Source organism: Acinetobacter chinensis, from assembly GCF_002165375.2.
GTDB classification, from domain to species: domain Bacteria; phylum Pseudomonadota; class Gammaproteobacteria; order Pseudomonadales; family Moraxellaceae; genus Acinetobacter; species Acinetobacter chinensis.
This window is the reverse complement of record NZ_CP032134.1, coordinates 2,591,113-2,821,798: the sequence shown is the minus strand read 5'-3', so window position 1 is coordinate 2,821,798 and position 230,686 is coordinate 2,591,113. Positions and strand designations below refer to the sequence as shown.

The 230,686-nt window shown below is 42.7% G+C and carries 213 protein-coding genes and 9 tRNA genes (2 of these 222 running past the window's edge); 132 read left to right on the top strand and 90 right to left on the bottom strand.

Annotation, left to right across the window (positions count from 1 at the left end; genetic code table 11):
- The 8 genes from catA to CDG60_RS14295 form a co-directional block, all read right to left on the bottom strand.
- On the bottom strand, window positions 1-490 hold the 5' portion of the coding sequence (catA, locus tag CDG60_RS14330; RefSeq protein ID WP_087514289.1) for a catechol 1,2-dioxygenase. Its footprint begins 455 nt before the window's first position; the window shows 490 of its 945 coding nt (coding positions 1-490); the start codon lies at window positions 488-490; its stop codon lies beyond the left edge, outside the window.
- Window positions 491-719: 229 nt separating this feature from the next.
- Complete coding sequence (locus tag CDG60_RS14325) at window positions 720-1,598, bottom strand: SphA family protein (protein ID WP_087514290.1); 879 nt, start codon at window positions 1,596-1,598, stop codon at window positions 720-722.
- Between the two features lie 191 nt (window positions 1,599-1,789).
- On the bottom strand, window positions 1,790-2,851 hold the full coding sequence (locus CDG60_RS14320) for an NADH:ubiquinone reductase (Na(+)-transporting) subunit F (protein WP_087514291.1): 1,062 nt from the start codon (window positions 2,849-2,851) through the stop codon (window positions 1,790-1,792).
- Window positions 2,852-2,863: 12 nt separating this feature from the next.
- Window positions 2,864-3,226 carry a phenol hydroxylase subunit P4 gene (locus CDG60_RS14315; protein WP_065995000.1) on the bottom strand — a complete coding sequence of 121 codons (363 nt, stop codon included), beginning with the start codon at window positions 3,224-3,226 and terminating at the stop codon, window positions 2,864-2,866.
- Between the two features lie 97 nt (window positions 3,227-3,323).
- Window positions 3,324-4,865, bottom strand: a complete 1,542-nt coding sequence (locus CDG60_RS14310) for an aromatic/alkene/methane monooxygenase hydroxylase/oxygenase subunit alpha (RefSeq protein WP_087514292.1) — start codon at window positions 4,863-4,865, stop codon at window positions 3,324-3,326.
- Window positions 4,866-4,909: 44 nt separating this feature from the next.
- Window positions 4,910-5,179, bottom strand: a complete 270-nt coding sequence (locus tag CDG60_RS14305; protein ID WP_087514293.1) for an MmoB/DmpM family protein — start codon at window positions 5,177-5,179, stop codon at window positions 4,910-4,912.
- 21 nt (window positions 5,180-5,200) lie between these two features.
- Window positions 5,201-6,190 carry an aromatic/alkene monooxygenase hydroxylase subunit beta gene (locus CDG60_RS14300; RefSeq protein WP_087514294.1) on the bottom strand — a complete coding sequence of 330 codons (990 nt, stop codon included), beginning with the start codon at window positions 6,188-6,190 and terminating at the stop codon, window positions 5,201-5,203.
- A gap of 18 nt (window positions 6,191-6,208) precedes the next feature.
- The gene (locus CDG60_RS14295) at window positions 6,209-6,496 is read right to left on the bottom strand and encodes a phenol hydroxylase subunit (protein WP_087514295.1); all 288 of its coding nucleotides are present in this window, start codon (window positions 6,494-6,496) and stop codon (window positions 6,209-6,211) included.
- A 423-nt stretch (window positions 6,497-6,919) separates the two neighbouring features.
- Here CDG60_RS14295 and mobR point away from each other — a divergent pair, with 423 nt between their 5' ends.
- Window positions 6,920-8,611: a phenol degradation transcriptional regulator MobR gene (gene mobR, locus CDG60_RS14290; protein WP_087514296.1), complete on the top strand. Its 1,692-nt coding sequence runs from the start codon at window positions 6,920-6,922 to the stop codon at window positions 8,609-8,611.
- A gap of 321 nt (window positions 8,612-8,932) precedes the next feature.
- Here the strand turns inward: mobR and CDG60_RS14285 are convergent, their stop codons facing one another.
- Window positions 8,933-10,336 carry an LLM class flavin-dependent oxidoreductase gene (locus CDG60_RS14285; protein WP_087514297.1) on the bottom strand — a complete coding sequence of 468 codons (1,404 nt, stop codon included), beginning with the start codon at window positions 10,334-10,336 and terminating at the stop codon, window positions 8,933-8,935.
- A 256-nt stretch (window positions 10,337-10,592) separates the two neighbouring features.
- Between CDG60_RS14285 and CDG60_RS14280 the strand changes: the two genes are divergently transcribed.
- Both CDG60_RS14280 and CDG60_RS14275 read left to right on the top strand, forming a co-directional pair.
- Window positions 10,593-11,825, top strand: coding sequence for an SfnB family sulfur acquisition oxidoreductase (locus CDG60_RS14280; RefSeq protein ID WP_394373892.1), 1,233 nt, complete (start codon window positions 10,593-10,595; stop codon window positions 11,823-11,825).
- 14 nt (window positions 11,826-11,839) lie between these two features.
- Window positions 11,840-13,117: an acyl-CoA dehydrogenase family protein gene (locus CDG60_RS14275; RefSeq protein WP_087514299.1), complete on the top strand. Its 1,278-nt coding sequence runs from the start codon at window positions 11,840-11,842 to the stop codon at window positions 13,115-13,117.
- On the opposite strand, the gene CDG60_RS14270 is transcribed toward CDG60_RS14275, so the two are convergent.
- On the bottom strand, window positions 13,108-14,133 hold the full coding sequence (locus CDG60_RS14270) for an IS30-like element ISAba125 family transposase (RefSeq protein WP_005100823.1): 1,026 nt from the start codon (window positions 14,131-14,133) through the stop codon (window positions 13,108-13,110). The two genes, CDG60_RS14275 and CDG60_RS14270, sit on opposite strands and share 10 nt — an antisense overlap.
- A gap of 511 nt (window positions 14,134-14,644) precedes the next feature.
- Between CDG60_RS14270 and CDG60_RS14265 the strand changes: the two genes are divergently transcribed.
- On the top strand, window positions 14,645-15,193 hold the full coding sequence (locus CDG60_RS14265; RefSeq protein WP_087514480.1) for a flavin-containing monooxygenase: 549 nt from the start codon (window positions 14,645-14,647) through the stop codon (window positions 15,191-15,193).
- A 39-nt stretch (window positions 15,194-15,232) separates the two neighbouring features.
- On the opposite strand, the gene CDG60_RS14260 is transcribed toward CDG60_RS14265, so the two are convergent.
- Window positions 15,233-16,365, bottom strand: a protein-coding gene (locus tag CDG60_RS14260) for an IS3-like element ISAba14 family transposase (protein WP_223155595.1) whose coding sequence is annotated in 2 segments (ribosomal slippage) — window positions 15,233-16,113 and window positions 16,113-16,365 — 1,134 coding nt in all. Because the reading frame shifts where the segments join, the coding sequence is not laid out codon by codon here.
- Window positions 16,366-16,399: 34 nt separating this feature from the next.
- Between CDG60_RS14260 and CDG60_RS14255 the strand changes: the two genes are divergently transcribed.
- From CDG60_RS14255 to CDG60_RS14150, 22 genes are all read left to right on the top strand, one after another.
- Window positions 16,400-17,122, top strand: a complete 723-nt coding sequence (locus tag CDG60_RS14255; RefSeq protein ID WP_193853160.1) for an NAD(P)/FAD-dependent oxidoreductase — start codon at window positions 16,400-16,402, stop codon at window positions 17,120-17,122.
- Window positions 17,112-18,053 (top strand): alpha/beta hydrolase, encoded by a 942-nt coding sequence (locus tag CDG60_RS14250; RefSeq protein ID WP_160117069.1) that lies wholly within the window; start codon window positions 17,112-17,114, stop codon window positions 18,051-18,053. The genes CDG60_RS14255 and CDG60_RS14250 overlap by 11 nt, the downstream gene beginning before the upstream one ends.
- Window positions 18,054-18,063: 10 nt before the next feature.
- Entirely contained in the window at window positions 18,064-19,206 is a 1,143-nt protein-coding gene (locus tag CDG60_RS14245) for an iron-containing alcohol dehydrogenase (RefSeq protein ID WP_087514081.1), read from the top strand.
- Between the two features lie 17 nt (window positions 19,207-19,223).
- Entirely contained in the window at window positions 19,224-20,633 is a 1,410-nt protein-coding gene (locus CDG60_RS14240; RefSeq protein ID WP_087514116.1) for a sigma-54 interaction domain-containing protein, read from the top strand.
- Between the two features lie 23 nt (window positions 20,634-20,656).
- The gene (locus tag CDG60_RS14235; protein WP_087514082.1) at window positions 20,657-22,096 is read left to right on the top strand and encodes an NAD-dependent succinate-semialdehyde dehydrogenase; all 1,440 of its coding nucleotides are present in this window, start codon (window positions 20,657-20,659) and stop codon (window positions 22,094-22,096) included.
- 30 nt (window positions 22,097-22,126) lie between these two features.
- Window positions 22,127-23,491 (top strand): MFS transporter, encoded by a 1,365-nt coding sequence (locus CDG60_RS14230; protein ID WP_087514083.1) that lies wholly within the window; start codon window positions 22,127-22,129, stop codon window positions 23,489-23,491.
- Window positions 23,492-23,581: 90 nt separating this feature from the next.
- Window positions 23,582-24,811 carry a DcaP family trimeric outer membrane transporter gene (locus CDG60_RS14225; RefSeq protein WP_087514084.1) on the top strand — a complete coding sequence of 410 codons (1,230 nt, stop codon included), beginning with the start codon at window positions 23,582-23,584 and terminating at the stop codon, window positions 24,809-24,811.
- A gap of 52 nt (window positions 24,812-24,863) precedes the next feature.
- Window positions 24,864-25,586 carry an SDR family NAD(P)-dependent oxidoreductase gene (locus tag CDG60_RS14220; protein WP_087514085.1) on the top strand — a complete coding sequence of 241 codons (723 nt, stop codon included), beginning with the start codon at window positions 24,864-24,866 and terminating at the stop codon, window positions 25,584-25,586.
- The gene (locus CDG60_RS14215) at window positions 25,583-26,023 is read left to right on the top strand and encodes an acyl-CoA thioesterase (protein ID WP_087514086.1); all 441 of its coding nucleotides are present in this window, start codon (window positions 25,583-25,585) and stop codon (window positions 26,021-26,023) included. The genes CDG60_RS14220 and CDG60_RS14215 overlap by 4 nt, the downstream gene beginning before the upstream one ends.
- Window positions 26,007-26,741, top strand: a complete 735-nt coding sequence (locus CDG60_RS14210; RefSeq protein ID WP_087514087.1) for an SDR family NAD(P)-dependent oxidoreductase — start codon at window positions 26,007-26,009, stop codon at window positions 26,739-26,741. Before CDG60_RS14215 ends, CDG60_RS14210 begins: the two co-directional genes overlap by 17 nt.
- A gap of 218 nt (window positions 26,742-26,959) precedes the next feature.
- Window positions 26,960-29,437: a heavy metal translocating P-type ATPase gene (locus CDG60_RS14205; RefSeq protein ID WP_087514088.1), complete on the top strand. Its 2,478-nt coding sequence runs from the start codon at window positions 26,960-26,962 to the stop codon at window positions 29,435-29,437.
- 66 nt (window positions 29,438-29,503) lie between these two features.
- On the top strand, window positions 29,504-29,920 hold the full coding sequence (gene cueR / locus CDG60_RS14200; RefSeq protein WP_087514089.1) for a Cu(I)-responsive transcriptional regulator: 417 nt from the start codon (window positions 29,504-29,506) through the stop codon (window positions 29,918-29,920).
- Window positions 29,921-30,012: 92 nt separating this feature from the next.
- Complete coding sequence (locus CDG60_RS14195) at window positions 30,013-30,207, top strand: heavy-metal-associated domain-containing protein (RefSeq protein ID WP_087514090.1); 195 nt, start codon at window positions 30,013-30,015, stop codon at window positions 30,205-30,207.
- Between the two features lie 285 nt (window positions 30,208-30,492).
- A complete protein-coding gene (locus tag CDG60_RS14190) occupies window positions 30,493-31,965 on the top strand; it encodes a purine-cytosine permease family protein (protein ID WP_227542887.1) in 1,473 nt (490 codons plus the stop codon).
- Between the two features lie 212 nt (window positions 31,966-32,177).
- Window positions 32,178-33,737: a 4-hydroxyphenylacetate 3-hydroxylase N-terminal domain-containing protein gene (locus CDG60_RS14185; RefSeq protein WP_087514091.1), complete on the top strand. Its 1,560-nt coding sequence runs from the start codon at window positions 32,178-32,180 to the stop codon at window positions 33,735-33,737.
- Between the two features lie 35 nt (window positions 33,738-33,772).
- Window positions 33,773-34,315, top strand: a complete 543-nt coding sequence (locus tag CDG60_RS14180; RefSeq protein ID WP_087514092.1) for a flavin reductase family protein — start codon at window positions 33,773-33,775, stop codon at window positions 34,313-34,315.
- 28 nt (window positions 34,316-34,343) lie between these two features.
- Window positions 34,344-35,276, top strand: a complete 933-nt coding sequence (locus tag CDG60_RS14175) for a VOC family protein (protein ID WP_087514093.1) — start codon at window positions 34,344-34,346, stop codon at window positions 35,274-35,276.
- Window positions 35,277-35,284: 8 nt separating this feature from the next.
- On the top strand, window positions 35,285-36,010 hold the full coding sequence (locus tag CDG60_RS14170; RefSeq protein ID WP_087514094.1) for a ribonuclease activity regulator RraA: 726 nt from the start codon (window positions 35,285-35,287) through the stop codon (window positions 36,008-36,010).
- Window positions 36,011-36,012: 2 nt separating this feature from the next.
- The gene (locus CDG60_RS14165; RefSeq protein ID WP_087514095.1) at window positions 36,013-36,438 is read left to right on the top strand and encodes a cupin domain-containing protein; all 426 of its coding nucleotides are present in this window, start codon (window positions 36,013-36,015) and stop codon (window positions 36,436-36,438) included.
- Between the two features lie 20 nt (window positions 36,439-36,458).
- On the top strand, window positions 36,459-38,024 hold the full coding sequence (locus tag CDG60_RS14160) for an aldehyde dehydrogenase family protein (protein WP_087514096.1): 1,566 nt from the start codon (window positions 36,459-36,461) through the stop codon (window positions 38,022-38,024).
- A 45-nt stretch (window positions 38,025-38,069) separates the two neighbouring features.
- The gene (locus tag CDG60_RS14155; protein ID WP_087514097.1) at window positions 38,070-38,456 is read left to right on the top strand and encodes a RidA family protein; all 387 of its coding nucleotides are present in this window, start codon (window positions 38,070-38,072) and stop codon (window positions 38,454-38,456) included.
- Window positions 38,457-38,523: 67 nt separating this feature from the next.
- Window positions 38,524-39,225: a fumarylacetoacetate hydrolase family protein gene (locus tag CDG60_RS14150; protein WP_087514098.1), complete on the top strand. Its 702-nt coding sequence runs from the start codon at window positions 38,524-38,526 to the stop codon at window positions 39,223-39,225.
- A 98-nt stretch (window positions 39,226-39,323) separates the two neighbouring features.
- Here CDG60_RS14150 and CDG60_RS14145 read toward each other — a convergent pair whose 3' ends face one another.
- Window positions 39,324-40,163 (bottom strand): hypothetical protein, encoded by an 840-nt coding sequence (locus tag CDG60_RS14145; protein ID WP_087514099.1) that lies wholly within the window; start codon window positions 40,161-40,163, stop codon window positions 39,324-39,326.
- A 178-nt stretch (window positions 40,164-40,341) separates the two neighbouring features.
- Here CDG60_RS14145 and CDG60_RS14140 point away from each other — a divergent pair, with 178 nt between their 5' ends.
- Window positions 40,342-41,283, top strand: coding sequence for a LysR substrate-binding domain-containing protein (locus CDG60_RS14140; protein WP_087514100.1), 942 nt, complete (start codon window positions 40,342-40,344; stop codon window positions 41,281-41,283).
- Between the two features lie 62 nt (window positions 41,284-41,345).
- Here the strand turns inward: CDG60_RS14140 and CDG60_RS14135 are convergent, their stop codons facing one another.
- Window positions 41,346-42,323 (bottom strand): MBL fold metallo-hydrolase, encoded by a 978-nt coding sequence (locus CDG60_RS14135; protein ID WP_087514101.1) that lies wholly within the window; start codon window positions 42,321-42,323, stop codon window positions 41,346-41,348.
- Between the two features lie 18 nt (window positions 42,324-42,341).
- Entirely contained in the window at window positions 42,342-43,163 is an 822-nt protein-coding gene (locus tag CDG60_RS14130; RefSeq protein ID WP_087514102.1) for a hypothetical protein, read from the bottom strand.
- Between the two features lie 382 nt (window positions 43,164-43,545).
- On the opposite strand from CDG60_RS14130, the gene CDG60_RS14120 reads away from it, so the two are divergent.
- Both CDG60_RS14120 and CDG60_RS14115 read left to right on the top strand, forming a co-directional pair.
- Complete coding sequence (locus CDG60_RS14120) at window positions 43,546-44,814, top strand: DNA cytosine methyltransferase (RefSeq protein WP_264757123.1); 1,269 nt, start codon at window positions 43,546-43,548, stop codon at window positions 44,812-44,814.
- Window positions 44,811-45,527, top strand: coding sequence for a hypothetical protein (locus tag CDG60_RS14115; RefSeq protein ID WP_087514104.1), 717 nt, complete (start codon window positions 44,811-44,813; stop codon window positions 45,525-45,527). Before CDG60_RS14120 ends, CDG60_RS14115 begins: the two co-directional genes overlap by 4 nt.
- Window positions 45,528-45,554: 27 nt before the next feature.
- On the opposite strand, the gene CDG60_RS14110 is transcribed toward CDG60_RS14115, so the two are convergent.
- Both CDG60_RS14110 and CDG60_RS14105 read right to left on the bottom strand, forming a co-directional pair.
- On the bottom strand, window positions 45,555-46,019 hold the full coding sequence (locus CDG60_RS14110) for a very short patch repair endonuclease (protein ID WP_087514105.1): 465 nt from the start codon (window positions 46,017-46,019) through the stop codon (window positions 45,555-45,557).
- 153 nt (window positions 46,020-46,172) lie between these two features.
- Window positions 46,173-46,367, bottom strand: coding sequence for a hypothetical protein (locus CDG60_RS14105; protein ID WP_087514106.1), 195 nt, complete (start codon window positions 46,365-46,367; stop codon window positions 46,173-46,175).
- 396 nt (window positions 46,368-46,763) lie between these two features.
- Between CDG60_RS14105 and sbmA the strand changes: the two genes are divergently transcribed.
- Both sbmA and CDG60_RS14095 read left to right on the top strand, forming a co-directional pair.
- A complete protein-coding gene (gene sbmA / locus CDG60_RS14100) occupies window positions 46,764-47,963 on the top strand; it encodes a peptide antibiotic transporter SbmA (RefSeq protein WP_087514107.1) in 1,200 nt (399 codons plus the stop codon).
- A gap of 277 nt (window positions 47,964-48,240) precedes the next feature.
- Window positions 48,241-49,197, top strand: a complete 957-nt coding sequence (locus CDG60_RS14095) for a hypothetical protein (RefSeq protein WP_227542886.1) — start codon at window positions 48,241-48,243, stop codon at window positions 49,195-49,197.
- Window positions 49,198-49,278: 81 nt separating this feature from the next.
- Here CDG60_RS14095 and CDG60_RS14090 read toward each other — a convergent pair whose 3' ends face one another.
- The 3 genes from CDG60_RS14090 to CDG60_RS14080 form a co-directional block, all read right to left on the bottom strand.
- Window positions 49,279-49,857, bottom strand: a complete 579-nt coding sequence (locus CDG60_RS14090; protein WP_087514119.1) for a DJ-1/PfpI family protein — start codon at window positions 49,855-49,857, stop codon at window positions 49,279-49,281.
- 382 nt (window positions 49,858-50,239) lie between these two features.
- Complete coding sequence (locus CDG60_RS14085) at window positions 50,240-50,755, bottom strand: chromate transporter (protein ID WP_087514109.1); 516 nt, start codon at window positions 50,753-50,755, stop codon at window positions 50,240-50,242.
- On the bottom strand, window positions 50,752-51,327 hold the full coding sequence (locus CDG60_RS14080) for a chromate transporter (protein ID WP_087514110.1): 576 nt from the start codon (window positions 51,325-51,327) through the stop codon (window positions 50,752-50,754). Before CDG60_RS14080 ends, CDG60_RS14085 begins: the two co-directional genes overlap by 4 nt.
- A 115-nt stretch (window positions 51,328-51,442) precedes the next feature.
- Here CDG60_RS14080 and CDG60_RS14075 point away from each other — a divergent pair, with 115 nt between their 5' ends.
- The 3 genes from CDG60_RS14075 to CDG60_RS14065 all read left to right on the top strand — a co-directional run bounded on the left by CDG60_RS14075 (window position 51,443) and on the right by CDG60_RS14065 (window position 53,990).
- Window positions 51,443-52,336 carry a LysR family transcriptional regulator gene (locus CDG60_RS14075; protein WP_087514111.1) on the top strand — a complete coding sequence of 298 codons (894 nt, stop codon included), beginning with the start codon at window positions 51,443-51,445 and terminating at the stop codon, window positions 52,334-52,336.
- 168 nt (window positions 52,337-52,504) lie between these two features.
- Window positions 52,505-52,948: a hypothetical protein gene (locus tag CDG60_RS14070; RefSeq protein ID WP_406565317.1), complete on the top strand. Its 444-nt coding sequence runs from the start codon at window positions 52,505-52,507 to the stop codon at window positions 52,946-52,948.
- A gap of 145 nt (window positions 52,949-53,093) precedes the next feature.
- Entirely contained in the window at window positions 53,094-53,990 is an 897-nt protein-coding gene (locus CDG60_RS14065; protein WP_160117067.1) for a hypothetical protein, read from the top strand.
- A gap of 399 nt (window positions 53,991-54,389) precedes the next feature.
- Here CDG60_RS14065 and CDG60_RS14060 read toward each other — a convergent pair whose 3' ends face one another.
- Window positions 54,390-54,830 carry a hypothetical protein gene (locus tag CDG60_RS14060; protein ID WP_087514114.1) on the bottom strand — a complete coding sequence of 147 codons (441 nt, stop codon included), beginning with the start codon at window positions 54,828-54,830 and terminating at the stop codon, window positions 54,390-54,392.
- A 533-nt stretch (window positions 54,831-55,363) separates the two neighbouring features.
- Between CDG60_RS14060 and CDG60_RS14055 the strand changes: the two genes are divergently transcribed.
- Genes CDG60_RS14055 through CDG60_RS14045 form a run of 3 tightly spaced genes read left to right on the top strand, consistent with a single transcriptional unit; the run spans window position 55,364 to window position 57,932 of the window.
- Complete coding sequence (locus tag CDG60_RS14055; protein WP_087514115.1) at window positions 55,364-56,455, top strand: putative phage abortive infection protein; 1,092 nt, start codon at window positions 55,364-55,366, stop codon at window positions 56,453-56,455.
- A gap of 44 nt (window positions 56,456-56,499) precedes the next feature.
- Entirely contained in the window at window positions 56,500-57,525 is a 1,026-nt protein-coding gene (locus CDG60_RS14050) for an IS30-like element ISAba125 family transposase (RefSeq protein ID WP_005100823.1), read from the top strand.
- Entirely contained in the window at window positions 57,522-57,932 is a 411-nt protein-coding gene (locus CDG60_RS14045; RefSeq protein WP_160117065.1) for a hypothetical protein, read from the top strand. The genes CDG60_RS14050 and CDG60_RS14045 overlap by 4 nt, the downstream gene beginning before the upstream one ends.
- 44 nt (window positions 57,933-57,976) lie before the next feature.
- Here CDG60_RS14045 and gatB read toward each other — a convergent pair whose 3' ends face one another.
- From gatB to gatC, 3 genes are read right to left on the bottom strand one after another with little or no spacing between them, the layout of a single operon-like run.
- On the bottom strand, window positions 57,977-59,455 hold the full coding sequence (gene gatB / locus CDG60_RS14040) for an Asp-tRNA(Asn)/Glu-tRNA(Gln) amidotransferase subunit GatB (protein ID WP_087514301.1): 1,479 nt from the start codon (window positions 59,453-59,455) through the stop codon (window positions 57,977-57,979).
- Window positions 59,455-60,933 carry an Asp-tRNA(Asn)/Glu-tRNA(Gln) amidotransferase subunit GatA gene (gatA, locus tag CDG60_RS14035; RefSeq protein WP_087514302.1) on the bottom strand — a complete coding sequence of 493 codons (1,479 nt, stop codon included), beginning with the start codon at window positions 60,931-60,933 and terminating at the stop codon, window positions 59,455-59,457. The genes gatB and gatA overlap by 1 nt, the downstream gene beginning before the upstream one ends.
- Before the next feature lie 53 nt (window positions 60,934-60,986).
- Window positions 60,987-61,301, bottom strand: a complete 315-nt coding sequence (gene gatC, locus CDG60_RS14030) for an Asp-tRNA(Asn)/Glu-tRNA(Gln) amidotransferase subunit GatC (RefSeq protein WP_087514303.1) — start codon at window positions 61,299-61,301, stop codon at window positions 60,987-60,989.
- 132 nt (window positions 61,302-61,433) lie between these two features.
- Between gatC and CDG60_RS14025 the strand changes: the two genes are divergently transcribed.
- The 6 genes from CDG60_RS14025 (at window position 61,434) to CDG60_RS18325 (ending at window position 66,182) form a co-directional block, all read left to right on the top strand.
- Window positions 61,434-62,480, top strand: a complete 1,047-nt coding sequence (locus CDG60_RS14025) for a rod shape-determining protein (protein WP_087514304.1) — start codon at window positions 61,434-61,436, stop codon at window positions 62,478-62,480.
- Window positions 62,481-62,496: 16 nt separating this feature from the next.
- Entirely contained in the window at window positions 62,497-63,354 is an 858-nt protein-coding gene (gene mreC / locus CDG60_RS14020) for a rod shape-determining protein MreC (protein ID WP_087514305.1), read from the top strand.
- On the top strand, window positions 63,341-63,832 hold the full coding sequence (mreD, locus tag CDG60_RS14015; RefSeq protein ID WP_087514306.1) for a rod shape-determining protein MreD: 492 nt from the start codon (window positions 63,341-63,343) through the stop codon (window positions 63,830-63,832). Before mreC ends, mreD begins: the two co-directional genes overlap by 14 nt.
- Window positions 63,820-64,386: a Maf family nucleotide pyrophosphatase gene (locus CDG60_RS14010; RefSeq protein WP_087514307.1), complete on the top strand. Its 567-nt coding sequence runs from the start codon at window positions 63,820-63,822 to the stop codon at window positions 64,384-64,386. The genes mreD and CDG60_RS14010 overlap by 13 nt, the downstream gene beginning before the upstream one ends.
- A 38-nt stretch (window positions 64,387-64,424) precedes the next feature.
- Window positions 64,425-65,879: a ribonuclease G gene (rng, locus tag CDG60_RS14005; protein ID WP_087514308.1), complete on the top strand. Its 1,455-nt coding sequence runs from the start codon at window positions 64,425-64,427 to the stop codon at window positions 65,877-65,879.
- A 129-nt stretch (window positions 65,880-66,008) separates the two neighbouring features.
- Window positions 66,009-66,182, top strand: coding sequence for a PA1571 family protein (locus CDG60_RS18325; protein ID WP_087514309.1), 174 nt, complete (start codon window positions 66,009-66,011; stop codon window positions 66,180-66,182).
- Between the two features lie 42 nt (window positions 66,183-66,224).
- Here the strand turns inward: CDG60_RS18325 and CDG60_RS14000 are convergent, their stop codons facing one another.
- Together CDG60_RS14000 and CDG60_RS13995 are read right to left on the bottom strand one after the other, a co-directional pair.
- Window positions 66,225-67,604, bottom strand: coding sequence for a WS/DGAT/MGAT family O-acyltransferase (locus CDG60_RS14000; RefSeq protein WP_087514310.1), 1,380 nt, complete (start codon window positions 67,602-67,604; stop codon window positions 66,225-66,227).
- Window positions 67,605-67,886: 282 nt separating this feature from the next.
- Window positions 67,887-68,618 (bottom strand): phosphoadenylyl-sulfate reductase, encoded by a 732-nt coding sequence (locus CDG60_RS13995; RefSeq protein ID WP_087514311.1) that lies wholly within the window; start codon window positions 68,616-68,618, stop codon window positions 67,887-67,889.
- A 201-nt stretch (window positions 68,619-68,819) separates the two neighbouring features.
- On the opposite strand from CDG60_RS13995, the gene thrH reads away from it, so the two are divergent.
- Entirely contained in the window at window positions 68,820-69,437 is a 618-nt protein-coding gene (gene thrH, locus CDG60_RS13990; protein WP_087514312.1) for a bifunctional phosphoserine phosphatase/homoserine phosphotransferase ThrH, read from the top strand.
- A gap of 75 nt (window positions 69,438-69,512) precedes the next feature.
- On the opposite strand, the gene CDG60_RS13985 is transcribed toward thrH, so the two are convergent.
- The 3 genes from CDG60_RS13985 to CDG60_RS13975 all read right to left on the bottom strand — a co-directional run bounded on the left by CDG60_RS13985 (window position 69,513) and on the right by CDG60_RS13975 (window position 74,024).
- Window positions 69,513-70,931: an outer membrane protein transport protein gene (locus CDG60_RS13985; protein WP_087514313.1), complete on the bottom strand. Its 1,419-nt coding sequence runs from the start codon at window positions 70,929-70,931 to the stop codon at window positions 69,513-69,515.
- A gap of 329 nt (window positions 70,932-71,260) precedes the next feature.
- Window positions 71,261-72,421, bottom strand: coding sequence for an OmpP1/FadL family transporter (locus CDG60_RS13980; protein ID WP_087514314.1), 1,161 nt, complete (start codon window positions 72,419-72,421; stop codon window positions 71,261-71,263).
- Window positions 72,422-72,734: 313 nt separating this feature from the next.
- Window positions 72,735-74,024 (bottom strand): OmpP1/FadL family transporter, encoded by a 1,290-nt coding sequence (locus tag CDG60_RS13975; protein WP_087514315.1) that lies wholly within the window; start codon window positions 74,022-74,024, stop codon window positions 72,735-72,737.
- Between the two features lie 2,430 nt (window positions 74,025-76,454).
- Between CDG60_RS13975 and CDG60_RS18235 the strand changes: the two genes are divergently transcribed.
- Together CDG60_RS18235 and CDG60_RS13965 are read left to right on the top strand one after the other, a co-directional pair.
- On the top strand, window positions 76,455-76,916 hold the full coding sequence (locus tag CDG60_RS18235) for a Panacea domain-containing protein (RefSeq protein WP_160117063.1): 462 nt from the start codon (window positions 76,455-76,457) through the stop codon (window positions 76,914-76,916).
- A gap of 13 nt (window positions 76,917-76,929) precedes the next feature.
- Complete coding sequence (locus tag CDG60_RS13965; RefSeq protein WP_087514317.1) at window positions 76,930-77,331, top strand: hypothetical protein; 402 nt, start codon at window positions 76,930-76,932, stop codon at window positions 77,329-77,331.
- Between the two features lie 253 nt (window positions 77,332-77,584).
- Here the strand turns inward: CDG60_RS13965 and CDG60_RS13960 are convergent, their stop codons facing one another.
- The 7 genes from CDG60_RS13960 to CDG60_RS13925 form a co-directional block, all read right to left on the bottom strand.
- On the bottom strand, window positions 77,585-78,586 hold the full coding sequence (locus tag CDG60_RS13960; RefSeq protein ID WP_087514318.1) for a hypothetical protein: 1,002 nt from the start codon (window positions 78,584-78,586) through the stop codon (window positions 77,585-77,587).
- A gap of 448 nt (window positions 78,587-79,034) precedes the next feature.
- Entirely contained in the window at window positions 79,035-81,164 is a 2,130-nt protein-coding gene (locus tag CDG60_RS13950; protein ID WP_087514320.1) for a DUF3987 domain-containing protein, read from the bottom strand.
- Window positions 81,161-81,469, bottom strand: coding sequence for a hypothetical protein (locus tag CDG60_RS13945; RefSeq protein WP_087514321.1), 309 nt, complete (start codon window positions 81,467-81,469; stop codon window positions 81,161-81,163). Before CDG60_RS13945 ends, CDG60_RS13950 begins: the two co-directional genes overlap by 4 nt.
- Window positions 81,462-81,812 carry a hypothetical protein gene (locus CDG60_RS13940; protein WP_118868751.1) on the bottom strand — a complete coding sequence of 117 codons (351 nt, stop codon included), beginning with the start codon at window positions 81,810-81,812 and terminating at the stop codon, window positions 81,462-81,464. The genes CDG60_RS13945 and CDG60_RS13940 overlap by 8 nt, the downstream gene beginning before the upstream one ends.
- A complete protein-coding gene (locus CDG60_RS13935) occupies window positions 81,809-82,018 on the bottom strand; it encodes a helix-turn-helix domain-containing protein (protein ID WP_087514322.1) in 210 nt (69 codons plus the stop codon). Before CDG60_RS13935 ends, CDG60_RS13940 begins: the two co-directional genes overlap by 4 nt.
- A gap of 2 nt (window positions 82,019-82,020) precedes the next feature.
- Window positions 82,021-82,407, bottom strand: coding sequence for a hypothetical protein (locus CDG60_RS13930; protein ID WP_087514323.1), 387 nt, complete (start codon window positions 82,405-82,407; stop codon window positions 82,021-82,023).
- Window positions 82,408-82,410: 3 nt separating this feature from the next.
- A complete protein-coding gene (locus CDG60_RS13925; protein ID WP_087514324.1) occupies window positions 82,411-82,620 on the bottom strand; it encodes a helix-turn-helix transcriptional regulator in 210 nt (69 codons plus the stop codon).
- Window positions 82,621-82,727: 107 nt separating this feature from the next.
- Here CDG60_RS13925 and CDG60_RS13920 point away from each other — a divergent pair.
- Window positions 82,728-83,860, top strand: a protein-coding gene (locus CDG60_RS13920) for an IS3-like element ISAba14 family transposase (protein WP_223155595.1) whose coding sequence is annotated in 2 segments (ribosomal slippage) — window positions 82,728-82,980 and window positions 82,980-83,860 — 1,134 coding nt in all. Because the reading frame shifts where the segments join, the coding sequence is not laid out codon by codon here.
- Window positions 83,861-84,032: 172 nt separating this feature from the next.
- Here CDG60_RS13920 and CDG60_RS13915 read toward each other — a convergent pair.
- The 4 genes from CDG60_RS13915 to CDG60_RS13900 form a co-directional block, all read right to left on the bottom strand.
- Window positions 84,033-84,710 carry a hypothetical protein gene (locus CDG60_RS13915; RefSeq protein ID WP_087513282.1) on the bottom strand — a complete coding sequence of 226 codons (678 nt, stop codon included), beginning with the start codon at window positions 84,708-84,710 and terminating at the stop codon, window positions 84,033-84,035.
- A gap of 153 nt (window positions 84,711-84,863) precedes the next feature.
- A complete protein-coding gene (locus CDG60_RS13910; RefSeq protein WP_087513283.1) occupies window positions 84,864-86,183 on the bottom strand; it encodes a tyrosine-type recombinase/integrase in 1,320 nt (439 codons plus the stop codon).
- Window positions 86,184-86,350: 167 nt separating this feature from the next.
- Window positions 86,351-86,426, bottom strand: a tRNA-Arg gene (locus CDG60_RS13905).
- Window positions 86,427-86,500: 74 nt separating this feature from the next.
- Window positions 86,501-87,871 carry an amino acid permease gene (locus CDG60_RS13900; protein WP_087513284.1) on the bottom strand — a complete coding sequence of 457 codons (1,371 nt, stop codon included), beginning with the start codon at window positions 87,869-87,871 and terminating at the stop codon, window positions 86,501-86,503.
- A gap of 321 nt (window positions 87,872-88,192) precedes the next feature.
- Between CDG60_RS13900 and prpF the strand changes: the two genes are divergently transcribed.
- Window positions 88,193-89,383, top strand: a complete 1,191-nt coding sequence (gene prpF, locus CDG60_RS13895; protein ID WP_087513285.1) for a 2-methylaconitate cis-trans isomerase PrpF — start codon at window positions 88,193-88,195, stop codon at window positions 89,381-89,383.
- 313 nt (window positions 89,384-89,696) lie between these two features.
- On the top strand, window positions 89,697-90,605 hold the full coding sequence (locus tag CDG60_RS13890; RefSeq protein WP_087513286.1) for a polyprenyl synthetase family protein: 909 nt from the start codon (window positions 89,697-89,699) through the stop codon (window positions 90,603-90,605).
- A 63-nt stretch (window positions 90,606-90,668) separates the two neighbouring features.
- Here CDG60_RS13890 and CDG60_RS13885 read toward each other — a convergent pair whose 3' ends face one another.
- A complete protein-coding gene (locus CDG60_RS13885; protein ID WP_087513287.1) occupies window positions 90,669-91,019 on the bottom strand; it encodes a hypothetical protein in 351 nt (116 codons plus the stop codon).
- A gap of 512 nt (window positions 91,020-91,531) precedes the next feature.
- On the opposite strand from CDG60_RS13885, the gene CDG60_RS13880 reads away from it, so the two are divergent.
- The 15 genes from CDG60_RS13880 (at window position 91,532) to CDG60_RS13810 (ending at window position 107,729) form a co-directional block, all read left to right on the top strand.
- Complete coding sequence (locus CDG60_RS13880; RefSeq protein WP_087513288.1) at window positions 91,532-92,077, top strand: NADH-quinone oxidoreductase subunit A; 546 nt, start codon at window positions 91,532-91,534, stop codon at window positions 92,075-92,077.
- Between the two features lie 7 nt (window positions 92,078-92,084).
- Window positions 92,085-92,762, top strand: coding sequence for a NuoB/complex I 20 kDa subunit family protein (locus CDG60_RS13875; RefSeq protein WP_087513289.1), 678 nt, complete (start codon window positions 92,085-92,087; stop codon window positions 92,760-92,762).
- 86 nt (window positions 92,763-92,848) lie between these two features.
- On the top strand, window positions 92,849-94,636 hold the full coding sequence (gene nuoC, locus CDG60_RS13870; RefSeq protein ID WP_087513290.1) for an NADH-quinone oxidoreductase subunit C/D: 1,788 nt from the start codon (window positions 92,849-92,851) through the stop codon (window positions 94,634-94,636).
- Window positions 94,637-94,648: 12 nt separating this feature from the next.
- Window positions 94,649-95,158: an NADH-quinone oxidoreductase subunit NuoE gene (gene nuoE, locus CDG60_RS13865; protein WP_087513291.1), complete on the top strand. Its 510-nt coding sequence runs from the start codon at window positions 94,649-94,651 to the stop codon at window positions 95,156-95,158.
- On the top strand, window positions 95,155-96,486 hold the full coding sequence (gene nuoF, locus CDG60_RS13860; RefSeq protein WP_087513292.1) for an NADH-quinone oxidoreductase subunit NuoF: 1,332 nt from the start codon (window positions 95,155-95,157) through the stop codon (window positions 96,484-96,486). The genes nuoE and nuoF overlap by 4 nt, the downstream gene beginning before the upstream one ends.
- 11 nt (window positions 96,487-96,497) lie before the next feature.
- Window positions 96,498-99,179 (top strand): NADH-quinone oxidoreductase subunit NuoG, encoded by a 2,682-nt coding sequence (gene nuoG, locus CDG60_RS13855; RefSeq protein ID WP_087513293.1) that lies wholly within the window; start codon window positions 96,498-96,500, stop codon window positions 99,177-99,179.
- 3 nt (window positions 99,180-99,182) lie between these two features.
- Window positions 99,183-100,199 carry an NADH-quinone oxidoreductase subunit NuoH gene (gene nuoH / locus CDG60_RS13850; protein WP_087513294.1) on the top strand — a complete coding sequence of 339 codons (1,017 nt, stop codon included), beginning with the start codon at window positions 99,183-99,185 and terminating at the stop codon, window positions 100,197-100,199.
- A 17-nt stretch (window positions 100,200-100,216) separates the two neighbouring features.
- Entirely contained in the window at window positions 100,217-100,759 is a 543-nt protein-coding gene (gene nuoI / locus CDG60_RS13845; RefSeq protein WP_087513295.1) for an NADH-quinone oxidoreductase subunit NuoI, read from the top strand.
- Window positions 100,759-101,280, top strand: a complete 522-nt coding sequence (gene nuoJ, locus CDG60_RS13840) for an NADH-quinone oxidoreductase subunit J (RefSeq protein ID WP_171405517.1) — start codon at window positions 100,759-100,761, stop codon at window positions 101,278-101,280. The genes nuoI and nuoJ overlap by 1 nt, the downstream gene beginning before the upstream one ends.
- The gene (gene nuoK / locus CDG60_RS13835; RefSeq protein WP_087513297.1) at window positions 101,280-101,588 is read left to right on the top strand and encodes an NADH-quinone oxidoreductase subunit NuoK; all 309 of its coding nucleotides are present in this window, start codon (window positions 101,280-101,282) and stop codon (window positions 101,586-101,588) included. The genes nuoJ and nuoK overlap by 1 nt, the downstream gene beginning before the upstream one ends.
- The gene (nuoL, locus tag CDG60_RS13830) at window positions 101,585-103,474 is read left to right on the top strand and encodes an NADH-quinone oxidoreductase subunit L (protein ID WP_087513298.1); all 1,890 of its coding nucleotides are present in this window, start codon (window positions 101,585-101,587) and stop codon (window positions 103,472-103,474) included. The genes nuoK and nuoL overlap by 4 nt, the downstream gene beginning before the upstream one ends.
- 1 nt (window position 103,475) lies before the next feature.
- Entirely contained in the window at window positions 103,476-105,089 is a 1,614-nt protein-coding gene (gene nuoM / locus CDG60_RS13825) for an NADH-quinone oxidoreductase subunit M (RefSeq protein ID WP_087513299.1), read from the top strand.
- A gap of 3 nt (window positions 105,090-105,092) precedes the next feature.
- Window positions 105,093-106,589, top strand: coding sequence for an NADH-quinone oxidoreductase subunit NuoN (nuoN, locus tag CDG60_RS13820; RefSeq protein ID WP_087513300.1), 1,497 nt, complete (start codon window positions 105,093-105,095; stop codon window positions 106,587-106,589).
- 123 nt (window positions 106,590-106,712) lie between these two features.
- On the top strand, window positions 106,713-107,348 hold the full coding sequence (gene upp, locus CDG60_RS13815) for a uracil phosphoribosyltransferase (RefSeq protein ID WP_087513301.1): 636 nt from the start codon (window positions 106,713-106,715) through the stop codon (window positions 107,346-107,348).
- Window positions 107,349-107,435: 87 nt separating this feature from the next.
- Entirely contained in the window at window positions 107,436-107,729 is a 294-nt protein-coding gene (locus CDG60_RS13810) for a cold shock domain-containing protein (protein ID WP_087513302.1), read from the top strand.
- Between the two features lie 89 nt (window positions 107,730-107,818).
- On the opposite strand, the gene gigC is transcribed toward CDG60_RS13810, so the two are convergent.
- Entirely contained in the window at window positions 107,819-108,697 is an 879-nt protein-coding gene (gigC, locus tag CDG60_RS13805; RefSeq protein WP_087513303.1) for a LysR family transcriptional regulator GigC, read from the bottom strand.
- A gap of 85 nt (window positions 108,698-108,782) precedes the next feature.
- Between gigC and CDG60_RS13800 the strand changes: the two genes are divergently transcribed.
- On the top strand, window positions 108,783-109,544 hold the full coding sequence (locus tag CDG60_RS13800) for a ferredoxin--NADP reductase (protein ID WP_087513304.1): 762 nt from the start codon (window positions 108,783-108,785) through the stop codon (window positions 109,542-109,544).
- A 24-nt stretch (window positions 109,545-109,568) separates the two neighbouring features.
- Here the strand turns inward: CDG60_RS13800 and CDG60_RS13795 are convergent, their stop codons facing one another.
- Window positions 109,569-109,991, bottom strand: coding sequence for a hypothetical protein (locus CDG60_RS13795; RefSeq protein ID WP_087513305.1), 423 nt, complete (start codon window positions 109,989-109,991; stop codon window positions 109,569-109,571).
- A 666-nt stretch (window positions 109,992-110,657) separates the two neighbouring features.
- On the opposite strand from CDG60_RS13795, the gene CDG60_RS13790 reads away from it, so the two are divergent.
- The 3 genes from CDG60_RS13790 to CDG60_RS18230 all read left to right on the top strand — a co-directional run bounded on the left by CDG60_RS13790 (window position 110,658) and on the right by CDG60_RS18230 (window position 112,780).
- Window positions 110,658-112,229: a mechanosensitive ion channel gene (locus tag CDG60_RS13790; RefSeq protein WP_087513306.1), complete on the top strand. Its 1,572-nt coding sequence runs from the start codon at window positions 110,658-110,660 to the stop codon at window positions 112,227-112,229.
- Window positions 112,230-112,325: 96 nt separating this feature from the next.
- Window positions 112,326-112,499, top strand: coding sequence for a hypothetical protein (locus tag CDG60_RS18320; protein ID WP_171405460.1), 174 nt, complete (start codon window positions 112,326-112,328; stop codon window positions 112,497-112,499).
- Window positions 112,500-112,639: 140 nt separating this feature from the next.
- The gene (locus CDG60_RS18230; RefSeq protein WP_160117061.1) at window positions 112,640-112,780 is read left to right on the top strand and encodes a hypothetical protein; all 141 of its coding nucleotides are present in this window, start codon (window positions 112,640-112,642) and stop codon (window positions 112,778-112,780) included.
- Between the two features lie 16 nt (window positions 112,781-112,796).
- Here CDG60_RS18230 and CDG60_RS13785 read toward each other — a convergent pair whose 3' ends face one another.
- The 5 genes from CDG60_RS13785 to CDG60_RS13765 form a co-directional block, all read right to left on the bottom strand.
- Window positions 112,797-113,996 (bottom strand): BaiN/RdsA family NAD(P)/FAD-dependent oxidoreductase, encoded by a 1,200-nt coding sequence (locus CDG60_RS13785; protein ID WP_087513307.1) that lies wholly within the window; start codon window positions 113,994-113,996, stop codon window positions 112,797-112,799.
- A 138-nt stretch (window positions 113,997-114,134) separates the two neighbouring features.
- On the bottom strand, window positions 114,135-115,019 hold the full coding sequence (locus CDG60_RS13780; protein WP_087513308.1) for a 1-aminocyclopropane-1-carboxylate deaminase/D-cysteine desulfhydrase: 885 nt from the start codon (window positions 115,017-115,019) through the stop codon (window positions 114,135-114,137).
- 63 nt (window positions 115,020-115,082) lie between these two features.
- The gene (locus CDG60_RS13775) at window positions 115,083-116,210 is read right to left on the bottom strand and encodes an HlyD family secretion protein (RefSeq protein WP_087513356.1); all 1,128 of its coding nucleotides are present in this window, start codon (window positions 116,208-116,210) and stop codon (window positions 115,083-115,085) included.
- A 70-nt stretch (window positions 116,211-116,280) separates the two neighbouring features.
- Entirely contained in the window at window positions 116,281-117,957 is a 1,677-nt protein-coding gene (locus tag CDG60_RS13770) for an MFS transporter (protein ID WP_087513309.1), read from the bottom strand.
- An 11-nt stretch (window positions 117,958-117,968) separates the two neighbouring features.
- A complete protein-coding gene (locus CDG60_RS13765) occupies window positions 117,969-118,529 on the bottom strand; it encodes a TetR/AcrR family transcriptional regulator (RefSeq protein WP_406565291.1) in 561 nt (186 codons plus the stop codon).
- Between the two features lie 236 nt (window positions 118,530-118,765).
- Here CDG60_RS13765 and CDG60_RS13760 point away from each other — a divergent pair, with 236 nt between their 5' ends.
- Together CDG60_RS13760 and CDG60_RS13755 are read left to right on the top strand one after the other, a co-directional pair.
- Window positions 118,766-118,957 carry an NF038215 family lipoprotein gene (locus tag CDG60_RS13760; protein WP_087513358.1) on the top strand — a complete coding sequence of 64 codons (192 nt, stop codon included), beginning with the start codon at window positions 118,766-118,768 and terminating at the stop codon, window positions 118,955-118,957.
- A 183-nt stretch (window positions 118,958-119,140) separates the two neighbouring features.
- On the top strand, window positions 119,141-119,764 hold the full coding sequence (locus tag CDG60_RS13755) for a LysE family translocator (RefSeq protein WP_087513310.1): 624 nt from the start codon (window positions 119,141-119,143) through the stop codon (window positions 119,762-119,764).
- Window positions 119,765-119,804: 40 nt separating this feature from the next.
- Here CDG60_RS13755 and CDG60_RS13750 read toward each other — a convergent pair whose 3' ends face one another.
- From CDG60_RS13750 to metG, 4 genes are all read right to left on the bottom strand, one after another.
- Window positions 119,805-120,026: a hypothetical protein gene (locus CDG60_RS13750; protein WP_087513311.1), complete on the bottom strand. Its 222-nt coding sequence runs from the start codon at window positions 120,024-120,026 to the stop codon at window positions 119,805-119,807.
- Between the two features lie 320 nt (window positions 120,027-120,346).
- Window positions 120,347-121,324, bottom strand: coding sequence for an MBL fold metallo-hydrolase (locus CDG60_RS13745; RefSeq protein ID WP_087513312.1), 978 nt, complete (start codon window positions 121,322-121,324; stop codon window positions 120,347-120,349).
- A gap of 198 nt (window positions 121,325-121,522) precedes the next feature.
- Window positions 121,523-122,620 (bottom strand): DUF3644 domain-containing protein, encoded by a 1,098-nt coding sequence (locus CDG60_RS13740; RefSeq protein ID WP_087513313.1) that lies wholly within the window; start codon window positions 122,618-122,620, stop codon window positions 121,523-121,525.
- A 129-nt stretch (window positions 122,621-122,749) separates the two neighbouring features.
- Window positions 122,750-124,807: a methionine--tRNA ligase gene (metG, locus tag CDG60_RS13735; protein ID WP_087513314.1), complete on the bottom strand. Its 2,058-nt coding sequence runs from the start codon at window positions 124,805-124,807 to the stop codon at window positions 122,750-122,752.
- 190 nt (window positions 124,808-124,997) lie between these two features.
- On the opposite strand from metG, the gene CDG60_RS13730 reads away from it, so the two are divergent.
- Window positions 124,998-125,831: a hypothetical protein gene (locus tag CDG60_RS13730; RefSeq protein ID WP_087513315.1), complete on the top strand. Its 834-nt coding sequence runs from the start codon at window positions 124,998-125,000 to the stop codon at window positions 125,829-125,831.
- Between the two features lie 93 nt (window positions 125,832-125,924).
- Complete coding sequence (locus CDG60_RS13725; RefSeq protein ID WP_087513316.1) at window positions 125,925-126,254, top strand: putative quinol monooxygenase; 330 nt, start codon at window positions 125,925-125,927, stop codon at window positions 126,252-126,254.
- On the opposite strand, the gene CDG60_RS13720 is transcribed toward CDG60_RS13725, so the two are convergent.
- Window positions 126,229-126,453, bottom strand: a complete 225-nt coding sequence (locus CDG60_RS13720; protein ID WP_087513317.1) for a DUF6500 family protein — start codon at window positions 126,451-126,453, stop codon at window positions 126,229-126,231. The genes CDG60_RS13725 and CDG60_RS13720 overlap by 26 nt on opposite strands.
- Before the next feature lie 269 nt (window positions 126,454-126,722).
- On the opposite strand from CDG60_RS13720, the gene CDG60_RS13715 reads away from it, so the two are divergent.
- Window positions 126,723-127,151 (top strand): hypothetical protein, encoded by a 429-nt coding sequence (locus CDG60_RS13715; RefSeq protein WP_087513318.1) that lies wholly within the window; start codon window positions 126,723-126,725, stop codon window positions 127,149-127,151.
- Window positions 127,152-127,255: 104 nt separating this feature from the next.
- Here the strand turns inward: CDG60_RS13715 and CDG60_RS13710 are convergent, their stop codons facing one another.
- Window positions 127,256-127,555: a hypothetical protein gene (locus tag CDG60_RS13710; protein WP_087513319.1), complete on the bottom strand. Its 300-nt coding sequence runs from the start codon at window positions 127,553-127,555 to the stop codon at window positions 127,256-127,258.
- A gap of 317 nt (window positions 127,556-127,872) precedes the next feature.
- Between CDG60_RS13710 and apbC the strand changes: the two genes are divergently transcribed.
- Together apbC and CDG60_RS13700 are read left to right on the top strand one after the other, a co-directional pair.
- A complete protein-coding gene (gene apbC / locus CDG60_RS13705) occupies window positions 127,873-129,126 on the top strand; it encodes an iron-sulfur cluster carrier protein ApbC (RefSeq protein WP_087513320.1) in 1,254 nt (417 codons plus the stop codon).
- 217 nt (window positions 129,127-129,343) lie between these two features.
- The gene (locus tag CDG60_RS13700) at window positions 129,344-129,901 is read left to right on the top strand and encodes a hypothetical protein (RefSeq protein ID WP_160117059.1); all 558 of its coding nucleotides are present in this window, start codon (window positions 129,344-129,346) and stop codon (window positions 129,899-129,901) included.
- A 106-nt stretch (window positions 129,902-130,007) separates the two neighbouring features.
- On the opposite strand, the gene CDG60_RS13695 is transcribed toward CDG60_RS13700, so the two are convergent.
- On the bottom strand, window positions 130,008-130,568 hold the full coding sequence (locus CDG60_RS13695) for a DUF2062 domain-containing protein (protein ID WP_087513322.1): 561 nt from the start codon (window positions 130,566-130,568) through the stop codon (window positions 130,008-130,010).
- Window positions 130,569-130,961: 393 nt separating this feature from the next.
- Between CDG60_RS13695 and CDG60_RS13690 the strand changes: the two genes are divergently transcribed.
- From CDG60_RS13690 to CDG60_RS13665, 6 genes are all read left to right on the top strand, one after another.
- Window positions 130,962-131,555: a LysE family translocator gene (locus tag CDG60_RS13690; RefSeq protein ID WP_087513323.1), complete on the top strand. Its 594-nt coding sequence runs from the start codon at window positions 130,962-130,964 to the stop codon at window positions 131,553-131,555.
- Between the two features lie 179 nt (window positions 131,556-131,734).
- A complete protein-coding gene (dcd, locus tag CDG60_RS13685) occupies window positions 131,735-132,304 on the top strand; it encodes a dCTP deaminase (protein WP_087513324.1) in 570 nt (189 codons plus the stop codon).
- Window positions 132,305-132,554: 250 nt separating this feature from the next.
- The gene (locus CDG60_RS13680; RefSeq protein WP_193853158.1) at window positions 132,555-134,228 is read left to right on the top strand and encodes a hypothetical protein; all 1,674 of its coding nucleotides are present in this window, start codon (window positions 132,555-132,557) and stop codon (window positions 134,226-134,228) included.
- An 11-nt stretch (window positions 134,229-134,239) separates the two neighbouring features.
- Window positions 134,240-134,929, top strand: coding sequence for a hypothetical protein (locus tag CDG60_RS13675; RefSeq protein WP_087513325.1), 690 nt, complete (start codon window positions 134,240-134,242; stop codon window positions 134,927-134,929).
- A 27-nt stretch (window positions 134,930-134,956) separates the two neighbouring features.
- On the top strand, window positions 134,957-137,218 hold the full coding sequence (locus tag CDG60_RS13670; RefSeq protein ID WP_087513326.1) for a DUF6160 family protein: 2,262 nt from the start codon (window positions 134,957-134,959) through the stop codon (window positions 137,216-137,218).
- Between the two features lie 283 nt (window positions 137,219-137,501).
- A complete protein-coding gene (locus tag CDG60_RS13665; RefSeq protein WP_087513327.1) occupies window positions 137,502-138,911 on the top strand; it encodes a hypothetical protein in 1,410 nt (469 codons plus the stop codon).
- 57 nt (window positions 138,912-138,968) lie between these two features.
- On the opposite strand, the gene CDG60_RS13660 is transcribed toward CDG60_RS13665, so the two are convergent.
- The 4 genes from CDG60_RS13660 to CDG60_RS13645 form a co-directional block, all read right to left on the bottom strand.
- The gene (locus CDG60_RS13660) at window positions 138,969-140,684 is read right to left on the bottom strand and encodes a proline--tRNA ligase (protein ID WP_087513328.1); all 1,716 of its coding nucleotides are present in this window, start codon (window positions 140,682-140,684) and stop codon (window positions 138,969-138,971) included.
- Between the two features lie 97 nt (window positions 140,685-140,781).
- Entirely contained in the window at window positions 140,782-143,886 is a 3,105-nt protein-coding gene (locus tag CDG60_RS13655; RefSeq protein ID WP_087513329.1) for an efflux RND transporter permease subunit, read from the bottom strand.
- Between the two features lie 21 nt (window positions 143,887-143,907).
- Window positions 143,908-145,017, bottom strand: coding sequence for an efflux RND transporter periplasmic adaptor subunit (locus CDG60_RS13650; protein ID WP_406565316.1), 1,110 nt, complete (start codon window positions 145,015-145,017; stop codon window positions 143,908-143,910).
- Window positions 145,018-145,109: 92 nt separating this feature from the next.
- Window positions 145,110-145,664 carry a hypothetical protein gene (locus CDG60_RS13645; protein WP_087513360.1) on the bottom strand — a complete coding sequence of 185 codons (555 nt, stop codon included), beginning with the start codon at window positions 145,662-145,664 and terminating at the stop codon, window positions 145,110-145,112.
- Window positions 145,665-146,026: 362 nt separating this feature from the next.
- On the opposite strand from CDG60_RS13645, the gene pilG reads away from it, so the two are divergent.
- From pilG to CDG60_RS13615, 6 genes are all read left to right on the top strand, one after another.
- Window positions 146,027-146,413 (top strand): twitching motility response regulator PilG, encoded by a 387-nt coding sequence (gene pilG / locus CDG60_RS13640; RefSeq protein ID WP_087513331.1) that lies wholly within the window; start codon window positions 146,027-146,029, stop codon window positions 146,411-146,413.
- A 37-nt stretch (window positions 146,414-146,450) separates the two neighbouring features.
- A complete protein-coding gene (locus tag CDG60_RS13635) occupies window positions 146,451-146,819 on the top strand; it encodes a response regulator (RefSeq protein WP_087513332.1) in 369 nt (122 codons plus the stop codon).
- Window positions 146,820-146,822: 3 nt separating this feature from the next.
- Window positions 146,823-147,359 carry a chemotaxis protein CheW gene (locus CDG60_RS13630; protein ID WP_087513333.1) on the top strand — a complete coding sequence of 179 codons (537 nt, stop codon included), beginning with the start codon at window positions 146,823-146,825 and terminating at the stop codon, window positions 147,357-147,359.
- 41 nt (window positions 147,360-147,400) lie between these two features.
- Window positions 147,401-149,473 (top strand): methyl-accepting chemotaxis protein, encoded by a 2,073-nt coding sequence (locus CDG60_RS13625; RefSeq protein ID WP_087513334.1) that lies wholly within the window; start codon window positions 147,401-147,403, stop codon window positions 149,471-149,473.
- Between the two features lie 151 nt (window positions 149,474-149,624).
- The gene (locus CDG60_RS13620) at window positions 149,625-154,253 is read left to right on the top strand and encodes a hybrid sensor histidine kinase/response regulator (protein ID WP_087513335.1); all 4,629 of its coding nucleotides are present in this window, start codon (window positions 149,625-149,627) and stop codon (window positions 154,251-154,253) included.
- Window positions 154,250-154,711, top strand: coding sequence for a hypothetical protein (locus CDG60_RS13615; protein ID WP_087513336.1), 462 nt, complete (start codon window positions 154,250-154,252; stop codon window positions 154,709-154,711). Before CDG60_RS13620 ends, CDG60_RS13615 begins: the two co-directional genes overlap by 4 nt.
- Before the next feature lie 102 nt (window positions 154,712-154,813).
- On the opposite strand, the gene dapE is transcribed toward CDG60_RS13615, so the two are convergent.
- The 3 genes from dapE to CDG60_RS13600 all read right to left on the bottom strand — a co-directional run bounded on the left by dapE (window position 154,814) and on the right by CDG60_RS13600 (window position 157,206).
- Window positions 154,814-155,947 carry a succinyl-diaminopimelate desuccinylase gene (gene dapE, locus CDG60_RS13610; protein WP_087513337.1) on the bottom strand — a complete coding sequence of 378 codons (1,134 nt, stop codon included), beginning with the start codon at window positions 155,945-155,947 and terminating at the stop codon, window positions 154,814-154,816.
- 117 nt (window positions 155,948-156,064) lie between these two features.
- A complete protein-coding gene (locus CDG60_RS13605; protein WP_171405459.1) occupies window positions 156,065-156,208 on the bottom strand; it encodes an entericidin A/B family lipoprotein in 144 nt (47 codons plus the stop codon).
- A gap of 89 nt (window positions 156,209-156,297) precedes the next feature.
- Window positions 156,298-157,206: a DUF1853 family protein gene (locus CDG60_RS13600; protein WP_087513338.1), complete on the bottom strand. Its 909-nt coding sequence runs from the start codon at window positions 157,204-157,206 to the stop codon at window positions 156,298-156,300.
- Between the two features lie 89 nt (window positions 157,207-157,295).
- Between CDG60_RS13600 and CDG60_RS13595 the strand changes: the two genes are divergently transcribed.
- From CDG60_RS13595 to CDG60_RS13545, 11 genes are all read left to right on the top strand, one after another.
- Window positions 157,296-157,670 (top strand): YbaN family protein, encoded by a 375-nt coding sequence (locus CDG60_RS13595; RefSeq protein WP_087513339.1) that lies wholly within the window; start codon window positions 157,296-157,298, stop codon window positions 157,668-157,670.
- 9 nt (window positions 157,671-157,679) lie between these two features.
- Window positions 157,680-158,183 (top strand): cell wall-recycling L,D-carboxypeptidase ElsL, encoded by a 504-nt coding sequence (gene elsL / locus CDG60_RS13590; RefSeq protein WP_087513340.1) that lies wholly within the window; start codon window positions 157,680-157,682, stop codon window positions 158,181-158,183.
- A 257-nt stretch (window positions 158,184-158,440) separates the two neighbouring features.
- Window positions 158,441-158,516: transfer RNA gene (locus tag CDG60_RS13585), tRNA-Val, on the top strand.
- 24 nt (window positions 158,517-158,540) lie between these two features.
- Window positions 158,541-158,617 (top strand) — tRNA-Asp (locus CDG60_RS13580).
- A gap of 49 nt (window positions 158,618-158,666) precedes the next feature.
- A tRNA-Asp gene (locus CDG60_RS13575) sits at window positions 158,667-158,743 on the top strand.
- A gap of 21 nt (window positions 158,744-158,764) precedes the next feature.
- Window positions 158,765-158,840 (top strand) — tRNA-Val (locus CDG60_RS13570).
- A gap of 11 nt (window positions 158,841-158,851) precedes the next feature.
- A tRNA-Asp gene (locus CDG60_RS13565) sits at window positions 158,852-158,928 on the top strand.
- Between the two features lie 78 nt (window positions 158,929-159,006).
- A tRNA-Val gene (locus tag CDG60_RS13560) sits at window positions 159,007-159,082 on the top strand.
- A gap of 11 nt (window positions 159,083-159,093) precedes the next feature.
- Window positions 159,094-159,170: transfer RNA gene (locus tag CDG60_RS13555), tRNA-Asp, on the top strand.
- A gap of 99 nt (window positions 159,171-159,269) precedes the next feature.
- Window positions 159,270-159,345 (top strand) — tRNA-Val (locus tag CDG60_RS13550).
- A gap of 73 nt (window positions 159,346-159,418) precedes the next feature.
- Entirely contained in the window at window positions 159,419-159,880 is a 462-nt protein-coding gene (locus tag CDG60_RS13545; protein ID WP_087513341.1) for a DUF2750 domain-containing protein, read from the top strand.
- Window positions 159,881-159,885: 5 nt separating this feature from the next.
- Here CDG60_RS13545 and CDG60_RS13540 read toward each other — a convergent pair whose 3' ends face one another.
- From CDG60_RS13540 to yccS, 4 genes are all read right to left on the bottom strand, one after another.
- Window positions 159,886-160,686, bottom strand: a complete 801-nt coding sequence (locus CDG60_RS13540; protein WP_087513342.1) for a YdcF family protein — start codon at window positions 160,684-160,686, stop codon at window positions 159,886-159,888.
- 119 nt (window positions 160,687-160,805) lie between these two features.
- Window positions 160,806-163,382, bottom strand: coding sequence for a PepSY domain-containing protein (locus CDG60_RS13535; protein WP_087513343.1), 2,577 nt, complete (start codon window positions 163,380-163,382; stop codon window positions 160,806-160,808).
- Window positions 163,383-163,555: 173 nt separating this feature from the next.
- Entirely contained in the window at window positions 163,556-164,116 is a 561-nt protein-coding gene (locus CDG60_RS13530) for a YcxB family protein (protein WP_087513344.1), read from the bottom strand.
- 84 nt (window positions 164,117-164,200) lie between these two features.
- Window positions 164,201-166,375, bottom strand: coding sequence for a YccS family putative transporter (gene yccS / locus CDG60_RS13525; RefSeq protein WP_087513345.1), 2,175 nt, complete (start codon window positions 166,373-166,375; stop codon window positions 164,201-164,203).
- A 135-nt stretch (window positions 166,376-166,510) separates the two neighbouring features.
- Between yccS and CDG60_RS13520 the strand changes: the two genes are divergently transcribed.
- Window positions 166,511-167,734 (top strand): multidrug effflux MFS transporter, encoded by a 1,224-nt coding sequence (locus CDG60_RS13520; protein ID WP_406565290.1) that lies wholly within the window; start codon window positions 166,511-166,513, stop codon window positions 167,732-167,734.
- A gap of 82 nt (window positions 167,735-167,816) precedes the next feature.
- Here CDG60_RS13520 and CDG60_RS13515 read toward each other — a convergent pair whose 3' ends face one another.
- Window positions 167,817-168,524, bottom strand: coding sequence for a nitroreductase (locus CDG60_RS13515; protein WP_087513346.1), 708 nt, complete (start codon window positions 168,522-168,524; stop codon window positions 167,817-167,819).
- Window positions 168,525-168,909: 385 nt separating this feature from the next.
- Here CDG60_RS13515 and CDG60_RS13510 point away from each other — a divergent pair, with 385 nt between their 5' ends.
- Complete coding sequence (locus CDG60_RS13510) at window positions 168,910-170,217, top strand: DcaP family trimeric outer membrane transporter (RefSeq protein ID WP_087513347.1); 1,308 nt, start codon at window positions 168,910-168,912, stop codon at window positions 170,215-170,217.
- Window positions 170,218-170,855: 638 nt separating this feature from the next.
- Window positions 170,856-172,094, top strand: coding sequence for a sodium/glutamate symporter (gene gltS / locus CDG60_RS13505; protein WP_087513348.1), 1,239 nt, complete (start codon window positions 170,856-170,858; stop codon window positions 172,092-172,094).
- 51 nt (window positions 172,095-172,145) lie between these two features.
- Here gltS and chrA read toward each other — a convergent pair whose 3' ends face one another.
- Window positions 172,146-173,360 carry a chromate efflux transporter gene (gene chrA / locus CDG60_RS13500; protein ID WP_087513349.1) on the bottom strand — a complete coding sequence of 405 codons (1,215 nt, stop codon included), beginning with the start codon at window positions 173,358-173,360 and terminating at the stop codon, window positions 172,146-172,148.
- Between the two features lie 133 nt (window positions 173,361-173,493).
- On the opposite strand from chrA, the gene CDG60_RS13495 reads away from it, so the two are divergent.
- From CDG60_RS13495 to CDG60_RS13465, 7 genes are all read left to right on the top strand, one after another.
- Window positions 173,494-174,507 (top strand): patatin-like phospholipase family protein, encoded by a 1,014-nt coding sequence (locus CDG60_RS13495; RefSeq protein ID WP_394373885.1) that lies wholly within the window; start codon window positions 173,494-173,496, stop codon window positions 174,505-174,507.
- A 256-nt stretch (window positions 174,508-174,763) separates the two neighbouring features.
- Window positions 174,764-174,973, top strand: a complete 210-nt coding sequence (locus CDG60_RS13490) for a hypothetical protein (protein ID WP_087513350.1) — start codon at window positions 174,764-174,766, stop codon at window positions 174,971-174,973.
- Between the two features lie 254 nt (window positions 174,974-175,227).
- Entirely contained in the window at window positions 175,228-175,749 is a 522-nt protein-coding gene (locus CDG60_RS13485) for an acyl-CoA thioesterase (RefSeq protein WP_087513351.1), read from the top strand.
- Window positions 175,750-175,931: 182 nt separating this feature from the next.
- Window positions 175,932-176,489, top strand: coding sequence for a TetR/AcrR family transcriptional regulator (locus CDG60_RS13480; protein WP_087513352.1), 558 nt, complete (start codon window positions 175,932-175,934; stop codon window positions 176,487-176,489).
- Between the two features lie 17 nt (window positions 176,490-176,506).
- Complete coding sequence (locus CDG60_RS13475) at window positions 176,507-177,727, top strand: MFS transporter (RefSeq protein WP_087513353.1); 1,221 nt, start codon at window positions 176,507-176,509, stop codon at window positions 177,725-177,727.
- An 11-nt stretch (window positions 177,728-177,738) separates the two neighbouring features.
- Complete coding sequence (locus tag CDG60_RS13470) at window positions 177,739-178,632, top strand: LysR substrate-binding domain-containing protein (RefSeq protein ID WP_087513354.1); 894 nt, start codon at window positions 177,739-177,741, stop codon at window positions 178,630-178,632.
- Window positions 178,633-178,933: 301 nt separating this feature from the next.
- A protein-coding gene (locus CDG60_RS13465) for an IS3-like element ISAba14 family transposase (RefSeq protein WP_223155595.1) occupies window positions 178,934-180,066 on the top strand; the annotation gives its coding sequence in 2 pieces (ribosomal slippage) (window positions 178,934-179,186 and window positions 179,186-180,066; 1,134 coding nt in all).
- A gap of 235 nt (window positions 180,067-180,301) precedes the next feature.
- On the opposite strand, the gene CDG60_RS13460 is transcribed toward CDG60_RS13465, so the two are convergent.
- Together CDG60_RS13460 and CDG60_RS13455 are read right to left on the bottom strand one after the other, a co-directional pair.
- The gene (locus tag CDG60_RS13460) at window positions 180,302-181,117 is read right to left on the bottom strand and encodes an amidohydrolase family protein (protein WP_087511989.1); all 816 of its coding nucleotides are present in this window, start codon (window positions 181,115-181,117) and stop codon (window positions 180,302-180,304) included.
- 7 nt (window positions 181,118-181,124) lie between these two features.
- A complete protein-coding gene (locus tag CDG60_RS13455; protein WP_087511967.1) occupies window positions 181,125-182,414 on the bottom strand; it encodes an SLC13 family permease in 1,290 nt (429 codons plus the stop codon).
- Between the two features lie 131 nt (window positions 182,415-182,545).
- On the opposite strand from CDG60_RS13455, the gene CDG60_RS13450 reads away from it, so the two are divergent.
- Both CDG60_RS13450 and CDG60_RS13445 read left to right on the top strand, forming a co-directional pair.
- Window positions 182,546-183,277, top strand: a complete 732-nt coding sequence (locus CDG60_RS13450; RefSeq protein ID WP_087511966.1) for a GntR family transcriptional regulator — start codon at window positions 182,546-182,548, stop codon at window positions 183,275-183,277.
- Window positions 183,278-183,700: 423 nt separating this feature from the next.
- Entirely contained in the window at window positions 183,701-184,309 is a 609-nt protein-coding gene (locus CDG60_RS13445; protein ID WP_087511965.1) for a glutathione S-transferase family protein, read from the top strand.
- A gap of 76 nt (window positions 184,310-184,385) precedes the next feature.
- Here CDG60_RS13445 and CDG60_RS13440 read toward each other — a convergent pair whose 3' ends face one another.
- From CDG60_RS13440 to CDG60_RS13430, 3 genes are all read right to left on the bottom strand, one after another.
- Window positions 184,386-185,060 (bottom strand): hypothetical protein, encoded by a 675-nt coding sequence (locus CDG60_RS13440; RefSeq protein WP_160117057.1) that lies wholly within the window; start codon window positions 185,058-185,060, stop codon window positions 184,386-184,388.
- A gap of 381 nt (window positions 185,061-185,441) precedes the next feature.
- Window positions 185,442-187,058, bottom strand: coding sequence for a bifunctional 3-(3-hydroxy-phenyl)propionate/3-hydroxycinnamic acid hydroxylase (locus tag CDG60_RS13435; protein ID WP_087511963.1), 1,617 nt, complete (start codon window positions 187,056-187,058; stop codon window positions 185,442-185,444).
- Between the two features lie 295 nt (window positions 187,059-187,353).
- Window positions 187,354-187,566 carry a hypothetical protein gene (locus tag CDG60_RS13430; protein WP_087511962.1) on the bottom strand — a complete coding sequence of 71 codons (213 nt, stop codon included), beginning with the start codon at window positions 187,564-187,566 and terminating at the stop codon, window positions 187,354-187,356.
- A gap of 435 nt (window positions 187,567-188,001) precedes the next feature.
- On the opposite strand from CDG60_RS13430, the gene CDG60_RS13420 reads away from it, so the two are divergent.
- From CDG60_RS13420 to CDG60_RS13405, 4 genes are all read left to right on the top strand, one after another.
- Entirely contained in the window at window positions 188,002-189,018 is a 1,017-nt protein-coding gene (locus CDG60_RS13420; RefSeq protein ID WP_087511960.1) for a CobW family GTP-binding protein, read from the top strand.
- A 72-nt stretch (window positions 189,019-189,090) separates the two neighbouring features.
- Window positions 189,091-189,621: a YaeQ family protein gene (locus CDG60_RS13415; RefSeq protein ID WP_087511959.1), complete on the top strand. Its 531-nt coding sequence runs from the start codon at window positions 189,091-189,093 to the stop codon at window positions 189,619-189,621.
- Between the two features lie 48 nt (window positions 189,622-189,669).
- Window positions 189,670-190,008, top strand: coding sequence for an FKBP-type peptidyl-prolyl cis-trans isomerase (locus CDG60_RS13410; protein ID WP_087511958.1), 339 nt, complete (start codon window positions 189,670-189,672; stop codon window positions 190,006-190,008).
- A gap of 137 nt (window positions 190,009-190,145) precedes the next feature.
- Complete coding sequence (locus CDG60_RS13405) at window positions 190,146-191,999, top strand: sensor domain-containing diguanylate cyclase (protein ID WP_227542885.1); 1,854 nt, start codon at window positions 190,146-190,148, stop codon at window positions 191,997-191,999.
- 54 nt (window positions 192,000-192,053) lie between these two features.
- Here CDG60_RS13405 and CDG60_RS13400 read toward each other — a convergent pair whose 3' ends face one another.
- Complete coding sequence (locus CDG60_RS13400; RefSeq protein ID WP_087511956.1) at window positions 192,054-192,536, bottom strand: GNAT family N-acetyltransferase; 483 nt, start codon at window positions 192,534-192,536, stop codon at window positions 192,054-192,056.
- Between the two features lie 251 nt (window positions 192,537-192,787).
- Between CDG60_RS13400 and pgaB the strand changes: the two genes are divergently transcribed.
- The 3 genes from pgaB (at window position 192,788) to pgaD (ending at window position 196,487) form a co-directional block, all read left to right on the top strand.
- The gene (pgaB, locus tag CDG60_RS13395) at window positions 192,788-194,782 is read left to right on the top strand and encodes a poly-beta-1,6-N-acetyl-D-glucosamine N-deacetylase PgaB (protein ID WP_087511955.1); all 1,995 of its coding nucleotides are present in this window, start codon (window positions 192,788-192,790) and stop codon (window positions 194,780-194,782) included.
- A 74-nt stretch (window positions 194,783-194,856) separates the two neighbouring features.
- On the top strand, window positions 194,857-196,056 hold the full coding sequence (pgaC, locus tag CDG60_RS13390) for a poly-beta-1,6-N-acetyl-D-glucosamine synthase (protein WP_406565315.1): 1,200 nt from the start codon (window positions 194,857-194,859) through the stop codon (window positions 196,054-196,056).
- Window positions 196,057-196,073: 17 nt separating this feature from the next.
- Window positions 196,074-196,487 (top strand): poly-beta-1,6-N-acetyl-D-glucosamine biosynthesis protein PgaD, encoded by a 414-nt coding sequence (gene pgaD / locus CDG60_RS13385; protein ID WP_087511953.1) that lies wholly within the window; start codon window positions 196,074-196,076, stop codon window positions 196,485-196,487.
- Between the two features lie 99 nt (window positions 196,488-196,586).
- Here the strand turns inward: pgaD and CDG60_RS13380 are convergent, their stop codons facing one another.
- Window positions 196,587-197,549 (bottom strand): DMT family transporter, encoded by a 963-nt coding sequence (locus tag CDG60_RS13380; RefSeq protein ID WP_087511952.1) that lies wholly within the window; start codon window positions 197,547-197,549, stop codon window positions 196,587-196,589.
- On the opposite strand from CDG60_RS13380, the gene CDG60_RS18225 reads away from it, so the two are divergent.
- Both CDG60_RS18225 and CDG60_RS13375 read left to right on the top strand, forming a co-directional pair.
- Window positions 197,548-197,715 carry a hypothetical protein gene (locus CDG60_RS18225; RefSeq protein WP_160117055.1) on the top strand — a complete coding sequence of 56 codons (168 nt, stop codon included), beginning with the start codon at window positions 197,548-197,550 and terminating at the stop codon, window positions 197,713-197,715. The genes CDG60_RS13380 and CDG60_RS18225 overlap by 2 nt on opposite strands.
- A gap of 211 nt (window positions 197,716-197,926) precedes the next feature.
- Window positions 197,927-198,400 (top strand): hypothetical protein, encoded by a 474-nt coding sequence (locus tag CDG60_RS13375; protein WP_087511951.1) that lies wholly within the window; start codon window positions 197,927-197,929, stop codon window positions 198,398-198,400.
- Window positions 198,401-198,423: 23 nt separating this feature from the next.
- Here CDG60_RS13375 and CDG60_RS13370 read toward each other — a convergent pair whose 3' ends face one another.
- The 3 genes from CDG60_RS13370 to CDG60_RS13360 form a co-directional block, all read right to left on the bottom strand.
- Window positions 198,424-198,987 (bottom strand): TetR/AcrR family transcriptional regulator, encoded by a 564-nt coding sequence (locus tag CDG60_RS13370; RefSeq protein ID WP_087511950.1) that lies wholly within the window; start codon window positions 198,985-198,987, stop codon window positions 198,424-198,426.
- An 18-nt stretch (window positions 198,988-199,005) separates the two neighbouring features.
- The gene (locus CDG60_RS13365; RefSeq protein WP_406565289.1) at window positions 199,006-199,902 is read right to left on the bottom strand and encodes an alpha/beta hydrolase family protein; all 897 of its coding nucleotides are present in this window, start codon (window positions 199,900-199,902) and stop codon (window positions 199,006-199,008) included.
- 138 nt (window positions 199,903-200,040) lie between these two features.
- Window positions 200,041-200,829 (bottom strand): crotonase/enoyl-CoA hydratase family protein, encoded by a 789-nt coding sequence (locus CDG60_RS13360; RefSeq protein ID WP_087511949.1) that lies wholly within the window; start codon window positions 200,827-200,829, stop codon window positions 200,041-200,043.
- 197 nt (window positions 200,830-201,026) lie between these two features.
- On the opposite strand from CDG60_RS13360, the gene pnuC reads away from it, so the two are divergent.
- From pnuC to CDG60_RS13345, 3 genes are all read left to right on the top strand, one after another.
- Complete coding sequence (gene pnuC / locus CDG60_RS13355; protein WP_087511948.1) at window positions 201,027-201,611, top strand: nicotinamide riboside transporter PnuC; 585 nt, start codon at window positions 201,027-201,029, stop codon at window positions 201,609-201,611.
- Window positions 201,612-201,670: 59 nt separating this feature from the next.
- On the top strand, window positions 201,671-201,943 hold the full coding sequence (locus CDG60_RS13350) for a hypothetical protein (protein WP_087511947.1): 273 nt from the start codon (window positions 201,671-201,673) through the stop codon (window positions 201,941-201,943).
- A 113-nt stretch (window positions 201,944-202,056) separates the two neighbouring features.
- Complete coding sequence (locus CDG60_RS13345; protein ID WP_087511946.1) at window positions 202,057-202,548, top strand: DUF2505 family protein; 492 nt, start codon at window positions 202,057-202,059, stop codon at window positions 202,546-202,548.
- Window positions 202,549-202,686: 138 nt separating this feature from the next.
- Here CDG60_RS13345 and CDG60_RS13340 read toward each other — a convergent pair whose 3' ends face one another.
- The gene (locus tag CDG60_RS13340) at window positions 202,687-203,961 is read right to left on the bottom strand and encodes an MFS transporter (protein ID WP_087511945.1); all 1,275 of its coding nucleotides are present in this window, start codon (window positions 203,959-203,961) and stop codon (window positions 202,687-202,689) included.
- 239 nt (window positions 203,962-204,200) lie between these two features.
- The gene (locus tag CDG60_RS13335) at window positions 204,201-204,404 is read right to left on the bottom strand and encodes an amino acid transport protein (protein ID WP_087511944.1); all 204 of its coding nucleotides are present in this window, start codon (window positions 204,402-204,404) and stop codon (window positions 204,201-204,203) included.
- 211 nt (window positions 204,405-204,615) lie between these two features.
- Between CDG60_RS13335 and def the strand changes: the two genes are divergently transcribed.
- Window positions 204,616-205,101 carry a peptide deformylase gene (gene def, locus CDG60_RS13330; protein WP_087511943.1) on the top strand — a complete coding sequence of 162 codons (486 nt, stop codon included), beginning with the start codon at window positions 204,616-204,618 and terminating at the stop codon, window positions 205,099-205,101.
- A gap of 14 nt (window positions 205,102-205,115) precedes the next feature.
- Here the strand turns inward: def and CDG60_RS13325 are convergent, their stop codons facing one another.
- Window positions 205,116-205,898: an AraC family transcriptional regulator gene (locus CDG60_RS13325; RefSeq protein ID WP_087511942.1), complete on the bottom strand. Its 783-nt coding sequence runs from the start codon at window positions 205,896-205,898 to the stop codon at window positions 205,116-205,118.
- A 103-nt stretch (window positions 205,899-206,001) separates the two neighbouring features.
- Here CDG60_RS13325 and CDG60_RS13320 point away from each other — a divergent pair, with 103 nt between their 5' ends.
- Window positions 206,002-207,222, top strand: coding sequence for an MFS transporter (locus tag CDG60_RS13320; RefSeq protein ID WP_087511987.1), 1,221 nt, complete (start codon window positions 206,002-206,004; stop codon window positions 207,220-207,222).
- Between the two features lie 102 nt (window positions 207,223-207,324).
- Entirely contained in the window at window positions 207,325-207,699 is a 375-nt protein-coding gene (locus tag CDG60_RS13315; protein ID WP_087511941.1) for an endonuclease domain-containing protein, read from the top strand.
- On the opposite strand, the gene CDG60_RS13310 is transcribed toward CDG60_RS13315, so the two are convergent.
- Both CDG60_RS13310 and metH read right to left on the bottom strand, forming a co-directional pair.
- On the bottom strand, window positions 207,696-208,625 hold the full coding sequence (locus CDG60_RS13310) for a TIGR02391 family protein (protein ID WP_171405458.1): 930 nt from the start codon (window positions 208,623-208,625) through the stop codon (window positions 207,696-207,698). The two genes, CDG60_RS13315 and CDG60_RS13310, sit on opposite strands and share 4 nt — an antisense overlap.
- A 242-nt stretch (window positions 208,626-208,867) precedes the next feature.
- Complete coding sequence (gene metH / locus CDG60_RS13305; RefSeq protein WP_087511939.1) at window positions 208,868-212,557, bottom strand: methionine synthase; 3,690 nt, start codon at window positions 212,555-212,557, stop codon at window positions 208,868-208,870.
- 464 nt (window positions 212,558-213,021) lie between these two features.
- Here metH and CDG60_RS13300 point away from each other — a divergent pair, with 464 nt between their 5' ends.
- Entirely contained in the window at window positions 213,022-214,641 is a 1,620-nt protein-coding gene (locus tag CDG60_RS13300; RefSeq protein ID WP_087511938.1) for an inorganic phosphate transporter, read from the top strand.
- A gap of 162 nt (window positions 214,642-214,803) precedes the next feature.
- Here the strand turns inward: CDG60_RS13300 and CDG60_RS13295 are convergent, their stop codons facing one another.
- The 5 genes from CDG60_RS13295 to CDG60_RS13280 all read right to left on the bottom strand — a co-directional run bounded on the left by CDG60_RS13295 (window position 214,804) and on the right by CDG60_RS13280 (window position 220,326).
- On the bottom strand, window positions 214,804-216,354 hold the full coding sequence (locus tag CDG60_RS13295) for a hypothetical protein (RefSeq protein WP_087511937.1): 1,551 nt from the start codon (window positions 216,352-216,354) through the stop codon (window positions 214,804-214,806).
- Between the two features lie 194 nt (window positions 216,355-216,548).
- On the bottom strand, window positions 216,549-216,716 hold the full coding sequence (locus tag CDG60_RS18315; RefSeq protein ID WP_087511936.1) for a hypothetical protein: 168 nt from the start codon (window positions 216,714-216,716) through the stop codon (window positions 216,549-216,551).
- Between the two features lie 111 nt (window positions 216,717-216,827).
- Window positions 216,828-217,859 (bottom strand): SUMF1/EgtB/PvdO family nonheme iron enzyme, encoded by a 1,032-nt coding sequence (locus tag CDG60_RS13290; protein ID WP_087511935.1) that lies wholly within the window; start codon window positions 217,857-217,859, stop codon window positions 216,828-216,830.
- Complete coding sequence (locus CDG60_RS13285) at window positions 217,856-219,538, bottom strand: arylsulfatase (protein WP_087511934.1); 1,683 nt, start codon at window positions 219,536-219,538, stop codon at window positions 217,856-217,858. Before CDG60_RS13285 ends, CDG60_RS13290 begins: the two co-directional genes overlap by 4 nt.
- Before the next feature lie 170 nt (window positions 219,539-219,708).
- The gene (locus tag CDG60_RS13280; RefSeq protein WP_087511933.1) at window positions 219,709-220,326 is read right to left on the bottom strand and encodes a rhomboid family intramembrane serine protease; all 618 of its coding nucleotides are present in this window, start codon (window positions 220,324-220,326) and stop codon (window positions 219,709-219,711) included.
- Window positions 220,327-220,482: 156 nt separating this feature from the next.
- Between CDG60_RS13280 and nfuA the strand changes: the two genes are divergently transcribed.
- The 3 genes from nfuA (at window position 220,483) to CDG60_RS13265 (ending at window position 224,880) form a co-directional block, all read left to right on the top strand.
- Window positions 220,483-221,121, top strand: a complete 639-nt coding sequence (gene nfuA, locus CDG60_RS13275; protein WP_087511932.1) for a Fe-S biogenesis protein NfuA — start codon at window positions 220,483-220,485, stop codon at window positions 221,119-221,121.
- 359 nt (window positions 221,122-221,480) lie between these two features.
- Complete coding sequence (locus tag CDG60_RS13270; protein WP_087511931.1) at window positions 221,481-223,511, top strand: TonB-dependent receptor plug domain-containing protein; 2,031 nt, start codon at window positions 221,481-221,483, stop codon at window positions 223,509-223,511.
- Window positions 223,459-224,880, top strand: a complete 1,422-nt coding sequence (locus CDG60_RS13265) for a class I SAM-dependent methyltransferase (RefSeq protein WP_227542884.1) — start codon at window positions 223,459-223,461, stop codon at window positions 224,878-224,880. Before CDG60_RS13270 ends, CDG60_RS13265 begins: the two co-directional genes overlap by 53 nt.
- Window positions 224,881-224,931: 51 nt before the next feature.
- Here CDG60_RS13265 and CDG60_RS13260 read toward each other — a convergent pair whose 3' ends face one another.
- Window positions 224,932-225,939 (bottom strand): hypothetical protein, encoded by a 1,008-nt coding sequence (locus CDG60_RS13260; protein WP_087511930.1) that lies wholly within the window; start codon window positions 225,937-225,939, stop codon window positions 224,932-224,934.
- 14 nt (window positions 225,940-225,953) lie between these two features.
- On the bottom strand, window positions 225,954-226,994 hold the full coding sequence (locus CDG60_RS13255; RefSeq protein WP_087511929.1) for an alpha/beta fold hydrolase: 1,041 nt from the start codon (window positions 226,992-226,994) through the stop codon (window positions 225,954-225,956).
- A gap of 303 nt (window positions 226,995-227,297) precedes the next feature.
- On the opposite strand from CDG60_RS13255, the gene CDG60_RS13250 reads away from it, so the two are divergent.
- Window positions 227,298-227,912 (top strand): carbonic anhydrase, encoded by a 615-nt coding sequence (locus CDG60_RS13250; RefSeq protein WP_087511985.1) that lies wholly within the window; start codon window positions 227,298-227,300, stop codon window positions 227,910-227,912.
- A 39-nt stretch (window positions 227,913-227,951) separates the two neighbouring features.
- On the opposite strand, the gene CDG60_RS13245 is transcribed toward CDG60_RS13250, so the two are convergent.
- The gene (locus CDG60_RS13245; protein ID WP_087511984.1) at window positions 227,952-228,578 is read right to left on the bottom strand and encodes an arylesterase; all 627 of its coding nucleotides are present in this window, start codon (window positions 228,576-228,578) and stop codon (window positions 227,952-227,954) included.
- Between the two features lie 33 nt (window positions 228,579-228,611).
- On the opposite strand from CDG60_RS13245, the gene CDG60_RS13240 reads away from it, so the two are divergent.
- On the top strand, window positions 228,612-229,304 hold the full coding sequence (locus CDG60_RS13240) for an ABC transporter ATP-binding protein (RefSeq protein ID WP_227542883.1): 693 nt from the start codon (window positions 228,612-228,614) through the stop codon (window positions 229,302-229,304).
- Between the two features lie 13 nt (window positions 229,305-229,317).
- A protein-coding gene (locus tag CDG60_RS13235; RefSeq protein ID WP_087511927.1) for an ABC transporter permease crosses the window boundary here: on the top strand, window positions 229,318-230,686 show its 5' portion. 1,115 nt of this gene lie beyond the right edge of the window; the window shows 1,369 of its 2,484 coding nt (coding positions 1-1,369); its start codon is at window positions 229,318-229,320; its stop codon lies off the right edge, out of view.

Below are 230,686 nucleotides of genomic sequence, written 5' to 3'. Positions count from 1 at the left end.
TAGTATTGGCATGCCAGATTTCAACTTGTGCATCTGGAACAGGCTGACCATCTGCGTTGTAAATTGTACCGTGCAGAATGAGGGTATGACCATTTGGATCACTGCCGTCATCCATACGGGCAAAGCCTTGTGAAACAGGTGCACCCGCGACATAAAGAGGACCTTCGATTGTGCGGGGTGTTGGGTTCTCAATGCCTAAGGCTGCATCGGCTGCATCCATACGCATATCAAGGAAATGGTCAAAACCTAAACCAGGAGAAAGTAAGCCGGCTTCATGACTTGTACCCAGCTGGTTTAGATATGCAATCGCAGCCCAGTATTCATCAGATGTAATGTTTAAATCTTCAATAGTTTTAAACAGGTCGGAAACTACACGATGAATGATTTGCTTAGTGCGTGGGTTTCCACCTTCCTGCTCCAGTCCACTGAGCAAATTGATGAAGTTTTGTACTTCTTCTGTCTCGAAAATTTTAACATTGTTGGCTGTCATGGCTATCTCCTTAATCTTGCCAGAATGCTGATACACGTCATCGTTCTTAAAATCATCTGATGCGCTGTGTCAGCATTAATCCTGATATTGCTTTGTGAATATTTGATCTATATACCTTAATTTAATGTAATACCGTTAATCTAGTCTAATTCCGGTATCTTTAAATACTAAAAAGGTATGTTATTTAAGACGGCTGTTAAAAAATAAATACTTGTAGAAAAATCCTGTATTAAAAAGCCCAAACCATTTTTAAATAACTGGTATGACCTTCAGGGCGATTTTCAACATTGGTTTCTTTTAAATATTTTGCTTCGATAGACCAGTTTTTATCCTGATATTGAATTGCAGGACCAACGGCTAAAACCTGTCCACGCATGCCAATTTTATTTCCATTCACTTCATCTGATTCGGTTTGCTTAAAGGCGTAGCCTTCGACAGCAACTTTGACATGGTCATTGAGTTTATAGCCCACGCTGTAATCACCTGCAAAATATTCTCCAGACTTATACTCGGTGTCATTATTTTCAGTGTTGAAGCTATAAGACAGTTTGGTCGAAATATCTAAACCATTCTGAGGTGCATAGGTGTAGGCAATGATCGGGCGCACGGTATTGTAATTTTTACCGATATTGGCAACCAAAGGCTGTGCTGGTGTTGCTGAGTCATATTTCCCAGTATCTAAAACACCTTCGACAGCACCGATCCAGTGATGGCTTCCATGATGCCAACCCAGCATTGAGCCGATAATTAAATCACCTAAGCCACTGTTACTGTCTGACATTCCTGCTGCCGAAAGTCGTAAATCCACAAATGGTTGAGCAGCATAGAAACCGAGTTGCCCACCCAGATAATTTTGCTTGGTCATCCAAACCAAACGTGGAATCAGGGCATTTACGTCGGCATGAAAATTCGGTGGACCATTATCAAAACTGCCTGCATGGTAATTCTGATAGTAGTTGAGTAAATAGACACCGGGTGGTGGTAATGCACCTGCCATCATGCCTTCTGCACCAAGTGCAAAAGAATCACCGCCATTTTCTGTGGCGTGTGCGGATGTGGTCAGAAAACCGATGATGAAAGGAAGCGTTAAACTTACGATTTTTTTCATGTGAAATCCTTTTATTACTGTTGTCGTCCAGTTTCTGGTTAATGAATCATGTCTTTAAGCCATGAATTCGCTTTGCCTGATGTGCAATCTTCATCCTGAGGTTGAAAAGGCAGGTATGTGTCGTTCATGTGATCTGTAATGCATACAGATTACACAAGTTTTGAGTGAAGTTTTTAATATCTAAGATACGATTAGATATGTTTAAACAATGCCGAACGTGACTGTCCGTTTGCGCCATCTGCCGCACTTAAGAAGCGTTCAGTATGAATATCTTTTTCAAATAAACGGCTTTGCATCAGTGTTGAAATTGCGGCATCAATCATCGGTGGAGGACCACACAAATAAGCTTTATGCCCACTGCATTTATTCTCAAAATGACTGGCAACCGCTTCATGCACAAAACCTGTAAAACCTGTCCAGGCATCTTCTGTCTTTGGTGCATTCAATGCAGGAATGTAGTGAAAGTTTGCATACTCTTTGACAAGATTTTCGAAAATTTCACGGTTATACAGTTCTGAAACATCACGTGCGCCCTGGAATAAGTAAATATTCCTTGTTTCACCAGCTTCGAGTAAATCCAGAATCATCGATTGTGGGCTTGATAAACCAGAACCACCTGCAATGAAAATCACGCCACGATCATCAGATTTACGGACAAAGAATTGTCCATAAGGTCCTGAAATATCCAGTTCATCGCCTTGTTTCAGATTTTCATGTACATAAGTTGTGGCTGCACCACCTTCAACTTTACGGATATGCAGTTCGACAATGCCTTCTTCATTTGGTGAATTGGCGATTGAAAATGCACGTGTACCTTCAATATCTGGTAATTGGATATTTACATATTGACCTGCCTGGAATTGCATCGCACGATCAATCTGCAGGCGGATGCCTTTGATGGTTGGTGACAGGTCTTTAACTTCAATCACTTTTGCCTGGTAATCTTCAACCAGATAGCCTAAGAAGTCCTCGTCTTCATCGACATCCGCTTCAATGACCATGTCAGATTCAGGTTTACAGCAACATGCCAGAACCTTATTTTCCTCACGCTCAATATCCATCAGCGCAAAAGGAGAGGCTTCACCAACATCATAAAAACCATCAGTTACTTGTACTTTACATGTACCGCATGTGCCATGCCCGCAAGCGAAAGGGAGCCAGACCCCTTGACGCAAAGCAGCATCAAGGATGGTCTGATCTTCTTCGACTTCAATCGTGGTACCGATTGGTTCAATGGTAACTTGATAACTCATCCGCGTACTCCCTTAAACATGACTGCCTTTGTAGCCCGTTAAATTTGGCGTGACAAAGCGTAAAAGAGATTTATGGTCGAAGCCTTGTTCTGCCAGTGTTTTAGAGAAATCAGCATTCAGCGCTTCGCGGTTTAAAGTAAATTGCACAGTTGACCAGTCAATTTCTGCAAATTCAGGATGCTGGCTGAATCCACCTGCGATTTGCTGATCAATCAATTCCTGTAAAGTTTGTTGTGGTGACACCACAAAAGCATGTGCTGAACAAAAAAGTGTGTGATGATCCCAACCAATAAATAACAGCATGTTATCGCCATAATTTTTTTGTTGATCAAGAGCTTCAAATTGATAATTGTCCTGGATTGCTTGTACTGGCATGAGAATACTCCTAAATTCCTTGAGCGAAGCTATGCTGTGTATTCACTTTTGAATGGCTGACACAGCAATGAACTTCATCTTTGATTCCTTATGATGCTTATGCACCTTTCCATTTTTTCCAGCGTTCCTGGTCTGGCGAACCTTCAATATCCAAATTGTCCGCACCGACATTAAAGTTGTAATAGTCACGTAAAATCGTTTCTAAATCTGGACCACCACAGTTGCCTTGCAGGATCTGGTTCACAGGTAACCATGCCTGGATGTATTTCTCAGGTTCACGTTCGAAAATGTCATGACAACCATCTGAACAGGTGTGATAACGTTCGTCTTTATAAATGCTGTCACGGTAACTGAACATGGTTGGGTCGCCATCCATTTCCGTAAAGGTCATCGGAATCTGACAGATCTGACACAATTGTGGTAAGCCGTTGCTATAGAAACGTTTGCCTTCAGCTTCTAATTTACGTGCCAATTCCCATTTTGGACGATAGTATTTATCGAAGGTGTCAGGGTATTTCGCAGATAACCAATCCATTTCTTCATCCGTTGGAATCCACGTGTGGAAGCCAGCTGCATGACCGAAGTTATAGAAGATCCACCATGCTTGATGCGAAACATGTTCTTTCTCTTTTTCAATCACTTCTGAGTATTTCGGCATACGGATACCGTAACGGCTCAAGTCTTTGAATAATGCACCGCCTGCTTCTTCAAAATAAGTTTCCCAAGCTTCTTTCCAGGACATCACTTTATTTGGCAGCATGTAATCCATCATCATGCCGACGATAGAGAGTAGGCGAGTGCCACGCCAGAACCATTTATCAATCCATTCCTGAACGATTGGCACGTTGTCTTCATGTTGCTCAAGTAGGAATTTGACAATTTCCAAACCAAGCGTCATATGACGAGCTTCATCAGATTGTGCTGAGAAACCAAAAGTCACCGTTGCCATATCACCGTTGTAAGCTGCGCCTGACATGAAAGGAACGAACAATAAGTTAGTCAATACATATTCAAACGCAAAGCTGATTGCCAATAAAAACTCGAATGGACCTGCTGAACGTGCATCTTCAAAGAATGATTTTGGTACAGACAAATACCACACACGATCATGCATGTGCGACCAGTCCTGGAAGCCATCAAAGAACTTGTTGTAATGGCTCATGGCATGAATCTGGGTTTGCACATGACGCAATTCATCAATCGATTGCATCTGTGAAGCGATACGTGCACCGATGCCGCTGAACTGACGACCTACATGGGCATAGCCTTGATAAGCCTGATATTCCAAAGGTGTAACTGCTGTTAAGAACAGTTTAATGGCATTTAAATAACGCTCATTGGAAACATTCATTTGCCCATTGTTTTGTGCAAAAGCATCGAAAATGGCATAGAGTTTTTTCTCTTTCTCAGCCTGATATTTCCAGTATGAATCCATGGTTAAACGGAAAGGATCTTCCCATTTTGACCAATCGGTGATTTTAATGCCTTCAAACTCTTCATAAGGAAAGGCATCTTTACGATCTGCATAGGAAAAGTCCCAATCCAGATCACGGGTCAGCATGCGGTAGCGGTCTTTGGCATTCAGCTTTTTGGTTGCGGTTTTAGTCGCTGTTTTTGTATTTTTAACATCAGTATTCATTTTTGATCATCCTGTTCAATCTTTAAATGCAGTTGTGCAATGACTTAATTCCATTTCAGGGTAAAGGTGTCATCGTCTTCATCGACGTTGCCACCCAGTGTGATCATATTCAGTTGTAACTCTTGAATGTCCCAGTCCTGTCCGAGTTTTTCAGATACCGTTTCTGCACGGATCACCAGGCCAGTTGTGCTTTCTACACGGATCATGGCTGGTAAATACTGAATCGTGGCATCGGGATTATCCTGTTCAATCGCTTCGATGATGTAGCGAGAGGTGTCATTGTCCTGTAGCGCTAAATAAACTTTTGAAGTCATGGTGCAATTCCTTATGCAATATTAAATGTCAGCTAAACCTGCTTTTTTGCTGCGCTCTGCGATCAGTGCAACGGCTTGTTCGATATTGCTATCACCCAATGCAAGACCTGCCCATGCGCTAAACGCCTCCTGAACTTGTGGTAACAGTTCAGCAATCCAGCCTTGAATCAGGACTTTATTTTCCTCAGATTCAGCAACGGCAAGTTTAAAAACTGGGTCAGACCATTTACGTAAATCGCTTAAACATTCCTGCATAAATTCAGTCAGCATCGCTACATCACGTGCGCCATTTTCAACTAAGTATTGATCAAACTGTCCATAGACAAGGCTCTGGATACAGCTATCAATCAACAGGTTTTGCAGTACATAGAGTTTGAACCAGTCCTGTTCAGTCAGACTTTGTTCACAGAGTTTACGAAGCGGTTGCCAAGCTGCGTCATTCATCCAAGCGTCTTTGGCTTGTTGTAAACACTCACCTGTATTGCCATCCAGTGCCAAGCCAATACGTGAAATGTATTGCGCCATGCCGAGACGATCCATCGCAGCAAAAATACAGGCTTGGGTAATGACTGTGCCATAACCATAGGCACTGCCTGACATCATGTGTAAATTTGCCGTTTGTTCCACATAGCGAAATGGCAGTAAGCAGGTGATGATTTTTTGCTTCACTTCTTCGCTGATATTCTCAACCAGAAAACGCTTTTCAAAGAATGCATAATTACTTTCAGCGGTATCCTGTAAACGTGCACGATGTTGTACATAAGCGCCGTAGTAGAACTGACGAGGGTCTTTAAACACATACCAGTCCTGCATCTGCAAGGCGGTATGAGTTTTATCATTCAAAGTCTTATCAGGCTTCCATAAAGGACGATAATGAAAGTTGGTGGTTGCCTGTACATCAAAACTGACTTCCTGGTAACGTGTTGCTGGCTTATTGCCAAAACGGCGTTCAATGTACGCGTAAGTTTGGCGAATTGGGGCTAGGCTCGATGTTTTAATTTCTAAAGTCATCTTGATCTCCGTATGGACTTAAGCGTGATCGTCTTGATCTATATGAGGTTGGGCTGGGTTGAGGACAGTAGGTTCAACGCCATAACGCCATTTGTCTTCCTGTGCGTCATTCCATGCTTGCTGTTCTTCTGTCATTTCTACGACCTGGTTTATTTCACAAAAATGCTGAAAAGCTTCCCGAGGTAAAATCAGTTCGACAAATAAAGTTGGGTCGTGAATCGCAAAATCGAATTCAACAAATCTGGCATCACGATCACCTGTAATACGAATGTATTTGGTGAGCTGGTTCTGTTGTGTCTGATGCATAACGATCATCCTCTATCTCAGCACTGACTTCTTGTCAGTGACGCAACCTTGCGTTTGTTATACATATTCCAAAAAGCGTGCCATCTTTTTAATTTATATATTTTTCAAATGCTTATTGTTTTTAAATAAAATCCTGATTAATTTGATCAGGCAAATTTCATCATTTGATGAATAGATATATTTGAGATTTTCATGTTTTGATGAAAATAAATGAATAAACTTTGAGTAGTGCTGTTTAAAAGCATGGAGTTTTTTTAATTTTTACTTAAAAATGTATATTTATAATGAATTGATTTATAAAGGTATAATTTTAATATACTTAAAAGGTATGTAAATATAAGAATAAGGTAGTCTACCCAGGGTTTGTGAATTAGGTAAGATCAATATTGCATTCACAAAGACATATAGCCAAGGACGGACAGTATGCCCAAAGCCAAAGATGTGAAGGTCTATAAGCAGATACTGGAACAGAATAAAGATATTCAGGATTTACTCGATAAAATTATTTTTGATACTGAGCATGGACAGATCTGGTTCGATGAAAACCGTATGTTGCTGATGCACACCAGTATTCTGGGTTATTTAAGAAAAGATCTTTTTAATATGCTTGGCTTAGAACGTACCAAACACTTTTTTATCCGTTGTGGTTACCAGGCTGGGATGCGAGATGCCGAGGTCACTTCAAAACTACGTCCAAATCTCAATGAAGCAGAAGCCTTTATGGCAGGTCCTCAGATGCATGGCATTCGAGGTATGGTGCAAGTGGATGTGAATGAACTGCATTTAAGTCATGATCAAAAAGAGTTCTATGCAGATTTCAACTGGCTGAATTCTTTTGAAGCCGAAGTGCATTTAAGTGAATTTGGTGCATCGGAGGAACCAGCCTGTTGGATGCTTTTAGGCTATGCCTGTGGGTATAGCAGCTTTGTGATGGGACAGACCATTATTTATCAGGAGACCCACTGTGTTGCTAAAGGAGATGAGCATTGCCGAATTATTGGCAAGCCTTTAAGTGAATGGGAAAATTCAGATGAATTAATCCGCTTTATGTCGCCAGATCCTGTGTCAGATGAAATTATTGCCTTGCAGGCTGAGTTAAATGAATTAAAGAAAAATATTTATACCGAAGCTGAAAGTGACTACACCATGTTTGCTGCTATTGGGGAATCAGTGGCATATCGAAAGGTTTGTGATTTACTCAAAAAAGCTGCAGGCAGTAAAGTTGCTGTACTTTTGCAGGGTGAAACTGGCGTTGGTAAAGAAGCTTTCGCACGTGGTGTACATGAAGGAAGTCAACGAAAGGCAGAACCATTTGTTGCTGTAAACTGTGCCTGTATTCCGCCAGATTTGATTGAAGCCGAATTATTTGGGGTGGAAAAAGGGGCTTTTACAGGTGCATCCCAGACTCGTATTGGTAAGTTTGAGCGTGCGCATCGCGGTACGATTTTCCTTGATGAAGTGATAGAACTGTCTCCACGGGCACAGGCAGCATTATTGCGAATGTTGCAGGAAGGGGAATTTGAACGTGTCGGTGATCAACAGACACGGAAAGTTGATGTCCGGATCGTTGCTGCAACCAATGAAGATTTAGAGCAAGCGGTTAAGAATGGTAAATTCCGTGCTGACTTATATTATCGTTTAAATATTTTCCCGGTAATGATTCCGCCATTGCGTGAGCGCCGTGAGGATATTCCTTTATTAATCAGCCATTTTTTAGCACGTTTTGAAAATATGTATGATAAAACCTTAAAAGGTTTGAGTGATAAAGCTAAAAATTTTGTGATGAAATATGAGTGGCCAGGCAATATTCGAGAGCTGGAAAACTTACTGGAAAGGGCGACTTTACTGACAGATCATCAACAGGAAATCAAATTAGACAGTTTATTTCCGCAGCTTAAAGAACAGGATGTTGTGGCCCAGCCAGTAAATAGTTTTACCAATGTCGAAGATTTATTCACTGAAGACTTTTCTTTAGAACAACTTGAACAAAAAATTATTCGTACTGCAATGCTTAAAAGTCGCGAAAATGTATCTGAAGCTGCCCGAATGATGGGCATCAGTCGAGCAACTTTAGAGTATAGGTTAAAGAAAATGATGGATGCTCAGCGAAACTGAAATTTTAATTTCAATCAGCTTTGATATATAAACATTTAAAAGCCGAATTTTCCCCAAGGTATTTAAATCTAACAGATAACTTAGATATGTGGTTGACCTGACTCTGTAAATTTATTTAATACAGTCTTAAAATAGAAAGGATATATTTTTAATAAAGTGATGTTTTTAATATTGATTCATCATTAAAGTGTTATTTTTTAAATGTTCGTCTAAGTTTTTAATGATTTTTTATTTATAGTAATTATTTTTAGAATAAATCATACCTATAAAAAGAGCACCCCTAAAGTGCTCTTTTAAACTGAAAAGTATAAAGAGGATATTTCAACCCGCTTTTTTATTGATATCTGTTTGGAAATTTTCCGCACCATAACGGAAACTGGCTCCCCTGTGCTGATTATTCAGCAGGTCTCCCTGACCAAACAGTTTTTCACGTAAGGTTCCAGGTTGATATTCCTTCTGGTAAACACCACGGTTCTGCAGTTCAGGCACAATATAATCCACGACATCTTCAAAAGTCTGGTGCGCAAGTATATAAGCCAGATTGAAACCATCGACTCCTGTTTCTGCTGACCATTCCTGAAGTCGGTCTGCAACCGTTGCAGGGGAACCCACAATAACAGGACCATTGCCACCTACACTGATAAACTGAGCGATTTCTTCGATAGTCCAGACTTTATCAGGATCTGCTTTTACATAAGAATTCAGCATGGACTGAATCGCTTCCGTCTGGATATATTCGACTTTATCTATTGCATTGAACTTTGAAAAATCCACACCTGACCAGCCCGAAGCCAGTGTCAGCCCGCCGTGGTAACTTCCATATTGCTGATACTCTGCAAATTTTTTATGTGCCAGTTCATCCGTTTCATCGGTAACAATGGAAATCAGTGTATAAATCAGTACGGAAGACGGATCACGCCCTTCTTCAGTCAGCTTAGTGCGTAAACTCTGAACCAGTTTTTTTACCGCTGCTTTGGTCGGAGCTGAAATAAAGACGCATTCAGCATTCTGACTGGCAAAGCTTTGCCCACGTGAAGACGCTCCAGCCTGATAGAGAACCGGCGTTCGTTGTGGGGATGGTTCACAGATGTGAATCCCAGGAACACTAAAGTATTTTCCTTCATGCTGTATCGGATGAACTTTGTTGTGATCGGTATAGATACCACGTGCTTTATCATTCAGCACAGCATCCTGCTCCCATGAGCCTTCCCAGAGTTTATACAGAACTTCAAGGTATTCATCCGCTATATCGTAACGGTTGTCATGGCTGACCTGTGTTTTCAGCCCCAGGTTTTTTGAACCGCTTTCAAGGTAAGAGGTCACAATATTCCATCCCGCACGACCCTTAGTTAAATGATCCAGCGTACTCATGCGGCGGGCAAATGGATAAGGATGTTCAAATGAAATGGATGTCGTGACCCCAAATCCAAGATGTTCTGTGACCGCTGCCATGGCTGGAACAATCTGTAAAGGATCATTGACAGGAACCTGTACTGCACCATTTAACGCATGTTGAGCGGACTGATGATAGACATCATAAATGCCCAGTACATCCGCTATAAAAATACCGTCAAATTTTCCACGTTCCAGTATTTTTGCTAAATCAGTCCAGTAGTCGAGGTTTTTATATTCTGTGGAACGATCCTCAGGATGCCGCCATAGACCAGGGGATTGATGAGCAATACAGTTCATTTCAAAAGCATTGAACCGAATTTGTTTTGTCATAATAAACCATAAAATTGAATTAACTTTTAAATACCAACATAAAATTAAAACAGTGTTTTTCTTAATAATTAAATCAAATGTTTTATGCAGTTTTTCTTTTATGCAGATTTTAAGAATTTTATTTTAAATCTGAGGATAATAATTTTTATTCTGGTGAAAAGCTTTTCTGATTATTTTATTAATAATTTTTAGTAAGTGGTGGTAGCGTAAATCAAATAACGAAAAACGGTAAGTATAAATGACAGCAAAAATTGAAATTCAACTGGCAGATGCAGAAAGCATCCCTAAAGATTTTTATCTTCAGGAGCAGGCAGCTCATATTATTCAGTCAGATGCAGAAGCGATCGAAGCAGCACATCGTCTGGCTGAGGAGTTTTCCAAAGAAGCATCCATACGTGATCATGAACGTCGTTTGCCTTTAAAGGAAATTCACAGTTATTCAGCTTCAGGATTATGGGGAATTACCATTCCAAAGGCTTTTGGTGGTGCGGGTGTCAGTTATAAGACACTGGCGGAAGTGGTCAAAATTATTTCCAGTGCAGACTCCTCGCTGGGGCAGATTGCTCAGAATCACTGGGCGTTTATTGAACATATCCGTCTGGATGCAACTCAGGAACAGCAGGCATTCTTTTTTGAAAAAGTGTTGAGCGGTCAGCGTTTCGGAAATGCATTTTCTGAAAAAGGTTCAAAGACCGTTGCAGATCTGACGACTCAGATTGAGTTTAAAGATGGGCATGCTGTGATTAATGGTCAGAAGTTTTTTGCAACCGGTGCTTTGCTTGCTCACTGGATTCCTGTTGTGGCGGTAGATCACGAAGGTAAACCGTATGCTGCACTTTTACCACAGCACAGTCCTGGCTTAAGCATCATCAATGACTGGAGTGGTTTTGGACAGAGAACCACCACGAGTGGAACCGTATTGCTGGATCATGTTCAGGTAGATTCGCAGTATGTTGTTCCTATTTTTAAAGCATTTCAGCGTCCAACGGCAGCAGGTGCTATTTCCCAGTTCATTCAGGCAGCGGTGGATGCAGGTATTGCCCGTGGTGCCATTCAGGAAACGATTGGTTATGTTCGTGAGTTTGCCCGTCCCTGGATTGATTCAGGACTGAATAAGGCAACAGAAGATCCGTATACCATTGCCAGTATTGGTGAATTAAAAATTAAATTAAGAGCAGCAGAAGCGGTACTTGATCTGGCAGGGGAAGCAATTGACCGTGCACTGGACAATCCATCTGAAGAGAGTGTGTCTGAAGCAACACTGCTGACGGCAGAAGCCAAAGTCCTGACGACTGAAATTGCGCTACTGGCAGCAAATAAACTGTTTGAACTGTCTGGAACACGCTCGACACTGTCTGAGCTGAATCTTGACCGTCACTGGCGAAATGCCCGAACCCACACTTTGCATGATCCTGTGCGCTGGAAACTGAATATTGTGGGGAACTATTATCTGAATGATGTGCCTCCACCACGTCATCCTTGGAGCTGAACAGGAGATTGATCATGACAGTTCAAAATAATAAGCATCTGGAGCAACTCGTGATTGCTGTAAATTATGAAGAGGTCGCTCAGAAATTCCGTCCTGTTTTTCAGAAAATTGCTGAGGGAGCACTGGATCGGGAAAAAAACCGAAGTTTACCGTTTGAAGCGATTCAGTGGCTGAAACAGGCGGGACTGGGGGCTGTCCGTGTCCCTGTGCAATACGGCGGAGCAGGTCTGTCACAGCAGCAGTTGTTTCAGTTGCTTATAGAGCTTGCAACGGCAGATTCAAATGTCGTTCAGGCACTGCGTGGGCACTTTGCCTTTGTTGAAGACCGTCTGAATGCACATCGGGATCAGTCTCAGGAGCACTGGTTCAAACGCTTTGTCAAAGGTGATCTGGTGGGCAATGCCTGGACAGAAACAGGAAAAATTGAAATTGGGCAGGTTGGTACCCGAATCACTCAGAATACCCGTGGTGAACTGGTGGTCAATGGTGAGAAGTTTTATTCAACGGGGACAATCTTTGCGGACTGGGTTGATCTTTTTGTACTGGATGAAACGACAGGTGAACATGCGATTGCAGCCATTTCAACCGAGCACAAAGGGGTCAATGTTGCAGATGACTGGGATGGATTTGGGCAGAAGACAACAGGCAGCGGTACTTTAAAAATAGACAATGTCAGTATCAGCCGTGACCATATTTTGCCTTTTGATCAGCGTTTCAGATATCAGACTGCATTTTACCAAGAGGTGCATCTGGTGACTCTGGCAGGAATTGCACAGGCAGCGGTGGAGACTTTCAGTGAAGAAGTACGCCAGCGCACCCGTATTTTCAGTCATGGAAATGCAGAACTTGTACGGAATGACCCTCAGATTTTACAGGTGATCGGTAAAGCATCGGCACAGGCTTATGCAGCAAAATCGGTTGCGCTGAATGTCGCTAAGACACTCGATGAGGCATTTCTCAGTCATTTTCAGAATGATGAGTCAGTGGAACTCAAAGCCAATGATCAGGCAGAACTTGAGTCTTCTCAGGGGCAGGTGGTACTGGCAGAACTGGTGCAGAATCTGACCACAGAACTGTTTAATGCTTTAAGTGCATCAGCAAGTACAACAGCGAAGCAGCTGGATCGGTTCTGGCGTAACGCCCGCGTGGTGTCTTCGCACAATCCGGTGATTTACAAACAGAAAGTGATTGGTGATTTTGTGGTGAACGGTCATGCCTTGCCCTATGTCTGGCAGATTGGAAACAGTCCATCAGTCAAAGAAAAGGAGAAAGCTGGGCGAATTCAAACATGAGGTGCGACAGTTTGAAAAGTCTTATGATAATCAACAAGCTGAGCAAATTTCTCTAATGGTGTAAGCCAATCTAACGCTTTTCTAGGACGAGTATTCAGTGACATGGCAACTTGATTTAAATAATGCTGATCTGCCTGATTTAAATCAATCCCTTTAGGTAAATATTGCCTAATTAAACCATTCATATTTTCGCATGTGCCTTTTTGCCAGGGTGAATGTGGGTCACAGAAATATACATCTATGCCTAAATCTTCTTCAAGTATTTTATGTTCTGCCATCTCGCGTCCACGGTCATAGGTCAACGTTTTACGCAGTTCTGCAGGTAAATATTTCAGAGCTTCAGTTAAAGCCTTGCGCACTGATTCTGCCTTTGCATCAGGTAATGTTGCCAAGATACAGAGCCGTGTATTTCGTTCAATAAGTGTTGCTATCGAACTTTTATTGTCTTTACCTTTAATTAAATCAGCTTCCCAATGACCCGGTATTTTTCTTTCTTGAACTTCGGCTGGGCGCTCATGAATAGTTTTAATATCCTGTAATATAGAATCTTTTTTAGGTTCACCGTTAGCTTTTCGCTTTTTATTTTCATGACGCAGACAGGATAATAAGTCTTTTTTCAACTCACCCTTTGGTAATGCTCGTATCGTTGAATAAATCGTTGTATGGCTTACATTCATTGTTTGATCCAAATCAGGAAATGTCTTTAAACGTTTTGCTATTTGCTGAGGAGACCATAAACAACGGATCGCTTCAACAATAAATTTCCAGAGGATTGAATCGATTTTGAGTTTTCTGTGACCACGTCTACGTCTAGCGAAGGTGTTATCAGAAGCATATTGAGCTTGATAAACGTCATTGATGCTATTTCTTTTAAGCTCACGATAGATCGTACTAGGATGTCTTTTAATGAGTTCAGCAAATTTTCTGGCTGAAAAGCCTTCTTTTCTTGACTCAAGCATTAATGCAGTACGATCTTCAAAGTTAAGATGATGGTATGACAATTTTATATACTCCATAAACCCTTTAAATTAATTAGGTGGTTTATGTCGCACTTCAAGTTTTACTCTGCCCTGCATAAAACGGATAGATGGATGAAATCATGACCCATGACGAGCCGTGATGAATTAATTCTATACAAAGGTTTTGACCAGGTGTGCAGACACCTGGTTTTTTTATTGATCTCTGAAAATGACTGATTTAAAAAAATAAACGAAGCAGGATACTGCTCAAAACAGAGATATGAACAGCAATTTTGCTCCCGATCAGTGACTAAAGTTGTAGAAAAAAAGCAGAGCATTGCCTTTTTATTCAACAGGCTTTTGTTAAATTAAAATACTAATCATGAAAATATTCATCGCAAAATTGATATTTAAGGAAAAAATTCAAAATCCATGTGATTTTAAGTTTTAACTATTTTATTAAATATCAATGTCTTGGTTTTATTCTTGCTGTTGGCATAGTTCTTGTAAAGCATAAGGGTGATGATTTTTTTCGTCTTTATGGAATTTTTTGCAAAGGACTTTTTGTATGAATAATAAAATTTTGGATGTGGCTATTTTAGGTTCGGGTTTTGGCGGTCTGGGGATGGCAACCCGCCTGAAAGACAAAGGAATTGAAAACTTTCAGATCTTTGAAAAGTCGGCTGAACTGGGCGGCGTATGGCGTGACAATATTTATCCTGGTGCTGCCTGTGATACGGAAGCACATCTCTACTGTTTCAGTTATTTTCCAAATTTACGGGTCAGCCGGATGTACGCAGGACAGCAGGAACTGCTGGATTACTTAAACCGTTTTGCTGACCATTTTCATCTCAGAGAAAAAATTCAGTTCAGTTCAGAAATTATTCATGCAGCCTGGAACAACGCTGAACAGCTCTGGGATCTGCAGATCAAAGACAAAGGGCTGATCAAAGCAAAGGTATTTGTACCGGCATGGGGTCAGCTGAATAAAGCAGTCATTCCTCAGTTTAAAGGACTGGAAAATTTTAAAGGGCAGTATTTCCATTCAGCAGAATGGGATACAGCAGTTGATCTAAAAGGGAAGAAAGTGGTCAGAGAGGTGGTCCCACTTGTTTGAACAACTAAAAGCGTATTTATAAGTGATATTCCGCTCTAGTTAAGCCACCTTGTTTTGTTGGGGTAGCTGATCATAGTAAAACTCATTTGGTGTCATTTTGTCTAGACTCGAATGAGGTCGTTTCAAATTATAAAACTCAAAATATGCACTTAATTGCTTTTTCGCATCTGTGACACTGCTATAAGCTTTGAGATACACCTCTTCATATTTAACGCTCCGCCATAATCGTTCAACCATCACATTATCTACCCATCGACCTTTACCATCCATACTGATTTGAATGCCATTTGATTTCAATACATCAATAAATGCATCACTGGTAAACTGGCTGCCTTGGTCTGTATTAAATATTTCAGGTCGACCATATTTTTCAATCGCTTCATTTAAAGCCGAAATACAAAAATCCACCTCCATACTAATCGATACCCTATGCGCAAGTACCTTGCGGCTATGCCAATCAATCACAGCACATAAATAAACAAAGCCTTTTGCCATAGGGATATACGTTATATCCGTAGACCACACTTGATTACTGCGCTGAATAGCCAACCCTTTGAGCAGATATGGATATTTACGGTGAGCTTGATTAGCCTGGCTTAAATTTGGTTTGCAATATAACGCCTGAATACCCATTTTCTTCATTAAAGTACGTGTATGACGTCGTCCTATATGATGTCCTTGACGATTCAACAAATCACGCATCATACGACTGCCTGCAAAAGGATATTGCATATGTAATTCATCAATACATCGCATCAGCTTCAGATCTGATGCACTCACAGGTTTTGGGCGATAGTAATAACAACCACGGGAGACTTTCAGCAGCTTAGCTTGCTTAGATACTGAAATCTGAAGTGAGTCGTCGATTAACTTTTGTGGTTGAAGCGGCCCAGTTTCTTCAACACACCTTCTAAAAAATCAATTTCTAATGCCTGCTCACCGATTTTTGCATGTAGTTTTTTTAGATCGATGGGTGGTTCTGTTGGAGCTTTTGATTGATCGAAAGCTTGCGAGGAAGCTGAGATCAATTGATTTTTCCAGTCAATAATTTGGTTTTGATGAACATCAAACTCAGCACTCAATTCAGCAAGTGTTTTTTCTGCTTTAATCGCAGCAAGTGCTACCTTAGCTTTAAAATCATTTGAATGATTTCTTCTTGGTCTACGTGCCATAAAATACTCCATATATTGATGTTTATAACATCATTTGAGGAGCAGAATATCACTTATAGGAGTTGTTCAAATTTACGGATCCATCTCTGAACTTCGCCAGAAACTGACACCGGATTATGAGTTTGGCTGTAAGCGTATTTTACGTACTGATGATTATTATCCTGCGCTTGCCCGTGAAAATGTTTCACTGGTGACCGATGCCATTGCTGAAATAACAGCGCAGGGCATTCAGACCGCTGCGGGTGAGCTCATCGAAGCAGATGTCATTATTTTTGGTACAGGTTTTGCCAGTCAGAACTTTAATGGTGAACTGGATATTGTCGGTGCGGAAGACACCACACTGTCTGAAGCATGGCAGGATGGCGCTGCGGCATATATCGGTCTAACTGTTCCTTCATTCTGCAATATGTTCCTGGTGTATGGTCCAAATACCAACCTGAACCATAACTCCATTGTATCCATGCTTGAGATTCAGCATCAGTATATTGCGGACTCCGTTGAATATATTCTGGAAAATAATGCTTCACTGGATGTAAAACAGCAGGTCTTTGAAGAATATAACGAAGATATTCAGGCTCGTATGGCAGGCTCGGCATTTTCTTCAGACTGCTCCAGCTGGTATAAAAATGCCGCTGGCAAGGTCATCAACAACTGGCCTTTAAACGTCGAAACATACCGTCATTATACCGTTTTCAATGCAGATGATTTCAGCCTGGGCAACACCGCAGCAAAGGGTGAGTGTGCTTATGAAGCCTGAACTGCATCCTGATGCACAGCCTGTCATTGATGCTTTTCTTGCCAATGGGGGAAAGTCTTTTGAGCAGGTTGGAGATATCAGTACTTTAAGAAGCGGGTACGAAACTAACTGTGGTTTGGCGGCCATGCAGGGGCTTGAGCATATTCAGTCCAGAGACATTACTGCTGAATGGCAGAGTGAGCCTGTTCACTTAAGACTGTATGACGAAATACCGGATGCTGACGCACGTCCTGTCGTGGTGTTTTTACATGGTGGTGGCTGGGTGATCGGTAATCTGAACACGCATGACTCCATTTGCCGGAAAATTGCAGCGCATGCGGCTTGCAGAGTGATTGCAGTCAACTACCGACTGGCGCCAGAGCATAAATTTCCAGTCCCGTTCAATGACTGTAAGGTTGCACTGGATTACATCATTCAGCATGCAGAACAGCTGGGGCTAAATGTCCATCAGATGGTCTTTGCCGGAGACAGTGCGGGTGCAAATATGGCGGCTTTACTTGGGCAGAATTTCAGTCAGCAGTATGGATTTGCACTGAAAGCTCAGGTGTTGCTTTATCCGGTTGTGGGTGTCTGCACTCAGACGCAGAGTTATGCGCAGTACCAGTCGGGCTTTCCTCTGGTACAGAGCACGATGCTGTGGTTTTTCGATGCGCTGTTCAGCCAGCCGGAAGAATATGCGCAGATTTCATTGCTGAATCAGCCTTTTCTGAAAGCCAATGGCGATATTTTCCTGTTAACCCTTGAGCATGATCCTTTAAGGGATGAGGCATTGCTGTATCTGGAAAAGGCACTGCAGCACGGGCTGAATGTGGAATATCACCATTTGGGTGGGCTGATGCACGGCATTTTTACAATCGCAGGGAAGTTGCCGGTTGCTGAGCAGTATCTGGAAAGAGCAGCTCAGTTTATTGCCGGAAAATTTAAAGAATAAGGATAGTTGAATGAATTTTTCCACATTCAAAAGTGCCAATAAACTGGTGACAGGGCAGACTGCTTTGCAGTACCTGTCTCAGGCCGTGGAGCTTTTTAAAATTCAGAAACCGCTGATCGTGACAGATCAGGGGGTGGTGAAATCGGGCACGATCAATCATGTTCTTGATTTGCTTCAGGTTGAATATTCAGTTTATGACACGGTCAAAGCTGAACCTGAAATTGAACAGGTTCAGGACTGTATCCATGTGTTTAAGCAAAACGGTAATGATGCAGTGATTGGTGTCGGTGGCGGCAGTGCACTGGATATTGCCAAGTGTGTGGCAGCACTGGCTGGACAGAGTGGATCGGTACAGGATTTTCTCGGTACAGATAAAATCCGTCAGCGGGATATCCGTCTGATTGTGATTCCGACCACAGCAGGTACGGGTTCTGAAGTGACCAATATTGCCATCCTGTCCGATACAGCCAACCAGATGAAACAGGGCATGGTCAGTGATTTTCTGCTGCCGGACGTTGCCATCGTTTCACCTCTGATGTCTGTCAGCTGTCCGGCATCTGTGACGGCTGCCAGTGGTGTGGATGCACTTGTCCATGCTGTGGAAGCCTATATTTCTGTCAATCGGAGTGATATCACCGATGCACTTGCCCTGGATGCCATCCGACTGATTGCTGAAAATCTGCCGAAGGCTTATGCCTTGCCAGACCATCTGGAAGCACGTGAAAAAATGGCAACGGCCAGTTTAATGGCAGGGCTGGCTTTTGGTAATGCAGGCGTGGGCGCAGTACATGCACTCGCGTATCCCCTGGGTGGAAAATACAAAATGGCACATGGTGTCAGTAATGCACTGATGCTGCCCTATGTTCTGAAATGGAATGTGATGGGCTGTGCTGAACGGTTTACCCGCATCGCACAGGCAATGAACATTGAAACAGGCGCTGACCACAACAGCAATGCTGCAAGGGTCATTGAATGGCTGCATGATTTCTGCCGAAAACTGAATATCCCATCGGGACTGCGGGCTTTTGGGATTGCTGAAACGGATATTCCAGCACTTGCCATGGAAGCCATCAAGGTGGAGCGGTTACTGAAAAATAATCCACGCCGTCTGACGGTACAGGATATTGAAGCGATTTATCAGGAAGCGTACTGATCGTGAAAGGGGATGCCATGTCTATTGATTATCTGGTCTCTGCGGTGAAATCCCGAAGTGATCTTTACGCCATAAAAGGTCAGGACGGACGCTCTATATTTGATGTAGAGCCATTCCGCTCCATTATTGATGCCATTCAGGACGGTATTTACATCACTGATGAAAATGCCAATACCATTGCTGTAAATTCGGCTTATGAACGGATTACAGGACTGCACAGAAATATCCTGATCGGTCGTCATATGGGGGATCTGGTCAAACTGGGTTATCTGTCCAACTCTGCCTCACTGGAAGTGGTCAAACGCCGTGAAGTGGTTACCCTGGTTCAGAGTATCAATGGTAATCAGAAGATACTGGTGACGGGCAGTCCTGTTTTTGATGAGAAAAAACAACTGATCTGTATTGTGACGAGTGTCCGTGACATTACCGAACTTTTACGTGCAAAGCATGCACAGGAGCAGCTTGAAAACCTGTTCCGCAGTCAGTCTCAGCACAAAATTTCCTGTTCTGCCAATGATTTGATCATTTCAAGAGAAACACAGCGGGTGTTTGATCTTGCGACCAATGTGGCTCGCTTTGACAGCAAAGTACTGCTGCGAGGAGAGACGGGTACGGGCAAAAGTAAAATGGCACGTTATATCCACAGTATCAGTTCAAGGGCAGAGCATGCTTTTCTGGAGCTGAACTGTTCAGGGATACCGGACAGTCTGCTGGAAATGGAACTGTTTGGATATGTCGCAGGTGCTTTTACAGGTGCTTCTGCCAAAGGTAAAAAAGGTCTGCTTGAGATTGCACATCAGGGAACGCTGTTCCTGGATGAAATTGGGGATCTGCCGCTGAATATGCAGGTCAAACTGCTCAAAGTGATTGAGGAAAGCCGGTTTTTACCTGTGGGTGCAACAGAGTTTAAGGATGTGGATATACGGGTTATCTGTGCGACACACCGCAACCTGGAAGACATGGTGGCACAGGGCGAGTTCAGGGAAGATCTGTTTTACCGGATCAATGTTGTGGATATTGAACTTCCACCGCTTCGTTCAAGACGTTCTGAAATTATGCCGCTGGTTCAGCAGTATCAGAAACAGTTCAACGAAAAATATCAAATGAACACGGTGTTCAGTCTGGAAGCGATTGAAGCCATGAGCCACTACAGCTGGCCTGGAAATATCCGTCAGCTGGTCAATGTCGTGGAACGCCTGATGGTCAGTGATCACAGTACTGAAATCACCCTGCATAACCTGCCGGCATATTTGCGCAGTGATGCTGCATCCGCACAGCCGAAAGGCTTAAAAGAAAGGGTACAGGCTTTTGAAATGGAACTGATCATGCAGGCGCTGAGTGAGCATGGTTCGACCCGTGCAACAGCTGAGGCTTTAGGGGTGGAACAGTCAACATTGGTCAAGAAAATCGCACGTTTTAAACAGTAAATATTATTTCAGGAAAGAAGAATATGGATATTAAAAATATATCTGTTTTTGAAAACAGATGTCTGATCAATGGAGAATGGCTGACAGCGGCGACCTTACTGGATGTTAAAAATCCTGTCGATGACACAGTACTGACTCAGGTTCCAGTGCTGGATGATGTCGTCATTCATCGTGTCATTCAGGATGCAGACCGTGCCCAGAAAGCATGGAAACAGGTTGCACCGGCTGAACGCAGTCAGGTTTTAAAACAGTGGTTTCATCTTGTGATGCAGCATCAGGAAGAACTGGCAACCATTATGACGCTGGAGCAGGGCAAGCCTTTAAAAGAAGCAAAAGGTGAAATTACCTATGCGGCCAGTTATATCGAATGGTTCAGCGAAGAAGCCAAACGTGCTTATGGCGATATTATCCCTGCTGCATCCAGCAGTGAAATTCTGGTCTTCAAAGAAGCCATAGGCGTCTGTGCAGCCATTACGCCGTGGAATTTTCCAGCCGCCATGATTACCCGAAAGGTTGCACCTGCACTGGCCGCTGGCTGTTCAATCATCGTAAAGCCAGCATCTGAAACGCCACTGACCGCACTTGCTCTGGCAAAACTGGCAGTACAGGCGGGCGTTCCTGCGGGTGTTTTAAATGTGGTCACAGGCTCATCCACCAAAATCGGACAGATTCTGACGGCAAGTTCTGTGGTTAAAAAATTAAGTTTTACAGGTTCAACAGAAGTGGGTGCGCAGCTGATGGCTCAGTGCGCACCGACCATTAAAAAACTGTCTCTGGAACTCGGGGGCAATGCACCGGTGATTGTGTTCAATGAATGCGACCTGGAACAGGCTGTTCAGGGTGTTATGGATACCAAGTTCCGTAATGCAGGTCAGACCTGTGTCTGCGCGAACCGTATTTATGTGCAAAGCAGTATTTACGACGAATTTATTGTGCGCTTAAAGGCAAAAGTGGAAGCACTTAAGCTGGGCAATGGTCTGGAGGATGGCACTGATATAGGACCTCTGATCAACCGTAAAGCGATTCAGAAAGTTGAAGAATATATTCAGGATGCGCTGAGCAAGGGAGCAACACTGGTCTGCGGTCAGGAAAGCAATGACAGTCAGTGGTGTCAGCCAACAGTAGTCAGAGATGTCACTCAGGAGATGCTCTGCGCGACTGAAGAAACCTTTGGACCTTTTGCACCGGTGTTCAGATTTGAACATGAGGCAGAAGTGATAGAGATGGCAAATGACACAGAATTTGGTCTGGCATCCTATCTGTTTACACAGAATCTGAACCAGTTCCTGCGGGTATCCAGAGCACTGGAATACGGCATGGTTGGTGTGAATACAGGACTGATATCCAATGCTGCTGCACCATTTGGAGGGGTGAAATCATCAGGGATCGGGAGAGAAGGTTCCAGATATGGTCTGGATGACTATCTGGAAATGAAATACGTATGCGTTGGAAATATTAATTAAAGCAACAAGTGAATATAAAAGGACTTTTATATGGAAATAGTAAATGGAACGGAGCGTGTCCAGGACGCGGTGGTAGAAAAATCACCTATTAAAAAAGTAGTGGGTGCTGCAATGGCGGGAACCATTGCTGAATGGTATGAATTCTTTATCTACGGGATCGCCAGTACACTGGTCTTTTCAAAACTGTTTTTCCCGGCAATGGGAGATGGCAGTGTCCTGATGGGAATTATTGCTGCATTTGCAACTTATGCTGTCGGCTTTCTTGCCCGCCCGCTGGGTGGACTGGTGTTTGGGCATTTTGGCGATAAATACGGGCGTAAAAAGCTGTTGCAGATCAGTCTGATTATGGTCGGTTTTGCCACATTCATGATGGGATGTATTCCATCTTATGCCAGTGTCGGTTTCTGGGCACCGGTCATGCTCGTGACTTTACGTTTTATTCAGGGCTTTGCAGTCGGTGGTGAATGGGGTGGAGCGATGCTGCTCGTTGGTGAGCACAGCCCGGAACATCAGCGTGGATTCTGGACCAGTTTCCCTCAGGCAGCTGCCTGTGCGGGTAATGTACTGGCAAGTCTGGTACTGCTGGGTCTGTCAACAGCACTGGTTGCTGAAGATTTCCTTGCGTGGGGATGGCGTATCGCATTCTGGCTGTCAGCGATCATTGTATTTATTGGCTATTACATCCGTAAAAATGTCGAAGAATCGGATGTATTTAAAGAGTCCATGAAGCGTCAGGAAGAACAGCAGAAAGCATCGGCTGGTTTAAAGGAAGTGCTGCTTCATTATCCACGTCAGGCTCTGTGTGGAATGTTGATGCGTGTGGGTGAAAACTCAGCGTATTACATCATTGTGGTGTTCTCGATTGCGTATCTGTCGATTCAGATGCAGTTCACTTACAGCACCATTTTAGCTCTGCTTTTGTGTGCCAATGCATTCCAGTTCTTTTCCATGATTTTCTGTGGCTACCTGTCTGATCAGATTGGTCGTAAACGCACGATGTATATTGGATATGCAGGTCTGGTGGCATGGATTCCATTTTATTTCTATGGACTGAATACCGGAGAGTTCCTGATTGTACTGCTGTCCATGTGTACAGGGTTGTTTTTCCAGGGGATGTGTTATGCAGGTCAGGGCGCAGTACTGGCTGAGATTTTCCCAACCCGTATGCGTTATTCAGGTTCATCATTCTGCTATCAGATTTCCTCAATCCTTGCAGGTTCAATTGCACCAATGATCGCAACGCTGTTATGGAAAAAGTATGACAGCACATTACCGATCACTTTCTACATTCTGTTCGTGATTGTCATTTCCATTGTGGCGATTCTGATGCTGAAAGAAACCCGTGGACGTTCACTGCATGACGTTGACCACGAAGATATGAAAAAGTTCTCATAATTTAACCTTTCTTAATTTTTACACTTATACCGCCTGCCTGTTTCATCAGGTAGGTCGGACTTCTGCAACTCATTTTTAGGATGAAAATGAATGAAATTTCAATTAAAAGTTTTAGCGTGTGGTATTTCCATACTGGGGTCAACTGCGGTATTTGCCGAGTCAGTGGAACAGCGTATTTCCACCCTTGAGCAGCAGCTGAATGAACTGAAAATACAGCAGCAGAATGAAGTGCAGCAGACCACCTCTGCCGGCAGTGGAAGCAGTCTTTTCAGTGATACTGATATCAAGGTTTACGGGATTGTGCGTATGGATGGCAGTCTGGATCTGAAAGATACCGCAGGCTCTCCTTTTGTCAGTAATCAGCTGCCATCGGTGAACCAGACACCTGCGGGGCATCGCAGTGCATTCACCTTGACAGCAACCCGACTGGGCATGGATCTGAGTAAAAACGTCAATGACACCAGTGTCAAAGGTAAAATTGAGATGGACTTCTGGGACGGACTGGAAGGTAACGGTAAACTGCGTATCCGCCATGCTTATGTGGATTTTAATAACTGGCTGATCGGTCAGACCGTTTCAGGGATGTCCAACCTGGAAACCCTGACAGAAAGTGTGGATTACACGCTGTTTATGGGATACAGCTGGACACGTAATCCACAGGTTCGCTATAACTTTGATTTTTCACCGCAGCATAATCTGAAACTGGCAGCCGAATATGTCGATTCCCGATCTTCGGAAATTCCGGCACTGACGGCAAAATATACGTTTAAACAGGACAGTCTGACAGCATTGGCACAGGGTTTTGTTCATGAAAAACGTGCAACAGTAAATGGTGACGATATTGATAAGCTGTCCTGGGGAGCAGGACTTGGGCTGAAATATCAGCTGACACCTGTCAGTACGCTTCAGGGACATGCGTACCATGTAGAAGGGGATCAGAAATTTGTGTCCTATGCTCAGCAAAGTGGTGATCAGGTCAATGGTTTTGCAGCGGGTGGTGATTTCAGTGTCAACGACGCTAAGAACGATCTTGATCTGAATAAATTCAACACTTATGTACTGGGCTATTCTCACAAACTCTCAGAGCAATGGCGGATGAACGTTGTGGGTTCACTGTTTGATTATGATGATTCAACGGCCTATGCCCGAAATAATCCGACACTGAACAAAAAACTGACTGATCTTGCTGCAAACGTGTTCTACACCCCTCTGAAAAATATCGACATTGGGATGGAATACCATCACGGCAAACGTGAAAGTTTTGATGGCAGTGAGTTCGATGTATCCCGCCTGAATTTTGTCACCATGTATAAATTTTAAGGTTATAGCCGAAGGATGAATGTCCTTCGGCTTTTTTACAGGATAAAAAATAATGAACAGTTTAAATCAGAAAGTGATCCTGATTACGGGGGCACTCGGGGGCATTGCCAGAGCAACCATTCAGCTGATGGATCAGCATGATGTCCATTTTGTACTGGTGGACTGTGTGGCAGAGGACACAGCTTTTTTACAGTCCCTGAACAGTTCATGGCAGTATTTTCAGCTGGACAGTTCATCCGCTTCCGCTGTGGTTCAGATGCGTGATCAGGTACTCAAAACACATGCACAGATTGACTGCATTATTCATGCGGCAGGTCTGTATCAGCATATCGAACTGGCTGAACTGAGTTATGAGGAATGGAACAGACAGATCAGTATTAACCTGAGTGCCAATTATTATCTGATTAAAAGTTTTCTGCGTGCACTGGCTGAGCAGAGCAGTATTGTCAATATTGCATCCATTGCAGGTCATCAGGGCAGTATTGCACATACGGCTTATGCCACAGCCAAAGGCGGTGTGTTGGCGCTGACCAAGAGCCTTGCCATTGAACTTGCACCACGGACACGGGTCAATGCGGTATCACCTGGCTTAATTGACACCGCTATGCTCAGAGGCATGAGTGATGAAAAGCGGGCATCCATGGTCAGCTCAACACCACTGAAACGACTGGGACAGCCAGAGGAAATTGCACAGGTCATACTGTTTCTGTGCAGTCAGGCTTCTTCGTATATTACGGGTGAAAATATTCATGTAAATGGAGGACTGTACCGATGACAGCACTTCATCCGGTTCAGGTTTCAAGACCTGTGTCCTGGGGCGAAATGGACACTTTTGGGCATCTGAACAATGTGCATTATTTCCGTTATGTCGAGGATGCCCGAATCGCTTTTCTGGACAGCCTGAATTTTTTCAGTAGCTCTTTATACAGTGTGATTCTAAAAAATGAATGTGAATATCGGCGTCCAGTCGTCTATCCCGACACTCTGAAAACAACCTGTCATATCACCCATGTCGGACAGAGCAGTTTCTCCATGCAGTACGATGTCTGGAGTGAGCAGCAGCAATGTCTGGTCGCTCAGGCAAACAGCATTATTGTGCTGGTGGATCAGGAGACATTTAGGAAGCAGAGTATTCCATTGAGCATGCGCAGTCATCTGGAAAATCATTTGAGTCAGTATATGGAGGAGCAGAGTCATGACCATGAAAAATAAAGTTGCCATGATTACAGGTGCAGCTTCTGGCATTGGTCTTGCTGTTGCGGAACAGCTGGCAGCTCAGCAGTGTCAGCTTTGCCTGGTTGATCAGAATGCCGATGCATTAGAGGCACTGGCAGAAATCTTAGGAAAGCAGGTCAAAGTCATTACATTTACAGGTGATTTAAGTCAGGCTGATTTTGTTGAAAATGTCGTTGTTCAGATTGAACAGCAGTTTGGCAGGCTCGATTATGCGTTGAATAATGCAGGTGTGACATCTCCTGCACAACCGTTGCATGAACTGACTTTGGAGACCTGGAACAGCGTGCTTGGGGTAAATCTGAACAGCGTGTTTTATGGACTGAAAGCGCAGATTCCGCTGATGCTGAAAAGTGGAGGGGGGGCAGTGGTCAACACATCTTCCATGCTGGGGCTTGTGGCAACACAGAACCGTGCAGCCTATGTGACCAGTAAACATGCAGTGACAGGTTTGACCAAAGCTGCGGCACTGGATTATGCACAGCAGAATATCCGGGTCAATTCAGTTCATCCGGGTTATATCGAAACACCGCTGATTTCGCATATTGATCAGCAGATGCTGATACAGAAACACCCCATAGGTCGCCTGGGTACTCCACAGGAAGTGGCTGAACTGATCTGTTTTCTATTATCCGAGCAGGCTTCATTTATCACAGGTGCTCAGTATGTCATTGATGGTGGATACACCATCCAGTAAGTCAGCTGTTCTGCTTTGTAGTATTCTGAGCTTCTTTTTTACAGGTCATTTCAACAGATGAAACCCATCTGCATGGAGAGATGATTCCCCTGAATCTGCAAAATATCTCCTGTTTATTTCAATGTTGCTGTTATACCAGAAATAAAGCTTGACCTTACCATTATGGCAATCTTTATGCTGTAAGCATCAAAGAATATAAATGAATCAGAGGTATTGTGATGAACGATCAGAACAGATCACCGCAACTCTATCAGGGGTCAGTACAGATTGAGGGTATGACCTGTGCTTCGTGTGTAGGGCGTGTCGAAAAAGCATTACAGAAGCTTGAAAATATTGATTCAGTCAGTGTGAATCTTGCAACTGAAAAAGCCTCGATCAGCAGCAGCCAGCCCTTAAACTATTCAGAAATTATCAGAACCATTGAAAAAGCAGGATACAGTGTTGCTCAGACACCTGTGGAATTACAGATCGATGGTATGACCTGTGCTTCATGTGTTGGGCGTGTGGAAAAAGCACTGAAAGCAGTTGAAGGCGTCCGGTCTGCAAGTGTCAATCTTGCAACAGAAAAAGCAGTCATTGTGGCAGATGCTTCTGTTACTGCTGATCAGCTGATTCAGGCGGTAGCCAAAGCTGGTTATGACGCGAAAGTTGCTGTGCTAGATCATGCTCAGCAACAGGATAAAAAAGCGAACGAGCTGGTTGAGCTGAAACGTGATCTGCTGATTGCGGCAGCACTGGCATTGCCAGTTTTTATTCTGGAAATGGGTTCACATTTAATTCCGGCTTTCCATCATTTTGTTGCAGGAACGATTGGGGTGCAGAACAGTTGGTATATTCAGTTTGTACTGACCACGCTGATTCTGATTTTCCCAGGTCGCCGTTTTTACCAGAAAGGTTTTCCTGCGCTGTTTAGACTGGCACCGGATATGAATTCCCTGGTCGCAGTCGGGACGTTCTCCGCTTACTGTTATTCAGTGGTTGCAACATTTTTTGCAGAACTACTGCCAAAGGGAACGGTCAACGTTTACTTTGAGGCGGCTGCGGTCATTGTCGCACTGATTCTGCTCGGACGTTATTTTGAGGCTAAAGCCAAAGGACGTACTTCACAGGCGATTCAGCACCTGGTGGGTATGCAGCCTAAGCATGCACGTGTGGAACAGAATGGACAGTTTTCAGAAATGGCTGTTCAGGATGTACAGGCCGGCATGATCATCGAAATCCGTCCTGGTGAGCGTGTTCCTGTAGATGGAATGGTGATTTCAGGGCAAAGTTTTATTGATGAATCCATGATTACCGGTGAGCCTGTACCTGTAGAAAAAAAGCTGGATGATCAGGTTGTTGGTGGAACCATTAACCAGACCGGCAGCCTGCGTATCCAGGCAACTGCGGTGGGTGGTGATTCTGTACTGGCACAGATTATTCAGATGGTGGAGCAGGCGCAGGGTTCAAAACTGCCTATTCAGGCACTGGTGGATAAAGTCACCATGTGGTTTGTTCCTGCGGTGATGCTGCTGGCTGTACTGACATTTGTGGTCTGGCTTATTTTCGGTCCAGAACCTGCGCTGACTTTTGCACTGGTCAATGCTGTTGCAGTGCTGATTATTGCCTGCCCATGTGCGATGGGACTTGCAACACCGACTTCCATTATGGTTGGAACGGGGCGTGGTGCGGAAATGGGCGTACTGTTCCGTAAAGGCGAAGCACTGCAGTTGCTCAAAGAAGCTCAGGTGGTGGCTGTAGACAAAACAGGAACCCTGACCGAAGGAAAACCATCCCTGACCGATTTTTCAGTCGTGAATGGATTTGATGAGCATGATGTACTGGCAAAAGTAGCATCCATTGAAAATAAATCTGAGCATCCGATTGCACAGGCAATTGTGACTGCGGCAAAAGATCGTGGACTGACACTCAGAGAAGTCAGTAACTTCAGCTCTGTAACCGGTTTTGGTATTCAGGCAACAGTGGATAATGCTGAAATTCATATTGGTGCAGACCGTTTCATGCACAAACTGGGACTCAACCTGGATCAGTTTGCAGATGATGCAAAACGTATGGGACGTGAGGGTAAAACACCGCTTTATGTTGCCATTGATCAGCAGCTGGCATGTATTATTGCGGTTGCCGACCCGATTAAGAAAACAACTTTTGCGGCTATACGTGCATTACATGAGCTGGGCATCAGCGTTGCGATGATCACAGGTGATAACCGACATACCGCAGAAGCCATTGCAAAACAGCTGCATATTGATGACGTGGTTGCAGAAGTACTGCCTGATGGTAAAGTTGAAGCAGTCAAAAAGCTAAAACAGCAATATGGGCGTGTTGCCTACGTCGGTGACGGGATCAATGATGCTCCTGCACTGGCAGAAGCAGATGTCGGTCTTGCGATTGGAACTGGGACAGATGTTGCCATTGAAGCTGCTGATGTTGTTCTGATGTCAGGCAGTCTGATCGGTGTACCCAATGCCATTGCACTGAGTAAAGCAACCATTGATAACATCCGTCAGAATCTGTTCTGGGCATTTGTTTATAATATTGCACTGATTCCTGTTGCAGCAGGGCTGTTATATCCGCTGTATGGTATTTTACTTTCACCGGTGTTTGCCGCAGGGGCGATGGCATTGTCCTCTGTTTTTGTACTCGGAAATGCATTACGGTTAAAAAAATTCAGACCTGTGATTGCAGCAGAATCATGAGCTGAGAACATAAGTCAGACTTCATTCGCCTGTGTGAACGGGTGAATGAGCTGTTTGAGGTGATTCATGAATATAGGACAGATTTCAAAACAGACCGGTATTTCTTCAAAAATGATCCGTTACTATGAAGAAATAGGTCTGATTGATGCAGCAAAACGTACAGATTCAGGATATCGGATTTATACCGAGCGTGACCTGAAAACCCTGAACTTTATCCGTCATGCACGTGAGCTGGGATTTTCATCTGAACAGATGAAAGAACTGATTTCTTTATGGAAAAACACGGGCAGAACCAGTGCAGAAGTTAAACAGCTGGCGACCAAACATATCGAACAGCTGAATCAGAAAATTCAGGTCATGCAGGAAATGGTCAACAGCCTGCAGGCATCGGTGTCCTGCTGTGCAGGTGATACCCGCCCTGAGTGTTCCATCCTTGAGCAGATTGAACTGGGAAGCAGTTCAGAAAACAGTTCAAAAAAGTGATGCAATAAGCTTGACCTTGCCATCATGTCAAGGTTTACAGTAAATCATCAAACAAAGAAACTCAGCACAATGCGCTGAAAAAGGAGTCAATGATGAAACTTTATGTTGAAAATATGACCTGTGGTGGCTGTGCACGTGGCGTAACAGCATCCTTAAAAGAGCTGGATGAAAATGCGACAGTCAATATTGATATTCCGAATAAACTCGTGGACATTGAAACTCAGCAGGATACAGCAGCGGTTGTTGCAGCACTTGCAGAAGACGGCTGGAAAGCTCAGCTGAAATAAACAGTTTTTCTGGTTCGTGATCTCAAAGTGACGGTTTTTACCGTCACTTTTTTATTGGTTGTGAATTGAATCAGGCTGATGAGTTTAATTTAAATAATTAATAAATATAAAATTATAGAATTTAAAATACATTTATATCATTTAGGTTATCAATGCTGACCGAAACATGATTAGACATATTTACCTGTTCATCCGAAAAATAGCAGTCAAAGAAAACAGCGTAATACATCTGTTTATTAAGAGGAATCACCAGTGGACTGGTGCCTCTATAACTGCATAAAAGGGATGATGATGAATACAAAAGAAATCAGTTCACAAGGAATAAATCAGGCAGGTTCAGGCATTGCTCAGGCAGTGGAAGATCATGCACTGGTCAGTGTTCCAATGGAAGAACGTCAGAGTGGATTTAAACTGGCAATGAGCCCTGTCGGGGTTGCCACAGCATTGGTTATTTTTGCAATCGGTGGCTTTACCGTATTGCTTTCAGGGTTTTGGATCGGTCTGCTGGCCGGATTGATTGCAGCAATTGTGGGTTTTACCCTCAGTTATTTCCTGGGGAAAATGACCTATCAGACGGGCATGTCCAGCACAGTAACATCGCGTTTTTTTGGATTTGGGGTGAAAGGTTCTTCACTGGGTGCTGCTATTTTTGCATTTATGATTCTGGGGTTTCTGGCACTGGAAAGTGCTTTGCTCTATGAAGGGACTTTGTTGATGTTTAATCTGCAGGACACGGTGCCTGTCCGGATTGGATTATATGGATTGCTGACACTGGCGTGGATTCTGCTGGCAATTTTTGGTCTGCAGATTGCACTGAAAGCATCAAAATTCATGATTGTGATTACACTGGTGGTCACGTTCTATATGATTTATCAGATTTATGGTGTCCGTGGAATGGATCCGATGCAGGTCTTTAATTCAACAGGAGTCATTCCTGGTGGTTTCTGGACCAAATTGAGTACAGCACTTGTACTGATGGGAGCGACTGCTGGGACGATTTCACTGGTCACTACGGATTTTGCAAGATACTGCCGCAACACTCAGGATGTAAAAGTACTGGCACTGGCGGGACCACTGACTCAGAATCTTCTGATGATCGTACTGGGTGGACTGGTCATTATTGGTGGTGTGCCTGAAGTTGCTGAATATCTGATGCAGCGTAATGCAGGTATGTCTCCTCAGCAGGCAGCCGAAGCAGCAGGTGGATTTGCCATGAGCAACACCGGTGCATTCTTTGTGGTACTGGCAGGCTGGGTGGGTTTTATTACCATTTACGCGGCTCAGGCAAAAGCTCAGGCAGTCAATGCATATTCAGGGTCACTGGCACTGGTCAATCTGCTGGATGCACTGACAGGCAAAAAACCGGGCAGAGCCTTTATGGTGGTACTGGGCAATATCTTTGCACTGTTCATGATTGCAGGTGGAATTCTGGGGCAGTTTGTTGCATGGCTTTCCTATCTGGGATGTATGACCATGAGTTTATGTGGCGTGATGCTGGCCGATTATTACTTTGTACGAAAAGGACAGTTTTCACTGCAGACAGCAAAGGTTGAAAATTGTAACTGGGCCGGTGTACTGACGCTGGTGATCACCTCTGGAATCGGTATTGCACTGATTGCAACAAAAACCTTTGAGCTGGGCTTCTTTGTCACACTGGCAACTTCCTTAGTGTTTTATCCGGTGTTGAGAAAACTGCTGCCAGAAGGAACTGCGACAGGCTATGCTCAGGCTGATCGAGCATTGGATGCTGCTGAATAAAGCGCAAAAACACTTTACTTTTCATATAAAAGACACGTTAGTATCAACGTGTCTTTTTTTATTTTAAGGGTGTTTTATTTATAACTAAAAAGTTATATATAGGGGCTTAATTCATGATTGGACGCATATAAATAAGCTTGTTAATCTCATTTCAAGACAAAGGGAAAGCGTAAAAGATTGCGCTATAAATAACGTAAATAAGGATATGGAAAATGAACAGTAAAGTAGATGCTGAAAGCGTTGCAGTGAATAAGGATTATATTCCATTTACAGGGAAAGAGTATCTGGAAAGTCTGAATGATGGTCGTGAAGTATGGATTTATGGTGAGCGTGTAGAAAACATTGCTGATCACCCTGCATTCCGTAATTCAGCACGTATGATTGCACGGATGTATGACGCACTGCATGCACCGGAAACAAAGGATATTTTAACGGTACCAACAGAGTGGGGTGGTTTTACTCATCGCTTCTTCCGCGCCGCCAACAATGTTGAAGAGCAGGTGGCTTCACGTGATGCGATTGCAGAATGGCAGCGTATTTCATGGGGCTGGATGGGACGTTCTCCTGATTATAAAGGCTGCTTCCTGGGAACACTTGGCGCAAATGCAGAGTTTTATAAAGGTTATGAAGACAATGCCCGTCGCTGGTACCGCAAGGCACAGGAAAAAACATGGTTTATCAACCATGCCATTATGAATCCACCTGTTGACCGTGGAATGGGTGCAGATGCAGGTAAAGATGTTTTTGTCCGTGTTGTCAAAGAAGATGACAAAGGGATTTATGTTTCGGGTGCCAAGGTTGTGGCAACAGGTTCAGCTCTTACACATTATACCTTCATCGGTCATGTGGGGCAGGTGGCGATACAGGATCCTGCCTTCTCTCCGGTCTTTATCATGCCAACCAATGCACCAGGTGTGAAACTGCTTTGCCGTATGTCCAACGAATATCGTGCAGCTGTGCTGGGCAGTCCATTTGACTATCCACTTTCCAGCCGTCTGGATGAGAACGATGCGATTCTGGTGATGGATAATGTCTTTATTCCATGGGAAGACGTTTTTATTCATAACGATTTAAAACAGGCAAATGCATACAACATCGGTTCAGGTTATCTGGAGCGTGCATCTTTACATGGCTGCACACGCTTTGCAGTAAAACTGGATTTCCTGGTAGGTACACTGGCAAAAGCACTGGAAATTACAGGCGCAGAAAAATTCCACGGTGTGATGTCTCAGATGGGTGAAGTGATTGCATGGCGCAATACTTTCTGGGCGTTATCTGATGCAATGGCAAAGAGTGCAAAACCATGGAATGGCATGATCCGTCCAGATCCACATCATGCAGGTGCTTACCGTGTGATGAATCAGCTGGCGATGCCAAAGATTAAAAATATTATTGAACAGATTGTTGCAAGCGGTCTGATTTATCTGAACTCTCATGCAGATGATTTCAAGAATCCGCAGATTCGTGGCTATCTGGACACCTATGTTCGTGGCTCGAACGGTAAAGATGCGATTGAGCGCGTCAAAGTCATGAAAATGTTATGGGATGCCATTGGTACAGAGTTTGGCGCACGTCATGAGCTGTATGAAATTAACTACATCGGCAGTAATGATGTAACCCGTCAGACCAACCTGTTTGCCGCTCAGGGAACAGGCTTACTCGACTACTGTAAGGACTTTGCTCAGAAAGCAATGGATGAATATGACATTAATGGATGGACAGTCCCTGATCTGGTAAATCCGGATGATGTCAGCATTCTGAACAGAAAATAATTCTGAACCATTTGTCTATATAAGGATATTGAACAATGACAGTTGCAAATTTACAGGTAACAACCCTGGGTGAAATGGTGAACATCATGAAAGCAAATCAGACTGAAGTGGATTTTACTACTCGAGAATTCCGTAATGCGATGGGTAAATTTGCGACAGGCGTTGTTGTGATTTCCTCATGCCATGATGGTCAGCCTCATGCAATGACTGCAAATGCTTTCATGTCAGGTTCACTTGAGCCGGCACTGGTGCTGGTTTCGGTGGACAATAAAGCAGCCTCACATGAAAAAATCAGCCTGGGGGAGCGTTTCGGTATCAGTATTCTGAACGAAAACCAGAAGCAGATCAGTAATCATTTTGCCGGAAAGCGGGATGAAAATTTCAACCCTGAATTTGAATATATTGATGGTTTTCCTGTGATCCAGAATGCTTCAGTTCAGGTGGTGACCAAGTTGCAGTTTGCGTACCCATGTGGTGACCATACGCTTTTTGTAGGACTGGTGACTAATCTGAAACAGCAGGAAGATACACGTCCACTGGTGTTTCATTGTGGTCAGTATGGACAGCTTGCAGGCTGAATGGGCAGGCAGCAAAAGGATTTGAATTATGGCTAAACCGATTGAAATTGCACAGGTCACTTATGCAGTGCCAGATCTTGGGTTAATGGAAACGTTCATGACCGATTTTGGTCTGACTTGTGTCAGTAAAAATGACGATGTGCTGTATATGCGTGGCAGTGGTGAACAGCATCATATCCATGTCACACATCGCGAGGAAAAACAGCGTTTTATTGGAGCATCCATTGAGGTTTCAAGTCGTGAAGACCTGGAACAGCTTGCTGAAATGGACGGTTCTTCTGCGGTGCAGGAAACCGGTGAGCCAGGCGGTGGTTATCAGGTCGTGATGACCATGCCGGACGGTTTTGAAATCAAAGCCATCTGGGGGCGTGAGAAACACAGTGAAACCACTGAGCGCAAGGCATTTCATTTTAATAATGCAGACAGTAAGCCACGGCTGAATGAATGCATCCGGGTGAAACGGAAGCCATGTCAGGCAATCAAACTGGGACATTTTGTACTGCACGTCAGTAATCATGATGCATCAGTGAAGTGGCTGGAAGAACGTTTTGATCTGCTGCATTCAGATTATTTTGTTCCTCCTGGTGAAGAAGGACCTGTTGTTGGAACATTCTTACGTTTTAACCATGGGGCTGAAAAAGTGGATCATCATGCCATTCTGATTTTACAGTCCGACTGGGTGGGAGTTCATCACTGTTCCTTTGAAGTGATTGATCTGGATGCTGTGATGACAGCGCATGATTACCTTGTTGAAAAGGGCTATCAGCTGGAATGTGGTGTTGGCAGACATATGCTGGGCAGTCAGATCTTTGATTACTGGAAAGACCCTTTCGGTTTCAGGGTTGAGCATTATACCGATGGTGACATGCTTGATCAGCATGCACAGCCTGTGAAATTTAATGGTACAGCAACCGAAACCACCCAGTGGGGAATGGCACCAGGACTGGAATTCTTCCAGTAGGAGATCTCATGACATACGCGTTAAAAGCTCCGACCCGTGAAAAACTGATGCGGGTTGGCACGGCGAATATTGCCAACGTTTTACTGAAACACGGATTTAAGAACGTCATGATGCACGGTATTTTCCCGATAGATGCATCTCAGCCACAGCTGGTTGGTCCGGCTTATACCCTAAGGTTTATGCCGTCGCGTGAAGATCTGGACAACATGACCAATTACAGCCGCAACGACAATATGCACCGCCGTGCTATTGAAGAATGCCCTGAAGGTGCTGTGCTGGTGATTGATGCTTTTGGAAATACAAAAGCCTCAAGTATGGGCGACATGATGGCTGCACGCCTGAAATACCGTGGTGTTTCAGGCGTGGTGACCGATGGTGGATACCGTGATTCTCCTGCCATTCATGCGGTTGGTCTGCCATGTTTTCAGAAGCACAACGCACCACCGGCAACGCCGATTGCACTGCATCCTATTGCGCTGAATGAACCCGTGGGTTGTGGCGGTGTCGCAGTTTATCCAGGCGACATTATTGTGGGTGATGGTGATGGTGTAGTGGTGATTCCACAGGCACTGGTGGATCAGGTGGCAGATGAAGCCCTGGATGCTTTTGAATATGAATCATTTGCAGCACTTCAGATTCAGCAGGGGCATTCCATTTTTGGATTGTTCCCCGCTACAGAAGACAGCCGTAAAGAATACAGCATATGGAAATGTGCACAGCAGCAGGAAGGATAACTATGGATATCAATGCAGAAACATTTAAAAGCCTGGAAGTATTGCTCAATACCACTGAACTGAATGAAGACGAGTGGATTGATTTTCCAGAATATGGATTCCGTCAGTATTTTCTCTGGAAGAATACTGAAACAGGCGCAACCATTGCGTTGCTTGAATATCAGAAAGGTGGATGTATTCCGGTCAGGCATACACATGCATCAAATCAGTTCATGTTCTGCCTGGAAGGTGAATATGAATATACCGATGTGGCACTGACGCTCAAAGCCGGTTCATTTTATATGAATCCAAAAGACAACCCGCATGGTCCGACACTGGCTCACCAGTTCAGCCGTCTGATCGAAATTTATGATGGCCCGCATTATTACGAAAAACCTGTGTATCACACAGATGAAACGATTGGCGATTTTGTAAAGAAAGAAGATTAAGAGAACAGGTTGAAACAGATATGAATATTGCACAGAAAAATTATGCAGAAGATGCATTGTTTGATACAGAACAGGTTTTAAAAACATTTGACCTGGATCAGCTGCACGCTGGTTCTTATGGTGTAAAACAGGGTTGGTCTGGCGTGGAAGGGCGTGAAGTGATTCAGGCTGTATGTCCGGCAGACAATGAAACAGTGGGGCAGATTGCTGCATCCACCGCAGAAGACTACGAAGAAATTATGCAGACTTCTGTGGCCTATCAGAAAAAATGGCGCATGGTTCCAGCGCCTCGCCGTGGTGAGCTGATTAACCGAATTGGTCAGCTGGTTCAGCAGAATATGGACGCACTGGCAGGAATTGTTGCCCTGGATACAGGTAAGTCTCTGATGGAGGCTAAAGGCGAGCTAAAAGAAGTGGTCGATATGGCAACGCTTGCAGCAGGTCAGTCCCGCATGATGTATGGCTTTACCCAGCAGTCTCAGCGTGTTAAGCACCGTATGTATGACCAGTGGTTGCCTTTAGGTGTGGTTGGGGTCATCAGTGCATATAACTTCCCGGCAGCGGTATGGGCGCAAAATGGTTTTCTTGCAGCGATCGGTGGTAACACTGTGGTATGGAAACCAAGTCCAAAAGTGCCATTGACAGCAATTGCGATGCAGAAACTGGCAAATCAGGCAATGCAGGAAATGCAGTTTGAAGGCGTATTTACGCTGTTCCTCCCTGCGCAGAATGATGTTGCAGAACTGATGATCCGTGATGAGCGTGTCAGCATGGTGTCATTTACAGGCTCTACGGGTGTGGGCAAAAAAGTAGCCAATGTCGTGGGTTCTACGCTGGGTCGTAAATACATGCTCGAATGTTCTGGAAATAACGGCTGTATTGTTGATGAAACTGCGGATTTAAAACTGGCTGCCCGTGCCATCACTTTTGGTGCAGTAGGAACCACAGGGCAGCGTTGTACCAGTACCCGTCGTCTGATTGTTCATCGCAGTGTTATGGCTGAACTGATTGAACTGCTTAAACAGTCTTTTGATCAGATCCGTATTGGTGATCCGCGTGAAAAAGATACAGTGGTTGGTCCTCTGATTGATGCAGGAGCTGTAGAGGAATATCAGGCAACTGTTCAGCGTGCGCAGGAACTTGGCGGTAAGGTTGTTTATGGTGGCCAGCGTATTGACCGACCAGGTCTGTATGTGGAAGCGTGCCTGATTACCGATGTACAGCCTGAATGGGACTGTGTACAGCACGAAACTTTTGCTCCGATCGTATTTATTATGCCTTATGACGATCTTGAAGAAGCCATCGCAATTCATAACGGTGTTGCACAGGGTCTGGCTTCAGGTATTCACAGCTCAAATTTAAGCAATATTGAACTGTTCCTTTCTGCCGCAGGCAGTGACTGCGGTATTGTCCGGGTCAATATGGGTACAACAGGCGCAGATGTCGGTGCTGCCTTCGGTGGTGAAAAAGAAACAGGTGGTGGTCGTACCGCGGGTTCAGATGCATGGAAAGGTTATGTACGTCGCCAGAGCGTGTGCATTAACTGGGGTGGTGAAAGCGCATGGGATTCACGCATCAGCCTGTAACTGAAAATATGAATGATCAGGAAGTTTAAATAAAAGGAAAACGGTATGTTAAAAGAACGCATTATTTCGCCATCAGTTAAAGAGCCTGCACCAGGTATGTGGTCGAACTGTTTAAAAGTGGGCAATCAGGTGTTTATTTCAGGTATGACTGCCCGTCAGCCAGATGGTGAAACAGTTTTAGGGGCTGAATACGAACAGTCACAGGTCATTTTTCAGAAGATCAAGGATCTGGTGGAAGCTGCTGGTGGCAGCATGAACAACATCATCAAAATGACGATCTTCGTCACCAATATTGCCAATAACTCAGCAGTATGGAAGGCACGTCAGGAGTTTTTTGAGGGTGATTTCCCTGCCTGTACACTGGTGGAAGTGAAGTCTCTTGCAAAACCTGAAATTCTGCTTGAGATCGAGGCAACTGCAATTCTTGGTTAATCCCTTAACAGGGGCAGTAGCGGCTGCCCCTGTTCTTTTTTATGAATTGAAAACAAGGAAGATCCGTATGTCCACAGAAGCACTTTTCCCCGTTAAACCGCCCGTACTTGTACCTGTTGTCAATGAATCCAGAAAATTTCCTGTGAACCGTATTTTTTGTGTGGGACGTAATTATATGGCTCATGCTGCTGAAATGGGGGTCAGCGTGGATAAATCGACGCAGTCACCCTTTTATTTTCTGAAAGATGCAGCGACTTATATTCCATCTGGCAGCGAAATTCCCTACCCATTAAAAACTCAGAACTATCATCATGAAATTGAACTGGTGATTGCAGTGGGTAAACAGGGTGTGAATATCCCAGCCAGCCAGGCTGCTGAATATATCTATGGTTATGCCTGCGGTCTGGATATGACCCGCCGTGATGTACAGCTTGCAGCACGTGATCAGGGCAAACCCTGGGACCTGGGGAAAAACTTTGATCAGTCGGCTGTGATGTCAGATATTGTATCCGCTGCTGATGTTCAGGCAGATGTCAATGCAGTCAATATTGAATTAAGAGTGAATGGAAAGACAACCCAGTCATCAAACACGCAGCATTTCATCTGGAATATTGCAGAAATTATTGAAGATTTATCGACTTATTATGAGTTACAGCCTGGCGATCTGATTTTTACAGGGACACCAGAAGGCGTAGGTCCTGTTGTCGCTGGGGATATTCTTGAAGGTTCGGTTGAAGGCATTGCAGAAGTAAAACTGCAGATCCGTTAAGCTGAAAAAAATCCAGAACCGGTTTCAGTTCTGGATTTTTTTTGTCCGTAATTTATAAAGAATCAGACCATCAACAGTGTAATGGTCTGATGGACTGATCAGAATGAATAGCGGGCTGCAACAAAAGGTGCACTGTGAGTGGCATGACCATAAGGGTCTTTCTGGTTGTCATTCAGGTACTTGTTACGGAAATATTCATAACCGACACCAACTTTTAATCCCTCTTTTGCACCCACGTCATACATATAGTTGATCTGAAACAGGGTGGATGGTTTGGCATCGACGTTGAAATAACCAGGTCCTGTTGCACCAACATAGTCTACAAAACCATCGATGAAGCCTTTGTCATGAACAGGAAAACCAAAGTTTGCCCACAGTGCATAGGTTGGATCGAAGTTAAATCTTCCACCTGTAAAATTATTATTGGCACTTTCATAATACCAGTCTGCACCTGCTTCAAAGTAGCCTTTCGGAACATTGAAATCCATGCTCAGACCAGCACGACCTTTGGTTGGGTTAGGTTCCAGTGCTGAGTTTTTCAGACCTTTATCAACCCTGAATGTCAGATTGACATCACGGATCAGTTTATTTTCAATTTTATGATCAAAAATTGAATTATAAGAAAAGTAGCGACGGTAAAATACATAATACTCAGTTGCGCCACCATCACCATCTGCTTTCGGGTCTTCATCACTGGACAGATAAAGATTGGCAACCAGTACATTACGTCCCAGGTCATCACCACTTAAATGGGTAAAATTCAGAATGGTTTTTGAAACATCATCCGGGTTGGCAGGTTCCTGGTACTGGTTACTCCATGATACACCTGCCTGATTGCTTTGCCAGAAAGCAGCATGACCTGCCATGCTGAAACAGCCCAGCGTTATACCCCATAAAATACTCGTGGAAAAATGATGATTCAGCTTTTTTAAGCTCATAGATACTTCCTTGATCTTTATCTTTGAGTTTTAATTTTGCCTGAACAATATAATCCGTCTATTTATATTTAAAGTTTGATTTATAATAAAAAGGTTATAGGTTTTAATTGGATTATTAAGTAAAATTGTATATAGTATTATTAATCTAAAATAAACGGAATTTATATTAGGTGTTAAAATGGCAAAAATAGATCAGTATTTACGATCCAACCTGAAGTTAAGACATTTACAGTTACTGGTTACTCTGGATGAAATGCGGCATATCGGAAAAGCGGCGAATTATCTGAATGTAACTCAACCCGCTATTTCCAAAACACTTGCTGATTTTGAAGAAGGGTTGAATGTCAGACTGTTTGATCGTACAACACGAGGGATGCTGCCTACAGAAGCCGGTGTCTGCCTTGTCAAATATGCCAAAAAAATTCTGAATGAGATTGCTTCTGCAAGAGATGAACTGGTTGCGATCAGTGAGGGGAGAGCAACCCGGATTGCGATTGGACTGTTACCTGCGGTGTCTCTGTCCATTCTTCCTAATTTTGTTGCACGGGTGGAAAACGAGATGATTTCCACGAGTATCAGTGCACGTGAAGGAAGCTCAGATGTACTGCTGTCACTGCTTCGTACCGGTGAGCTGGATGTCATGATCGGCAATCTGACGGCAAAGCCATTAGGCATTGAGTTTCGGACCAGGCATCTGTATAAGGACCCAATTGTGGTGGTGGTTAAAAAAGGACACCCATTGGTTAATAAACCGGAACTGACCTGGACGGATCTGTCAGAATTCCCAATGGTGCTGCCTCCAGAATTTGCAACAACCCGAAATGTCATTGAAGAATTTCTGTTGTTCAATCAGGTTAATTTATCCCGCCGCTATGTGGAATCTTTATCTACACTGACAAATATCGGAGTGCTTCAGGAAACCGAATCCATTGGTTTTTTATCCAGTCAGGTTGCTGAGTATTTTAAAAAAGTGAATCTTGTGGATATTTTACCGTTGACCATGAAAAATATTTATATTGATATCGGTCTGGTATGGTATGCGGAAAGAAATCTGACGCCATCTCAGTTAAATATTATTTCCATGCTTGAGGAAACTGTTTATCTTAATAATTTGAAATAATAAAAATGAAGGTTTTAAATTGAAAAAGGTGTGATTTAAAATATAAATCACACCTTTGTTTATTATTCGATAATCATATTATCTTCGGCAAGAATAACAGTGCCTTTATAATCATCAGTCACTTCTTTGACCAGTGCCTGTTCAGGCTGCCCAAAGAAAATGGCATGATTCAGCACCAGTTTTTTGGGTTTAATGACATTGGCAATTTTTGCTAACTGCTTAGTCGTGGTATGAGCTTCCAGCATATATTTCTGCCAGTCAGGAGACAGTTTCTGATTGCCTGCATCACTCAGGACTTCATGCACCAGAATATCTGCGTCTTTATAGAACTGAAAATTCCGCTCCTCATAACGGGTATCGCCACTTAAAACGATAACCTTATCGGGTGTCTGTATGCGATAACCATAAGCCATACCATCAGGCCAGCTGCCATGCGGAACCTTAAATGCGCTGACCGTTACTTTGTCATCTTTATAGACCACACCTTCATGATCAATTTCATGGACAATTGCTTTGTAGCCAGTGTTGTTGGAAGGCTGTGAACCCAGTGTACGGTGGTCTATGTCGGACTTGAATGATTTCAGGCTTTCATCCACCAGGCTTTTAGTTCCTTTAGGACCATAAACGACAGGTTGAGTGGAGCGTCCCTGAACCCATGGGCGCAGTAAAAATTCATCCATTCCCAGGGTATGATCTGAATCCAGGTGAGTCAGAAACAGTTTATTGATGGAGCCATACAGTGAGTCATTGCTGAACAGCGTATCTTTAGGCATCCAGGGTAAATTGGACAGGCTGTTAAAGTTTTTCATATAGCCGGGACCTGAATCAAACAGATACAGCTGTTTGTCCACAACAATCAGAATTGCCTGACCTGCACGTTTGCTGTCAAAACCCGGGTGTCCAGTGCCCAGCATAACCACTCTGGTACCTGCACTCTGAGTTGCAGCCGCTGTCTTCAGCTGTACTGTTTTGCTGTCAGCATGAACAGCTGTCAGCCCTGTAGTAAGCATCATGCTCAATAATAAATTCCGGATTTTCATATAACCACTCCTTGTTGTTTAAAAATGATAGCTGCCCAGCAGAACAAAAGTTTTCTGGTCAGAACCATTTGTGGGATCTGCTGCATTGTTGGAACTGTATTTATTGTTGAACTGTTCATAGCCCACACCGACTTTGAAACCTTTCGGCTGACCAATGTCATAAATATAATTTGCTCTGAATATGGTCAGAGGCTTGGTGTCATTTCCAAAACCGTCTTCACCGATGGCTTCAAGATATTCAAGAATGCCGCTGAACTGAGATTTTTTGGTGACGGGATAATTCCATGACATCCAGGTCACAAATGATGGATCAAACTCAAAGTGCCGATGCGTAATGCCGTTATAGGATTTCTGATAAACACCCTCGAGTCCCCATTCAAGACTGCCTTTCGGAATTTTAAAATCAACCAGTCCACCCATACGCACTTTGAAAGGGCGAGGGGATAGCTGAGTATTTTCATAACCGACATCCATACGTCCTGAAAGATGAACATCTTTCACCCATGAACTGTCGATCGGATCTTTTGCCAGTGCGTTATAGGAAAGTGTTCTGCGGTACAGTCCGTAAAACTCTTCGGCACCAGTGGCATTGTCCTTCGAGGGGTCTTCCATCCCTGAAATGTAATAGTCCATGAACAGGAAGTTTCGCCCGTAGTCATCCTGACTGACGTGAGTGACATTTAAAATGGTTTTTGACACCTTTTCTGGATTGTAAGGCTCCCGGAAAGAGCTGCTCCAGCGAACCCCTGCACTGGTATCTGCCCAGTGTTGTGCTGCATCAGCCTCCATGCACAGCCATGGCATCAGAGACAGAAAAATTAATCCTTTATTTCCTTTCATCTTTTTATACTCCCTTAATTCTGGAGTCATTCTTGGATGAACGGTCTGAAAAGGCTATTAAGATTTACAGCACTGATTTATACCAGTTTGATTATGTATCCTGAAAAATGCCATCTTGAAAATGACAGAGTTGCTCTATGTATTTGTATATTAATAAAATTTATGTTTCAGTATTTTCATGAGTTGTCAGTAACAGAATCAGAAAACAGTTTAAAAACATGATGAACAGTCAGCAGTATTCTTCTGAGCAGGTTCTGGGCTTCAGTTCTAAAGCATCAGAACAGTCAGAATACATCCTGAGCCGGTGAAAATAAGCACATAAAAACTCCTGAGTATGTAATCCCAAAAGCCTCTTATTTTTACTGAAATGAACTGTATAATCATGCCACTGATTAAAGATATAAAATTTGGAATGCAGAAACTTAGCTATATTGATCTTTTTGCTGGATGTGGGGGGCTTTCAGAAGGGTTTGCCCAGTCTGGGCTTTTTGACGGCATTGCCCATGTGGAGTGGGAATTACCCATGGTAAACACCCTGCGCAACCGTCTTGTTGAAAAGTGGGGTTATGCTGCTGAAAATGCTAAAAAAAGTGTTATTCATTTTGATATCCAGAAATCAGATGAACTGCTGAATGGTAAATGGAGCGAGGAATCCCGAGCCATATTTGGTCAGAGTAACCATGAAGATGTGATGGCACAGGGCTTACATGGACTTGTTCAGGGCAGATCTGTGGATGTGGTGATTGGTGGTCCACCATGCCAGGCATACTCCATTGCAGGGCGGGCGCAGGACAAAAACTCCATGAAAGATGATTACCGTAATTATCTGTTTGAAAGCTTTGTCAAAGTGGTGGATGCCTTTCAACCTAAATTATTTGTGTTCGAAAATGTCCCAGGTATTTTAAGTGCAAAACCGGGCGATAAACCGGTGATTGAACGGATTTTTGAAGCGTTCAGTGAAATTGGTTATGAAATTAAAGCACCTGAAAAATTAAAAGAAGCCCAGTATACAGCATCCGATTTTGGCGTACCGCAGAAGCGTAACCGCATCATCATTATTGGAGTGAGAAAAGATACAGGGATTGATCTGGAAACGGTTTATCAAGCAGTGGATGCAGAGAAAACACATGAGATCAAAACAGTCCGTGATGCAATTGCAGGACTTCCTGCATTTTATCCATTAAAGGAAGTTTCCCGTGCAACGGGACGTAAGGTGTCACATCAGGGAACAGATACAGCCGTACCTTTGCATCAGCCACGTTATCACAATGCAGATGACATTCAGATTTTTCAGCAATGGGTCGGAAAAAATATGAACCGACTGCCCAATGAAGAAAAAATCAGCTTTTATAATCAGTTAAAGGGAAAAACATCCCGTCATGCGAAATACCGCAGTCTGGACTGGGATCTGCCTTCTCCGACCATTGTGGCTCATCTGTACAAAGATGGCTTGATGTTCATTCATCCCGATGCAGAACAGGCACGCTCCATTACTGTCCGTGAGGCGGCACTGTTGCAGTCTTTCCCTCAGGATTACACATTCTGTGGCAGTTCAGGATATTGCTACAAAATGATTGGTAATGCTGTTCCACCGCTCATGGCAGAAAAAATTGCCACAGGTATTTCTAAGTTTTTGGGTACATCCATATGAAAGTACTGGTCGCCTGTGAAGAAAGTCAGGCTGTGACGAAAGAGTTACGTGCGCTGGGGCATGAGGCATACAGCTGTGATCTGCTGCCTTGCAGTGGTGAACATCCTGAATGGCATTTTAACTGTGATGTTTTTGAAATTATCAAAAATAAGGGTGGAGAGTTGCAGAATGGCGAACATGCCTTTGTAAAAGAATGGGATATGATGATCGCCCACCCTCCCTGTACATTTCTGGCAGTCAGTGGTGCAAGATGGTATTATCACCCTGAAGATAAACATTTACCCATAAAAAAGCGCCGACCACACCCGCGTTTTCCGACACGGGCACAGGATCGTGCTGAAGCGGTTAAGTTCTTTAAGGCGCTGTGGAAAGCACCGATCAAACGGATTGTGATTGAAAATCCGGTTGGTATCATGAGTACCATTATCGGTAAGCCACATCAGATTGTTCAGCCCTATATGTTTGGCGATGAAGCAACAAAAACCACCTGCCTCTGGATAAAAAATCTGCCTTTGCTTGAACCGACAAATATGGTGAGCAAAGGGGAGCGGGTGCAGTTTGGCAGCGGAAAATCCATGCCAAAATGGTATGCGGATGCACTTGCAAAAGCAAAGACTGCTGCGGAGCGCCGTAATCTGAGAAGTAAAACCTTTAAAGGAATGGCTCGGGCAATGGCTGAACAGTGGACTCAGGGAAAAAAGGCTGAAAAATAAAAAGGACGCAGGTCTGAGACTGATCAATCAAAGCTCAAGATACTGACTTCTGGGATCATTCAGCCATTCCTGAAAACGCTGTACAGACCAGAGAAAATCATCTTCATGACGGACAGAGCATTCCCACCATACACAGACCCGCCATTGGTCTTTTAATAATTTCTGAATATTGATGGCATCACGTTCGGCATTGTTCAGGATTTTCTGTTGCCAGAATTCGGCATTGGTTTTAGGCCATTTAAAATATTTACAGTCATGTTTATGCCAGAAACAGCCCTGTACAAAAATAACCGTTTTATATTTTTTCAGTACCAGATCAGGTTTACCTGCCAACTGTTTATCATACAGGCGATAACGTAAACCGGAGGCATGCAGTGCCTGACGGATTTTCATTTCAGGGCGTGTGTTGTTCGCCCGTATGGCAGCCATATTACGTGAACGGGTTGCACTGACTTTGCTGAAATCAGGTTTTATGACTTTGTTCTTTTCCATAGATAAAATGTTCAGCCTGATGAACCCACTATAGGCTGTTTTATTTGAGTTGTCCCTGTTTCATCTGAGGCGAATATAAAAAAGCACCGTAGGAACGATGCTTTTAATATTTCAGAATGCTTAAATTACTGGCGTAGCATTGACAGGGAAGGCTCAGAGTTTACGCCATACTTTGTCTTCATCTGACAGCAGTACCGTAAAATTAAAATCGGCATCATCACTGACTAAATAAGAAGTGGGAGTTTTCATCAGAACTTTAAGAATAGTGCCTTGTTCATAAATCAGCGGCTCACAGTTTTCCTTGTTGAGCTCTACCTGTCTTATCAGTTCAATTGCCAAAGTATCCATGTGTCATTCCCCAATACAACATTAAAATATTTATACATCGATATTAGCATAATATGCAGATTAATCGAGTATTTATGCATTATTTGTGAATCCAGTCATTTATATTCTGGTTCGTATTATTGCCGATTCTTTATACGAAACGACATGCTGTGCCACACACCTGCAAGCTGGGCAAATGAAAGGGCATTTTTTTTGTTTGAACGGAAAATATACTAATTTTGTTGAGGTGTCATTGTCTTTGATGCCATCTGTCAGACAGAACGTATAATAAATTGGATAAATGTACATTGCAGAAAAAAATTACTGAAAATACTTTTAATCAGGAAATTTTAAGGATTACACTCTAGGCTCGGTAAATGCTTTAAATCAAATAATATAAAGGAACAGCAGGTCTGAATGTTTAAGTCTTTTTTTCCCAATCCAAAATGGTTTTTTGGTTCATTGGTGTTGTGGTTTTCCATCAATATTGCACTTTGGTACAGCGGCGGCAGTGGCTGGGGAACTTTCTTAGGAATGTCACAGGGCTATGCAACAGCTGAATTACCGATTGGCGTCAGCCGTTTCTGGGCACCGTCTTTTCTCTGGTTCTATCTGTGGTTCTTTATATCGACTGCAATATTTGCACTGTTCTGGAAATGGAAATCAGATAATCCATGGCAGCGTTGGTCGGTCTGGGGCTCCGCATTTATTCTGTTCAATATCTGGTTTGGCGTTCAGGTCAGTGTTGTTGTAAATGCCTGGTATAACCCATTTTATGATCTGATCCAGAAAATGCTCAGCAGTGGCGGAGGGGATGTCAGCCTGCTCTACAGTGGTGTGATGACTTTCCTGTATGTCGCGATGGTTTATGTCACAACAGCAGTATTTAACTTATTTTTTGTCAGCCATTATGTATTCCGCTGGCGTACAGCGATGAATGATTACTACACCTCAAACTGGGAAAAACTGCGTCATATTGAAGGGGCATCGCAGCGTATTCAGGAAGACACCATGCGCTTTGCCAAAACTATGGAAGGATTGGGTGTCAGTCTGGTTGAAGCACTGATGACTCTATTGGCATTTCTACCTGTGCTGTTTGCACTGTCCTCCCATGTGAAGGCTTTGCCTGTTATCGGGGAAATTTCACATGCCTTGATGTGGGCAGCGGTAACATGGTCTATAGCGGGTACAGTGATTCTGATGCTGGTTGGGTATAAGCTGCCCGGGCTTGAGTTTAATAATCAGAAAGTTGAAGCGGCTTACCGTAAGGAACTGGTCTATGGAGAAGATCGACAGGATCGGGCAGACCCTGCCACCTTAAAAGAGCTGTTCAGTAAAGTCCGTTTTAATTATTTCCGTCTGTATTTTCATTATGCTTATTTCAATATGGTACGCATCTGGTACATGCAGCTGGATAATCTGTATGGCTTATTTGTGCTGTTTCCAAGTATTGCGGCAGGTGCGATTACACTGGGTCTGATGATGCAGATCAGTAATGTTTTTGGAAAAGTACGTGAATCATTTCAGTATCTGATCGCTTCCTGGCCGACGATTATTGAACTGTTATCTATTTATAAACGTCTGAAAGCTTTTGAATCTGTACTGGACGATGATTAAAAAAGAATGCTGTACTGAAAACCCGCTTTGGCGGGTTTTTTTATTGGATTGTTCATGCCGTTTACAGTCTGTTGGGCTCAATGGATTTAAAAACACCGTCTTTTTAACTGTATTGTGGTTCACGCTTTTATGCTTAAAGTGACTTGAATTGGTGTTTGTGTGGGTAAAGCAATGGCTGTGTCATATATAATAGTGAATAAAATCAAAATCATAGATTTGTTATTTTGATACTTTTCTCCTATATTTTCAGTGGTGGGGAACAGTAGAGCAGTAATACGTGAATTTCAGAACATATATCCTGATGGGCAGTGCGGGGCTGGTACTGAGTGGTTGTGCCGGAATCAGTAATCTTGGTTCAGATCCAATGAAAAACTATTCATCTGTACAGGAGATGATTGCGCAAAAAAATCTGAATGCAGCAAATGGCGGAGCCCGCTCCTATGTCTATGACTGGGGCACAAAATCAGACCTGGAACCACAGGCAATGTATCCAAGAAAATACACTGGAAGTTACTGTCAGCTGCAAGGGGGCAAGCTGGTTTTACTGCACAGAAGTACATTCAGTCAGGTCAGAGACAGTGCTCAGAAAAAGCGCCTGATGGCAAACAGTCATGTAAAGCAAGGAATAGGGGCATATAAATGTAATCTGCCCGAAGACAGCTGGATTGTTTCCATCGAGCCTTATGCTGAGTCCAGACAGAGCAGTGGTGCAAGAGAAGTCAGCCTGCTGACCAAAGTAATGTCACTCAATGAAGCCCGTCAGTTTTATAAAAATGCAGGGCAGACCGCAAATACCACTGACAGTCGTAAGAGCAGTACACAGGTTACAAAAGCTGTGACCGCAAAAACCGCAGTACAGAAAGATGCTGAAGATAAAAAAGAGCAGAAGCCTGCACCGGATGTTCAGGAAAAAACAGCTGTACGTGTAGCTGAAACGCCACAGCAACAGCAGTTAAAAGCGTATGTAGCAGCTCGCCGTGACCTGAGTAAAGGTCAGAACCAGAACAATGCCTGTAATAATGCACAGCGGGCATATAATTTTGGTAAATTGCCAGGAACCAGTGCCAATGTTTATGTCGATTCAGGTATGCTGGTGGCAAAATGTCTGACCAGTGTTTCTGCTTACAGCAACCGGTTCCCAAATTCGAAAGCTCAGGCGACCCGCATTTTAGAGAACCTTGCAAATAACTATAACCATGCAGGGGCTAAAAATATGCTGAGACAGCTCAAATAGCTCGACAGACCGCCCAACTAAAAAAGCCGTGCTTCCAGGCAGAAACACGGCTTTTTTTTTGATACAGTTACAGGGCAGAACTTAAAGCGTAACGGTTGCGCCCAGTGCTTTGATGAACTGTGCCATCCATGCAGGATGTGCAGGCCATGCAGGGGCAGTCACAAGATGACCATCAGTCACGGCTTCAGTAACCGCAATATCTGCGTACAGACCGCCAGCCAGTTTAACTTCAGCTGCACAGGCAGGATAAGCCGAGCAGGTACGACCTTTCAGAACATCAGCGGCAGCAAGGATCTGAGCACCGTGACAGACCGCAGCAATCGGTTTCTGGGCAGTATCAAACTCACGTACAATTTCAATGATACGTGCATTCATACGTAAATATTCAGGTGCGCGACCACCAGGAATCACAAGACCGACATAGTCCTGCGTATTTACAGCACTGAAATCATAGTTAATGGCAAAGTTATGACCACGTTTTTCACTATAGGTCTGTTCACCTTCAAAATCGTGAATCGCGGTTGCAATGCTGTCACCCGCTTTTTTGTCAGGGCAGACAGTATGAACGGTATAGCCCAGCCCAGTTAAAAACTGAAAAGGCACCATGGTTTCGTAGTCTTCGGCATAGTCGCCGACCAGCATCAGTATTTGTTTGGACATGATTTTTCTCTCAGCGTTGTTATGTATGGAATCACTCTGTTTCACCATAACATAGCCAGATGACAGCTTTAAGCAGAGCCTGACTGTCTTTAGTCGTAAGCGAAAATCATAAATATAAAAGATGGAAGATATTCAGTGTTATCGAGGGATTAGTCTGTATCAAAACAATTTATGTTGAAATACATTGAGCCATACCATCACCACAATAACTGGCTGTATAAACAGAAGTATTCAGTTCAGAATGGCGAAGAATAAAGAGTATCTGTTGCTTTGAAATTTTCAGTAATTCAGAACTGCTGATCAGGCAGATTCTGTTGCTTCATTTCGGGTATTGATAAAAATAAACCCAGACCTGCTGGATTTATTGATGTTCAGATCTGTTTCAGAGCAGGCAGGCTCCTGCCGCTGCTCCGAACACCATCACCCAGAGCGGATGTATCTTTTTAAACAGGCTCATGACAGTCGCTATTCCAATAATGCCTGCCAGTAACCCATTCTGCGCTGATGCATCCGCAATAATCCAGGCACTGGTCAGAACCAGTCCAACCGTAACAGGTTTTAAGGCCTGTTCAAAACGCTCACGCAGAGGATGGTCTTTAAAATGATTCCAGAATTTCAGTGCAAAGACAGCCAGTACAGATGAGGGGCCAAACTTTGCCAGAGAGGTGATCAGCAAGCCTGCAGGTCCTGCCACATGCCAGCCCACCAGGGGCACAATCATCATATTGGGTCCAGGTGCTGCCTGTGCTATTGCAAACATTGCACTGAATTCAGCTGCCGTCAGCCAGTGATGGATTTCAACCACCTGATGCTGCATTTCAGGCAGAATGGCATTACCTCCGCCAAAGGCAAGCAGGGACAGTTGAGTAAAAACAATCGCTAAACTCAGTAAGATCATGCTGTTTTTTCTCCTCGTTTCAGGCTCAGTACAGTCATATTTATGGTGACCAGAAGGATCAGGGTCAGTGCTAAAGGCAGTTTGAACAGCAACATAAAAGTGAGGGTCATACAGATACTGAAAACAGTCAGATAGCTTTTAAAAATAGGTCGGAGCATTTTCAGTGCCATCGCAAACAAGAGTCCTGCTGCCGCTGCTGCCAGCCCCTGGATCATGTGCTGAATCACAGGCACAGACTGGAAATGTGCATATAACTGATACAGCAGAACCACGATGGCTGTAGGTGCAGAAATTAACCCGATCACAGCATTGAAAGCTCCTTTAAGTCCCTGAAATTCATAACCGATAGCCACAGCCATATTTATGATATTTCCACCGGGTAGAATCTGGCAGATCCCGAGCAGATGGGTAAAATCTTCTGTGGACAGCCATTTTTGATCTTCAACAATCATGCGGTGTGCAAGAGGTAATACTCCACCAAAACCCATTAGACCAAGCTTCATAAATCCCGTGAATAATTGTTTATTACTCGGATAAATTTCCTGCTCCAGTGGAATCACTTCAGTGTTCATATGTTGACCTCTTTACTGTATAGGGGCAAGTATGCGCTTGTTGAGTTATGATGAAAAATGCTATTTTTGATGTTATATATACCTAAATAGTATGGTTAATATTCTAGGAAAAAACATGATTGATATTCATAAGCTGAAGGCTTTTGTGGCTGTGGTTGAGGAAAGTAATATTTCCCGTGCTGCTGTACGTCTGAACATGCAGCAGCCCCCGCTGACACGGATCGTAAAAAGTCTGGAAGATGAACTGGGTGCTAAACTGCTGCACCGGTTGCCACGTGGGGTTGAGGTTACTGAAGCAGGAAAGGCACTGTATCAGGAAGCACTGACCATTCTGGCGCATGCGCAAGCGATCCCCAGACGTGTCCAGAATATTTCACAGGGTCTGGAAGGGCAGATCAGTATAGGTTTTACAAACTCTGTCGGTTTGCATTCTTTTTTACCTGCACTGTTGCGAAGTTTTCGTGAAACCTTTTCAGCAGTGTCCATTCATCTGGAAGAAGATGGCAGCAGTTCATTGATTGATTCAGTGATTAATCAAAAAAATGATATCGTATTTTTACGGAAGCCTGCACCTATTGGACTGGGGCTGGCCAGTCTGCATGTACTGGATGAACCGCTGATTGTGGCATTGCCAACGAACCATTCTCTGGCGTTGCAACAGAAGCAGATTCACCTGCTGGACCTGGAACCTTATGATTTTGTGTTGTACCGTCGCCTGGCTGGGCAGGACTTATTTGATAATATTTTAGCGAGCTGTTACCAGGCAGGATTCAGCCCGAAAATCATACAGGAAGCACCACGGCTGACGTCCAGTCTGAATCTGATTGCCGCAGGTATTGGTCTGTCGATTGTCCCTGCATCCATTAAAGACTTCTGGAATAAACAGATTGTGTATAAAGAACTGAAAGCAGATACGCCGTGTATTGCCCCTGTTTATGCCGTATTTAAACAGGACATGGAAAATATGAGGTTGTCACATGTACTCAAACTGCTGACAGAGCAGTCATGATCAGATTTTTGAGGCATGCTTACAGAGTCATAACAGGTGAATGTCTTCACTTTATGATACAAAGAGCCTTAAGATTTATTGGACGTTTAAAGTATGTCACATCCATTTTTTAAACCAGGTCAGCAGACTTTTCGTCATATCCGCACTTTATGTCTGGCTTCTGCACTGATGGGAATCACTCAGTTTGCAGCTGCTGGTCCTGCGGTGGATCAGCTGAGTGAATGCCTGGTAAAATCGACCACAGCGGCAGATAAAACCGCGGTACTGCAATGGACTTTTGTTGCACTGTCAGCCCACCCAGAGCTGAAAAAATTCAGTAACGTGACCGAAGAGCAGAAAACACAGCTGGATAAAAATCTGGCACTGGTTTTACAGCGTATTCTGACAGAGCAGTGTTCTGCGCAGACCAAAGCTGTCATACAGGCAGAAGGTATACAGGCAGTAGGTGACAGTTTTCAGGAGCTGGGCAGTATTACGGGTGAAGAAATTTTAAAAACCCCTGAAGTTAAAGATCAGCTCAAAGGTGTGGTTCGCTATATAGATTTAAATAAACTGGTCACGACTTTTTTAACCCCTGATATCTGGAATAAACTGGGTGTGATTCGTAAATGATCTCACTTTTTTAAAGATGGTGATCATTATCCAGAAGATTAAATAACTATAAAATTCATGGGAATATTAGACCTTAGCAATAATGCGTTCATTAAACTCCCGACTTATAATGTATACAAAATACATTAATTATGTCGAGGGTGATGTGAATTTTAAATTACTGTCAGTACTGGGGCTGTCGAGCGTGTTTTTTCATGGCTGTATGAGTATTGATAAAATTGATACAGCAGCAGTTCAGGGTTTCAGCTCACCACAGGAATTGCTGGCAGCGAAAAAAGTGAACGGAAGAAATGGTAAGGGTGAGGATTATGTGTATTACTGGGGGAGTGGAACGGATGATACGGATGATCCACAGTCCCTCTATCCTCACCGTTATTTAACCCGTTACTGTGAAAGTAAATCAGGAAAATTCGAGCGGTTATATAAGAGTGAGCAGGACTTAACCGGGCGTTCTTATGGTGATTTCTGGCAAAAGCATAAGAATGTGACTCAGGGTATTGGTGGTTTTAAGTGCACACAGGCAAACGGTCAGAAATGGTTTGCTTCGATAGAACCAGTTGGACACCGTTTCATGGATTCACGGCAGTATGATATCCGTTATGTCAAATTATTGACTGAGATAATGCCAGAGCAGGAGCTGAAAAAGAAATATAAAGATGAAGAAAGCTTTAAAGCGATAGTCAGAGATGTCACGGATAATAAAGTGAGTGCTGCTGACATGGAAAAAATGCTTAATTCACCAAATTTACAGCAAGTGAAACTCTATTTTGAAGCCAATAAACAGTATGTAAATGGTGATCATCTGGCTGCATGCAATAAAGTTGAAAAAGCCTATCAGTTTGGTAACTTTTATCCAAAAGGCGGTAGCAATGCTTATACAGAGTCAGCATTTCTGTTTGCACGCTGTTTAGGGACAGTTCCTGCATTTGCCCGCAGATATGATGAACCTTCACGCTTGTCGTATCGTATAGTTAAGGAACTGGCAGAAAAGCATAAATTTAAAGAGGCGCAGGATTTCTTAAGAAAGGCTGGTATTCAGTAAATAACGGATCAGCCATTTCATCCTGGCTTTGGTTTAAAGCAGTGATGCATTGAATGGATAATTACCTGTTAAAGAAGAACCTTTCCTTAACCGTCTCTTGTGCTGAGTTTTAAAGTAATGCTTAAAGTATGCTTGGGAGAGGGGATACAGCGGATCAAACATCACATGAGAAAGTCTTACTTTTTAAAGGTGAGGAGCTTCGCAAGGAGAGGGATTCTTGAAACTCACCTCTCCCTAGCCCTCACTTGCACTTCGTTTTAAAAGCAGTGCTTTAAAACTCGTTCAGGAGAGGGAATCCCCTATTACAAATATTACAAAATATATGATGGTATGTGATACACAATGAAAGCTCCTTCTCCCGTGGGGATGAGCAACACTGTTGTGCAAGGGTGTTAGCAATCAAGCATCACAGTTTCCTGAATTGTCGAAAGCACTTAAATACCATTGTTTGTCGATTTTACTGAAATACAAATGTAAATCATCACCAATACTACGACTTTTACCGACATATTGAAGTTCAACGATTTGTTTTTCAAATGGTTTTAGTTGCTTCAATTCATGTGCAATCTGCTTATCAGTTTGCTCAATGATGGATTGATTGAATTTAGTTAAATCTGAAAATGGCTTTGTTGTTAAGGTCTTATAGTAAAGTCCTGATTTATTCCAGTTTTGACAATCCATTTCAGGTAATTGATTCGTTTTGATTAATTTTTCCTGGGCATTGGGTGTTTCATAGAACCATCGTGTTGATTCTGGCGAATGTTGGTCAGGAAATTTAAATTCTGATTTTTGAAAGATTTTTTGATTAATCGGGACTCCTATCTTATTCCAATAGATCACACCATATTTAGGATGTATATACTTGTAGTAATTGGTTGTCCTGATTTTTGAAGCCTTTCAACACTGATTTGATTGTGCTTTCAAGTAGAGGGTCATTCTGTGCAAAGCTAACAGGAATAAACACTATATTCATTAAGATTGCGAGTATAAGTAGCTTTTTCATTTTTGTAGTTGTTTGTTTTGACAATAGATTTATACATTATTTTAGGGTAGGAAGTGGTTTAATTTTTGTGTGGTTTTTTGAGTTGCTTCTCCTGAAAAGAGAAGAACCTCTCCCTAACCCTCTCCTCAAAGGAGAGGGAACACCGCGTATCAAATTATTTACGTGATACTCCCTCTCCCTATGGGATGAGCAACATTGTTGCGCAAGGGGGTGAGGGTGCTAACCACGCATAAAGTAAGACTTTGAGAGTTGAATCTGTCATAAGTATCTAAATTTTATAAAAAAGTATGTATTTTTAGTATTTATATCATTTTTTTAAATCATTGATTCTGTGATAATGCACGGAATTTAAAAAATATTGAAAATTTATATGCTTCATTTTATTTTGTCATGTGTGTTGTTGCTAAGTATAGTTTTTTGGTGGGCTGAAGTTAAATTTAATTACTTGTATGCAATTTTAGAAACGATGAACAAAAGCTGTGAGTGGATTAAAAAACAAACTCGATTAAACATTGATATTTGCCGAATTTTGCCTTTATTTATTGTTATTGGTTTGGTTGTAGCTCTAAGTTATTTTTTATTAGATAAACTATATTTTCCATATTTTGAGAGTGTATTGGATCTTAAAAGTGATAATATCTCGTTGAAGTCGGATGAGAAGAGCGACACTAGTCTAATAGCAAACTGGGGAACTTTTGGAGATTTTATTGGCGGTACATTAAACCCTATATTAACTTTTATAAGTATTTGTTTGATATTATATACAGTATATCAAAATAAGAAAGCATTAGATTTTAACTCGGAAGAACTTTCTTTAAGTCGTAAAGCACAGCAAGATTCTTCAAAGTCACAAAACTTAATTCAGAAAACTCAAAATTTACAACAATTTGATAGTCTATTTTTTAGCTTATTAAACCAATTTAAGCATCAGCAAGATAAATTGCTTGAGTTAAATGAAAATGATAAAAGCAAAGTAGATATAGTTTATAGAGATGTTTTTGTAAACGATTATGAGATAGAGTTGGAAGATAAAAGATACAAACTTATGCAAAAGCAAGAGTTCAATCAATATTTCATTTGCTTATTTCAATTATTCAAGTTAATTAATACAAAAATTAATAGATCACCAAATGAGACTGATGAAATAAAAGAATGGGGAGATTACACTTTAGAGAAACAATATATAAATATTCTAAGATCTATAATTCCACCTAAACTCCAACAGCTTCTTTTTTTGAATACTTATACAGAGTTTGATGAATATAGGTGGTATTTATCTTATTATTCTTTTTTAAAACACATGCCATTTAAAAATTTAGAGCGTGGTGATGAATTGTGTATTGATTTATTGGTAATTTCAAAATTTTACGAATTAGATGGTTTTTTGCTTAATAAGGAATTTCAAATTTTTGGAAAATCCATCTATTTTAATAATCTTTTAAATAAAAGTTGGGCAGAGTAAAACTTGAAGTGCGACATAAACCACCTAATTAATTTAAAGGGTTTATGGAGTATATAAAATTGTCATACCATCATCTTAACTTTGAAGATCGTACTGCATTAATGCTTGAGTCAAGAAAAGAAGGCTTTTCAGCCAGAAAATTTGCTGAACTCATTAAAAGACATCCTAGTACGATCTATCGTGAGCTTAAAAGAAATAGCATCAATGACGTTTATCAAGCTCAATATGCTTCTGATAACACCTTCGCTAGACGTAGACGTGGTCACAGAAAACTCAAAATCGATTCAATCCTCTGGAAATTTATTGTTGAAGCGATCCGTTGTTTATGGTCTCCTCAGCAAATAGCAAAACGTTTAAAGACATTTCCTGATTTGGATCAAACAATGAATGTAAGCCATACAACGATTTATTCAACGATACGAGCATTACCAAAGGGTGAGTTGAAAAAAGACTTATTATCCTGTCTGCGTCATGAAAATAAAAAGCGAAAAGCTAACGGTGAACCTAAAAAAGATTCTATATTACAGGATATTAAAACTATTCATGAGCGCCCAGCCGAAGTTCAAGAAAGAAAAATACCGGGTCATTGGGAAGCTGATTTAATTAAAGGTAAAGACAATAAAAGTTCGATAGCAACACTTATTGAACGAAATACACGGCTCTGTATCTTGGCAACATTACCTGATGCAAAGGCAGAATCAGTGCGCAAGGCTTTAACTGAAGCTCTGAAATATTTACCTGCAGAACTGCGTAAAACGTTGACCTATGACCGTGGACGCGAGATGGCAGAACATAAAATACTTGAAGAAGATTTAGGCATAGATGTATATTTCTGTGACCCACATTCACCCTGGCAAAAAGGCACATGCGAAAATATGAATGGTTTAATTAGGCAATATTTACCTAAAGGGATTGATTTAAATCAGGCAGATCAGCATTATTTAAATCAAGTTGCCATGTCACTGAATACTCGTCCTAGAAAAGCGTTAGATTGGCTTACACCATTAGAGAAATTTGCTCAGCTTGTTGATTATCATAAGACTTTTCAAACTGTCGCACCTCATGTTTGAATTCGCCTTGTTATTCAGAATTTCTTGAATCAAATGAGTTGTTTTTTGGTTCGTGGGAGTTTGTTGAAAATAAATTTTTAAACTTTAATGAAATTGTTTGTTATTTTAAGCCTGATGTTGAATCTGAATTGAATGAGGAGGAATTCTATGAAGTAATATTAATTAAAAAAAATGAAAATGATTTAACTGTGAGTTTTGGGATATTTAATCAAAAAGATCAAGCTATTGTAGGTGAATTAAGGAATAGGAGAAAAATAAAATTTAACTATATTCGTTTTTCTAATATTGGTTTTAATTGTTATGTTGATGCTGATCTGACCTTATATTTCTCTGGAATTGAACATATTTTTATTACAAGGGAAAAAAATAAAGTATTTGAACAGGCAGAAGATATCGACTGGAAATAAGAAGACCCGCTTTAAAGCGGGTCTTCTTTTAAAGAAAGATCAGCTTAACCAATCAACTTCTTCATCAGTTCATTTACTTGTGCAGGGTTAGCTTTACCTTTCGCTGCTTTCATCACTTGACCAACAAGACCGTTAAAGGCTTTTTCTTTACCAGATTTATACTCTTCAACCATTTTCTCATTGGCAGCAAGTACGTCTTTAATAATCGCTTCAATTGCGCCTGTATCAGTTTCCTGTTTTAAGCCTTTTTCCGCAATAATTTCATCCGCAGATTTGCCTTCGTCCCACATAAAGCCGAATACTTGCTTCGCGATCTTACCGTTAATTGTGTTGTCCACAATACGTGCGATCATGCTACCAAGTTTTTCCGCAGATACAGGAGAATCAGTCAGTTCCAGGCTTGCTTTGTTTAAGGCACCAGAGAATTCACCCATCACCCAGTTTGCAGAAACTTTACCCTGAGCAGCACCGCCAGCAGCTTTCACCACATCTTCGTAAAACTCAGACATTTCACGGGTTAAAGTCAGAACGTGAGCATCGTACTCAGTTACGCCAAAGTCAGCGACAAAACGGGCACGACGTGCAGCTGGAAGCTCAGGTAAAGCAGCACGAGCGGCTTCAATCTGAGTATCAGAAATGATCACAGGTAACAGGTCTGGGTCTGGGAAGTAGCGGTAATCGTTTGCTTCTTCTTTTGAACGCATTGAACGTGTTTCCATTTTCACAGGATCAAACAGACGTGTTTCCTGATCAATGGTGCCATCCCATTCCAGAATTTCCATCTGACGTTCAATTTCAACATTGATCGCCTGTTCAATGAAACGGAATGAGTTGAGGTTTTTCAGTTCACAGCGTGTACCGAAAGGCTGACCCGGACGGCGTAAAGACACGTTACAGTCCGCACGGAATGAACCTTCTGCCATGTTACCGTCAGAAATACCTAACCAGCGTACAAGCGTGTGAATCGCTTTGATGTAGGCAACAGCTTCTTCAACTGAACGCATATCGGGTTCAGATACGATTTCAAGCAGCGGCGTACCTGCACGGTTTAAGTCAATACCAGACTGACCTTCAAACTGGTCATGGATTGATTTACCTGCATCTTCCTCAAGGTGAGCACGGGTTACGCCAATGCGTTTTACAGTGCCATCTTCAAGCTGGATGTCGATATGACCTAAGCCAACGATTGGATTGTCCATCTGGCTGATCTGGTAGCCTTTTGGAGAGTCAGGGTAGAAATAGTTTTTACGTGCAAATACAGATGCCTGGTCGATGTACGCATCAATTCCCAGACCAAAGCGGATTGCAAGATCAACCACTTCTTTGTTCAGTACAGGAAGTACGCCCGGCATTGCCAAATCAACAAGGCTGGCTTGTGTATTCGGGTCCTGACCAAATGTGGTGGAAGAACCTGAGAAGATTTTAGAATTGGTTGCAAGTTGCGTATGGATTTCGATACCAATAACGACTTCCCAGCCATCAATCAATAATGATTTAGCGGATTGTTTTTGAGCCTGAGCCATTATGCATTCTCCTCAGCAATTGCCGCACGTTTGGTATGCCAGTCGGTTGCTTGCTGATACTGATGTACAACGGACAGCAGTTGAGATTCTGACCAGTAGTTACCAATCAGCTGTAAGCCAACAGGTAGATTATCTACATCAAAACCAACAGGAGCATTGATTGCAGGCAGACCTGCCAGGTTCACAGCCAGTGTGTAAATGTCGCCTAAGTACATTTCAGTCGGGCTGAGGTTTGCACCGATTTTGTAGGCAGTGGTTGGTGCAGAGGGTGCAGCAATCACATCGACATTTTCAAAGGCTTTCAGGAAGTCCAGCTGGATCAGACGGCGTACTTTCTGTGCTTTGACATAGTAAGCATCGTAATAACCCGCAGAAAGGGCATAAGTACCAATCAGGATACGACGCTGTACTTCTGCACCAAAACCTTCTGAACGTGAACGTTTATAAAGATCTAAAATGTCAGTTGGGTTTTCAGCACGATAACCGTAACGCACACCATCGTAACGCTGTAAGTTTGAAGAAGCTTCAGCAGGTGCGATCAGATAATAAGTCGGTACATAAGCATCCGTCATGTTGAGATCAATCTCAACCAGTGTTGCGCCCATGTCTTCGAGTTTTTTCAGTGATTCTTCAACACGTGCTTTAACGTCAGCATCCAGACCCTGAACATTGAAGTACTGTTTAGGAATACCGATACGTAAACCTTTAACAGCTGTAGTGTTCAGGTTTGCCACGTAGTCATCAGCTTCTTTCTGTACAGAAGTTGAATCTTTGGCATCATGACCTGCCATGACATTCATGAGATAAGCACAGTCTTCAGCAGAGCGGGCCATCGGACCACCCTGATCCAGTGATGATGCATAGGCAATCATACCGAAACGGGAAACACGTCCATAGGTTGGTTTAAGACCGGTCAGACCACAGAATGATGCAGGCTGACGGATTGAACCACCCGTGTCTGTACCTGTGGCAAAAGGAGCAAGGTCAGCAGCAACAGCGGCAGCAGAACCACCTGAAGAACCACCAGGAACACGATCCAGCGCCCATGGGTTTCTGGTTGCACCAAAATAAGATGACTCAGAAGTGGAACCCATGGCAAATTCATCCATGTTCACTTTACCCAGCGTCACAAGTCCGGCAGCTTTACCTTTTGCGACCACAGTTGCATCGTAAGGAGAGATAAAGTTATCCAGTATTTTTGAACCGGCTGTGGTTTTAATGCCGTTTGTACAGAAAATGTCCTTGTGTGCAACTGGGATACCTGTCAGTGCGCCTGCGCCACCTGATTTAAGCAGTGCATCAGCGGCATTTGCCTGAGCAATAGCCTGCTCTTCAGCAACCGTAATAAAGGACTGAACCTGTGCATCGATTTTTCCAATGCGTTTTAAATAATGTTCAGTCAGTTCACGGGATGAAAATTCTGCATTCGTCAGACCCTGAGAGAGTTCACGAATGGATAAGCGGTGTAAATCTGTCATAAGAAATAATTCTTTACGTTTGATTTGTGTAAATGATGAAACTGAATAAAAAATTATTCAATTACGCGAGGAACAAGGTACAGACCATCCTGTACAGCAGGTGCAACTGCTTGATATTCATCACGATGATTCTCTTCAGTGACAACGTCTTCACGTAAGGGCTGAGGATTGTCAAAAGGACTTTTCAGTGGTTCAACACCATCGGTATCGATGCCCTTTAGGGTTTCCATCATGCCTAAAATTTTATTTAGACTTTGAGCATATTCAGCAGATTGCGTATCATTGAGCGACAATCGGGCAAGATTGGCGATTGCTGAAACTGTTTGTGCATTTAAATCTGCAGAATGCTGTGCATCCGATGTAGACATAACATCACCTGATCAGTATTAAAAAATTTCTGGATATCGTGCGTTATAATAAGCGATTGACTTGTTCAAATCATCACATTTAGTTAAAGTTGCCACCTTGCGTCCACATAAAGTTTAATCGAGAACGTCTCCGTGATTCTAAAACGACTAATAGGCTTGTTTTCACCAGATCTAGCCATTGATTTAGGTACAGCTAATACACTTATTTATGCGCCAGGACGAGGCATTATATTAAATGAACCGACGGTTGTGGCAATTCGTCACAGTGGTTCACAAAAAATCGTTGCCGCGGTTGGTCTTGATGCAAAACAAATGCTGGGTCGTACACCTGCAAATATTTCTGCAATCCGCCCAATGAAAGATGGTGTGATTGCCGATTTTGAAGTGACTGAAACCATGCTTCATCAGTTCATCACCAAAGTTCATGAAAAGCGTCTGTTTCCACCAGCACCACGTGTCGTGGTTTGTGTTCCATGTAAATCCACGCTTGTGGAGCGCCGTGCAATCCGTGAAGCGGTGTTCAATGCAGGCGCACGTGATGTACGTCTGATTGAAGAACCAATGGCAGCTGCAATTGGTGCAGGTATGCCAGTTGAACAGGCTTGTGGTTCGATGGTGGTGGATGTAGGTGGCGGTACGACTGAAATTGCCATTATTTCCCTGCAGGGTTGTGTATATGCAGATTCACTGCGTATCGGTGGCGATGTGTTTGACGAACATATTATCAACTACGTGCGTAAGGCACATGGTTGTGTGATCGGTGAAACCACAGCAGAAATCATCAAGAAAGAAGTCGGTATGGCTTTACCTGATGAAGGCGTAAAACCACTTGAAATTGAAGTGCGTGGCCGTAACCTTGCTGAAGGTGTACCGCGTGCAATTACTGTAACGTCGGATGAGATTAGCCAGGCAATTTCAGATCCATTACAAAGCATTGTTTCTGCAGTTAAATCTGCGCTTGAGCAGACCCCACCTGAACTGTCTTCTGACATTGCAGAACGTGGTATTGTCCTGACTGGCGGTGGTGCGCTGCTGCGTAACCTGGATAAACTGCTGGCAAAAGAAACAGGCTTGCCTGTTGTGGTTGCTGAAGAGCCTCTGACCTGTGTCACCCGTGGTGGTGGTAAGGTATTGGAATTCTTTGACAATCCAAACCATGACATGTTGTTTGTAGGTTAAATAAAGGACAGGGCGGGTGCAAACAAATCTGTTTTCAAGACAGCCGCCATCTTTTCGTTCATTTATTATTGCAGTGATCACCTGTCTGGCCGTGTTGTTTTTTAACTGGCGTATGCCACATGTGATTCAACCTGCCAGAGATGTACTGTACGCGGCATATAATCCAATATATGCCCTGGCCAGTTATCCAGTTTTGTCGAGAGAATGGCTTAACCAGCAGACCAAGTCTGAAGATCAGTTGCGTCGTGAAAATACCGCGATGAATGCTGAATTGCTTCAGGCTCAGGTGCGTCTGCAGAAGCTGTCTGAACTTTCTGCTGAAAATACCCGCTTAAGAGGCTTGCTTGATACGCCATTGATTATTGATGGTCGTATGGAAATTGCTGAAGTGATCGGGACGGATGCAGATCCTTTACGGCATATTATTGTCATTAACCGGGGTTCCAGCAGTAGTCTGAAAGCTGGACAGACTGTTCTGGATGATAAAGGGATCATGGGACAGATTATTGCTGTCTATCCTCACAGTAGCCGGATTATGCTGTTGTCTGATAAAGAGCACTCACTGTCTGTTCGCCTGGAACGTACAGGGATGCGGGCAATTGTCTCTGGAACGGGTGATCTTGGACATCTGAAAATGGAATATGTACCGACCAGTGCCAATATCAAAGTAGGTGAAAAAGTCTACAGTTCAGGACTGGGCGAGCATTTTCCTGCAGGTTACCTGGTCGGTACAGTTTCAGCAGTCAATCGACACAACTCTGGTGAATTTGCCAAAATAGATGTTGTTCCTGCTGCACAGCTGGCGGGTGGGCATCATGTTGTGGTGCTGTTCTCAGACTCACTGGCGATGGAGCAACCTCATGCTGATCGCTAAAATCCGCTCTCATCAGAAACGTGATCCTTTAATCGCAATCGTTGTATCGGTTCTGATTGCTTCCATCCTCATGGTTTATCCACTGTCCTATGCGGTATCGGGCTGGCGTCCATCATTCATGTTAATGATTATGCTGTTCTGGGTACTGTGTCAGCCGACATGGTGCGGTGTGTGGTTTGCATTTGGAGTCGGACTTTTTACCGATCTGCTGTTTGATGCTCCGCTGGGCATGAACGCACTGAGTTTTGTGATTATTACCTTCGTTTCACGCTTTCTGACCCGTGAACGTCGAATCTTGACCTTTTCAAACTTATGGATTATTACGACGCTTGCATTAATTGCACATCTGATGCTTGTGTGGATGATGCAGACCATGGGCGGAATACAGGTATCCATTACCCGTTACTGGCAACCGATGTTGACCAGTGCCATGGTATGGCCTGTGATTTATTTCCTGTTAAGAAGATGGCGCGTTTAATTCTAGCTTCGGGGTCACCCCGACGTAAAGCTTTACTGGAACAGCTCGGGCTGGACTTTGATGTGTTCAGCCCCGATATTGATGAAACAGCTGGAATCAATGAACCTGTTGCAGAATATGTTGAACGTTTAGCCTGTGAAAAAGCACAGGCTGTATTGGATCGGTTTCCTGATGCCATTGTGATTGCGGCAGATACCAGTCTTGGACTGGATGGGCAGATTCTGGGTAAGCCTGAATCCAGAGAACATGCATTAAACATGTGGACAGCTCTCTCAGGTCGGTGGCATGATGTTTATACAGGCGTATGTGTTCGTACATTAAAAGAAAATTACAGTATAGTGGTACGGACGCAGGTCGAGTTTCAGTCTTTAAGTTCAGCAGATATGGAAAACTACTGGGCGACCGGCGAACCGCAGGGTAAAGCAGGAGGATATGCCATACAGGGTATCGCTGCCCGTTTTATCCCGCGTATAGACGGCAGTTACAGCAATGTGGTTGGCTTGCCTTTGCATGAAACGGTACAGTTATTACAGACAGTTAAGGTACTAAATTAACTGCTGAAAAGAATTTTTATAATGTTTTGAGTTTAATTATGTCTGACGAGTTGTTGATTAACGTCACGCCTATGGAATGTCGTGTTGCGTTAATCCAGAACGGCACAGTCAACGAGCTGTTTGTTGAGCGTGCGGCAAAAAGGGGTCTTGTTGGTAATATTTATAAAGGTAAGGTGGTTCGTGTACTTCCAGGTATGCAGGCGGCTTTTGTAGATATTGGTCTTTCCAGAACGGCATTTCTTCATATCAATGATATGGTCTGGCCCCGAAATCAGGCAACCCCCAATGTTTTTGAGCTTCTTCACCCAGGACAGGTTCTGACTGTTCAGGTCATGAAAGATATGCTTGGAACCAAAGGGGCGCGATTAAGTACAGATTTATCCATCCCATCACGTTATCTGGTACTGATGCCGTATGGCAATCATATCGGCGTATCTCAGCGTATAGAATCAGAAGAAGAACGTGACCGTTTGCGCTCCATGATTGAGCGGATTCAGGCGGAACATAAACTGCCAGGCTCAGTGATTGTACGTACAGCAGCGGAAGGCATAGATGAGGCTTCCATTGTTCAGGACATGTGTTATCTGGCAAAACTCTGGGAATATATTCAGCGCAAGCAGAAAAGTATCGTTGTTCCATCGCTTCTTTTTGAGGAACTGCCTTTACCACAGCGCGTCATACGTGACCTGGCAAATGAAGAAACTTCAAAAATCTATGTGGATTCACGTGAGATTTACGGAAAGCTGCAGGAATTTGTTGAAGAATTTGTTCCGAGTATGACTGAATCTTTGATTCATTATCCTGGCGAAAGACCGATTTTTGATCTTTACAATGTTGAAGAAGATATTCAGAAAGCCTTGCAGACCCGTGTAGCACTCAAATCGGGTGGTTATCTGATGATTGATCAGACCGAAGCCATGACCACCATTGATGTCAATACCGGTTCTTATGTGGGTGGAAGATCGCTTGAAGATACTGTGTTTAAAACCAATATGGAAGCGACACAGGTCATTGTACGTCAGCTGCGTTTACGTAATCTGGGCGGTATTATTATTATTGACTTCATTGATATGCAGGAACTTCAGCATAGAGAGGAGGTCATGAGCCAGTTTGAAAAAATGCTTGAACGGGATCATGCAAAAACTAAGATTACTCAAGTCTCAGAACTTGGTTTAGTTGAGATGACCCGTAAGCGTACCCGTGAATCGCTGGAACATCTGTTGTGTGAATCCTGTCCTGTCTGTCAGGGTCGTGGATTTATTAAAACAGCAGAGTCAGTATGTTACGAAATCTTTCGGGAGATCATGCGCTATGCCCGGGCATTTGAGTCACAGAGTGGCTTTACTGTTGTTGCCCATCCATCGGTCATTGATCGGCTGCTTACCGTAGAAGCCCCTGCTGTCGCGGATCTGGAGCATTTTGTGAGCCGTGTCATAAAATTTCAGGTGGAAAATCTGTATACGCAAGAGCAATACGATATCATTTTATCTTAAAATTGTAACAGGATATCGTTAAACACTTGTTACATCTGGAATTTTACTTTTATTTGTGAATTTTTAATACTAGTCGTATCTGATAGCCATAGCCGGAATTCTCCCCCGGTCTTAGCAAAGAGGTGTGACATGGGTATGAGCGATACAATTATTAAGCAAAGTCTGAAAGTTCTGGATGCAAACAAAAGTCTGCACAACGGTTATATTGTGGATGAGCAGGGCAAAGAAGTCCCGATCACTACAGCAATGGTTCGTACAGTCTGTCATCAGTTACTGAAGCAGTGCAGAAACATTAAAAATTAAGGGGCTGATCAAAGCCCCTTAATTTTGTCTATTGATCTGCGGTTAACTCACCGCCTGTAACTTTGGGTCAGCAGTACCAGTGATCTGTTCAAACAGCTGGATCTCATCTTCCAGGTGAGTCAGAAGATTCTGCATTTTGGGTAAGGCATTACGGCAGGCGGTCAAGCCTACTTCCAGTTTATCCATGTAACTGGTCATGGTGATATTCAGTGCCTGACCATCCAGCACAATCGAAGCAGGGTACAGCGCATCCAGTCTTGCACCATTCCAGTACAGCGGTTCACGTGGCCCTGGTACATTGGAAATCACAAGGTTGAAAGCCTGACGTTTAGGCAGAATCCCTGAAGCAATATTCATCCCCGCAACACCATAAACAAAAGCACTGTAGTTCATGATCTGACTTGAGTTCATGCGTTTAAAGCGTTCTTTGGCATTCATGACGCTGCGACGGACAATCTGCAGGCGTTCCAGTGGATCTTCCTTGTGTGTTCCAAGGTTTGCCAGAATCATGGTGATTCGGTTGCTGACAGCAGAATCATCATCACGGATGGATGCTGGAACCATTGCAATCAGTGGTTTTTTAGGCAGGGCATTCTGTTTAAGCAGATATTCACGTAACGCACCTGAACAGATCGCAAGAACAACGTCATTGATGGTTACACCGAGTGCTTTTGCAATACGGTGTAAGCGTGAAAACTCAAATGACTGTGCTGCAAAACGGCGTGATGAACTGACACGCTGGTTCAGAATACTTTGTGGTGCCTGGAAGCTGGACACATAATCTGGATTTTTCCCCATATCTTTAAATACGGTGTTGAACAGTTCCTGTGTCACAATAGGTGTGGCTTCAAGCTGGTCTTTCAGTGTTGCCAGAATTCCTTTAATTTTGCTGGCTTTCGGCTGTTTCAGGCGTTTTGCACGGTTTCCTTCAACACACCACGGTGGCACAATACTTTTGGTGTCAGGATCATGTGAAAGTGATTTTTCAACCAGACGCATTCCTGCTATCCCATCAACCATAGCGTGATGGATTTTAAAATACATACCAAAACGGTTGCCCTCAATTCCTTCAATGATGTGACAGGTCCATAATGGTTTTGCGCGGTCAATCAGAGCACTGTGTTCCTGTGAAATATAGGTCAGTAATTCACGGATACGTCCAGGATGAGGCAAAGCGATGTGGCGGAAATGATGGTCAAGGTCAAACTCTTCATCTTCATCCCAGAACAGTCCATTCAGTTTGTTGTTGAAGGGTGGAATTGGCACTGATTTTGAATTGCGGATGTCCGTTACCAGATCCTGAATGAATGTTTCAGGTGCATTATCAGGAATCTGGAACAGAAATAATCCCCCGACATGCATTGGCTGCTGGCGTTTTTCCAGGGTTAAAAAGATGAAATCAATTGGGTGTAATGGGCGCATGGTATGATTGCCTCACTGCAATTTCGGTACTGTTCCTGCGTGAACAGTCTTGTTAGAATTATAAAATGAGCAAATTCAGTATATCGTGTTTTATGTTCAAAAAAATCGCTTTCTGTGAATTGTTCGTTTAAAAAAATATTACCATTTATGTTCAGTCACAAAAGTTCTTTTTTAAGGCTCACGCTCTGCGATAAATAACCCCTGCATAATTCTGTACAGAAAAATGATAGAAAAAAGGGCAGTCATAAGACCACCCATTTATACCGTAAAAAATACCCAGGCTTATTTCAGATTGCCTGCATGTAAACCGCATTCTTTATGAGTGGCTTCTTCCCACCACCAGCGACCTTCACGTTCATGCTGATTGGGTAGTACGGCGCGGGTACATGGCTCACAGCCAATCGAGATAAAACCGCGCTCATGCAAAGGATTGTATGGAATTTCCATCATACGGATATAGTTCCATACATCTGCGCTGCTCCAGTTCGCCAGCGGATTGTATTTGATCAACTGTTTTCCTGGACCTGAAAAGCCTGCATCTGCCTGTACAACAGGGATTTCATTTCGTGTACCAGGGCTCTGGTCTTTGCGCTGTCCGGTAATCCATCCATCCAGTGTCGCCAGTTTTTTACGCAGTGGCTGAACTTTGCGGATACCGCAGCATTCTTTATGGTCATCCTGGTAAAAACTGAATAAGCCTTTTTCAGTCACCAGTTTCTGTACAGCATCTGACTCCGGAAAACAGATTTCGATCTCGATGCCATAATGCTTACGCACAGTTTCAAGGAACTGATAGGTTTCAGCGTGAAGGCGACCGGTATCCAGGCTGAAAACACGGAATGGTTTGCCCAGGTGTGAAGCCATATCAATCAGCACCACATCTTCAGCGCCTGAAAACGAAATCGCAATTTCACCCTGCTGATTCAAAGCAAGATCAAGAATTTCTGAAGGGGATTTATCGGCATATTCAGATGCAAGTGCATCCACAATATCTATGCTTGGTATAGTCGTCATAAGCGTTCCTGGCAAAATAGGCTTGGATACTTCAACACCTATATAAATTTGATCCGGTATTATTTTAATTGAAATGAAATAAACATCTTATCACTAAAAAATAGATGCTTATGAATAAAATAGATTTAAACAAGCACAGTTATAAACGCAGAGGTTAATGCTATGATAGTGCAAATTTTTCACTGACATTTGGGAGAGCCCATGGAAATCGTATGTCTTGATCTTGAAGGTGTTCTGGTTCCTGAAATCTGGATTAACTTCGCAAAAAAAACAGGTATTAAAGAGCTGGAAGCAACAACCCGTGATATTCCGGACTACGATGTTCTGATGACTCAGCGTCTGAACATTCTGAAACAGCATGGACTGGGGCTGAATGACATTCAGGAAGTGATTGCAGATATGGGGCCTTTCCCAGGTGCGAAAGAGTTTGTTGAATGGGTGCGTACTCATTTTCAGCTGATTATTCTTTCAGATACATTCTATGAATTTGCTCATCCTTTGATGAAACAGCTGGGATGGCCAACGATTTTCTGTCATAAACTTGAGACAGATGAAAATGGCATGATTACAGCGTATAAACTGCGTCAGCCGGATCAGAAGCGCAAGGCAGTTCAGGCATTACATGGTCTGAATTACCGTGTGATTGCTGCTGGTGACTCTTATAACGATACAACAATGCTGGGTGAAGCAGACAAGGGCTTCCTGTTTGATGCACCTGCAAATGTAATTGCTGAATTCCCGCAGTTCCCACCAATTCATGGTTATGAAGCACTTAAAGAAGCAATCCGTAATGCTTCTGTTCGTGATATTCCTGCTTAATTTTTAAAATGGCTGGAAAAGGAAAGGGCGCATATAGCGCCCTTTTTTGTTTAATCCAGATTTACACGATGAAAATCAGAAGCGGTAACCGATTTTCATGCTGTAACCGATAGCATCATTGTCTTTGAATTCAGCTGCATAGACATCAGTTCCAAAATGACTTGCAACCTGTGATTTAGCATCACCCAGCATGAAATATTTCACCCCCGCCTGAATGAAAGATTGAGGTGTTGGTGAGAACTGTCCACCCAGACCAACACTCCAGTAACCATCGGTCGGACCTAAAGTGGAAACCGGATTGCCTGCACCAGAGTCCCAGCCAACCATTACAGTTCCAGCCCATTGGTCATTAAATTTACGACCTATACCGACATTCGCAGAAATCTGGTCTTTTTCATAAGCAACTAAATCGAAGCCTTTACGGTCATTAATGCCGTTTTCTTTGGCGTGATAAGCTGTTAAACCTTCGGCTAATTGTCCAAATTTATTGGGGCGGATTTTAAACTCAGACCAGTCAACCCAGCGTAATTGAGCGAAAGCAACAGTGTTTGCCATGATGCCTGTCTGGAAATCCAGATTGATAGATTGCGGTGTCGTTATATCTGTTTTGGCTTCATTAAACTTATAGTCTTTTTTCATCTGGGGAATTTTACTACCCATCAGAATGCTGTATGGCATTGTTTCATCGACCATAACCTCATGATCAATTTCAGAACGATAGGTTACAGATGCTTTAAGCGCAATTTCTGGAATCTGGTAGGAAAGGCCTGCTAACCAACCAACGGATGAGTTTTCAGATATGGATGCTTTATAACCGGTAAAACGGGTCAGTGTGCTGGCTCCTTGAACATTTGCCCCTTGAGAACATGTTACTTTACTGCCCAAAGGTAGGCAGGTAACCCCACCCAAAGGACCGTAAGCAGAACCATGCAGGGAAACATCCCCTTTCACTGTCTGGTATACTGGGCCTGCATAAATATTCCAGTTTTCTGTTGGTTGGAAACCAAATATGAAAGAGAGTGTCTGGGTATCAACACTTACATTTGTAGCTTCATCACCAGCAGTAAAAGCACCCACTTGGCTAACACCTAAATCACCTGAAAGCTTATCATTTAATACTTTATGGCGTTGGTCAGCTTTAGAATATTCTGCATCAGCACCATAGGGTTGATCGTAAATCAAACCAAACGAAAGATGCTCAGTCATTTGTACTTTTAATGCAGCATTATAGAATTGATAGCTGTTTGCCATATCTCCCAGTTGGGTGCCTGCCAAATCTGTTACGGTACTTTTTTCACCACCAGTTGGTGTAAAGTCTGATTTTAATTTACCTGATACATCTGCATCCAGTACTGAAATGCCTGCTTCAAAATAATTTCCTGGCTGTAAAAATGCTGAGATTGACTGACCTGAGCGATCAAGAGCGGCTGCAAAAACGGTTGATGTTGGTAAACATGCAAACAGCACAGCAGAACTGAGGGCTTTTAATTTCATTTTCTGTCCTTGACTCTAAATGTGAAGAAACACAATCTTTATGTTTCAAAAAATACAAGATATGTAATTTATTTTTAAAGCATATCTTGAGTGAAAAATAACATATTTTAAAAAAGAGTAAATACTCTATTTATAATTTTTGGTAAAAAATTGAATAAATTATGATTATGAAAATATTGAGTTAAATTTGATTAAAAAATATTTTAATTAAATTTTATAATTAATTTTGATAGAGTGATTCTGTTTGTTATTGGATATGGTTTGGTTTTTTGAGTGATGATTAAAGTGTGTGGGCATTAAAAAGCCCTCTTTTTGAGGGCTTTCTTTACTTAGAATTTGTAGCCAATTTTCATACCATAGGCAATGGCATTGTTATCTTCAAAGTCGCCTACTACGTTGCCACCAGTCTGCGCCTGAGCATCGCCCAACCAGAAGTATTTTACACCTGCCTGGATAAAATAGTTTTCAGCAGGGCTGTATTGACCACCCAAGCCTACACTCCAGTAACCTTCAGTTGGTCCAAGTGTGGTAACAGGGTTGCCAGCGCCAGAGTCCCAGCCTACTGATGCAGAGCCAGACCATTTATTGCTGAACTTATGCCCCAGACCAAGACTTGCAGACCATTGATCATCTGTATAGTCAATCAGATTGTTACCACCTGACAGGCTGTTCAGATATTTTGGTGTTACAGCAAAAGTGTCCCAGTGAACCCAGCGGATATTGGCAAATGCGATAGTGTTTTTAGCAATACCTGACTGTAGATCCAGATTTACAGACTGAGGAGTGACAACTTCGGTTTCACTTTTCAGGTTCTTCAGCGCAGGGTTTAAACCGAACGCAAAAGATTCGGTTGTATCCAGATCATGTGTAATTTCAGAGCGATAAGTTACAGCAGCTTTCAGAGCAATTTCTGGAATCTGATAAGCAAAACCCGCTAACCATCCAAAAGCATCATCTTCTTTTAAATGAATGTTGTAACCACCGAGTTTTGTATAACCACCATAAGCCGCACCACGGAGTTGTACGTCACCTTTTACAGTCTGATAAACAGGACCTGCATAAAAATTCCAGTTTTCTGTTGGCTGGTAGCCAATCAGAGCAGTCACGTTATTTGTACGGACTTTAACAGATGTACTTTCATTTGTCCGTTCAGCAAGGTTGGTCTCAGAAAATACGCTTTTTTCTACAGCATACTGAGAGTCAGCACCAAAAGGCTGATCGTAAATTAAACCTACAGAAATTTTATCGGTTGCCTGAACTTTGACTGCAGCAGCAGGGAAGTAATAATCTTCTGCCATATCACTGACTTTATTTCCAGCAATGTCTTTACCTTTGACTTCAGGATCCAGTACGCTGAAAGATGCTTCAGCATAGTTGCCAGGCTGAAGAAAAGCAGAGATGGATTGACCTGAGCGGTCCAGTCCTGCTGCAAAAGTTGTAGCAGGAAGCATGCTGATCAGAATAGCGGATTGAATTTTATTAAGCTTCATGGTTCTTTTCCCTGATGCTGTCTGTAGCTAAAAAGTTGGGAAAAAGTAACATAAATTTAAAAAGAGTAAATGCTCAGTGGCGTTGAAGATTTGAACTGATGAATGCAAAGTTTTTTTGAAATAGAGTAACTGTTCTAATGTTATTCTTATATCTAACTGAATTTAAAAGTAAAAAATAGAGTATTTATTTTAATTTTTTTTGAATAGAGGGTTTTGTCTGAATGGTTGATTTTAAAGCTGTTGATTGTTGAGTGTATAAAAAGTGACAAAAAGACCATCTGTTCAGATGGTCTTTTTAATCAAATCTTGAAAATTAGAATTTATAACCAATTTTCAGACCATAACCCCATGCATCATTATCTTCAAAATCTGCAACATAGTTACTTGTATTGAAGTCAGATGCTGCCTGAGCTTTTGCATCACCCAACATAAAATATTTTACACCACCAGCAATGAAGTAGTTCGGTGCAGGGCTGAACTGTAAGCCTAAACCGACGTTCCAATAGCCTTCAGTTGGACCCAATGTTGATACAGGGTTGCCGGCACCAGAGTCCCAGCCAACAGAGACGTTACCAGCCCATTGTTCATTAAGTTTACGACCTACACCAACAGTTGCAGAAATTTGATCATCTGTATAGCCGACTAAATCGAATCCAGCTGCTTTACCAGGGATGAATTTAGATGCATGACCAAAATCATTTGGGCGGATAGCAAAATCTTTCCAGTTAACCCAACGTAAGTTTGCAAAAGCTACTGTATTTGCCATAACTCCAGTCTGGAAGTCTACGTTAACAGACTGAGGAGTTGTAATTTCAGTTTTACCGGGTTTGTAACCAGCAGCAGGGTTAATTGTGGCGGCTAAAGCACTTGAGCCCAAGCTTTCTTCCATTTGTACTTCATGCTCAATTTCTGAGCGATAAGTAACAGATGCTTTCAATGCGATATCTGGGATCTGGAATGCAGCACCTGCTAACCAACCAACTGCTGAGTCTTCTTTGATTGAGGCATTGTAATCACCAAACGCCGCTAAACCACCGTATGCTGCTCCACGTAACTGTACATTTCCTTTTACAGTCTGGTAAACACCACCACCATAGAAATTGAAGTTTTCAGTTGGTTGAAAACCAACAATCATGGAAATATTTTGAGTTTTTACTTCAACCTTAGTACCTTCGGTACCATTGTGAAATGCGCCCATATTTCCGAAACCTGTTGCAGCAAGAGCGGCAGGAGATTTTTTAGTATCAGTTGAATATTCAGCTTCAGCACCAAATGGTTGGTCATATAAAACGCCAAAAGACAAATTGTCGGTCAATTGAAACTTTAATGCTGCCTGTGGAAAATAGTAGTCGCCTGCCATTTCCCCGACATTGCTATTCTCAAGTCCTAATGTGCCTGCAGGAAGTGCAGGGTTTGGAGTCCAACCATTTTTTACTTTACCCGATACATTTGGATCAAGTACAGAAATACCCGCTTCGAAATAGTTGCCTGGCTGTAAAAATGCCGCAATGGATTGTCCTGAGCGGTCAAGTGCAGCGGCGAATGCTCCGGCAGTTGGCAGTGCTGCAAGTATGATCGCTGTGCTGAGAGCTTTTAATTTCATTCTTCATCTTCCCTTGAGGTTTAACGTCGTTTTTACATTTATTGATTTTGATTGACTCTGGAGGGATCGGGTAAATACACCGAGGCTATCTGTTACTCCATGTGACAAAAATAGCACAATTAAAATAAGAGTAAATGCTCTACAAAAACTATTGAGTTTAAAAAAAGCATTGATTAGAGCTAATATTCTAAATGTTAAAATAATAAAATTTATAAATTATTGAATTTAAATAATTTGTATGGGGTGTTGGGTCTGTTTTTAATTGTTTTGTTTGTATGGAAAATATTCATTTTTTTTACTGAGTGAAATGCTTTGAGTGTTAATTCAGTCACAGTACGATTGTATAAGTATGCCAGTGCATGTCTTTAATAGCCCTGAACTGGCCTGAAATGCATGCTGTTGACATTTATGACTTTACTATAGGGAAAGGAGGCATTTACATGTCTGCATTTTTATGTTTATTGATATTTATCATGAGTTAAGATCGTTGAAAGTGTGAGTGTTGATCAGGTCTGAGCGTATTTAATTTAAAGATGGACTTTTATGAGTGGGGCAGGATATCTGGTTTGATGATCCGTGTTTGCTTTTTGAACCCGTAGGATCTATGAGCTCTGATTGATCGGTAGAGAACAGTTCTGTTTATGGATAATCAGGTTTTTGTGTAACTCAGTGATGTTTTAATCGCACTGTTAAAGGAGGGTATTGTTCTGGGGGTGTCTAAGTTCTGATAAAAATCTGATCCAGGGAAATGGTACGCCCTGCGAGCCTAGAACTTTAGGTTTAATATATTGATATATAATAATTATATATTATTTAAATTGGCTTCAGGTACTCACTCAGGTACTCATTTAAGGAAATGCCCTGGTTGGTTCACCGTGAATTAGGGTTGTTTCTACGAATCTGCAAAACAACCCCATGATGCTTATCTTTCTTCCATACCTGGTTATACAAAGTCACTTTTTACGTTGACGTACGTTGACAGATTGGTATTTCATATAAATGAGCTAAATCCCTTTCCTATATAGCATTGATAGGTGTTTTAGCCTGTATATGTAGCCGTGTCGTCAACGTAAATTTACCCTTACGTAGTCTTACGAAACACCTTATCGTCAAAAAAGACGTAAAGCTTTCGCCGTGTAGGTTTAGACCTTCTTTTGTGCCATTTAAACTTGAATGGCGTAAGAGTAATTATGGTGTAGCCAATACCCATTCATCCAATTGATTTACAATAATCTTGTGATACGGAATTAAAGATCAAAAATCACCGTGTCCCTTATAGATCATGACATACATACAAATTTTAATAAGTGAGCTGTATTGCAAAAAATTAGCCGTCCTTCTATCTCTAAAATCGTGACCATCTTGTTTGACGTAGTTTGACAAAACGCACTTTTTATAAAAATGCTAAAGCCCTTGTATATCTTGGCTTTGAGGTACTATTACAGCGGATTTTACACACACCTTGTCATGCAAGCTTTAAGGCCATTTTGCAACACAGATCGGCACATATACTAGTATGTTTTAACCCTCATAGATTTGAAATCCAATAGGGGTATTTCGGATACTAAATCCTGAATTTGTCATACGTAGTCATACGGATTTACCTTGATGAAACACCATTTTTAAAAACTCACTTAAAACGGCTGTAATACACCACTGATAAGGCTTTCAATAGCATATACATGCTGTTTTATACATGGGGCTGTCAAAGTGAATTGCTTGTGTCTTGTATGACAAAATATACGGTACTTTCTGCAAGGGGGTACTATTTTTTGCTGTACGTAGCTGTACAAAACAGCATTTTTTATTGTGAGTGAATGGCCTACCAGTACAGCTATTAAGTGTGTTTTATTGCTAGGAGCTGTATAGCGAATTCTTGCAGGGCAAAATAAAGAGTTTTACTTGATGATTCTTGATGGAATCAAGCAACCATCAAAAAACGGTAAGCCTTACTGCATATAGATTAGAAGGTGATTTTCATAGTATTGGGTTGGTCACTCATCAAGTAAAAAAGAATAGGCTTTGTCCTGCAAGCAATATGGATTCTTCTTAGACAGAATCAATTTATTTACGTTGACGTACGTTGACAGAATGTCATTTAAAAAAATAGCTTAAAGCCTTTCTGTGCATGGGTTTGAATGGGATTTAATGCTTAATTTAAGTACGTGCCGTCAACCTAAATTACCGATACCTTGTATAGCTAAACTCACGATATATTTGTCGGTAAAAAGCTTACATTATGACGTCAAAATATGCCGTCTTATCTTTAAATATGCATATAAAGCCATATATATGAAATGTAAGGGTATGTATAATGCCTTGCCTTTCGGTGATAGTTGTTGTAACTGTTGGACAACAATTAGAAAGCTCGATAGCCATTTTAGGCTCAGTGTGGACTGTTTTTCCGCATATATTTATAGGAGGTACAGCATGGCTCATACTGCACTTCAAGTTGCTGATGAGTTTACAAGACTTGGTAATCAAGATGGTAAATATTTTACTCAGATGCAACTATTAAAATTGGTTTATATTGCACATGGTTGGATGCTTGCCGTTTTTAATGAACCATTGATTTATGATGAAGTTCAAGCGTGGAAGTTTGGACCAGTCATACCAAATCTTTATCAAGAATTAAAGATTTATGGCTCAGCCCCAATCATGAACTCTATCCTCCAATTCCCTACTCAATTTAATGATAGAGAGAATCAAATCATTCATTTTACTTATGCAAGTTATGGTGATTTTAGTGCATATCAACTTTCTGACATCACTCATGCTCCAGATACACCATGGTCAGAAACATATGGAAAAGGAGCTGGGTGGGCTGAGTTGATTCCAAATAATGTTATCCAAAACCATTACCAAAGCTTATACCATAAGTACTTTAGCTAGGCGGTAATTAAAATTGTCTGTAATTGATCCGGCCAAGTTAAAAACGGTTAGTAATGACAAAATTCTTCAAGTTGAAGATGGCTCTACAAATAATAAACCAGAGCCATCTAATGAAAATTTAAATAAGCAATTAAATAGTGAAAGTGAAGAGCTTGATAAGCAATTAAAAATTAAAGCCACACAAAATGATCATACCAGAGATCAAAAATGGAAAGATCATTTTGCCTTTGCATTCATTTGTGCTTTTTGGATCCTTTGGCTGTTATTCATAGTGATGTGTATATCATTAATATGGCATTGGATAACTCCTGCTAGTTGGCAATGGTTGAATACTGAACAACTAGATAAGATTAAAGTTATAATCTTGGCTGCTTTGGCATCTAAAGCAATTAGTAATAAAATAGAAAAGTCATAAGCCTCATCGAAGGTCTTACCAACATCGCAACAACTGCAACACATCTATCCGAACTTCTACCACTTCTAGATCTGCACCTCTTAGACATATCCTTTGTGGTGGTACCTTGATTGATATTGGTATAAAAACACAAGTTGCTTAGTTTTCCCAAAAAAATTAATAATTACTCATCGTAATTTTACTTGGTAATATTTTTATATTTTCTTAATTATTTTGTACCTCAAAAATAATTTATCCTAAGCGTGGAACGGACTTAATATTCAAAATCACAAGTAGCACTGTAAAAATTATTTTTACATTGAAACATAACATTTGAATTGTAAGCTTTTAATAATTCAATGTTATTATTAAAAACAGTAAGGTCAATTCCTGTTTGATGGAATCTTGATTGCCCCTTTTCTTTTAAATAATCCAATTTTTGTTTTAAGAATGGATACTCTTTAATAAATTCATCTAATGAATTATTTTTTATTACCACACTTAAAAACATATTTTTATTTAAGTTGAATCCCATAGCAAATGGCTTATTATCATATAAAGCACCATAATCAACATACCCTCTATCTGAGAGTAAGCAAGTCTGACTATCGTAAATATTTAGAACGAGAACGATAACCTTTGACTTAGGGTCAAATAGGCCATCAACCAGATATTCAGCAATTGATTTACCATACATTTGAACTGTAAGTGCAATAAAAATTGTTCTGAGCCAATTTAAGTATTGCTCGATAGAGACATCTAATCTATCAAGATATTCAGGGCTTATATGAATGTTATTGGAGTTTATTTTTCTAAACTCTCTTAATAAGCTCTCATCTGTAGGAATTAGGTTTTGTAGAGGATGAAAAGAATTCAAAACTTTTTTAATACTAAATGGATTTCTTAAAAAATTAAGAAATTTCGCGCTAACTAAGTCTATAATTTCTTGTTCATCTATATCCTCTTTAGATTTAACTTTTCTTTGTAAGTTGCTAGTTAAAGCTTCAATTTTTCTTTCAAACTTATTAAAAAAAAACTCAAAGTTAATTCTAGTTGAATCACTTAATATGTTAAACGTGTATAAATCATTTATACTCAAATTTTTTTCAATTTTGACCCCTGTTTTATTTGTTAATTTAAAAAAATGTTGCTCTCTATCTAAGATTTCAAATTCATAAATTTTCCTTTTCTCTCTTTCCGCTAAAGGGTTAATTGAGTTTTGCTTTTGCTCAACCTGAGAAATGAAATGTTGATTTTTGGTATGATTTTCAAACATAATCTCTCCTAAAATATATTAGATATCAGAATGATAAATCAGGATAACCCACTAATAAAAAAAAGAAAATAAATACTCCCCCTGGTCTTATTGTCTTTTTAGTGTTCCAATGTAGCCATGCTAAATGTGGTAATGCCTCCACCATTGGGGAAGTTCTTAGTTTTGGGGCTTCGACCCAATACAATCATGACAATTACTCTATTTAGGTTTGGCATTTGTCACTTATCAAAATTTATATTTTTCTATAGAAGCGTGGCTTAATGGCTTAATTGGTATCTACCCCTTATATAGTAAGGGATTTCACTTAGCCAATACCCTAAAAAGCCATTGGCATAGTGGCTTAATCAAGATGACTTATTCACTCATTAAGCCACTATGCCACTACACAAAACACTATCTTGCTTAATAAAAAGCCTTTTATAGCAAGGCTTTCAGGGGTATTAAGCCATTAAGCCACTCCTACCAATAAAATAGGGTTGATTAAAACATATCGAACCTTAGAGATTTCCTCCACTCTCAGGTAATGACAATCAATAAGTTCATCCAATACAGGCTCTAGTTTTTGTTTGCTACCTCTCATTGGACGAGGACAGCTATTCATAAAACTTGAATAAGTCATTCGTTCTATATTTTTGTTAGAACAATATTTAGCGAACCACTTAATCAACTTCTCTGCGTCACTTTCGGCTTTAACCTCAATATCTGCATACATAGCCCATTCATTCAGGGAGTGCTTAACAACTTCACACGCTCCCTTTAAGGTACTGGCGTCAATCCACTGTAAACCCTGAAAATAAGCGAATACGGTTGCCAGACGCCGTGCTAACTGACTGGCACGACTGGCAAATGCCTGCAGGTATTCATAGCGTTTACCTTTACCCTGTAACTCCTCAAACATATTGTAAAACGATGCATCTATATCCCTTGCTTCATCATTCATAGGAATGACATAGCGACCATTATTGAGTTCTTGCCCTCCTTGCGGTCTAGGGCAGTCATCTAATAAATATTCGCACCGTGTCCAGTAAGCGATAAGCCTATGGTCATGACTGGCATTCTTAGATCGGTAAATGGCATCCTGCAGACGTGTGCCGGCTAAGTTCTCAGGGATAGTCAGAATAAACCTGGGTAAAAATCCCTGTCCTCTTAATACAGGGTCTCTGAGTGCATCGGCTAAAACTTCATGTTGTCCCTGCAGGTTGAATGTCAGACGAACGTCATAAGCACGGCCACTACCATTTAAATTGGATTTAGACCGGGTACGTTCCACAAAACCATCATCAAACAGTTTGGCATAACCTCCGATAGCCTGAGTACGTGTATCACCTTTCATAGTGTACCCACCAAAGAACTGTCCTGCTTCATCACTGGCAATGGAAGCGTTATTGAGTACACCATCCACATAAAGCCCAGCAATAGATTCAAGAGTAATATCACTGTAAAGCGTACTGGGGTCATGCGGTGGTGGGTTTTCAGCACAATAGGCTTCACGATCCTTTTTATTCAATGATGCCTGACCACTTTTCCATTGTTCAAGGTCACGGCGGTACTGTTCATACTGTTTACGCTCATGCTGAATAATGGCTTTGTCTGCCATATTCCGGCTCGTACTTTTACGGCTTCCACTTTGCCCCTCTGTGAGTAAATACAGACTGCAGGGCTCACCCTGAGCATTGAACGGATGCGGTGCATTTACATGAGCCTGGGCAATATGGGACATAGCACCAATGACGCACTGAGCAGACATAGCAACAGGAGCCTGTACATACTCAGCAATCGCCATGACTGCCTCCCTTGCCAGTGGTGGTAAAGCATGAATAGGATAGGGGGTATTCAGATGGGTTTCAGGCTGTGCCAGTGGCAGTAATTCACCCCATTGATCAGAGGGTGATAAGAGCCTGATAGATTCATCAAGAAATATGGATACATTCTCTGCATCATCATCCTTATAAAGCTCAATAAGGAATTCGTTTTTAATTCCCTGCTCATCAATCACGATATGCTGATTCAGCAACTGAACCGCCGTGTTCTGCTCCAGCATCTGAAATGCCTCAAGCTGAATATGCTCAGGACGTACCGGCATATAAAGTCGCTTATGGTCACTCTCTGACAGTTGGTTAATCACAAACTGGATCTGCTCGAAATCAAAAGGTTTCAGCTCTGTCTGTCTGCTGTTGCATAGGGAGGGTAACAATACCAAAGCCACGGCGTAACCTGTCTGGGTAATCTTAAAGAATGCCTCCAGGCTGTAGGTGATGATGACAGGCTCAACTTTTTTCAACTGACCATAGTAAGCAAAACCCTTTGCCAGTCCGTTAGGCATGATCTGCACACGCTGGCCATCCTGTAATACGGCGCACTGGATCTGCTTCAGCTGACCATTTACGACAGGTAAAATCAAAGGCTGTTCATAGGTGGTGCCACTTATGTTCACAGTACACTGATCGACATAAATCGGCTGTTCAGGACTGCCAAAACGCTGAATAACCGGATGATTGATATATTCGTTATCTGATGGACTTAGAACAGTACATTGAGCTATGATTTCATTGGGTTTGATGGAGGTGGTGATATTCATAGTGTCACCGCCTTTTTATTTGATTCCAGTTCTTCTTTATAACCATTTTGAACATGCTCAAAATGACTTACTCTTTCTTCTGCAAAAAATTCTGTTAAATCCAGAAGCTTCTGTAATTTATAAAAATTAGAGGCGTGAACACCCTGTTCTTTAAGCCTAACCTGTAACTCCTTTGACTCCATACGTGCTTGAGAAATAAGAATAGACAGCCATTCAGTAGACTCGTGAGCCACGGCATAGGCGAAATGCAGGTCATCTGCACCATAAGTTTCGAGCGTATTTTTAGAATTGATATGATTAGGCATGATTAATGCGCTCCGTTTGAATTAAAGGAGCTTTGCCAATCACGGCCAAGTGATGAGGGTGGCAAAGCTGAAAAGGGTTGGCCGACAGGTTCAAACGGTTACCTGCACACTCGAAAGTGTCCCTCTCCAGCTTCACCATAAAATGCGAACGCATAGAGATTTCACGCACAAAAAAAGCCCTTGCGGACTGTGCGCCGTTTGAAAATTTATAGCCGGCCAAGGCTAATTCACCATGTGGGTGAACACCATTAGCATAAGATGGTTTAGTACAGCTTGCAACCAGAAAAACAGTGAACGCCCAGACTAAGCACAATTTTAAAAGGTTGATTGAAAGTTCTTTCATGCTTTGAACTCCCGATATTTATAACGAGCATGATTACCATTGCTGTTATGGTTGGGTTCCTGATGCGTCACAATTTCATGCCCTAAATTGCGCAGGCGATTGATTACCGCACTCAGGCGATAACAGTTAAACAGGTTGATTGCTTCAGCTTGAGTGATGGATTTTCCTTGTTTTAGATGTCTTAGGATTTGGGTCTGATGGGTCATAGTCATTTCGATTCACTCCCAATTTTAATAGTGTCCAGGAGTGTTGAGAGGTGATGCATTGCCTGTTGTTCTGTATCGAGCATCTGCACGATCTGCTTAGGCGAAATATGGACGCTCTTAAGGCGTGTAGGTCGGATATATTCGGCAAGGGCATCAATGCGCTTTTTAACAAGCTCTGTATACTCCATTGATTCATCAATGCCAGCTTTCATACTGCGCTGATAATTGGCATCCAGTACGTCATATAGGTCATTTAAAGTGGCTGACGTTTCTTTTAATTGGTCATGATTAATATTGGTCACTAAATCACGGTTATAGACATCTTTAGCTAAGGCGTTGAGTTGACGACATGCATTCAGAGCAATGGACTTAATTTGAGTTTTAGTCATAGATTAAGCCTCCAATACTGCAAGGCTTTGCATTTGAGTATTATGCCATTCAATCAGCTGGGCATAGTCGAAATAGACAGGGGCTTGGCGTGTGGAGCCGGCTTTATATGGCTTTGGAAACGTTGGGTCATTCAGTGTCAGTTCACGTAAGGCATTGCGCTTTATGCTCAATAACTCACATGCCTGATTATAAGTAACTCGGATAGGTTGCATGTGTTTAGCTCCACATAACAGAGATGGATCCGTAAATTTGAACAACTCCTATAAGTGATATTCTGCTCCTCAAATGATGTTATAAACATCAATATATGGAGTATTTTATGGCACGTAGACCAAGAAGAAATCATTCAAATGATTTTAAAGCTAAGGTAGCACTTGCTGCGATTAAAGCAGAAAAAACACTTGCTGAATTGAGTGCTGAGTTTGATGTTCATCAAAACCAAATTATTGACTGGAAAAATCAATTGATCTCAGCTTCCTCGCAAGCTTTCGATCAATCAAAAGCTCCAACAGAACCACCCATCGATCTAAAAAAACTACATGCAAAAATCGGTGAGCAGGCATTAGAAATTGATTTTTTAGAAGGTGTGTTGAAGAAACTGGGCCGCTTCAACCACAAAAGTTAATCGACGACTCACTTCAGATTTCAGTATCTAAGCAAGCTAAGCTGCTGAAAGTCTCCCGTGGTTGTTATTACTATCGCCCAAAACCTGTGAGTGCATCAGATCTGAAGCTGATGCGATGTATTGATGAATTACATATGCAATATCCTTTTGCAGGCAGTCGTATGATGCGTGATTTGTTGAATCGTCAAGGACATCATATAGGACGACGTCATACACGTACTTTAATGAAGAAAATGGGTATTCAGGCGTTATATTGCAAACCAAATTTAAGCCAGGCTAATCAAGCTCACCGTAAATATCCATATCTGCTCAAAGGGTTGGCTATTCAGCGCAGTAATCAAGTGTGGTCTACGGATATAACGTATATCCCTATGGCAAAAGGCTTTGTTTATTTATGTGCTGTGATTGATTGGCATAGCCGCAAGGTACTTGCGCATAGGGTATCGATTAGTATGGAGGTGGATTTTTGTATTTCGGCTTTAAATGAAGCGATTGAAAAATATGGTCGACCTGAAATATTTAATACAGACCAAGGCAGCCAGTTTACCAGTGATGCATTTATTGATGTATTGAAATCAAATGGCATTCAAATCAGTATGGATGGTAAAGGTCGATGGGTAGATAATGTGATGGTTGAACGATTATGGCGGAGCGTTAAATATGAAGAGGTGTATCTCAAAGCTTATAGCAGTGTCACAGATGCGAAAAAGCAATTAAGTGCATATTTTGAGTTTTATAATTTGAAACGACCTCATTCGAGTCTAGACAAAATGACACCAAATGAGTTTTACTATGATCAGCTACCCCAACAAAACAAGGTGGCTTAACTAGAGCGGAATATCACTTATAAATACGCTTTTAGTTGTTCAAACAAGTGGGACCACCTCTTAACTGTTTATGATGGAGCTAGTATGTTTATGATTATTTTAGTGAAAAACCTTTGATCTAGCATAAGGGGTAACGTGCAAGCATAGAGGGTATTATGCTTGCAGATACGACTTATTTTTGTTGGATACTGAACTCACTGGATAACCAGTTTTCAATTGTTTTCGTACTTAAGTTATATTTACCGGCATACTCTCTGGCAAATAAAGCATAAGAGTGATAATTATTATTTAGCCATTTTTCAAATATTTCTTTTTTATATTGATTATATTTGTTTGCTCTACCTTGTCCCCCTAGCGATGGAATATTAACTGATTCAATATGATTTTTTTGTTTAGGGTTTAGCATAATACTTGTATATAGACGTCCAAGGTCGGCATATATATCTTCAATAGAATTAATTAAAAAATCCATATCTTCATGCGTTATATTGTCTTTTTTAAAAAGAGTGTAATCACTGATGAGAATATATGCATGAATACGGGAAAGAGTAGAGTAGTCATGCTTGTTCATTTTTATTTTTGAACGTTTATGCAGTTTTTTTAAATTTGAATCATCATTAATACAATCTTCTTCAGAGTTATAAGGGAATGGATTTCGCATAATATGATTCATCGAACTGAAAATAAAAGGCTCATCTGTTATCCCTAGTAATTTAAAAATATTAAGATAACTGGCAAACAAATATCCATCACGATCGTAAACGCTCTGTAAATGGGATAGATTGTCAATATTGACCTCATCTGTTAAATCTAAAACCTCACTGACGTCTTCTTTTAAGCATATGTCCACAGTTCAAGCCTCCCACAGCATCCCCAAAAAATTAACCAGGTAAACACATTGGGTATGTGCTTTCGGATGCCTCCTATACCTGGCAAACTGAATATAAGAGATAAAAGGTTAAATATGAACGTATAAGCCTATGTGGTGCGACATATCACGGCGTTATACTTTCTTAAATTGAATTAGATTGTCTTGTTCAATCAGTTTTATTTGCTGAGCATATTCATAAGCACTGATATATCCATCCCTGTTTTTGTCCAGGTAGTCACTCCACCAGTACATCATCTTTTTACGCTCATCCAAAAATTCAACATGATGGGTATATGCTAAGCGGACCTGGTCACGCTCCTGGTGGCTCATTTGTTTCTCAACAGCTTCCTCGGTGAATAACATGCTTTCCACAAGTGCGCCACATGCCATACCCCTAAAACCATGCAGGCATACATCTTCATTGGTGTCATAGCCCATACGCCTTAATGTGTTGTTAATGGTGGATTCACTGATAAAGCCGTAGGGGTCGCCGTGTTTAGGAAATACATTCTCATACATGCCACTGTAAGTCTGAATCTCTTTTAAGATGGTCAGCACCTGAGGGGAGAGGATAATTAAATGCTCAGTCTTCATCTTCGCCCCACGGTGAGCGTATTTACTGCCTTTTATGCTTTGGCGTTCAGGTGGTATGAGCCATTGTCCCTTTTCTAAATCAAACTCTGACCAGCGAGCAAAGCGCACCTCACTGGATCGGGTAAAAGTATGCAGGGTAAAAATCAAACATAACTTGGTAATTGGGTAGCCTTTATCAGCATCAATTTTCTGTAGAAATTCAGTCAGCCGGGTGGGGTGTAACTTAGGATGATGTTTCGTTTTACGGGTGACTGTAATAGCATCCTTAAGACTTGATGCTGGGTTAAGCTCAATCAGTCCCTTTGAAATGGCATAAGCAAAGATACTGACAAAACGCTGTCTGGTTTTTTTAACCACTTCAAGAAAGCCCATATCTTCTATCTGACTTAATACAAGATTCAGGTCTTTGGGTTTGATGCTGTCGATTGAGCGAGTTCCAATTACAGGGAATACATACTGAATAAGGTTTTTCAAAGCTCTGTCTGCAGTTTCTTCACTCCATTTACCACTCGCCTTATATGCGACATGCCAGGCTCGGGCAATGGGTTCAAAGTGGTATTTATTATCCTGTTTGGATTGCTCTATGGCTATTTGTTCTTTTGGATCTAATTCATTGGCAATCATGGTTTGATATTTTGCCCGGTACTCTCTTGCCTTTGCTAATTTGATAGCAGGATAAGTACCTATAGTAATAATTTGAGTACCCAATGAGTTTTTGTATCTATATCGCCAGGTTTTGGTGCCTGATGTACGAATAAGCAAAATTAGACCATCACCATCAAACATGGAGTAATCTTTTTCTTTTGGTTTTGCAGATGCACATTGAGGATCTGTAAGGGGTTTCACCAATTTTGCCATGAAAATGAGTACCTGAAAATTGATAGAATCGGGCTAGGTACTCATTAAGGTACTCATTATTTAATGCTGTATCAAGCTATATAAGATGATATACGATCATGAGATTTATTTAAGTTATTGATATTTATGATTTGAATTGTATGTTCGGTTGTATGGGTTTATGAATTTGGTACGCCCTGCGGGACTCGAACCCACGTCGGTCGCTTAGGAGGCAACTGCTCTATCCAGTTAAGCTAAAGGCGTAAACTTTGCAGTAATTTACTGCATATACATCTGAAAAAAAAGCTATTATCGAAATAATAGCTTTTTTCTGTCTGTTATTTATCTTCTGGTTTTATCTCATTTGGATTGAGAATATCAAACAGCACCAGCATGAAAGTGATCCATACTGGAATCATCAGGACGGATTCTTTAAAGCCTTGATCCCACATGATGTACAGCACAATACCAATGAAAATAATCACAAGGAAGTTACTGACTGGAGCCCATAAAGCCGGATATTTACTGGTTTGACCGGTCAGTCTCAGCGCACGTTTAAATTTAAGATGCGTCAGCGTAATCATTAACCAGTTCAGAACCAGTGCTCCAACTACGATATACATCAGATGGCTCAGTGCATCTTCTGGTAGGTAGTAGTTCAGAGGTACACAGCCCAGGATCAGAAATGCAGACATCAGTACAGCAGGGATCGGTACACCGTGTTTGTTGGTTCTAGTAAAGATTTTCGGAGCATTGCCTTGCATCGCCAGACCGTACAACATACGGCTGTTGGCATACATGCCACTATTATAAACAGAAAGTGCTGCAGTCAGGATAATAAAGTTCACAAGGTGTGCAGCCCAGGCAATCCCGATCATGCTGAAGACCATCACGAATGGGCTTTTGTCCAGTCCGCCAAAGTTCAGCTGATTCCATGGAACCAGTGAAAGCAGGATAATCATTGAACCCACGTAAAAAATTAAAATACGGGGTACAACCTGATTGATTGCTTTTGGAATGGTTTTTCCTGGATCTTTAGCTTCCGCAGCTGCCATACCGACCAGTTCAATACCGCCAAATCCAAACATCAGGAAGGCAAGCATATAGAACAGACCATCAAAACCATTTGGAAAGAAGCCACCATGTGTCCACAGGTTGGAGAAGGCGATACCTGAGGCTGCATCAGCAGTCATAATCAAATAAACACCAAAGACAATCATGGAAATAATAGCGGTCACTTTAACAATCGAAAGCCAGAATTCAGATTCACCATAAAATTTGACGTTGGCAATGTTAATCAGGGTAATGACAATAAAGAAGAACAGCACTGAGACCCAGTTTGGAATTTCAGGCCACCAGTAATTGATGTATTTTCCGACAGCAGTCAGTTCAGTCATGGCAACCAGGATATACAGCATCCAGTAGTTCCAGCCAGTCAGAAATCCTGGAAATTTCCCCCAGTATTTGTTGGCAAAATGGCTGAAAGAACCTGCGACAGGTTCATGCACAATCATTTCGCCCAGCTGACGCATGATCAGAAAAACAATTAAGCCGCCAATGGCATAGCCCAGAATGATCGAAGGTCCTGCCTGTTGAATAACATGTGCAGACCCCAGAAATAAACCCGTACCAATCGCACCACCCATTGCAATGAGCTGGATGTGCCGGTTTTTCAGCCCACGCTGAAGTGAAGAAGGCTCGTTGTTCAATGTTATTAGCCCGTGAATGAAGAGTAAAATGATTGTAATGTATCAATGTCCCGAAGCCTAGAGCACAAGCGATAAGCAGGGATTATTGATTATATGTATGAAATGTAGAATTTTAATAAATAATATATGAATCAATATATTAATTTTATTTGTATATTCCTGCGATTAAAATGTTCCTTTGAGTCATTCTGTTTTGAGCGTTTGTTTTTTATACTTAAGTCATGTACAGAATGATTTTTACTGAAAAAGTATTATGATTAAAACGTTCATATTCCAGTGAATATGGCAAAAACAATGAAAAATTAAAGGATTGGCGAATAAATGAGTTTTGCTCCACAGATAAAAATTCCAGCGACTTATATGCGTGGTGGTACGAGTAAGGGTGTGTTCTTTAAACTGGATGATCTGCCTGTGCTTGCGCAGCAGCCTGGTCAGGTGCGCGATCAGCTTTTATTGCGTGTGATCGGCAGTCCTGATCCTTATGCTAAGCAGATTGATGGAATGGGTGGGGCGACATCAAGTACAAGTAAAACGGTGATTCTGTCTAAAAGTGAACAGGCAGATCATGATGTGGATTATCTGTTTGGGCAGGTCTCAATAGACCGTCCATTTGTGGACTGGAGTGGAAACTGCGGCAACCTGACAGCTGCGGTGGGTTCGTTTGCCATCAGTAATGGTCTGGTGGATGCATCCCGCATTCCTGAAAATGGAATCTGCACGGTTCGGATTTGGCAGAAAAATATCCAGAAAACCATTATCGCTCATGTGCCTGTCAGTAATGGTCAGGTTCAGGAAACCGGTGATTTTGAACTGGATGGTGTGACTTTTCCTGCGGCAGAAGTGCAGATTGAGTTTCTTGATCCTGCGGACGATGGCGAAGATGGTGGTGCAATGTTCCCGACAGGAAATGTTGTGGATACACTGGAAGTTCCAGGGATTGGCGAGTTTCAGGTCACGCTGATCAATGCAGGTATTCCTACGGTTTTCCTGAACGCAGAAGATATTGGTTATACAGGTGCTGAACTTCAGGAAGACATTAACAGTGATAATGAAGCACTGAAAAAATTTGAGACTATTCGCGCTTATGGTGCTCTGAAAATGGGTCTGATTAAAGATGTTGCGGAAGCAGCTACCCGTCAGCATACGCCAAAAGTTGCATTTGTTGCTCAGCCTAAAAGCTATAAAGCATCAAGTGGTAAGCAGGTCAGTGACACTGATGTGGATCTTCTGGTCCGTGCATTATCTATGGGTAAGCTGCACCATGCCATGATGGGGACAGCAGCTGTGGCGATTGGTACAGCAGCAGCCGTTCCAGGCACACTGGTCAATCTGGCAGCGGGTGGTGGTGAGCGTGAGGCAGTGCGTTTTGGTCATCCATCAGGGACTTTGCGTGTTGGTGCGCAGGCTGTTATGGAAAATGGTCAGTGGGCTGTGAAAAAAGCCATTATGAGCCGAAGTGCAAGAGTGTTGATGGAAGGCTGGGTCAGAATACCTGGTGATGCCTTAAAATAATATTTTCAGAATGTGCTGATTTTGATAACTGAACCCTGCTCTGGCAGGGTTCAGTTTTTTCACAGGGTTGGTTTTTGTGAAAATTATGATGCTGAGCATAGAGAAACAAGGTGTTCTGAAGTATGATGCATGAGAGTTTTAAAGAGCAGACTCTGGATGTAATGCTGTGTTTTTAGCTGTGCTGAAAAGATTTACATCTGAATTCTGTGTGATTCTTTATTTTCTGAGGTCACTGTTTTTATTTTTATAAAACAGCCAGGAAAAAAGAATCGGAAGATTACCTGCAAATATCGACTGAAAGATCAGAGGCATCATGTCATCTTTTACTGACGCACCCTCAAATGTACTGGCTGAAGCGCAGGAGCGTATTCAGCAGGATTTACTGACTGCACTGGATGCATTTTCCTTGCCTGAACCACTGAAAGGTGCTGTGTATCATGCAGTCATGCTGGGTGGGAAGCGGGTAAGACCTGCGCTGTGTTATGCCGTGGCAGATATCAGACCTGGGGTGAATGCGGCAGCAGTACGCCGTGCAGCTGTGGCTGTTGAGCTGATTCACTGTTATTCACTGGCGCATGATGATTTGCCATGTATGGATAATGATCTGCTACGCCGTGGGCAGCCGACCTGTCATGTGGCATTTGGTGAAAGTACAGCATTGCTGGCGGGCGATATTTTACAGTCTATGGCGTTCGAAATTCTGGGAAGCCGTCTGTTTGATCAGAGTGCAGCTGTAGATGCATCCATTGTTTTAAAACAGGTCCAGATACTGGCAACTGCAACATCAAAAATGGTGTGTGGGCAGGTTATGGATCTTCAGGCGGAAGGGCAGCATGTCAGCCAGGAAGTGCTTGAAAATATTCATAGAAATAAAACAGGTGCATTGATTTCTGCTGCTATCATGATGGCAGCTGTTGCGGTATTTGAAGGCACTGATCAGGCAATACCTGAGCTGAGAAAATTTGGGCAGAGCATTGGTCTGGCTTTTCAGGTGCAGGATGATATTCTGGATATTGTGGCTGAAACTGAAGTGCTGGGTAAAACTGCGGGTAAGGATCAGCAGGCTGATAAATCAACCTATCCAGCCTTGATGGGGCTGGAGCAGGCAAAAGCTTATGCAAAAGAACTGCATGATCAGGCATTTGCTTCACTGGTGTCTTTTGGTGATTCTGCATGGATGCTGAACAGTATTGCTGTTTTTCTGCTTTCACGTAAAAACTGATTCTTTTTCGGTTATCAGAAATAAAAAAGGTGGAACATATTCCACCTTTTTTTATTGTCTGTTTTAACCATGCAGGGTTGCATCGGGCGCAATAATGGATTTTCCGTTCTTCAGTCCTTCAAGTGCATCAGCATTGAAGTCAATCAGCAGGGAATTGTTCTGAGAATCAATGCTGTATCTGCTGATCAGTGGCTGATCCCCATTCAGTGTTTCCACTTTATATTCATCTGCAATATTTAAAATACCGTCCAGGTTGGTGGTTGCAGAGGCTTTGTCCTGGCGGAACAGTTCATAGATATCCCTTAAATCAAATATCGCATTGCTAGCATCTGGATGTTTTTCTATATAGGTTTCCACATGACGAACCAGCAGCTGAGCAAATAAAAAATAGTTGGGTTTGTGAGTGTAGTCCATGTCAGTCAGCCTTGTTATCGTTGTAAGTTGCTTATAGAAATATCATATCCCTTGAGTAATGTTAATGAACAGAATTGCATGTGTTGCAAAATAAATACATTGCAGTTGCAAGGATGATTTTTTCCTGAATGGCGGGTAAAAGAGAAATTCTGAGTGGAAGATACAATAAAAAATCATTATTAATTAAATTTTCATAATGAGTTACTAGGTGTGTATTTTTAGTCTGAATGTGTTTTATTTTTATTTATTTTTGAGCAATGTGAGAAAAAATTAAAAAATAATTATAAAAAGGTTTTTAATTTGTTAAAACGATCATTGCACATATCAGGGGATTTCACGGCTAAAAGCGGCACAAATGTTTAAAAAATCATCCAAAAGACTAAGGTCTATAAGCTAGCAAGAGACGTCATCAATCGGGTACAATTGGCGGGATTAATTTTGTGTTTGGTGTATTTGAAGGCCAATACATACATTCTTTGTTATAAATTAGGCCTGCCAGGAGTTATCCCCGCATGAGTGCCATTACTCCATACGAATGGGCAATTATTGCCTTCGTGATCGGCGTTACATTTCTTTGCGTCTTTATGCTCACTGTTCCTTTACTCCTTGGGGGTAAGTCATGGGGACGTGCGAAGCAGGAGCAATTCGAGTCAGGTGTGGTAGGTGCCGGTGGGGCACGTATCCGCCTGTCTGCCAAGTTCTATCTTGTCGCAATCTTCTTTGTGGTTTTTGACTTAGAAGCACTTTATCTGTACGCATGGGCAGCTTCTGTCCGTGAAGTAGGCTGGGTGGGCTTTGCAACTGCGGCTGTGTTTATTTTAGTTTTACTCGTTGGTTTGATTTACGAACTTTCTACTGGTGCACTGAACTGGGCGCCTTCAGATAAGCGTAAAGCAGCAGGGATTAAACCTAAAGTAGGTTCACCAGGTATGGACCTTGCAGAAATTACCCGCTTTAACTCAATTGAAGAACTGGTGACTGACCCTACAGGGCAGATTCCGGCTCAATCATCTGGTCGTGTGAAATCTTCACCGACTGCATCATCTGTAAAGGAGTAACCCGGGAATGAAATATACATTGACCCGTGCGAATCCGGATGCTGATCAATATCCACTTCAGGAGCGTCAGATCGTTACAGATCCGCTTGAAGAAGAAGTGAATAAAAATGTGTTCATGACCCGTCTTGAGGATCTGGCACATACAGCAGTAAACTGGGGTCGTAAGAACTCAGTATGGCCGTTCAACTTTGGTACTTCCTGCTGTTACGTAGAGTATGCAACGACACTGACAGGCGTGCATGACCTTTCACGTTTTGGTGCCGAGGTTATCCGTGCTTCACCGCGTCAGGCAGACTTAATGATTGTTGCAGGAACCTGCTTTGTAAAAATGGCACCTGTAATTCAACGCCTTTATGAGCAGATGCTTGAGCCTAAATGGGTTATTTCCATGGGTGCATGTGCAAACTCTGGCGGTATGTACGATATTTATTCTGTGGTACAGGGTGTGGATAAAATTATTCCTGTCGATGTGTACATCCCAGGCTGCCCACCACGTCCAGAAGCATTGATCCAGGCATTGATGCTGTTGCAGGACCAGATTCAACTTGAGCGCCGCCCACTTTCAGCGGTAATTGGTGATGATCTTAAGCCAGTGTATAAGCCAAAGATGCAGCCAGAACGTGACCGTAAGAATGCACAGCGTATTGCTGTGAAAAATCTGCGCTCTATGGATGAAATTAAATAATTTAGACGATAAATGTTTGATGCACCCGGTTGGGTGTAATTGTCGTTTAGGTTGAATAAATTTGTATTAAATAGGAAGCCAAGCCAATGGCTGAAACTGACATTGCTATGCCAGAATCAACGCCTGTTGATTCACGCCCAGCATTTGCGATCGTAGAGGATCTCAAAACCAGATTTGGTGAGAACTTCTATGTGCAAAAGACTTTTGAAGACTTTCCAACAGTCTGGGTAGAGCGCGCACGCGTACAGGAAGTTTTAATGTTCCTACGTACAGTGTCACGTCCTTACGTGATGCTGTTTGACCTGTCTGCGGTGGATGAGCGTTTACGTACCCACCGTGATGGTCTGCCTGCGTCTGATTTTACTGTGTTCTATCACTTGCTTTCCCTGGAACGCAACTGTGATATCCGTATCAAGGTTGCATTGAGTGAGAGCGATCTCAACATTCCAACAGCAACCAATATCTGGCCAAATGCCAACTGGTACGAGCGTGAAGCCTACGATATGTTCGGGATTAATTTCGAAGGGCATCCAATGCTCCGTCGTATTTTGCTGCCGACATACTGGGAAGGTCATCCACTGCGTAAAGAATATTCTGCACGTGCGACCGAATATACGCCGTATATGCAGAACCAGGCAAAACAGGACTACGAGCAGGAACACCTGCGTTTTGTACCTGAAGACTGGGGGATGTCGCGTGGGAATGATGACGAAGACTTCATGTTCCTGAACTTAGGTCCTAACCATCCATCTGCGCACGGGGCTTTCCGTGTCATCCTGCAGCTGGACGGTGAAGAAGTGAAAGACTGTGTACCTGATATCGGTTATCACCACCGTGGTGTGGAAAAGATGGCTGAACGTCAGACATGGCATTCATTCATTCCGTATACAGACCGTGTTGACTACTTAGGTGGTTGTGCACAGAACATGCCTTATGTACTGGGTGTGGAGCAAATGGCGGGAATCACTGTTCCTGACCGCGCACAATGTATCCGTGTAATGATGTCTGAACTGTTCCGTATCAATAACCACCTGCTGTTTATTGGTACTGCGATTCAGGATGCCGGCGGTATGACGCCTGTATTCTATATGTTCGCTGACCGTCAGAAAATCTATGACGCGATTGAAGCGATCACAGGCTACCGTATGCACCCAGCATGGTTCCGTATCGGTGGTACTGCGCATGACCTGCCGAATAACTGGCAGCATCTGATTCGTGAAATCCTTGAGTGGATGCCGAAGCGTATGAACGAGTACTACACTGCGGCACTGAAAAACTCAGTGTTTGTTGGTCGTACCCGTAATGTTGCTCAGTATGATGCCAAGTCGGCACTCGCATGGGGTGTGACAGGTACAGGTCTGCGTGCAACTGGTATTGACTTCGACGTACGTAAATACCGTCCATACAGTGGCTACGAAAACTATGATTTCGAAGTGCCGCTTGAGTATGAAGGCGATGCTTATGCACGTGTGATGGTGCATTTCCATGAAATTAATGAATCCTTAAAGATCATTAAACAGTGTCTGGACAACATGCCGTCTGGTGCTTACAAAGCGGATCATCCACTGGCTGTTCCACCACCTAAAGACAAAACTCTGCAGGATATTGAAACTCTGATCACGCACTTCCTGAGCGTGTCATGGGGTCCTGTCATGCCTGCGGGTGAAGCGTCTGTGATGGCAGAAGTGGTGAAAGGTGCGTCGAACTACTATCTGACTTCTGATAAGTCAACCATGAGTTACCGTACCCGTATCCGTACACCGACATTCACGCATTTACAGCAAATGCCTGCTGTGATTAATGGCAGCTTAATGTCTGACTTGATCATTTATTTAGCGACAATTGACGTCGTTATGGCTGACGTGGATCGCTAAGGGGTACGCATTATGATGATTTTGACTGATAAAAAGCCACGTGTGAACGTTGAAGGAATTTTGACTGCGGACGAAATTCACGATATCGAACATCACATTGAGCACTATCCGTACCCACGTGCAGCATGTCTGGATGCGCTGAAATGCGTACAACGCCGTAATGGTTGGGTGGATGATGCTCAGATGAATGCAATTGCTCAGCTTTTAAGTATGAGTGTTGCTGATCTTGAAGGCGTTGCGACATTCTATAACCGTATTTACCGTCAGCCGGTAGGTCGTCATGTAATTTTATTATGTGATTCGATTGCCTGCTTCCTGATGGGTGCGGAAACATTAGCTGAAGCGTTCCAGCGTGAACTGGGTATCCAGTTCGGTCAGACGACTGCTGATGGGCGTTTCACACTGTTGCCAATCTGCTGTCTGGGTAACTGTGACAAAGGTCCAACGTTAATGATTGATGAAGACACTCACGGACTGGTTGAAGTGACTTCGGTTAAACAGTTATTGGAGAAGTATGTATGAATACTGAACCAAAACCGATTTATGGCGATGGTAATCCGGAAACTCATCCGCTGACATGGCGTCTGAGTAAGCAGGAACATGTTCGTCTTGCTGATGATTATGAAGCACTTGAGGGCTATGAAGGCTTTAAAAAAGCACTGACTATGCCACCTAAAGATGTGCTTGAAGTCATTAAGGCTGCGACTGTAAAAGGTCGTGGTGGTGCAGGTTTCCCGGCAGGGATTAAATGGTCACTGATGGCACCGAATGATGGTGGTCCACGTTACCTGATCTGTAATGCCGATGAGATGGAACCAGGAACTTTCAAAGACCGTCTGTTGATGGAAAAACTTCCTCATCAGCTGATCGAAGGGATGCTGATTGCAGGTTATACCCTTGAAGCAACACATGGTTATATCTTTATCCGTGGTGAGTATGTAGAAGCTGCTGGCTACTTAAATGAAGCACTTGAGCAGATCCGTGCCAAAGGTTATCTGGGTGAAAACATCCTGGGAACTGGCTGGAACTTCGAGATGCATGTACACACGGGTGCAGGCCGTTATATCTGTGGTGAAGAAACCGCATTGATTAACTCGCTTGAAGGTCGCCGTGCGAACCCTCGTACAAAGCCGCCATTTCCACAGGTTGCCGGTGCATGGGGTCGTCCTACGATTGTCAACAACGTAGAGACGTACAACAACCTGCCAGCAATCATGTTGCGTGGTCCTGAGTGGTATATCAATTTATCTGCGGGTAAATCGAAAGATCCAGGCACAAAAATTTATGGTGCTTCAGGTAAAGTGAAATTCCCTGGTTTATGGGAACTTCCATTTGGTACGACTGCACGTGAAGTGATTGAAGACCATGCAGGCGGTATGCGTGATGGTCTGAAGCTCAAAGCATGGTTACCGGGTGGAGCATCTACAGACTTCCTGGCTGCTGAACATATTGATCTGCCAATGGATGCGGAAAGCATCATGAAAGCAGGTTCACGTCTGGGCACATGTCTGTTGATGGTTGTGGATGAAACTCAGTGTATGGTGTCTGCGACACGTAACCTGGAAGAATTCTTTGCACGTGAGTCATGTGGTTTCTGTACGCCTTGCCGTGATGGTTTGCCGTGGGCGGTTAAAGCATTGAAAGCACTGGAAAATGGCGAAGGTAAGCAGGAAGATATTGATCATTTACAGGAATTGACCCGTAAATTATGGATCGGTAAGACTTTCTGTGCCCACGCACCTGGTGCAATGGAACCGCTTATGGGCGCACTCAAACATTTCCGTGGCGAGTTTGAAGCAAAAGTGGCGAAAAGCCCGCTTGCTCAAGCCAGCAACACAGAACAAGCTTAAGGAATTCGACTATGGCTACAATTCATGTCGATGGCAAATCGTACGAAGTCAATGGCTCGGAAAACCTGCTGCAAGCATGTTTAAGTCTGGGTATTGATATTCCGTACTTTTGTTGGCATCCATCCTTAGGTTCTGTCGGCTCTTGCCGTCAATGTGCCGTTACTCAGTACGCAAATCCAGAAGATACGCGTGGTCGCTTAGTAATGTCATGTATGACGCCAGCTGCGGACAATACCTACATTTCTATTGAAGACAAAGAAGCAAAAGATTTTCGTGCTTCGATTGTTGAATTCCTGATGACGAATCACCCACACGACTGTCCAGTCTGTGAAGAGGGTGGTCACTGTCATTTACAGGATATGACTGTCATGACTCAGCATGACCGTCGTCGCTACCGTTTTACCAAACGTACGCACTATAACCAGGAGCTGGGCTCATTTATTTCTCATGAAATGAACCGCTGTATTGCCTGCTACCGTTGTGTGCGTTATTACAAAGACTATGCCGGTGGTACAGACTTTGGTGTTTATGCAAACGCATCACGTGTTTACTTCGGTCGTCCTGAATCAGGTACTTTAGAGTCTGAATTCTCCGGTAACCTGACAGAAGTATGCCCAACGGGTGTATTTACCGACAAAACTCACTCAGAGCGTTATAACCGTAAGTGGGACATGCAGTATGCGCCAAGCGTATGCCAGGGCTGTTCTTCAGGCTGTAACATCTCTCCGGGCGAGCGTTATGGTGAATTACGCCGTGTTGAAAACCGTTTCAATGGCGATGTAAACCAGTACTTCCTGTGTGATAAAGGCCGTTTTGGTACAGGTTATGTGAACCGTGCAGACCGTCCGCGTCAGCCACAGTTCCGTACAGGTGCAAACGTTGAAACAGTTTCTGTAGATACAGCTTTAGATACTGTGATTGCAAATATCCAGGGCAAAAAAGTCTTAGGTATCGGCTCTCCACGTGCATCACTTGAATCCAACTTCGCGCTTCGTGAATTAGTGGGTCAGGAAAACTTCTCAACAGGTATGTCTCAGAAAGAGCAGAACCTGGTTGAGCTTGCAGCGTCGATCATGCAGACAGAGGGTGTTTATAACCCAACAATGCGTGAAATCGAAAGCTACGATGCTGTACTGATTTTAGGTGAAGACTTAACTCAGACTGCTCCACGTATGGCACTGTCCGTCCGTCAGGCTGCGAAAAACAAAGCCAAAGAAATGGCTGCGGAACGCCGTACTCAGGACTGGCTTGCTGAACCGTTACAGCGTATTGCTCAGGATGCAAAATCACCGATTTACATTTTGGCAGCTACGCAGACACGTTTAGCTGATGTTGCTGAGGGTGAAGTTGTTGCTTCTCCAAACGACATCGCGCGTTTAGGTTTTGCGGTTGCCGCTGGTGTGAAAGGTGAAGCGATTCTTGGTCTGGATGATGATGCGAAAGCATTTGCACAAACCATTGCCGATACTTTAAAAGCTGCGAAAAAACCACTGATCATTTCAGGAACAAGTTTACAGGATGCATCCATCATGGAAGCTGCTGCACAGGTTGCACAGAATCTTGGGAATGCAGGTCTGACACTGACTGTTCCAGAAGTGAACTCTATGGGTCTGGCAATCTTTGGCGGTCAAAGCCTGGAGCAGGTTTTTGCTCAGGATTATGATGCCATTGTTGTGGTTGAAAATGATCTGTACCGCCGTTTACCTGCTGCTCAGGTCAATGCTGCGTTTGCCAAAGCGAAAGATGTTATCGTACTGGATCACTCTGAAACTGAAACTGTGAAAAAAGCATCAGTGGTTCTTTCTGCTGCAAGCTTTGCTGAAGGTGACGGTACTGTGGTCAGCCAGGAAGGACGTGCTCAGCGTTTCTACCAGGTTTATGATCCGTCGTATTACAAACCGGAACTGGCGATCAAAGAATCATGGCGCTGGCTGCATGCACTGGAAACAGGTCTTGCAGGTAAAGCAATTTCATGGACACTGCTTGATGATGTCATTGAGTCAGTTGTGAAAAATGTACCTGCACTTCAGGCAATCCAGGATGTTGCACCAGATGCAGGCTTCCGTGTACATGGTCTGAAAGTGGCACGTGAACCACGTCGTTACTCAGGTCGTACATCAATGCGTGCGCCATTGTCCATTCATGAACCTAAACAGCCGGTTGACGTGGATTCTGCATTAACATTCTCTATGGAAGGTTATGTCGGTAATCAGACTCCATCTCCACTTGTACCATTTGCATGGTCTGCTGGATGGAACTCACCACAGGCATGGAACAAATTCCAGGACAATGTCGGTGGTCACTTAAAAGGTGGCGACTCAGGTATCCGTCTGTTTGACCGTTTGCCTAAACGTCCGGTACGCAGCTATGTTGCACCATCGGTTGTTGCTGTAAATGCTGAAAGTTTCCGTCTGGTTCCGATGCACCATATCTTTGCATCTGGTGAATTCACGGTGAAAACGCCAGCAATGGAATCACGTATTCCGACTGCTGCATTTGCAGTGGGTGAACAGGATGCAGCTCGTCTGAATGTACAGGATGGTCAGAAAATCACAGTGAAAGCTGGTGAAACTTCTGTCGTACTTCCAGTTCAGGTGATTGAATATTTACCTACAGGTTATATCGGTTATCCGGTTGGTCTTGCACCAACGGTATCTCTTGCTGAGCCTGTTTCAGTCGCGGTAGGAGTGTAATTCATGAATCAGGAATTAATCCGTCAAACGCCGCTGTGGGCTGAGAACTGGCCGATTGCCTATTCAGTCATTCAGGCGATTGTGATTCTGCTCGTCGTTGTATTGATTGCAGCACTGATGTCTTTTATTGAACGCCGTTTACTGGGCTTATGGCAGGACCGTTACGGTCCTAACCGTGTAGGTCCAGGTGGTATGTTCCAGATCGTTGCCGACATGCTGAAAATCATGTTCAAGGAAGACTGGACACCAAAATTTGCTGACAAACTGACTTTCCGTCTGGCACCTGCAGTTGCAATGGCAACTGCGGTACTGTCATTCATGGTTATTCCTGTATCACCTTACCTGGGTGTGGCAGACATGAGTATCGGTCTGCTGTTCTTTATGGCAATGGCAGGTATAGCAGTGTATGCGGTACTGTTTGGTGGCTGGTCTTCAAACAACAAATATGCTTTGCTCGGTGGTCTGCGTTCAGCAGCACAAACCATTTCTTATGAAGTGTTCCTGGGTATTTCCCTGATGGGTGTGGTTGCAATTGCAGGCTCATTCAACATGCGTGAAATCGTGGAAGCACAAAAAGACGTATGGTTTGTTATCCCTCAGTTCTTAGGTTTCCTGATCTTCGTGGTTGCAGGTGTTGCGGTGACTCACCGTCATCCATTTGACCAGCCTGAAGCAGAACAGGAGCTGGCAGAAGGTTACCATGTGGAATATGGCGGTATGAAATGGGGTATGTTCTTCGTTGCTGAATATGTCAACGTTGTTCTGATCTCTGCATTGATTGTGACCTTATTCTTTGGTGGCTGGTTAGCACCTTTCAATATTGAAATTCCGTTCCTTCCAGCAGCGTTCTGGTTCATTATCAAAACAGCATTCTTTGTAATGATGTTTGTCCTGGCCCGTGGTTCTTTAATGCGTCCACGTTATGACCAGGTAATGAACTTCGGCTGGAAAATTTGCTTGCCATTGGCGTTGGTTAACCTTCTGGTAACTGGTGCTGTGATTCTGATGAATCAGGCCTAAGACAGCAGGAGAATATAATGTTTAAATTTCTAGCTGGATTTGGGTCAATTGTACGTTCACTGTGGATGGTTTTCTCACACGTGACACGTAAACGTGACACCATTTTATATCCAGAAGTGAAAGCCGAAGATATCGTACCGCCGCGTTTCCGTGGTCGTATTGTGCTGACGCGTGACCCTGATGGCGAAGAGCGTTGTGTAGCCTGTAACCTGTGTGCTGTTGCATGTCCGGTTGGCTGTATTTCACTTCAGAAAGCTGAAAAAGAAGATGGTCGCTGGTACCCGGAATTTTTCCGTATCAACTTCTCACGCTGCATTTTCTGCGGTATGTGTGAAGAAGCATGTCCAACAACTGCAATTCAGATGACACCAGACTTTGAGCTGGGTGAATACGTGCGTCAGGATCTGGTTTATGAGAAAGAAAACTTACTCATTTCAGGACCTGGTAAATATCCAGACTATAACTTCTACCGTGTGACCGGTATGGCAATCAACGGGAAGGATAAAGGTCAGGCGCAGCGTGAAAGCACGCCAGTTGATGTACGGAGCTTATTACCATGATGTGGCCATTTTATCTGATGGCACTCGTGGCCATTATTTCTACAGTTCGTGTTGTGACCAACACGAACCCTGTACATGCATTGCTTAGCCTGATTGTTTCACTGCTTGCAGTGGCGGGTATGTTTATGATTGTGGGTGCACCGTTTGCCGGCGCACTGGAAATCATTGTATATGCCGGTGCAATTATGGTGCTGTTCGTATTCGTTGTGATGATGCTGAACCTTGGACAGCATACAGAAGAGCAGGAGCGTCAGTGGCTGACATCTTCAGCATGGGCATATCCTGCGCTGATGAGCTTTCTGATGGGGCTTCTGCTGGTATGGATGCTGGGGTCAGATTACACCACAGCTTCAGGCCATCTGATGGGAACCGAAATTGTTGGTCCTAAGGAAGTTGGTCAGTCACTCTTTACTCAATACCTGTTACTGGTTGAAGTTGCTGCAATGTTGCTGCTGGCAGCACTTGTTGCAGCATTCCACTTAGGGAAGCGTGAACCAGGTGAAAAAGAGGAACAAGAATAATGGGCAACATTCCTTTAGAACATGGTTTGATCGTTGCAACCATTCTTTTTGCACTGGGTTTTTACGGTGTAATGGTTCGACGTAACCTGTTATTTATTTTAATGAGCCTTGAGATCATGATGAACGCAGCTGCATTTGCGTTTGTTATGGCAGGCAGCGCCTGGGTTCAGCCAGATGGACAGATCATGTTCATTCTGATCCTGACTCTTGCAGCAGCAGAGGCTTGTATCGGTCTTGCGATCGTCCTTCAGTTCTATCATCGCTTCCATCACCTGGATGTGGATGCTGCTAGTGAGATGCGCGGATGAGCTATTTATTTTTAACCGTATTATTTCCGCTGATTGGTTTTATCCTGTTGGCAGCAGGGCGCAACAAGCTTCCTGAAAATGTTGCAGCAATTATCGGTGTAGGTTCAGTGGGTCTTTCCGCTTTATTTGCACTGATTGCAGGTTTTGACTTTGTCAATAATGGCTCAGTTGCAACGACACAGCATTTGTGGACATGGTTCAATGTAGGTGGTTTTGCACCAGGATTCAGTCTGCATCTGGATGGTCTGTCTTTACTGATGATGGGCATGATTACAGGTGTGGGTTTCCTGATCCACATTTTTGCATCATGGTACATGCGCGGTGAAGAAGACTTTGCACGTTTCTTCTCTTACTTCAACCTGTTCGTAACAAGCATGCTGTTGCTTGTGCTGGGTGATAACCTTGCACTGCTGTTCCTGGGTTGGGAAGGTGTAGGTCTGTGTTCTTACCTGCTGATTGGTTATTACTATTCAAATCCTGAAAATGGTAAGGCTGCAATCAAAGCATTTACAGTTACCCGTGTGGGTGACGTATTCCTACTGATCGCACTGTTCCTGATTTTCCAGCAGTTTGGAACACTGAACATCGCTGAAATTGTGGCTCGTGCTCCAGAAGTTATGGTTCAGAGTTCTTCAATCACCATCTGGACTGCATTGATGCTGTTCCTGGGTGCTGCGGGTAAATCTGCTCAGATTCCGTTACAGACATGGTTAGCTGATGCAATGGCAGGTCCAACACCTGTTTCTGCACTGATCCACGCTGCAACAATGGTAACTGCCGGTGTTTACTTATGCTGCCGTATGTTTGCAGTATTTGAACTTGCGCCAGAAGTGATGATGTTCATTTCCATCACGGGTGCAGTAACATTGCTGGTTGCCGGTTTTGCTGCACTGGTTCAGACAGACATCAAACGTATTCTTGCTTACTCAACCATGAGTCAGCTGGGTTATATGTTTATGGCTGTTGGTGCAGAAGCGTATCAGGCTGGTCTGTTCCACATGCTGACTCACGCATTCTTCAAAGCGTTACTGTTCCTCTCTTCAGGTGCTGTAATTCTTGCGTATCACCATGAACAGAACATTTTCAAAATGGGTGGTCTGTTTAAGCGTAACAAGTTCCTGTTTGCATGTTTTGCAATCGGTGGCGGTGCACTGGCAGCGATTCCATTCATTACCGTCGGTTTCTTCTCGAAAGATGCGATTCTTGGTGCGGTATGGGTACAGGGTCAGTCTGTTGCTGTTTATACCTCGCTTTACTGGGTAGGTGTCGCAGGTGCGTTCCTGACTTCAATCTATACATTCCGTCTGATCTGGGTTGTATTCTTCGGTGAAGAAAAAACGCCATATCACGAAATCAAAGGCGTGACGTACTGGGGTCCTCTGGCAATTCTGGCTGTTCTGTCCACATTTGTGGGTGCAGCGCTGAAAGCACCGGTTGAGTCCATTCTGAATGCTGCAAAAATTCCAGCATTCAACATTCCTGAAGCGCTTGAAGCAGGTATGCATGGTGCAGAATATACAGCTGTAGGTATTGCACTTGCAGGACTTGCAATCGGTGTTGGTCTGTTCGCATTTGCATACGGTGCTGTGAAGTCTTTTGCACAAAGCAGTTTTGGTGCAGGTCTGGTGAATATCTGCCGTAATGCGCTTGGTTTTGATGCGCTGTATGACCTTGTGTTTGTAAAACCATATCTGCTGATTGCTAAAATTCTGGGTCGTGATCCGATTGATAACCTGTGGCTTGTGCTGCCAGCGATTGTGAAAAGTGGTAACAGCTTTACAAGTAAACGTCAGACAGGTTCATTACGCGAATATGCTTCAAGCATGTCATTTGGCGTAGTGGTATTGCTGATGGTCCTGATTGTGATTCAGGTAGTGGGGAAATAAAATGGAAACTCCAAACAATCTTATTTTACCCGCACTGATCCTTGTTCCGTTCATTGCAGGTTTTATTTGCTGGTTGGTCGATAAGCTCGACGACCATCTGCCACGCTATATCGCTCTGATTGGTATGGTGGTTACACTGATTCTGACTGTTATTTTATGGCAGTCAGGAACATATAATTATGAACTGGGCGCAAAAGTTCCAAGCTGGTCCGCTGAGTTCATTGTTCCATGGATTTCAACACTGGGCATCAACATTCACCTTGCGGTGGATGGTCTGTCCTTACTGATGGTTGGTCTGACTGCATTACTGGGTGTACTTGCAGTTGGCTGTTCATGGGGTGAAATTCAGAAGAATGTCGGTTTCTTCCACTTAAACCTTTTATGGTCACTGGGTGGAGTTATCGGTGTATTCCTTGCAATCGACATGTTCCTGTTCTTCTTCTTCTGGGAGATGATGCTGGTACCGATTTACTTCCTGATTGCATTATGGGGACACCGTGGTGCGGATGGTAAATCACGTGTTTATGCTGCGACCAAATTCTTCATCTATACCCAGGTAGCGGGTCTGATCATGCTGATCGGTATCCTTGGACTTGTTGTCTATGGATACATGATGACAGGTATGATCGGTTTTGATTATAACTACCTGCTGGGTGTTGCAAATACTCTGGATGCTCAGGCTCCTGCAGTTGCTTATGCACTCATGATCTGTATGTTCATTGGTTTTGCGGTAAAACTTCCGGTTTTCCCATTACACGGCTGGTTACCTGATGCACATGCTCAGGCACCAACTGCGGGTTCGGTTGACCTTGCAGGTATTCTGATCAAAACAGCTGCATACGGTTTATTGCGTTTCGTGATTCCGTTCTTCCCGGCTGCTTCTGCTCAGTTTGCTGATATTGCAATCATTCTGGGTCTGATCGGTATTTTCTACGGTGCATGGTGTGCATTCCAGCAGACAGATATGAAACGTCTGCTTGCGTATACATCCATTTCACACATGGGCTTTGTATTGCTGGCACTTTATGCAGGTAACATCCTGACCTTCCAGGGTCTGATGATCATGATGCTTGCACACGGTCTGTCTTCTGCGGCACTGTTCATTATGTGTGGTCAGGTATATGAGCGTCTTCATACACGTGATTTGCGTCTGATGGGCGGTATCCGTGGACAGTTCCAGTACCTGTCTTTCTTCCTGATGTTCTTTGTTGCTGCACTGGTCGGTATTCCAGGTCTGGGTAACTTTATTGGTGAATTCCTGATTCTGATGGGTTCTTTTGCCAAATTCCCAGTCTATACCATCCTTGCTGCTGTGAGCCTTGTATTTGCAGGTCTGTATGGTCTGATCCTGATTCACAAAGCACTGTTCGGTACTCCGAATGAAGAACAGAAACAGCATTACACAAATCCACTGAAAGACTTAAATGCCCGTGAAGTTGTGATTCTGCTTGTCTGTGCGCTTGGTCTGGTATGGTTAGGTCTGTTCCCACAAAGCTTCCTTGATATTTCAAATTCAAGTATGGCGTGGATTGCAAACAGCTATATTCCAGTACAGGAAACAGTTGAGGTTGTGCAACAGGCGACTACCCAACTTGAAAATGTGGAGATCCAATAAGCCATGAACTTCACGATGTCATTTTCTGAGCTTATGCCACTGGCTCCCGTAATGATTGTGGCTTTGACCACAATTGTTGTGATGATTCTTACAGCGATTAAACGTAATCATAATTTAATAGCAACTGCGTCTGTTGTCGGGCTTAACCTGGCAGCTGCGTATATTATTTTCTCAATGTTCAGCGGTGCTTCTGCACCGGCGAACGTGATGGGTCTGTTTATGATTGACCCATTCACGATGCTGTATCAGGTCGTGATTCTGATTGCTGCACTGGCATGCTGTACTTTGTCTCATGCTTATATTGAAACCTATAAGGATAACCGTGAAGAACTGTATATTCTGTTACTTGCATCTGTAACCGGTGCAATGTTAATGGTTGCAAGTTCTCACTATGCATCGTTCTTCATCAGTCTCGAGCTGATGTCGATTCCTGTGTATGGCTTGCTGGCGTATACGCATCAGCGTTCTAAATCACTGGAAGCAGGTGTGAAATACCTGGTGCTTTCTGCAACAGCTTCTGCAATGTTACTGATGGGTATGGCATATATTTATGCTTATACCGGATCATTATCATTCTATGACTCTGTTCAGGCACTGATGCAGAATATCCATCAGCCTATGGTTGTACTGGGTCTTGCACTGATTATCTTTGCTGTCGGCTTTAAACTTTCTCTGGCTCCATTCCATAAATGGACACCTGACGTTTATGCCGGCGCTCCAGCACCGATTGCAACTTTCCTTGCGACTGCTGCGAAAGTTGCAACGATTGGTCTGTTTGTCCGCTATCTGCTGTCTTCAGGTGCAATCCTGATTGATTCGATTGTGACACTGCTGACGATCATTGCTGTACTTTCAATTCTGATCGGTAACTTCCTTGCAGTACGTCAGGTTAACCTGAAACGTATTCTGGGTTATTCATCCATTGCTCACTTTGGTTATCTGCTGATTGGTTTAATCAGCATGACTTATGCAAGCTTAGGGAACGTATCTGTATACGTCATCACTTATGTACTGACTACAATTGGTGCGTTTGGTGCTGTTGCGCTGATGTCGAGCCCTTATAACAACCTGGATGAAGCTGAAAGTCTTGCAGATTACCGTGGTCTGTTCTGGCGTCGTCCGGTTCTGACTGCAACCTTAACGGTAATGATGCTGTCACTGGCAGGTATTCCATTAACAGCAGGCTTCATTGGTAAGTTCCTTGTTGTAATGGCGGCAGTAACGACTCAGCACTGGTTCCTGGCTGCAATGATTGTTGTCGGTTCTGGTATTGGTCTGTATTACTACCTGCGTGTTATGGTGGTGATGTACATGACTCCACCAGACACTCCACGTATTGATGCTGTGGATCACTGGGGACAGAAAGTTGGTGGGATTATGGTTCTGCTTGCAGCACTGGCTGTACTGATTATTGGTATCTATCCAGATCCTGTGATCAAACTGGCACTGCAATCTGAAATTCTTTCACCATTGCATTTCATGCTTTCCCAGCAGCAGTAATCTAAAAAAACTATAAGTTCTGAAAGAAAGCCTCCATATATTGGGGGCTTTTTTATTTTTATCACCTGTTAAAACAGATTATAATGGAAGCAATTTTATTTCTCCTTTTTTAGGTGTTCTCCCGTGGCTATCCATGAAATCCGTCATCCATTAATTCGACATAAACTCGGCTTACTCCGTCGTTCAGACATCAGCACTAAAAACTTCCGTGAGCTTGCTCAGGAAGTGACTATGCTTTTGACTTATGAAGCCACTAAAGATTTACCAATGGTTGATCATGAAATTGATGGCTGGAACGGTAAAGTTGTCGTAGACCGTATTGCTGGTAAAAAAATAACTGTTGTGCCGATTCTGCGTGCCGGTATTGGTATGCTGGAAGGTTTTTTGAATCTGATTCCAAGTGCGAAAGTCTCTGTACTGGGACTTGAACGTGATGAAGAAACTTTAGAAGCGCGTACTTACTATAAAAAACTGGTTCCAGATGTACAGAACCGTCTGGCAATGATTATTGACCCAATGCTGGCAACCGGTTCATCTTTAGTTGCAGCCATTGACGTGCTTAAAGCAAGTGGCTGTAAAGACATCCGTGTCATGGTACTGGTTGCAGCACCTGAAGGGATCAAACGTGTGAATGATGCTCATCCTGATGTGACCATTTATACTGCTTCTGTTGATCAGGGCTTGAATGAACAGGGTTATATCGTTCCTGGTCTGGGCGATGCAGGCGACAAGATTTTTGGTTCAGTTCAGAAAGATTAAGCTTAAGTCCACGGATATAAAAAAGAGGCGATAGATGCCTCTTTTTTATATAATGTATGTATGGCATTTTTAGAATAGGGTAGCAAAATGAAAGACGAAGTACATTTAGGTAAAATCAAGAAATATGATCCTGAAAAAGGATTTGGCTTTATTGGTTCAGCTGAAGGGGATATCTTCTTTCATATTTCAGATTTCCCAGCGGCTGATGGCGAACCGAAACGTAATGAGCGTGTGAAATTTGTAGCAGTTGAAAATGGCGATAAATATAAAGCAGTTAAAATTGAGCGCGTCGAAGACAATTCAGCCAAAGCTAAAAAAACCAAAGTTGTGACAAATAATCAGTCCATTACTTCTGCTTTACTGTCAAATTTACGTAAATGATAAAACCAGGATCAGATCGGAACTTTCAGTTTGGATTTCATGATCAGGGTATAAAAAAAGCGCCAGAAACAGGCGCTTTTTTTATGATTTTATTTTTCACAGAATTTCATAAATGCTTTAATGCCAGGTCCCTGGTATTTCTGGCGGTGTACCAGCATAAAGAGTGGGCGGGTCAGTTGCCAGAAAGGTGTATCCAGGACAACCAGCTGACCTTTTTCACGTAAAGGTTCAATCGCCAGGCGGGAAATACAGGACATTCCCAGACCACCGGCAACAATTTTAAGAATGGCTTCGTTATGTCCTAAAGTCAGACGGATACTGGCATCCGGAACATCCTGAAGGATTGCATTATCAAAGACCTCACGTGTTCCTGATCCTTCTTCACGCAGAATCCATTCGACATGCTCAAAATCCTGAATCGTCAGAGGGCGGTTCAGTTGCGCTAAAGGATGGTCAGGTGAACAGCATACTGCCAGTTCATCGTTACGCCAGTGAATACACTGCAACTGAGGCAAATGGCATGAACCTTCAATCAGTGCAAGATCCAGCTGGAACTGATTGACTGCCTCGATCATCTGGCGGGTGTTTCCGACCTGTAGCTGCAAATGAGCATTAGGTTGAATCTGGAGAAAGTCTGCCATCAGATCAGGAATCAGATAATCACTGATGGTCAGTGTTGCGCCTAAACGTAAGTCTACAGTCTGTAACTCGCCTTTAGCTGCCTGTTCAAATGCTTCACAGCGACCCAGAATCTCAAGTGCCTGAGGCAGAAGATAGCGTCCGAGGTCATTCAGCTGTAAACGTTTTCCAAGACGGTCAAAAAGCGGAGCACCCAGACCATCTTCCAGGTCAGCCAGAGCCATACTTGCGGCACTTTGAGTCAGTTTTACAGCATCGCTCGCTTTGGTCACGGTGCCTTCCTGAGCAACTGCTACAAAAACAGCCAGCTGGCGTAAAGTCATGCGCATGTATATAGCCTTAACGTATATAGGATATTCATAAAATATATTGTCATGCTACCATGAGCACAGTCTCTGATGCCACGTAGAAATCATGTCAATTGAAAAATTTAGCGTAGAAAAAGTTTTGTCTGTACACCGCTGGACCAGTACCTTATTCAGCTTCACCATGACCAGACCCGCGCATTTTAAATTTACAGCAGGGCAGTTTGCCCGAATTGGTCTTAAAGTCGGTGATGAGCTTGTTGTTCGTGCATATTCGGTGGTTTCATCTCCTTTTGATGAGACACTGGAGTTCTTCTCCATTGTTGTTCCAGATGGTGCTTTTACTTCAAATCTGCAGCATCTTCAGGTCGGGGATGAGCTGTATCTGGAAAAAGTACCTTATGGCTTTCTGACGCTGGCACGTTATCAGTTGCCATTGCCACAGGACTTATGGTTGCTTGCTACAGGTACAGGGCTTGCACCGTTTATTTCCATGCTGCAGGATTTTGAAACCTGGTCTAAATATCAGCACATTCACCTGGTCTACAGCGTCCGGACTGAAGCTGAAATGGCTTATGTGGAACGTATTCAGGAAATTGCTGAAACATTTGGTGAAGGGCATACAGGTTTTCGTTTCATACCGGTCGTGACAAGGAATCCTGAAGCTCAGCTGCATGACCGTCTGCCGGTTCTGATTGAAAATGGTGAACTGGAAAAGGCAGCAGGACTTGAGTTTAATCCTGCCACGACTCATGTCATGCTGTGCGGTAATCCACAGATGGTGGATGATACGAAGGATGCTTTAAAAGCGCGTGGGTTGACGATGAACCGTCGTGGTGAAGGAAATATTGCCGTGGAAAATTACTGGTAAGCCTGATCAGCAACCAGAGAGATTTTAATGGACAAACATATCCATGGATTCACGTAATTCATGGATGGCTGTTTCAATATCTGTATTTAACCAGGTCGGTTCAAAAAAACCACAATAGTGATCCAGTCTTTCCTGAGGAACAATCAGACGGACAGGGCATTCTTCTTCCAGCATCCGCCACGGCAGAATCGGTACTTCATTGTCCAAAAATGCAGTGACATTGCGGATATCTATAATCATGGCATTGATACATTCGGGAAATGGCATCACTGAAAATTCTTCAGTCCGACGTCTGAAATATTCCAGATCCCCCCATTTCAGTACATAGCTGGGTTTAGTAAATTCAAGAACACCAATCAGATGCAGATCACGGGTGTAGTGCAGGGAACATTGATGTGTGACGTCAGTGTCAATATCAAGTGATACATTTTGTTGACGATACGCCATAACGCTCAGCTGGAAAATTCGGGTGCGTGATTATAGCCCATTTTAGCCATCGGATGGCATTACATTATCTGTACTGAAATTCAGTCTGTTTCAGATCATGCAGAGCTTTAAATTTCTAAAGAAAAACCAGGTGTGTTTTACTGATATTCACAGATTGCTACAACTTTAAAACATGTGCTCTGAAAAACTCTGATAGTATAAAAAATGTACAATAAGTCACCATACGGGGGATAAAGTCATGATCCATGATTTCAATAAACCTCCTCATGTTACGAGTACTGAGGAAATACAACAGAAAAAAAGGTTACCTGTTTATATGCTTCTGCTGACAGGTTTATTTCTACTGGCAGTGATTGTTTATATGGCTGCAAACCATAGTGCTGTGACCTGACTGTCGTCTAAGAGGGGCAGTGTATTCATGAGCTCTGACAGGGTTTTCTGTTCTCATCTGATTTAAATTATTTGAAAAATACTGAAAAAAGGCTCTATTGATAGAGCCTTTTTAATGTGAGTTTGTGCCTGTTTTGTAGTAGTTATGCGAAATATTGTTGAATATAAAATGATCAAAACTTAAGGTTGAAACATAAGCTTTCAGCTTTAAAAAGGTCATGCAGAACGTGGTTTAAGTCAAATAATATATATTTAAATAACAAGAGGATAATAGAAATGAATGATTATTTTTCTGGAGGACCAGGCGCACGGCTTGATGCTCAGTATTACTGGGAGCAGTTTCATCCGGTCCTGGCAGCTGTTGCAATCCTGCTGGTGGGGTGGATTCTTGCACTGATTATTGCAGCAGGTGCTAAAAAATTACTTGAAAAATTAGGCACGGATCAGCATCTGTCCAAAGCCACAGGTCACCGTTCAAATATTGAAAGCATTGTCGGCAGAGTGATTTTCTGGCTGGTCATGATTATTGCTGTGATTGGCGCGCTTAATGTGCTGAATCTGACCAGTGTCAGTGGTCCATTCAGTAATATGATTCAGCAGTTCCTGCTCTTTGTACCACAGTTGCTTGCTGCGATTGCGATTGGTTTCGTTGGATGGATCTTTGCAAATCTGGTTAAAGTCGGACTTCAGAAACTGTTGAGTAAAACTCAGCTGGATGAAAAACTCAGTGCTGAGGTTGGTGTAAGCCCGATCAGTGAAAATATCAGCGAGATTGTTTACTGGCTTGTTCTGCTGTTATTCCTGCCAATCGTACTTTCAATACTGGGACTGAATGGTCTGCTGTTCCCTGTACAGAATATGGTGAATGAAGCTGTTCTGTTCCTGCCGAATATCTTTATTGCAGGCGTGATTGTTTTTGCTGGATATATTCTGGCAAAAATTGTACGGGGAATTGTGGAAGGCCTGACACGCAGTCTGGGACTTCAGCAGCAGGCACAGAAAATTGGTCTGTTCAAAAGCTCTGATTTACCTAAAGTGCTGGGCTCATTTGTATTTGCCATTGTGATTATCACGTCGTTGATTATCGCATTTGAAGCGCTTGGTGTAGAGGCTATTTCTCAGCCTGCAACTGCCATGCTGAATGAAATCATGAATGCAGTACCGCACATTATCGCGGCAGGTCTGATTCTGATTATTGCCTATGTGGTTTCACGCTTTGTGGCAAATCTGCTGTCTGAAATTATTGCGGGTACGGGTGTTGATGAAGTTCCAGCTAAACTGGATATTCAGCGCTTTTTAGGGACAACCAAAGTATCGGGTGCAGTCGGTTATCTGGTAGTGTTTTTTACCATGCTGTTTGCCGTATCTGAAGCAGCGAACCGACTTGGTTTTGAACAGATCAGCAGTCTGATCGCAATGTTTATCCATTTTGGTGCAAATATTCTGCTTGGTGCGGTGATTCTGGTCATCGGTTTCTGGCTGGCAAATGTGGTGGCAAATGTCGTACAGCGAGGTGAATACAACAGTTCACGCTGGCTTGCCGGTCTGGTCCGTGTACTGATCATGGGACTGGTTGTGGCAATGGGACTGCGGGCAATGGGTATAGCTGATTCGATTGTCAATCTTGCATTCGGTCTGACGCTGGGCGCTGTAGCAGTTGCATTTGCGCTGGCATTTGGTCTGGGTGGCCGTCAGCCGGCAGAGCGTCTGCTGTCTGATCTGGTGGACAAGGCAAAAAAAGAAGGTAATCAGCCAAATCCATTACATCCGAAAAATGCTGCTGCACCTGCTGTCAGCCCGGCTACACCTGCTGCTCAGGACAATAATGGTCATAGCAGTGCAGAGTAATTTTGAATTTGACCCGAATTAACCTGTAATTTGTTTCGAAGATCAATCACATTGAGGTGTGCTTGGTCTTCAATATTATGTAAAGAGGTTATGATCATGTCCAGAAAGGCACCAAATAAATTTATTGCTCCCATTGTTATCGCCGGAATTACTGTTGGTTTCCTTGCGAGTGCCTACAAATTTGTATTTTCCAAGCCAAAAGTGGAACAGAAGTCACAGGTTGCTGAAAAGACTGAGGAAAAGTCCCATCAAGTTTCTGAAAATCCTTAAAATATTATTCGTGTTATGATATTTTTTATGTTAAAAATAAAGTGTCTAAGGGATAGACACTAACTTAATGTCATAAATATGGCATATAAATTGCGTATACATATAAGGATGTATATAGGCATAATAAGAGGGGATATATAATGTTTAAATTAATTTTCAGCCGTTTTCAGCAGCGTTCTTCTACATTCAGCCAGGAGAAGAACTGTGCAATGAGTTCTGCAATTTCAAGAGTTCAGCAAAAACATCATCTGATGTTATTCCGTACCGACTATCTTGAATAAGCGATAAAAAACGCTGCTATACAAATTCTGATGCGGCATGTGCTGATGCCCATGCCCATTGGAAATTAAATCCACCTAAATGACCCGAAACATCCAGAACTTCACCAATAAAATATAAACCTTTCTGTTTTTTACTTTCCATGGTTTTGGAAGAAACTTCTGCTGTATCCACACCACCCAGTGTGACCTCTGCTGTGCGATAGCCTTCAGTTCCTGATGGTTTGACTTCAAAACAATGAATTTTTCGAGCAATATTTTCCAGTTTTTCATCACTGAAATTACCAATCTGTAATTCAGCCTGATCAGCCCAGATCAGATTCTGTAATTCAACGACTACGCTTTTAGGAAAATGTTCAGCCAGCAAAGTACGTAACAATACTTTGGGCTGTGACTGTTTTTTGGCTTTAAAGAATTCAGTCAGATCGACTGAAGGTAAAAAGTCGATATTGAAGCGTTGTCCTGCATCCCAGTAATTGGAAAGCTGCAGCGAGCTTGGACCACTTAAACCACGGTGTGTAAACAGTAAAGCTTCGGTAAAACTGTTTAATTCATTGGACAGTGTGGCTTCGACAGCATTTCCACTTAAACGTGTGGTGACTTCCTTAAAGCCATCTGTAAATGTAAAAGGCACCAGACCTGCACGGGTCGGATAAATGGAGTGTCCGAAACTGCGGGCAATATCATAACCAATACCTGAACCACCCAGTGTAGGAATGGATAATCCCCCTGAAGCCACGACCACAGAGGCGGCCTGGAAATTGCCAGTGGAGGTTGCCACCTGAAAGCCGGAGTCATTCTGTGCAGTGACTGCTTTAACTTCACAGCTGGTTTTAATCTGTACATTGCCTGTTTTGTCGCACTCGTTCAGCAACATGGCTAAAATTTCTTTGGCACCGTTTAGAGTAAACAGCTGACCGTGTTTACGTTCTTCATATTCAATGCCGTATTCACAGACCATACCAATAAAATCCCAGTTGGTATAACGGCTCAGTGCTGAAATGACAAAATGGGGATTATGGGAAATAAAGTTTTCAGGCTCTACATATAAATTGGTGAAATTACATTTCCCTCCACCCGACATCAGAATTTTTTTGCCGATTTTGTTGGCTTTTTCCAGCACCAGTACTTTACGGCCACGGGCACCTGCCTTTGCAGCCAGCATTAAGCCAGAAGCGCCTGCGCCAAGGACAACGACATCGTAATAAGGTGAGGACATCTTAAACTCTTAGGGGGAGATGGAAAGCAGGGCATTATAGTCATTTTTAATGTAATTTTCAGGACTATTCGCATCGACAGGCTGATATGGAGGTTTTGAAAAATCATCAGCCCTCAATTCTGAACAGATACAGGTCTGTCAGGTATTTTCAGGTATATTGCGTCCCTGTAAACCACCGGTATGAATCACCAGTATACGGGTTTCTGCCGGGAAATAATCTTTTTTAAGTAAGTCGGACAGTCCCATCAGCATTTTTGCGGTATAGACCTGTTCCAGTGGAATCTGATACTGCATTTCAAAAAAATGCATAAACTGCAACAGTTCCGTAGAAGTTCTGGCATAGCCCCCACAGCAGTAATCATCCATAATTTTCCAGTTTTTCTTTTCAGTCCACTGAGCAACATCGTTCTGCAGAAAATCACCTTTCAATGCAGAGAACCCTAGAATGCGCTGATGCGATGCACTGGCTTCAATCAGTCCTGAAATGGTGCCGCCAGTGCCCACCGCACAGCAGATCACATCATAATGCTGTCGATCAAAGTCAGTCAGGATTTCTGAGCAGCCCTGGATGGCGAGTGCATTGGTACCACCTTCGGGAATAATATATGCATCTGGATATTGCAGATTTAAAGAATGTAAAAAGTCTGCTGTGTCTTTTGATCGGTATTGTTCACGTGAAACAAACTGAAACTGCATGCCATATTGCTGCGCGGTTTGCAGGGTTGAGTTGAGAGCTCTATGGGCAAGTTCTTCCCCACGGATAATACCGATGCTTTGAAAACCGTGCAGGTGAGCTGCGTATGCTGTGGCGGCAATATGATTGGAATAAGCACCACCAAAGCTGATGATGCATTTTTTCCCGAGCCGGAGTGCTTCTGCAAAGTTGTATTTCAGTTTAAAAAATTTATTGCCCGAAATACGCGGATGAACCATATCCAGTCGTTTAATGGCGATCTGAACCGTTGGGGCATCTTCAAAGTATATGGTCTGGGTTGGAATACGTTGTGCAATCTGGTCGAACATCGTTCAGGCTTTTGCATGAAAAACATAACGCTATTTTAGCGGAAACAGACACCTGAAACAGTGCTATCTGGAGGATGTATCTACAGAAGTCACCACCGACATACCTGGACGTAAGTTTTCCATGCCTGGCTGATTGGGATCAATTGCGATGCGTACAGAGATGCGCTGCACCACTTTGGTAAAGTTCCCCGTCGTGTTATCAGGTTTTAGGACACTGAACTCAGAACCGGCAGCTGGAGAAATTTCTTCGACATGACCTGTAAATTCCTTATGTCCTAATGCATCGACCTTGAAAGTTGCTTTTTGCCCCAGTTTCATCTGACTGATCTGGGTTTCCTTAAAGTTTGCTGTGACCCAGGTCTGTCGGGGAATCAGGTACATTAGCTGTGTACCGGCAGCAACATACTGCCCGACGCGTGGGCTGACCTCACTCAGCTGACCATCCATGGGTGCTGTGATCACACTGTAGTCTTTGGTAGTGGTGGCCTGATCCAGCTGTGCTTTTGCGTTGGTGACCTGTGCCTGAAGACCCGACTGCGCGACTTCCGCTGTTTTTAATGCTGCCTGTGCGACCAGAACATTTGCTTTTGCCTGTTTCAGCAGAGCCAGATTATTTTTCACATCTGCTGCTGCATTGTCCTGTTCTGTTCTGGAAGCTGCACCACTGTTTCCCAGCTGACGATAACGGTTCAACTGAGCAACCGATAAATCATAGCTTGCCTGAGACTGTTCCACTTTTGCCTGTGCTGCCACAATATCTGCTTTACGCTGTTCAATTGCCTGAGTCTGATTTGCCAGTGTGGTATTTGCCTGATCCACACCTGCTTCCGCCTGAGTGACTTTCTGATCATAGGTGGTGGTGTCAATGTGCATGAGTACCTGTCCCTGCCTGACATGATCAAAGTCTGTCACCAGTACATCTTTCACATAGCCGTTGATCTGAGAGGAGAGCACAGTGGTTTTGCCTTTGATATAACTGTTTTCGGTTGACTCAAGACTGGTGTTGAATGGTCCGATTTTCCATGCCCACATAATGATTAAAATCCCGGCCAGCAGAACAAAGAACATCAGAATCAATGTCCGTTTCGCTGTTGGAATCAGTTTGCTGGACGGTGGTGGCGTCAGTGCTGGTGCTGTATCTGTCTGTTGTGTATTTTCTGGGGCAGCAGGTTTATTTTCATCTTGTGGCATGGTCATTCTCAAAATCAGTTTTAGGTCAGGGCAAAATATATTTACTTCAATAATGTTCGGTTGAAACTTATCAGGAGCTGTTTACCGTCTGTGTGGACTGTTGTTGTTCAGACCTTTGTTGTTTTCTGAGCTGATATTTACTGACTGCAATATTATAGGTACCCCAGAGCAGCAGCAGAACTGCAAATATGCCATTCAGGGCGATCACATCATTATAAGCACGAACCTGTGCCTCACGTAAAATCACCTGATTCAGATCACGTACTGCCTGATTCTGCTCAAGTGACGGGTCGAGGGTGTATCTGGCTGCAGCCTGCTGATAGCTTAAGACTCGCTGAGCAACAACAGGATTGGTATCAGACAGATTACTGACCAGTTCTGTACGGTAGTTCTGCGTCCGGATCTGTTGATAGGTTGAAAAAAAACAATTTCCAAGTAAGCCACCGAAGCTTTGTGTCGCAGAAAACAGCACCACAAAAGTGACCATATGTGAGGGGCCTTTCTGCAGCGCACGGACAATGCCTGTCAGCAGTAATGGACCAATAAACATGCCACTGGCAAAACCGACGAGGAACTGGCTGCGGTAAAAACTGGCAGGACGGACGTCACTGGTCAGATGATAATCCAGCGCACAGGCAAGTAAAATCAGCACCTCTGCGGCAATCAGATGAATGATCATACGTTCACGCTTGAATGTCATGGCGCTGAAAACAGTACCAGAGACAATCCCCAGGAAAATCACCATATACAACGATACAAACTGATCAGGTCCCATTCCCATGGTTTTCAGAAAACTGACAGCAGCATAAGTCTGTTCAGACATTAAAAAGCGGATGGCTAATGCACCAAAAATAAACTTCAGGGTTGAAGATGTACCCAGCCATCGGGTAATGATCAGTGGATTAACCCGAAAATGTTCATAAGTAAGCCCAATACAGACCAGACAGAAACCAGCGATCAGCACATACCCCAGCCATTGCGCTTCAAACCACCACAGCACAGGTCCCTGAGTCAGAACAATACAGAGCATGGCAAAACCAGGTGCGAGCAGGGCAAAGGTGAAGAAATCCTGCTTTTCAAACACTGCAATTCTCAGACTGCGTGGCAGTTTTAAGGACACTACCATTGCCAGACAGCACAGCGCCAGTCCCAGTTCAAATGTATACAGCACACTCCAGTCATTTACATCGACAATGTACGGAGAAATGATCCAGGCAAGAGGAATCCCCAGCTGCTGAAAACCCAGCGCCAGATAAATCGCCCGCCCGAAATGCGCCCGCTGAAATGCCTGCATAATGTAATACATCCCCAGGGAACTCAGTGGAGCTGAAACCAGACCACTGATGAAACGGACAAACAGAGCCATTTCATAGGTATGCACAAAAATATGTAAAACCAGCACAACAATAAAAAGCACCAGTCCGACTTCTGAAAAAAGTCTTAGACCATATTGCTGACGGGCTTTAAACAGAATGAGGTTTGAACTGATATTTGCCATGACATAGACGGCTGGAATCCAGGCCGTCTGGCTCGGTGTCAGTGCATATTCACCCTGAATAACAGGGAGATTGGCGGTAATAAAACCGTTACTCAGACTCCCGCAGATGGCAACGAACAGCCCAATGATAAAATACAGATAGCGCTTATGTGCAGGATGTGCAATTGCTGCAGGTGAGCCTGGCAGTGTGGGTTTTTCTTCAGCTGTCCAATCGGGGGCAGGTTCAAGCAGCCGTGGCATTTTGTCCATTGTGCCCCCGTTTACGGTCGAATGCCGTGAATGAGTAGATCCAGTGCCCGTTTTGCCAGCGCACGCTGTGCCTCATCATCCATTCCCTGGAATGATGAACGCAAAATAGCAGTAATCATGGCGTAATCTTTAGAGCTGAAGTCTGCTCGACACACGCCGTGCGCAATAGCCTGATCAATCAGGGGCTGTAATAACTGATCCCGTCGTTGATAAATCTCAACCAGAACAGGGTCGTCATAACTGATCACACGCCAGTATTCCATCAGTGCAGTCAGATAGGGAAGATTGTCGACATGGTTTTTGATCAGACGTAAAAAACCATCAGGATAGGGCGCATATCTGGCTGCCCGAATTTCCAGACGGTCGAGTGCCTGCTCCATCAAAGCGATGACCAACGCGCGTCTGTCCTGAAAATTACGGTAAAAAGTGGCTCTGCCTACACCGGCTTCTTCAATAATGAGTTGCAGGGGCGCACGGATACCATGCAGACGGAAAATTTTTAATGCTGCTTCAAGTAAATCTTCACGGTTCTGGCTGGCTTGTAATTGTCTTTTCGGGATAACAGGCTGCATGAAAAACGGCTTTAAACAGTTCAGGGAATAGAGTGTATTTAACGGACATTTTTGTCCGTTGTAAATATTTATGTCTGTGCTGAATTGTTAACAGTCATTAAGTGAATGATTTCAGGTTAAAAATACTTGAGTAAATCTAAGCACTTTTATCCACTTCACCGGCTAAGGATTAAATAATGGTGAAAAAACACTCAGTGTGCTATGTTGACATACAGATAATGATAAGAGGGCAGATCATGAAAAAACTGTTCCCTGTTTTGTTCAGCAGCATATTTCTATTGATGGCGTGTGATGTCAAAGATGATCTGAACAAACCCAGAACCACAGCTCGAACCATGATTATTGGTGGTGTTCCTGTGCATGATCAGGATTATCAGGTTGCAGAACTGCGTGTTCGTGAAAACCTGCCTGTCGGTGAGACACCATAACCGATCTCTAAGTTCGGTGCTGAATGACCTGAACAGTGAGACTGTGTTTTTCTGTATATTTGTTTTGGGCAGAAGTCTTTTGATCAGTAAAATTATTTTTAAGCTTATTAGTGTAAATTTTTAAAGAAAAATAACGCATTCAGGCGTAAAATCGGCAGCATAATTTTTTGTTCAGGTGGCACTTTGGAATCGTTATTGATTATAGGCTCAATTGCTCTGGCATTGATGCTGGGTGCGATCAGTCCTGGTCCAACCTTTATTTATGTAGCAAAAAATTCGATAGCAATTTCACGTAAACACGGTCTGTTTACTGCACTGGGAACAGGCACAGGTGCTGCGCTGTTTGGTCTGCTTGCAGTGATGGGCTTACAGGCAATTTTACTGGCTGTACCCTCTGCCTACCTGGCTTTAAAAATCTGCGGTGGTCTGTATTTACTGTGGCTGGCTTATAAAATTATAAAACATGCCAAAGAACCGATGCAGGCTGTAGATGGTGGGGCTCAACAGATGAGCTATGCTCAGGCATACCGTCTGGGCTTTATCACTCAAATGAGTAATCCTAAAATTGCGATTGTTCTGGCGAGTATTTTTACTGCACTTTTACCTAAAGAAATTCCTTCTTATTTTTATGTGGTTTTGCCTGTGCTGTGCTTTTTTATTGATGCAGGATGGTATTCACTGGTCGCTGTTGCTCTGTCTGCGGAAGGTCCACGCCGTGTGTATCTGAAGTCTAAGAAAGTGTTTGACCGTATTGCAGGTGGGGTGATGACTTTGCTTGGGTTAAAGTTAATTTTTGGGATGAAATAAGGTCTGACTTATAGAACCTGGAAAGTGACGTGCAAGGTGTTTACCTGATAGATGGAAGGGTATTTTCCTGTTTCTGTAACTTTCGCCATTCCAGCCATCCACAAATTGCTGAAGTGGGTAAAATAATCAGACCGCAAAAAGCCAGTCCAAAATAGAATATTTTTATATCAATAAAAGAAAGTAACAGAAAGGGTGTCCAGATTAATCCTGCATAAACACCATACAACAGTGCCTGAAAAGCAGTAGCTGATGGAAGTTTCATCGCAAATTTCTTTTCAAATACCAATCAGGTTATATAAACGGGAATAATTCCAATGGCGTAACCAACAACTGATGCAATTACCATTAGTGCAAGCATGGGAAAGATGATAGAGGGTGTAATTAAGCCTTGAAGAAATCTTAATGTATCTAAAATAATAATAGGACTGTGTCCTGCCAATACAATAAGAAAAGTCGCAATTAAGGGTCCGTATCGGGTATAAGCATTGGAGAAATTCATTTTTTTAGTCATGTTTTATTTTAGACAGCATAAAAGACTTCAATTGAAGTCTTTGTCTGCAATTTGTGAAAAAAAGGAGCGTATCAATCCTTAAAATGCACAGGAATCCATTGATAACTCTTTCCATCAGCACTGTAAATATGCCCAATTCCTGGAAATGGCAAATGTGGCGCAGCAACAGTTACACCACTTTTGGCAAGTACAGGGAATTGTTTTAGACGGGTCTGTACTGCTTTTTTCGGATCAATATCATAATCAATCGCTGTTTCAGGACGATCAAACTGTACAGTATGTGAGTGCACAATGTCGCCAATGAACACAACATCTTCATCAGTCGTTTTGAGTTTATAACTGAAATGTCCAGGGGTATGTCCTGCGGTTGAAATCACTTCAAAACCTTTGATGTTGTCACCCAGTTTAAAGGTTTTAAACTGCTTACTCGCTTGATAAGGTGCAAGTGCTGCCTTAATTTTTTCTACTGTACCTACATAGCCAGCTTGCTTTTTTTTAGGAACTTTATTGACCTGTTTTGGATCTAACCAATAATTCGCTTCATCCTCTGATACATAAATCGTAGCATTCGGATAATTTGCCACACCATTTTTACTTACACCACAGGAATGATCAGGGTGTAAATGGGTAAGTAAAATCGTATCGACTTGTTCAGGTTGATAGCCTGTTGCTTTCAGATTCTTCAGGACAGAACCTAAATGTGCACCAAAGCAATCAGTTGTTCCACTGTCGACTAAAATGAGTGAATTGCCTGTATTAACCAAAAAGGCATTAATGGATGTTTGTACGCCTTTGGCTTGATCTGCATGATATTTCTTTAAAATTTCATGCACCTGATTCTGGGAAATGTCTTGAAATAAAGTCGGTGACATGAAGTTTGTGCCATCGAGGAGGGCGGTGATTTGTGTATTGCCCACCTGATGTTGATAGAAGCCTGCGACTTGGGCTTGTTGTTCAATGATGGGTAGAGTCTTTGTAGTTTCTGCCACAGTTGAAAATGAGCTGAAAAGTGCGATAGAGGCTGTTATTACTAAGATTGAAGTTTTCATAATCATTTGGATAAAATTATTGTTGATTATTTTTTAGCATGGATTTCTCTTGCGTTGTGTTATTTCTTCATGAAAAAATCCGCTTGGGTAAGCGGATTTTTATGAGTTGCTCATGATTACGAGGTGGAATATCTAAACATGTTACATCAAGTAGTTAGGAGTTATTTTAAAAAAATAAAAATTTCTGAAAATAGGGAACTATTTGTAATCATCAATTTTTAAAGTTTTCTTTTGTTTAAAGTTTTTTTTCCATTGCTCTTTAGAAAGTTTATTTTCATTTATGAGCTGAATTAAAAATGCTACCCATTCATCTTGATACAAATAATCATTATGAGCTTCATCGTAATGACAATAATTAGGATTTGTGTCAAAAGCATCGCTACTAAGGGTAAATTCAGTATAGGGTCTGATTTTGAAGATACTTAATAACTGCTTATGATCATTATGTGTTAACTTGGAACTAATAGATTTATTAACTTCTTCTAATACCTTGCTTGGTTTTAGTTTTCCAATATTAGCACCTTCAAGTTTTATAACTTTATCTTTTACGATTGCTATTAGTTGATCGTACTTTTCTCTATCTTCCTCAGATAGTAAATTCCAATTAACAAATTCAACAGCTAAGTCATTCCTGTTTGTATTCGCAATTTTAGGAACCTGTATCAATTTGATACTATATTCTTGCGAATTATAAATATCATCTTGCAAACTTTCTCGATATTTTTTTATGAAATCGAATAAATCTTTATATTCGTTAGATAGTAATTGTTTGCTTGCTTCTTTTTGTTGAGACGTCCGCAATTTAGAAAATTGTAAAGAATATGCCAAACTTTCATTTATTGCATACTCTTCACCAAATAACTTTGTTAGCTCATTTTCAAAATTATATAGAAGTGCTTGGCATTCTCCAAAAATATTTAATCCAATCTCATCTTTATCTACCGTTCTATGCTCAATTTTATTTCGTAATTTTATAAAAAATTCTAAATTTGTTTTTATTGGATTTGATAATTGACTATACTCTTTTATACAAGTTTTTAATTCCCAAGCTTTTTTTTCTCCATCTATAATTTTATAACGACCGTTATTTTCTTTATAAAAATATGTTTCACCTATTGTAAAATTAAAATGTGCTTGAAATAAACGTGTCCATGCCATAATCATATGAGTAATAAAAGACTCCACCCTGAAAGGAGCACGTGGCTTATTGTAAATCTCTACTGCTAGTAATGCACAATCAATTGAGCTTTCTAATAGGGATTTTATTTTGCCTTTTCTTAATAAAGGAGTTTTCATTGATTTCAAAAATAGTAGCTAAATTCTGTAAATTTTAGCATTAAATAATTGATATATAAATATTTTTTTGATTTATACGAATAAAAAGCCCCTACATCAGTAGAGGCTTCTATCTTGGAATTTTAAATCTTAAGATACTTTATCACCCGGTTTAGCACCAGATTCAGGTGAAATCACCCAAACACCTTCGCCGTTTCCAGCAGCTAAAACCATACCGTTAGAAATACCAAAACGCATTTTACGTGGTGCAAGGTTCGCCACCATCACCACCAGTTTACCTTTTAAGTCCTCAGGTTGGTAGAACTCACGAATACCACTAAACACATTACGTGGTTCAGCTTCACCGACATTCAAAGTCAATTGAAGAAGCTTGTCAGAACCTTCAACAGTTGCCGCTTCTAAAACTTCTGCCACACGAAGATCAATTTTCATAAAATCTTCGATACCGATAATTTCTGCCTCACCTACTTTAGGCTCAGGTTTTTTCTCTTTGGCTTTTTCTTTTTTCTTCTCAGCTTTTGGTGCTTCCGCAGCAGCAGCCAAAGAGTCTTTAGATGCATCCACCATTGCCGCAACAGCTTTAGGATCAACACGTTGCATTAAAGGTTGGAATAACACAATTTCATGATCAACCAATACAGTTTTACTTGATACAAAGTCGAAAGATTCAAGTTTTAAGAAATCTTGAACTTGCCCAGCAAGTGTAGGCAATACAGGTGCAAGGTAAACCGCCAATTGACGGAATAGGTTAATCCCTACAGAACACACGTCATGAACCTGTTGTTCTTCGCCTTCAATTTTAGCTAAAGCCCAAGGCTTTTTCTCATCAATATATTGATTGGCTTTGTCTGCAAGCGCCATGATTTCACGGATTGCAGCAGAAAACTCACGTGCTTCATATTGAGTTGCAATAGATTCGCCTGCATCAATAAAGCTTTGAACCAGTTCAGGTTCTGCACATGTTGCAGATAATTTATTGTCAAATTTGGTGTTAATAAATTTTGCACAACGGCTGGCAATATTCACCACTTTACCGACTAAATCAGAATTCACTTTTTGAACGAAATCATCAAGATTCAAGTCTGAATCTTCAACTTTATCAGACAGCTTAGACGCAAAGTAATAACGTAAATATTCAGGATTTAAGTGGTTGAGATACGTTTCTGCTTTGATGAATGTACCACGTGATTTAGACATTTTCTGACCATTTACAGTCAGGAAGCCATTTACGAATAAACCTGTTGGTGTACGGTAGTTTGCACCTTCAAGCATTGCAGGCCAAAACAGTGCATGGAAATACACGATGTCTTTACCAATGAAGTGATAAACTTCATTTTTAGAATCTTTTTTCCAGTAATCATCAAAACTTAGGTCAGGGCGTTTGGTTTTGACATAGTTTTCAAAACTTGACATATAACCAATCGGTGCATCTACCCAAACGTAGAAATATTTATTTGGTGCATCTGGAATTTCAAAACCGAAATAAGGTGCATCACGTGAGATATCCCAGTCATTCAAGCCATTTTCAAACCATTCATCCAGTTTATTTGCGATAGAAACAGGTAGACGACCTTCGTCACGTGTCCATTTCTGCAAATATTCTGTAAAGTTTGGCAGTTTAAAGAAGTAATGATCTGATGATTTTTCAACAGGCGTTGAACCACTCAAAGTCGATTTTGGATTGAGTAATTCAGTTGCATTATAAGTTGTACCGCAGACTTCACATGAGTCGCCATACTGATCTTCCGCTTTACATTTAGGGCATGTGCCTTTGATGAAACGGTCAGACAGGAACATTTGTTTTTCAGGGTCAAATAACTGTGTCACAGGGCGAATCGCAATATTGCCTGCTTCACGGTTTTTGACATAAATCTCAGATGAGCGATTTTTATTTTCTTCGCTATGCGTAGAGTCATAATGATCAAAAGTGACATTAAAACCATCAAAATCACGGATATGTTCTTTCTGAACATTGGCAATCTGCGCTTCAGGGCTAATCCCATTCGCTTCTGCACGTAGCATGATCGCTGTACCGTGTGCATCATCCGCGCAGACATAAGTCACGTTATGACCCATTGCACGCATGGCACGAACCCAGATATCTGCCTGGATATAGCCGAGTAGGTGACCCATATGGATAGGACCATTTGCGTAGGGAAGGGCGTTAGTGACTAAAATATTTCGCACGGATATAACTCTCTTTCTCAAGTTAATGCAAGGGCATTGATTTTAACGTAATTGCTGTGAAGATGCACAATAGAATAGGTGAAATCTATTCAAATGTAGATTTTTATACAATTTCACATTTTCAGTGGTTCATTCATATAGAATGTCGTTGCCTGTTTCCAGATTTGTAATTGTAGAGAGTGATCTAAACATGATTCATGAAAATACCTTTAATAATGACACTCTTGATGATGATTTCGAAGATGAATTCGGTCGTGAAGTCACCCGTATTCCTCAAAATAAAAATGCAAAAAAGCAGCTGGAAAATAATATTCTCAAACAGGCTGAACGCTATCTTGAAGACATTGCAGAAGATGAGCATGCGTATCTACAGAAAACCCTGCATCAGCTGGCAGAGCAGGAGTCTTACTTTGGTGTACTTGCCGATGAATTAAATCAGGAGCTCGGTGCAAAAGTAGCCAATGATGCTTTGAATCTATTGTATTTCTGGCAGGATGTTCATGAGGTTGAAGATTTAAAAAAATTCAGTCTTTTAAATGTGATTAATGAACAACGCTTTCAGGCTGATTTTTTTGAGGCATTTGAAGCACTTGAAGTGGGTGAAAATAAAGCTTTGCGTAAGAGCGTGATTGAAGAAGCGTTTAAGCTGTATGAACTGGGTTTATATGCAGGTTGTACGCCAGTTTTGTATGCGCAACTGGAAGGGGTATTAACGGATGTTTTAATTCAACATGGTTATTTAAAACAACAGGATACCAAGTTTGTCGATGTCTATAAAATAGTACCTGGTTTAAAAGGCAATGAAATTAAAAGCCTGTGGCATAAAGCCAAAATTGCGCATGAACTGAATCCATACTTTTCAGAACTGGCGGCCTACAAAATGGATAACAGCTCTACGGTGACCGCAACTCGCCATAATATTCTACATGGCACAGAGTTAAATCATTTTAATCAGGGACGTTGTTTTGTGCTGTGGGTCTGGTTGTTCAGTGCAGTGAATTTTATGAGTACAGTGAGAAGCTGAATTTAGCTGGTTGATTAAACTCAGATCAGTAACGGTCTGAAAGCGTAAGACAGCTGGAAATAATGTAAAGACATGATTCTGAAGGTATGACCAATGTTGAAACTGATAGCAGAAGACTTTATTCAGGTCGATCAAATTGATGAAGTTCTACCGCTGTATCAGGAACTGATTGATAAAACCAGACAGGAACCAGGTTGTATTTCCTATGTGCTTTTTCATGATCTGAAAGAACCAGGACATTTTGTTTTTATTGAGGAATGGATTGATCGTGCAGCTCTGGATGCGCACGTTCAGTCAGAGCACTTCCAGCGGCTGGTTCCTTTGATTGATCAGTATATCTGTAAAAATCCTGTATTTACCCATTTGCAGACTTTTGAAAGTTTTCAGCAGACGAGGCTTAATGCTCATGTTCTGAAAGAATAAGCTGTTTAATTTTCACGGCTTTTTCAAAATGATCGAGCTGATGGGTCTGAATCCACCAGGTGGCAACCTGCATCAGACTTTCAGGATCAGTATTTTTGTTGGCAAAAAAAGCATAAAAAGAAATACCGACATCCTCTCCCTTTTTTGCAATTTTAGTATCACAGATCTGGATGATTCTAGTTTTAAGGTCAGGTGTCATTGCGTCGTTATCTCATTCCGTCTGGGTTCTGATTGAATATCACAAATTGTGAAATATACAGCATTATTTACAATTCGCATCAGCTCTGAAATCAGGTTATACATAATTAGAACTGATCAAAAATATCAAAAGTAACATTGCGTATGGCATTTATTGCAAATTGCAGTTTTACATTCAAACTCAAAGTAAATCGGCTATAAATAAAACATAAGTTCAGCCTTGAACTCGTGATTTTCAGTAGTTTCACAATGAATTAAGAGGAAAAGACCATGACCGATAATCAACTTGATCACCTGAAACAAAAAGCGTCTGAAGCTGGGGATAATCTGAAACTTAAAGCTGAAGAAGCAAAACTTCAAGGGGAAAAAGCACTCGATGATTTAAAGCACAGTGCTGAAGAAACGAAACTGGAAGGCAAGAAAGCATTGAATGATCTGAAACATGATGTCAGTGCAGCACATTCAGAAGAAAAGGCAGCATTTGAAAGCCATCTGGATAGTGTCAAAGGTAAAGCTGCTGAGTTGCAGGATCAGGCACATGAAAAGTTTGACCAGCTGAAAGCAGAAGCGGGTCATAAGTTGGATGAAGCAAAACAGAAAGCCAGTGAGCTTAAAGATCAGGCAGCAGAAAAATTTGATGCTTTAAAAGCTAAAGCATCCGAAACATTAAGCAAATTTAAAAAGGATGATCAGGCTTAAAGCTGAAAATCTGAAGTTCTTGAAATGATGATCTGCCTGAATGATTAGGTAGAATTGAATAAAGGCAATCCATGTATCTCAGGGTTGCCTTTATTTATTTTCCGTTAAGGGGTTTTATTGATCCGTTCTATTTTTTTGACCTGATTGTTTACAACCGTGAGAGTGTAAATGGAGTTGTCGATCTCATAGACATAGGCAGAAGCAATATGGCTGTGATCTTTCTCTTTCAGCTCATAGGTATTCATGGATTCAGGAGACTGTCCCATACGTTCTTCCATTTCAGTCAGTGTGTCGCCTACGCTGACAAGCTGTCCGGTAGGTGTTCTGACACTTGAACTTTCAGTCGCTGCAAATACAGCAGTGGATACGCACAGTGACAGTGCCAGAGAAAGAATGTATTTCATATAGTTTCCCGTATTTTATTCTGAATAAAGCGTATTTAATCCGGTTAATATATCGCTCTAAATACATGAAAGCACTGATTTAATTGTTTCCGTTTGCAAATGATTCAAAGCCTTAACAGCGGTCAGGTTATATTTTTCAGGGAATAAACTGGACGCAGTTCCTGTATTTCTGATGTGCAGACCGATCGTAAATGTGAGGTTTATCACTCAGAATGATATTCACATTCAGAAAGCTTCATGCAACTGCGCTTAACCTTGACGCGGTTTACCGTTAAACTATACGGTCAAAACCGTATGTTCTGGTCTGGAGTAATTATATGTCGTGGCTTTCTTCACTAAAATCTGTCTTTTCGCCATCGAAAGAGGTCAACGAAGAAGCTGTTCAGAATGTACTCCAGTCTTATGTACTGCCTGCATCTGAAAATCTGTTAAAGGACAGAATTGAACAGGTTAATGTTCAGGGACAGGTCTTACAGATTACGGTCAATACCTATCCTGAAGAAGCAGAACATTTACAGAAAATTCATGATGATCTGGCAGATGCCCTGGAAAAATGTGGCATCACAGAACTGAATATGCACGTGATTCAGCAGAAAACAGGTCATGCCGGCTGTGGACATGATCACCAGAAAGGTGAAAGCTGTTCAAGTCAGCCGAAAGCTGCAAAAACTGAACTGCCTCCTGTTACAGATGCATCAGGTCAGGTGGCTCAGGCAGCACCTGCAGAAGCTGATCCTAACAATCCACCGATTACCAAAGCTGCACCGCAGCAGCGTGATATTCCAAAGCATCCGCGTATTCAGCATGTCATTCTGGTTTCATCAGGCAAAGGCGGTGTGGGTAAATCAACCACGACTGTCAACCTTGCCTTGGCTATGCAGAAACTTGGGCTGAAAGTAGGCGTACTGGATGCCGATATTTATGGTCCAAGTATTCCAACCATGCTGGGAAATGCCGGTCAGACGCCAATGATTGAAGCGGAAAATTTTGTTCCGCTTGAAGCTTATGGGATGGCGGTATTATCTATTGGGCATCTGATTGGAAAAGAAAATACACCGGTTGCCTGGCGTGGTGCAAAAGCAACGGGTGCTTTAATGCAGCTGTTCAATCAGACCTTATGGCCTGAACTGGATGTACTGGTGATTGATATGCCGCCAGGTACAGGCGACATTCAGCTGACTCTTGCACAGCGTATACCTGTGACGGGTGCGGTCATTGTGACGACTCCTCAGAATGTCGCTCTGATGGATGCAGTTAAAGGAATTGAACTGTTTAACCGTGTTCAGATTCCTGTGATGGGTGTGGTGGAAAATATGTCGACGCATGTCTGCTCAAACTGCGGTCATGAAGAACAGATATTTGGTACAGGTGGCGGAGACACGCTCTCTGAACAGTATGATATTCCATTACTTGGGCGTTTACCGCTCAATGTGCAGATCCGTGAAAATGCAGATGCGGGTAAACCTTCAGTGGTTGCAGAAGATGCTGCTGCTGAAAGCTATATAACAATCGCTCAGCAGTTGATTGAAAAACTGCCGAAAGCTGAAAAAGACAAAAGCCGTATTTTCTGATCCTGCACCCAAACAGGCTTAAAAAGGCTCAGCGACTGCTGGGCTTTTTTTATGCTGCATTGATCGTAAAATACCTGATCATCAGGTGATACGCTGTATTTGAAGGCAGTTGAACACCTTGTTAACAATAGGGTTACATAACATTCACATCTTGTACTTATTTGAGGGGCTTAATTCTCCAGGTTTAAAAAATCTGTTTCAAAACATGGGGAAATTCATGAAAATTATCGCTAAATCACTGGTTGTTTCATTGGCTACAGCTGTTGCTGTACCTGCGATGGCTGCTGTTGAAACTGCAGCGCCAGCAACTTTAAAACAGGCAGCTGTACAGGTTGCTCAGCAAAAAGTTGAAAATACGCATGAAGCACAGCAGGTGGCTCAGGCGAAAATGAAAGCAGAAGCTAAAGTCCAGCAGGCTCAGATGAAAGCTGTAGATGCTAAAAAAGTTTCAGAGCAAAAAGTTGCAGAAACAAAAACAGCAGCTAATGCAAAAGTATCTGATACCAAAGCGAAAGCAGCTCAGTTAAAAACTGGTGTGGAAGCAAAAACTATGGCTACTCAGCAACAGGCAGTTAAGCCATCTGCACAGCTGAAAGAGAAAGCTGAAACTGTCAAACAGGATGCTGTGAACAAGGTTGAAGCTGAACAGAAAGCTGCTGTTGAAAAACAGGTTCAGGCACAGCAAAAAATTGCAGATAAAGTTGAAAAGAAAGCTGAAGTGAAACAGAAAACAGGTTTCTTCAAAAAAATGAAATCAGCCGTATTCGGCGCTTAAGTCTTTTATTTAAGGCTCAGTTCAGCAGGTCAGTTTTCTTCAGGAAAGCTGACCTGTTTTTATATGTAAGAGGGTATCTGCACAGTTATGAGTGAATCATACTGTTTCAGTCATCGAGGGACTTATCAGCAGTGATCGTTCTTTTTTTCCACTGACGGATAATACTGAAACGCCAAAAGAGTCGGGTCATCAGAAAAAAAAGTACGGAAAAAAATAAAGCTTCGACAATCAGCCCCGAAAGCAGAATCTTAGCCAGACTCAGATCAACATGCCCCTGTCCCATATTGGTCACCCAATGGGTCATCTGATGCAGAACCCCCAGCAGCATATCCTGATCAATCATATTGACCTGATATATCTGGCTACCGATCCAGAATGCCCCCAGCAGAATTGGAGCGAGTGTCAATGGATTGGTCAGCCAGGCAAGTAATATGCTGACAGGAAGATTGACCTCCATAATCAGAACAGTCAGTACAATTAAAGCGGTATGGAACGGAATGGGGAGAATGCCCCAGAAGGTTCCAATAAAGACAGCTTTAGAAATGGATTTACGGTTGATATACCAAAGCAGTGGATTTAAGGAGCGTTTTCCAAAAATACGCATAAATTTCATACTTGCCACTTTCTCGGGTGAAGGCAGCCAGGATTGAAAAAACTGTTTTGGCATAAAAGGGTGTGTATAGACAGGACAAAATCTATTGTGCATGATTATTCTTAAAAGAGACAGTTCCATCTTTTAAGGAATGTAAATCCTTAAAGATATAAAATGGATCAAAACAGCTATATTTTTTTCAATATATTGAAAATATTTAATTTTTTATAATCTTGAGCATGGGCTGAGATTCGCATGTTCAGTATGGAAATTCATTTTCAAAAACAATCACCAGGAAATGACTGAACGGTATCTGTGCAGAATTGAATCATTTCTGGATTAAATTTTTTATAAATCAATAATGTGAATTGATTTTCAGTTTTTTGAAATATTTCATCTTACAAATATTTTTTTGCTAAGTTTAATGAACTCATTTACTCTTCGCTCACTCTATTGAGAGGTCTGAGTATGGTTTCATTGTTTTTTATTGGTCTGGTTGTCACGATTTTACTGACGCCTGGTCCAACAAATACTTTACTTGCATCTTCTGGTATTCAGGTAGGTGTGAGGAAATCATTCAGACTTATTCCAGCTGAAGCATTTGGCTATCTGATTTCCATCTCTGTATGGGGTGGTTTGATTGGCAGTATTTCCGCCCAGTTTCCTGCTGTTCCAACAGTTCTGAAGCTGTTCAGTGCAGGTTATATTATTTATCTTGCTATCCGTTTATGGAAAACAGCAGATATAGAAGAATCCTTCGATCAGCCAACAATTCGAGCACGTGAACTGTTTACGGCAACTTTACTGAACCCTAAAGCACTGCTGTTTGCTTCAGCTATTTTTCCAGTGATTGCCTGGAAAAGCACAAATGCCTATGTGGCACATATGCTGGTCTTTGTTCTGCTGCTGATACCAATCGCTTTTTTCTGGACTTTTATCGGTTCATTGCTGGCTTCAAACAGAGTGAGATGGCTGAATCAGTCCAATCTTCAAAAAACAGCATCGCTGGTACTGGTCAGTTTCTCTATCCCATTAAGTTATTCTGCAATTCTTAATCTCTAAGTCTCAGACAGGGGCACAGGTCGCGGCTGGATATTCAGATAAAAGCAGCAGCCTGTACCCTTTTTATCAGAGTGCTAAGCATCGGTTTTTATAAGCTTTGAAGTCGTGTGTTTTCATTGTTACCGATTTAAGTTAAAGTACTGGCAGTAATCAATTCCAAGTTTTTTAGGTGAAGATAAATGGCAATTAAGTCAGATCGCTGGATTCGTGAAATGAGCGAAAAACACGGCATGATTGAACCGTATGCTGAAAATCAGGTTCGTTTTGATGAACATGGTGAAAAGCTCATCTCATACGGAGTGTCCAGTTATGGTTATGACGTTCGCTGTGCCCGTGAGTTCAAAGTATTCACCAACGTACATTCTGCAATTGTAGACCCTAAAAACTTTGATGATAAAAGCTTTATTGATATCGAGTCAGATGTCTGCATCATTCCGCCAAACTCATTTGCACTGGCGCGCACTGTTGAATACTTCCGTATTCCACGAAATGTACTGACTGTCTGCCTGGGTAAATCGACTTATGCGCGCTGCGGTATTATTGTCAACGTAACGCCGCTTGAACCTGAGTGGGAAGGTCATGTTACCCTGGAATTCTCTAACACAACCAATTTACCTGCCCGTATTTATGCAGGTGAAGGTGTTGCTCAGATGCTGTTTTTTGAATCTGATGAAGTCTGTGAGACGTCTTATAAAGACCGTGGTGGTAAATATCAGGGACAGACGGGTGTTACTCTGCCAAAGGCATAATAAATAAAGATTTATTTTAAAGCAGACTTCAGGTCTGCTTTTTTTTACAATTCATTCATCGGAAAACAGCGCAGTTCGGCTGGATTTTTTTGCATTTGCGCGAATATTCAGCATAATGAAAAACTAGATCGACTTGGCATTTTTGTGGCTGTGGTTCAGCAACGGATCTGTATTAAATGAAAAATGTAAAAGCCAGGTCAGGGACAAAATAAAATAATGATGCGGAGCATCTGATAAAAGGAAGGTCGAGATGACTCAAAGTTGGAATAGCCACGGATTAAGAAAGTCTGTGCTTGCGACATTGATTGGACTGGCAGTAGCACAGTCGGGTCATGCCTTAAAGCCAATGTCTGATGAATCACTGTCTGAAACGACGGGTGAGGGTATTGCATTGCTGCCTGAAGATTTTAAAATGGTGTTTCAGGGCGCAAATGATGTTTCCAAAGGCTCGAGCTATGCATTGGGTCTGGCAGACCCATCCAGCTATGACACTGGTTTTATCCGGATTATTCCTACAGGTGAAAACTACGACGCACTGACTTCAGCCACTAAGGCGGATCTGGATAAACGTCGGACAAAAGCCGATATTTTTATCTATGGTCTGGCATTGTCCAAAAGTAATGATGATCTGAATCAGCGTTACAGCAATACAGGGTTTAACTGGGGGACAACCGCAAACCCCTGGCTGTTCCGTGCAGGTACGCAGAATACTCAGCAGTTCAACTCAGCAGCAGGTAATGTCGGTTATCTGGCTCTGGAAGCGCCTTTGGCAACCGTGGCTAAGGATGAGGCAGACAATGTTATTAAACAGGGTTTCTGGCTGGATGCTTTCTCCCGCTCATGGGGTTCAGCCAACACACTTAATCCGATTACAGGTGCTCCGATTGCTTCACCTGTAAGTGGTGATCCGACAAATGATACAAATCTTGATAAAAATCAGCGTATCCGTCTTCAGTATGTAGCCAATGGTTTAAGTCTGAACGGTACTCAGCTCAGATTGTTCCAGACTATGGGGTCAAATAATGCAGATTATAATAAAACCCTGGGAATGGCAGCAATTTTAAGAATTAACACCAATGATGATCCTTCAGGTCTGATTTATGAAGATACGGAAGCTAACCGTAAACTGCTGGGTCAGAAAGGTATCCGTATCGGTACTGCTGCTAAGGATGATCAGTCTGATGGTACATATTCGACACCAGCACTGGATGGAAGCAAAGCACCGCTCTTTCATGCAACTGAAGGAGTGTATTTATACAGTCCCAATGTAAACCTTGTGCTTGGAAATATGTATCAGCCTTATATTCTGTCTTCTGAAGGGAACAATATTGCACTGGAAGTGACCCGTATTCCAAATGTTCCTGCAATCTATAAGAAAATTTATACGTTTTACGATGATGCTGAAATATCGACAGGAAATATAGCAGCAAATACAACGTACTATAAAGTGATTGATGGAAAGTATACGCCTGGTCTGGATACCAGTAATGCTAACCGTTATAACAAAGGAACGGATGGAAAATATACCGCCAGTACGACTGGTAGTTATGTTCGGGTAGGTAACAGTTATGTCCAGCTGGAAATGAATGGAACTGCATTCAAGGCTTACAGCTCAACAGATTTAACCAATCTTAAAAAATCTTATGAAGGATCAACCTGTAACGTGGCGTCCTGTGGAACCAATGGAGCATCCATTACAGCAGGTACTGTTACCACTAAATATCAGGGCACAAATGCAACACACAGCAGTATTTCAGTGGGGAGTGTGGCTCTGGATCCTGTTACAAACCTGTTGAAAGCGAAAACAGATGCAAATTCTACCGGTGTAGTATTCAGAGGTCCTACAGGGAATGTAAACCTTGGATCAGCGGCAATTGATGGTGTCCTTATTCAGCATCTTAAATTTAAAACAACTGGACTGTAGGAGAGTGGATCATGAATAAACGCATAATTTTCACTCTGTTCATGGCGGTTTCTGCTTTTTCACATGCAGGACTGGTAGACCTGGACAATGATGCATTAACTCAGGTGACAGGTCAGGGTGGGGCGGATCTGAGCTGGACGCTGTCTTTGAACCATAAATATGCCAATGATATGAGCCTGTCCAGTATTTCAAAAATGGATGCAAATGGTAAGGTTACCGAGGCATATTATTCAACACAGTGTGTTTCAGACATTCTGTGTCGTGTTGCTGTGGCATTTAATAATCAGAAAGTTTCTGATCTGGACAAAAATGGAAATGCTCAACAGAAGTGGCTGGTTCTGAAAAAATTTCAGGGAACTTTGCAGGTTGATAAATTTCAGCTGGACGGTACCACCATCCTGAATAAGGACGGCAATCAGCAGTCCGCTATGAAACTGACTTTCTTAGATGATAAGCCATTAAAAATAAGGAATTTAGGGTTTACAAGTGCATCCATTGAAGTGGGAGCAGCAGGTGCTGAGCAGGGTTATGCAAATAATAAAGTCTACGGTCAGGGTGGATATGCAACCAATGCTGCAACATTTGATACGGGTACAGAAAAAGGTTTTATGGGAATGAATGTTCATGGAAACCTTCAGATGTCAGGAAACCTGAAAGTGTTCAGTTATAACTGTACTGGGGCGGCAGGCAGCCGCTGTTAAGCTGAGCAGTATAATAAGGAAGTTGGAATGAAAAAAATAACAAAACTGAAAATGCTGACGGCGTGCATGTTACTTGCGCAGCACAGTTATGCGCTTGAGCAACTGTCTGATTCAACATTGAGTTCTGTCACGGGGCAGGACGGTATTACCATCACGCATGAAGTCTCTAAAATAACAATAGACCAGGCAAACTGGGTGGATTTTTCCGATAACTCCAGTATGCGTTTAGGTCTGCATGGCGTGGAAGTAAAAGGCGTCAATAATTCCAATATTAAAAGCCAGATTGATCTGGATGTGGCAGGAACGACAAATGGTGCAGGCATACGCTTAGAAACAACCATTTCACCATTTGAAGCAACGATACAGAATGTGATGTTGTGTACGGTCTGTACTGTTGGTGCTACAGGTGCAGACAGACAGAGCCTGGGTTCTTTAATGCTGGCAACCAGTACACCTTTAAGTTTTTATCTGGAAACAACGAAAGGTCTGTTTGATAAAAACTCTTTGTCACATCTGAATTTTCAGCTTCAGAATGCTTCGATTACACATAAACTGAATGACCAGCAGTTAACTCTGAAAGATTTCAACTTTAACTTTGCTGCTGACGGCTATATGTATATAGACCCAAAAGAAGGAATCGTTTTAACAACTAAAAATGGCAATTCAGATCATGTAATCAACCTTGGGCGTGTTTCAGATACAACAGCGGTTCATGCAAGCCGTACAGGCGATGATGCTACAAACCCTGGGGTGAATATTGATCTGCGTTATGGTACTGAGCAGAAAAATATCATCCGTATGGGGGCGTCAGGCTCACTTGCAAACGGGAAAATATTTGTAAATTCTGACCAGACCGGTATCAGTAATTTTAACGTTACCGACGCAAATGGTGTTGCAGTTACAGCGAAAGGCTATGAAAAGGCAAATACAGGTATACATACAGGTTTAAGTGCTGAGTTCACTAAAGATGGGAACTCACTGATTAAAGCAGGTGAGAAAGCAACGACACTGGAACTGGGTGGAACTGGAAACGGTAACTATGCCATTGAATTTTCAAATCTGTCTCCATTGAACATTCGGACCAGTAATGATCCTTCAGTCTTAAATACTCAGAATGCATATCTGGATCTGGGTGATGTTTATTTAAATACCATGCAGGCAGCAAGCCTTGAGTTTGTTATCAGTAAAAAGTTGCAGAATGTACTGGGTGCTACAAGCCAAAACCTGACAAATTATATCAATGCGACGAAAACAGCGCAGAATTTTGCATTGGTATCCATTCGTGGTATGGATTTTCAGGCGATTGCCCGTAAAGCCCGTTTTATTTCTGATAACTCAATGGCTAAGAACGACACGGTACAGGGTACCTGGGGTCTGGGTCTACCGATTTACAACCTGAATGCAAACTTAGGGTTGTTTCAGCAGAGCTATACATACCAGGCTGAAACCAAAAATGGTTTAGGTTTCAGTCTGACCATGTCTACAGATGGTTATGGGATTGATAAAAAAACCAATGCACCAAGTACAACTTCTGTTCTTCTGATTGATGGTGGAGATGGCTCACATAATAAAATCTCAGGAACTGGGAAAGAAGAAGTTAACTACTATGCAGGCTTGAGAAATATTGATGCTTATCTTCAGGCAAATGGCGTGATTGGCTATGAAAAAGATGGGATCTATGTTAAAGCCAGTAACCTGTTGCTTGCAGCAAAAGCTGAAATTGCTATTGGACAGTTGCCAGGGTCTTTATATAACTGTGTGGGCACGACCACCTGTGAGAAAAAAGTCGTACCGATAGATAATTTTGGTCGTCCTGATGATGTGTTGTCTTCCATTGCTTTTAAACTGGATGGTAAGGGGGAACTGTTCATTATACCAGGTGTGGATGCAACTGTAGCAAATCCTGACAGTAACTTCCTGACAGTTAAAGCATCGTTCAATTTTAATGAACTGACCAAAGAGCAGAAAGCCAATGAAGCAGAAAAAGGCAGTTATTTGAGTATCATCAATGATGATTATACCAAATCAGGCGATGTCAGTACTTTGAAAAGCAGTTCAAGTGTTAACCTGAATAAGATACAGGGCAATCTGGCACTTGAGTCGCGTATCCGTATGAAAAAAGACACCGTGAGTATGGACAGTCAGGTTAATTTTAATCCGACTAACAGCATAGCAACACCTTTCCGTGCAGAAATGGCAATCTCTCCAATGGGGGGAATGCAGAAAGTTGCGGATATCGCCATTACTGGAGGAGTGATGCGGAGTAATTTTGGCATTACACCACGTTAATGTCCTGGGACTGTTCAGTTCTGAGTGAGCTGAACAGACAGATGATTTGAGTGATAAAAACAGATTTAATAAAAAATGAATTTAATCCGGGGTTTTGAAGTATAAGGGGCGTCTGTGGGGCAGACGGAAACATAAGTCAGTATGTTGAACAGGCTGTGCTCTTTTAAACATGGGGTTCAGAACTGATCAGTATATTTATGGGGAATCACTTTGAAGTGCTCACAGTAATACGATGAGGTTACTGAATAAAATTAATAATTTTTAATATTTTAAGGGAATAAAAATGAAAAAAAGTATTCTTGGGGCTATGGTTGCAATTGCCTGTGCAGCTGGAAATGCAAATGCAATGACAGAGCTGGATGATCAGCAGTTGTCACAGGTCGAAGGGCAGGCTTTGTTCAATTTAACAAGTACGGCGGATGCATCGCAGAATCTCAATTTTTTTAAGTTGGGATTGGGGGCTGTAATGGAGCTGAACAGTAATATCAAATCATTACAACTTGGGTGTGGTGGTTCCAACGGCTCTGGGGGCTGTGATATTGATATTGGCAATCTCTCGCTTTCCGGTAAGGCGGTTAATGGTTCCCGGGTTGATACTTCAGCTCAGCTCACTAATCCTTTTATAGAGTTTGCAATTAAAGGAAAATCTGCAGCAACACGTGAAGTGGAAGGTTTTCGTTTAGGCGCAGAGTCAATTTTAGGTTTACTTAGCCTCGGTGCAGAAAATATTGATAATCCATCAGATGGTCTCCGCTCATTCAGTGGCTATATGCAGGTCTCAGGAACCAGTGGTTCAACTAAAACAGTACCAACGAACTTTGGTGCTGTTGCTGGTCAGGAAGTAAAGGGAAGCGTTAAAGTTCTGGGGGGAAATCATAAAATTATGACAAATCTTGCGGCAACGGCAGGTAAAGGCTTTGCTATGCCTGAAATGACCGCCAATTTTGAAATAGGGGCTTTCACATTAACGGGTAAAAGGCAGACAGTAGTTAAACCTCCGAGTGTAGTGGCAAGTGTTGGGGATATTATTCTGAGTGAAGACAGTGGCAGTATTGTTGTTGATCTGAGGAAAGAAAATAATATAAATGAACCTGATAATGTTCTATGGGTTAATGACGTTACATTTTTTATGGGGAAAAATGGTGGAGGAACCTGTAAAGAAGATTTGTGGGCAGGTGTTTGTTGGTCAGGCAAATACAATGATACTAAAACAGCTATCCGTAATCTAAAGATTGATGTTGAATTTACTCAGGCATTGAGCATGATCCATAATATTGAGCTGGATGGTAATGGGGGTTATCTTTCACTTCAGAAATCTGCCATTAAGTGGTTAGGTGCCAACAGCGATGATATCGCACAGCCAGGGTGGTGGATGTCATTTGCAAAACCTGTTCAATTGGGAACTTTAGATGTGATACAAGCGACATCTATTGAAGATGTATTGCCTCAGGTGGCTTCTCAGGTTTCTGACTGGCTCCTGGCAAATCGGATTACGGTTTCAACTGGAGGGGCTTTGGGCTCTGCATTTGGTTTACCAATTAAACAGAATGTTGGACTGCAGGATCCAAATGATCCAAACTTACGTTATATCGATTTATCCAATTCACCGCATGCAAAACTGGCATTGAGTTCTCAGGTTCTTGCCAACCAGAACGTTATACCTAACTGCTACGGCGGTATGAAATTCTGCTGATTAACATGCAAAATATAAAAATCCCGCATTAAGCGGGATTTTTATATTCAACGGAAATTATTTTGCAATTTTTGCAAGTAATTCATCTTTGCTCAGGTTTACAGACTCTTCATCACGGCGACCTTTATATTCAAAAGTACCTGCGTCCAGTCCTTTTTCACCAATCACAATACGGTGCGGAATACCAGTCAGCTCAAGGTCAGAGAATTTCACGCCAGGACGTTCATTACGGTCATCCAGCAGTACATCGTAGCCTTTAGCCTGTAGTTCTGCATACAGTGCCTCAGCAGCTTCCAGTGTGCGTGGTGATTTCTGTGCATTCATAGGAACGATAGCCACTTCAAAAGGTGCAATTGCTGATGGCCAGATGATACCTTTGTCATCAAAGTTCTGCTCAATTGCAGAAGCCACTACACGGGTTACCCCAATGCCATAACAGCCCATAGTCACGACCAGTGGTTTGCCGTCATCACCCAGTACTTTACAGCCCAGTGCTTCAGAGTATTTCTTGCCCAGCTGGAAGATATGACCAACTTCAATACCGCGTTTGATTAAGATTGTACCTTGACCATCTGGAGAAGGATCGCCTTCAACGACATTACGCAGGTCATACACTTCTGTAAACTGAGCATCGCGCTCCCAGTTCACGCCTGTTGCATGTTTATCTGTTTCATTTGCACCAGCAACGAAGTCTGAAAGTACAGATGCAGCACGGTCTACAATAACCGCGATACCTTTTTCAACCAGTCCCTGTGGACCACAGAAGCCAGGAGTAAGATTGTATTCACTGATCTGTGCTTCAGTTGCAAACGTCAGTGGTGCTGCAATCAGAGGGTGTTTTTCAGCTTTAATTTCATTCAGTTCATGGTCGCCACGAAGGAACAGCGCCACCACTGGAATCTGACCTTTTTCATCTGCTATGCCCTGAACCAGTAATGCTTTAACAGAATGAGCCGGATCAGAGTTCAGGAATGCAGAAACATCAGCAATGGTTTTCTGATCAGGCGTATCTACGGTTTTGAGTTCCTGTGCAGGAGCAGCACGCTCACCGACCAGTACAGCTTCAGCCATTTCCACGTTTGCAGCATAATCTGAGTCAGTAGAAAAAGCGATATCATCTTCACCGCTGGATGCCAGTACATGGAATTCATGTGAACCAGAACCACCAATTGAACCTGTATCTGCCTGTACTGGACGGAAATTCAGACCCAGACGGCTGAAAATACGACAGTAAGTTTCATACATCACATCGTAGGTTTCCTGAAGGGAAGCCTGATCTGCGTGGAATGAATAAGCATCTTTCATGATAAATTCACGGGAACGCATCACACCGAAACGTGGACGGATTTCATCACGGAATTTAGTCTGAATCTGATAGAAATTGATTGGAAGCTGTTTATAGCTTTTCAGTTCGTTGCGGGCAAGATCTGTAATCACTTCTTCATGTGTCGGTCCAAGCACAAAGTCATTGGTGTGACGGTCTTTAAAGCGTAAAAGCTCCGGTCCGTACTGTACATAACGACCTGATTCTTCCCACAGACCTGCAGGTTGAGTCACGGGCATGAAGACTTCAAGAGAACCTGAGCGGTTCATTTCCTCACGGACAATCGCTTCAACTTTATTCAGCACACGTACACCCATCGGCAACCAGGTGTACAAGCCTGAAGCCAATTTACGGATCATCCCCGCACGTAACATCAGCTGGTGTGAAATGACTTCAGCATCGTTTGGGGTTTCTCTTAACGTTGCAAATAAAAAGCGACTCGCGCGCATGGAAACTGTCCTAAATTATTAAGCATTAAAGCAGAGATTATACGGTAAAAAAATGAGGTGAACATTCAGTAATGTCACCCCAGGGTAATCTGTTTCATTATGACATGATTTTTTTCATTTGGCGCATCATAAAGTTTTTAAAGTCATCCAGGTAAGTAAAGATGACGGGTACAACCACCAGTGTCAGCAGTGTGGAGGTGATGACACCACCAATCACCGCATGTGCCATCGGCGCGCTCTGTTCACCGCCTTCACCCAGTCCAAGTGCGAGAGGAACCATTCCCATGACCATTGCACTGGTGGTCATCAGTATGGGTCTGAGACGGGTTTTACCCGCAGCAATAATCGCGTCGTAACGTTCTGTACCTGCATCCATACTTTTCTTAATGAAATCAATCAGGAGAATGGCATTTTTAGTCACCAGTCCCATCAGCATAATAATCCCGATAATGGAAAACAGGTTCATGGTGGAGTTGAACAGGAATAATGCCAGAAACACCCCAATCAGTGACAAGGGGAGGGATGCCATGATGGCAGCAGGATGAATAAAGCTGTTGAACTGTGAACCGAGTACAATGTAAATAAAGACAATAGACAGGGTAATCGCAGTCATTGCGTAACCCGCAGATTCTTCCATGTCTTTGTTTGAACCCTGAGTATCAAAACTGTAGCCGGGTGGCAGTTTAAAACTGTCCTGAATTTTTTTGATATCAGCACCGATGTCTCCAGCAGGACGTCCTGCGGTATTGGCTTCAACCAGTACCTCACGAGCCAGATCACGTCGGTTAATCTGAGAAGCTCCCAGGGTCTGTTCAAAACGGGCAACACTGGCAAGTGGAATCAGAACCGCCTGTCCACTGGCATCTGTTTTCTGAGAACTCAGATAGAGGTTTTCAACATCAGCGGGCAGGCTGCGTTTGTCCTGTACCATGCGGACATTGACATCATAGGTTTCACCTTTTTCATCTTTCCAGGTGGTAATGTTATCACCTGCCAGTAAGGGGCGTATGACACCGGCTATCTGATTGACTGACAGTCCCAGGTCACTTGCCAGTACCCGGTTAATATGAACTCCCAGTGTCGGTTTTGGTTCCTTGAGGGAGCTTTCCAGGTCAACAATGCCATCCACTTTAGTAATTTCAGCCATAAAACGGTCAGAAATTTTCTGGAGTTCATCCAGGTCAGGTCCTTTAATTGAGATCATGACCGGTTTCTGTCCACCAGATACAGTTTCATCCGCCGATGCAACGGATGTAATGGTGATTCCTGCAACATCTTTCAGGCGAAGACGGAATTCATTGGTCAGATCATTCAGAGTCTGTTTCCGTTCCTGTCTCGGTGTCAGCGTGACACGGATACTGACATGGTTTTTACCTCTGTCTGTCACACTGTTGATCACACCATAAGTTGCACGGACTTCGGGGTGTTTCTGAATGATGCTGTCAACCTGGAGCAGTTTTGCCTGGGTGTATTCCAGTGAAGCATTGACTGGTGTTTCAAATTTAACCCGCAGTTCGCCTTTATCAGGTACAGGAACAAACTCTGTACCGATCAGTTTTGACAGTGCCAATGCACCAAGCAGGGATGCAACAGCAATGGCAAGAGTCACAGGGCGAAAGCGCAGTGCCAGTTTCAACAGTTTTTCATAATGATGACTTAAGTTGTCCAGGCGCGTGGAGATCCAATTGAAAAAGCGTTTAACTCTACCTGGTTTTGTATCTGGATTATGTTTTTCTGCCCAGTGCGCTGAAAGCATCGGATCCAGTGTAAAACTGACGAACATTGAAATCAGTACCGCCGTGCTGACCGTCACACCAAACTGAAAGAAGAACCGTCCAATAATACCGCCCATAAAGGCAACAGGTAGAAACACAGCAACAATGGTCAATGTTGTTGCCAGTACTGCAAGTCCAATCTCCTGAGTGCCATCCAGTGCCGCAGTGACATGGTCTTTACCCATGCTGGCATGACGGACAATATTTTCCCGCACAACAATTGCATCATCAATCAGCAGACCAATACTGAGTGACAGTGCCAGCAGGGTCATCATGTTTATGGAGAACCCAAATGCCCAGATAAAAGTCAGTGTTCCGAGCAGCGCAATCGGCAGGGTCATTCCTGTAATAACGGTTGAGCGGAATGAACCGAGGAATAGCAGTACAATCAGTATGGCGAGGATTGCACCCTCAGTAATGGTGCGGGCAACATCTTTAATACTGCCACGGATGCCTTTGGATGAATCCACCACGACTTTAGCTGTGATACTTTCAGGCAACTGTTTTTGAATGTCATCCAGTGTTTTGTAGGTGTTGTCCACGACCTCAATGACGTTGGAGTCAGAACTGCGCAGGATATCCACTGCGACTGCAGTTTTCCCATCCAGATAGGCACTGGACTCAAGTTCAGCCTGACTGTCGGTAATTCTGGCAACCTGCTTCAGGTAAATGGGCGCGCCATTTTTTGTGGCAATAATCATGTCACCAAATGACTGGGGGTGAATGACCCGCGACTTGATTTCGACCACCAGTTCAGATGCAGGCTGTTTTAATGTTCCGCCTGGAACTTCTATATTTTCAGATTTTAAAGTATTCAGTACCTGATCAATACCTATACCGTAACTGTTCAGTTTTGCAGGTTCAATTTCAATTCTGATCTGACGCTGTGCATCTCCAAGCAGGTTGACCGTTCCAACACCAGCAACCGTCCGAAGCTGAGGAACAATCCGCTGATCCAGATATGAGCTCAGATCACGCAGGGGCATACTGTCTGATTCAAAGACGATGGACATGACAGCACTGGCAGTCGGGTCATAACGTTCAACGACCGGATCCTGAATTTCATCACGGAATTCGGCCGTGACAGGGGCTATTTTGTCACGGACATCCTGGGCTGCAACGGCAGAGGGAACATCCAGGTCAAATTCAGCAATAATCGTGGACAGACCTTCACTGGACTGTGAAATAACCTGTTTTAATCCTGAAATGGTGTTGATCTGATCTTCCATTTTTTTGGTAATTTCAGATTCGACAGATTCGGGTGACGCACCGGGATAACTGGTATAAATAACGACAAAGGGGAAGTCCACATCGGGAAATTCCTCTACTCCCATGCGCTGCCACGAAGCCAGACCAAGCACCATCAAGCAGAACATCATCATAATGGTGAATACAGGATATTTGACACTGATACGGGTAAACCACATGGCGACAGTCCTTTGTAATTTTTATTTCGGGCTGATGGCCACTTCTTTATGGTTGTCCTGATCGGTGAACTTCACACGGCTGATCAGATCTCCTACAATCAAGCCCTGTACGACAGCACTGTTATTGCTGTAACGCTGTTCGATGACCTGAATATTCTGTTTTTCTATCCGCTTGTTGCGGATCACCCAGACAAAAGGCTGCTGATCAATATTTTGTATAACATCCAGAGGAATGATCTGTCCCTGTACCTGAGTTGCCGAGAGAATATTTCCCTCAACAAAGGCACCAATACTCAAAGACTGGACAGCTTTGTCAGGAACAGCAAAAAACTCAATCTGTCGGCTGTTCAGGTCTGCAACCGGAGAAACCCGACTCAGTGTGGCGCTCAGCAGGGCAGGATTTCCCTGAATGCTGAATTCAATTTTTTGACCAGGTCTAAGTGCTGACTGCAGATCTGAGGGAAGCTTTGCCTGTATTTCAGTACGTTCAGGGTCAATAATTTCAAACAGCGTCTGACCCGTTGCAACAGTCTGTCCAGGTTCAACCTGACGTACTGTGACCACGCCATTGATTGGGCTTAAAATAATACCGTCACGGTCTGCTTTCAGTGCAATATCAACATTTGCCTGTTGCGCATGCGTATTTTCTTTTTGTGCCTGATAATCTACAGCACTTTGTTCATATTCAACTCTGGAAATAAAACCCTGATTCAAAAGGCGCTGTTTCCTCTGCATCATATTCAGTGCCATTTTTTCCTGTGCCTGAGCTGCTGCCAGATTTGCACGGGACTGAGCAAGTCGTGCTGCATTATCCTGATTGTTCAGACGGACCAGAACCTGCCCTTGAGAAACACGTTGACCGACTTCGGCGCTGACCTGAGAAGCCGTTGCGCTGACCTGTGACTGTATGCTGCTGCGGTTAACCGCACGTATGGTGCCTGTAAATGCTGTTTTATGAACGGAACTGCCATTCTGAAATGCGACCAGGTCCTGCTGAATCAGTTCAATTTTTTGTGGTACCTGATTTTTTCCGGTTTCAGGTTCCGGTTTCTGGCAGGCGCTGAGTGCAAGTGTGATGCAGACCGTGGTGATCCGCACAGCTGAAAAAAACACTATGGATCGCTCTTTCATCGGGTACATCACTGTTTGCATACATCATTTCCTGTGTTCAGTCTGAAAGGTTCAGTACCCTTAAGTTTTTTATATTTATCACAAAAATCAAGTTATTCCATTGCTTTAAGTCTTATGATTATTTTGTCGTATTCCGCCTGCGTATTTCGATAGTTGGTTTGTAACGAATGAATCAGCTCTTTTTTCATCGTGATATTGCTTTGATTGTATTCCAGTACATTCTTGAGCTGAACAGGAATGGTTGAACCTTTACGCAGATGTTCCATTTCCTGTCGTTTGAACATGATCCGGTCATCCTGAAGCTGTTTCAGCTGATCCTGCTGAAAATTGATCTGCTTTTTGATGTACAGCAGGGCAGCGGTTTTTTTCTGTGTTGCAATCGTACTGTTGGTATACGCTTTTTTCAGTTTCAGGTCGGCTTCATTACTTTTGGCTACAGCAGCACGTTCAGGTGCTTTTTTGACATCAGCCTCAGCATTGTACGGACGGTTCTTGCGGATCACCTGCATATTGCGGTCGAGCGCCTCATACCCATAACTGATATGAGCTGGCGTGACACTGGTGCTGACATTGGCAACACCACGACTGTCATAATAGCGATACCAGGCAGCTTTTGGTTGTGGATCAGCTGCAAAAGTCTGAATCATGGACAGACTGAAAAAGATCAACAGAAAAAAACTGGTAACGGTTTTTCGCAGGGTCATAAATGGTGTTTCCAAACTGAAATCAACTCAAACTTTGAGTTCTGTTTTAAGCCGACTAAATTACTTATTTTTAAGTAATAATAATGTTATATTAAAACTAAAAGAAGGGATTGAAACCCTCTGTTCATCAAAAAAAAAACAATGATTGAATAAAAGTGTGAAGCTGTTAGTGCTTTCGTTTTAAAATGTAAATATGAGCGGAAAATGCTCATTGAAACAGTCGGTAAAGATATGTTAAAAATGTTAATAACTTGTAAAATTCATTCATATCTATGTTTGTACAAACAAATGGGAAGGGTCACTAAATGGACGACAATAAATTCCAGAATCTAAAAGTAATGGTGATTGATGATTCAAAAACCATTCGTCGTACCGCCGAAACCCTACTTCAGCGTGAAGGGTGTGATGTGATTACGGCAGTTGATGGTTTTGATGCACTGTCCAAAATTGCAGATGCAAATCCTGACATCGTCTTTGTGGACATCATGATGCCGCGTCTTGATGGATATCAGACCTGTGCATTAATCAAGAACTCACAGAACTATCAGAATATTCCTGTTGTCATGTTGTCCAGTAAAGATGGATTATTTGATCAGGCGAAAGGTCGTGTTGTCGGTTCAGATGAATATCTGACAAAACCTTTCAGTAAAGATGAATTATTAAACGCAATTCGTAATCACGTTTCGGCATAAAGTTAAAGTATATAGACCGTAAGTATTGGGGAAAAACATGGCACGTATTCTGATTGTTGATGACTCACCTACAGAAACTTTCCGTTTCAGAGAGATTCTGGGTAAACACGGGTTTGAAGTCATTGAAGCTGCAAATGGCGCAGACGGTGTGACAGTGGCTCAGGCTGAGTTACCAGATCTTGTGTTGATGGATGTTGTGATGCCAGGTGTGAACGGTTTTCAGGCAACACGCCAGATTGCCCGTGGGGAAACAACAAAGCATATCCCGGTTGTCATTGTCAGTACGAAAGATCAGGCAACAGACAGAGTATGGGGTAAGCGTCAGGGTGCCCGTGACTATCTGACTAAGCCTGTAGATGAAAAACAACTTATTGATGTGATCAATCACCATCTGAATGCAGGATAAGCTATGGCTGCAAATGGATTTATCGAATTACTTCGGCTGTCCAAGCGTGGTAACAAAAGCTATGCTGCATCCGAGAGTGAAGTAAGCCGATGGTCTGGTATCGCTTTTGAAATGATGGGGCAATACTTTGTTGCTCCATTAGGTGAAGTGGCGGAAGTAATTTACCCACCAGAATGCACATTTGTTCCCAATGCCCAGCCGTGGGTTGTCGGGCTTGCAAATATCCGTGGACGTCTACTCTCTGTGTCTGACCTTGCTCAGTATGTATCTGGTCAGCCTGCACAGTTTTCACCGGCACAGAAAGTTCTGTGCATCAGTCACCAGGACCATTATGTAGGTCTTGTAGTTGATCAGGTTCTGGGAATTCAGCATTTCAATAAGAAAAGCTTTTTTTCAAAAGCACCTGATCTTGATCAAGGATTAGAAGAATACTGCCAGGGATATTTTCACCAGCATAACCAGCAATGGCATGTATTTCTGTTCAGTCGCTTACTGAAAAATCCGAACTACATGAATGCATCTATAAAATTTATAAATTAACAATCGCAAGTTATACAGGCGAAATTCGGGGAGAAGGCTGTATGGGCTTTAAACTTAAGAAGAAAAATGCAGGTGAGGCCGGTAATCGCAAAAACGGTCAGGGTCTGTTGGCAAAAGTACAATCGCAGACGGATCAGTTATCCCGTGTTTTCGGTGACAGTGACAAGTCCAGAAAGTTTATTAAGATCGCAGTAGCATGTCTGGCAGTTGCAGCACTGATACTGTTATATCTGTTCTACAGTGTTCCCCGGAACAACGAATTAACCCGAAGCCTGGGTGAACTGCGATTGCTGTCTCAGACTATTTCGCGTCAGGCGACAGAAGCAACAGCATCAGGTACCAAAGAGTCTATTGATAAACTGGTGCAGTCTCAGAAAGCTTTTGCAACAAACTTTGAAACCGTAACAGATATTCATGCAAGAACCAAAGCATTGACAGATGTGGATGCAGAATGGAAAAAAGTTTCTGAAAATATTGATTTGATTGCATCACAACAAAAAATCATTAACAAACTTTATGATACAAACATCGCAATCGGCGAATCCATTCCGGGTATTCAGGCTGAATATAACCTGATGGTTGACCAGATGGCTCGTCAGAACCTGCCAAGTAGCCAGGTGGTTATTGCGAAAAACCAGGTATTCATTGCAGAACGTATTTTACGTTCCATCAGTTCAGTACTGACGGGTTCGGATAACTCGCGTGAGTCAGCAGATGACTTCAGTGCCGATACAGAAACATTCGGTTCATACCTTGAAGCTCAGTTGAACGGTAGTGCGGAACTGGGTGTGGAACGTCTGGCTGATCCTGCATTGCGTGAATCGCTACAGGGCATCAAGAGTGAATATGACAGCGTACTGAAATCAGCAGCTGCAACGGTACTTAAGAACTCAAACCAGATTGTAAAAGTACGTCAGGCTTCTTCTTCAATTTTTGCTCAGTCGGATTCGCTGCTGACAAACCTGAATAAGCTTTCTGGTGGTACAGGTTGGGCAACTGCAATTCCTGCACTGGGTCTGATCATTGCACTGCTTGGCTTCCTGTTCTGTGTATTTAAACTGCTTGGCTTGCGTGGTGAGTCTGATAAACAGCGTGTATCACGTTTACAGGAAGAATATGACCGTAACCAGAATGCGATTCTGCGTTTACTGGATGAGATCGCCGATCTTGCAGATGGTGACTTACGTTCATATGCAACAGTATCTGAAGACTTTACCGGTGCGATTGCTGACTCCATTAACTTCGCAATTGACCAGTTACGTGACCTTGTATCCCGAATTACAGAAACGTCTCAGGAAGTTGCACAATATACGGCAAATACGCAAAGCATTACCAACCAGCTAGCTGAAGCTTCTGAGCATCAGGCACAGGAAATTGCCGGTGCATCTGCCGCAATTAACGAAATGGCAATGTCCATTGACCAGGTATCTTCAAACGCAGCAGAATCAGCTGTGGTAGCACAGCGTTCGGTACAGATTGCATCCAATGGTGCTGACGTTGTAAACCGTTCAATTGAAGGTATGGATGTTATTCGTGAGCAGATTCAGGAAACATCTAAACGTATTAAACGTCTGGGTGAATCTTCACAGGAAATTGGTAACATCGTTGCCCTGATTAACGATATTGCCGATCAGACGAACATTCTGGCACTGAATGCTGCAATTCAGGCATCCATGGCGGGTGAAGCCGGTCGTGGTTTCGCCGTGGTAGCAGATGAAGTACAGCGTCTTGCGGAACGTTCTGCTTCAGCAACTAAACAGATTGAAACACTGGTTAAAACGATTCAGACCGATACTAACGAAGCTGTAATTTCCATGGAACAGACAACTTCGGAAGTTGTTCGTGGTGCCAGCTTATCCAAGGATGCCGGTGTTGCACTGGATGAAATTCAGGGCGTATCTTCTGACCTTGCAAAACTGATCGGAAACATTTCGGATGCTGCGAAACTTCAGTCTGCATCAGCGGGTCATATTGCAACTACGATGAACGTTGTACAGGAAATTACATCTCAGACTACAACTGCGACTTTCGATACAGCCCGTTCGGTATCAGAACTTGCAAGTATGGCGGAATCCTTACGTGAATCTGTAACTGACTTTAAGTTACCTGAATAATAAGGCTTGATAAGTGTGTTTATTCCCCGGAATAAACACACTGTATTCAAAGATAAAGTGTTGACAGGGAACCGCACAGTTCAGGTCAAACGTGATGGTTACAATTAAGTTTGGGTACCTGAGGGTGCTGGACACGTAAGAAGCCTTAGCTATGAAAGAAATATTAAAAAATTTAGTTGAAAATACAACTCTTCCCGAAGATAGCTATCTTGATCAGGATGCAGAAATTCTTGAAATTTTTGTCGAAGAACTGGAAGAAATCTTCACTGAACTGGATGAGCAGTTTCCGGCATGGTTTGAAAATGCCTCAGATACTGAAACATTGATCACTATCCGTCGCCACTTTCATACCTTGAAAGGTTCTGGGCGTATGGTTGGGGCTAAATCTGCCGGTGAACTGGCATGGACAGTAGAAGATATACTGAACCGTGTCATGGGGGGATCACTGGTTCTGAATCTTCCGATTCAGAAATTTGCTTTAACGGTTTATAAAATTTTTCAGTTCAGACTTTATCCTGATTTTAAAAATGTTCAGGAAGCTGCAATTGATTTAAGACCATTGGTGTTGTTAGGACAGCAGCTTCAGCAGAATCTCAGTCCTGAACCTGCACTTGAAGATTTACTTCAGTTGTCTGAAACGCTGTCTGCTGAGAATACGCTGACAGGTCTTGAGTTTGCAGATGATGAGTCGGTTACTGCACAAGTGGTTGTTGCCACGGCAGCTGATGAAGCTGAAACTGTTCATGAAGAGCTCACTGAAGTATCTGAAGAAATCCCTGCTGTTCAGGATGACAGCTTTGTTCAGGAAACAATGTCTATTTTCCTTGAAGAAGCAGAAGAGCATCTGGCAACGATTGAAGCTTTTCTTGCAGAAGAGCAGTCATCAAAACAGGACTATAACGGGCTGATCCGTGCTCTGCATACGCTTCGCGGCAGTTCGTCCATGGCACAGATTGAGCATATTTTTGATGCCAGTTCCAATGTGGAAAACCTGTTTAAAAACCTGTTGCAGGATGAAATTGTATCCACTTCAAGAGAAACAGCATTACTGGTTCAGTATGCTGAGTTTGTAGGTGATTATCTGCTTACGCTTCGAAATGGAGCTGACCAGTCAAGACTGAATACGATTTATCAGACATTTAACGATGTGTGGGATAACTACGGTTTCAGTGTTCAGACTGGAGAACATGAAGCAAATCCTCAAGGTCTGGTTTCCAGGCTGATTGAGCTGAATATTGATCTGTTGCTTGATGCTGAGTTTGAGTTTGATAAACGTGCCAAAGTTGAATTCCCTGAATATATTCAGGAGTTAAGCGAGCAGGCAGGACATCTGATTAATAATACAGATAACCGTGCATCTGAAGGTATTCATCAGTTTACACTGGAGCTGAAGTCTGCTTACGATGGTCTGGTTGAAAAGCCGGCACTTCTGACTCTTGACTATGCCTATGAGTTGTTTGCAAAGGCACATCAGGAATTTATTTATCTGTTTGATACACTGGCAGCAGGACAGCGTGTCAGCCTGACAGATGATATGCAGAAACTGTTGAATGAGCTGGCAGCATTTGTACAGCAGGATATTGAACAGTTTGAATCCGAGCCAGCTGCTCAGCCAGATCTGAGTACTGAATCTGCTGAAGCTGAAGATATTTCAGTTGCAGTTCAGGAACCACAACCAGTACAGGCTGCATCTGTCGAGTCGGCGGGTCTGGATCTTGCAAAACTGTCCCGACAGTTACAGGCAGCTAAGTCTCAGTCTGGTGCAGCTGACACAAATACTGATTTTGACCCTGATCTGCTTGATATTTTCCTTGAAGAAGCAGAAGAACTGCTTGCCGGAATGGATCAGGATCTGAATACATGGACAGCAGAACAGTCCAATACTGCTGCACTGAATAATCTGATGCGTTATCTGCATACACTGAAAGGTGGTGCAAATATGGTTCAGGCCACGCACATAGGTCTGATTTCACATGAAATAGAAACGATTTACGAACGGATTATCAACCAGCAGATTACGGTTACTCCTGGATTGATCGGTATTATCCGGCTTGTTCAGGATGATATCGCCGACCGTATTCAGACGATTCGTGATGAGCAGGTTGATTATTCTTCCGCTCAGGCAGTGGATATACTGAAAAATATTTCAGAACTGTCAAAAGGTGGTATTGCATCCACTTCTGAAGTTACAGAGCCGAAAGTTGAATCTGCTTCTGAGCATATTGATGATGCACTGGCGTTTGCAGTATCCGATCAGGATGAGCTGCCAGAACTGGATGATGTCATCAGTGTTGCGTCAGATATTATTGCGGTTGAGCCTTCCTTATCTGAACCTGAGCTGACTGAGCCTCTCACTGCTGAAACATTGATTGAACAACCTGCTGCAGAGTACGCTGAACCTGCACAAAGTCAGAAACATGCTGATCTTGAAAGTGTGCGTTCAATTGTGGAAGAAACCTTCCTTGAAGAAGCAGAAGAACTGCTGGATTCTTCGGATCTGTTACTTGCTCAATGGTTTGAACAGCGTTCAGACCGTAGTATTCTGCTTCAGTTACAGCGTGCCGCGCACAGCTTGAAGGGCGGTGCCCGTATGGCTGAAATTGAGCCGGTCGCGTCTATTGCTTATGAGCTGGAAACGATCTTTGAGCAGTTTGCTGTACACCAGTTCAACTCAAATGCTTATGATCCGTTGCTTCAGACGACACTGGCATGGTTACGTCAGGCGATATTTGAGCATGATTACACCAATTTCGACAGCCTCAAGTCCAATCTTGAGTCCATTGAATATGTCAACGTAACGGCTCAGTTACCAGACAGGCTGACTCACAAAGATATTCTTGCACCGTCCAGAACCTTTGAGTTTGTTCAGGGTGATGGTACTGAACCACCTGCAATGATGGGTGAGTGGGGCGATACTTCGAGCCGTGATGACAGTAATGAAATGATCCGTATCTCAGCCGACCTGGTTGAGAAGATGATTGACCTGTCAGGTGAAAACTCAATTAACCGTTCACGTATTGAGATGGATCTGGGGCAGTTGGGTAATACGCTGAATGAAATGGAGCTTGCGATTAAGCGACTGGCGGATCAGCTGCGTCGAATGGATGGTGAGCTTGAATCACAGATCCTGGCAAAACACGGTACTGACAACTCACGCTATGAAGATTTCGATCCACTTGAGATGGATCAGTATTCATCTTTAAATCAGTTATCCAAATCACTTGCGGAGTCTGCATCGGATCTGGTGGACTTTAAGAGCACGATTGCGGAAAAAATCCGTGATGCAGAAGGTCTGTTATTACAGCAGTCCCGTATTCAGGCAGAAATTCAGGAAAGTCTGATGCGGACACGCCTGGTTCCGTTCTCAAGACTGTTGCCCCGTTTACAACGTATTGTGCGTCAGACCTCATCGACATTGAACCGTCCTGCGGAACTGCTGGTACAGAATACAGAGGGCGAACTGGACCGTACTATTCTTGAACGCCTGGTGACTCCATTTGAGCATATGCTTCGAAATGCGATTGACCATGGTATTGAAGAGGATACTGCACAGCGTCTTGAAGCCGGTAAACCCGAAGTCGGTAAAATTGAACTCAATATTACCCGTCAGGGAACCGATGTTGTAGTTACATTCAGTGATGACGGTAAGGGTATTGATGATACCCGTATTCTTGAAAAAGCACTGAGCCAGGGGCTGATTAAACCTGATCAGAAAGTCAGTAAAGAAGAAACTTTACAGCTGATTTTCCACCCTGGTTTAAGTACTGCGAAAGCAGTGACACAGATTTCGGGTCGTGGAGTCGGACTTGATGTCGTGCAAAGCGAAATTAAAGCCTTAGGTGGTCTGGTAACTGTTGATTCTGAGATTGGTAAAGGAACAACCTTTACCATCCGTGTACCGACAACGGTTGCGGTCAGTGATGCGCTGATGGTGAAAGCCGGTGATCAGCAGTTTGCTATTCCACTGGCTCAGATTGAACGTATTGTGCGGATTGCACCATCTACGCTTGAAACTTATTTTGATGGCAATGACGATTATTTCAAAATTGACAACGAATCCTATAAGTTACGCTATATTTCAGAATTTGTTGCAAATCAGCCATTACCGCGACTGCACAGTATCGCGCATTCATTACCGGTACTGCTGATTAAAGGCAGTACGGGGCAGAGTATTGCATTACTGGTCGATCAGCTGGTTGGTTCACGTGGTCAGATTGTTGTAAAACCGATTGGACAACAGTTCTCCGGTATTGCCGCGATTGCAGGTGCAACGATCCTTGGTGATGGTCAGGTCTGTCTGATTATTGATGGTCAAAGTATTGCACGTCAGATTCTGGCGACACAGCGTACGAAACATGCGTCTGAACACCGTGAGTCATCACGACACAGCAATGCACGTCGTCTGGTGATGATTGTGGATGACTCCGTAACAGTACGTAAGGTAACTTCACGTCTGCTTGAACGTCAGGGTTATGATGTTGTGACAGCCAAAGATGGTGTGGATGCGATGGAGCAGCTGGAAAATGTCAAACCGGATCTGATGCTGCTTGATATTGAAATGCCGCGGATGGATGGTTTTGAAGTGACCAACCTGGTAAGACACCATGACATTCATCAGAAACTGCCAATTATCATGATTACATCGCGTACAGGTGAGAAACACCGTGAGCGTGCATTCAGTCTGGGTGTGACTCATTATATGGGTAAACCGTTCCAGGAAGCAGAATTGCTGACCAATATTGAAAATCTGTTGGCGGCTGAATATGAGGTGAATGGATGAGCCAGAAAAAGGTAAAAAAACCTGCTGTTGATCAGATCAGTCAGCAGGAACTTCAGCATCTGATTACCGTTTCTACGGGATTTATTGATGCTTATATTGTGGAATGCTATAAACGCGAAGCCATGCTGCTCCCTCAGAATATTGTTCTTTCTGCTCTGGACAGTGCAACTCAGGTTCCGAATGTGGAATGGCATGAGTTAAAGTTACCTGTTTATGCAGTGAATGATCCTGAGACAAAGCTTGGTGTTGCTTTGGTGATTGAGGGTGATGATGTCAGTCAGCGTTTTGCATTGATGTGTAATAAAATGCCGAAAACAATCCGCTTGCGTATTTCGGAAGTTGTAGATGAAGACCGTCCTGTGACTGATGATGCTGTATTTCAGTATGTCCGCATGGGCGATCAGACATTTCATATCCCCAATCTTGCCAGTATCCAGTCTTCACTTGGGTTGAGCTGAATTGTGACAGGTTAAAAAAAGGAACTCTGATGAGTTCCTTTTTTTAGCTCTGCAGTATTAAAAAAGTAATTCTTAATATCGCGTCAGTCTGCAAGTCATCAGTCAGCTGAGTAATTCGACCAGGATCTGTTCATAAATTTCTGCCAAAGGCTCCAGATCGTCAACATTGACATGTTCATTGACCTGATGGATGGTTGCATTTAATACACCCAGTTCAAGTACCTGTGCGCCTGTAGGTGCAATAAAACGCCCATCTGATGTGCCGCCGCTTGTTGACAGTTCAGTTTCAGTGCCAGTTACATTTTTAATGGCAGTACGGGCTGCATTGACAAGTTCGCCTACAGGAGTCAAAAAAGGTAAACCAGACAGTGTCCATTGAATATCATACTCAACACCATGACGGTCCAGCAGTTCAATAACTCGTTCTTTCAGCTCATCTGCTGTAACTTCTGTTGAGTAACGGAAATTAAATGTGACAGTCATTGTACCAGGTACAACATTTGTCGCTCCTGTACCCGACTGAATGTTGGAAATCTGAAAACTGGTAGCAGGGAAATATTCATTGCCATTGTCCCAGACAGTTTCACACAGTTCTGTAATCGCTTTGGATGCAGTGTGAATCGGATTGATTGCCAGGTGCGGATAGGCAACATGACCTTGTTTGCCTTTAACCGTCAGCACAGCATTTAAAGAGCCACGACGACCATTTTTGACAATATCACCCAGACGGTCTGTACTGGAGGGTTCTCCCACCAGACACCAGGTCATCTTTTCATTGCGGGCTTCGAGTGCTTCCACAACTTTCACTGTTCCGTTAATGGATGGTCCTTCTTCATCCGATGTGATCAGAAAAGCAATTGAGCCTTTATGGTCAGGGTATTTCTGAACAAAACGCTCAGAAGCAACCACCATGGCAGCCAGGGCTGTTTTCATATCAGCACTGCCACGGCCATACAGTTTTCCATCACGGATTTCAGGTGCAAAAGGATCAGAATTCCATGATTCAGGACTACCTGTAGGTACGACATCAGTATGACCTGCAAAGCAGAAAACAGGTGAGGTATTTCCTTTTCGTGCCCAGAGGTTATCTACATCTTCAAAGCGCATGGATTCGATGTTGAACCCAATTTTTTTCAGACGTTCTGCCATAATTTCCTGGCAGCTATGGTCAACGGGGGTTACGGACGGCTGGCGTAATAGCTGTAAACTGAGGTCCAGAGTTTCTGATTGAGTCATAGCGGTTTAATTTGTCTGAAAAGTGACAATATAATAGGCGAATCACTACTGTGAGGGGAATTAAAAAATAAAAAAACCTTATCAAAGGATAAGGTTTTTGGGGGAGTAAAGCGAAAATTACAGTTTATTTTCTGTTTTTTCAGCAGTGCTTGTGACAGCATCACCGGCCTTGGATACATCTTTACCAACGCCTTTAACAGTGTTACAGCCAGTTAAAACAAAAGCGACCATCAATGACGCTGCTAATACTTTTTTCATCATTCATCTCCGTTTTAATGTCATAAAATTATTATGATGTCGTTAGAGATTAGAAAGTTTAATTCTAAAAAAATATGTATTTTTCATTATTTTTAGGTAATGAAATGTTGTTGCTCGATGAGTGTTTGGAAACTGTTGTACCGGCTGGAACTGATCAGCGGCTTGTTTCTGAACATATAAAACAAAGCCTTATCAGGCTGATAATAAAGTCCATTTGTCCACCATTTACAGGGCATTGATGAGTTTTCTTTTTCAGGGCAGATCCATTCATGGCGTTTTAAGCGATGCAGATTCTGCTGCTTGGGAATATCTGTTCCCCAAAAACCCATTCTGCGTTTCTGGTTTAACCATGCGGGCAGGGAAAGGTTTTCGTGACTGGACTGAGGCAGATAGAGCTGACCTTTCATGACTGCAAAATGTCGGTCAATCTGATGATTTCCTACCTGTTTAAACTGGAACTGTTTTTGAGTGAAGTGATTTAGCTTTCTGAGCAGTGTGTCTGAGCGGTTTAGACCATACCATTGAGGCAGACTCAGATATCCTTCACCCAGGTAATATTTTAAAGCCACTTCCCAGTGTTCAGTTTCATTGCTTTCCTGATTTAAAACCAGAAAATCCAGTTCGCCTAAAGTCACGGCACCATCAATCTGTTGAATGCTGTGACCCAGCAGGCGGTAAGGATGATAGGCATCGTCCAGTAACCAGAACCAGATCAGCATTTCAAAGCGCAGTCCCAGTCGGGTACTTTTCAGTTGAGCAAGAAATTTTTCCAGTTCTTCAGGATGGTTATCCAGGTAAACCAGACGCTGATAATAATGATGAAAGTGGGTCAGCCAATGGTTCTGAGGTTTAAGTTCAAAGGCATGAACAATATTCAGTTCTGATGGTATGGAAGCCAGAATGTCAGGGCTGCATAAGCTGAATGCCAGGTGCCTGACTGATGGAGTCTGAAACTGTAGCCAGGGTTCTTCAAAGTGGGCAGACTGGCTGGAAAGGGGCATTGTTGAATCCTTATCTAAAAGTGCAGAATTACAACGGATAAATCCTGAAAACACTTTATACTACAGTCTTCGCAGTTTGGAAAATTCATATGAAAACGTTGTTCTGGCGCAGCCTTGTGGTGATTTTTGTCATCCTGGGTTTTATCGGTGCAATTTTACCGGGAATGCCGACAACTGTATTTCTGATTCTTGCTGCATGGGCTGCTTCCAAAGGCTGGCCTCAAATGGATGCCTGGTTGCTGAATCATCCTAAATATGGAGCAACGTTGCGTGCATGGCGGGAAAATGGAACTGTCCCACGCAAAGCCAAATGGATTGCAAGTGTGATGATGCTGATCAGTGCTGTCATCATGCTGTTTACAAGCGCGCCACTGGCAGTCAAAGTTTTTACTGATCTGACCATGCTGGTCGTTGCAGTCTGGCTGTGGCTCCGACCAGAACCTCAGACCATTGAAAATCAGTAGGGGATATCTATGCAGTATTCAATTGATCAGGCCGATATTTTGATTGACCTGTCTGAACAGACACTGTTTTTACCTAAGTATCATAAGCTGTATATTATTTCTTCTGGAAAGAATGGCATTGGTGAAACAGAAGATTCAGGGAAAACACCCCGCGGCTGGCATAAAGTTGCAGTGAAATTCGGTGAAAGTGCGCCTTTAAATACGGTTTTTATTGCACGTAAAGAAACTGGCGAAATCTATGATCAGGAACTGGCTGATCAGTTTCCTGAACGGGACTGGATTTTATCGCGTATTTTGTGGCTCAGTGGACTTGAAGAAGGATTTAATCAGGGTGAGGGCTGCGATACCTTCAACCGTTATATCTATATTCATGGCACTCCTGATACAGAACCGATGGGCATACCCGAATCACATGGCTGTATCCGTATGCGCAACTTTGATGTCGTTGAATTATTTGAACTGATTCCAGAAAATGCGCTGGTCTTTATTTCTGAGCATAAAATAAATCCATAAACAGGATTCTGAACAGCCTGAATGGATGGTTCAGTGAAATAAATGTGTCATGCTGGTCATGAAAACAGTTCAGAGAGCCTCTGAAAAAGATATTTTTTACATTCACAGATAAAATAACATACAGAATTTGTTTGTTTTTATATCGAATAAACTATTTTTTAATCACTCAATCGTAAAAAGTGGAAAACAGTCATAAAAGCGTTTGACAGGCGGTACAGATTCTCTATAATGCACCTCACAAACGATGAAGACGTTAAGGGCGCTTAGCTCAGTTGGTAGAGCGTCTGCCTTACAAGCAGAATGTCGGCGGTTCGATCCCGTCAGCGCCCACCAAGCCTTTACGTTAAGATTTTAAGTGCAGCGGTAGTTCAGTTGGTTAGAATATCGGCCTGTCACGCCGAGGGTCGCGGGTTCGAGTCCCGTCCGCTGCGCCACTTTAAATCTTAATAAGTTGTTTGTACCACAATAGAGACATTGTGTAATGCAGCGGTAGTTCAGTTGGTTAGAATATCGGCCTGTCACGCCGAGGGTCGCGGGTTCGAGTCCCGTCCGCTGCGCCATTTACATGATAGATCTTTTGAGGGCGCTTAGCTCAGTTGGTAGAGCGTCTGCCTTACAAGCAGAATGTCGGCGGTTCGATCCCGTCAGCGCCCACCATTTTTTGAAATGCAGCGGTAGTTCAGTTGGTTAGAATATCGGCCTGTCACGCCGAGGGTCGCGGGTTCGAGTCCCGTCCGCTGCGCCATTTCAAAGAACAATCCTCTGAAAGAGGTGTGGTGTTTCTGATACCATTTCAGACAAAGTTTACTTTGTTCCTCAGTGAGGGCGCTTAGCTCAGTTGGTAGAGCGTCTGCCTTACAAGCAGAATGTCGGCGGTTCGATCCCGTCAGCGCCCACCATATTTTGTGATGCAGCGGTAGTTCAGTTGGTTAGAATATCGGCCTGTCACGCCGAGGGTCGCGGGTTCGAGTCCCGTCCGCTGCGCCATCCCAAATATAAAAAATTCAAATCTCTGTTCAGAAAATCAAATCTTAAAAATTATTTTTAACGATTTGGGCAAAGCCACGCTTTGTTATTCCATGTTCAGGGCGCTTAGCTCAGTTGGTAGAGCGTCTGCCTTACAAGCAGAATGTCGGCGGTTCGATCCCGTCAGCGCCCACCATATCCTCCTTGCTAAAACACTCTCAATTGCATAGAATCCATTTTCTATAATAATTTTAAAATATTGCAGATTTATGAGAAATCCGTATCAACGAAAGGCTGCGACCAGATCTCAGGCCAACACTTTAAGTGCCCAGGAATTATATAAAAAATTTATTGAAGTCATTGTCGCCCAGGGGTATTTAACCGCTTTATTTAAAGAGGGGTGGGCATTATGCGCAACTCCAACGGGGCAGGCTGCATTTTCAGTATGGCAGAATAAAGGTCTGGCCAAATTACTGATCCGCGATAACTGGGAAAACTATGAGATTCAGGAAATCGCCCTGAACAGTTTTTTGTTAAAAGTCATTCCTTATCTGCGTCAGGAAAACACGGTTCTGTCTCTGGATCTGACACCTGAAGGGCAGAATATTTTAGTTGCACCTGAACGGTTGCTGCTGGATATTAAAAATTATCTTTATGAACTGTATGTGCAGAAACCTGAACTGTTCAAAGATGGCAGCTTACCTTTACCACGCTCAATCCGTATTAACTGATTTCATCAGTATTCATTCAGAATCCACCCACTGATATAAGCAAAATATTCTCTGAGCCATGCGTTATAGCGATTATACAGGGGAGTAGGAGCAGCAATCATCACGGTGTTGCTGTATCCCTGTTTATGGGCAATTGCCCGTGCTCGCAAGGTGTGAAAGTCACTGGTGACTATTCCAATAGGGCTGTGCATTGAAATCTGTTGCTGTTGCAGAATGGATTGACTGTTTTTCAGGTTCAGCTCTGTACTGGTACTTTTATTTTCCTGAAAAATTCGTGTGGGACTGACCTGGTACTGTTGTATCAGATAATTCTGCATGACTTCAGCTTCTGTATATTTCTCTCCGAAATCCTGCCCGCCACTGGGAATTAAAATCGTCCGAGGCTGTTTCAGAGCAACTGCTGCTGCACTGTCCAGCCGTTTAGCCAGGGTTGGTGTTGGTTTTCCATTTTCAGTACCACTCCCCAGTATGATAATGGCTTTCAAGGGAGGTATTTCACTGGCGTTCTCAATATTTAATGCAATATAACTGAAGAAGCACAGCACACTGAATATCCATAGATAAAACAGTATCCATAAGGATTTAACTGTTGATCGGAGCTTTTTATTTCCGTTCAGCTGTTTCTGAATAATCGAATAAAACACAGCATATCCGATCAGTAAAATACCGATGAATAAAGGTAACAGGGTGCCCAGATGGACTTTTTTCAGCATCAGCATATATGTCCCATTTGCAAACAGGAGAAGACCTGTGAGCAGGCAACTTATCTGTCTGAATCGCGAATGCTGTGAATGGAAAAACTTCATTCTGTACCTTAATTGTTTGATCAATCTGCTCTGGCATTGATGATATGCTGAATCCATATAATAAAAAACCAGGTCTAAGCCTGGTTTTTTATCTGGATTTTGTTGTTCAGTGATCGGTGTTAATACACATCCCGGCGGTATCGTCCGTCATTACGGAGCTGATCGACCAGTGGCGCACCCAGAATATCAATCAGTGCCTGATCAACATCACTTGCCATACCGTTGATACTGCCACAGACATAGATAACAGCATCCTGATCAATCCACTGTTTCAGTTCAGCAGCCTGTTCACGCAGTTTATGGTGCACATAGATTTTTTCATCCTGGTCACGTGAAAATGCCAGATCCAGATGTTTCAGCATACCTGTAGTCTGCCATGCCTCAATAGTGCTCTGATAGAAAAAGTCATGTTCACGCTGGCGCTCACCAAAGATCAGCCAGTTGTCAGTGTAATCCGCTCTGATACGGGCACTGAGCAGACTCATGAGTCCTGCAATGCCTGTTCCATTACCAATCAGAATAACCGGGCGGTTATCATGAATCAGGTGGAAAGATTCATTGGTGCGGATGCGCAGTGCAACAGGCTGGTTGACGGCTGCATGCTGGGTTAACCAGCCTGAACCTAAACCGGTGTTTCCTTGCGAGTCGGGCTGCTGACGAACCACGAGACGTAAAATCTGCTGAGCAGGAATGCTTGCAATGGAATATTCACGTGATGGCAGGGCTGGTAATTGCTCCAGCAGGTGTTCCATATTGGCAAAAGGTTCAATCTCTACTGTCAGATCTTTGTCCCAGAGTGCCTGTTCGATGCTGATATTCAGTGGCTCAACCATCTGACCCGATGAAATCTGATAGCGCAACATGAACTGCTGAATACGTTCTGCACTGTTACCAGGTTGAATTTCAGCAATATCACCAGCCTGCCAGCTGACTTCGTGTTGTGGCATCAGTTCGATGTTGAATGCAGGAGCACCCAGGCTGTCAGGATTCAACAATGTACGCTGTTTTAAAATCCATGGATCAAACGTTTTACTGATCTGCATGGATTGAAGTTCCAGTTTACTGACTTTGGCTAATGCCAGATTCCATTGTTGAATGGCTTCAGGACTGGCATTGTCAACTTCAATAGCAGGGAAGAATGCAGATGCACCTTGCTGGCTTAACCACTGGTCGATGCTGTGTCCAAAACTGCAGAAAGTGTCTGCATATTCTTTTGAACCCAGTGCAAGTACTGCATATTGAAGATGGCTTAAATCTACGGACTGATTCATTACTTTTCGTACAAAACCCGATGCAAGATCCGGTGCTTCACCTGTGCCATAAGTACTGGCAATGATCAGCAGCTGCTGAGTATTCTTCAGATCATCAGCGGTCAGGTGCTGGACAGATTTAACTGTTACAGGCTGGCGGGCTTCCTGAAGACTGGTTGCGGTACGCCATGCAAGCTGTTCAGAAACACCGGTCTGTGTGGCATACGCAATCAGCCATGCCTTGGCATCTGGATCAACCATAACGGCAGCAGAGCTGTTTCTGGCAGCAAGAGTCAGTTTTTTCTGTTTGCGTCGTTTCAGATAAAGCATCCACCCCGTGACAAAGAACAAAGGCATGATCAGGGCGGCTACGGCTGCCAGGAACTGGTAGACAGGACCGAAGAAGCTGCCACGGTGTACAGGTAACATACTGCTCATGATTTTTTCATTCAGCTGTTTGTCTTCGTACAGTTCAATTTTCTGAACAGATGAGCTTTGATAGTTATAAGTTGCCTTGTTACGGGCACGTTCATGCTGTGGAACAGCATCGACGAAGCTGAGCTCGACATTGCCATCCGATTTTTTGGGAATGTTCAGGGTCAGTGTTGAGTATGGACGCTGAATCTGTGCATTAAATCCTGTCCAGGACTGGGTAAGAGCATAGCTGATCTGTTCTGGCTGCAGTCCTTTTTTGTCTTTTTCATGATTCTGCTGTTTGTGCTGATCCGCTTTTTTATTTTCCTTACCGCCTTTAGCCTGCATTTCAGCCTGAGGTTTCTCAACCCCCAGCACAGCAAACATACCGTTGCGCCACCAGTCATAAGACCAGTAAAGACCGGTACATGCCAGCATCAGATAAAAAATAATGACCCAGGTGCCTGCAACAGCATGCAGATCCCATAGGAAGTTACGACCTTTAAGTTTAGGTTTGACTGCGAGCCATTGTTTTATGGAATGTTTTTTTGGCCAGCGAAGATATAAACCACTCAGAACAAAAAAGATCAGAATCAGGGTACATGCCCCTGTAATCTGTTTTCCTACAGGTCCTACAGTCAGATTGCGATGCAGCTGCTGTATAAACTGGAAAAAATCACGTCCCTTGATTTCCGGTAAAATTTCTGCTGAATAAGGGTTGATCATCATATTGTAGCCCTTACGTGCACCTTCTTTTTCAATGTTGATACTGGAAGATTCAGTTGGGCTGCTTGCAATGGTGATGCTGTTGATTTTCATCTCAGGCTGTGTGGTCTGAAAATGCTGATAAATCTGTGCAGGGCTCAGTTTGGCATGACTTTCTGCCTGAACAGTATAGCTCGCGGGGTTCATCCATTTCTGAATGGGTTGTTCATAAGAATAAATGGCACCGGTTACACCCATAATGGAAAGAATGAGACCAGCTGTAATGCCGAGAAACCAGTGAATCTGGAAGAATATTTTTTTCAGCATGATGACACAATATGACTGAGAATGAGGAATGCGGTGAATTATAAACGAAGAATCAGAAGATAATGTGGATTTTGTAGGTAATATGTATTCTCATTATCATTTTTATTAAGCAGGGCTGACCGGAAAACAAAAAACCTCCCGAAGGAGGCTTTTTAAAGAGACTGCTAGCAGGTTTAAGCCTGTTTAGGTTCGCCTACAGTTTCTTTTAAATGTTTGCGGATCGTGGTGAATGGAAAGTTTTTGGAGTCCATACGTTTTGGCAGAATATATGCACCTTGCTGACCTTTCACTTTGAAATTGACCAGGATGAATTCAGGCGTGTTGTACCATTCGTAAATGTCTTTCCAGCCCACAGTCATTGTGCCTTGCTGCATACCAACCTGTTGCTGCATGGATAAACCGTGAGGTTGAACGCCTAAGCGGATGCCTTTGATTTCCTGAACAGGAACTTCTTTAATTTTGCGTTTGACGTACCATTCGATACCGAATTTACGGACCAGAAAATAAATAGCCACACAGACGAGGGCTACCCAACAGAAAACTGTCGAATAGTTTTTAATGAAAATCAGTCCGAGCAGAGCCAGGGCAACAACTGCGCCCATAATCATCCAGGCTTTATTTCCAATTTTGTAGTTGCTGCGGGACAGTACCAGCTGGGCATTGCGCTGTTCTTCTTCAGAAACTTCATAAGAAACAGGCTGTAAAGTATAGGCGTATTGGGTCTTGGTGGTCATAGTAAACTAACAAATTTATAACTTTAAAAAGTTTAGCATTAAATACAGTAATTCAGTGAGTATATTGTTCCAAAATTACCCAGATTACAATGAGGCAAATTCGGTTGCATCCAGGTCGCGTTCATGACTCAGATTCTGCTTCAGCTGACTCAGCTGATTCAGTATGCCGAGCATCAGCGATAACTGTTGCAGAATAATCAGTGACTTCTGGTCTTCTGTATGGTTCTGGCTGAGTTGCTGGCGAATGGTCTGCAGCATGTTCTGCGCACTCAGATCAGGGACTTCATCATTCAGCAGTGCTCCTTTGATATCCTCAAAGGCTTGATCGAGTAATTGCAGAACTTCAGTGTCTTCAATTTTTTCACGATGTGCGCCTAATGCTGCTATATAACTGATCAGGGTGTGATTCAGGCACAGAAATTCAAAAGCATGGGTTTTCTGAACGGGATCAAAATCAGGTTCAGTCGCCAGTGTGGAAATCAGTGAGGCAACTTCGGCATCGGTGTTATGTGCTGCACGACGGACAATACGGTATTTCAGACCGTTATTTCTGCCATGTTTATACTGTTCAATCACCTCAGCAAGATAATCGCACTGTGCCGTCAGTGAACGACGGATAGTTCGTGGCAATCTGCGGAATTTCCAGTCAGGAAAGATAAAGCTGACACCGAACCAGGCCAGTGCACAACCGATCAGTGTATCGAGCATACGCGGGAATGCCGCAGCAAAACCCAGTCCATCCAGATTAAAGTTGATCAGTGCCAGAATGGTGATAAATGCTGTTGCCTGGGCATACTGTTTACTGCGTAATTCAAAAAACAGCACGCCACTTAAAATCAGAATCACCAGCTGACCTTCGATGGAAGGTACAAAATACAGAATGGCATAACCAATAATAATGCCGGACAGTGTTCCGGTAATCCGCAGTCTTAACCTGCGTTTTGTCGCATTGAAGTTTGGCTGACTGACAAACAGGGCAGTCAGGAGAATCCAGTAACCATATTCAATACCGGTCAACTGTACAAAAATATAACCGATGAACAGCACAATGGACACCCGTATTGCATGTCGGAACAGTACGGATTCTGGACTCAGATTCTGTTTGATACGGATGACAATATCATCCCAGCCTTTTAAGTCATCGTCTTTGAGCTGGTGTTCAATATGTCGGGTTTTGTCTGCACTGATATTGCGTTCAGTTTCCAGGTTTCTGAGCTGAGCATCGACAGACTTCAGGTTCTGGTACAGTGAAAACAGGGCATTAACCCAGACCTGATCGTACTGAGGATCTTTTCTTAATCTTTCAAGTGAATATTTCAGATTTTCAAAGGCGTGTTTAAAGCGATGATTATGCTGATAAATCTCTCGGTTTAAGATGCTTTCGCTCAAATCTTTACAGGCTTTCCCCTGTATAGACAGAATGCGCTGAAAGCGGAACAGAATATCGCTGTGCTCAAAGATTTTTGCCAGTTTCTGATAATCAATATGAGCAGAGTCTGCCCGTTCATGAATATCCTGAGCAACAAAATAATACTGAAGACTGCGACGGGTATCTTTCTGTCCACGGTCACCTTTCAGTCGGGTCAGCAGTGCAGTTTTCATTTCATTATAAATGCCGATCAGCCGACCATTTTCCATGGACAGCTCAATCATGCTTTGCTGGTAACTGTCCGGTGTCATATCAACATCAAACAGGTTGGATTTTGCAAACAGAAAATCGCCCAGTGAGGAATAACACTGTGACAGTTTGTCCTGTACCTGACGGACAGGAAACAGCAGAAAACTGATGGTGGAGATCAGTCCGTACCATGCTGCACCCGCAACCAGCAGGGTGGGCTGGACATACCATTGATCAAACAGATGCACACCCAGCATGGAATAAACAGAAATGACCAGGCAGCCATAGGCAATCGTGGCATAACGCCTGCCCAGAGACCCCAGCAGAATCCATCCAATACAGGAAACAATCAGACCAAAAGCAAAAAGAACAGGGTAAGGAAACAGAAACTGAATGGAAGCGGCTGTGACAAAAAAGCCGATATAGGTATAAATCAGGTTCATGATCCTGACTGAAAATCGGTCATCAATATCACTTAATCCAGCAGCTACCACGCCCAGAGTCAGTGGGATGGTTGCCAGCTGATATCCCATGAAATAAGGGACAAAAGCAGTTCCTGAGAAGGCAATGATCATGCGGATGTTATACATGAAAGTGGTATTGTAGGTCGCCTGTTTCAGTCTTTTTAGCCAGGGTTTCACCAGAGATCCTTCGTGTTAGGCTGTATGTAAATTATGCGCTTGTCTGTGAATATGTGAAACTTCACTTAGAGCATGCAGAAATAATACGCTGAACAATGTAATCTTGTCTGCACAAGAGCCATTTAAAAAAGAAATATGGATATAGCAGATCAACGCCCAAACAGACAATACTCCACGTCATGGATCATGTTGCTGGCATTACTGACATCACTTGGACCATTGTCCATTGATATGTATCTGCCTGCATTGCCACAGATGGCAACAGATTTCGGTGTCAGTACCCAGATGATGGCAAATACGCTGCCTGCATATTTCCTGGGGCTTGCACTGGGACAGCTGATCTATGGTCCGGTCAGTGACAGAATCGGGCGGAAGAAACCGCTCTATTTTGGGTTGATACTCTATATTACAGCCAGTCTGCTGTGCCTTATGGCAAGTCATGAATGGAGTCTGATTGCAGCCCGTATTCTTCAGGCTCTTGGGGGCTGTGTTGGCGTGGTGATAGCACGTGCTGCGATCCGTGACCGGCTGGATGTACAGGCATCCGCTCAGGCTTTTGCCAGTATGATGATTGTGATGGGGATAGCCCCTGTGATTGCACCGAGTCTGGGCGCACTGGTGCTGAATTTTTTCAGCTGGCATGCCATTTTTGTGTTTCTGATTTTAATGGGAGCAGTCTGTCTGTTCTGTGTCCACTTCTTTTTTAAAGAAACTCTGGTACCAGAACGTCGCCTGCATTTAAACCTGAATCAGGTACTGACGCTTTATGCTGCAATTTTAAAAGATCCAGGATTCAGATGGCCCATGCTGGCAGGCTGTTTCACCGGTGGGGCAATGTTCTGTTATATCAGCTCATCTTCTGCTGTACTGATGGATGGTTATGGTATGAGTCAGCAGCATTTTGCAATCGCATTTGGTGTCAATGCTTTTGGTATCATGCTGTTTTCAACCCTCAATAAAAAATTAGCAGGGAAATTTGGCATATTGCAGCGTTTAAAAACAGGCGGTGCGATTCAGATGAGTGGTGCAGTGACTCTGATCATTGCAGGTGTATTGCCGGCAGCTCCTTTGTGGATTGTAATGGGCGGACTATTTCTGGCTGTATCAGGAATTGGATTTACAGGGCCTAATGCCATGGCACTTGCAATGTCAGAGCAGGGCGCAAGAGCTGGGACTGCAAGTGCCATTATGGGCAGTTTTCAGTTCGCCTGTGGTTTAATGGGCGGTGTTATTCTGAACTTTCTGGTCTGGAGTGCGCTGTTCAATATGGGACTGCTGATGCTGCTGTTTATTTCAGCGGGACTGTATGCCATATACAGACTGAATTTAAGATATCAGCAGCAAGGTACCGTTTTATGAGTTCATCAGACTGTATCTGAAAGTAAAAATCCCCCTTTATCTGCAGGAGGATTTTGATGAAGCTCTAAAACAGGCTCAGAATCTATTCATCCAGAAAAACAGCAAAGTCTTCAACAGGTACCCGCGGAGTGATAAAAGTATTCACAATATGGTCAGGATCTGCAAAGCCCAATGCCACGGCACAGACCAGTTCTTCATCTTCAGGTGCTTGCAGTACATCCATAACAATCGGATGAAAATGGTTCCATGCAGCTTGTGGACAGGTGTCCAGTCCACGGGCTTTAGCCGCAGTCATGACATTCTGAATCATCATGGAAATGTCCATTTTTGATCCGATTCCCATTGCTTTATTGACCGTAAAATACAGCGCGACAGGTGCATCAAACAGTTGATAATTACGTAACTGTTGTGCAGCCATTTTTTCTTTTTCACCTTTCTGGATGTTCAGCAACCCATACAACCCCCATCCATTTTCACGACGACGGTCGATATATGGAGAAATCCAGGTCTCAGGATAATAGGAAAAGGTCTCTTTATATTCTGATGCCAGGGCAGGGTTATTAAATAATTCAATCTGAGCTGCACAGACTCTTTCGATCATTTCAGCCCTTTTTTGACCTGTGACAACATAGACTTTCCATGGCTGGGTATTTGTTCCCGATGGGGCACGGCTGGCAACGGTCAGAATGTCCTTAATGGTCTCAGAACTGACAGGGGTATTTAAAAAAGCACGTACTGAATGACGGGTTGAAATGGCATTGTCAACAAGACGAACCTGATCCAGATTCATAAAAAATCCTTTAAAAATGAGTTTTTTAGCTGTTTGTAATATATACAATAGTCTAATAAATGTACTTTAAGAGAATTGTAAAGAAAATATAAGTTACAGAATATATTAATATTTTTATAATATTAATCTGAAAAATGGATTAATTGTTTATTTTTGTTCGGTAAAACTGATTTTAATTATTAATGGAAGTTGTTAGATTTGACGGGTGTGTAGATCACATGATGTGTTTTTTTAGCAAATTTTAAAAACTTTTTCACTGTTCTGTTATGCATAAAGTGCGATGGTTTTTGTTGGTGGATTTTTTATTTAATCGTGAATTTTCATTTGATTTTAGAGCAAAAAGTCATCAAGCACGGATGCGAAGATTATAATTCTGGAGACAAAAATGGGTCACTTACTTAACGGTAAATTTATCGCGCAGGGTCTTGCGCTTGCTGTATCAGCTGTGATGGTAACTGGTGCTCATGCAGGTAAAACTGAGCAGGAGCAGATTCAGCAACTGCGTAAGGAAATTGAATCTCTGAAAAGTATGGTTCAACAGCAGAATCAGGTTCAGCAGCAGCAACAGGTTCAGATTGCTGAAGTTAAAGCACAGCCACAGGTTATAGCACCTTCAACTAAGCCTGCATCACCGTTTTCAATGAAATCCAAAGGCGGTGCAGAAATTAACCTGTACGGTTTTGTACGTGGTGATGCAAACTATATCCTTGAAGGTGCAGACGATGACTTCGGCTCTGTTCATAAAAGTACTGGTGCAACAAAAGATAAATTACGTGCAACAGCAAAAACGACCCGTTTAGGTCTTGATTTTAACACTCCAGTAGGCGATGACAAAGTTGGTGGTAAGGTTGAAGTGGATTTTGCAGGTAACGGAGCGAATGAAAATCTGCGTATCCGTCACGCTTATTTAACTTTAAACAACTGGTTATTCGGTCAGACAACGTCGAACTTCCTGGCAGGTCATGCACCTGAAATGATTGACTTCGCAACTAACATTGGTGGTGGTACTACGCGTATTCCTCAGGTTCGTTATGGACTTAATCTTGCGCCACAAACTCAGTTATTTATTGCTGCCGAAGAAGGTAACAGTAAGGCAGGCATGGCAACTCTTGCTGATGTCGAAGGAGCTGCAGCTGATTTGAAATATCGTTTACCTGTACTGACTGCTAAGCTTACTCAGGGCTTTGCAGATGGAAAAGGTACAGCAACTGCACGCGTACTGGCTGAAAATTATAAGTCAGAAACTGCAAAGGATGACAAAACTGGTTGGGGTATTGCAGTTGGTGCAAATTACCAGCTGACAGATCCATTAAAAGTATTTGCTGATTTTACACATGTAAAAGGTAACAGCAATTATATGTATGGCAGTAACTCGGCTTATGTAGTTGATGCAAACAATAATATTAAACAGAATGAGTTTAATGCAGCTCAGGTTGGCGCAACTTATAAAGTGCTGCCTAACTTACGTACAACACTGGCTTATGGTGGTATGTTTGCTGATGATGACAATGGTTATGCAAAAGCAAATCAGTTAGGTAATGAAAAAGTTCAACAGGCATGGCTAAACGTGATTTATTCACCAGCTAAACCAATTGACCTGGGTGTTGAATATATCAATGGTAAGCGTGAAACATTTGCAGGTAAATCTTATAAAGATAACCGTGTAGGCTTGATGGCTAAATACAGCTTCTAAGCTGCATCGGTCTTAAAGTTCAAAAAGAGGTGATTGATCACCTCTTTTTTTATGTCTGAAAAACAGTGATGGACGTACAGGCTGTCACTTTTATGAAAATGCTGAGTATTTCGCAGGAATATTAAGATTAAAAATGAATAAGTCAGATTTATAATAAAAAATGTAAAAAAATGAAGACAATTTTTAAAAAAACTGCATAATGTCGCCCTTTTACACCTTTTTTAACCCTCAGATTTATCCTGCTTAAGTCGAATCAAGACTGAAAAGGATCTTACTTGTAAGGAGCTTATAATGAGATTATCCCTCAGTTTTAAGCCTGTACAGCAAAGAACAGTGAATACCCATACGCTGAAACTGCTGTATCGCATCTTCCTCAATATGCGTAAAAGCGTTTACTTTTTTGTCAGTACTTAGCTGGAAAAATTAAATATTTTCAATTGATGACGGAATAATTGATCTGTTCACAGAAATTTAAAAATGTGATCTGATTTACATTATTCTAATTGCAGAATGCACTGAATAACTTAGATTTGAATCTGTACAGAACTGATCAAAAACAGTCCAGGGATGCTTATCTGAAATGATATTTGGTCAGACTGTGAAACAAAAAGTATTCATGATATACAAGGGACTTTCCCATGGAATTCACTTTTAACGCGTTTTATACGCTGATAGCAGCGGTTATTGTCCTTCTACTTGGACGTTTTCTTGTCAACAATATTGAATTTCTTAAAAAATACAATATTCCTGAACCTGTTGCCGGTGGTCTTGTTGCAGCGGTGATTTCATTGCTTGTCCATAATTTATGGGGATACAGCATTACCACCAGCAGTGAACTGCAAACCAGTTTCATGCTGATTTTCTTTGCATCCATTGGTCTGAGTGCCAATTTTGCTAAACTGCGTGAAGGTGGTATTGGTCTGGTTATTTTCCTGGTCTGTGTTGCCTCATTTATTGTGGTACAGAACTTCGTGGGGATGAGCCTGGCAACCTTACTGGGCATTGATCCATTAATTGGTCTTATTGCAGGTTCAATCACACTGACCGGTGGTCATGGTACTGCGGGTGCCTGGGGTGAAATCCTCGAAGTTGAACATGGTATTCAGGGTGCACTGGCACTGGGTATGGCAAGTGCAACATTCGGTCTGATCATTGGTGGTTTGATTGGTGGACCACTGGCACGTCTGCTGATTAAAAAGTACGCTCTTGCAACAGCTCGTGCTGATCTGCAGGATAAAGATCATAATCAGCATACAGCTGAACAGGAAGGGCAGGAATTTGTTCCTTTTGAATATCCGCATCAGGTTCGTCTGATCACAGCTGATAATGCGATTACGACTTTGGGTATGTTCGCAGCCTGTCTTGCTTTTGCTGAGTTTATGACAGGTTTCAGTAAAGGAACCTGGTTTGAACTTCCTACATTTGTCTGGACACTCGGCGGTGGGGTTATTTTACGTAATGTTCTGGAAGGTGTATTTAAGGTCAGTATTTTTGACCGTGCAATCGATGTCTTTGGTAATGCGTCACTGTCGCTTTACCTGGCAATGGCATTACTCTCGCTGAAATTATGGCAACTGGCTGACCTGGCAGGTCCACTGGTTGTAATTTTAGGGGCTCAGACCATTACAATGGCGCTGTATGCTGCATTTGTAACATTCAGGGTGATGGGTAAAAACTACGATGCTGCGGTACTTTCAGCGGGTCATTGTGGTTTCGGTATGGGTGCAACGCCAACAGCGGTTGCCAACATGCAGGCAATCACCAACATGTATGGACCATCACATAAGGCATTTCTGATTGTGCCGCTGTGTGGTGCATTCTTTGTAGATTTAATCAACGCAACAGTGATTCAGATGATTCTGAAATTTGTTGCTTAAAACCTGAAGAAAAAGAAAAAAGCCGAATTTGGCTTTTTTCTTTTTTCAGCTCTATAGAAAGTTGATCAGCCATAAATAAATGAAAAAACTGCCTGGCAGAATCAGCCACACGGGAGCTTTACTTCTTAAGGCGATCATCACCAGCAGTACAAAAAACAGGTCTGAAATCTGGTGGATCTGTTGCCTGGACATTTCAGCAATCATGGCAAGTAAAAGTCCACAGACCGCTGCATTGATTCCCATCAGGGTAGCCTGAATGCGGTGCTGTGCCATCAACCATTGCCAGTGAGGCAAAGTCGCAAACAACAGAAAAAAAGAAGGCAGGAAAATGGCAGTCACTGCCAGCAGAGCACCTGCCAATGGTGTTGGACCTAAAGGAACGGATGCACCCAGGTAAGCAGAGAAACTGAATAAAGGTCCCGGCATCAACTGAGCAAAAGCATAGCCCAGGTCAAACTGCTGTGCCTGAATCAGGCTGGACTGAACGAAGTCCTGATACAGAAAAGGCAGCACGACATGTCCACCACCAAATACCAGTGAAGCGGCTTCATACAGGTGATATAAGCCACGTGACTCTGAATTATGCAGCCACGGGGCAAGTAAAAAGGGGGCTGTAAACATCAGCAGCCATAAGGCTGAAGACCGTATATTCCGCTTGTTGAATACAGGACGATGCACTGTTTTATCCGCTGGATTTTCTGCGTATGTATCTGAGTTGCTGTTCTTGTAGGGTTTATAAAGTAAAATACCGATCAGCCCTGATATCATGATCAGACTGATCTGTCCTGTACTCACCGGTGCAAAAGACAGAAACAGTACTGACAGACCAACCAGGATATATTGCCATAATCTGCTGCACAGACTTCTGAGCATCTGCCAGAAAGCCCATCCGATGACTGCCAGTACAATCAGCTGAATAATATGAAATCCCTGAGAGCCGATCAGCGCAGAGTATTGCTGTCCTAACAGGGCAATGCAGATCATCAGAACAACAGAAGGCAAGCTGAAACCGAGCCATGCATAAAATGCCCCGAGATAGCCTTTGAAGTGATATCCAATTGCCATACCGACCTGACTGCTGGTTGGACCGGGAATAACCTGACACAGTGCGACCAGCTGAGAGTATTCTTCTGCACTTAAGTATTTTTCTTTCTGAACAAAAATAAAATGGAACAGGACAAGGTGTGATGCGGGTCCACCAAAAGCAATACAGCCTGTTTTTAAAAAGATTTTAAAAATTTTAAAATAAGAAAGTGTCGGATTCATTCTTGTATTTTTAGAAAAAGACCTTACATTAAATATCAGGAATACATGACAGTTTTACTAAAAATTACGGTTTATGTAATTAAATATTCTTAGACTATAGCCTGTTTTCGGGTGATGGTCAGACTGCTTGTAGATGGTGAATATGAAATTTTTAAAATATGCTCTGGGTGTAATGTGCCTGACAGGCAGTCAGGTTTTTGCCATGCCTGTTCAACCTGTGACAGTGCAGCCATCGGTTTCTGAAAATAAAGTTCCTCATCGTCAGATGGATGCAGAAGCAAGAATAAATAAAGTTGATTTTAATAAGATAAAAACTGAACAGCATCGACCGGTCATTGCATTGGTACTCGGAAGTGGCGGTGCGCGTGGTTACGCCCATATCGGTGCTATACAGGTACTTGAGGAATATGGTATCCGCCCTGATTTTATTGTGGGTACGAGTGCAGGCAGTATTGTCGGTTCAATTTATGCCAGTGGTAAAAATGCAGTGGAACTTCGTGATATTGCTTTAAAAATGAAAGCAGGCGATGTACGTGACATTAAACTGGGCATGAAAGGTTTTTTTGATGGTAAAAAAGTTGAAGACTATATCAATGATCAGGTGGCAGACACTTCACTTGAGCATTTAAAAATACCGATGTATGTGGTTGCCACTGAGCTGCGGGAGGGCAGGAAAGTGGTTTTTAACTATGGTAATACAGGACAGGCGGTTCGTGCGTCGGTCTCTATTCCGAGTATGTTTGTTCCCGCACAGATTGGGGAAACAGAGTATGTGGATGGTGGACTGGTGAGTCCTGTACCTGTAGATACCGCGCGTGAACTGGGTGCGGATATTGTGATTGCAGTGGATATTCTGGCACAGCCGGTATATACCGAAACCACCAATGTCTGGGGATTATTTAATCAGAACATCAACATCATGCAGAACCGTCTGGCACGTGAAGAACTGAAATCTGCGGACATCGTTATTCAGCCTGATTTAAGGGAAAAAGCACATATTTTTGATGTAAAAGGGCGTGAAGCAACCATTCAGGCTGGTATAAATGCGGCGTTGTTAAAAATGAATGATATTGAAGCTGTCTTCAATAAACGGCATTATCCACTGAAAGAAAAAGAAGTACAGTTTTCTGTGAAAGACCAGTATTGAACATACCGCAGGTCTGTTTACAAGATGCTGTTCTATAACATTTCCTGTGAAAAGTGGCATTTTACGTAATACTGATCTGAGTAATATAAAGACTTAAAATTATTATTCAGATCATTTTCTTGAATTTATTAAGACTTAATATCTATTATTATATACATAAATCGTATTTAATATTTTTTTTATTCATATATTTATGTTTGATAGATTGGTTTTATTGCATATAATTTACATATATAAATGAAAGCTGGATTTAAATATGCCTGAAGAACAGAAGTCTGGTACGGCAACAATGGGTATTCAGATTGGGCAGCAGGTCAGACTTACAATCAGTCCACAGCTGATCTTTACGGTGCAGAAAAAAAATATGGATGGCAGTTTCACGGTTTCAGCGGAAATTGACTCAAACAACAACCTGAGTTATGACAATATTTCAGCTGAAATGTTATGTCTGGTAGATGCTGAATAATAGCGTCAGTAAATATACAGAACAGAATCTTTTTTATATCAGTGCTTAAGCAGCATAAACTGAAATTTGAAAGATTCTGTATTCATTGTTGTGATGTGTATATTGAGCACTGAATATATATTTTTCTGAATGATGCTCAAATCACTATAAATAATAATGATGAAATTGTTGCCGAATTGAACATTTAATTTCAGCTAAAAACGATATAATAATATTCACATATCCCTCGTCTTATAAAGAGTCCAGAGAAAACGATGTCCCCATTAGACCTAATTGCTCCAGCATCCGAAGACCAGTCTGAATTAACCATGTCCGTCCTGATGACTCCTGATATGGCTAACTTTTCAGGTAATGTCCATGGTGGAACAATTCTGAAGTTGCTGGATCAGGTAGCTTATGCATGTGCAAGCCGTTATTCTGGCAGTTATGTGGTAACACTGTCTGTAGATAAGGTGAATTTTAAAGAACCTATCCATGTGGGTGAACTGGTGACTTTTCTTGCCAGTGTAAACCATGTTGGCCGTACTTCCATGGAAATCGGTATTCGTGTAGAAGCGCAGAATATTCAGAAACGTACGGTTCGCCATACCAACAGCTGTTATTTTACAATGGTTGCTGTGGATGAAACCGGTAAGCCGAAACAGATTCCACCTCTGGATCTGAACAATGACTGGAAACGTTGCAGATTTGAAGCTGCGGAGCACCGTAAAGTTGCCCGTCTGCAGGAAAACCATCATCCATCATGCAGTATTTATAAAAAGTCAGTGCAGAGTTAATGTGCTGATATAAAAAAGACCGGATTCCGGTCTTTTTTATTTACAGGAAGAAAATCCCGATAGCACAATAAGTCTCTGAAACTGAACTCAGATTACATTTTTAAGCAGAATGCATAGCCATAGGGTTTTATTTTACTTATAATGATACGATACGTATCGTTTCATTATAAGCAGTAAACCGCATGGAAACAGGAAAAAGCTCCCGTCGTAAGCAGTGTATTTTAAATGCTGTGATTGCGGCGCTGGAAGAATCGGATTACAGCAGTTTAACCGTAGAAGATATTGCTGCCAGAGCCGGTGTGGGCAAATCCACGATTTATCGCTGGTGGAAGCACAAGTCTGACCTGGTTTTTGAAGCTTTCCGTGAACAGACTGCTTCAGTATTTGACCTGGATTTTAATGCCTCACTGGACTACAACCTGAAGCAGCAACTGCTGAAGTTATCCTGCGCTTTGAACCATCCTGTTGGGCGGGCTTTACTGGTGGTCATGGCTGAACATAGAGAAGCGGCAGGCGAGTTTTTCAGGCAGTATCTTTTACCACGCCGTGAGCAGACCCGAAAACTGATTCAGCAAGCCATTGGGCAGGGGGAAATCCAGGCGGATTATCCTTTTGAACTGATGCTCGACACGCTGTATGGCCCTATCCATTATCAGATTATCTTTTTTAACCGTATTCCTGATGAGTCTTATATAGAAGCTCTAGTGCAGCTGGTTCTGCATCCAGCCCGTACTCCGTAATTTTCTGGTACTTTTATATGGATATTGTCAGTGCATCTCAGCAACGGCTATGGAACCGATCTTTTATTTTATGTGTGCTGAATAACCTTTTTCTGTTTATTTACTATTATGCACTGCTGACCGTTCTGCCGGTTTATATCATGAAAGAACTGGGTGGTTCGGTCAAAGAAGCCGGTCTGGCTTTAACTCTGTTTTTGATTTCATCCATTGCAGTACGTCCATTTTCAGGTCTGATTATTCAGAAACTGGGTAAAAAGCGGTCTTTCCGTGGTTCTGAACTGCTGTACACGCTGTTTGCATTCAGCTATCTGTTTGCCGACAGTCTTTGGTCATTACTGCTCATCCGGTTTATTCACGGTATATGGTTCAGTGTGCTGACGACCGTCACAGTACCTGTTGCCAATGATTTTATTCCAGCGCACAGAAAAGGTGAGGGGATGGGCTATTTTGTCATGTCCACAAACCTAGCGGTTGTCTTTGGACCACTGATTGCGCTGAGTGTTATTCAGTTTACCGATTTCCAGATGCTTTTTGCTTTACTGACCGCGATCATCTGTTTAGGGTTTATATTCTGTTTAATGATTCCGGTTCAGCAGAATGTAGCAGATACAGATGCAGCAACCTCAGATAAAGCTGGAGTGCCAGATAAAACGAAACTTGGAATACACGACATCATCGAAGTTCGTGCCATTCCTATAGGTGTGGTGGCATTGCTGACGGCTTTTGCCTATTCCAGCATCATGAGTTTTATCGCAGCTTATGCGGAATCAAAACACTTACTGGCTTCCATCAGTCTGTTTTTTATTGTCTTTGCAGTTTCCATGATTGTGGTGCGTCCCTGGGTTGGAAAAATATACGACCGAAAGGGAGCAAGTGCTGTGATTTACCCTTCATTTGTCTGTTTCGCAACAGGGCTTGTGATGGTGAGTATGGTATCCGGTCAGTGGCTTTTATGGTTGTCTGCTGTATTTATTGGTATGGGTTATGGTTCTTTGTTTCCCTGTTTTCAGACGCTGGCAATACAGTCAGCACCAAAGCAGAGAATGGGACATGCTGTATCTACATTTTTTACGCTGTTTGATGCAGGCATGGCAATCGGTTCGGTACTGCTGGGTATGGTGATCGCTCAGTACGGTTTTCAGAAGACCTATCTGCTGTGTGCTGTGATCGTCATGCTAACGCTGTATGTTTATATCAGACTGATCACGTCCAGATCATCAGCTGTTCAATTTAAATAAAGAGGTGAGCTGTGGAGTTACGTCATTTACGCTATTTTGTAGCAGTTGCTGAAGAGCTGAACTTTACCCGAGCGGCACAGCGGATGTGTACGGTACAGCCCTCGCTGAGTCAGCAGATTAAAGACCTGGAGCAGGAAGTAGGTGTGCAGCTGCTGATCCGTTCAAACCGGAAAGTTGAACTGACAGAGGAAGGAAAGGCTTTTTTAAAAGAAGCTTTATTGAGTCTGGAACATGCTGAAAAAGCGATTTATGATGCACGCCAGATTGCGAGTGTAAATAAAGATCAGTTGAAAATTGGCTTTGTTCCTGTAGCTGAAATGAAAATTTTCCCTTATATCATGCCCAATATCCGTGCGCATTTTCCTAATATTAAAATTGATTTTCATAGTCTGACAGACTCGGCGCAGTTTGGCGCTTTGCGTAGAGGGGAAATTGATATTGCATTTACCCGTTACCCCGATGAGTCGGGTGAGTTTGAAAATGTGCAGATTTTTCAGGAACCTCTGGCTTTGATTATTCCAAAGGCATCAGCTTTTGCAGAGCAGCGTACCGTGAGTATCAAGGAGTTTAATCATCAGGATTTTGTGATCAGTGATGAGGATGCTTCACCTCAATTGCATAAAATTATTCAGGATTTCTTTAAACAGTCGAAGCTGAATGTCAGTGTGGTACAGAAATCGACCAATATTCTTTTGAATGTCAATCTGGTTGGCATGGGCGTGGGTTGGAGTTTAGTGCCTGCCTATGTGATTCCATTACTGGGCGATAAGATCGTGGTGAAAAATACCATTGAGCCTTTACCAATGATTGGGCTGTATGCAAATTATCGTAAAGATCAGAAAAATGAAGCGATTACTTTGATCTTAAAGATTTTAAAAGAACAGTTTTATATGGAGATGTTTTAGAAAACATTGAAATTTAAAAATAATGTCTAATAAGTATAAAGTCGGAATAACTTAGATTATTCCGACTTTATTTCGTCTATCGAATTTTAAAAGCTGTTATACCATTCTATTAAAGTTAGATAATATAAATTAAAGGTTTGCACAGACTCGACTTACATTGACAAGTTTGAATTGCTTTGCGTAGTCGATGCCTCACTTTTGAAGGATGAGGAAAGAGATGGATCCGTAAATTTGAACAACTCCTATAAGTGATATTCTGCTCCTCAAATGATGTTATAAACATCAATATATGGAGTATTTTATGGCACGTAGACCAAGAAGAAATCATTCAAATGATTTTAAAGCTAAGGTAGCACTTGCTGCGATTAAAGCAGAAAAAACACTTGCTGAATTGAGTGCTGAGTTTGATGTTCATCAAAACCAAATTATTGACTGGAAAAATCAATTGATCTCAGCTTCCTCGCAAGCTTTCGATCAATCAAAAGCTCCAACAGAACCACCCATCGATCTAAAAAAACTACATGCAAAAATCGGTGAGCAGGCATTAGAAATTGATTTTTTAGAAGGTGTGTTGAAGAAACTGGGCCGCTTCAACCACAAAAGTTAATCGACGACTCACTTCAGATTTCAGTATCTAAGCAAGCTAAGCTGCTGAAAGTCTCCCGTGGTTGTTATTACTATCGCCCAAAACCTGTGAGTGCATCAGATCTGAAGCTGATGCGATGTATTGATGAATTACATATGCAATATCCTTTTGCAGGCAGTCGTATGATGCGTGATTTGTTGAATCGTCAAGGACATCATATAGGACGACGTCATACACGTACTTTAATGAAGAAAATGGGTATTCAGGCGTTATATTGCAAACCAAATTTAAGCCAGGCTAATCAAGCTCACCGTAAATATCCATATCTGCTCAAAGGGTTGGCTATTCAGCGCAGTAATCAAGTGTGGTCTACGGATATAACGTATATCCCTATGGCAAAAGGCTTTGTTTATTTATGTGCTGTGATTGATTGGCATAGCCGCAAGGTACTTGCGCATAGGGTATCGATTAGTATGGAGGTGGATTTTTGTATTTCGGCTTTAAATGAAGCGATTGAAAAATATGGTCGACCTGAAATATTTAATACAGACCAAGGCAGCCAGTTTACCAGTGATGCATTTATTGATGTATTGAAATCAAATGGCATTCAAATCAGTATGGATGGTAAAGGTCGATGGGTAGATAATGTGATGGTTGAACGATTATGGCGGAGCGTTAAATATGAAGAGGTGTATCTCAAAGCTTATAGCAGTGTCACAGATGCGAAAAAGCAATTAAGTGCATATTTTGAGTTTTATAATTTGAAACGACCTCATTCGAGTCTAGACAAAATGACACCAAATGAGTTTTACTATGATCAGCTACCCCAACAAAACAAGGTGGCTTAACTAGAGCGGAATATCACTTATAAATACGCTTTTAGTTGTTCAAACAAGTGGGACCACCTCTGAATGTATTCCGCAAGGTGACAAAAATCCTTTGTTGGACAAAGGGGATGTCCATATCGCCCTTGTCCAACGGCGACATCCATGTCGCCTCACGATAGCAACACCACGTTTAAAGCAATTGGTGCAGAAAAGAAAAAGAGGCTAATTTATATGAAGTTGATTTAACAGATTGGTATTATTTTATGGTCTTAAAATAAAAAAGCTTTTGCGTATTTTCACTCAAAATCTGTTGCTGTTCTTTTAGCTCAGGAACAATCTGCTGAAATGCATCCACAACATTTGAATAAGATACTTTAGATTCATGCTGCGTATGTGGCCAGTCACTGCCCCAGATAAGTTTATGCATCAAACCTTTTTCTTTAAGTAAGTTAAAAGCTTGAGTTGCAACTGCAATATTTTCAGGAAACTGTCCCAGACGATAAAAAGCAGAGACTTTAATCCAGTGCTGATTTGCATCCAGCATATTCAAAAAGTTTTGATAATCAGGATCTGCAATACCTTTGACTGGATCAATACGTCCAAAATGGTCAATCACTACATTGAGTTTATAAGGACTAAGCGCAGGTAAAATCTGTACCAAATATGCAGGTGGTGCATGCAATTCAATTTGCCAGTTCATAAAAGACAAATGGTTCAGTAAAGTACTCCATGCCTGATCGGTAAAATCAGGCAGGTCTTTACCAAATAAGTTTAAACGAATACCGACAATGCCTTGCTGATTGAGTTTGACCAGTTCGTCGATATGAATGCTATGGTCAACAACTGCAATGCCTTTCAGGCGCTCAGGATACTGTGCAATAGCATTCAGCATTGCCGTATTGTCCGTACCTAAAAAGCTCGGTTGAATTAAGACACCATGTGTGAATTGATGTTGATCCAGATGCGCAATATATTCAGCTACAGAAGCATCATAATCAGGTGTATAGCGTGCAGTTGCGATACAGGGATCATTTTTTGAAAATACATGGGCATGCGTATCAACAGCAAACATTTTCATCTCACATTACAAATTTAAGCATCAGGACTGCAATCAAAGCTGCAATTAAACCAACAGGTACAGCTCTGAATAACAGTTGATTAAAGAGTTGGTTTTTATCCACATCTGCAGGTGCAGATCCTAAAATTAAGCTTCCGCCAGACGAGAACGGGGAGATGGCGGAAGCTTGCGCACCAACAACGATGCAAAGGAAAAGGACAAGAGGATTTAAGCCCGAAGCAAGTGCAATTGCAGGTACAATCGGGAAAAGCGTCGGTGTTACGACACCTAAAGTGCTTGAAAAAACAGACATGATGGCACTGATCAGACAAATCAGAATCGGGATCAGCCATACAGGAACATTATTTGCCAGCCAGTCAGACAGTTGCGTAATGACACCGAGTTTCACACCGAGTGCAATGAGCATACCGACACCACAGATCATGATTAAGGTATTCCAGGGCACCAGTGCCATGACTTTTTTCTCATCGGCAAGTTTCATGAACAGACTGATCAGGGCAAAGAAGATGGCAATAAAACCGATATCAATTTTTGAGTTTAAAAATGCAATGGTCTGTTGATCAGGCATCAATAAATTTAAAATCGGGAAGATCAGCACAATCGCCATCATGCCAATAATCAGCGCAATGGACTTTTTCTGTTTTTCGTCAAATGCTTCAGGTGCTGTATCTTCGATATGAATTGAATTACTGTTTCGGTTCCATAAGGTATAGATGCCCAGTACTACAATTGGAATAATCAGCGTCACCACAAAAATACCCGTGGCATAGCTAAAACTGGTTGCACTATCAATGCCGACATTTTCCATCAGGCTACGGAAAATAATGCCACTTTGCGAGGTCATAAAGTTTGCACCTGCAAGCGCACCATAGTTCACTGCCATACCGCCAATGATCATGCTCATATTGGTTTTACGACATAACAACAGGGTAATCGGTGCCATAAATGCAAGGACGGTATAGAAACCCGCACCTAATCCCGCAATGATGGTGGATGCGAAAAAGACCGCTAAAGGCAATAACTGTGGGAATTTACGACATTTATACAGGAGATGACTGGCAAGCTTTTCAAGTGCGCCATTGGCAAGAGCAAAGTTATAAAACAGGGTCACAGAGAAAATAATAAAGAAAATTTTTACAGGCCAAAGTTCAATAATTTCAGAGGGTTTCAGTTCCATGCCGAAACACCCAATTAAATAGGCAAAAATAATCGTAAAAAATCCGATATTGATTTTCGTGACATAACCTAAGCCAATGGATATGGCTAAAGCAGCAAGAATAAGCATAGTCATTTGTCATCTCTCCTTGACAGTATATGACTCATAAATACATCTAAAGATATAAACATATATATGTTTGAATGTTTGTATTAAAGTATGTTGTGTTATGCTTGTCAAATCCTCATTTTGTAATAGTTATGCAAATGCTTGATGAAAATGCATTTAAAAATTTTAAGCTACCTCGCTATGAGCAAGTGCGCTGGCAAATTCAAAAGCTTTTAGTTCAGTCCAAATGGACAATCGAAGAACCTATTCCATCTGAACAGGAACTGGCGAGCATGTATAGCGTCTCTGTCGGAACAGTGCGTAAAGCGGTTGAATGCTTAGTTGAAGATGGTTTACTGGTAAAGTCACAGGGCAGAGGAACGTTTTTAAGACAGCCTAACTTTGCGACGTCTTTAATACGTTTTTTTCGTATGCGTAATCAATTTGGTGAAGATGTACAACCGATTGGCGAAATAAAAAAACTGGAAATTATTGAAGCAGTTCCCACGATCAACCAGAAATTGAAGCTCGGCGAAAATGATGCCTTGATTTATATCGAACGTGTGCGTCTGAATGAAAATGTGGTGGTTCTGAGTGAGAAAATCTGGCTCTCAGCACAGTTATTTTCATCTCTCAAAGAGGTTGCATTAAAAGATTTCGCGAATCTGCTTTATCCATTTTATTATGAAAAATGCGGGCAATTTGTTTCCTCTGCGGTTGAACAGCTTTCTTTTAAGAAAAATCTTCAAGACCCGTATTTAGCCAATCAACTGTCGGAAGCTTTGGTACAGGTGTGCCGTATTGCTAAAAACATTGAAGGGCAACCGATTGAATATCGTGAGTCTTTAGGTTTTGCTGAAAACTTCAATTATGAGATTACGATTCATTAAATTTGTTGTTATACCATTCATTAAAAGTTAGACAATATAAATGAAAGATTTGCACAGACGCGATATACATTGCACGGTTTAAATTGCTTTGCGTAGTCGATGCCTAACTTTTGAAGGATCAAAAGTTACAAAAATCCTTTGTTGGGCGAGGGGTATGTCCTATACCCCCGCCCAACGGCGACATCCATGTCGCCTCACGATAGCATCACCATGTTGAAAGCAATTGGTACAGAAAAGAAAAAAGGCTAAATTATATGAAGTTAATTTAACAGATTGGTATTATCCATCCATCTGGATAGATTCCGCATCCTGATGATTTTTGCTTTTGAATACTCGTTATATTGTTTCATCATTTCTGTATATAAAAACATCTGATTTGCGCTATTCTTATTTCATAAAAACAGTATCAATCGGATCAAAACAATGAAACTTTATACCAATGCACACTCCCGTGGAAATACACTGCTACCTTTGCTTAAAGAATTAGACATTGAAAATCAGGTCGAAATCATTCAGGTGGATTATAAAGATCTCCGCAATGCTGAATATTTAGCGCTTAATCCAATGGGCAAAGTTCCTTTTCTTGTTGATGGTGATTCAGTCATTTCAGAAACACCTGCAATTTTTGCCTATTTAGCAGATAAGTTTATCGAGAAAGGTTTCGCACCTGCATTGAACGATCCGAAACGTGGTGAATATTTAAAATGGCTATTTTTCTGTCATGGACCTTTAACGGAAATGATGGATTTTAAAAGTCTGAATGTTTCTCCTGAACTGGCAGCACAGAAGAAAGGCAGTTTAAGTTTTGGCTCTGAAGAAACGGTTTATGACTTTATTAAAGCAGGTTTGAATAAAGCAAATCCATATTTGTTAGGTGAAAAAATTTCTGCAGCGGATCTGTTTCTGGCGTATTGGCTGGTCTTTGCAATCTCGTTTAAAATTGTGCCGTATTTAGATGAATTTAAACCCTTCTTAAAGCTGATTCAGCAACGTGATTCAGTGAAGGATGTACAGTGGTTTCAGGCGGTTTAGGCTTTCAATGGAAAGGTTGGAACAGACAACGGCGGCTGTCGATAGCCGCCGGTTTAAAGCCTGAAAATAGAGTTGATCAATGTTGCTGATCTTTAAGTTTGTTATAGGTTTCTTCTGATAGTGCTTCGACAGACCAGTGTGGTGTTGCATCGCTTTTCATGAGACTGAATTGATAAAATTTATGTGGATATTCGCTGGAATAGTTTTCATTATCTGAAAGATAGTCTGACTGGACAATAAATTTCGTGTTTTCCAGCCATGTTGCAGCAGAAAAGCCGACATTATTTTCTGCTTGAAATTGAGGGATGGTTTTTGTGGCTTCAAAAATGAGCTTAGTGTCATTTTTTTCATCAATTTGATAAATATTCAGTTCATTGTCTGTATAGCCTGCTTCCAGGTCGCTGTTAATACTGAGCATATATTTATAGTCAGGACTGAATGTAGGTATGCCTGACAGATGAGTTTCTGTTCCCGTTTTTAAATTCAGCAAGGTATAACCAGCTCCTTCATAATATTGTGTATGTAAGAGCAAAGAATCAATTGCAGGATATTCATTGACAACTGTATAGGAGCATACTTCACAGTATTCTGGATGGTCTTCTTTACCTCTGCTTGGCATATATTTTTTAATTGTCCCATTAAAAAGTTTAATGCTGATGCCATCGCCAATTTTTTGGATTAAATCAGGATATTTAGCGCGAATTTGTTCTTGTGCATAGGTATAACATTGTAATGAGTTTTCTGGACACAAAGGACCAGCTTCCTCACTGCGGGTAAAGCGGGTACTGTCCAGCGCATTTTTTGAAGGTTGTAAGGCAATGATCTGATCTGAGGATGTTGATGCATTATTTTGTTCAGATGTCGGTTTTGAGCACGCAGTGAGTGCTGTAATACATGCAAGTAAAATAAATTTTTTCATAAGAATAAATGGTTTAATTTGAATGTGGGTATTATGCGTAAATTTATTCTTCAATACAGCTTTTTTATTGACAGAAATATGTTTGAATGAAAAATATTGGTATAAAATTTATGTGAAAAATAAAAAACAGATCTGGATACATGAATTATTTGTATTTAAAATCACCATGTTTTAAACATGGTGATTTTAAAAAAATTGAGCAGTATTTACAGCTTATTTCGCATGTAACTTACTGAACAGTTGTTGGCTTACTGTGTTCATGGTTTGTGGAATTGCCAATGCCGCCACGAAACGGTCAGGACGTAAAATCACCATTGCTTGATCTGTTTTACCAAACCATGAGCGGATTTCTGTACCTGTATCACCAATCGTTATTACACCATCATGGATTTTACGTTTTTCATTGCCTAACTGCACTGCAGGAAGCACCTGAATAAACTTCACACCCAAAGATTGCCATACTTTCATATTGGCATTATTGATGCCCCATTTCGGATCTACACCCCAGGCAATCACGGCAAAGTCATTACCAATCACTTCATCTAATAGAGTTGTTTGACCATTTTCAAGCTGTACTTGTGGTTGGATAAACATCTTACCGACTGGTGATTCTTTATTGTTGTCTTTAACCAAAGCCCCATCGTTATATTTCGGCATCGGTTTAAAGCGCATTTCCAGTAAATACTGCTTGATCGGTTTGATGTAATTCAATGCATAAGCAATCCCATCACGGACAAAACCTTGCCATTTTTTCGGTGGTGCAAGGACATGACCGGCCATCACAGAAAGATCAATCATGGCTTTGGCATGGTCTTTACGTTCAACCTGATAAGAATCCAGCAGATCAGGTGTCGCTTTACCCTGAACGACTAAAGCTACTTTCCACGCCAGGTTAAAGGCATCCCGCATACCGCTGTTATAACCCTGACCTTGCCATACTGGCATGATGTGCGCAGCATCACCTGCAAGTAAAATACGATCTACACGGAATTTATCTGCGATACGTGCATTATGAGTGTAGACACGCTGACGGATCACTTCGATACCATCTGTTGTTGGTAAAACTTTAGATAAAAGTTTGGCAATATTTTCAGGTTTGCTCAGTTCTTCCTGAGTTTCGCCTGGCATCACCATAAACTCAAAACGACGGATACCATGAGGAAGGGCAGCAGATACATAAGGACGTACTGGATCACAACACAAATAAATGTGCGGTGTGGCCAATGGATCATTTTCAATATCAATCACGATCCACTGATTCGGTGCTGTTTTACCATCGAAACCGATATTTAAAGTACGACGGACAATAGAGTTCCCCCCATCACAGGCAATTAAGTACTGTGCATGGATGACTTCTTTATTGCCATCTTTATTCTGGATGTTCAGTGTTACGCCATTGGCATCCTGAGTGAACTCGTCTAAATGACGTGAAAATAAAACCTGCGTATTTTCATACTGTTCTAAACCTTGCAGTAACACATTATCCACTTGCGGTTGAATAAAGGCATTACGGCGTGAAAAACCGAACTCACGGGTTAAAGGCTGAATATCTGCAAAGCAACGACCTTTAGGCGTCAGAAAACGCATGGCATGGTTTGGTGTGGTATGTGGCAGGACTTTGTCCACCAGACCCAGTGACTGAATGGTACGAAGAGATTCATCATCAATCCCAATCGCACGCGGGTAATCAATTAAACTGTCCAGTTGCTCGACCACAGTCACGTGTACGCCTTGTTTGCTTAAATAATTTGCAATTGTCAGACCTACAGGACCCGCACCTAAAATAGCCACTTGCGTGGTGTAATCAATCTTTGAACTCACAGCGATCATTCCATTCAAACCACAATATGTTGATATTAATGACTGAAATGAGGGTCTAAGCCTAGCTATGCCATAGTGGATAAGTAGTATGAATTTTTTACTGTCTTAAATTTATTATTGATATATTTATATGATATTTAATATTAATTTATAAAAATGATGATACTGAATTCTGATTTATTGATCATTTATTTCTATGGTTATGGGGTGAATTTTCATCTGCACATAAAAAAGACCTGATCACTGGAGAGATCAGGTCTTCTGGATTAAAAGGTTATGGGTCTAACCTTATCGCTTTACCGGATTACTGAGCTGGTTGAGCGTCAGTAGCCGCAGATGCAGAAGCTGGTTGTTCCGCAGCAGGTTGAGCAGAAGTTGCATCAGTTGCAGCATCAGCAGGAAGTTCCTGAGTTGAAACGATCACTTTCTCTTCTTTAGGTTGTTCAGCAGTTGCAGCAAAAGTTGTTGCAGCAGTTAAAGCGAAAGTTGAAGCAAGTAGAATCTGAGCTAATTTCATAGTGGCATCCTTAAATATTAATTTATAAATATTCATATTCATCATCACTTAAATATGAACAGACACTCATGCTACGGCTGAGTTTAAGATTGATCAATGAATGAAACAAAGAGAAACAGTGCGGCTTACTGGAAAATCACATAGCAGTTTTAAATGTATTATTCATGTAAATATAAGCCTGAAACTCCCTTATAAAATGTATGGAAATATTTCAAAATAGTAGAAATTAACAGGATTTTTTAATCAAAGTTAAACAAAAGTGGAAAGTCCGAAATTTAAAAGAAGTAAAAATCATCAAAATAAATGTAAGCATTTTTTACAAATGGAACGATTTTTTGTGAAGGGGGAGATTTAATTACCCTTACAGCATTGAACTGTGTCTGTATCTTCAATAGCATGATTTTTATTAATGTATCAATATTCAGAGCGCTCAGTTTGAAAATTAATCTAAGCACCAGGCAGGTTCCTGTGCATATTATTTCAGGTTTCCTGGGAGCGGGTAAAACCACGCTGTTGCAGAGCCTGCTTGCCCAGAAGCCTGCACATGAGGTATGGGCAGTCCTGATGAATGAATTTGGTCAGATTGGTGTGGATCAGCAGTTATTACCACAGCAAAGTGGCTATGAAGTAAAAGAGTTACTAGGCGGTTGTCTGTGCTGTGTCGGTCAGTTACCTATGCAGATTGCATTATCACGTCTGATTCAGGAAAAGCAGCCAGACCGGTTGTTTATAGAACCAACGGGACTTGGGCATCCTGCTCAACTGCTGGAACAACTGACAGAACCCCACTGGAACAGTCAGATCAATATGCGGGCTTTGATCTGTGTGGTGGATGGATCAAAGCTGCATGATGCCGAGTGGACAGCGCAGGATTTATATCAGGATCAGTTAAAGACCTCTGAAATTGTTGTTGTTTCTCATGCAGACAGCATGACCAATGCAGATCAGTTGCAGCTGACACAGTTGAAGCAGGAATATATGACCGGTGTGCAGTCATGGATCATATCTGAACAGGGCAATATCCGTATTGATCAGATTGATCTGCCACACAGTGCTGTTGAACGCAAAATCGTGCCTCTAATACATGTACAGAAGCAGCTGGCACCAGATGAGCCTTTACCTGTGATTAAGCAGCTGCCATATCATTATGTTGAGCATTCCAATGGCTATACCGTGGCAGGATGGAAGTTCTCAAAAAGCTGGTCTTTCCGTTTTTATGATCTGCTTGATACTTTGTGTGAGCAGCAGGACTGGTTGCGTATAAAAGGTATTTTCAATACAGATCAGGGATGGATGACTTTTAACTTCAACCCTGAGCAGATCAACTATAAACTGGGTGAAGAAGGTCTGGATAACCGCGTGGAAATGATTGTGCAGGATCAGCCAGCACAGGTGCATGACTGGGAAGCGCTTGAAACTGCATTACTGGCATGCCGGATCAGTTCGGTATAAATAAGTCTGAATCTGAGCTGAAAATCTTATAGACTGTGCGCCATATCTGAGAACTTAATTTCTGGAATGTTCATGGCTTTAAAAGCGACGATTTATAAGGCAGATTTAAATATTGCCAATATGGATGTACATCAGTATGGCGATTTTCAGCTGACGATGGCATTACACCCATCCGAAACCATTGAACGTCTGATGGTGCGTGTTCTGGCATTTGCACGTTTTGCTGATGAGCGTCTGGAATTTACCAAAGATCTGTTTGAAACTGATGAACCGGCGTTGTGGGAAAAAGACTTAACTGGACAGCTGGTGAAATGGATTGAAGTCGGTTTACCTGATGAAGACAAAGTCAAAAAAGCATCGGCACGTTGCAGTGAAGTTGCCGTGATTGCGTATGGTTCAGCTGTTGCAGAATGGTATAAGCGCAGCTCTAAACTGAAAACATTGAAAAATGTCCAGGTGTGGCAGTTGTCTGAAGCAACAACAGCTGCGGTTCAGGCTTTATGTGAGCGCACCATGCAGTTACAGCTCAATGTCATGGATGGTGAATGGACACTGATCGGTGATAATGCACAGGCTGTGATTGAGTGGACACAGTTGCAGTAAGCAACAGAATTTTTTAAATTTAATTTTCACGTACAGGTGGACTAAGACATGACAGCAGAACTTGAAATTATTGATTTAACAGTGGGTGAAGGTAAAGAAGCCGTTAAGGGTGCTCTGATTACCACTCACTATACAGGATGGCTTGAAGACGGTACGAAGTTCGATTCTTCGGTTGACCGCGGTAATTATTTTGAAACTGTGATTGGTACAGGTCGTGTCATTAAAGGATGGGATCAGGGAATCATGGGAATGAAAGTGGGCGGTAAGCGTAAACTGATCGTTCCATCGCATCTTGCTTATGGTGATCGCAAGATGGGCAATATCATTCCTGCGAACTCTAACCTGATTTTTGAAATTGAACTGTTTGATGTCAAAACCCGCGACTGAGTAACAGCAGAATACACCGCACAGCAGGTCAGATTTTTCCTGCTGTGCAAATCATCAGAAAAAGATTTTCATTTTAAAATAATTACGATAAATTAAAGCCTTAGCTTTTTTATTTTATCTGTGGATATATATTCATTTTGAACGGGGTCAGACTGTTTCATTCAGTCTTTGTTGCTTTTATTCTGTCCTGTCTCTGCATTATTACAGGCAAAGTGTGGGCGCAGTATGAACCTGCACCGGCATCTTATTATCAGCATCAAAGATTACTCAATGAAATCAACTTTACTGAAAAATCGACAACTTATTTAAGTGGTGAATGGCTGTTTTATCCAGAACAGCTCGTCATACAGCCCAGTACTGTTCTGATTCCAGAAGTGGTGGAGTTGCCCGTTTCTTTTAAAAAGCTGACTGGAAAAACCGACACTTACGGCAGTTTCGTCGGGCACTTCAAGCTCCCGAAAGAATTTGTCGGCAGACGGATCGGCATCTGGATTCCCAATCAGTATGGTGCTTACCGCATGTATTTAAATGGCGATGTGATCGTCAGAGTTGGGGAAGTCGGTAAAAACAAGAATGAGCATCAAACTGAAAATGCACCCCGAATCGCTTATTTTATTGCTGAAAGTGAGTATTTTACTTTAGCCATCCAGGCGTCCAGTTTTCAGAATATTCAGGGCGGTATTGAAAATCCGATGCGGATTGGACTGAGCCGAACTGTCAACCGTCAGTTCCAGCTGTTAATGATGAGTATTGCAATGGTCTGTGGTGCAGTACTGGGTGTGGGTATTTTCACTCTCATGTTCTCCATATTCCGCGGTGCAACTGGACGTAATACCAAGAGTATTTTTATATTCGGTATTTTTATTGTGTTTCTGGCACTGCACAATCTGTTTTCTGCGCCTTATGCCTATACATCCTTTACAGATATTCAGTGGCCGTGGGGGATACGGCTGGAATACCTGTTTACTTTCATGGCGATTATTCTGTTCCTGACCTATATGTATCTGCTGAACCGCAGATATCTGCATCCGGTGGTGTACTGGATAGCCATGGTGCTGCTCGGACTGAATATTTTAATTACGCTGTTCAATCAGCCACATATTTTTGAAAAAATCGCATTTTACAGTGCGGTTTATTGTCCGGTTGTCCTGATCAATTTTATTCGGGGCTTTTACCTGACCCTGAAAAATAATGAATATTATTCAAAGCTGAACCTCTGGGCAGTGATTTTGCTGTGTGCAACTTTTATTCATGATTTTCTGCTGATGCTGAATCTGATTGATTCTGTAAACCTGGTGTTTATTTCCACCAGTCTTTATGCACTGCTGATCATGTTCCAGCAGTCACGTAATTATGCACATCACACGTATCATATTGAACATCTGAATAATGAGCTGATCAGTCTTAATGATTCCCTGGATCAGAAAGTCAGACAGCGGACGGCCCAGCTGGTGGAACTGAATCATCAGCTTGAGTATCAGGCGAAAGTGGATGTTCTGACAGGGGCATATAACCGCCGTGCGCTGAATGATGAAATTCAGCAGCGTTTTGAGCAGATCTGTAAGACAAAGCAGGGCTTACTGGCATTTGCCATGATGGATGTGGATTTTTTCAAAAAATATAATGATCACTACGGACATTTAAAAGGTGACAAAATTCTCAGCAATCTGGTTGGGGTGATGCACCGAGTACTTCCAGAAGGGGCGTTTGCTGCGCGTTATGGCGGTGAGGAGTTTGCAATTGTCATCAATGCAGGATCATTAACTGAAGTGATTGCCTGTATGGAAAATCTGCTCGAAGAAGTCCGCAAAGAGAAGTATGAACATATTGCACGGGAAGATGGCAAACCCTGGGTGACACTGAGCATGGGCTTGTCATGGATGACGGCTGCACAGCCTTACAGCAATGTACTGGAGTTCATGAAAGAAGCAGATGTACAGCTGTACAAGGTTAAAAATGCGGGCAGGGATAACCTTTCTGTAGATATTTAAAATCATAAAATGCAGGTTTTACAGATGGCAGAAACCACGGTTATTTCTGACAGATCAGCTGAGTACAGAAAAAGTCGGATCAGGGTAGGGCTGTTTTTCATGTTTCAGTGTTTTGTGCATTGAAATTGTGGCAGTGGACTGGGCTGTAACTTTAAATCCCTGTTTCAGATAAAAATCTTTTGCGGTATGGGTGCTGTGTATCGTAATGCCGGCAAGCTTTTTCGGTTTGATCAGTTCAATAATATTCTGCATCAGTGCAGCCCCGATACCCTGTTTCTGAGCTTCTGAAGCCACATAGTTCATGATGATTTCACCCTGATCGCTGATCATGATAAAACCCACAACACGCTCCTGAATGGTATAGACCCAGCTGTCGTTATAATGCATGGACATCAGTAGGCTGTGTTGCGTTTTGCTTTCAAGCAGTTGCTGTATAGAGGGTTCATGCCGCTGATGATCCTGTATGCAGGAACGGATACTGTTGTGTATGACCTGTAAAATCTGTGAAATATCCTGGATCTGGGCGGGTCTGATCATGCTGTCCTTATGCGGCTCGTCCTCTTTGCCTGCTATTTGAATGTAAAAGCCACACGAATGAAATTGAAATATTGTTGCTTTTGTTTCACTTTTGCATCAAAAAGCTGATGTTATTTTAAGATTCATTTCAGAATGATCCATTAAAAATACGAGTCTGAAAAAGACCTTCCAGTATGCAGGGAAAAAAGCAGAAAGTCAGTGAAGTATGGACACTGGAAAGGCAATGTTACAGAACATTCTGAGTCCATCGTATGAAAAACTGTTTTTTGTCCACGTTGCTGAAAACCGCTTTATTTTCTGCAATATTAACGACTGCGGCATGGAGCAGACCGCCTGAAAATGTTCAGGCATCTGATGTGGTTACTGTTCTTGGATACCATGAAGTCACCGATCAGAAAAATGCATTAATTCCCCAGTATTCAGTCAGCACTGCACAGTTTCAGCAACATCTGGACTGGCTGATCCGCCAGGGCTTTCATTTCATCAGTGTCGATCAGCTGATTCAGTCACATCAGGGAAAAGCAGTACTTCCCTCCAGACCGGTTTTACTGACCGTGGATGATGGCTATGAATCATTTTATCAGAATGTTTTTCCGGTTTTAAAAGCGCGGAAAATTCCTGCAGTGCTTGCTGTGGTTGGCAGTTGGCTTGAACCTTCAGCTGGACAGAAAGTTGATTTTGCTGGGGAAGCCATCAACAGGAATCAAATGCTTTCCTGGGCACAGTTAAAAGAAATGCAGAACAGTGGATTTGTCGAAATTGCCAGTCACAGTTACAACCTGCACAGAGGAATCACTGCAAATCCTCAGGGAAATTCAGAACCGGCAGCGGTCAGCCGTTTATATAATCCAGCCACTTCAGCTTATGAAAGTGATACCGCATACAGTCAGCGTATCTGGAGTGACCTGAAAAAGAATAATGAGCTGCTGGTCAGCCACGGGCTGCGCTCGCCCAGAGTGATCGTCTGGCCTTATGGTCGTTATAACATGCAGACCGTTTCGATTGCAGAGCAGCTTGGGATGCCGGTGGCTGTCAGTCTGGATGATGGTGCAGACACGGTACACAGTTTACTTGGGCAACTGAACCGTATCCTGATTGAAGGGGGAATGACGACGGCAGATCTGGCTCAGGAAATAGAAAACCGCCAGAAACATCTGGATGATAACAACCGCCCACAGAAAATTATGCATGTGGACCTGGATTATATTTATGACCCTGATCCTGTACAGCAGGAAAAAAACCTGGATCATCTGCTTGACCGTATTGTAGCAATGAAGGTCAATACTGTGTATCTGCAGGCTTTTTCAGATCCTGATGCCAATGGTTCAGCAGATATGGTGTATTTTCCAAACCGTTATTTACCGGTCAGAGCTGACCTGTTCAACAGGGTGGCGTGGCAGATTCAGACCAGGACACAGGTCAGTCGGGTGTATGCCTGGATGCCTTTGCTGGCATGGGATTTACCGGCATCCAATCCTGTGTCCAGAGACATTGTGGTGACACGGCCTGCCAAAGAAGGTGAGCATCTGGATATGGGCTATCACCGTCTCAGCCCATTTTCAGCAGAAGCCCGTCAGACCATTGAAGGCATTTATACAGATCTTGCAAAGTCTGTTCCATTCAACGGGATTCTGTTTCATGACGATACCACACTGTCTGATTATGAAGATGCAAGTCCAGATGCCATAAAAGCCTATGTGGCTGTAGGACTGCCTGCGGATCTGCAACAGATCAGAAATAATGATACAGAACTGCAGAAATGGACGGCTTTTAAAACGCAGTATATTGATGATTTTGCCATGCAGCTGGCTGGAAGGGTACGTCAGTATCAGCCATTTTTACTGACAGCACGTAATCTTTATGCCCAGGTGGCACTTAAACCTTATGCCGAAAACTGGTATTCACAGTCTCTGGAGCAGTCACTGAAACGCTATGATTTTACAGCCATTATGGCAATGCCTTATATGGAGCAGGTCAGCGATCAGCAAAAGTTCTATCACGATATTCTCAGTCGGGTAAAACAGTATCCTGATGGCGTGAAAAAGACCGTTTTTGAACTTCAGTCTGTGAACTGGCGTAATAACCAGAAAATACCTACTGAAGAAATGGCGGCAACAATCCGTTCTCTGTATCAGCAAGGGGTAATGCATGTTGCATATTATCCGGATGATCCAGTGAAAGATCATCCCGATGTGCAGATCATGAAGCAGGTATTCAGTCTGAAATCCAGCAAACTTATTCCTTAAGGAGGCGTCCAGTGTCTGTTGTTCAGCAATTATGGCATTCAGCCTTACATTTTATTTTTTATTATCCATTATTCATGTCGTATTTATGGATGATTGGCGCACTGATTTTTTACTGGAAAGAACGTAAGGAAGCTCCTTTTCAGCAACCGCCGGCACTGGCATATTATCCTGCTGTGGCAGTTCTCGTTCCCTGCTTTAACGAGGGGGACAATGCTGAGGAAACCTTAAGTCATGCGCTGGCACTGGATTATCCGGATTTTGAAGTGATCGCTATCAATGATGGCAGTTCGGACAATACAGCGGAAGTACTGAACCGACTTGCAGAAAAACATGAGCGTTTGCGGGTTGTTCACCTGGCACAGAACCAGGGGAAAGCTATGGCATTACAGGCAGGCAGTCTGCTGACCAAGGCAGAAATTTTACTGGGAATTGATGGTGATGCGCTGCTGGATAAACATGCTGCAACATGGATGGTTCGTCATTTTAATGAAGACGCCACTGTTGCTGCGGTGACAGGAAACCCTCGGATCAGAACCCGCTCAACACTGATTGGTCGGATTCAGGTTGGAGAGTTTTCTTCGATTGTGGGCATGATTAAACGTGCTCAGCGGAGTTTTGGCAGATTGTTTACCGTTTCTGGTGTCATCACGGCATTCCGTAAAAGTGCTGTGCATGATGTGGGTTACTGGTCGCCAGATATGCTGACGGAAGATATTGATATTACCTGGAAACTGCAAAGAGCAGGATGGGATATCCGTTTTGAACCGAACTCACTGGTCTGGATACTGATGCCGGAAACATTCCGTGGCTTATGGAAACAGCGTCTGAGATGGGCAATGGGTGGCGCACAGGTTCTGATTAAAAACATGGATGTGCTGTTTAAATCTGGGCTGAATTATTTATGGCCTTTACTGCTTGAACTGATTCTGACACTGGTATGGTCTTATTTTATGCTGATCATGACGGTGATCTGGCTGGTGCATTTCATTGTCCCGATGGGTATTTTTACGGTCAGCTCACCGCTGTTGCCGTATGGGACAGGTATGTTGCTGGGGGCGACATGTCTGATTCAGTTTGCTCTGAGTAAGTGGATGGACAGTCGTTATGAACCGGCACTGGCTAAAAACTATTTCTGGATGATCTGGTATCCCTTTGTATTCTGGCTGATTACCATTACCGCCAGCATTGTGGCTTTTCCAAAAGTTCTGCTGCGCGGGACTGGGCAGCGTGCCCGATGGGTCAGTCCGGATCGTGGAATTCGGGTACAGCAATAATAACTGGGGAAAACACAATGAAAGCAAACCATCTGATTATAGATTTAAGACAGCAGTTACCGTGGCACAGACGCTATGCTTCAAGCACAGGAACAGCTCTGATGTGGGCAGTATGGTTACTGCTCTGGCGTCCGGTACTGATTGTGGCAGGTCTGGTCAGCTTACAGAAACATCATGTGATTCAGCAGCTTTTTGGTGCTTTTGGACTGGGGGTGGAACATGGGATTCTGGCATTGTTTGCAGCAGCAACAGCTTTGCTGTTATGGGCGAATTATATGCCGGGCAGATCGGTACAGGATTTGCCACGAAAACAGTTAACCGACTATGCAAAGCATTTTGAGCTGCCTGTTCAGGAGATTGAACAGGGACGGGAACAGAAAATCAGTGTAGTTCATCATGATGAATATGGAAAAATTATCCGTATTGACTGAACTAGAAATGACTGGAAATAAAGAGCAGAAAGCATGATCACTGATCTGATCATGCTTTCTTCGTTTGAGAACATAGCGTCCTAGATGGTTGGTACAGATTCATACCGGTGAAGTTCGGAATGATTTTTTCGCATAAAGCGTCAGTCCCATACATAGCAAAGCCAGTCCCAGTACTGAATGCAGACAGAAAGGTTCAGCATTGAGCACAGCACCCCATAGCGTTGCAATGACCGGTGTCAGAATCGTAGTCAGCATGAGGGTTGAGGTCTGAATATTTTTCAGCAGCTGGTAGTAGCAGATAAAGGCAAGCACGGATGAAAAAAGAGCACTGTAGAGTAAAGCCGTGAGTGCTTTCATAGATGGCAGTGCTGAGGGAAAGCTATCTGCAAAAAAAGGAAGAATCAGCAGAAACACCAGCCAGGACGTGAGCGTAGTTCCCATCATCTGGCTGACTGGATGAATCCCATCACCCGTAGCTTTAACCGCAAGTGCTGACACAATGTAAAGCAGCATTGCAACGATTTCCAGCAGTACACCGACCACATGAAGTTGCCCATTGCTCTGCTGAAGCCCCAGGGAAAAATACAGCCCCATAAAGCCAAGAATCAGCCCGATCCATTGCAGTGAACTCAGACGTGACTGTTTCATGAACCAGAAACCTATCAGACCGGTCAGCAGTGGTGCCAGTCCATAAATGATGGAAATCAGACCGGAGCTGACGTACTGAGCACCCATATAGCAAAAAGCCATCGAGCCCACCAGTCCAATTGCACCTGATGCATAGCACAGCAGTGCCTGACGGTGAATGGGTAATTTCTGGCGGAAATAAAGCAACAGGGGCAGGGCAAACAACAGCGCCAGGCTGAATCTGAAAAACAGTCCCCATACCCAGTGAATCTCATGGACTGTCCATACCGCAGCAAGTGGAGTCAGTGACCAGATTAAAATGACGGTGATGAATTGTCCGACTACAGCTGGGCGGGAAGATCGCACTGCGGATGGAGCTGTAGCCGGACTGCACTGTGGTGGAGGACTGTTTTCTGTATTAACATTATGATTCATGATGGATTTTCCTGTGATTTTAGGCAATAAAAAAGACCGCTCTGATCAGGCGGTCTTTGAAGAAACTGTGAATATTTTAAATATTATTCATAAATTTTTTCCTGAGCACCTGAAAACTGACATGGATGCGTCGCACCGCAATCCGGATGGATACAGTGTTCAGTAAAATGCCTGATGCTGAAGTGATAAAATTCATGAGGGTGAATATAAATTTAAATAAGCTGATTATTTTTATAGCATGTCTGTTCAGGGCAGACAAATGAAATTTAGCGTCGGACGGACGGAAGGAATATACAAAGCTCAGTTCTTTTGAAACTTATGGCATAAAACAGTTATAGTAAGAATCAATCAAAAAATAATCAGAAACTGGTGAACATGTGAGTTTACTGAATGTATTGTTGCTGATCTGCCTGGTACTGGTGGTGGTGTCGGGCAGAATCATCTGGAAAAAAATACGTAAAAGTGCCCAGTATCGGAAGCGTATGCTCAAGGACACTAAGGTTGTTCCTGCTGTGGTCAGTCCTACAGATGAACTGCGTGAGACTTCGCGTGTGGATGATGTGGATGCATTTGAACCACAGTTGTTTGATGACATTGCAGCACTGTTCTTTGAGCAGCAAGTACAGATTGTAAATCCTGCAAAAGCATTACAGATTCAGGAAAATGTGCTGAAAAAAATGCCTGCTAAAACCGTCACCCGTATCAGAAATATGGATCTGAATGAGTGGTCGGTTTACTGGAGTTTTTATGATCAGTCTCTGGAGTACTATGTCGGTCGTTATGGCATTTTTTCGACGCATGTAGACCGCTTTGGTCAGGAACATAAACAGGAATTTACACGCAGTGAATAAATCCTGGATCAGCAGACAGACATTTACGCGGACTCTAACTGACGGATAATCCGTTCAGCCTGATAATCCAGATATGCTGCATCCTGTGTAAGCCTGTACATCAGGATTGCACCTTCATAATCCGCAATACTCATTTTTGCGAGCTGATCTGCCACAGTTGGGTCAAAAACTTTAACAAAGATCTTAAAAAATGCCTGTTGCCAGTCCTGAAAAATCTGACGGATTTTTTCTGAAACATCAGTTGAAATTGTGGAGACTTCCAGGGAAATAATGCCCATCAGACATCCTGCCACTTCAGCACTGAAAAACTGTACCGCTTTCTGATGCATCTGCTGAAACTGCATCACAACTGTTTCAGACTGAGTTGCTGAAACGTTAAAAACCGTTCTGTTCAGAACATTCTGCGTATATTCCAGTACTTCCAGTAATAAGGCTTCTTTACTTGAAAAATAATAGTAAAAAGAAGCTTTGCTTAATCCGCATGCTTTTGCCAGCATATCCATACTGGTGCCGGCATATCCATGTGCCTTGAACTGTAAGGCACAGGCACGAAGCATCTGTTCTGAACTGAGTTTCTGTGGACGCATAAGCGATCTGCCTTCAGATTAAGCTGAAATTTCATCAAATGTATTGAGTATCGTGTCCCAGAGCGGTTCAGCACCTTTACGGAAATATCCCATATGACCAATCTGTTTTAAGCCGAAATCATCTGCGGAAATGTTAATGAATTTCATGGGAGCATTTTTATAGTGCTGCATAAAGGCATAGCGGGAGCTTGGCAGCGCCCAGTCATCATCCAGTGAAGAAACCGCATAAATAGGGGTCTTAACCTGTTCATACAGATGGTGCAGTTCGGCCTGGGCAGGATCAGCAAAGAAATAAGTCGGGTTTTTACACCATCTGCGCCATTCTTTATACACATCTTTGGGTAAATCTGAGCCCATATTTAACATACTCCACGGCAGATAGCCTTTGACTGCAACCATTGGAGGGAAAATCAGGTTCCAGATCACCTGAACTTTGATTTTTTCTTTGAAAGGCATATAACCATGCCAACCTGCACCTGTTCCAAAGCAATACATAGCTTTGACTTTGTCGTGATTGGAAGTCAGTCCTAAAGCCTGTCCACCATATGAATGCCCCACCATATAAACAGGCAGTTCAGACTGGCTCAGATATTCAATGGCACCCGACAGATCGTATTTTCCCCAGTCCAGATAAGACATCTGAAAACCTTTCAGACGTTCTGGTGCAGACAGCGCAACACCACGATAATCAAAAGTCAGAACCTGATAACCAGATTGTGTCGCGTATTCGGCAAATCTGCGGTAAAACGCCTGCGGTACACCTGTTGCGCAGGACAGAACAATACTGGCTTTTATTTCAGAGGTCGGACGGTAGAGCATACCTGTCAGTGCATAACCATCCAGCGCTTTAAAGTGGACAGTTTCAACCCGGACGTTCTGTTCCTGAAGAAAGGCTTTCTGTTGCTGCATACTCATCGTGATTATTCCTGAATATATTAAAAAGATATGCTGAAAATAGTGGGATATTCAAGCGGTCAGAAGTTGGAAAATAGTTCAGTTGCCTTGCTGTTGCATGAACAACCACGTTTCAGGCAAGGCAACTGAACTGATCATTTATTTCCCTTTAAACTGAGGGGCACGACGTTCCAGCATGGCTCTGACACCTTCCTGAGCATCTTCAGAAGCCAGTAAAGGCGTCAGTAAACTTTGCAGACTGGCAAAAGCAGCTTCGGGCGATTGCAGAAATGCCTGATGTGCCGACTTCAGTGCTGCCTGTACAGCAAGAGGTGCAGCGCGGGCAACGCCTTCAGCCAGTTCTATTGCTCGGATCAGCTGATTGTTGCCATCCACAACTTCTGTGACGAGATTCATTTCAAGTGCTGTCTGGGCATAGAACAGATCGCCTGTCAGGATGTACTTCATGGCTTTAACCCAGCCCGCAGCCTGAACAAAGCGGACGGTCGCACCGCCAAAAGGCAAAATTCCACGTTGGACTTCAATCTGGGTGAACTGAGTGTCAGCACTGGCAACAACAAGGTCTGAGTTCAGCATCAGCTCAATGCCCGCCGTGTAGCAATAGCCCTGAACTGCTGTAATGAGTGGTTTGGTTCGCTGACGTCCAACCGTTCCCCATGGATTGACAGTTTCATCGCTGAAATTAAATACGCCGTCAGCAAGTTTTGGCTGTAACTCCACCAGATCCAGACCCGCCGTAAAATGGTCGCCATGAGCAAAGACAACGGCACAGCGCAGTTCAGGATTATTTTCATATTCGGTCAGAGCCTGAGCCAGATCATGAATCATATGGCTGTCGAAGGCATTGCGTTTATCTGCACGATCCAGTCCGATTAAGAAAACATGACCTCGGACTTCACGACTGACTTTTCCTTGTGATGCTGACATTTTTTGTTCTCACTTTGGTTGTTTTTTAAGTTTTTAAACGATCGTTAGAAAACTGTCAAGTCTATTTTTATAACGACTGTGGTCAGAGTCTGAAGTGTTCAACGGGATTTAAAACTTAGTAATGCAAAGGAGAAACTGTTTGCAATCGTTCAGAAATTTTTCATAATAGCGCCACTAAAATACAGGCAGTACAACACATGTCAGCTTTGGAAATTTTTTCGGTTATTATCAGTCTTATTGGCGTAAGTCTGACCGTTATGCGGAATATGTGGTGCTGGCTGTTTAATTTTATTGCCTTTGTTCTGTATGCCTGGCTGTTTTATGAATATAAGCTGTATGGTGAAACCATTCTGCAGTTTTTCTTCATAGTGGTCAATTTTTATGGGTTTTATCACTGGCTGAAGGGCAAACAGCAGGATCATGAAATCCGGATTGAACCTATTGCTGGAAAAACAGTGCTGATTCAGATGATTATGGCAGCTGTGGGCGGTGCAATCTTTGGTCTTTCGCTGCATTACTTTACTGATGCTGCACTTCCGATGCTTGATTCACAGCTTGCAGCATTCAGTCTGCTGGCGACCTACTGGACCAGCCGTAAGCACATTGCCACCTGGGTGCTCTGGGTGTTTGTGGATATCGTGTATGTCGGGATGTTCCTGTACAAAGATTTATACCTGACCGCTGCATTATATGCTGCATTTGTTGGGCTGGCGGCTTTTGGCTGGTATCAGTGGGAACAGGTGAAAAAGAAACAGTCCAGTACGGGCTTTAAAGGTATTTAAGCATATTGAAAAAATATCTAAATGAATACTGAATCTGGTTCTGCATAATGGACATCTGAATGCTGATCAATATGAAAGAAATGCAGCTGCAAAAATTTGAACAGCTGGCAGAAAAAATAATGGCAGAACCTGAAAAATACTGCATTTTTGACTCAGTATCTGATTTTTATAAAGCGTCCTGGCTGAATGATTTTCCAAAAGCGACGATCTGGTCGGCAACAGGACTGGACAATGGCGCAGATGAATTTTATGCGAAGATTGAATATAAAGACCGATATATCAGTATCAGCTCAGAGGGAACACTGAGGGTCAGTTATGGCATACGAAAATAAAGAACAGTCGTGATTGGTCAATGATTTTTTAAAGACCTGTGTTTAAATAAAATCTGCTGAAGAAGTATTTTTCAGTTTGAAAATATGTCAAAACAACAAAATTGAGAATGATTATGGCGCATAAATTTACCATTAAAGCCACAATTCAGGGCGTTTCGGTGGATGATTTCCGTCGCCTTGCAGCAGATCCAGTTATGCATGAAGCCGTTTGTAAAAGGATTCCAGGAGAAAATCTTGAAATTTTAGAGTCCGTAGTCCGTGGTGATATCTATACCATGAAAAGGGCTTATAACCTGGATGTCAATATTCCTGATATTGCAAAGAAAATGCTGAAAGATGCTTTCCGTTTAAAGCGTACCGATATCACTCATCTGACAGAACTGAGTTCCACAGTGGATCTCGGTGCAAACTTACCACTGGAAGCACATTGTGACCGCTCTGTCAGTGGAAATGATCAGCAGATTGATATCCAGCTGGACTGGCAGGTCAAGGTGAAAGTTCCGCTTATCGGTGGTTTACTGGAGAAACATGCGGAAGGTGAAATCCGTAAATTCAGTGATCTGGAAATTGAAATTGTTGAAGATGAATTAAGAAAAAATCTGTAAATAAACGAACAGAATCATCAACTAAAAAGCCAGGTAAAACCTGGCTTTTTATGGACTGAATAAAAACGCTGAATAAGCAGAACGCGTTATTCAATCTGACTGATTCTACTATGCAGTTATCAGTTGGACAGAAGGGGATCAGGTCTGTTCAAAACGCTTTTTATACAGTAATGCAGTTAGAATAGAAACTGCGCACACTAGCCAGATGTAGTACATCGCACCGGTTTTACTGTACAGACTGAGCCATTGCACCACAGGCAGTGTCAGACCACCAGCAATGGCATAAGCTACGTTGTAGGAAAAAGAAATCCCTGAAAACCTGATCTGAGCAGGAAACATTTTCACCATGCTGAAAGACACCATGCCCACAGTTCCTGAACATAGACCCAGCAGCATATAGAGCATGAAAATGGTGTGGTCAGAAGCAACGCCCAGGCTGTTATAAAACACAGTCGCAACCACTGCAACACTTGCAGCACCAGCCAGCATGACTCTGGCTGCCCCCAGGCGGTCACAGAGCAGCCCTGCGACGATACAGCCAACCATTTGCATCACAATTGCCAGGCTTTGCATTTTAAACGCGTCCGCACGTTCAAAACCAAAAGCACCAGTCAGCAGATTAGGCATGGTCAGAATCAGCACGACGACACAGCCGGTCAGGAACCAGGTGAAAATCATGCCAATCACAACCGCAGTTTTATGCTTTGCCAGTACCTGTTTCACCGGCATTTCGGCAGCAAGCTGTTTTTTAGCCTGCATGGCTTTAAATACAGGAGTTTCATGCAGATAACTGCGCAGATACATTGCAATCAGACCAAAAACACCACCGACAATAAACGGTATACGCCATGCCCAGTCATGGATCTGAAGTTCGGTGAACTGGAGTGAAATCCACAGGGACATTAATGCGCCCAGTAAAATCCCCAATGACAGACTGGAGGTCAGTAAGCCATTGGCAAAACCAATCCATTTTTCAGGGACATGCTCAGAAACAAATGTCCATGCGGCAGGTATTTCACCTCCGATCGCAATCCCCTGAACCACCCGCATCAGCAACAGCAGTAAAGGGGCAGCATAGCCAATACTTTCAAAAGTTGGCATGAAACCGATCAGCAGAGTAGGCAATGCCATCAGTAAAATAGACAGGCTGAACAGCCGTTTACGACCAAACAGATCACCAAAATGCGCCATGATCATGCCGCCGAGGGGTCTGAAAAAATATCCGGCAGCAAAAATTCCATAAGTGTTCAGCATTGCCCAGAAAGGGCTTAAACCGCTTGGGAAAAACAGCTCGGAAATGATTTTTGCGTAAAAGACATAGATGACAAAGTCGTAAAACTCCAGTGCTCCTCCCAGTGAGGACAGCCCGAGAGTGCGTCTGTCTTCACGACTGAGACCCTGTTTTGCTTGCATACGCATTTCCTGAATCGTAAATAACCAGATAAATTATGGATTTTAAAGGAGCCTATTTTAGTTGAATAATCAATCTTTATTGTGGCATTAAAAACAAAAAATTATGAATTATGTTGTTTTATATAAAAAATATATAAGTAACTTCACCCGTTATTGCATGTATTGAATCTACAGACAGATTTCACTCGGAATCAAGTGTCGCTTAAAGAAAAATTTTTGCTGTTCGGTGCAGATGAACTTTAAAACCGAAGCAACCAGGGAATGATGGAGAGCAGACATCCTGTCAGTCCCATAATGAGTGTGTTTTCAATAAAATAAGGGAAAATCATTAATGACAGTCCACAGACAAAAGGCATACTCATTTTCTGTTTTCGACCATAGATAAAATAGCCTAAGCCAACAGAACTGAAAATGACCCCAAGTAAAAGTGCAGTTGTGTCCATATTTTTACTGAAATGTTTTATTGAATGAAATATATAAACAGAGTATTAAAAAAAGCTTAAGACCTGAACTGTAAATTTCACTGTTTTATTATTTAATTCAGAACTATACAGAAATTGTTCATATTGCATATTCTGTGCGGTGTTAAAATAAACAGATCACAGGTGTCCGTCTGTGAGCATCTGAAAGATCAGTATAAAAATGAGAGGATATATGAATAACGTTCTACCCGTTGCACAACAGGGTGAAGCTGTACTGACACTGGTATCAGCACCTGTGGCGGACAGTGAGTTTGGCAGTGAGTGGCTGAATGCACTGGCACATGCTTTGGAGCAGACCATGCTTGAGCGAAATGGTGTCGGCATAGCCGCTCCACAGGTGTATGTGTCCAAACGACTGATCATAGTGGCTTCACGTCCAAATCCACGTTATCCCGATGCACCTGAAATGGACGCCGTGGTGATGGTAAATCCTGAAATTATGGAAATGTCAGAACAGACCGCCTCAGGTGAAGAAGGCTGTCTGAGTGTACCGAATGAGCGAGGGCAGGTTGCCCGTGCAGAACATATCCGTGTGCGCTATTTTACCCTTCAGGGTGAACCCGTGATTGCTGAGTTTTCAGGCTTCCCAGCACGGATTGTGCAGCATGAAGTGGATCACCTAAACGGTATTTTATTTGTCGACCACTTTGGCGTTTAGCCGCGGGTATTGTTTTATTCATCCTTATATTTAAACTGTTGCGGGGTCTGTCCCAAATGACGTTTAAACATGGTACTGAACGCACTCGGGTTACTGTAACCGAGAGATCTTGCAATCTGTGCAACAGATTCATCACTGGCAATTTTACTTAAGGCATGGGCAATATGCATTTGCTGAACCCATGCTCGATAAGAAAGCCCCGTTTCCTTTTGAAACATGCGCATCAGGGTTCTGGAGCTGGTACCAATTTCATCAGCCCATGTGCTTAAATCTTTTAACTGATCAGGTGTACTTAACAGCGCTTGGCAAATATTCACTAAGCGTCGATCTTGTGGCCACGGAATCTGAATAGGCAACAGATTGGCTTTATGAATTTCATCAAAAATTAAAATCTGCAAAGATCGGGACAGTTCATCGGAGCTGATCAGTTCTGAAGGTGGAATGTGTTCAATCGCATTGAGCCGGATGAGCAGTTCATGCAGTAACTTACTGACACGAATAATAAAACAATGTTGTCCCAGCAGTGCAGCTGCATCAGCTTGAACCAATGCTGTATTAAGTTTAACCCGACTTAATGAAATCACACTATGCTCAACATTGGGCGGAATCCACAGCGCGCACATCGGTGGCACGATCCAGACATGGTTCAGCGTGAACACCTGAATCATTCCTGTCGAGGCATATAGAAACTGTGCCCGTGAATGGGTATGTGAAGGGGTAATTTCCCGATAGGTATGCTCAGAAGAGAGACCAATCACCAATTCGGACATTTCGGTTTGAATCAGAGAATTTGGCATGTGTGATTTAAAATTGTCAGTTATACAATGATTATTGGAAGATAGTCTTATGAGTGACATTTTACAATCAATGCCTGATGAAAAAATATGGAGTTTACGAGGTATGTCGTCTTCAATTCAAATGAAAGAGGATATGGGCGAAGCTGCGATCAATGAGCAACCACAAGGCATGATCATAAAAGTGGTGGGAGCTGTGGCGGTTGCGCATCTACTCAATGACTTGATTCAAGCTGTTTTGCCAGCTATTTACCCGATGCTGAAAACCAATTTTTCCTTAAGCTTTGTACAAGTGGGATTGATTTCATTGGTTTATCAAATTACGGCATCGCTGCTGCAACCCTGGATTGGACTGTATACCGACAAACATCCGAAACCATATTTACTACCACTGGGTATGGTGGTGACTTTTAGCGGCATTTTGCTGTTGGCATTTTCTCCGAATTTTATTGTACTGCTCATGGCCTCGGCATTGATTGGTGTGGGTTCTTCGACCTTTCACCCTGAAGCATCACGTGTGGCACGAATGGCTTCGGGCGGACGCTTCGGTACAGCACAATCGACTTTTCAGGTCGGTGGCAATACAGGTACAGCGATTGGACCTTTATTGGCAGCGCTGATTATTGTGCCCTTTGGACAGCATGCTGTGGCATGGTTGATTGTATTTGCCTTACTTGCGATCTGGGTGCTGTTTGGTGTCAGCCGTTGGAGTATCAGCCACAGTAAAAAACAGTTGGCTGCCAAAGCACATCAAGTACAAAGCAAACTGCATGGGCGTCAACTCGTCATAGCACTGCTGACCATCTGCGTGTTGATGTTTGCCAAATTTACTTACATCGCCAGTATCAGTAACTATTTCACTTTTTATTTAATGCACAAGTTCCACCTCAGTTTACAAAGCGCACAGTTGCATCTCTTTGCCTTTTTGGCAGCGGTGGCTCTAGGTACATTTGCTGGTGGGCCAATTGGAGACCGAATTGGACGTAAAGCGGTGATTTGGGTGTCTTTTGTCGGCATGGCACCATTTGCGTTGATGATGCCGCATGCCAATCTATTCTGGACAACTGTACTGTCGATTATCACAGGTTTAGTTCTGTCCTCTGCCTTTGCAGCCATAGTGGTCTATGCTCAAGAAGCCGTTCCTGGACGGGTCGGAATGATTGCAGGTTTGATGTTTGGTCTGATGTTTGGTGTGAGTGGCATCGCCGCAGCAGGCTTAGGATATTTAGCTGACGTAAAAGGTATTGAATGGGTGTTTGGCGTGTGTTCGTTATTGCCTTTACTCGGTTTGGCAACCTTCTTCCTGCCGAAGACGCAAGCAAACTAGTTGAATACTGCTGACCTTCAATTTTAATCGCGCTATCTTATCAAACTAAGATGGCGCGATTGCATTTTGGCAGGAAAATTATGATTGGTAATAAGTATTGTAATGAGACCTTATAATAAAAATCTAAAACAAGCCTCTCGTGACTTGCGAAATAACATGACTGAGGCAGAAAAACTGTTGTGGTCAAAACTTCAAAATAAGCAGATTTTAGGATTACAGTTTTATCGGCAGAAACCGCTTTTAAATTTCATTGTGGATTTTTATTGTCCATCTGCAAATTTAGTCATTGAGTGTGATGGTAGTCAGCACTATACAGAGGAAGGTTTAGATACTAATCGGGTGAGGGATGAGGCTTTGGCTCAGTTAGGTTTAAAGGTGCTGAGGTTTGATAATTGGCAGGTTTTGAATGAAATTGATAGGGTGGTTGAAAAGGTTTTTGAAGTGGTGTATCAAAATTTAGATTGTCAGTCAGATTAATCCCTCCCAACCTCCCTTTTAAAAAGGGAGGGGCTGTCACGCAATTCATTGGATACGCAAAAGTCCCCCTTTGGAAAAGGGGGATTTAGGGGGGAATATATTTGACCCTCATACATTTTTTTAGCTTCAATTGCTTTGTCAAGTTTTCGATGTATTAGAGAAATCATTGATAAAATATCAAGGGCATCTAATTCATTTATTTCCCAGGTTATTTTAGGAGCATGTGCGGTAGTATTTCTAAATGTTCCAAATACACCTTTTAGTAAATTCATAAATCCTTTCTGTTCACTTTCATGGCTTTCAGTTGTTAGGTTATTCAATGCCAAATGGGGAATTTTTCCTTTATAGGAAAATGCTTCATCAACTAAATTACCTCCATCAGAAGTTAAGTTGGTTTTTATTCTAATTTTCTCTGCAATACTTTTAGTAGCTTCAAATACAGCATGAAAGTAATTATCAACAAGCAATTCAGCCTTGCAAAAAGTAAGAACATCAGGATGTATTTTTCGATCCAATAATACTTTTCTTAAATTTTGAGCCCTTTCTTCAGCTTCAAAAAAAGTTTTTACTTGATTGGTTTGTTTAAAGTCACCACTTTCAGTAAGTTCTAATCCTTCAAATGAAAGAGCTATATTCAGTTGGTTTCTGGTTGTAAAGAACCATTCCTGATTTTGGATATGTCTTGAAGGGCACATTACATGCTTCAAAAAATTAAGAATGTTATTAGCACATTTATCATTATTTTGCTTTAAAGCTAAGGCATCGTATAAGCGCTTCCGTTTAGTTGAATTTAATTGAGGATCATAAATATTGCACTCAGCCAAGTATTTGGAAATTTGAGTGCCTGTTAAACCTGTACTAGTTTCGCCTAAAATATCAGATATAGATTCTAAACTTGCTAGCTTGAATGCTTTTATAGTAGCCATTATTTTAAAAGATTAAATAAAAATTAATGATTTTAATTTAGCAGAAATAGTCATTTATTTCATTGCATTAATCCCTCCCAACCTCCCTTTAAAAAGAGAGGAGCTGTCACGTAATTCATTAGATACACGAAAGTCCCTCTTTTTTAAAGAGGGATTTAGGGAGATTGAAAAATAAAAAGCCCTCAAATTGAGGGCTTTTTTACTCCCTCCTTTTTAAAGGAGGGGTGGGGAGGATTTATAAATTACTGAACCGAATCATCCAAATTCGGCGCTAACCAACGCTTCGCCTCATCCATTGTCCAACCCTTACGCTTCGCATAATCCTCAAGCTGATCCTGAGCAATTTTACCTACATTAAAATATTCAGACTGCGGATTAGCATAATAGAAACCGCTGACAGATGACGGTGGCCACATTGCAAAACTTGTGGTCAATTGCGTACCAATCTTATCGGTAGAACCTAACCAATCAAACAAAGATGCTTTTTCAGAATGCTCAGGACATGCAGGGTAACCTGGCGCAGGACGGATACCGACATATTTCTCTTTAATCAATTCTTCATTGCTTAAACTTTCAGAAGCTTGGTTGCCCCAGAACTCTTTACGGATACGCTCATGCAAATGCTCCGCAAAAGCTTCAGCAAAACGGTCACCTAAAGATTGCGCAAGAATTGCAGAGTAGTCATCGCCTTTGGCTTTATATTCATGCGCCATTTCTTCCGCACCAAAGATCGACACGGTGAAACCACCTAACCAGTCTTCCGCTTGCTCTTTGGTTGCCACAAAATCAGCCAATGACAAGTTTGGTTTACCAGTCACTTTGTCAGACTGCTGACGGATATGATGGAAAGTATGTGTCACCGATTGGCCATCCTCCGTATACACTTCAACAGAATCTGCCGCAGAACGGTTGGCAGGATAAATGCCAAATACCGCACGTGCATCAAAGCGTTTATTTTCAATAATGTCTTTCAACATTTCCTGCGCTTGATTGTACAAATCAGTCGCAGCTTCACCCACCACTTCATCCGTCAGAATTTTCGGGAATTTACCTGCCAGACTCCAGGAAATAAAGAACGGTGTCCAGTCAAAATACTCCACCAAAGTTTCAAGCGGATAATTGGTTAAGGTTTGCGTACCAATGAAGTTTGGCTTCGCAGGTTGATTGGTTGCAAAATCAATTTTTAAACCATTTTCAATGGATTCTGCATAAGTGAGTTTGGCAGCTTTTGGCTGTTTGTTGGCAATACGTTCACGGACTTTTTCATATTCAGCACGGGTTTCCTCAACAAACTTCGGCTTCATTTCTTTAGAAAGTAAAGTCGTTGCAACACCTACAGCACGTGATGCATCGGCAACATAAATCACCGCATCATTTGAATATTGCGGGTCAATTTTTACTGCTGTGTGTGCTTTAGAGGTTGTCGCACCACCAATCAACAATGGTACATGGAAACCTTTACGTTGCATTTCTTTAGCAACAAAAACCATTTCATCCAATGAAGGCGTAATCAAACCAGACAAGCCGATAATATCGACATTTTCATCAATTGCAGTCTGTAAAATTTTCTCAGCAGGTACCATCACGCCAAGGTCAATGATGTCATAACCATTACAGCCTAAAACCACGCCCACAATATTTTTACCAATATCATGTACATCACCTTTTACGGTTGCCATCAGGACTTTACCTTTAGACTGACCGCCAGATTTTTCAGCTTCAATGAACGGGTTCAACCAAGCCACAGCTTGTTTCATCACACGTGCAGATTTAACTACCTGTGGCAGGAACATTTTACCTGAACCGAACAGGTCACCGACCACGTTCATACCATCCATCAATGGTCCTTCGATTACATCAAGCGGACGCGCTGATTTTAAACGAGCTTCTTCAGTATCTTCATCAATAAAAGTCGTGATGCCTTTAACAAGAGCATGTTCAAGACGTTTTTCGACAGGAAGCTCACGCCATTCCAGATTTTCGACCTGTTTTTGTGCTGCACCCTGACCACGGTATTTTTCTGCCACTTCAAGCAGTTTTTCAGTTGCATCATGTTGGCTTTCACCCTGATTCTGATTCAGAATCACATCTTCAACCGCAGCTTTTAATTCAGGGTCAATATCATCGTAAATCGCCATCTGACCGGCATTTACGATCCCCATAGTCATGCCTTGTTTGATGGCATGATAAAGGAACACAGAGTGAATCGCTTCACGGACAGGCTCATTGCCACGGAATGAGAAGGATACGTTAGACACACCGCCTGAAATCATTGCATGCGGTAGATTCTGTTTAATCCAACCCGTTGCCTCAATGAAATCAACTGCATAGTTGTTATGTTCTTCAATCCCTGTTGCCACAGCAAATACGTTTGGATCGAAAATAATATCTTCAGCAGGGAAGCCAACATCATTCACCAACACATCATAAGAACGCTTACAGATTTCACGCTTACGTGCGGCGGTATCCGCCTGACCTGTTTCATCAAATGCCATGACGATGATCGCTGCACCGTACTGACGACATAAACGTGCTTTTTGTACAAACTCGTCATAACCCTCTTTGAGGGAAATTGAGTTCACTACAGGTTTACCTTGAACGCATTTCAAGCCTGCTTCAATGATTTCCCATTTTGATGAGTCAATCATGATTGGCACTTTAGAAATTTCAGGTTCAGAAGCCACAAGATTGAGGAAATGCACCATCGCACCTTGCGAATCAAGCATCCCTTCATCCATGTTAATGTCGATCACCTGTGCGCCTGCAATCACTTGTTGCAAGGCTACATCTAAAGCTTCGGCAAAGTTTTCTTCACGGATTAAACGTAAGAATTTTTTAGAACCAGTTACGTTAGTACGTTCACCGACGTTCACAAATAATGAATCTTCAGTGATGTTAAATGGTTCTAAACCACTCAAACGACATGCAGGCTGGGTTTCAGGCACTTGGCGAGGTTTGATGTCTTTGACTGCATTGTAAATGGCACGGATATGATCAGGTGTTGTACCACAACAACCACCTGTAATATTGATCAAACCGCTTTCAGCAAATTCTTTGATAAATGCCGCAGTTTCTTCAGGGGTTTCATCATAACCACCGAAAGCATTTGGCAAGCCTGCATTTGGATGCGCTGAAACAAAAGTATCAGCAACATCAGAAATGGTTTTGACATGCGGACGCATGGCATCTGCACCGAGCGCACAGTTAAAACCAATCGACAATAAATCACCATGACGGACTGAATTCCAGAATGCTTCCGCAGTTTGACCAGTCAATGTACGACCTGAGGCATCCGTAATCGTGCCTGAAATCATCAATGGCAATTCATAACCAATCTGATTAAACACTTCTTTCACTGCAAAAATTGCTGCTTTACAGTTCAGCGTATCGAATACAGTTTCGATCAGCAGAATATCTGCACCACCTTCGATCAAGGCATGTGCAGCTTCAATATAGTTTTCTTTGAGTTCATCAAAAGTAATGTTACGGAATGCAGGGTCATTTACATTTGGAGAAATCGAACAGGTACGTGATGTAGGACCAAGTACACCTGCGACAAAACGTGGTTTGTCAGGGGTCGAATATTTTTCACAAGCCGCTTTGGCAATACGTGCCGCTTCAAAGTTGATCTCATGGACATATTCTTCCATGTGATAGTCCGACATCGAAACTTTTGTACCATTGAACGAGTTGGTTTCAATGATGTCAGCACCCGCATCGAGGTAGGCTTCATGAATACCCTGAATGATTTGCGGTTGTGTCAGAACCAGAAGGTCATTGTTGCCTTTAAGGTCTGATGCCCAGTCGGCAAAACGCTCACCACGATAGTCGGCTTCTTCTAATTTATGGCGTTGAATCATGGTACCCATCGCACCGTCAATAATCAGGATGCGTTTGGCGAGAAGCTCTTTTAATGTGGCAAGCGTGGACATAAATAACCCAATCCGATGGAATATAAAATCGGCAATATATTAGCAGAGTTCAGCATGATTTAATTCAAATTCAGCGATGCTCTGCCAAACTGGACATAATTTGCAGAAACTTTAGTCAGTTAGAGTAAAGATTGAATAAAATCATTAAGCTGTATGAATATTCATCAATCTGTCACAAAGATGCTTCAGTATAGGTCTGCAATACAGGGATGAATGTGATCATATTTGTAATATGACAACTTTTATTACAGTTCCAGAAAGTCTGTGTAATACATATATTATATGAGTGGTTTTATATTATCTATTTGATATTTATCTGATAAAAATAATTTTAAAGCGTAAAAGTGCTGTCTGGATGGAGTTTATTTGTATAAAAATTAACTTCAACAGGGGGCTTTTTGTCATATAATTGTCATAATTAAATTGAACAATAGCGGATATTCATATCCTCTTTAACCGTCTGCATGAATTCAAATACTCCTCCCGCTGAACATGAGGTACAACAGGTACCGCTGAAATCGACGAATGTGCACGTCCCAACGCCGAAATTTTTTGTTCCTGTGTTTTTGACGGTAATTATTGCAACACTGATTTATATCGGTTTTCAACTTTCAGCCGATCTGGCTCATGTTCCAGCTTTAAGTCTTTTTTCTGTGATTTTACTGGCTACAGCGTTACTTATTGCGCTTGGCTTTGAATTTGTAAATGGTTTTCATGATACGGCCAATGCTGTCGCAACCGTAATTTATACCAATGCCTTACCTGCACCTGTTGCGGTGATGTGGGCTGGTTTCTGTAATTTCCTTGGGGTCATGGTTGCCAGTGGTGCTGTTGCATACGGCATTATTGCGCTGCTTCCTGTTGAGCTGATCATGAATGTCGGTTCAGGTGCAGGTTTTGCCATGGTTTTTGCCATGCTGATAGCGGCGATTCTCTGGAACTTAGGAACATGGTTCTTAGGTATTCCTGCTTCAAGTTCTCACACTTTAATCGGTTCGATTCTGGGTGTGGGGATCATGAACTATATTCTGCATTCCTCCAGTGGAGCGAGTGGCGTGGATATGGATCAGGTTCTCAAAGTAGGTAAAGCACTGCTGTTTTCACCTTTGATCGGTTTTGCATTTGCAGCTGTCGTGTTCCTGATCGTGAAAAAGATTTTCCGTAAGCAGGTAGAGCTGTTCCAGCCACCAGAAGGCAATAAGCCACCACCACCACTGATCCGTGCCATCCTTATTTTCACCTGTACAGGTGTGAGTTTTGCACACGGTTCAAATGATGGTCAGAAAGGTATGGGCTTAATCATGCTGATTCTGATCGGTATCGTGCCTTTGGCTTATTCTCTGAATAAGAGCCTGGATGAAAAACACATTCAGTCTTTTGAACAGTTGTCTGCACAGACTGCAACGGCTATTTATGCAAATCATGCAGATATTCCTGATACGCAGGCGCGTGACACGATTACGAAGTTTATTCAGACCAAAGAGATGAATCCACAGGTGATTCCATCCCTTGCAAGCCTGACAGATCATCTGGGCGAGCGTGTGTCGAAGTATGGCGATCTGAAAGATATTCCAGAAGCTGAAGTTTCTTCTTTACGTAATGACATGTACCTGAGTACAACAGCATTCAAACGTCTGGATAAGGCTGAACAGCTGCCGAAAATGTCTGAGACTCAGAAAAAAGTGGTGAAGGATTATCGTAAGAACCTTGATTCTTTCCTGCAGTACATTCCGAACTGGGTAAAAGTTGCGGTTGCACTGGCATTGGGGCTGGGTACGATGGTCGGCTGGAAGCGTATTGTAGTGACTGTTGGTGAGCGTATTGGTAAGCACCATATGACTTATGGTCAGGGTATGTCAGCGGAACTTGTTGCGATGACCACAATTGCTGCGGCAGATGGTTTTGGCTTGCCTGTATCGACAACGCATGTACTGAACTCTGCGGTTGCGGGTACCATGGTTGCCAATAAAACAGGTCTGAATTTTGCTACAGTTAAAACAATTTTATCTGCATGGATTTTCACATTACCTGCGACGATCTGTCTGTCAGGTGGTCTGTTCTGGTTATTCCTGCAGTTTGTATAAATAAGTCAGGATTTCAGTTCAGAGCTGAAAGTTCCTCATAAAAAACGCTGCTCAGGCAGCGTTTTTTTATTGGTAAAATAAAGGCAGTTATTACCGCACAATACACAGGCAGATCGCTGTCATTTCAACAGCTGTAGTGATCTGTCTTATAAACATCGAAATTTAAAACTTCAGTTTACTCATGACCTGTTTAATGGGCAGTTTATCGGCAGCGAAACCATAGATTGCTGCAAAAGGCAGGGCAGTTCTAGCCAGATAGGACACACGCCATAAACCGCCGTGGTTCGCACCTTCCATCATGAGCTGTAAGGGATGCTTCAATGGTGTTTCTGGATTGGCAACAGAAGCAGGGTTACGCAGGTCATGTATCCATAGCGCTGCCATAATCGCATTGGTGGTTGCAGGTTCAAATGCTTCAACATCAAACAGTTCAGCACCATTAAATGCAGCTTTCAGTAAAGGATTTTTAGTGACTGAATGCGTGGTGGTGGATGGTGCAATGTTGATACTGACTTTCTGACCCTGATGACGGGCAAGGGTTGCTCTCCATTGCTGAATCCGTTTTGCCAGGGCGTAGTTCGGTCCCTGTTCGACAACCAGACAGTCAGCGATGCCATAAGATTCACCATTGTCAGATGGAATCAGCTGCTGTTGACCGCTTTTGAAAAAATGCTGTCCAGACAGGGTGGAAATACCTTTACTCAGAGCCTTTTCAAACGTGGAGCGCTGGGTGAATTTCTGTGCTGAGGCATCAATCACTTCAGCAGGAACAGCATAAACATCGGTTGGAGTACACATATACATCAGGCTGCTGTCCGGTTTCTGTTCGCTGACATAATGCATAATACTGTCCATTGCCATGGAAACACGGACATGTTTTTCACCATCCAGATAAGCAATGGCAGCCAGGTTCAGTTGGTGAGGATTGTCTGCAAGCCAGTGGGCAATTTCAGGAATCTGTGTCAGTAAATTAGCACCGAGTTTCTGTTTCAGTTCATCAGGATCTGCTGAATCAGATATTTTTTCCTGACCTGGTGCATATAAAGTGGCATTTCCCTTTAAAACAGTGGATAAAATTTTGTCCCATACACGACTGTCAGGTAGATCAATTGCAATGATATTGGCTTTCCAGCGGCTGAGCCAGGTCAAAGGACCTGCTTCTGATGCAGCACCAAACAGCACCATGGTCTGATCAGACAGATCAAACCATTCAGGGTGTGCATGAACAGCTCTCAGTGCTTTTGCATGACTGGATTCAATAATACCAGTGTCCTGCCAGGTCTGTATCTGAGCCAGCAGGGCATCACCTTGCAGTTTCTGACCACGGTATGGAATGTACCATTCAGGTGCCAGATCGCTCTGACCTTTGACTTCTACAGTATGCAGCTTACTGATACCAGGCAGTTGCATGACATCTTTGAGCAGGTATTTCTGACCATCACGATAAAACTCAAAACTGTGCTGTGCTTTATGCAGTCCCTGTTTTGCAATCGTGATGGGATTGCTGGTCGTTGCAATGCCCTGACTGACCAGTGCCTTAAAATAGCGTGGATACTGTTTACGCCAGTTTTTTTCTGACAGTGCTTCCTGTGAAGTCTGATGGTCAACCAGTGACAGCGCTTCAGCAATGATGGATTTTCCTGTTTCAGAGGTGCTTGGCTTGCCAGAGCCTGAATCGAGTGGAAAGTGTAAACCGTCTAAAGATGTGGACATGCGAAAAATCCCAACAATTTTTAAATTAATATACAGATGTATACATTATCTATGCCAGATTCGGTTTTGGGTTGGCATTAGATACCAAAATTGAGAGGAAAATTCAGTGAGGCAGGGCAGTATCTGTTTTTAACAGCCTGAGTTGGATCATTGAAACAGCTTCAGTTTTAAGGACTGAAGCTGTGATGTCAAAATCAGCAGCGACCTTTTTTAGCTTGCCCTGGTGGACAGAAATCCCCTGTACCACGGTCATGATAACGACCGTCTGGGTCAACAACGATACTGCCGGCAGGGGTATGTACTGCACAGGCTGATAAAGTAATTGAGGCAAGGGTGCAGATGAGAAGCAGTATTTTTTTCATTGTATGAACTCACTTTTTATGAGGGTGTAAGGTCATTTTAATGAATCATACAGAACCTGATGTCGTATATTGGTGAATTTTATACAGATGAAAGTGAATGCTGCCTGATCTTTAAGGATGCCGTTCAACCGTTCTGAATCCCGTGTGTGTGGTTGCCAGATCAGTTTCCTGTGGATGTCGGCTGCTGTTTCTGTACCGGGCACAATAGTTGCTGGCACACAGAAAAGATCCGCCTTTAATCACATAAGGTACAGCCTGAATCTGCTGATGACGTAAATGACGGTAGTTCCCCATATGGTTGTCATCCTGTTCATGATGAGCACCTGTATAGGATGAACTGGTCCATTCCCAGACATTGCCAATCATATCGTGCAGTTTGAAGGCATTGGCAGGATAACAGCCCACAGGTGCAATGCCCTGAAAATGATCCTGATTCAGATTTTCAAAAGGAAACTTGCCCTGCCAGTAATTGGCAACCGGTGCATGCTGATGATCCCGCGGTTCTTCGTGCAGTGGAGTGTCTTTGGCAGAATGTGCTTTTGCAGCATATTCCCACTCTGTTTCAGTCGGAAGGTCGCGGTTCAGCCAGGCAGCATAATGTGCAGCATCATTCTGTGTAACATAGCGCACAGGTTCAGCAGGGTTTGGAGCTTCTGCTTTTGTACCATTTGGCGTTTTCCAGGTATAGCCTGATTTTAACTGCCACCATTGTTGAGGATGTCTGATATCCGGTGTGAAAACAGCGGCTTCATGCTGTTTCTCGGCATCTGTAATGTAATGAGTTGCATCCACATAACTTTTGAACTGAGCGACGGTCACTTCGGTCTGATCCATCCAGTAACCCTGAACCTGATTCTTTTTTTCTCCCAGGTTCTGTTCATCAGGATAGGCAAGTGTAGAGCCCAACTCAAAACTGCCCGCAGGAATCCACACCATGCCTGCATGTGGGTTCTTTAACCAGTCTGGTGGCAGCCCATTATACTGCTGACACTGTTCCAGATTGCCAAGTTTTAAAAGAACAGGCTGGGCTGATTCAGTCTGTGTCTTTGATGTCTCCTGGTGTTTGACAGTGTCCTGAGCTGCATTGTTACAGCCTGCAATAAGCAGACTGTAACCCATAGCTGAAAAATATTTCCGGATCATTGTTTATATTCCAGCACACCATTTTTGACGGTGTACTGACGATAAACTTCTGCCAGTTTCGCCACCTGTTCTGGATACTGGTCAGCCAGATTAATGGTCTCGCCTCGGTCATTTTTAAGATTGTAGAGTTCCCAGCTTCCTGTTCCCAGTTCTGTTTTACCCTGCAAAGCAATTTTCCATTCCCCCTGTTTGGCATATTTACTGCCATGCAGTTCATCTGCAAAAGTAAAATCGACAGGACGGATGGATGCAGATTTATTTTCCAGAACAGACTTCCATGAGTAACCACTTGGGTTATTGATCTGACGACCTTTGTATTGATCTTTAGGTACTGTAATCCCTGCATAATCCAGAACCGTTGGAAATACATCGAGGACTGAAGCAAAACCATGATGAATGGTTTCTGTTCTGGTCTGCCCAGGCAGTTTTACAATCGCAGGAGCAGTGGTTCCACCTTCACCCGCCGTGTTTTTCCACAGGTGAAAAGGTGCAGCACTGACTTCAGCCCAGCGTGGACCAATAAAAGTATAGGAATTTGCTGTACCCAGTCCGGTCAGGGAGTTGTCTGGTTGAGCACCTGCATTTGCACTGCCCGAAGAACCTTCAGCACCGTTGTCTGAAACAAAAAAGATCAAGGTATTTTCGTATTGCCCACTGGCTTTGAGGTACTGAATAATCCGTCCAATGTTATAGTCCAGATTTTCAACCATACCTGCGTAAACCTCCATATTACGGGCTTCACGGGCTTTCTGTTCCATACTTAATTCATGCCATTTTCCTGATTTTGCAGGCGCATTCTGCGTATCAACAGGATTTGCCGGTGTAAAATTTACAGGCAAAATGCCAAGCTGTTTCTGTTTTGCAATGCGGGCATTACGGATGGCGTCATAGCCTGCATCATAGACTCCCTTATATCTGTCACTGAATTCTTTGGGCGCCTGAATGGGCCAGTGCGGTGCAGTATAGGCAGCGTAAGCAAAGAACGGCTGTTTTGTATTTTTTCCACTCTCCAGGTACTGCAGCAGTTTATCGGTATAGTAATTGGTTGAAAAATAATCATCCGGTAGGTCTGCAACAGCAACCGTCTGACCATCTTCTGTATAGGTCGCATTACGTTTATAACCCACAGGTGCCTGTTTATAATGCAGATCAAAGCCTTGCAGCAATGTAAATGAACGATCAAAACCTTTGACATGCGCATTGGTTTCAGGGGTCAAGCCCAGATGCCATTTGCCGCTGATATAGGTGCGATAGCCCTGATCATGCAGGACTTCTGCCAGTGACAGTGAACGTTCATTCAGATAGCCCTCATAACCAGGCTGACCTTTCAGATGAGATGGTGTCAGTTCAGCCATCGCACCAATACCTGCCTGATGATGGTCTGTACCCGATATTAACTGTGAACGTGTAGGAGAGCAGGTTGGAGCAGTATGATAGTCCGTCAGAAGACGACCATTGCTGGCAAGTGCATCCAGGTTAGGGGTATGTATTTCACCACCAAAAGCCCCAATGTCAGAATAGCCTAAGTCATCAGCCATAATGAACAGCACATTGGGCTTACTTTTCTCAGCGGGAACATTGTTCTGAGCAGTATCGTTATGATCACTGTCATTACAGCCCGTCAGAATCAGACCTGAAAAAATCAATGAAAGTGAAGTGATGAGTAATTTCTTATGCATAAATATGATCATTATCCGTGATTTAAAGGGATGTTAAATCATGGAAAATGAAGCTGAAAATAAAAAAAACAGCATTAAAAAACAGATTTAATGCTGATGAATTTTCATGCTGAAGATATCTTAAATCATGCAATAGTCAGTGTGTTGTAGAGCATTCTGCTCCTGAATTTTTAAAAAGGTAACTGATTCAGCTGATTGAGGAAATGCGGAATCATGCGTGGTTCCAGAATGATCGTCACGATCACACCGTAGGCTGCTCCCCACAAATGAGCACTGTGGTTAATATTGGTATTGCCGCGTTTGCCTGACCAGATACTGTAAGCGACATACAGAAAAGCAAAAATAATGGCAGGGACTGGAATGAAAAATACAAAAATCAGTTTCCACGGCTGAAACAGAATGTAAGCAAACAGTACCGCAGATACAGCACCTGAAGCACCCAGGCTCGCCCAGTGAGAATTATTTTTATTTTTCAGATAGCTCGGTAAAATGGCAACAATCAGTCCGCCCAAATAAAACAGGACAAAACCCATGTTGAATGCATACTGTTTATAAAAGTTTTCTATCACACTGCCAAAAAAGAACAGGGTAATCATATTGAACAGGAGATGTGTTCCGTCTGCATGAATGAAACCATGCGTAATAAAACGATCATACTGACCACGCTGCATGGCTGGAGGCCAGAAGATCAGTCTGTTCATCAGCTTCTGATTCTGAAAAGCAATCAGGGAAATAATGACCGTAATAATGATCAGTGTAACAGTATGATTAAACGGTAAATTCAGCATAAATGAATAATGTTCTTCAGTTGATCAGATAAATAATGCCATTAAATTTATCATAAGGTTTAACTTTAATAATAAATCCGACAATTTCAGTTGATTTTTTTTTATTACCCCGCATCTTCAGTTAGAATAAAGGCTTCAGCTTGAGGAAATATTGTTATGTCGACTGAGAACATCAGTACTGCGGTTGCAGAAGAAATTCCGAATTTATTGATTACACCGAACGCTCAGGAATATCTGAAGGATCTGCTGGAAAAGCAGAATACGCCAGGTATTGCAGTCCGTATATTCGTTGAAAATGCTGGAACTCCGCGTGCTGAATGTTGTATGGCATACAGTGCACCAGAAGAAGTTGTTCCTACAGATTACAAACAGGAATATCCAGATTTTGCAGCACACATTGATGCACCATCCATTCCATATCTGCTTGATGCGGTTATTGACTATAACAAAGACCGTTTTGGTGGTCAGCTGACTTTCCGTGCGCCGAACTCAAAAGTTCCACGTGTAGGTCCTGATGCATCCATTGAAGAACGTATCACTTATGTTTTACAGTCGGAAATTAACCCAGGTCTAGCAGGGCATGGCGGTAATTGTGCGCTGGTTGAAGTGCTTGAAGATGAAGAGCATGGTCTGACAGCAGTTCTTAAATTCGGTGGTGGCTGTCAGGGCTGTTCAGCTATTGATGTTACTCTGAAACAGGGTGTTGAAACCACACTCAAACAGCACGTTCCAGAACTTTCCCGTGTTGTGGATCAGACTGACCACTCACAGGCTGATGGTGCATATTTTAAATAATGCTGAATTCAGCTGTGCTGTTCTAAACCTCCTTCGGGAGGTTTTTTTATGGTCATGAGCTGGGTGTCTGTAAATTGTACTGTGAGCATGCCTGAATCAATTTGCTGATTAAAACAAAAGACGAAGCCTGAATAAGTAAAAAACGGTGAAAATTAAATTTAACCTTAAATTTTTCCTGGTGAATCTTAAATCAATCTTAAAAAAATTAAAAAACCGAATAAATTAGCTGCAAATTTGATCAATTGCGCTAATATTAATGAGAATTATTATTAATACCAATTGTGTTAATCGGATCTTTTGTTACACTACGCAACGAAATTTACAGAATTTATCCATTATTGCCACTTGGGGACATTAAAATGACCAAGCGTATTTTCCGTTCTGCTCTCTCTCTTTCTGTTTTAACCGCAATGGTATCCATTGCACATGCTGAAACTGCTGCATCCAGTCCTGACAAAAAAGAAGTTGCACAGCTTGCAACAATTGTAACGACTGCGAGTGGTTCAGAAGTTGATGTGAAAGATGCTCCAGCTTCAATCAGTATTGTGACTAAAGAAGACCTTGAACGGACTCCGTTTAACAGCATTGCAGAAGTTCTGAGTGATTTGCCAGGTGTAACAGGTGGTTATTCAAATGCTGGCGCAGGTTCAAAAATTACGTTCCGTGGTATGCCTGATAAATACACCCTGATTCTGGTGGATGGCAAGCGTGTCGGTAACCAGTCTTTACTGGGGCACCGTTCTGATAAAGTGGATCAGGATCTGAACTGGATTACACCAGACATGATTGAACGGATTGAAGTGGTTCGTGGTTCTATGTCCACACTTTACGGCTCAGAAGCTGTGGGTGGTGTAATCAATATTATTACTAAAAAAATTCCGACTAAACTGACAGGTACTTTCACAACAAACTACAGCAAGCCTGATTCAAGTCAGCGTGGTGAAACAGTACAGGTGGGTGCAACACTTGCAGGACCTGTTTCAGATACTGTGGGCTTCCGCCTGGGGGTAAACCGTACCGATCGTGATGCAGATACAGATGTGGATGGTGGTACATCTGGTTCTAAAAATGACACTGTAAATGCAAGACTGAACTGGTCACCAGATGATATTCACTCATTCACCCTGGATGGTTCATGGGGTAATGATAAGTCTGAAACGATTCCAGGTGCAGGCGAACTGTTTGGATATGAAATGGAACGTTTCGGTGCTGGTATTGGTTATGAAGGTAAGTTTGATAATGGTCTTGTTGCCAGTGCAGACCTTTACCATAACCAGATTCAGAACAATGACCAAAGCTTTGTGAATGATGATAAGGTTGAAACAAAAGCAACTGAAACCGTACTGGATTTAAAGGCGAATCAGACGTTTGGATGGTTCAATCGTGAAAACGATCTGACTGTCGGTGCTCAGTACAAACAGGAAAAGGTGTCCAACGCCAGTAACATCGGTAATATGGCTATTGATAAAGATGGCAATGTTCAGACTCCTGAGCTTGAGCCAGACAGTTATTCATGGTCATTATTTGCTGAAGATCAGATCCATCTTCAGGACAACCTGAAACTGACTTTAGGTGGTCGACTGGATAACTATGAAAGTTTTGATCTGAACTTCTCTCCACGTGGTTACCTGGTTTATCATCCGGTTGATGCATGGACCGTAAAAGGTGGTGTGTCACGCAGTTTCCGTGCACCAAACTTAAAAGAACGTTCAGGTTCAAGCGGCACATCTTCAATGGGTAAAGGCTGTACTTCACTGGCAGGACTGGGATATACGGGTGGTGGCTGTGTCATGCTGGGTAACCCGGATCTGAAACCTGAAACCAGTACGAACTATGAAATTGGTTTTGGTTATGAGGAAGATGGTTATGCTGTTGATATGACCTATTTCCTCAGCGACATTAAAGATCTGATGCAGAACAGTCTGTATGGCAAGATCAATGGTCAGTGGTATACCATTCAGAACAACGTCGAAGAAGCCCGTACCAGCGGTATTGAAGTGACATTCAAAGTTCCATTTACTGATTATGTACGCATGACTGGTAATGCAACATATATGATTGAATCTAAAAATAAAGTCACTGGTGCATCGCTGCTTGAAACACCTGAACTGACGGTGAACGGTTCATTGCTCTGGGATGTGACAGACAGACTGAATCTGCATGCCAAAGTTCAGTATCTGGGTAAACAGTCGATTCAGGTGGGTGACACTACGCCAACATTTGCAAAGGCATATACCACAGCTGATGTTGGTGCAAACTTCCAGTTCAATAAGAACCTGAGTATCCGTGCTGGTGTACAGAACGTTGCAGGTGTAAAAGTGGACACCGGCAGTGATTATGGAACAAGTAATCCTGCGGTTTACTATGCAGGCTTTACAACAAGTTTCTGATACTGAAGTAAGCAATGGGCAGTTCATGGAGCATGGGCTGCCTTTTTTATTTGACCATAAGCAGGGTAATGGTATGAGTTCTTTACAGAAAGGATATGTCGTGGATGTTCCCTATCCAACCTTTGTACATCGTGAAGCCATGCCGTTGTGGCTAAACACTGTTTCACAGATGCATGGGTATAAAGTTCCTGATCTTAAGAAACCGTTCCGTTATCTTGAGCTTGGCTGTGCCATGGGCATCCATCTGCATCTGACAGCTGCGTTATATCCACAAGGTCAGTTTACTGGAGTCGATTTTAATCCTCACCATCTGATGGTTGCAGAGGAAGGCTTACAGGAAACTGAAATTCAGAATATTCAGTTCATACAGGCGAGTTTTGATGAAGCACTCGAGCTGAATAATTTGGAGCCTTTTGATTTTATTGTGACTCATGGTGTCTGGTCCTGGATTGATGAAAAACAGCAACAGGCAATGGTCAATATAGTAGATCGCTGGCTTAAACCTGGGGGTATTTTTTATTGCAGCTATATGAGTCATCCTGGTGCTACAGGCATGACTTCCGTTCAGAAACTGATGTTTGAAATGTCACGCAATCTGAAAGGGAGTTCAGCAACTAAAGCTGTGCAGGGGCTGAATCTTGCAAGAAAAATTGGTCAGAGTCAGACAGGGCTTTTTCAGCAGATTCCATCTTTAAATCATCAGCTGGAACAACTCGCAGGCGATAAGCCCAACTATATTGCTCACGATTTTCTGTCAGAGCACTGGCAGCCACAGCACTCAGCCGATATGATCCGACGTTTTGGTAAAATCAGGCTTGCCTATACTGCTGGTGCAGGTCTGCTGGAAAATATAGATACTTTAAATCTGACACCAGATGTGGTGAAAATTGTTCAGCAACTGCCATTGGTCACATTGCAGGAAACAGTCAGAGACATTGCCCGAAATACCCAGCAGCGTCAGGATATTTATATCAGGGACAGGGAAAAACTGACCAAATCTGAAAAAGATCAGTTTTATCAGTTTCAGAAATTTGGTCTTTTACCTGGCGCACCCGCAGGACAGTCACTGAAGCTGGATTCAAAAATCGGTCATATACAGGATGCCATTCCCGTTTTTGAAAATATACTGAGTGTGCTGAAAATACGGGCTTTGAGCCTGGCAGAGATAAAGGCTGCCATTCAGATCAGTTTATCTGAGCAGCAATGGGCAGAACTGATTCAGGTACTGATCTGGGCAGGGTATGTACATCCATGTGCTGTAAATGAAGTTCAGGTTGATGCGGACTATTCAGCGATGAATAAATGGATGGAGCTTCAGGAGTTATCGTGGCGCTGCCATCCTGAATTTTCTACAGCACTTGAGCATTGATCAGTCAGATAAAAAGCCGCATTCAGCGGCTTTTTATCTGTCAGAAACAGATCAGGTCGGTTTGTTCAGCAGTGTCTGCAGACGTTCAGAATAATAAAATTTTTCTAGATAATAACGCGCTCGATCACGTAAATGTCCCTGGTTGATCATTTGCTGAATCACCGGCTGGAGCAGTTTCTGTAGCTCATTCTGTATGAGTGCTTCATCAATATTGATATCACGTAAAATCAGGTCAAAACTGCGCGCCTGATTACGCACATACCAGGTATGAATACCGTCATGGAGCTGTTTTTTCAGATAGTCGGACTGACGCATGTGTTCCCATATTTCATGCCCCATTGAAACCGTCTGTGGCAGGTCCTGAACTTCAATATAATTTTTCAGAACTGAAAGTGGCATGTCTTTAATTTTATGCCAGAGCGTTGCCTGAAACTGATACAGTTTTTCATCATTAAAATGCTGGTTCAGCACATTTTCACTCATCTGACTGAGTTTAATGATATTTTTCTGAAGATAATGGGCAATGGTATTGTCCAGGCTGGAGTCGGTCACACTTTCGAGTACGGATTTTCCCATTTTCATAAAACGGGAGACACCAGGTACATGTTTGACCATGACAGAATTGTCCAGGTAGTCCTGAATAGAGTGCTGAATGAGCTGTGTGATCATTGCTGAAAAAGCAGGATTATTTACAACGGTTTTAATCAGTCGCTGACGATGACCACTTTTAGCTGCAACATACTGTGCAATTTTATCAATGGTCAGTACAGGAATGACATCAGCGATCCGGGTTGTTTCATTGACAGGATGAACCAGGGCAAACCGGATATGTTCAGCGATCTGTTCAATCAGAAATGAGCTTGCAGGAGTATCCAGAATCTGTTTTTGTAGCAGATGGTTAATCTGTTCAAAAGACCATATATCCTGCAGCGTCTGTTTTCTGAACCAAAGATAAAAACTCAGAAACTCCTGCTGAATGTTTTCAGGCTGAACAAACTCAGCGTCTAAAAATTCAAGCTGAGCTTCTATCAGCTGCTCTGTTAAAGGATGTTTCTGCATACACTGTGACTGACCTAATTAAGAGGAATAAGTTTATCTGCCAAAGGGTTTTTCATTTGCTGTGTGCGTGTAAGAAATGGCAGATAATGCTGAGCAACCAGCCGGTCTGCTTCCAGCATCGGGACATGACCTACATTGTTAAGGATGACAGGTGCTTCAGCACGTTTCAACAGTGATTTTAATTCTTCTGCTGCCTCAACATTGATAATTTTATCCTGTTTGCCCCATAAAATCAGTGTAGGTGCTTCAACAGCAGAGGTCAGGCGGGCAAATGATTCAGGGGTGTAGATTTTATTCAGGGCAACGACCTGATCAATCACTTTACGGGTCTGATCTGCCTGGGAAATCAGTATGTTTTCCTGAGCCTTTTTGAGTGCATAAGGAACGGATGGTGGATTCAGCATAATGGTACTCAGTACGTCATCCAGGTCACCGGGTCTTGAAACAATCAGATTTTTTAAAATATCCGGATTCTTTGCGTATTTGGTCGATGCATTTCTGTAAATACCTGCACTGTTCAGCAGGAACAGACTCTGTGTGTCAAAAGGATACTGCGCTGCATAAACTGTAGCGATAGAACCGCCCAGTGAATGACCGGCAAGATTCAGTTTTTCAGTAATGTTCAGTACTTCAGCAAACTGTCTCAGCTGCTGGGTGACATTGGGTACGGAAACATCAAAGTTGGCAGGAATATGTGTTTCGCCACTGGCAGGCAGGTCAGGGATAATGACATGATAGTAAGGTGTCAGGAACTGTGCGACACGGTTCCAGTTATCACGGTTTCCCGCCAGACCATGAATCAGTAGAACTGGAGGGTTCTGTGCCGATCCACCTTCGCTGTATGTCCAGGTCACATCTCCAACTTTAAGTGTTCTGGATTTCAGTCCAGCTGCTGCTCTTTGCTGGGTCAGATAATTCTGCAGCGTGACATAGGAATATTTTGAGGATGATTTTGATTCGGTTTTAGCCGCCTGACATAAACTGCCTGTAAAAGATGTCAGTGCTGCCAGAGCTACAATCAGAGGTCGTAAGATGGATTTTCGTAACTGAGGCATAGGCATTCATCCTTGAAGACTGATAACCGTGATGTGATTAAGCAATTCTGATCAGGCTGAAACGGGTCTGAGGCAGATATGAAGTATAGGATTATTTTAAATACTCTCCAGGGAATGTCACTTTTATTTTTTTGAACTGATTCATATTTAATATATTTTTATGTGATGTGAGTAAAGAATACCCAGTGAAATTACTCAGGATTTTTTTCTGCTTTAAAAAATGTGCAGCTATTCTTTTTTGCAAGTGACATTCAATATATACAGGATTAAAATATTGCAACTTCACATAAGGAACAAATGAGCATGCTTACAGCTGAAGAAGCACTGGAACGTCTGAAACAGGGTAATCTCCGCTTTGCCAAAGAAGAAACCAATTCTTCAAAGTTCCTGACACATCAGCAGCGCAATGAGATGGTCGGCAGCCAGGAACCGTTTGCGATTATTCTTGGATGTTCAGATTCACGTGTACCGGCAGAAATGGTTTTTGACCAGGGCTTTGGTGACCTGTTTGTGATCCGTGTTGCAGGTAATATTGTTGCACCATCTCAGGTCGGCAGTGTGGAATTTGCTGCTGAAAGCTTTGGTTGTCCAATTGTGGTCGTACTTGGGCATACTCACTGTGGTGCAATCAGTTCAACCATCAAGGCTCTGAAAAATCCAGAAACACCATCTTCTGCAAATCTGATGTCCATTGTGAACCGCGTTCGTCCATCTGTGGAGATTCTGCTGCAGACTGAGCTGAAAGATGATCTCGAAAAACTTTCCATGCATGCAGTGAAGTCCAATGTCTTTGCTTCTGTGAATCAGTTGCGTCATGGTTCTGCTGTACTGGAAAACCTGATTGAACAGGGCAAACTGAAAGTTGTCGGTGCAGAGTATTCCCTGGAAACAGGTGAAGTACTGTTCTATGACTTTTAAACAGACAGTGTGAGACAGACTGTTTTGATTAAAGGCGCTCTATAAAGCGCCTTTAATGTATGGAAAGGCATTATCCAGCAGTATTTTCTGAGCAGCTGCATTGGGGTGAATCTGATCTTTCTGCATCAGATGGCTGTGTCCAGCAACATTCTGCATAAAAAAGGGCAGAAGTTTGATTTTGTATTGCTGGCTGACGGTTCTGTAGTTATTTTCAAATGCCTGACTGTAGGCAGTGCCATAATTCGGTGGAATTTTCATTCCAAACAATAAAACATGGGCTTTACTCTGCTGACTTCTGAGGACGAGCTGTGTCAGATTTTTTTGAATCATCTGTGGTGGCTGACCACGTAATCCATCATTTCCCCCCAGTTCAATCACCACAATATCAGGCTTATGTGTCTGTAACAGTTTTGGCAGTCTGGCGAGTGCTCCACTGGTGGTTTCTCCACTGACACTGGCATTGACCACTTTGTGTGCTTTCGGATACTGTTGGTCAAGACGTTTCTGTAACAGACTGACCCAACCCTGACCTTGCTGAATGCCATAACTTGCACTTAGGCTGTCCCCCAGAATCATGATGGTTTTTGCATAAACCATTGCGGGAGTCATCAACAGTACTGAGCAGAAAGTCACAAAGACAACGTAGTGCAGAGATTTTTTTTGCATACCGACATTTTTAACAGTTTGAGTAATGTTTTCATGATGCCACAAGCAATTATTTCTGCACAGCAACTTAGCCAGAAGATTAAGCTCCCTCAAAAAGAACTGATTGTTTTTGAAAATATTAACCTCGAAATATTTTCTGGCGAGCAGGTTGCGATTACGGGGCGTTCAGGTTCTGGAAAGTCAACATTGCTGGGAATACTTGCAACGCTGGATCAGGCTGGTTCTGGTCAGCTTGTGGTCTGTGGTGAGTCTGTTTCTGAACTGAATGAGGAACAGCGGGCTTTGGTGCGCCTGAATCATATTGGTTTTGTATTTCAGTCTTTTCAGTTGTTGCCTCATCTGAGTGCTGTGGAAAATGTACTGCTACCTTTGCGCCTTAAACCGGGTTTCAATTTCAGGCAGGCTGAGCAGAAAGCCCTGCAGTTACTGACGAAAGTAGGACTGGAACAACAGGCGTGGCAGACACCCAAAGTCCTGTCAGGCGGGGAGCAGCAACGGGTTGCAATTGCCAGGGCACTGATCAGTGAACCTCAGATTATTTTTGCAGATGAGCCTACTGGTAATCTGGACAGTGCTACAGCTCTTGAAATTGAAGAACTGCTGTTCAGACTGAATAAGGAAATGGGGACAACATTGATTCTGGTGACACATGATCAGCAGCTGGCAAAAAAATGTCAGCGGCATTTTGTACTGAGTGGCGGACAGTTAACCGAGCAGATGCAGTAAAGGGCAGGTCAGAATGAATCATTTATTTAAACCTTTACTGACGCAGAGTTTAAGAAGTACCGGTATTTACCTCTTGATGATTGCTTTAACACTGGCAATCAGCGCGACCACAGCACTCAAATTCAGTAATGAACAGATTCAGAATGCTGTTGCTTTACAGGCGGCAGAAATGCTGGCAGCGGATCTGGTACTCAGCGACAGTAAACCACTGGACAGTAAATGGAAAAATCAGGCTCAGCAGGCAGGGCTGAAAACGTCTGAAGTAACCATGTTTGGTACGATGGCACGAACATCGCAACAGTTTGTGATGGTCAATGTCAAAGCAGTGGATCAGCATTTCCCTTTGCGTGGTGACATCCAGGTCACGCCAGTTGCAACCAGACTTAAGCCAGGCGAGGCATGGCTCAGTCCACGAGCAATGCAACTGCTGCATGTAAAGCCTGGGGAGCAGATTTTCCTTGCAGATGGACAGTTTAAGGTTTCTGCTGAAATTCAGCGTGATTCCAATCAGGAACTTGGATTTTCAGGGTTCTCACCAACTGTGATTATTTCACGCTCAGATGTTGCAAAGACCAATGCTGTACAGGTCGGGTCACGGATTGACTATCGTTTACTCATGTCAGGAACACCTGTGCAGACTCAGACTTATGAGCAGAATTTTAAAAAACAGCAGCACCTGCAGGCAGATCAACAAAAGACAAAGCCGAATGAGCAGGCAGAAGAACAGGGTGGGTTGAAACTGCGCAATGCAGGAGAGGGAAATACCCGCCTGATGAAGCCCATAGCTAACCTGGATACATTTTTACAGCTGGCAAATATTCTGACCATACTGCTGTGCGGTCTTGCGATTGCTTTAAGCAGTCAGCGTTATGTTCAGCAGAATCAGGACCATATTGCGCTGTTACGCTGTTGTGGTGCTGCCCGTCGTCAGATTTTATGGGCATATCTGGGACTGCTGGGCTTTATGCTGGTCATTTCCATGCTGATTGGTACATTGCTTGGCGTTGCGCTGGGATATGGTCTGTTACAGTTAATGCTGCAGTTAATCCCTCATCTTCAGATTCATTTTTCTGTGCTGAGTATGCTAGCAGGACCTTTGCCTGTGGCATTTTTTACCTGTACCGTTGTTCTGCTGGGCTTTGTATTACCTGCACTCTGGCAACTGCTCAACACCCCACCAGTCCGGGTCATCCGGCAGCAGGAAAAATCACTCCGTTCAGTTTTGTTCATGCTTAGTTCAGGGCTGATCAGTCTGGTGCTTTTCTGTATGTTACTGACTGAAAATATCAGTTTAAGTCTATGGATCTGTGGCGCTGTACTGCTGTTATGCTGTGTATTGTACCTGGTGGTGTGGGCGGGACTGAAGCTGATCAGACAGATGA

Bases quoted from the DNA above. Each gene is read 5' to 3' on its own strand.
- CDG60_RS14300 (WP_087514294.1), bottom strand. From the start codon at position 6,190: ATGACTTTAGAAATTAAAACATCGAGCCTAGCCCCAATTCGCCAAACT.
- CDG60_RS13480 (WP_087513352.1), top strand. From the start codon at position 175,932: ATGGAAACAGGAAAAAGCTCCCGTCGTAAGCAGTGTATTTTAAATGCT.
- CDG60_RS18225 (WP_160117055.1), top strand. From the start codon at position 197,548: ATGATGGATTTTCCTGTGATTTTAGGCAATAAAAAAGACCGCTCTGAT.
- CDG60_RS13240 (WP_227542883.1), top strand. From the start codon at position 228,612: ATGATGCCACAAGCAATTATTTCTGCACAGCAACTTAGCCAGAAGATT.
- CDG60_RS13345 (WP_087511946.1), top strand. From the start codon at position 202,057: ATGGCGCATAAATTTACCATTAAAGCCACAATTCAGGGCGTTTCGGTG.
- CDG60_RS14170 (WP_087514094.1), top strand. From the start codon at position 35,285: ATGACATACGCGTTAAAAGCTCCGACCCGTGAAAAACTGATGCGGGTT.
- CDG60_RS14175 (WP_087514093.1), top strand. From the start codon at position 34,344: ATGGCTAAACCGATTGAAATTGCACAGGTCACTTATGCAGTGCCAGAT.
- def (WP_087511943.1), top strand. From the start codon at position 204,616: ATGAATAACGTTCTACCCGTTGCACAACAGGGTGAAGCTGTACTGACA.
- CDG60_RS13295 (WP_087511937.1), bottom strand. From the start codon at position 216,354: ATGTCCACATCTTTAGACGGTTTACACTTTCCACTCGATTCAGGCTCT.
- CDG60_RS13455 (WP_087511967.1), bottom strand. From the start codon at position 182,414: ATGACTATGCTTATTCTTGCTGCTTTAGCCATATCCATTGGCTTAGGT.
- CDG60_RS13370 (WP_087511950.1), bottom strand. From the start codon at position 198,987: ATGCGTCCACAGAAACTCAGTTCAGAACAGATGCTTCGTGCCTGTGCC.
- CDG60_RS13680 (WP_193853158.1), top strand. From the start codon at position 132,555: ATGACTCAAAGTTGGAATAGCCACGGATTAAGAAAGTCTGTGCTTGCG.
- CDG60_RS13800 (WP_087513304.1), top strand. From the start codon at position 108,783: ATGTCAATTGAAAAATTTAGCGTAGAAAAAGTTTTGTCTGTACACCGC.
- CDG60_RS14205 (WP_087514088.1), top strand. From the start codon at position 26,960: ATGAACGATCAGAACAGATCACCGCAACTCTATCAGGGGTCAGTACAG.
- CDG60_RS14190 (WP_227542887.1), top strand. From the start codon at position 30,493: ATGATGATGAATACAAAAGAAATCAGTTCACAAGGAATAAATCAGGCA.
- CDG60_RS13790 (WP_087513306.1), top strand. From the start codon at position 110,658: ATGAATGATTATTTTTCTGGAGGACCAGGCGCACGGCTTGATGCTCAG.
- CDG60_RS14090 (WP_087514119.1), bottom strand. From the start codon at position 49,857: ATGTCCAAACAAATACTGATGCTGGTCGGCGACTATGCCGAAGACTAC.
- CDG60_RS13485 (WP_087513351.1), top strand. From the start codon at position 175,228: ATGTCCCCATTAGACCTAATTGCTCCAGCATCCGAAGACCAGTCTGAA.
- CDG60_RS13630 (WP_087513333.1), top strand. From the start codon at position 146,823: ATGGCTGCAAATGGATTTATCGAATTACTTCGGCTGTCCAAGCGTGGT.
- CDG60_RS14075 (WP_087514111.1), top strand. From the start codon at position 51,443: ATGATTGATATTCATAAGCTGAAGGCTTTTGTGGCTGTGGTTGAGGAA.
- CDG60_RS14050 (WP_005100823.1), top strand. From the start codon at position 56,500: ATGGAGTATATAAAATTGTCATACCATCATCTTAACTTTGAAGATCGT.
- CDG60_RS14275 (WP_087514299.1), top strand. From the start codon at position 11,840: ATGACAGTTCAAAATAATAAGCATCTGGAGCAACTCGTGATTGCTGTA.
- CDG60_RS13765 (WP_406565291.1), bottom strand. From the start codon at position 118,529: ATGCAGCCTGTTATCCCGAAAAGACAATTACAAGCCAGCCAGAACCGT.
- apbC (WP_087513320.1), top strand. From the start codon at position 127,873: ATGTCGTGGCTTTCTTCACTAAAATCTGTCTTTTCGCCATCGAAAGAG.
- nfuA (WP_087511932.1), top strand. From the start codon at position 220,483: ATGTCGACTGAGAACATCAGTACTGCGGTTGCAGAAGAAATTCCGAAT.
- CDG60_RS13315 (WP_087511941.1), top strand. From the start codon at position 207,325: ATGAGACCTTATAATAAAAATCTAAAACAAGCCTCTCGTGACTTGCGA.
- nuoH (WP_087513294.1), top strand. From the start codon at position 99,183: ATGAATCAGGAATTAATCCGTCAAACGCCGCTGTGGGCTGAGAACTGG.
- CDG60_RS13975 (WP_087514315.1), bottom strand. From the start codon at position 74,024: ATGAAATTAAAAGCTCTCAGCACAGCGATCATACTTGCAGCACTGCCA.
- CDG60_RS14150 (WP_087514098.1), top strand. From the start codon at position 38,524: ATGTCCACAGAAGCACTTTTCCCCGTTAAACCGCCCGTACTTGTACCT.
- CDG60_RS14310 (WP_087514292.1), bottom strand. From the start codon at position 4,865: ATGAATACTGATGTTAAAAATACAAAAACAGCGACTAAAACCGCAACC.
- pgaD (WP_087511953.1), top strand. From the start codon at position 196,074: ATGAAAGCAAACCATCTGATTATAGATTTAAGACAGCAGTTACCGTGG.
- CDG60_RS13695 (WP_087513322.1), bottom strand. From the start codon at position 130,568: ATGCCAAAACAGTTTTTTCAATCCTGGCTGCCTTCACCCGAGAAAGTG.
- CDG60_RS14130 (WP_087514102.1), bottom strand. From the start codon at position 43,163: ATGAAAGGAAATAAAGGATTAATTTTTCTGTCTCTGATGCCATGGCTG.
- CDG60_RS13450 (WP_087511966.1), top strand. From the start codon at position 182,546: ATGCTTGATGAAAATGCATTTAAAAATTTTAAGCTACCTCGCTATGAG.
- CDG60_RS13410 (WP_087511958.1), top strand. From the start codon at position 189,670: ATGACAGCAGAACTTGAAATTATTGATTTAACAGTGGGTGAAGGTAAA.
- CDG60_RS14305 (WP_087514293.1), bottom strand. From the start codon at position 5,179: ATGACTTCAAAAGTTTATTTAGCGCTACAGGACAATGACACCTCTCGC.
- CDG60_RS13600 (WP_087513338.1), bottom strand. From the start codon at position 157,206: ATGCCCCTTTCCAGCCAGTCTGCCCACTTTGAAGAACCCTGGCTACAG.
- CDG60_RS13280 (WP_087511933.1), bottom strand. From the start codon at position 220,326: ATGCTGAATTTACCGTTTAATCATACTGTTACACTGATCATTATTACG.
- cueR (WP_087514089.1), top strand. From the start codon at position 29,504: ATGAATATAGGACAGATTTCAAAACAGACCGGTATTTCTTCAAAAATG.
- gigC (WP_087513303.1), bottom strand. From the start codon at position 108,697: ATGCGCATGACTTTACGCCAGCTGGCTGTTTTTGTAGCAGTTGCTCAG.
- CDG60_RS13380 (WP_087511952.1), bottom strand. From the start codon at position 197,549: ATGAATCATAATGTTAATACAGAAAACAGTCCTCCACCACAGTGCAGT.
- CDG60_RS14145 (WP_087514099.1), bottom strand. From the start codon at position 40,163: ATGAGCTTAAAAAAGCTGAATCATCATTTTTCCACGAGTATTTTATGG.
- CDG60_RS14120 (WP_264757123.1), top strand. From the start codon at position 43,546: ATGCCACTGATTAAAGATATAAAATTTGGAATGCAGAAACTTAGCTAT.
- CDG60_RS13350 (WP_087511947.1), top strand. From the start codon at position 201,671: ATGCTGATCAATATGAAAGAAATGCAGCTGCAAAAATTTGAACAGCTG.
- gatB (WP_087514301.1), bottom strand. From the start codon at position 59,455: ATGGCTCAGGCTCAAAAACAATCCGCTAAATCATTATTGATTGATGGC.
- pilG (WP_087513331.1), top strand. From the start codon at position 146,027: ATGGACGACAATAAATTCCAGAATCTAAAAGTAATGGTGATTGATGAT.
- CDG60_RS14235 (WP_087514082.1), top strand. From the start codon at position 20,657: ATGGATATTAAAAATATATCTGTTTTTGAAAACAGATGTCTGATCAAT.
- CDG60_RS13320 (WP_087511987.1), top strand. From the start codon at position 206,002: ATGTCGTCTTCAATTCAAATGAAAGAGGATATGGGCGAAGCTGCGATC.
- CDG60_RS13935 (WP_087514322.1), bottom strand. From the start codon at position 82,018: ATGACCCATCAGACCCAAATCCTAAGACATCTAAAACAAGGAAAATCC.
- pgaC (WP_406565315.1), top strand. From the start codon at position 194,857: ATGTCGTATTTATGGATGATTGGCGCACTGATTTTTTACTGGAAAGAA.
- CDG60_RS14240 (WP_087514116.1), top strand. From the start codon at position 19,224: ATGTCTATTGATTATCTGGTCTCTGCGGTGAAATCCCGAAGTGATCTT.
- CDG60_RS13310 (WP_171405458.1), bottom strand. From the start codon at position 208,625: ATGGCTACTATAAAAGCATTCAAGCTAGCAAGTTTAGAATCTATATCT.
- CDG60_RS13945 (WP_087514321.1), bottom strand. From the start codon at position 81,469: ATGCCTAATCATATCAATTCTAAAAATACGCTCGAAACTTATGGTGCA.
- CDG60_RS14140 (WP_087514100.1), top strand. From the start codon at position 40,342: ATGGCAAAAATAGATCAGTATTTACGATCCAACCTGAAGTTAAGACAT.
- CDG60_RS14245 (WP_087514081.1), top strand. From the start codon at position 18,064: ATGAATTTTTCCACATTCAAAAGTGCCAATAAACTGGTGACAGGGCAG.
- CDG60_RS14080 (WP_087514110.1), bottom strand. From the start codon at position 51,327: ATGAACACTGAAGTGATTCCACTGGAGCAGGAAATTTATCCGAGTAAT.
- CDG60_RS13545 (WP_087513341.1), top strand. From the start codon at position 159,419: ATGAGAAATCCGTATCAACGAAAGGCTGCGACCAGATCTCAGGCCAAC.
- CDG60_RS18315 (WP_087511936.1), bottom strand. From the start codon at position 216,716: ATGAAAAAAATACTGCTTCTCATCTGCACCCTTGCCTCAATTACTTTA.
- CDG60_RS13740 (WP_087513313.1), bottom strand. From the start codon at position 122,620: ATGAAAACTCCTTTATTAAGAAAAGGCAAAATAAAATCCCTATTAGAA.
- CDG60_RS13530 (WP_087513344.1), bottom strand. From the start codon at position 164,116: ATGACCACCAAGACCCAATACGCCTATACTTTACAGCCTGTTTCTTAT.
- CDG60_RS13625 (WP_087513334.1), top strand. From the start codon at position 147,401: ATGGGCTTTAAACTTAAGAAGAAAAATGCAGGTGAGGCCGGTAATCGC.
- CDG60_RS14115 (WP_087514104.1), top strand. From the start codon at position 44,811: ATGAAAGTACTGGTCGCCTGTGAAGAAAGTCAGGCTGTGACGAAAGAG.
- CDG60_RS14180 (WP_087514092.1), top strand. From the start codon at position 33,773: ATGACAGTTGCAAATTTACAGGTAACAACCCTGGGTGAAATGGTGAAC.
- CDG60_RS13265 (WP_227542884.1), top strand. From the start codon at position 223,459: ATGGAACAAGTAATCCTGCGGTTTACTATGCAGGCTTTACAACAAGTT.
- CDG60_RS13445 (WP_087511965.1), top strand. From the start codon at position 183,701: ATGAAACTTTATACCAATGCACACTCCCGTGGAAATACACTGCTACCT.
- CDG60_RS13360 (WP_087511949.1), bottom strand. From the start codon at position 200,829: ATGTCAGCATCACAAGGAAAAGTCAGTCGTGAAGTCCGAGGTCATGTT.
- CDG60_RS13515 (WP_087513346.1), bottom strand. From the start codon at position 168,524: ATGAATCTGGATCAGGTTCGTCTTGTTGACAATGCCATTTCAACCCGT.
- rng (WP_087514308.1), top strand. From the start codon at position 64,425: ATGTCTGACGAGTTGTTGATTAACGTCACGCCTATGGAATGTCGTGTT.
- CDG60_RS13710 (WP_087513319.1), bottom strand. From the start codon at position 127,555: ATGAAATACATTCTTTCTCTGGCACTGTCACTGTGCGTATCCACTGCT.
- CDG60_RS13285 (WP_087511934.1), bottom strand. From the start codon at position 219,538: ATGCATAAGAAATTACTCATCACTTCACTTTCATTGATTTTTTCAGGT.
- CDG60_RS13520 (WP_406565290.1), top strand. From the start codon at position 166,511: ATGGATATAGCAGATCAACGCCCAAACAGACAATACTCCACGTCATGG.
- CDG60_RS13730 (WP_087513315.1), top strand. From the start codon at position 124,998: ATGATTCATGAAAATACCTTTAATAATGACACTCTTGATGATGATTTC.
- CDG60_RS13910 (WP_087513283.1), bottom strand. From the start codon at position 86,183: ATGGCAAAATTGGTGAAACCCCTTACAGATCCTCAATGTGCATCTGCA.
- CDG60_RS13430 (WP_087511962.1), bottom strand. From the start codon at position 187,566: ATGAAATTAGCTCAGATTCTACTTGCTTCAACTTTCGCTTTAACTGCT.
- thrH (WP_087514312.1), top strand. From the start codon at position 68,820: ATGGAAATCGTATGTCTTGATCTTGAAGGTGTTCTGGTTCCTGAAATC.
- CDG60_RS13250 (WP_087511985.1), top strand. From the start codon at position 227,298: ATGCTTACAGCTGAAGAAGCACTGGAACGTCTGAAACAGGGTAATCTC.
- pgaB (WP_087511955.1), top strand. From the start codon at position 192,788: ATGAAAAACTGTTTTTTGTCCACGTTGCTGAAAACCGCTTTATTTTCT.
- CDG60_RS14195 (WP_087514090.1), top strand. From the start codon at position 30,013: ATGAAACTTTATGTTGAAAATATGACCTGTGGTGGCTGTGCACGTGGC.
- prpF (WP_087513285.1), top strand. From the start codon at position 88,193: ATGAGTTTTGCTCCACAGATAAAAATTCCAGCGACTTATATGCGTGGT.
- CDG60_RS14185 (WP_087514091.1), top strand. From the start codon at position 32,178: ATGAACAGTAAAGTAGATGCTGAAAGCGTTGCAGTGAATAAGGATTAT.
- CDG60_RS13715 (WP_087513318.1), top strand. From the start codon at position 126,723: ATGACCGATAATCAACTTGATCACCTGAAACAAAAAGCGTCTGAAGCT.
- CDG60_RS14270 (WP_005100823.1), bottom strand. From the start codon at position 14,133: ATGGAGTATATAAAATTGTCATACCATCATCTTAACTTTGAAGATCGT.
- CDG60_RS13880 (WP_087513288.1), top strand. From the start codon at position 91,532: ATGAGTGCCATTACTCCATACGAATGGGCAATTATTGCCTTCGTGATC.
- CDG60_RS13620 (WP_087513335.1), top strand. From the start codon at position 149,625: ATGAAAGAAATATTAAAAAATTTAGTTGAAAATACAACTCTTCCCGAA.
- CDG60_RS13690 (WP_087513323.1), top strand. From the start codon at position 130,962: ATGGTTTCATTGTTTTTTATTGGTCTGGTTGTCACGATTTTACTGACG.
- CDG60_RS18325 (WP_087514309.1), top strand. From the start codon at position 66,009: ATGGGTATGAGCGATACAATTATTAAGCAAAGTCTGAAAGTTCTGGAT.
- CDG60_RS13650 (WP_406565316.1), bottom strand. From the start codon at position 145,017: ATGAAAGAGCGATCCATAGTGTTTTTTTCAGCTGTGCGGATCACCACG.
- nuoJ (WP_171405517.1), top strand. From the start codon at position 100,759: ATGTGGCCATTTTATCTGATGGCACTCGTGGCCATTATTTCTACAGTT.
- CDG60_RS13960 (WP_087514318.1), bottom strand. From the start codon at position 78,586: ATGTTTGAAAATCATACCAAAAATCAACATTTCATTTCTCAGGTTGAG.
- CDG60_RS13540 (WP_087513342.1), bottom strand. From the start codon at position 160,686: ATGAAGTTTTTCCATTCACAGCATTCGCGATTCAGACAGATAAGTTGC.
- CDG60_RS13810 (WP_087513302.1), top strand. From the start codon at position 107,436: ATGAAAGACGAAGTACATTTAGGTAAAATCAAGAAATATGATCCTGAA.
- nuoE (WP_087513291.1), top strand. From the start codon at position 94,649: ATGATGATTTTGACTGATAAAAAGCCACGTGTGAACGTTGAAGGAATT.
- CDG60_RS14160 (WP_087514096.1), top strand. From the start codon at position 36,459: ATGAATATTGCACAGAAAAATTATGCAGAAGATGCATTGTTTGATACA.
- CDG60_RS13655 (WP_087513329.1), bottom strand. From the start codon at position 143,886: ATGTGGTTTACCCGTATCAGTGTCAAATATCCTGTATTCACCATTATG.
- CDG60_RS14215 (WP_087514086.1), top strand. From the start codon at position 25,583: ATGACAGCACTTCATCCGGTTCAGGTTTCAAGACCTGTGTCCTGGGGC.
- CDG60_RS14325 (WP_087514290.1), bottom strand. From the start codon at position 1,598: ATGAAAAAAATCGTAAGTTTAACGCTTCCTTTCATCATCGGTTTTCTG.
- CDG60_RS13325 (WP_087511942.1), bottom strand. From the start codon at position 205,898: ATGCCAAATTCTCTGATTCAAACCGAAATGTCCGAATTGGTGATTGGT.
- CDG60_RS14250 (WP_160117069.1), top strand. From the start codon at position 17,112: ATGAAGCCTGAACTGCATCCTGATGCACAGCCTGTCATTGATGCTTTT.
- CDG60_RS13775 (WP_087513356.1), bottom strand. From the start codon at position 116,210: ATGCCACAAGATGAAAATAAACCTGCTGCCCCAGAAAATACACAACAG.
- CDG60_RS14320 (WP_087514291.1), bottom strand. From the start codon at position 2,851: ATGAGTTATCAAGTTACCATTGAACCAATCGGTACCACGATTGAAGTC.
- CDG60_RS14055 (WP_087514115.1), top strand. From the start codon at position 55,364: ATGCTTCATTTTATTTTGTCATGTGTGTTGTTGCTAAGTATAGTTTTT.
- CDG60_RS13675 (WP_087513325.1), top strand. From the start codon at position 134,240: ATGAATAAACGCATAATTTTCACTCTGTTCATGGCGGTTTCTGCTTTT.
- CDG60_RS14165 (WP_087514095.1), top strand. From the start codon at position 36,013: ATGGATATCAATGCAGAAACATTTAAAAGCCTGGAAGTATTGCTCAAT.
- CDG60_RS13725 (WP_087513316.1), top strand. From the start codon at position 125,925: ATGTTGAAACTGATAGCAGAAGACTTTATTCAGGTCGATCAAATTGAT.
- CDG60_RS13980 (WP_087514314.1), bottom strand. From the start codon at position 72,421: ATGAAGCTTAATAAAATTCAATCCGCTATTCTGATCAGCATGCTTCCT.
- CDG60_RS13290 (WP_087511935.1), bottom strand. From the start codon at position 217,859: ATGATCCGGAAATATTTTTCAGCTATGGGTTACAGTCTGCTTATTGCA.
- CDG60_RS13930 (WP_087514323.1), bottom strand. From the start codon at position 82,407: ATGACTAAAACTCAAATTAAGTCCATTGCTCTGAATGCATGTCGTCAA.
- CDG60_RS14155 (WP_087514097.1), top strand. From the start codon at position 38,070: ATGTTAAAAGAACGCATTATTTCGCCATCAGTTAAAGAGCCTGCACCA.
- dapE (WP_087513337.1), bottom strand. From the start codon at position 155,947: ATGACTCAATCAGAAACTCTGGACCTCAGTTTACAGCTATTACGCCAG.
- CDG60_RS14230 (WP_087514083.1), top strand. From the start codon at position 22,127: ATGGAAATAGTAAATGGAACGGAGCGTGTCCAGGACGCGGTGGTAGAA.
- CDG60_RS14085 (WP_087514109.1), bottom strand. From the start codon at position 50,755: ATGATCTTACTGAGTTTAGCGATTGTTTTTACTCAACTGTCCCTGCTT.
- CDG60_RS13750 (WP_087513311.1), bottom strand. From the start codon at position 120,026: ATGAAACTTCCATCAGCTACTGCTTTTCAGGCACTGTTGTATGGTGTT.
- CDG60_RS14105 (WP_087514106.1), bottom strand. From the start codon at position 46,367: ATGGATACTTTGGCAATTGAACTGATAAGACAGGTAGAGCTCAACAAG.
- sbmA (WP_087514107.1), top strand. From the start codon at position 46,764: ATGTTTAAGTCTTTTTTTCCCAATCCAAAATGGTTTTTTGGTTCATTG.
- CDG60_RS18230 (WP_160117061.1), top strand. From the start codon at position 112,640: ATGTTTAAATTAATTTTCAGCCGTTTTCAGCAGCGTTCTTCTACATTC.
- CDG60_RS14265 (WP_087514480.1), top strand. From the start codon at position 14,645: ATGAATAATAAAATTTTGGATGTGGCTATTTTAGGTTCGGGTTTTGGC.
- nuoC (WP_087513290.1), top strand. From the start codon at position 92,849: ATGGCTGAAACTGACATTGCTATGCCAGAATCAACGCCTGTTGATTCA.
- CDG60_RS14220 (WP_087514085.1), top strand. From the start codon at position 24,864: ATGAACAGTTTAAATCAGAAAGTGATCCTGATTACGGGGGCACTCGGG.
- CDG60_RS13635 (WP_087513332.1), top strand. From the start codon at position 146,451: ATGGCACGTATTCTGATTGTTGATGACTCACCTACAGAAACTTTCCGT.
- CDG60_RS13270 (WP_087511931.1), top strand. From the start codon at position 221,481: ATGACCAAGCGTATTTTCCGTTCTGCTCTCTCTCTTTCTGTTTTAACC.
- CDG60_RS13645 (WP_087513360.1), bottom strand. From the start codon at position 145,664: ATGATTCAGACTTTTGCAGCTGATCCACAACCAAAAGCTGCCTGGTAT.
- CDG60_RS18235 (WP_160117063.1), top strand. From the start codon at position 76,455: ATGGCTCATACTGCACTTCAAGTTGCTGATGAGTTTACAAGACTTGGT.
- CDG60_RS13595 (WP_087513339.1), top strand. From the start codon at position 157,296: ATGAAAACGTTGTTCTGGCGCAGCCTTGTGGTGATTTTTGTCATCCTG.
- CDG60_RS13300 (WP_087511938.1), top strand. From the start codon at position 213,022: ATGAATTCAAATACTCCTCCCGCTGAACATGAGGTACAACAGGTACCG.
- CDG60_RS14110 (WP_087514105.1), bottom strand. From the start codon at position 46,019: ATGGAAAAGAACAAAGTCATAAAACCTGATTTCAGCAAAGTCAGTGCA.
- CDG60_RS13745 (WP_087513312.1), bottom strand. From the start codon at position 121,324: ATGAAAACTTCAATCTTAGTAATAACAGCCTCTATCGCACTTTTCAGC.
- CDG60_RS13940 (WP_118868751.1), bottom strand. From the start codon at position 81,812: ATGAAAGAACTTTCAATCAACCTTTTAAAATTGTGCTTAGTCTGGGCG.
- CDG60_RS14285 (WP_087514297.1), bottom strand. From the start codon at position 10,336: ATGACAAAACAAATTCGGTTCAATGCTTTTGAAATGAACTGTATTGCT.
- CDG60_RS13660 (WP_087513328.1), bottom strand. From the start codon at position 140,684: ATGCGCGCGAGTCGCTTTTTATTTGCAACGTTAAGAGAAACCCCAAAC.
- CDG60_RS14295 (WP_087514295.1), bottom strand. From the start codon at position 6,496: ATGCATCAGACACAACAGAACCAGCTCACCAAATACATTCGTATTACA.
- CDG60_RS13260 (WP_087511930.1), bottom strand. From the start codon at position 225,939: ATGCAGAAACATCCTTTAACAGAGCAGCTGATAGAAGCTCAGCTTGAA.
- mobR (WP_087514296.1), top strand. From the start codon at position 6,920: ATGCCCAAAGCCAAAGATGTGAAGGTCTATAAGCAGATACTGGAACAG.
- CDG60_RS13245 (WP_087511984.1), bottom strand. From the start codon at position 228,578: ATGCAAAAAAAATCTCTGCACTACGTTGTCTTTGTGACTTTCTGCTCA.
- CDG60_RS13415 (WP_087511959.1), top strand. From the start codon at position 189,091: ATGGCTTTAAAAGCGACGATTTATAAGGCAGATTTAAATATTGCCAAT.
- chrA (WP_087513349.1), bottom strand. From the start codon at position 173,360: ATGAATCCGACACTTTCTTATTTTAAAATTTTTAAAATCTTTTTAAAA.
- gatA (WP_087514302.1), bottom strand. From the start codon at position 60,933: ATGACAGATTTACACCGCTTATCCATTCGTGAACTCTCTCAGGGTCTG.
- nuoL (WP_087513298.1), top strand. From the start codon at position 101,585: ATGAGCTATTTATTTTTAACCGTATTATTTCCGCTGATTGGTTTTATC.
- CDG60_RS13995 (WP_087514311.1), bottom strand. From the start codon at position 68,618: ATGACGACTATACCAAGCATAGATATTGTGGATGCACTTGCATCTGAA.
- CDG60_RS13760 (WP_087513358.1), top strand. From the start codon at position 118,766: ATGAAAAAACTGTTCCCTGTTTTGTTCAGCAGCATATTTCTATTGATG.
- CDG60_RS13535 (WP_087513343.1), bottom strand. From the start codon at position 163,382: ATGCTGAAAAAAATATTCTTCCAGATTCACTGGTTTCTCGGCATTACA.
- CDG60_RS14010 (WP_087514307.1), top strand. From the start codon at position 63,820: ATGGCGCGTTTAATTCTAGCTTCGGGGTCACCCCGACGTAAAGCTTTA.
- CDG60_RS13400 (WP_087511956.1), bottom strand. From the start codon at position 192,536: ATGATCAGACCCGCCCAGATCCAGGATATTTCACAGATTTTACAGGTC.
- pnuC (WP_087511948.1), top strand. From the start codon at position 201,027: ATGTCAGCTTTGGAAATTTTTTCGGTTATTATCAGTCTTATTGGCGTA.
- CDG60_RS13770 (WP_087513309.1), bottom strand. From the start codon at position 117,957: ATGGACAAAATGCCACGGCTGCTTGAACCTGCCCCCGATTGGACAGCT.
- CDG60_RS13510 (WP_087513347.1), top strand. From the start codon at position 168,910: ATGGGTCACTTACTTAACGGTAAATTTATCGCGCAGGGTCTTGCGCTT.
- CDG60_RS13255 (WP_087511929.1), bottom strand. From the start codon at position 226,994: ATGCCTCAGTTACGAAAATCCATCTTACGACCTCTGATTGTAGCTCTG.
- CDG60_RS13335 (WP_087511944.1), bottom strand. From the start codon at position 204,404: ATGGACACAACTGCACTTTTACTTGGGGTCATTTTCAGTTCTGTTGGC.
- nuoF (WP_087513292.1), top strand. From the start codon at position 95,155: ATGAATACTGAACCAAAACCGATTTATGGCGATGGTAATCCGGAAACT.
- CDG60_RS14135 (WP_087514101.1), bottom strand. From the start codon at position 42,323: ATGAAAATCCGGAATTTATTATTGAGCATGATGCTTACTACAGGGCTG.
- CDG60_RS13720 (WP_087513317.1), bottom strand. From the start codon at position 126,453: ATGACACCTGACCTTAAAACTAGAATCATCCAGATCTGTGATACTAAA.
- gatC (WP_087514303.1), bottom strand. From the start codon at position 61,301: ATGTCTACATCGGATGCACAGCATTCTGCAGATTTAAATGCACAAACA.
- CDG60_RS13780 (WP_087513308.1), bottom strand. From the start codon at position 115,019: ATGTTCGACCAGATTGCACAACGTATTCCAACCCAGACCATATACTTT.
- CDG60_RS13495 (WP_394373885.1), top strand. From the start codon at position 173,494: ATGGTGAATATGAAATTTTTAAAATATGCTCTGGGTGTAATGTGCCTG.
- dcd (WP_087513324.1), top strand. From the start codon at position 131,735: ATGGCAATTAAGTCAGATCGCTGGATTCGTGAAATGAGCGAAAAACAC.
- mreD (WP_087514306.1), top strand. From the start codon at position 63,341: ATGCTGATCGCTAAAATCCGCTCTCATCAGAAACGTGATCCTTTAATC.
- CDG60_RS13460 (WP_087511989.1), bottom strand. From the start codon at position 181,117: ATGTTTGCTGTTGATACGCATGCCCATGTATTTTCAAAAAATGATCCC.
- CDG60_RS13795 (WP_087513305.1), bottom strand. From the start codon at position 109,991: ATGGCGTATCGTCAACAAAATGTATCACTTGATATTGACACTGACGTC.
- CDG60_RS13785 (WP_087513307.1), bottom strand. From the start codon at position 113,996: ATGTCCTCACCTTATTACGATGTCGTTGTCCTTGGCGCAGGCGCTTCT.
- CDG60_RS13925 (WP_087514324.1), bottom strand. From the start codon at position 82,620: ATGCAACCTATCCGAGTTACTTATAATCAGGCATGTGAGTTATTGAGC.
- CDG60_RS13670 (WP_087513326.1), top strand. From the start codon at position 134,957: ATGAAAAAAATAACAAAACTGAAAATGCTGACGGCGTGCATGTTACTT.
- CDG60_RS13435 (WP_087511963.1), bottom strand. From the start codon at position 187,058: ATGATCGCTGTGAGTTCAAAGATTGATTACACCACGCAAGTGGCTATT.
- nuoG (WP_087513293.1), top strand. From the start codon at position 96,498: ATGGCTACAATTCATGTCGATGGCAAATCGTACGAAGTCAATGGCTCG.
- CDG60_RS13615 (WP_087513336.1), top strand. From the start codon at position 154,250: ATGAGCCAGAAAAAGGTAAAAAAACCTGCTGTTGATCAGATCAGTCAG.
- CDG60_RS13365 (WP_406565289.1), bottom strand. From the start codon at position 199,902: ATGAGTATGCAGCAACAGAAAGCCTTTCTTCAGGAACAGAACGTCCGG.
- CDG60_RS14000 (WP_087514310.1), bottom strand. From the start codon at position 67,604: ATGCGCCCATTACACCCAATTGATTTCATCTTTTTAACCCTGGAAAAA.
- CDG60_RS13890 (WP_087513286.1), top strand. From the start codon at position 89,697: ATGTCATCTTTTACTGACGCACCCTCAAATGTACTGGCTGAAGCGCAG.
- CDG60_RS13665 (WP_087513327.1), top strand. From the start codon at position 137,502: ATGAAAAAAAGTATTCTTGGGGCTATGGTTGCAATTGCCTGTGCAGCT.
- CDG60_RS13475 (WP_087513353.1), top strand. From the start codon at position 176,507: ATGGATATTGTCAGTGCATCTCAGCAACGGCTATGGAACCGATCTTTT.
- CDG60_RS13700 (WP_160117059.1), top strand. From the start codon at position 129,344: ATGAAAATTATCGCTAAATCACTGGTTGTTTCATTGGCTACAGCTGTT.
- gltS (WP_087513348.1), top strand. From the start codon at position 170,856: ATGGAATTCACTTTTAACGCGTTTTATACGCTGATAGCAGCGGTTATT.
- CDG60_RS14315 (WP_065995000.1), bottom strand. From the start codon at position 3,226: ATGCCAGTACAAGCAATCCAGGACAATTATCAATTTGAAGCTCTTGAT.
- nuoI (WP_087513295.1), top strand. From the start codon at position 100,217: ATGTTTAAATTTCTAGCTGGATTTGGGTCAATTGTACGTTCACTGTGG.
- CDG60_RS14070 (WP_406565317.1), top strand. From the start codon at position 52,505: ATGGGAATCACTCAGTTTGCAGCTGCTGGTCCTGCGGTGGATCAGCTG.
- CDG60_RS13950 (WP_087514320.1), bottom strand. From the start codon at position 81,164: ATGAATATCACCACCTCCATCAAACCCAATGAAATCATAGCTCAATGT.
- CDG60_RS13985 (WP_087514313.1), bottom strand. From the start codon at position 70,931: ATGAAATTAAAAGCCCTCAGTTCTGCTGTGCTGTTTGCATGTTTACCA.
- CDG60_RS14225 (WP_087514084.1), top strand. From the start codon at position 23,582: ATGAAATTTCAATTAAAAGTTTTAGCGTGTGGTATTTCCATACTGGGG.
- elsL (WP_087513340.1), top strand. From the start codon at position 157,680: ATGCAGTATTCAATTGATCAGGCCGATATTTTGATTGACCTGTCTGAA.
- CDG60_RS13875 (WP_087513289.1), top strand. From the start codon at position 92,085: ATGAAATATACATTGACCCGTGCGAATCCGGATGCTGATCAATATCCA.
- CDG60_RS18320 (WP_171405460.1), top strand. From the start codon at position 112,326: ATGTCCAGAAAGGCACCAAATAAATTTATTGCTCCCATTGTTATCGCC.
- nuoN (WP_087513300.1), top strand. From the start codon at position 105,093: ATGAACTTCACGATGTCATTTTCTGAGCTTATGCCACTGGCTCCCGTA.
- CDG60_RS13490 (WP_087513350.1), top strand. From the start codon at position 174,764: ATGCCTGAAGAACAGAAGTCTGGTACGGCAACAATGGGTATTCAGATT.
- CDG60_RS14210 (WP_087514087.1), top strand. From the start codon at position 26,007: ATGACCATGAAAAATAAAGTTGCCATGATTACAGGTGCAGCTTCTGGC.
- CDG60_RS13340 (WP_087511945.1), bottom strand. From the start codon at position 203,961: ATGCAAGCAAAACAGGGTCTCAGTCGTGAAGACAGACGCACTCTCGGG.
- nuoK (WP_087513297.1), top strand. From the start codon at position 101,280: ATGGGCAACATTCCTTTAGAACATGGTTTGATCGTTGCAACCATTCTT.
- CDG60_RS13605 (WP_171405459.1), bottom strand. From the start codon at position 156,208: ATGATGAAAAAAGTATTAGCAGCGTCATTGATGGTCGCTTTTGTTTTA.
- nuoM (WP_087513299.1), top strand. From the start codon at position 103,476: ATGGAAACTCCAAACAATCTTATTTTACCCGCACTGATCCTTGTTCCG.
- CDG60_RS13885 (WP_087513287.1), bottom strand. From the start codon at position 91,019: ATGGACTACACTCACAAACCCAACTATTTTTTATTTGCTCAGCTGCTG.
- metH (WP_087511939.1), bottom strand. From the start codon at position 212,557: ATGTCCACGCTTGCCACATTAAAAGAGCTTCTCGCCAAACGCATCCTG.